The sequence below is a fragment of the Ihubacter massiliensis genome, from assembly GCF_024125305.1.
Classification (GTDB): Bacteria; Bacillota; Clostridia; order Peptostreptococcales; family Anaerovoracaceae; genus Hominibacterium; species Hominibacterium faecale.
Window position 1 is genome coordinate 1,441,006 of the sequence record NZ_JAMXVH010000001.1, and the last position, 230,686, is coordinate 1,671,691.

Here is a 230,686-nt window from a genome sequence, read left to right on the forward strand (position 1 = left end):
TATCTACATTGATAATGTGGTCAGCCCCCAGACGTATTGCCATCTTAAAGCGCTCCTGGTCGCGGTCTTTACCGGTGACGATGACCTTCTTGGCACCGCCTTCTCTGGCGACGACAATTCCGCCAAGTCCCTGCTGCCCCGGCCCCATAATTACGACTGTATCATCCAGAGTAAGACCACCGATCATCTGCAGCCAGTTGACGGAATCTCCCAGAACTGCACAGGTCAGTACTGCAGCCTCCGCCGGAACATCTTCATTGATTTTATGTAAAATCGCCCGTTCCGGAAGATATAAATATTCGCTGTAAGCGCCCCATAAATACGGCGGCTCTGTGCATGGTATCCTGAATCCATAGCCAAGTCCATCCACACAGCGGTTATACTTGCCCTGTATGCAGGGTTCACAGACACCGCATCCAAAACGAGTCTCAACGACCACTCGGTCGCCTTTCTTGCATCCGCTGATCTTTGCTTTGTACTCGCCGATCTCTTCGATGGTTCCCACCATCTCGTGTCCCATAATCAGCGGAAAAGCGTTGGTGTTGGTCCCCTCATACATATGGGGATCTGATCCGCATACGCCTACCATCTCCACTTTTAATAGTGCATCGTTATCTTTAATTTCAGGAATTGGAAATTCTTGAATCTCCATTTCTCCCACTGCTTTTAATACTGCTGCTCTGCAAGTTTTACTCATAATATACATCCTCCTCGTGATTCATCCATCGAAACTTTAAATTAAAATCCATTGTTTTGATAGATTTACCTTACCATAGAACATCCGCGCAAAGAAGTCTGAAAACATGATACCAGCTATCAAAACATCCTATATTGAGACCATTACTGTGCTTCCTTCAAGTATGGCAGGAAAGCTTTGATCAGGGGTGAATTCATCTTTTCATGCTTTGCCAGGACGCCCAGTTCTTTTGTCAGCGGCGGATCCAGCGGCCGCATGGTAACGGTTTGGGGGCATTCCTTTAAATAGAGACTGGAAAGAAACGCAACTCCCAGCCCTTCACTGACCATATGCAGCAAAGCCGATCCATCGCTGGACTCCACTTTGATTTTATAGGGATTTTCCCGCTCCAACAGCTTTTCGATTTGGTTGCTGACCTGATTGTAAGAAGAAAACAGCAGCGGATAATCTTTGAGGGCCTCAAAGGTAATCGATTCCTCTTCCCCAATATCAAACGCCTGGGGGATCGCTGAATAAATTTCATATTCCATCAGCGGAATCCATGCTGCATCCTTCACTAATCCGGCCTCACCGATCGCCAGATCAATATCATCCTCTGACAAAAGTTTGGGAAGTTCCTGACCTGTGGCCACTCGAATTGTAATATCGTTGTCCGGATGATCATCTAAAAACGTTTTGATCACGCCCGGCAGGCCGTCGCAGGCATAGATGGGATAGGTACCGATTCTTAATTTCCTGGTACCTTCCCTTTGGATTTCATGGATCTTGTCGATAAGCTCGCCTTCACTTTCATAGATTTGTCTGATATACGGCTCCAAAGCGATGCCTTCTTCTGTCAGACATACGCCCTTTGAGGTTCGGTTGAGGAGCTTTAAACCTCCCAGTTCATTTTCAAGGGAATTCATCAAATAGATCAGTCCTGACTGAGTATAGTTCAATTTTTCTGCAGTCTTTTTCAGACTGCCCATTTTAACTGCTTCTAAAAAAACCGCGATCTTTTTCGTATCCATATTATCCACCTCACATATAATCTGTACGAACGATTATTAACCTAGAGGGCCGGGTCGCCCGACATCTTTAACTTGTCTTAATATTACAACAAATTATTTATAATAACAAATACCTATAATATATATTATACTATGTTTAACAGGTATATCTATTGCAACAGCTTTAAACCCGGCCGGTTACGGCTTAATTGCTCAGTGAAAAAGGCCATGAAATTGCGTATGCAGCTCCATGGCCTTTCAAGGGGTGGTATATTATAAGAATGCCGCGTTACAGACCTGCAGTACCTGGCCTTTTACACATCTTCCCATTTCACTGGCCAGATACAGGCATGCCCAAGCCTGATCGATGCATTCACATTCAGGCCCTGGGAAGTACATATACTTGTCGTTGTGGCCTTCCCAGGACTTTCCGCCCTCCTGCTTTCCTTCCAGATTGGCAAGGTGGGCCGGTGTGCGTGTGGCTCCCGGAGCCAGCGCATTGACTCTGATATTGGTATCGTTGAGCAGCATTGCCACATTCTTGGTCAGCGTGTTGAGGCCGCCTTTAGATGAAGTGTAGGCTGCGCCGCACATGGGACGTTCTCCGTTTACTGAGGATACGTTGATAATAACTCCGTCATTTTTGGGGCGGAAAATCTTCAGCGATTCCCGAATCCATTTCATCGGTCCTTCCAGATTCACCTTGAGGATAAACTCCATCCATTCATCTTCTGTTTCTTCGATGGATTTCTGTTCTCCGATCCCGGCATTGTTGAGTACAATATCCAGATCCCCGTAAGCATCAACCGCCGTCTTAATTACTCTCTTTATGTCTTCCGTATACTGGTTGTCAGCAACAACACCGATCACATCCTCATGCCCCATTTTCTTGATTTTTTCCACTTCTGCGTCCAGCTGTTCCTTGCCGCGGGCCGTAATTACCAGCTTGGCGCCTTCTTCCGCAAAGAGTTCTGCCATGGCACAGCCCATGCCGTAGCTTGCTCCTGTGATAATTGCCACTTTTCCGTCTAACATTCTCGCTTTCATAAAAATTCCCTCCACATTCTTATTGAATTATTTTACAGTTATTCTTTCCTCTGCGACTTCTTTATCCGTGTAAACGCTTCTGGTAGCCACGAAGAACAGCAGTGCAGTTACGATACTCAATGCGATAATCAGTATAAAGGCCGGCTTATAACTTCCTGTCACATCGAAGATTCTTGCAACGACTACCGTTGAAACGCCCACGCCGATATAACATCCGCCGCCGACAAGTCCCATCTTTTTTGCAAAGTCTTTCGTACCCAGTGCTTCTCTCGCCGATGCGCCCATTGGCAGCTGTACGGCGCCGTCGGCAAATCCCAGCATCGCTGCCGCCAGAAATACCACTGGAAGCGAAACAAAATCAGCCAGAAATAGCCCTGAAACGATAATCACCATGATGAAACAGACCAACTGAGAATACTTGCTTCCCAATTTGTCACAGACCGTACCCAGCACCAGGAAGGCCGCGATCTGGAATAACCAGCTGAATCCCATAATGAATCCGGCCTGCTCCGCGTAGCCGTGGGAAGCCGCGATCAGTGCGAAGTTTCCTAACAGACCGTAGTCGCATATACCTGCCAGGATATAGCAGATTGGCAGCAGCCAGGACCGGCCCTTTTTAACCGTAGCGCCAAAGGAGAGACCGGTTTCGATGGTTACTTCCTCTTCAGCGCCGGCATTCTCCCTGGCTTCCTCCATCAGTTCAGCCTCGCCTCTTGCCGGACACCCCGCATTCTCTTGATTCACGTAGAGAATATATACCAGGAAGGTAAAAACCAGGGAAATCACAGCGCTGATATAGAACGGAATCCGAAAGCCAATCATGACCATGACAATTCCCCATAGGGAGTTAAAAAATGCCCCTCCCAGAGGCCCAAAGCTCTGGGCGATGCCCGTGTATCTGGCTGTGTTCTTTTTGAACCAGCTGTTGATCATTACATTCAATGTGTTAATATTGATAAATGCCAGCCCGATGGCGAATATTGTCGCCGCAAACCACATGAACTGGATCGATTGTGACAAGCCGAACAAGGCAAATCCTGCCGTGCAAAACAGTCCACCGAATAAAATCATTTTGCGAGCACCAAACTTATCAATGCATAAACCGTAAATGGTCATGCTGATCGCAGCATTGACCCAGCTTAATATCGTAAAGATAATCATGAACTGCGCAGTCGAACAACCAAGATCCTCAACAACAAATACCGAATACGTTCCCAGTGCGTTCCAACCCATGCCCGTCCAGCTGATCATCAGCAGACAGGCGGCGACCATACCCTGCATAGATCGTTTCCTTGTCAGGGCGCTATCACCAACCACAACGTTTCTCTCCATTTTTTTCTCCTTCTATTTCTCCATAGACGGTACCAATGTTTCTTCTTGCTTTGAGCCGCGCAGCTTCTTTAATAATTATTATAATAGTCTGAACATTTTATGGAATCCCTATAAATCCCACACCCTACATCAAAATTTCTGATACCGGATGCTCCCTTTGCTGGCGTATAAAATAAAAAGTTCCTATTTTACATTTTGCACGCTGGCATAGACATCTGAGTTTCCTTCAGCAGTAAAAAATGATTCGTTGACAGGTACTGGTCATACCACGATCCACATTTCTTAAAAAAAGACAATTATGCCCTTTTCTTTCTCTATTTTTCAATGGCTCTCTCAATTTAATTGATTTATCTCTCGTCTCTGATTACAATAAGTTAAACTCTTGGTACATCCAAGTCGCTCAAAAAGGAGGAAATACATTGAAAAACATTCGAGTATTAGAAGTCAAGCAAAATGTGCTTGACGACAATAACAAACAAGCCGATGCGCTGCGCCGGTCTTTGAAATCCCAGCAGACTTTTCTTTTAAATCTGATGAGCAGTCCGGGAAGCGGTAAAACTACCACCCTGCTGCGCACGATTGAGCATTTAAAGAAAACATGGAAAATCGGCATCATGGAGGCGGATATCGATTCCGATGTGGATGCCCGCACCATTGCCCAGACCGGTGTCAGCACTATCCAGCTGCACACCGGAGGCATGTGTCATCTAGACGCAGCCATGACAAGGCAGGGATTAGAAGGTCTGGGAACGCCATCTCCTGACCTTGCTATTTTAGAGAATGTAGGCAATCTGGTTTGTCCCGCAGAGTTCGATACTGGCGCTGTAAAAAATGCCATGATTTTATCGGTTCCCGAGGGAGATGATAAACCTTTAAAGTATCCTTTGATGTTCTCTATCAGCGATGTGGTTCTGATTAATAAGATTGATTCGGCTGCCTGCTTTGATTTTGATCTCGCTGCCTGTCAAAAATATATAAAAGACCGAAATCCAAAAGCGCTCATCTTCCCCATCAGCGCCAAGACTGGTGAAGGAATCAATCAATGGATCAATTGGCTGGATGAGCAAATACGCCTTTGGAAGAAGTCATGATATTGTCACTGAATGAATTGGAGGAACAATTATGGGAAAACAAAAAGTATTGGAATTGGCAAACCACATTGGTTTAAAAAAGCCGGAAAGCAAAGACTCTTATACGTTTCAAGATCCGGAGTATAAAATACTGGAACCGGTCGTCACCGATGAAATGGCACAAGTTGGCATGGGATTGGCCTTTCGCCAAAAAAGAACCGCCGCACAGGTAGCGGAACTCGTCGGAATGCCTCTTGCAGAAACAACAAAACTTCTACTGGAACTGGCAGACGCCGGGGTAGCCTTTGTCAATTCGATCGATGGTGAAGACGTCTTTTGGTTTGATCTTTGGGTACCCGGGGTCATGGAAATGATGGCAAACAACCTGGAAAATGTAAAAAAATATCCTCAAATTGCACAAGCCTTTGAGGAATACAGTCGATTGCGGGGTGAAAGCACTATTGGCAATTTCCCTGTTGGTGTAGGAATGATGCGTGTAATTCCTATAGAAACTGCTATCTCCGGCGAATCCCGCCGCGCATCCTACGAAGAAATCAGCAAGTATCTGAACGAACACACGCTTTTCTCCGTATCAGACTGCGCCTGCAGGACCGTCCGCGAAGCTATGGGCGAAGGATGCGGGCATTTGAAAGAAGATATGTGTATACAGATGGGGCATGCCGCCGAATACTATATTCGCACCGGCAGAGGACGTGAAATTACCAGAGAGGAAGCTTTTGAAATCATAAAGCGCGCTGAAGAAAACGGATTGATGCATTCCATCCCCAACATGGATGGCAGCGGCAAAACCCACGCTATATGCAACTGCTGCGGGTGTTCCTGCCTTTCTCTGCGCCATGCGGAAATGTATCTGAATACGGATATGGTACGCTCCAACTATGTTTCGCAGATCGACAAGGAAAAATGTGTTGCCTGCGGGGAGTGTGTGATCCATTGCCCCGTCAATGCCCTTCAGTTGGGACAAAAACTGTGCAGTTCAATCCCTGTTGTGGAAAGTCTCCAGCGGGAAGAAACGCCGCGCGATAGTCTTTGGGGAAAGGAAAAATGGAATCCGGACTATCGCATTAATCGAAAGAACGTGGTCGATACCGGAACTTCCCCATGCAAAGCAGAGTGCCCCGCCCATATCAGCGTTCAGGGATATATCAAACTTGCAAGCCAGGGCAAGTACACAGAAGCCCTGGAACTGATCAAAAAGAACAATCCGTTCCCTGCTGTCTGCGGGCGAATCTGCCCTCACAACTGTGAAACTGAATGTACCCGTAATCATATCGATGAACCGCTTGCCATCGACGATATTAAAAAATTTATCGCCCAGCAGGATTTGGATAGCGATCGCCGTTACATACCCAGGATTCGCCACAATTATAACAAAAAAATTGCGGTTATCGGTTCCGGTCCCGCAGGTCTTTCATGTGCCTATTATCTGGCCATAGAAGGATACCAGGTGACAGTCTTTGAAAAAGAACAGCAGGTAGGTGGAATGCTGCGCCTTGGTATACCTGCCTTTCGCCTTGAAAAAGACGTGGTAGACGCCGAAATCGAAATTCTACGACGCCTGGGCGTTGTATTTAAAACCGGTATAGAAATTGGTCACGACCGCTCTATAGATGATTTGCGTAAAGATGGTTACTCCGCATTTTATCTGGCTGTTGGTGCTCAAAAAGGCCGTGCGCTGGGATTGGACGGCGAAGATGCATCCGGCATCATTTCCGGTGTAGATTTCCTCAAACAGACAAATTTGAATCGCGCTCCCGCTTTATCTGGAAAAGTAGCAGTCATCGGCGGCGGAAACGTTGCCATAGATGTGGCACGTACCGCAATACGTGCCGGAGCCAGCCAGGTGACCTTATACAGTCTGGAAAGCCGCGAAGAAATGCCTGCTTTAGATGAGGAAATTGAGGAAGCGCTGAAAGAAAATATTATCATCGAAAATGGATGGGGACCGGAATCTCTTACCGTCATGGATGGACAGATTCATGCTATTACTTTCAAAAAATGTCTTCGTGTCTTTGATAAAGAACGCCGCTTTTCTCCTGTCTTCAACCGGGAAAAAACAAGAACGGCTCCAGTTGATTTTGTTTTGCTTTCCATCGGCCAGTCTATCGACTGGGGCAACTTATTAGATGAAAGTGAGCTGCAATTGAGTGAAAAAAATACAGTCATAGCTGATGGATTTACTTATCAAACCGGGCAGCCTGATGTCTTCGCGGGCGGTGATTGTTTCACCGGTCCTCGTTTTGCAATTGATGCCATTGCTGCCGGAAAGGAGGCTGCCATTTCCATACATCGGTATGTTCAGCCCGGACAGAGCTTAGTCTATGGCCGCGACCGCCATGCATACCAGTCTCTGGAAAAAAATCATCTACAGCTTTCTGATTATGACAGTACCCCTCGCCAGCGCCCATACTCGCCAGCCGCCTCTTTGGATTTTTCAGATCCTCGCAGCGGATTGACCGAGGAACAGCTCAAAAAAGAAACAGAACGCTGTCTTAGCTGCGGAGCTACACTGGTAGACGAATTTCTCTGTGTTGGCTGCGGACAATGTACCACTCAATGTAAATTTGATGCCGCGTCTCTTGTGCGCCGTTATGATGGAGCTGGAGTTTCCTATGAAAATGCCGGATCTGTTATTATGAAAACTGCAAAGGAACGCCAAATGCGCATTGCAGAAAGAGAATCGCAGAAAAACGCCAAAGAAATCAGGTGATATTATGCACGAATTAAGTATCGTTATGGAGGTAGCCCGTACAGTATGCGAAACCGCAGAAAAAAACCAGGTGACCAAAGTCCGGAAAGTCATTCTTCAAATCGGAGAATTATCAGGCTGCGTACCACATTTCGTTCACGCTTGCTGGCCGGCAGCTTGTGACAATACTATATTGGAAGGTACTAAATTAGAGATTGAAACACTGCCTGCCAATGGCTGCTGCAGGTGCTGCTCAAAGGTTTTCTCCCTGACTGCTTTCAAGGGACGCTGCCCTGAATGCGGCAGCGCTCAATACGAAATGCTATGCGGGAAAGAATTTATTATTAAAGAAATCCTATGCAGCTAATTGTACTAATCATCAAATGACTGCCAATGCGAAAATCCTCAATCAAGGATTTTCGCATTCTTTTATCAGACCATCCAGATAGTAATCGATCCATTGATGGACTGCCCTCTTATCCCGCATTCTTACATATTCATAGAGACTGGCATAATTGTGGCATAATTCTTCCATACCATGCCTTTTGCAAAACCACTCCCAAAGCGCCATAGCAGGTCCTTTAAAGGAATAGTAGATTAAAAGCAGCATGCTGTTTCCTCCCGCATATGTCAATTCGTGCTGAAATTGAAATGCCAATTCCGCTGCCTGACGAGATGTTCTGGCGCGTTTCATCTCCCCTATAATGGTTCCCAGCTTTCCAAGTTCCTCTTCACTTGCGCAATCAATAGCAAGCTCACAAGCCAGGTGCTCCATTTCTTTGCGTACCTGTAACAGATCTCTGGCCTGTTTCTCAGCTAGTTGTCCACCATTATATTCCATAATCGCAATCAACGTATCCATATTGCCATAACGCCGGAAGTCTGCTACAAAAGTTCCCTGACGGGGACGTACCTCTACAAATCCACACCTTGCCAATTCATTGATTCCACTATTTACAACCGCTCTGCTCACCTGCATCTGCTGTGCCAGCTCCCTTTCCGCAGGCAACTTTTCTCCTACTGTCAGCTCACCTGATAAAATCGCTTCTGTCAGCTGCCGGACAAAGAGTTCTTTCATACTAGGGGCCGAAATCTTTGTAAACTTCATGTTCTACTTCCTTTTCCCGCACAAATACCATCGAAAAAACTGTAATAATCTCACAATCTGCCATGCTTCCATTATAGCTTATTATTACACGGGCGTTCAAGCCGCTTGCTATATAAAATCCTGAACTTGCTATCACATTCTTCGACTTCCCTCTCTTTTGCAAAAGCCGTATACTGTAAGAAATAAAGATTACTGCAAAATCAGTTAGGCAGGTATGAAAATGGAGATATTAAACAACCGTAAACAGGAAAACGAGCATATTACCGAGATATGCAAGGACATTTACCGAATTCAGATTCCACTAAATGGAAGTTCTCTGGGAACCATCAATTCTTACGTGATCAGAGGCGCTGACCGCAGCCTTCTCATCGATACGGGATATCGGGCCGAGCCGTGTATCGAAACGATCCGAAGCAGCCTGTCTCTGCTGGGGGTACGTCCGGAAAAAACGGATATCCTGCTGACCCACTTTCACAACGACCATTCGGGCGCGGCAACCGATTTGATCCATCCATGGAGAAAAATCTATGTTCCGGCGCAGGAATATCAATTTTTCGGTATTGGCGATGATCCGAAAGTTTATACGGAATCCAGGCGGCCTCGTTATCTTAAAGAAGGTCTCTCTGATGAAGAATTTGAAAAAATGATGTACATTACTCTGCCGGGATCCAAGGGACCGGACTTTTTTGCCGGGCAGTTTTCACCTGTCGATGATCGGCAGACTTTTGCCGCCGGGGAGTATACCCTGACTGCGATTCATACCCCCGGACACACTCCCGGGCACATGTGTTATTGGGACGAAGCCCACGGGCTGATGTTTACCGGCGACCATATCCTCTTTGATATTTCGCCCAACATTATTCCTTGGCCAGGGATCCCCAATATTCTGGGACTCTATTTATACAGTCTGCAAAAGCTCCAGAACTACCCGGCAGCCATTGCCCTGCCCGGGCATCGCCAGCCAGGGAGCTTATCCGCACGGATCGATGAGCAAATTAGACATCATAAGCAGCGGCTTAACGAATGTGAATCGCTGGTTAAGCTCTACCCTGACAAAACAGCCCTGGAGATCACCCGGCTTCTTTCCTGGAAGATTCGCAGACCAAGAGGAACCAGGGGTATTCCCCTTCCCCTGCTGCGCTACGCTTTTGGGGAATGTCTGTGCCACTTGGATTATCTGCGGTTTCAAAAAAAGATTGAACAGACATTCAGCGGCGGATTTTACAGGTACCGCTGATCGGACGGGGAAGCCTCGGTACGCACCACGAAAAAACGCCCGGCATATGTTCATACCAAGCGCTTCCCTTTTTTGCTATTTCAGCATCTTATTCAATCCTTCACAATATCGCTGAATCCTTTGCCCGTTCCTCCCCAAACGGTTTCCACCTTGGTCACCGTTACAAAAGCGTTGGCATCGATTTCCGCCAGCTTTTTCTTAATGAGGATACTTTCACGGGGCGAGCAGAGAAGGATCAGCTGACGCATATTTCTGTCGCTGTACTCCCCTCTTACCGCAGCGCTGGTAACACCTCTGTGCAGCTCTTTGATAATATACTCCGTGATTACGTTTCTCTGGGTAGTAAGAATGGTGAGTTCCACAATCTTGCTTTCCATTCCAAACAAAATGATTTCCGATGTCTTGGTGGCGATCACTTGGGTGATCAGCGCATAGAGCGCGATGTTCCGATCGTACACAAAAGCCGAAGCAATGATCACTATCGCATCCATGCAGAGCAGGATTTTGCTGGGACTGACTCCGGGGAACCGTTTCTTCCTGAGAATCTTTGCAATGGCGTCCATCCCCGCGGAAGCGTAACCCCGCCAGAATACAAGCCCGACAAAGGTTCCTACAAACACCCCGCAGAATACCGCTGCCAAAATGGTGTCATTGGACTCCAGCAGCTGGATATCTAAGTGTTCAAAGACCATCAGCACGGCCGGGTACATGACCGATAGCAGCAAAATCTTTCGCAGCTCCTTCCACCCCATAAATATCGCTACTAAAACCAGTACAAGAAATGAGGCTCCATAATATAGTATGGAAAAATCCACATCGACAAAATTTTGAATGATACGGATGATGCCGGTGATTCCGCCCGAGGTAAGTCCATTGGGAATCAGAACGCCCACCGTAGAAAATGCGCTGATGCAGCAGGCCGCCAGCAATATGACAAAATCCTTTAAAAAGGTGTTTATTTTTTTCTTTGTAAAGGTGTTCTCTTTCCAATATTTGATCTTCTCCCGAACCATCTTTCTTCTTCCTTTCATAATCTTGCACCTAACTGCGCTCCGCCTTCATGTGCGCTTCCTCTTGTAAATCCAAATCAATAACAGCCCTGTCAGCGTAAACAATGCGGCAACCAGGAAGGCATTGTTATACACGCCCTGCCTGGCATACATGGTCCGCATAATCATGGGCCCGACAAAACCTGCGATGGAATAGCCGATGCACATAATTCCATAATTGACGCTGTTGTTTTTACTGCCGAACCGGTCCGCAGTAAAAGCGGGAAAAGTTCCCATAATCGAGCCATAGCTGAGGCCGATCAAAGCAATAGCCCCATAAAAGGTAATCGTCATATTGGCATTGGAAACAAACAGCAGCAGCAAGCCCCCAAGGGATAAAATAAAACCAATGGTAAGGGTATGCACTCTCCCGATCCGATCCGAAAGAAAACCAGCGGCCACCCTTCCTCCTGTATTGAACAAGGATAAGAGGGATACACAGAGGGCCGCTGTGGAAACGGACAATCCGATCATCTGCTGCGCAACGCCGGAGGTCTGGGAAATGCACATCATGCCGCTCAGAGTGCCGCACATAAGGATCAGCATCATCACATAGAAAATCGGTGTTCTGATCATTTCCTGCCACGTAAATTCAGACGGGGTTTGGTTGGAGGCTGAGCCGCTTTGCGGACCCTCCCATCCGGCAGGCTCAAACCCTTGCGGACACTGATCAACCAGAAAGGCTCCGGCGCAGATAATCAAAAGAAACGCGATACCCAGTATATGAAAGGCATGCACCACGTCTATGGCGTTGATCAGTCCACTCGCTATGGGCGGAACTAAAATAGAGCTGATCCCATAGCTGGCGGTTGCGATTCCCCCGGCCAGTCCCCGCTTATCAGGAAAAAACTTGATGGAATTGCCGATGGTACAGGAGTAGACCAGCCCCATTCCCGCGCCGCATCCAATTCCGTAGCTTGCGATCAGAAAAGGCGTATCCGCAGCAAAGCCGGAAGCAAATGTCCCGCCGCCGAAGAGCAGGCCGCCAAAGAATATCAGCCATCTGGGCCCGAATTTATCGTTGAGCCTGCCGCCGATAATCATCACCAGGGGCGCCAGCGTGCTGGTCACCATAAAGACAATGGATAAACTGCCGTCGCTCAGATTCCGATGATAAGTCTCGTTGAGAAACTCCTCCATGGGAACCGAAAAAACGCTCCATGCATAGATCGACCCGATACAGAGATTAATCAGGCAATAAATTATTAAAATAAACCATCTTTTTTTCGTCAAATCCATAGCTATCTGTGCTCCATTTCTGATCGACAAATTTTGTTACTTATATGGGTAGCTGGCATGGGCCAGAACCTTCATATCATGACCTGGGAGGATTTCTACGAACTCCGTATTATCCAGTTTAGCGAAAGATGCCTCCACCTCAGCCAAATTCACATGAATGCCTCCCGGAATATGGTCATATAATTCGTTTCCGTACCAGTTTTCATAGAGATTGACCGTATCCCCGGCAATCAGATACTTTCCCTGTGTTGTATTGACACGAACGCACTGCGACCCGGGGCTGTGTCCAGGTGTGAGGATTACCTCAATACCCGGAATAATTTCAACATCCCCATCGACAATCACCAATTTGTTTCCGGCAGTTGCCCATATGGGAACCAGCCCGGCCTCCGGGGCTTCATACGTATAATAATGGACCTGCAGCGGATCGATGGCATAGCGGACTTCTTTTTTCTGCACATATACTTTTTTCCCTGGGAAACAGTCATTGTTCTGACAGTGGTCCCAATGGAGATGGGTGCAAATGATAAAATCGATATCCTCGGCTGTCAGCCCGTGGCGTTCGAGTACCGTCATCAGCTTTTGCTCCGGCGGCAGTTTGACTTTCACGTGGCCGTGATTTTTTTTGACCCGCTCTATATCCTTTGGTCCGGTATCGACAAGGATATTCAGGCCGTCTCCCTGTACGAGAAATGCCAGAAACGGTGAATTGACCTTCACTTCGTAGTCCGCCCGGTAGGTGTGCATGGATTTTTCGTATTCTGTCAGCTCTCCCAAATATAATGGTTTAATGGTATAAGTCGGTTTTTGTGTATTCATATCAGGCTCTCCCTTCACGCCTAAAAACAATTACATTTAAATTAACCGGGCCGCATGGAATCCTTCATGGACGGCCGTATAGATCTTACGGGGTGCCACCGCATCGCCGATCACCAGCAAATGATCCTCCAAAAGCTCTTTCAATTCTTCCTCCAGTTGATGGTTGGTGCGAAAACCAGCAGCGATAATTACGTTATCACAAGGAATCTTCTGTGAAACGCCGTCCGGGCCGCAAACCTCCACATAATCGTCTGTGATGCAGGTGGTCTTGGTCTTAACCAGTACATTGATATTGGAATCTGCAATCATTTTTCTCAGTTCCGCATCATTATTCTGGCAATGCTGGGCTACGGCCAGAATATCATCCAGCATTTCGACAATCGTCACCTGCCCGGCCTCTTCATTCAGATGAAGCGCCACCTCGCAGCCCACAAGGCCGCCGCCGATGACGACCAGTTTTTTGCCCAGATCTTCTCTGCCCAGCAGCACGTTCATGGCTTCCTTGACATGGTCTTTATCCGCGCCCGGTATGGGCGGAATAAACGGCGCAGCGCCGCTGGCCAGGATTACTTTATCGAAGTCACCTTCTTCTACTGTCTTGGCTGTAGCCGGGTAATTCAGCTTCACTTTAATCGGCAGCTTGTTTATCTGTCCGATCAAATAATCTTTATAGCGAATCACATCCTGTTTGAAGGAAGGCGCGCCGGCTGTTCTCAAATTTCCGCCCAGATCGCCGTCTTTTTCCCATAGTTCCACTCTAAAACCTCTGCGCACTGCGGTAATGGCAGCCTCCATGCCGCCGGGACCGCCGCCGATGACCAGCACCGAATCTTTTTCTTCCGCAGGCATGACCGGATAATCGGCTTCCCGCAGCGCCCTCGGATTGACCGCGCAGCTGTGATCTTTTCCCTGATGGCTGCCATACAGACATTCATTGCAGCCGATACATGGAACAATGTCGTCAAGCCGTTCTTCTTTAACTTTCTGCGCCCAATAGGGATCGGAAATCATTTGGTGAGCCTTGGCGACAAAATCCAGCTTTTCTTCCTTTATCACCCGCTCTGCAAGCGCAGCCCGATTAAGTTTTCCGTGGCCGATTACCGGGATATGAACTGCCGCTTTAACTGCTGCCCCATCCTCAAGCTGGAGCGCCTCTTTTCCGTAAACCGTGGGGATCTGCGTATACCAGCACTCATAGCAGCCTTTATCCACATGGAGAGCCTGTACGCCTGCTGCTTCCAGCATTTTGGCGATTTCGATCCCTTCGGGGAGCTGCCGGCCCCCTTCGCAGGCCTGATCTGCCGTAAACTTAACGATCAAGGGGAAATCTTTTCCGCACTGCTCCTGGATCTGCTCAATACATTCCAGAGTAAACCGCATCCGATTTTCCAGGCTGCCGCCGTATTCATCGGTTCTTTTGTTATAAAGGGTGGACATGAACTGATCCAGCAGATAGCCGCCATAAGCGTGGAGTTCCACTGCGTCGGCTCCCGCACGCTTTGCAAGGGATGCGGAAAAACCCGTCGCCCAGGCCAGATAGTTGATGTCCTCTTTTTCATAAGGCTTGCACTTCAAGTCCGGATAGTAATGGGAAGGAACCGCGCTGGCCGAATAAGGCGGTGTAAAAGGATCCTGATGAACCAGCCGCCCCAGCCCCGGTCCGATCTGAACGCAAAGCTTTGTTCCATAGTGGTGCACTTTTTCGCACAGCATCGCCAGCCGATTTACCTGATGATAATTATCCAGCACATGATGAGACCGCATTTCATATTTTGTGGAACAGGCCACTCTGCCGGTGATAATCATGCCGACGCCGCCTTTTGCCCGCTCTACAAAGTAATCGATGTCTCTTGTGCAAAAGCCGCCGTCCGGATCGCTCTTGGTCCCCATGGGCGCCATAATCACCCGGCTGGAAATGGCCAGATTTCCGATTTTACCTTCTTTAAAAAGATTTTTATGCTTCATGTTTTCCTCCAATCAATTTTCTTGAAACGTCTTAAAATTATCCGCGCCTGGCTGTTTTTATCCATCATCTCCCGGATCAACTGCGGCCCTGGGGGTCAAACTGTTTTTCTTTGATGAACAGCACCACGCACCCGCATACAAAATAGAAACCCGCGATGAGCATGAATCCCATGGAATAGGAATGGTTACCTGCTGCAATGGCGCCAATGATCACAGGTGATAGCATAGCGCCGATCCTGCCCAGATTATAGGAAAGAGCCGTTCCCAGCGCTCTGCATTCTGTGGGAAAGGATTCGCTCATAAAGGTGGAGCATAGTGCCATCGGAGCTCCGTAAAACAATCCGAAAGCAAGTAAAATGATACCCACGTTATCCGCTGTCGCCAGGTTAATCACAATGGGCAGTATGACAGCCGTACAAATGCAAGCCGAAAACCATACTTTTTTCCTGCCGATCTTATCCGACAAAACTCCTGCCAGCATTTTGCCAATGAAAACCATGGCGTAGTTTCCGGCGATAAAGTAAGTCATGGATCGGAATTCCAAATCAAACTCCGAGGTCATATAAGTTGGAAGCCAGGTATTGGTTCCATAAAACCCAGCCATGAGAAACATGGAGCAGCACATCCATTTTAACAGATTTATCCTGCATCGCCGGTCTGCAAGAATCAGCTTCAAGCTGCCTGCTTTCGCTCCTGCTTGTTTTTTCTTCGCGGTGAAGGTTGGGGGTTCTGTCAGGGAGCGGGTAAAAATCAGAATGATCACGCCGCAGGCTGCCGCCAGCAGTACGATCGGTCTCCATCCAAAGACCGGGGTGATGACGCCATTGAGCAGAGTGGCTGCAAAGGAACCAACCGCATTGGCTCCCTGGATCAAGCCCAAAACCGTATTTCGTCTCGAGGTTGGTATGTATTCTGAAACCAGGACCGTACCACCGGCCCATGCTCCCGACATCCCCGCGGACGAAAAGAAGCGAATGATACAAAACAGGGTAAAGCTGCTTGTGAGGACCGATAGGCAGATACATACCGTAAAGGTCAGCGTCGCTGCCTGCATGGTCTTAAGCCGTCCGAAACGATCGGCAAACCAGCCGCATGCCACTCCGCCCGCCAGCATTCCGGCCGTACTGATGGAAAAAATCATTCCCGCCTGAATGGATGATAAGCCAAATTCACCGCTGATCACTGTGAGCGCCACCGATAAAGTGCTCAAATCGATCCCTTCTATCGCGATAACCAAAAATACGCATATGAATGTCTTTTTTCCCATTGCCAACACCTTCTGCCTTCAACATGTTCCTTTCTTTTACTCTATGTCCATTATACGTTCCTTTTTTATTAGGCGGGAAGTCTGAAAAAGCGATATCCAGTTAAAGAAATTTGATATCTTTTTTTGTGAGAGGTTGTATCAGTATCATTGTCTTCCCGCTTGCCCGGGGGTATGCTATGCTTGTATGGTAGATATTATTGAATCAGCAGAAGGAGATTATGAAGATGAGCGGTTTGGTTTACAGAGAAGAGGATCGCAGCGTGCCCATTCCTCCCCACGAAAAAAGCCTGCAGACGGTTACGGCCGATTATTGGCTGCAGATCCACAACAAGCAGGCACTCCATGGAGAAGGCACCTGTTTTGATCAGGATGGAAATCTTTATTTTACCATTATATATGAGGGCAAGGTCTGCCGCATTGATGCCGGCACCAGGGAGGTAAAAACCATCTTTGAAGATCCGGAACGCAAATGCGCTTCCGTCAAGATACATAAAGACGGCAGGCTCTTTATCAGCTGCCTCAACCGGGTCAAAGAAGGCCGGGTGTTTGCCATCCGTCCCGACGGCAGCGGCTATGAAGATATCGTTGTCGGATACAGCATTGACGATCTGGTCTTTGATGAAGATGGAGGCTTTTATTTTACTGAACTTACCGGTGATGCCACCAACCCCATCGGAGCGGTACATTATGTGACGCCGGATTTCAAGAAGGTCAAACCCTATATGACAGGTATGGCCGGCCCCAATGGTATTGCCATCTCGCCGGATTACGATGTTTTGTGGATCACTGAGAGCCATACCGGCCGCATCCACAGAGTCATGCTAAAAGGAAAAAATTACACGACAAAAAATGTAGTCTATACTATCACCGGATTTTACGGTCCGGATTCCTGCGAAGTGGACGGTGACGGCAATCTGTACATTGCCGTATACGGGCAGGGCCGGGTGTTGGTCCTAAACAAAAATGGCCTGCCCATTGGCCAGGTTTTGCTTCCCAATCGGGAACACAATTTATGGGTGACCCATACGGATATCAAGCCGGGAACCAGGCAGCTGTATATCATTGCTGCCGACGACACCGGTGACGATGGCTGCTGGCTCTTTAAAACAGAGGCCTTCGCCAAAGCCAACGAAAACAGCTTTCAATTTAAATAAATGCCTTTAACAAAAATACGGCCCGCTTTGTTTTCACTCCTCAAAGCAGGCCGTATTTTTTATCGTATTCTTAGTATTGCTGTTTCTGCAGATATTCAATGAACTTTTTGATCTGTACGGACTTTTTCTTTTCTGGTTTCAGAATAACACCCAGTTCCCTGGTAATATGGGGATCCAGCGGCAGCATCCGCACCGTATCCGGGCATTCTCTCAAATACAGGCTGGATAAAAAGGCGATCCCTAACCCTTCTTCTACCATACTCAGGAGCGCGGATCCGTCTTCGGAGGCTACGTTAATTTTATATGGTTTTTCTTTCCCCTTGCCCAGCATTTCTTCCACATGTTCACTGACTTTATTGTAAGAAGAAAACAGCAGCGGGTAATCCTTTAAAAGATCATAGGTCACAGCCTCCACATCGTCCGCCAGCTTGATGGTTTGCGGCAGCGCCGCATAGATCTCATATTTCATGAGGAAAATCCAATCGGTATTTTTAATCAGTCCTTTTTCTCCGACGGCCAGATCCACTTCATCTTCTTCCAGCATCTTGGATAAATTGTCGGCAGTCGCGACGCGGATGGTAATTTCATTTTCCGGGTTATCGACTAAAAAGGATTTCATGATCGTCGGTAAATAGTGGCACGCATAGATTGGATACGCGCCGATTCGGATCTTTTTCGTACCCTCTTTATGTATATCCGCGATGACCTTTGTCAGTTCCTCCTCACAATCAACGATTTTCTTGATGTACGGTTCAAGCAGAATCCCTTCTTGTGTAAGCTCAATTCCTTTGGTGGTCCGGTTCAGCAGATGAATGCCGAACTCGTCTTCCAAAGAATTCATCATGTAGATCAGCCCTGACTGTGTGTAATTGAGTTTCTCCGCCGTCTTTTTTAAGCTTCCGTTTTTTATGGCTTCCTGGAAAACCGCAAGTTTTTTTGTATCCATTCTTTCCCCTCATTGTTTTGTGCAATAGCAAATATGTGAGTCAAGACCGAGCGGGGATTAAAGAGCCGCCGTCCGTCGCTCATACGGTAACCATCGTACCACTGCTTCAGTTCCTCAAAGCTGACGCTTTTATACTCCCGGAAAAGGTCCCTTACCTCGTCCTCCGTGACCCCAAAATAGGCTTCGTAAATTCGATCATTCATAAAGTTGTGCTCCCCTACGTGGAGCTTGCCTATATGACCGGCTTGCTGCCCATCGCCAAGTATTCCAGCGGATCGGAATTGAATATGTTCCCTGCAGGATCGCCTAAAGATATGTCTAGGAAATCCGGGCATCCATCCGGCATCCTGCTCAAATCCATATAAGCTGCCTCTCTTTCTATATTTTACTTGATTTCCCGTTTTATGTACACCTTTATTTCCAATCCGCCACTGCTCCTGATCATATATGTTCCCGGCGCTACTTGGCCCACTTATTCCAATAACCACAACAAATTCGATCCCGTTGAGGCGGACAAGCTAAGGGGGTTTTCCCTGCCTCTCAGAATCGAATTTGTTCAATTACATGATATATTACTAAACTTTACGGAATATCCTTATCCCAGTCTGATTTCCGCCGCTTTGCGCTCCGGATACTTGACGACAAAGATGATGATACTTGCTACTACTGTGATACATGCGATCACGATGCCAGCAACCAGCTGTGCGCCGATTCCCTGTGCGATGGTAGCGTTTACCAGGGCATATACATAGGTCGCAAAGAAAGGACCGGCATTGGCGATTCCCCAAGCTACCGAGGATGAAATGGAACGGAACGCCTGCGGCACGAAATTCAATGCTTTGGCAAATACCGACGCATGAACAAGACCTGTCGCAATTCCGGCGCAGGCTGCGGCGCAGTAGATTCCAAACATACTGCTGTCAATAAAGTATGCGGCCGCAAGACCAACGGCGACAAAGGCATAACCAATTGGAATCAGCCAATCCTTAAAGAGCTTGATCCAGATGGGGTAAGAAAACTGGACCACAATCAACAGCACTCTGGTCAGAGACGTGCAGTTACCGGCCTGGGCCGATGTCCCCAACTCATGTTCGGTGATAATATAATTGGACAGGTTCAGATAGTACCCATTGATTCCAATGTAGAACACGCAGTGAAGAATCGCGATGGTCATCACAAAGCCAACAACCTTCTTTGGTAAATCTTTAAAACGAACTTTCGTGGTAGCGTTTTCATCTTCCAGGCCCAGCTGCTTTCTTCTTTCAATTCTTGCCGCCCTTGCTTCCTTGCTGTCTGAATAGCCGCCCTTTTTAATCATGATCAGGAAAACCGTAATAGCAATCACACACCACAAGCCCAGGGTATAGGCGAAGGGCCAGTTGTGTCCGTCGTTTCCGGCAGCGATCCTGCCGCTCAGCTGGAGCATGATCACGCCGCCGATGTTAACAAATACATTGTACATGGATATCTTTGAGGCTCGCTGATCCTCATCGAAGATTTCACCGACAATGGAGTTCATCAAAGGACCGAAGCCGCCCAAGCTGATTCCGCATAAAACGGTTCCTACATAATAGACCCAGAACGGCGCGTGAAGAACGCCGCCGATAATCATCAGGATTGAGAATGCCAGCATGCAGGTTCGGATAATGACCAGGAGTGCCACCTTACTGAACTTTAATGCCACAAACCCGATAATCAATGAGGTGAACAATCCGAACAAGGTCGGAAATGAAATTAGCTGCGCCGCTGCCACCGGTGATATATCCGGATACTCCATTTCAATATAAGCGCGCACATTTTGCGTAATCATGTAAACAACATTGGATGTCGCATAAATGTACAGCGCAAAGGAAATCAACTGATATTGTTTTTTCGTGTATAAAGGTTCTATACCTTTGTTTGCTTCCATCTTTCTTCTCTCTTTCTCTTTTACTTATACTTATAGTCCGCTTCCAGTTCGGCCGGTCTTCTCAGGCGGATGATAATCCAAATAACGATAACGATGGCTCCGAATACAACGCTGGCTCCTGCAAAGCTGACCGGATTTTGTTCCCCGATGAAAGCATACCAGCCGGAAATCCAGTATCCGCTGATGGTGGCTCCCAAATTCCAGAAGGCAGCGAAGAGACCGGAGTAGAACATCACGCCGCGCTGATTGGTCATAGCCGCATAATCCCTGAGGCATGCCGGCCATACGAGGAAGGCGCTGAATCCGATGAACAATTCCGCCAGCATCATCATAATGACGCTGTTTCCAATAAAGGCAAAGAGCACGCCGATCAAACCCAAGACAATGGCAAAGGGTACGAGGAACTTTTTGAAAATTGGGAACAGCACCGGATAAAGGAAAGCAGATACCAGTCCCGCAACCGTATAGCAGGAAGCTACCATGCCGGCAGTAGCCGCATCCCCGATATCCCGGTAATCGAGCATCTGGGACATGTTCAGGAGAATCGCGTAGTACGGTATAAACATAATTCCAAAGGCCGCTGTCAGCCAGAAAGCTCTCGGGTGGCGAGATGGTTTTTGACCTTCATCCTTCTCCTGATCCGTATTTGCCGCTTGTATTTCCTCTTCCGTGGCTCCGGCAATCATTGCCTTATCTTCGACACTGACTTTTTCAGGATCCTTTAAGAATAACAGCATCAGTACCAGCGGAATAATCAGGCAGGCATGCAGCAGCCAGATCAGCCCCACATTCTGGATGCACAGATAACCGGATACATTTTGATAGACCACGCCCGATATATTGAGGACAAACATGGAGATGCCCTGAATAATGTTACGGCGCCGGCCTTGAAAGTACTCAATGATCAGAGCCGATCCCAGAGGGAATGCCAGGCCCTCTCCTGCTCCGCAGACAAACCGGCTGGCGTAAATCAGCCAGAAATGATCCTGTACAAAATACGGAAAAAGTCCGCCCACACCAATTAAAATTGCGGACACACAGGCCACGGTCCGGTAGCTGAGTTTGGTACCGGTAACGATCCCTGAAATGATCGAAAAGGGTATAATCATCAGGTATACGGCTGTCTGGAGCATCAAAATATTCGAATATGCGATGTCCGGATAGGTTTCCGACAAGGATTGTACGGCCGGTGTAATGATAAATGAAACCTGCGGCATCATAAACGTGGCCAGGACACCGATGGCTATGAAGATCCATGCTTTTGTGGAAATTTTCTTTTTTTCCATACCTACTTCCTCCTTCTTTTGCCGCTGTCTTTTGCAGCAAACCGTTTTAATCCCAAAAATTGAAAGCCCCAAATGCGAAATCGAATTTACTTGCTCGGGTCAATCGCCACTTTAATTGGAAATTCACCTTCTATTTCATATCCGGCAGCCTGTACGGCAAGCTCTGCCTGGGAAAGGCCGTATACATGGGTTACCAGCTCTTCCAGCGGATATTTCCGGCTGTTGATAATATCGATGGCCGCTTTGACCGATGCCAGGTTATGGGTGTGGGCGCCTCGAATCTGGATTTCATTGAATACTACCGTATCGAAATCAATGGGCGTCTTTTTCCCGCCATACATGCCCGGGGTAACGATCACACCGCCTTTTTTCACCAGTTCCGTCGATTTTGCCATGGCTGCCGTACTGCCGCTGCAATCAAAGGCAATGTCTGCCATCTCTCCGTCGGTTATCCTTTTTACTGCCGCAGCTTCATCTTCTTTCTCAATGTTGATGATGTGATCGGCACCAAGTTTTTCAGCCATTTTAAAACGTTCTTTATCCTTGTTTCTGCCGGTTATGATCACGGTTTTGGCGCCGGCCTCTTTTGCAGCTACGATTCCGCCCAGGCCCTGCTGTCCCGCGCCCAGAATCACAACCGTATCACCCAGAGAAACACCGCCAATATGTCCCAGCCAGCGAACCGAATCACCCAGTACCGCACAGGTCAGTACTGCTGCTTTTAGCGGTACATCCTTGCTGATTTTATGTAAAATTGCTCGTTTGGGCAGATATACATACTCGCTGTAAGCGCCCCATAGGTGGGGCGGCGTGTCGCAGGAAACCATAAATCCGTATCCCAGCTTATGGACACACTGGTTGTACTTACCACGGATGCAAGGCTCACAGACGCCGCAGCCAAATCTGGATTCGACCACCACTCGGTCGCCTTTTTTACAGCCGCTGATCTGCGCTTTCACAGCGCCGATTTCTTCAATGGTACCGACAAATTCATGACCCATGATGAGAGGCCAGACGTTGGAGCCGCTCCCTTGATACATATGAGTATCAGTTCCGCACACACCGACCATTTCTACTTTTAAGAGAGCATCGTCCTCGCTGATCTTAGGTATGGGAAACTCTTGTATTTCCATATCCCGGACGCCTTTGAGCACTGCTGCCCTGCATGTTTTTTTCATGGTATACGGCCTCCCGCTGTTTCCTTATGCCTATTACGGCCTGCTCATTTCTTCAATCAACGCATCTGCGTTTTCAGCAGTTTCAATGGTGTAAACCAAGTCTAATAGCTTCTTGGTCTTGTTGGGATCAAGGCCCACTTCATCGTGTACCTTGATCATCAGCTTGGCATTTTCCTCCCAGGAAAGCTGATAATACTCTTCGGTAATCATCATTTCCTTTTCATAGACCGTGCCATCCTTCATCTTGATCACCACTTTCCCGCATAGAATCGGGTAATGATCGTCGTCGACAACCGTAGTCCGATCGACCAGATTGAGGATTCTCTCATCATCAAAGACCTGCTGTCCTTTTTTCGTACACGTTCGATTGACGATCGCATTGGCGATATTGAAAGCGCAGCTCATGGTTGTCTGGGTATCGGAAACAAAGGGTCCTTTGCCTTTGGTTCCAGGGTAATTGCTGTCGAAGGGGTTCATATGATAGTGGATCGATTCAATCTGCTCGTGATCGATCTTTTTCTCATCCGCAAGCTCACAGCTGACAATAAACGGTGTTTGAGCGATGGCGCAGCAAGGATTGAATTTAAAGGTAACATTGCGAATGCGGTATTCTTTTCCCAGGTTTTCAATTCCTTCTCGTACCAGCTCATAATCGTTTTCGCCAGCGAACACATTCATAAAGCCTTTGTATCCATCAAAGGCGCTTTCGGCACCGGTAACACCGTCTCTTGCCAGCAGAGCGGCGGTAAGGCCATTTCTTGCGGCGCAGCCATTCTGGTAAAACCATTCTGTGGTACCGGCAGCAAAGGATTCCTGAATGCCTCCCACAAGAGATGCCGTAATGCGAATGGCATCAGCGATCTGCTCTTTGCTGAGCTTTAAAAGCTTTGCAGCGGCCGCGGCCACGCCGAAAGTCACGTAAATGGCGCTGGGCCGAAATCCTTTGGGCGTTGACAGCTTTGCCATTTTTCGCTCGAGAACTGCAGTCACTTCATATCCGGCTAACGTGGCAGCCAGAATTTCCTTTCCTGTGCATGGAAAATTCTCTGCAACTGCTAGAACTACCGGCACGATCATCGTTCCATTGTGGGTGCCGCCCAGGGTATCCTCCTGGGCCCGGGAATGGAACAAAACCGTATTGGCTGCTACTGCTCCCGGCATGGATAGCTTGGCTCCATCCATAAACAGGGTCGCCCGTCTGCCGGATTCCTTGCTGTCAAATTCTTTGGCCACATGTTTGGCATGGCCGGCCGGTCCCAGTTCATAACCGGAAATGCCGATACCGATGGAATTCATAAAGCAGGTCTTACTCTTTTCCTTCACATCCTCGGGCAGCTGGTCGAATTCCACCTGGTCCACGAATTCTGCTAAGGCTTTTGCTATATCCATTTTCACCTTCTCCTTTTCTCTTTTAAAATAACCATTTTCTTTTTTCTAAGGCTCTTCCTACTTACATCTTAACGTTCAGAATCAGTGAAAGGAACCAACAAAAAGTGATATCACATATCAGAATATTCACTCAGTAAAAATCGGCGCAAATAACTGCTCCGCCTGCTCCCGCAAAACCGGCTTGGCGATTTTCCCGATATTATTGACCGGCAGTTTCTCCATCAGGGCCAGGTATCTGGGTTTTTTAAAGCTGGGCAGTTTTTTCTTGCAGAATTCAGCCAGCTCCATACCGTTCACAGAAAAACCCGGATTGGTTACAACGGCTGCGGCGATGGCTTCTCCGAATCGGGGATCGGGAATTCCCACCACGGCGCAATCCCGTACCGCGGGATGCTCCTGCAAAGCCCGCTCCACTTCCAGCGCAAACACATTTTCACCGCCGGTTTTGATCACATCTTTTTTCCGGTCCAGAAAATAATAGCAGTCGTTTTTCGGGTCGGCTCTGACAATATCCCCGGTCCGAAACCATTCGTTATCCAGGAAAATATCTTTGTCTTCTTCCTGCTGGCCGATGTAGCCTTTGAACACCATCGGGGACCGCACAACCGCTTCTCCGGACTGGCCTTTTTTCACATCGCGGCCCCGTTCATCGACAATACGGAGTTCATTCAGCGGGATCACCCTCCCTACTGCCTTCAATAATGCGGGATTTTGGCGGTACGCTTCTCTGCTCACCTGCATACAGGTGACGCTGCAGGTTTCAGTAGAACCCCAGGATGGCCTGAGATGACATTGGGGAAATAGTTCAAAGACGTGCTCTATATAGTCACGGGTACATTTTCCGGCGGAAATGCATACTTCCCACACAGAGGATCGATCTTTCTGACTCCACCCATCATAGCGATACAGCCTTTCATAGGTGACAGGCGGGAGCATCTGCAGCTGGGTGACCTGCCAGGTTTCAATCATATGAAAGACTTCCGGCGGATGAATCCTTTCCAGGGTAATATAAGTTCCTCCCAGCACCAGCATCTTTAAAAAGCCCTGCAGCCCGCCGATATGATAGAGGGGCGCTGTGGAAAGCATCACATCTCTTACTCCCGGATGGTTATTCTCCATAGCAAGGGTCATGCCATGGAGCACCACCTGCTCTTGGGTGCGTACAACGCCTTTGGGGGCTCCTGTAGTTCCGCTGGTAAAGAGAACGACTACCGGGCTGTCGTTCTCCAGCTTAATCTGGGCCTCCCGTTCATCCCCTTCCCGCAGCAAATCTTCCCAGGAAAGGGAATATTCCGATGAATAGGGGTATGCAGAATCCGGTGCTCCCACACAGATTTTAATTTGCAGATCTTCGTAGGACTTACAAATCTCCTTAGCTTTTTCATGGAGACTTTCGCCAAAGAACAGAAGCTTGCACTGTACCATTCTCATGCTTTCCACCAGTTCTTCGGCCCTCAGTCTTACATGAAGGGGCACGAACACAACCCCCAGTTTTTGGCACGCAAACCAGGCGATGACCCATTCAGCGCTGTTTTTGAGCACGATTCCGGCCGTATCGCCTTTTTTGATCCCCCGTTTTGTGAGGGCATTGGCAATGCAGTTGCTCTCACGGTTGAGTTCATAATAGGTTAACGTTCGCGTGCAGCTGATAACCGCAGTTCTCAGAGGATCGTTGGTTACATTATTCAGCAATAATTGTCCCAGATACAGCACAACCATCTTCCTTTCTATTTTTCGCATCCGCGGCCGCCGCTGAGTAAAAACGCTGCGGGCGGCCTCCTGGATGCTCATTCCAACTTGTTGTTACTTAAATTGATATCCGTTTTCATTGGCCTTGGCAAAGGCACCGGCTTTGAAAATCCAGGCTCCCTTTACCGGGTCATTGGTACATATGTACAGCTCGTTTGTTCCCGGACGGATCATGGGGTGGGTCGAACCCAGGTGAAAGCCGTCTTCTCTTCCTGCCAGCAGGACCTGCCCGATGGGCCAGCCGGCCGGATTGAACACCATCACCCTACCCTGATCGTACATAGCCACATATAGGTTGTCATCATCATCTACATAGCAAGAATCCGCTACGCCTCCTCCAGTAAAAGTGTAAGGCACGTTCACGCCGAATGGAGCGATATCGGTAGGACCGCCTTCCGGATCCAGCTTTACGCGGGTCAGCCGCATAGAATTGGATTCTGTAATCCATACCACTTTTTCGTACTTTGAAAGGGCGACGCCGTTAGGGCAGCAAAGGCGTTCCAGCAGCGGTGTCACAGTTTTTCTGTCCGGATGGACATAATATACGCCGCCGATGGGATTGGCCACATCGCCCAGCATATGGGTGTAATAAAAGCCGCCCTTGGAATCGAAAACCAGATCATCGTACACGTGTCCTTCCATGAGCACCTCAAAACCAGTCCCGTCGGGGTTTATGGTAAAAATGTAGCCGCTGTTAAAGTCCGGTCCTACGCTGGGGATAAACACCGTGCCGTCCTTATGGATTTTGACAGCCGACATGGCTCGCTTTTTTGGATCTTCATAGATGACAATATCTTCTTTTGTCTTCATGTCGATCTTGTGGAGCCTGCTGGCCGAAGCCTTTGCCTCCACGTACCAGAGATTCCCCTCCCGGTCAAAGCACAGGCCTTCCAGGTCGCTGAAGTCCGGCTGGCGGACCTTGTGCCAGGGCTCGGCGATAATGGTCTGCAGCATCCTTTCAGCGGGCGGGATGGGGGCAAACTTATCTTCAGAATTATACTTCAAGGTGGCGGTGTAATCATTTATCATCATTTCTTTGCGGGATGCCGGACCTGCGGCATCCCGTTCTCCCTTCTACATATAGCTTCTGTATTAAGTTACAAGTGTCTGCTTTGCCATGTTCATGGCGGGCAAAGCCTTCTATTCTTCGTCGTAGATCATTTCGCAGACCTTCACCAGCATCTGCCTGTCTTCCGGTCTGTGGATCGGCGGCATAAAGAGCTGGGATTTGTAATCATCGAGAATGGCGGGGATCAGATTCTCAACGAAGGTCTTCTTATCATCGTCAAAACCGCTGGCCTTGATGGCTTCTTTACAGGTGGTAAAGCCAAAGCTCTTGTAGAAATCAAGTACCGCATCCGCCACATAGCCGGCCACTTCCTCGTTGGTGCCGATTGTAGGTACCGAGAAGATATCGGCCAGCCTGCGGATTCCTTCCGGAGCTGTGTTGGCCTGATGACGGATCAGAGTCGGCATAACCATAATACAGGAATGTCCATGAACCAGATTGTATTTTGAACCGATGGCATGGGCTACCGCATGACCGTTGGCCGCGCCGCCGGTGCTTTCCGCCATGTCAGCGGGATAGGCCATCTGGGCGCGCGCTTCTTTGTTTGCCGGATCTTTATATACGATGGGCAGCCATCTTCTGATGCGATCGATAGCATCCAGAGCAATGGGAGCTGCGAAATCATGCTGCATGGTGCCTACGACCACTTCAATGGCATGGCTCAGGGCATCCAGGCCGACGGTGGCCGTAGCCCTTGGCGGCATTCCGTAGGTCAGTTCAGGATCGATGATAACCACATCAGCAATCTGATTTTCGTTTGCAAAACTGTATTTCAGGTTCCGCTTGGTATCGTGGATAACCGCGCTTCCGGTTACTTCGGCACCGGTACCCGATGTGGTGGGGATACAGATGAATTTTGCAGTGCGGTTGAACTGGGGCTTCATCTTTGTGCCAAGGGCGCTGTAATCATGCAGGTCCTTGATCTCATCTGGGATATTGGCGATCAGGTTAGCCGCCTTGGCTGTGTCGATGCTGCTTCCTCCGCCGATAGCTAATGTGCAATCGCATGTTTCATCCGTTAAAAGTTTTGCCACTTCGATACAGATGTAGTCCGGGGGATTGGGCAGTGTCTTATCATAGATCACATAATCGATGCCCTCTTTTTTCAGGCTTTCCACAATTGGATCCACAAGACCTACTTCCATAACGCCTTTGTCGGTTACAACAAGGCACTTGCTGCATCCCATTGCTTTGAACTTTGCTCCGGCCTGCTTTGCCGTACCCTCACCAAAGACCATGTGGGGAAGTCTGTTCTTTTCAAACGAATTCATAACTACAACTCCTTTCTTTTTATGAGCGGGAAAGGCTTTGTACATCTTTCTGCACAAAGTCTTTCCGCATAATATGGTGGAACTAAAAAATGTTAACTTCCATTCGAAGCAGAGCGCATCCTAATGATTTTCCAGTTGTATCGTAGCGAAGAGTCCTGGTGGCACCGCCGTCAAGTCCGCCTCTGCAAACGATCTGAAAACTTTCGATATTGTCTTCCGGGTATACTTCCACATCGCCTTTTACCATGTCTTTAAAAAACTTTTTAATGGCTACCGGCGTCAGCTCCCGTTTTAACTGCTCGTAGTAATCATGGTTTAAGGCCATAATCCCGATGGTGGCTACGTCGCCTTTGTCGCCGCCGCGGGCAAAGGCCAGATCTTTTAATTGTACTTTTGCCATTTATTTCACCTCCTTAATAGTCAGCTGAGGAACAACAAATTCTCTTGGAACCAGAGTCGGCCACAGTCCGATGACTTTACGCGGTCTGCCGTTTACGCCGCAGGCAGCGCCCATCGGTCCATAAGTCCACAGGTGGGTGGTATTCTGCTTGATCAGCGCGGCTTCCGCAAAGGTATTGGTCTTGCATGAAATTCTAAGTGCAACTTCGTTGATGTTGGGATCCGGCTCTGTGGCTACGCTGCCGTGGAGACAGTTGACGCCAATATAATCAAAGCGCAGTTCCAGCGGTTTTACGCCCAGATAATCAAGACGTTTGCGTACTAATTCTTCAGCCTTCTGAGCCTTTTCGTAAGCGTTGGGCCATGGGTGGATGAGCATGGATTCGCTCATGAAGCCTTCTTCCACGCCAATGCAGACTTTCAGCATATCCGGACGGCCTTTTCCGGTCATATTTGTAATTTTTACTTTATCCTTGCCGATTTCGTCCAGCTTAAGTGAGGTAAAGTCGGCGATTCCGTCGGGCATGATGTAGTTATTGGGGTCAATTACTTCGTATGTCAGATGCTCTTTCATGGTCCACTGGTTGATCATGCCGCCGGTGCCCTCCACCTTGGAGATGACCGCATCGCCGTTTTCATCCATTTCAATGATTGGGAATCCGATATGCCAGTTTTCCGGTGAGCTGGCCCAGAGATTGCTGTTGCCGCCGGTGCACGGGCTGCCGCATTCCACGATATGTCCGGTATTGATGGCCGCGCCGATCTTATTGTTGTATTGCTCGGAAAAGTCCCATCCGAACTCATGCATCATCGGACCAACATACAGGGAAATATCGGAAACACGTCCTGCGATTACATGGTCGCATCCCTGATCTAGCGCTTCGATGATACCTTCCGCACCTGCATAAGCGTAAGCTCCCACGATTTTATCCTTAACCCGGTCAATGTCCTCTTCGCCGGTATCGGTGTTGGTCAGCTTGACGCCTGCCGCACGAATCTCATCCAGTTTATCTGAAAGATCATCTCCCGTAACAAGACCTAATTTCAATCCGTGGATATCCATCTTCTGGCAAAGCTCTTCGATGGCGTTGGCTGCTCCCATAGGGTTGGAGCCGCCTGCGTTACAGATCATTTTGATGCCTTTTTCCTGACAAATTGGCAGGAATTTCTCCCAATGGGGTACAATGTCCGGCACATAGCCTTTTGTTGGGTCTTTTAACATCTGTCTGCGCAGAATGGACATGGTCAATTCCGCCAGATAGTCAAACGCCAGATATTTTACATTTCCTTTTCTTGCGATCTCCAGACCCGGTTCGATATCATCGCCCCAGTAACCGGAACCGCATCCGATTCTAACTGTCTTCATATTTTTCCTCCTGAACTTTTTTATCAGTTTTAACGTTTCTACACAATTAACCTAAGTATTCGAAGATACCCGCAGCCCCCTGGCCGCCTCCGACGCACATGGTCACCAACGCATATTTTCCGCCGTTTATCGCAATATTGTCCAGAGCCTTCATGGTCAGGATGGACCCGGTAGCGCCCATCGGGTGGCCCAGCGCGATTGCTCCGCCCCACGGATTCACCTTTTTCTCATCCAGTTTCAGTTCCCGGATGCAGGGAATCGCCTGAGCGGCAAAGGCTTCATTGAGTTCAATGACATCCATATCATCGACAGTCAGTCCTGCACGCTTCATAACCTTGGGCACTGCGTAAATTGGACCCAATCCCATCGTCTCGGATTTGCATCCCGCAGTGGCGAAATTGATCAGCTTGGCGATGGGCTTTAAGCCAAGGGCTTCTGCCTTTTCTCTGCTCATCAGTACCACGAAGGCCGCCGCATCATCGGTCTGTGAGGAAGTCGCCGCCGTAACAAGGCCATCCTCTTTAAAGCAGGGCTTCAGTTTGGCCAGGCTTTCCATGGAACTTCCCGGGCGGATTCCCTGATCCAGGTCGGCCGTTACCGGATTTCCTTCCTTATCGATACCCGCAACCGGAATGATCGGTTTGTTCAAATAGCCTTTTTCCTGAGCCGCCGCTGCTTTTTTGTGGCTTTCTACCGCAAAGGCATCCATTTCTTCTCTTGTAATGCCCTTTTCCATGCAAACGTTTTCCGCGGTGATTCCCATGCCCATATAGGCTCCGGGAACCATTTCATCTAAAATTGCATCGTCGTCATCGTCCTTATAGGTCTGTTCCATGGACATACATTCAATGCCACCGGCAACGGCCACGTCGATATCCCCCACTGCGATGGCGTTGGTCATGGCCGCGATGGTCTGCAGGCCCGACGAGCAGAATCGGTTAACCGTCTGTGCGCTGACGCTTTCCAGCCCTGCCCGAAGGCAAATGAGTCTCGCTACGTTCTTTCCGCACCGGTTTACCGTTCTGGCGCACCCAATCGCCACGTCGTCAATTTCTTCTGGTTTTAACTGGGGTACTTTTGCCAGGACCCCCTTGAGGATCTCTGCTCCCAGTTCAACCGGATGGGTATTTATAAAATATCCTTTTTTGGATTTTCCTACGGCGCTTCTGCCATAGGCTACAATCACTGCTTCACGCAATTCTTTTCCCATAGTCGATCACCTTCCTTTAAATACTGGTTTTCTTTTCTCGTTTCTGGCCCGCAGCCCCTCCTGATAATCCTCCGATACATCGATGGCCCTTCTGAGCCAGATGGAAATCTTCCGGGAAAGGTCGGGAGTTGTATTCAGGCCGTAAGTAATGGCTTTTTTCAGTTCCCGCAGAGCCAGAGGCGCATGCTGAGCGATTTCTTCGGCCAGCTCCAGCGCTTTGGCAAGAACCTGATCCTGGGGCACCACTTCTTCTACCAGATCATATTTTTCCGCTTCGCGGGCGGAAATTCTTCTGCCGGTAAAGAGCAGCAGCTTGGCCTTTCCCATGGGGATTCTTCTCGGGAGCATGGTTGGTCCGCCCGCCCCCGGATAGCTGCCGTAATCGATCTCCGGGAAACCGAAGATGCTTTGTTCTCCTGCGATGCGCATGTCGCAAGAAATGGCCAGCTCCATGCCGCCGCCCAGGGCAAAGCCGTTAACTGCGGCGATAGTTGGTATTTCGAGAGTTTCGATTTTTTCAAAGAGGGTTGTGACCAGCTCGTTCATCTCCTGAATCTTGCGGCCCCGTTCCTCCGGGGTATAGGTCTGCCTCTCCTTCAAATCGGCGCCGGCGCAGAAGGAACGGCCTTCGCCGGTGATGATCAGGCACCTGGTTTCCATATCAAACTTAATTTCACCCAGCACCTTATGAAAATCCCTGGCAAGCTGGGAGGAAATGGAGTTGAGGGCTTTGGGCCTGTTCAGTGTGACAATTTTGATATTGCCCTTTTGTTCAATCTTGATTAATTCTTCCATGTTTTCCACTTCCATTCTTTATTTTCCCTGCATCTCGAAGAAGGTTTTTCTGGCTTTGAAGGCTCTGCCGATGGAATCATATTCGGTGAAGGCCGGTATCCCCGCTTCGCGGATCATACGGATGGCCTCCATGTTGGTGGATCCAGTATACCAATGCACCACAGCCGGAATCTTGGATGCTTTAATAATATTGATAAAGTCTTTAGCAATAGCAATGGAAGCGCTGCGTTCAATGGTAGTAGGCGCCAGAACCATGGCATCCACTTCCCCGCTCTTTTCTAAAATTTCGCCCACCTCTGCCACTTTTTCGATGGTCCGTAAAATATGGGCGGTAACATCAATCGGGTTCCGCGGTGAAGCAAAGGACGGGATCTTTTCCATAACTGCGTTTCTCGTCTCTTCACTGAGATCGGGAACGGACATTCCCGCCGCTTCCACGCAGTCGGTCAGGCAGACGCCGCTACCGCCGGAAGTGCTGATTACGGCAAATTTTTCGATATCTCCGTAGTCCGCCCACTTGTCCAGCAGATTGGCCGTATCGAAGAACTCGTCAATGCTTTCGACCATGACAGCTCCACACTTTTCAAAGAACTTTTTGTAATCCTCCATATCTCCCGCATCGGACGCCGTATGGGCGCCGCAGGCAAATCCGCCTCGCTCGGTCTTGCCGTTCTTGAATACCAGCACCGGCTTGCCCTTTTCTTTTGCTTTACGGCAGGCTGCTTCAAACTTCAATCTATCCCGGATCCCTTCGCAGTAAACACAGATGACATGAATCCGTTCATCATCGGCCAGATGCCAGATAAAGTCCGCTGTCTGCAAATCGCATTCGTTGCCTGTGGTGATGACCACCGGCACATTGATCGCCGCATCCATCGCCCGTCCGTAGATGGAACTGCACATGGCTCCGCTCTGGGAAACCCAGGCGATGCTGCCTTTTGGCATGGAATCGTAATAAAGCAGGCTGGAGGATGTGCTGGCGCACATGCCGTCGTTCATGTTAAAGGATCCCAGGTTGTTGGGCCCAAGAAGCCTCAGATCGTACTTGTTTGCCGCTTCGACGATGCTCTTTTCCATAGCCGCGCCTTCTTCCGTCATCAGTTCGGCAAAGCCCGAGCTGATGATGATCGCACTGCGCACGCCTGCCTTACCGCAGCTCTCCACGGTAGGAAGCACACTGTCTGCGCCCACTGCGATAATGGCCAGATCGATCTTCTCCGGCACATCTTCCACTGATGGATAGCATTTTTTGCCTGAAATTTCCTCATATTTGGGGTTGATCGGATACACGTTTCCTTTATAGCCAAAACGGACCAGGTTGTTTAAGATGGCCGTTCCGCCGACAACACTTTTCTTTGCCGCATTACCGGAAACACCGATTAACGCTACGGATTTGGCATAGATCAGGGCGTCCGCACCATATCCGATTTCATAATTTTTGATACTCATTTTATCGACCTCTTTCGTTTTTTCTTATCTTCCTTTCCAGACCGGTTCTCTCTTTTCCAGGAAAGCAACGGATCCTTCATGGGCGTCTTCACTGGAATTGAGCAGTACCACCAGATCGGTCAGGTAATCCATGGATTTGTAGAATTCCATGTCCCTGCATTTGTACATGCCTTCTCTTCCCAGTTTTACGGCCAGCGGGCTTCTTTTCGCCAGCTGTTTTGCGAATTTGTCAACTTCTTCGTCCAGCTTATCGTCCGGTACAACCCGGTTGATGAGGCCGATTCGCTCCGCTTCCTTAGCGCTGATCTTGTCTGCTGAATACATCAGCTCCAGGCTCTTTTTGGTCCCGATTAGTCTGGCTACCGGAGCGGTGATCATCATGCCCCAGATGCCTCTGGTGATTTCCGGAATCCAGAAGAAGCTGGATTCCGTGGCAAAGGTAATATCTGCTGTAACCGCAAAGCCCAGGCCGCCTGCGATGGCAAAGCCGTGAACGGCTGCGATGGTCGGCTTTCCCGCATCGGTCAGTTCAACAAGCAGGTCGCCGTAGTGGCTCAGGTGCTCCCGGATCATGATTGCGCTGCTCCGCATTTCGTCCAGGTTCCCCAGGTCTGCTCCCGAGCAGAAGCCTTTGCCGTTTCCTTTGATAACGATTACTCTTACGGCTTTATCATCTCTGGCTTCTCTCAGAGCATCGACGATCTCTGACATTAATTCCAGGTTCAGCGAGTTGCGCTTTTCATCTCGGTTGAGGGTGAGTGTGAGAACACCCTCGGTTAAATCTTTTAACAAAAGTCCCATTTTGTGACCTCCATCTGTCTCTTAGTTTTCTTCGATTACTTTGATTGCGTTTTCCGGGCAGATCGCCGCCGCTTCTTTTACATTGTCCAGTTTGTCAGGCTCCGCCACATAGGCCAGTACGTCGGAACGTACATCCAGCCCTTCACATACGATTGCGCATAATCTGCAGCCCAGGCATTTATCACCGTCTATTTTCACTGTATACATTAATTTTTACCTCCTAAATCTGAATGTGTTTTCTTTGCTTCCCTTACCGGCTTATTCATTTTTCGCCCACCATGCGCTGATCTTGTCTACGCAGTCTGCCATCGGCAGCGCGCCCCGCAGGTACAGATGGAGAGAAGAGTATGCATCGCCGATCGCCGCGATACATTTATTCTGCATTTCCGGCGTTGCGTTCATCAGCTTGAAGTACCACTGTCTGGCCTCATTGATCGCCTTTCTGTCGGCAATCGGATCGTTGTAAGTGGCGTCATATTTTGCCTTCAGATTCTTGTGCAGATATTCTTTGCTCAAGTCGCCGTCTTTCAGCGCCTGTGCGGCAACCTCGCCGGCAAATCTTCCGGAACGTACCGCGGTCGGCATTCCCGGCGTACCCCAGCCACTTCCCATCATCGGTCTCCAGGCCGCATCGCCTACCAGCAGGAAGGCATCGTCGGTGAGATCGTCGGTCGCTTCTTTTACGGAAAGGCTTGTTCCCGACATCATGGATACGACGGCCGCATCAGAGAAATCATATCTTCCCAGTTCTTCCAGATGCTTTACAAATCGGTCGTGAACCGTTCTCAGTGTGTAGCCCTTCTGGATTCTTTTGGGGTTGCACATAACGGCAACGCCGTAGCGGTTGTCTCCCTTTGGGGAGGTCCAGCAGAAATAGCCTGGCAGTTCGGGAATCAGGTACAGTTCGTAAAACTCGCCTTCCATTGGCTTTGTCTTTTTCACATTCACCATATCGTATCCCAGGGATACGGCGATTTCGGATTCAAATACTTCGTGGTTTGTCTGTTTTACGGCTCTTGCGTAAACTCCGTCGCCTGCAATGACGATTTTGCAGTCCACGCTGTATGTAATTCCGCCTTTTTTGAAGATAACGCCGCTGATCTGTCCAGCTTTGTCTCTCTCAATGCTGAGGAATTTGGCATCCATCAGAATGTGAGCGCCGGCATTTCCGGCTGCCACTGCCATGGCCTTTTCGAATTCCGGTCTGCGGATGCCGTAGCCGTCGGACCACTTCTGGTATCCGCCGTAGCTGCCGTCGGGCGAGATAAAGCAGTTGCCGTTGACGTGATATTCGTTCACTTTGTTTCTGTTGAATTTGAATCCGGCGAATTCTTCCAGTTCGTAGAGACCGTAGATAACGGCGGTGGAATCGTAAACCGGCAGTCCGACTTCCCGTTTCTTTTCCAAGATTAAAGTTCTGGCGCCGTTTTCTGCGGCGAACTTGCCTGCTGCCGCGCCTCCGGGGCCGCAGCCAATGACTACTACATCGTAAGATTTCGAATATTTTTCCATACTCATAATAAAAAGTCCTCCCTTTAATTTTTCAGTTCATTCATTTCCATCGTTCCTGTGCAGTGTCTGGTTAATGCTTGGAAAATCCGGCAAGCCATTTGCCGAATTATCGACCAGGCACTGTACTAGCTAGCTTCAGTTTTAACTTAACACACGTTTTACTGCGCAGGGAAGACAGAGGATATGATAGCAGCTATCAGAAAATTTTTAATACAAACGCAAAACTCTCCGCCTTCACTTATTCTCAAAAAAAATAAATGAAGGCGGAGAGTTTGACATTGAACACTTTTTCTCCGTGTTGCGTCCTATGATCGCCGATCAGCTGCGGACACAGATAATTGCGGCCTTGCTCTATACCGCATACGCTCTCCCCGCTTCAGCGAAAGGTCACTTGCACATCACCGACGCCAAGGGCCTTTTCCAATCCCGCGGCGTCTTCCACCCTGCCCAGCTTGGTATAACGGTAGGTCGTCTGGAAATCTTTATAAAAGAGCACCAGGCAGTCAGAGCCGTACAACATCAGGTCGCCGGCGTGAATGCTGTCGATGTCTTTCGTATCTGTAGGCAAGGCATTGGGCAGATCATAGAATTTTTCATTCCCGTTCAGTTCCTGCATATTCACAGTTATCGGCAGCTGCTCTGCAAGTGCCCGCGCCGCAGGGCTGTCAAAGAGAACTGATGCAAAAGTCTGGCCGCCGGCATAAATTTCAATTTCCATGTTCCCATTATCCCCTATTTGTATTTTGCCCTGATTTTTTTCCACTGCGGTTTGAGGATGGCTTTCTTCGGATGTTGACTGGTCAGATGATGCATCCTGCCCGTCGACGCACCCTGCCCAAATAAAAGCACACAAAAGCGCTGTCAGCAGCAGGAAACCTTTTTTTCCAATCTTCATATCTCCTCCATTATCCTTCCGCTGTGTCCAAATAGTTTATGATTTTTGCCGGAACACCGCCGACAACTGCCATCGCAGGTACATCCTTTGTTACGACTGCCCCTGCGGCAACAATCGCGCCGTCTCCGATCGTTACGTTCGAGAGAATCGTCGCCTTGGCGCCGATCCAGGCTTTCTTCCCTACTACGATGTAAAAACTTATTTAGTTCCACTGTCGTTTCCTCCCTTTCAACCTCGTATCTTCCATTGTCACTGCTGCTGTGTTATTCATAATACCGCTTCCTCTTTCAACATCCGGGAAAACTGCTCCAAAATCTCAGGTATATGGATTTTCTGCGGACAGCGGCTCAGACACGCGCCGCAGCTTTTGCAGCTTTCCGGGCCTTTTCCTTTTTGTTCAAGCTCCGCGATCCGCCAAGTTTCGCCGCTGACCCTCATTTCATTGAATCCCTTTATCAACAAGGGAATATCGATCCCTTCCGGACAGGTTGAAAGGCAGTAGCGGCACCCGGAGCAAGGAACCCCCAAATCGTCCATAAAGGCTGCCGCCGCTTTCTGCAGAGCCTCCTCTTCTTCTTTGCTTAAAGGATCGGGGTTCGAAAACAGTGCTATGTTTTCCTCCACCTGCCTTACATCGGACATTCCGCTCAGTACCGTCTGCACGCCTGGAAGTCCCATGAGAAAGCGAAAAGCCCATGAGGATATGGAGCGGTCCTGCGCCGCTTCTTTGAGGATGCTTCCTGCTTTTTCATTGAGAGAATTCAGCCGTCCCCCTTTTAAGGGCTCCATGACCCAAATGGGAATGCCGTAGTCTGCCAGAATCTGATACTGCTGTTTTGCTTCCAAGATGGTCCAATCCAGATAGTTAAGCTGAATCAGCGCCATGTCATAGCCGGAATACCAATCCAGAAAACGCTTCAGTGTTTTGGGCGCAGCGTGTGACGAAAAACCTACATAGCGAATCCGTCCCTCTTCTTTTTGTTTCAGCAGGTAGCCCAGATAATCCTTTTCTTTATCGGTGTAAGCGTTATAATAATTCTCGTCCAGCCCATGGAGCATGTAGAAGTCGAAGTACTCGGTTTGACAGCGTTTCAGCTGCTGTTCAAACATCTCGCTGATATCGACTTGCGCCGCTGCATAAAATTTTGTCGCAAGATAGTAGCTGTCTCTGGGATATTTGCGGAGTGCTTCTCCCAGGAAAACCTCCGAGTCGCCGTCGTGGTAAGTGTAGGCCGTATCGAAGAAATTGATGCCGCCTGCTATCGCCGCATCGATAATCTTCTGACCTTCCGCTCGATCAATGTGGTTAGGCTGATTCTTTTCTTCTGGCAGACGCAGGGAACCAAGTCCCAGCGCTGAAATCTTATCATTTTTAAATTGTTTGTAAATCATTTTTCCGAAACCTTCTTTCGAATATAGTCGATTGCTGCCTCATCCGCCTTCTTGCGGTCCTCGTCATCTCGGAACCCGTGGCCTGCGCCGTCCAGTTCAACAAGCCGGGCCGATTTGTATGCCTCGGCGGTTTTACGCGACAGCTCTACCGGCACCGCTTTGTCCTCGGTCCCCTGAACGATCAAAACGTCCTCCTCATATTCGGCGATCTTGCCGAAAAGGTCAAAATCTCTGCCTCCCATATTGATCATATAGGGATAGAATAAAACCATGCCCCTAATATCCTCCGATTTCCTGGGAGCCAGCAGGGCCGCCGCCTGTCCTCCCAAACTTTTTCCCAGCAAAAAGACATTGTCTTTATCCACAAAATCGTAGGTTCGAATCCCCTTTAAAACTGCTTCCATATCTGCTGATTCTGTAAATACGGTCATATCGTCCATGTCGCCGTCGCTGTTACTGTCTTCCGAACCTCCGCAGAAGTCAAAGGCAAAACTGGCGATCCCGGCCTTGGCAAAGGCTTTGCAATCCGTAGCCGAATTGCGGTAGGTGCTGCCGAACCCGTGGCCGATAATGACCGTGGGATAGGTCTTTTCATCGCCCGCAGGCAGATAAAGCTGTCCATAGATGTTCAGGTTATCCCGCTGGAAAGTCAGTTCGTAAATAGTATAATCGATTCTCGTTTTCACAGCCTTTGCATCCCCAAGACCCATGGTCTGCGCCCGCTGCTGACCGCCGCCACCGCAGCCGGAAAAGCAGGCCGCTATCAGCAGCAGGCACACGGCGATCCGGATTTTTCGCCTCATCTTCCTCACATACTTTCTTTGAGAATTTTCAAAATTTCCTCTTTAGACAGCACTTTATAGCCGCCTTCCATGATGAGGGTGCTCTCCGCTACAGCCTCCAGCATGTCTTCTGTCACTCCCAAGTCTTTGATATTCATAACGACGCCCATTTCCTTCATCCAGGCTTCCATGGCTCTCAAGCCTTCCTTCGCCGTCTCTTCATCGGTTTTGCCGGCCGGGTCCACGTTCCATACGTTTTTCGCAAAGCGTTTGAACTTGGCCAGGCCGTAAGGCATGATGCAGCGGTAGTACGGCAGGGAAACTGCGGAAAGGGTCATACCATGGGTGGCATCAGTGTGAGCGCCCACCGCCTGACCCAGCATGTGCACCATCCAGTCAGTGGATTTTCCCATGGCGACGAAGGTATTAAGCGCCCATGTAGCTGTCCACATAATATTGCTTCTGGCTTCATAGTTCTGCGGGTCCTTGATGGCAATACGTGAGCTGTGGATCAGGGATTTCATCAGTCCTTCCATGACATAATCGGATGTATTATCGTCTTCGCCGGAGAAATACTGTTCGCAGATATGGTTGAGAATGTCATAGAATCCGGCCGCCATCTGGTATTTGGGCAGGGAATAGGTGAAGGTTGGGTCTAAAATCGAGAATTTTGGAAAAACCCGCTCGTCGAAAACGTGGCCGATTTTCAGTTTACTCTCGTGGTTGGTGATCACTGCCCCTCCGTTCATTTCCGAGCCGGTTCCCACCATGGTCAGCACACAGCCCACGGGGATAATCTTGGTATCCGGGTCAACATCCTGGAATTTCAGATAGTATTTTTCCCAGGGTTCCTCTTCGCAGTGAGCGGAAATAGAAACAGCCTTGGCATAATCGCAGCAGGACCCGCCGCCCACAGCCAGAATCAGGTCAGCCTTTCCTTCCCTGGCTAATTTACAGCCTTCGTTTAGTTTTTCTACCGTCGGATTGGGCATGACGCCGCCGTCCTCAATGATTTCTTTTCCGTTTGCTTTTAAAAGTTCCACTACCTGGTCGTAAATCCCGTTTTTCTTGATGGAGCCGCCTCCATAGACAAGCTGTACATGCTCTCCGTACTTGGGCAGCTCTTCATTGAGCTTCTTCAGTGAATCTTTGCCAAAATGCAGTTTTGTCGGGTTTGCGTAAGTAAATGTTCCTAACATAATATAAATCCTCCTCATTATTGGATACCCTGCCACCAGCGCTGCTGATAGCCGGATGCGTTTTTTAGTTTCATGGTTTCACCGATCAAAGGCGTAGCTACAGTCAGACCGCTGGCTTCTCCGGCCTTTGTAAATCGCAGGGCCGGATCATCCCACGGATGGTCGGCCAGCTTGAAGGCGCCCCAGTGAATGGGCATGACTGTCCTCGCTCCCAGTGACGCCGCCGCCTGGACCGCTTCTTCCGGGAACATGTGTACGTCCGGCCATCTGCTATCGTACTGGGCGCAGTCGAGCAGGGCAAAGTCAAAGTCTCCGTATCGCTCATGAATCTGCTGAAAATGGTTTCCATATCCGGTGTCCCCGCTTTCAAAGATTTGAAGGGATCCGCTTTTGAACACCCAGGAAGCCCATAGAGTGGCGTCCTGGTCATTCAGACTTCTCCTGGAATAGTGCCTTGCGGGCGTGCAGCCGATGGTAAGGCCGTCCAGTTCGATTTCTTCCCACCAGGCCATATTGGTGATTTTATCTGCGGCAATGTCCCATCGCTGCAAATGATTCTCAACACCCAGGGGAACAACGTAGTTTTCCACCTTATTGTCGATCTCCTTTAATGTGTGGTAGTCCAAATGATCATAGTGGTCGTGGGACAAAACAACCAGATCCAACTTTGGCAGTTCTTTCGCTGAAAGGGGAAGCTGACTGAACCGTTTGCCTCCTGCAAAGGATACGGGGGAAGCCCGCTGAGCGAATACTGGGTCGATCAGGATATTTTTGCCGCCGATCTGAAGCAGTAAGGAAGAATGTCCAAACCAGGTAACCTGTGCCTCCCCATTTTCCAGTTCCGGCTGCTTTGTGGGAATCGTGTCTTCCGGCTTCACTCCTTTGTGGGAGAGAATTTTGTCGTCTTCTTCCATATGGTCCGTCATCATTTCAAAGGGTTCGCTGTTGCTGAATTTGCCTCCGGAATAATGATCCGCTCGTCTTTCATAATCCTCCATGTCCGCTTTTGACGCTTGGCCGCCGAACGCCGGCCAGGTTTTGAGAAAGATCAGCGCTGCTGCGAGAATGAGCAGGAGGACGCAGACGAGGATCAACATTACCCTCATTACTTTGTGTCTCTTCAAAAAAGTCATTCTTTGTTCTCCGATATAAAATATGCTGCGATTTCCGCCATTCGCTGTTCCTGCTTCACGTGAAAAGGACAACGTATCTGGCAGTGTCCGCACCGGATGCAGGCATCCGCCTTTATGGGCAGTTTTCGGTAATGGCCTGCTGCCATTTTATCTCCGGCCAGCGCCAGGTCGTAATACTTGTTGATGAGCCCCACGTTGAGACCCTCAGGGCACGGCTGGCAGTGATTGCAGTAAACGCAGATTCCGTCCGCGTCCTGCGGTGTAAACCCGCCAATGATGGAATAGTCCTTTTCTTCCGGCGCTGCGGTCACGTAGTGTAAAGCTGTCTGCAGGTCCTGCATATTGCGAACTCCGGGCAACACCGTCAGAACCGCCGGACGGTCGAGAACGTACTGAAAACATTGTTCATGGGTCAGCGCCTTTTGAAAAATGGATGTTTTAGCGTCCAGCAGCTGGCCTCCCGCAAAGGGTTTCATGACGGAAATGCCCACGCCCATGCGCTCACATTGCCGATACAGAGCCGCGCGCTCCGCCGCTTCTCCGATGGCGTACTCGCCCTCTTGGTAGTCATAGGCCGGATTGATGCTGAACATCATCATGTCTATAAGCCCGGTGTCAAGGATTCGGCGGGCGATATCGGGATTGTGCGAGGAAAAGCCCAGATGGCGGATCTTCCCTTCCTCTTTCAATGCTTTCATATATTCCCATAAACCTGCTTTCATCACTTGGTCCAAGTCATCCCGGTCGTCAATGCAATGGATAAATCCCATGTCCGTATAGTCCGTGTGCAGCAGTTTCAGCTGCCATTCAAATTGGCTTTTGATTTCATCGAGGTCTCGCGTCCAGCCATACTCTCCGCTTTTGTAAATGGCGCCAAAGTGCATCTGCGTGATGACCCTTTCTCTGCGTCCTTCGAATGCTTTTGCATAAGCAAAGAAAGGCGCTTTTACCGATGGCGCCATGTCAAAGTAATTGATACCCTGTTCAATGGCCGCTGCAATCACCTCGGTCAGTTCCTCTTCCGTACCCGTAAGAGAGCCGCTGCCAAGGCCGATGACGCTGACCATTTCGCCGCCATGGGGCAATGTGCGATATTTCATAGTCTCACCTTCTTTTTTCTAAGTTTGTTTTTTCTTTTTTAATCATGTATAGCAAATAGTCGAGGCAGTCTATTTTACACTGCGCATCGTGGAGGGAATCCAGCAATGTGCGTCTATGGGCTGTCAATAGCTTTAAGCTGTCTGCAGTTTTGCCGTTTTTCAGCCCGTTTATAAATTGCTTCGCTGTTTGCTGGCTGCATCCTGCATCTATTAAATTGTCATAAATCGCATTTTCTGTAAGTTCCATTTTGGTCATTCCCTTTCGATAATAAGATTGCATTATACAAAATTTGGCCGGCTACGTTTTTTTCGCAGCAATGCGCTGATTTCTCTTTTTGGTTGATTCATAATCCCATTCATTGTTTTTGCGCCGCCATGGCAGGCCCGGCAGAATTTACGCTGTCGTAGCCAAAAGATTACCGGTCAATTCCCTTACCGAACTCATAAACTTGCTGCAGCTTTTCTGCTGATTTGTTCTGGCTGCCGTAAGCTGTAATCACACCCATGTCTTTCAAGCCCATGTAATTGATCAGCGCCTGCCGGTACTGCTGCTTTGCCGGCCCATAAACTCCGTCGGAGCCGGAGCTGAGAAGCATGGCCGCCTTCTTCAGCTTCTTCGGGATCCCCACCGCATAGGTCCTGTGAATGCAGCATTGCAGCTGGCCGGACAGGGTAAAATAATAGATGGGGGAAGCCAGCACCAGCATTTCCGCATCCGCAAGTTCCCGGTACACATCCTGCATCGCATCCTTCTGGATGCAGGTTCCATCTCCTTTTGTGTGGCAGTATTCGCACCCCATGCAGCCGACAATTTTCTGCTGGCCCACCGAAAGCACCTCAACTTGATGTCCCGCCTCTTTTGCTCCTTTGGAAAAGGCCTCCGCTATTGCAGCAGTGTTGCCGTTCGCACGGGGACTTCCATTTAATACAAGGATTTTCATGTTCATTCACCTCTCTATTTATTCAAATCGTTTATCGATCGAAGGGGGGCAGCCCCTTTTGTAGTTTTATTATTGCATAGAAATGTTTTTATAACAAATACTTATGATTTATATATACTTATGCCTTGAAGGCATTCATGGGCTATCACGTATTTGTTTCCAAAGATTCGGCCGCAGCTTTATACGAAAAAATAATTATGTTATACTCATACTGCAGCTAGTCAGCTGATCTGGTTTGTTTGAAAAAGAAATTATCAGTAAACGAGATGTTTTTAAGGAATTAAGACACTCTGACGCCACTTCTATGGTGGTATGCCAACTGGTTGACGTGTACCCATAAAAGTGGCGTAAAACCCGCGTTATCTTGATACTTTTTCGAACCCGGATTGAAAAAAGGCTGATGAAGGTTTACGGGCTCGACTCTAATCGAGATTGTCCGGGGCCGCAAACGATCGGGATAAGAGCCTTTTGGCAGTAATTCTGACACTAAGTGTTTTAAGGGGCTGCTCTCAGACCGTTCTGCTGGCAGCTCACATCTTATGAGGGAGGAAATTTAAATGAAATATGAAGGCGTTTGTATCGCGGTGAAAGATGTGAATCTTTCGAAAAAGTTTTATCAGGAGCTATTTGGACTTGAGGTTTTTCAGGATTATGGCATCAATGTTTCCTTTGGCGCCTTGTCCTTACAGCAGGAATTTGACTGGCTGGTCGATGTCCCAAAGAAAAGCGTAATGGAAAAATCCCATAATATGGAGTTGTATTTTGAGGAAGAGGATTTTGATGGTTTTATAGGGAAATTAGAAAAGCGCAGCGACATTCATTACCTGGGAAATGGTGTGAAAGAGGCCGCATGGGGACAACGTTCTGTGCGTTTTTACGACTTGGACGGCCACATTATCGAGGTCGGCGAAAACATGAAAATGGTTGTGAGGCGGTTCCTCGATTCAGGGATGTCCATGGAGGAAACTTCAAAACGTATGGATGTTTCCATATCGGACCTGGAGACACTTTTACGAAGCTGAAATACTTTTTTTGCTGATTCCTATTCGAAATGCCCTGATTTGGACGCAATGTCCATAGAAAATCAGAGCATTTTGCTGTTTTTGAAGCAAGCGATGCCGAAGCGAATTATTTGTTTGCTGCATATGGGCACATATGCCTAATTTGTATGCGGTTAGTTACACGCAACAACCGAGTTAAACCGGTCTACCGCAACCTGGCGCACCATTTTATATGGACTTTGACTTGCAGAAGGCCGATTTCGAATGGAAATGGCGAAAATTTTGTTTTGGGGAGTTGTAAGGGGCTATCGCAGTTACATATTTGTCCGCATCGATCATCCCGCTGGCGATCGTGCTTTCTTTTTTAACAAAGTTAGCTGAAATAGTTAATATTAAAGAAAACTTATAAATGGAATTTGGACAAATCGCAGAAAAATGTTAAACTGTTTCTATCAAGGAATTACCTAAATAAATGGAGGATTAGACGTGTCAATCATTGAAATACTTAAAGAAATAAATTGTGAGAACAGCCGGAACTTTTATCAGTTGATATTCTATTATTCTTTTTTCAGCAACGTTCGATTAGATGGCCGCGCGGAGGCGGATCAGGTAGTTTCGCTTTTTAAAGAACAAATACAAAGGATTGCCGCATCATGTAAAGACAGGGCTGCGGAATATTTTGATCAAGAGGAAATCGAAATTATTGTAGATGCAGGAAACGTTTACCCTTCCAGGGTTATACGAAATAGCGTGATTTTACAAGAGTCTAGTTTTATAACAGAGATTGAGGATCAATATGTGCTCGATGCAGGTACAGCAAAAGAATTGAGAATAAAAGAGGTTAACGAGACTATCTCCCTCTTGAAAGGAAAAATTGGTACACTGAAAACAAATTCGGATTCAGAAACGGACAATTTTTCAGATGAAGGAGAGAACTACAAGGAACAATCTTCAAGGGAAGAGCAACGTTTAATTGATGATGCATTTGCAGATACTGCCTTCGGATTATTCCGTACATATTGTAAAAATAATGGCTATAAAACATTGGAAGATTTACATGATTTTAATTTTGATCGGTTAATCAATGCCGACGGATTTGGGAAAACACGCATAGAAAAAATAAAGGATAAGTACGAAAATCTACTAATAGAAGGAGGAATGATTGAGGAATCCGATACACTACAGCTGCCGGAAAATTTGTTAGTAACAGACTACTTTGAACAAAACAGTTTTGCAAAATTTCTTGATGTATGTGAAGCGGAAAATCTTAAAAACTTTCGCGACCTTCAGACCTTTGATTTTTTCTCTCTATCGGAAGTCAAGGGCTTTGGCGACAAAAAAATATTTAACGTAATAAATAAATATGAAAACGTTCTCCTGAAATATCATTTGGAGACAGCACAGTCAATGAGCGTCTATAGACCATTTTCAAAGCTGCATGACTCCAATAAGAAACTGCCAATCGACACACTTAAGTATTTGGATGTGCGTCGGTCTGCCATAAACAGCCTGATAGCGGCGGGCTGTGATACGCTGGAGAGTCTGTCCCGACTGTCGGCACGACAATGCGCCGAAATCATAGGAGTCAAAAATTACAGATTGCTTTTGAACAATGTCGAGCCATTGGAAACAGGAATTTCCTCCATTGGAGAAGCGCTGTTGGACCATATAGCGCAAAGCGAAGGATATGGTGCGCTTTTAAAACGAGTGTATGGAGATACTTTTGATATGGTTGCCAAGGAGTATCAGGTGACGAAACAGAGAGTGCAGCAGATAGAGTCGGGATTTTTGTCCAGCCTTTCCGATATTTTATATGCTGTCGCTCTGGAGCAGAAAGAACCGGGGACGGCAAGTTATATTCATTTGGAAAAAATTCTGGATGTTTATGACAATGATGATTATGATATGATTTTTCAGTATACTTTGTGTAAAGATAAACGGATTGCATATATCGAGGAAGCGGAACTTTTTGTGCTGAAAGAACATGAAGAAGACAACATTGAAGAACGTATTATGGAAATACTCAGCGAATTTGTTGGGGAAGGAATTAATATTATCGAAGAATCGGAACGCCTGACAGAGTACCTGGAAGAAAACGGGTTATCCTACCTTTCCGCAGAAGATGCCGTTGCTTTTCTGGCAGCAAGAGGTTTTTATCGCACAGGAGAGCACCTTACTAAGAAAAAATCCTATGGGTATTTATGTGCAAAACTGGTACATAAATATTTCCCAAAAGGGATAGCTGTTTATCAGCCCGAACAACTGGCATTATTGAAAAGTTATGCCAGGAAAGAGTATGACCTGGAAAATGTGCCGGACAGTGATCGGGCGTTTGGGGTACAGGTAATGCGGAACTTGGTCTTATGGGACAGGGGCGTCTATATTTCCATAGAAGATGTAAATTATACCCCTTCTTTAATGGAGGATATTGTACAGTATCTTTATGAGCAGGAACAAAACACGTTTTTGTTTGGTGAAATTTTTGAACAATTTAAAGCAAGGCTTCTGCTTTCAACAAATATTGCAAATCCTTACGCTCTGCATGGGGTGCTGGCCTATTGTTATCCAAATGAATTTGATTATGAGAGAGATCGTCTTTCAAAGGATATCCATAGGAAAGAATCAATTTCAAAAAGGATTGAAAATTTGATTCTTTCCTATGGTGTCCCAGTCAACCGGAATATACTGAAAGGCCAGATTTCAGGGGTGACGGATGCTATGATATTAAATGCGGTGATGACTAATCCTCATTTGACACAATGGGAACATAATGTTTTTTATTGTGTTAAGAATATATATTTTGATGAGTCTGTTAAAAAAGAAATCTTTGAAACGATCCTTTTTTATCATAAGGAATATGGTGGTTACTGTAATGAAAGCCTTTTATATCAGGCTTTGAAAGATAAATATGCAGTACAGTTCAAAGAAAATCATATTAACAACGCACAGAATCTATTTTATGCTGTGAGTTATTTGTTTGCTGATGACTTTCAATTCCGCCGGCCCCATATTGCGAAGAAAAACAAATTCAAAGAACTACATACCTTTACTATTATTCGGGATTTTGTATGTCACCAGGGGATTATTTCTCGAAGTGAGGTTCTGGAACTGTGCAAAAAATTCGATTGGCCGGATCCTACACAGTACATTGTGCTAAAAGAGATGGAAGAAAGCTTTTTACGCATTTCTGAGGATTTGTATTGTGATAAAACGCATTTCCCTCAACATGCAGATGAAAAGCGATATATATTAAATATTCTTGAAAAAAAGTTGACGGATAGTTGGTATTTAATTACGTCAAAATGTTCGCAGGAAATAGCGGCTGAATGTAATGACGAGACGATCAATCCGTTTCTCATTGAAAGCTTAGTTCTGTATTATGGTATGGAATGCAAAATAGTCAAACCGCTGACTAAAGACCGGAGATATATCAAGAGTGTATTAGTTGAAAAGCATAGAAATATTGAAAACTATTCACATTTTGTGAAAACGCTTCTGGAAGAAGCAGGGATAAATGAAATCAGGGAAAGTGAGCTGATTCAGTTCCTCCGCAATCACGGTATGCCTATGAAACTGCTTCCCAAAGAGTTATACAGCAGCAATTATTTTCGTTATGAGGATGGCTGCTTTTGTATATGATGAATAAAAGTGACGTAATCCGCCGCGCATCGTATACAGTTCTGCCCATTAAATCCTGGACTCAATATAGAAGTACGGACATCTAAATTGCCGCATCAACGGTTAAGTTTTCCATTGATGCGGAAACATTTTCCGCCTCTCTATATTTATTGATATCAGAAAATTCTTCCTATGTAACTTATCTAGATTTCTTAACATTTTCAAATTCAGCATCATCATAAATTTGAACATAGTCAAAATGTTTTAATACCGTCTGAATGGAATCCTTGTGATCCACTTCTTGTTTGTCTGTATTTATATGAATATATTGTTTGCTATCTGTTTTTTCTATTTTACATTCTGCAATTATATAGTCATCCTGTGTTTCATATATAATGACTTGTGTCTCTCCGATTAATTTGAATTCTGTTTTACGCTGCGCCTCGCCTCTCCCCAAGTAGAAATACGCTATTGATGTAAAGCTAATTATTATTACAAGGAAGCACGAGCATAGGGCTGCTGCAATCGGTACAAAAGGTTTATCCTCTTCATTATCCTTTTCTTGCCTTTCGCTTGTTTCTTCCCTTTTACTCAAATTATCCCTATTTATTTTTTTACTTGTAATTTTTTTAATAAGCCCGTCGATTGGCAACCAAGGGAAAATACGTACAGGCTGCGAACATTGGCGTTCTTTATATCTGTTCCACTGCACGGACAGTCCTTTGTATAATCCCAAAACTAAAAATGGTGTAGCCGCTAGCATCAATGCTAATAGATAATATCCTTTAGCTCTTAGAGGACTTGATTTAAACTCATTTAAGATTTCTATCGGCTCGAAATTGATTCCACTGCATAGTACAAGGAAGATTACTGCAATAATACCACAATAGAAAACAATTCCTGCTATCAGTTTAACAGGGCGAATAATATCAGAAATAACGATATAATAGATAATGATATTGGTCACTAACGCAAAAGCGATCCACCCTATAGAGGATATTATACTGTAAAAAGAAACATCAAGATCGATATAACTATTATCTATGCCCCAATGTTTCAAATTTCCCAGAGAATAAAAATATGCGCATAAATCCCGTAATACATACAAAAACGCCCCAAACAAACTTATTATGATACCCATTATTCCTGCATATGGATTTATTTTTTTTATCAAATTCTTAATCTCTTCAACCATTTCTTACCTCTTCTCCTTCCGTATCTAAAACTACTCCAGCTGCTGCCGCAGCATATCACTGTATTCTGCTACTGCCCTCTTGGGTTCTATAATTTTAATCTTTCCTTCAAACTGGAAAACCCATCCGTAAAAAGTGGGACTTAATGTCACTGATACTTTTGCGGCAAACGTCGTCTCCGTCCGTTCTTCGGTATCCACCTCCATTCCAAATCGATCTATGATGTATTTCATCAAAGCGTTTTCACATTCCAACGTTACAACAGTTTCTTCTCCATCGTACATTTGGAAAATTTTCTTCGCATAATCAGCGACGTCGAATCCATCCGGCTTTGGTTCTTGCTTTTCATCAAGGACCAAAGTGTTATGCAGACGATCTACACGAAAGGCCGTGATCTTTTCTCTTTTATCTGAATACCCGACGACGTAATAAAAGTCTTCATTCCAGTACAAAGTATAGGGGCTGATCTTGTAAATTTCTCCATCGTTTCTCAGAATTTTTTCTTTTCTGCTATTATACTCAAGATATTGAAACTGTATTTTTGCTCCGCTATTGATGGCATCCGTTATCGTATCCACGATGTAATAGATGCGCTTATTGTCCGTTTTCGCTCGGCCAGTAGCAGCAATATGCCGTTCCAGCTCCTGTCTCTGGTTCTCACTTGCCAGGGAAGTAAGCTTTTTAATCAGTACCCGGCTTCTTTTTTCCGTAATAAACCTGGACGATGCAACTGCGTCGATGAGCAGTTTAAGCTCGGGAATTTCAAACAATCTTTCACCCCAGAAGAATTGGTTGGGCGAGCTTTTAATCGTAACGATGTCGCATCCCATATTGCAGAAAAAATTTATGTCTTCCCGAAACGTTTTTCTATCCATATGAATGCCCTTTTCTTCAAGATATTGCCGTATTTCAACCGAACTGATCGGATGGTTTTCATCCGATTTTTTATACAACAACTCCAGAATTAAAAACAATCACTTTCTTGCATGGTTGTTTGCCATATCAATCCTCCGGCCTGTCATTACAAATTTGTGCCTCTTTCAAAACTTTAGAGTACCTTCGATTTTTCCGGTTTATGGAAATCGCTGTTGCTATTTTTGTTCGCCCTTTATAGGTCCCCAACTCCAGCTTATGCAGATAGTCTTGCGTCAACAAATCCTCGTTTTTCAAACATTCCTCTGCCCACGGCCGCTTCTGCTGGCATTCTTCGATTAAACTGAGGAAATCAGATAGAGTCTCAGATTTTAATGGTCTACTCATACTCTTTCTCCTTTTAAGCAGGTTCCAATTCTCTTTACATATCTTCCAATAACAATTCTAATTCTGCTTCCAGAGACGTTCGTTCTCCTTCACCCTTTTCCTTGCTGTGAGTAATTTCAAGTGCGTCCAGTCTGTCAAGGGCAATCGCTTTTATTCTTAAAAGATGCCTTAAATTCAAATCATCGTAGTAAATGGCCTGATGATAGCCCAGCATACCATGTTTTTTCAGAGCTTCTGTACACCCCTTTGCCACAGCATAGCAAAACTCTTTGTAGGGTTTGGTAAACTCAATTATTTTCCCGTCGTCAGCGCTGCGTTTGATTTTTATATGTACATCAAATGTTTTTTCTAAGGATTGTTCCTTTTCAATTGTCCATTGATCTGTCTCAGGTTCGGAGTACCACTCAAACTGCATGCGATAAGGTTCCTCAATATAATAATATGGAAAACCATGAATTTTTCTGAATTCCTCCAAATCGCTAACCTTCTCCTGCGGCCCGTCCACGCCCTTGCTGGCCAAATAGAATGCATCAGCATTTAGCCCATCGAAGCTTTTCTTGTCAATATTATCCGGATCCAGATAGTATAAGGCTTCCAGCAAAGCGTTAAAGGAATCACCCATCATTGAAGAAATCACAAAATACCAGGTCTCCCCATCGACTGTAAGATACACATCCTCCCATCCACCTCCATAAGGGATCACGGTTAGCTGGGTTTTGATTTGCTCACGTCTTTTTCTCACTGCCTTTTTCTTCTGCTGATTCTCAATTTTCCGTTTTAACAGCAAAATTATAACGATTAGGGATAGCACAATTGCAAGTATGGATAGAACGAAAGAAATGCCGTCTAAAAGTTTCATTTGTTTCTCCTCTGAAAATCATCATGCTCTTGTTACAAAAAAGGGGACTGGCTTAAATATAATTATACGGGATTTGTTTTGAATCACAATACTATTTTTGCCTGCAAAATAAAGCCGGGGAAATAAATCCCCAGCTTATCAAGAAATATAGGTTGTATGACAGTTTTACAGGTCTCAGCCATTCATACCGTCTTTGTAAAAATTGAATTTATTAGATTTGTAGAACGAAGCTTATGCTCAAATTCTTCCCGGGTGCAGGAAATGCTTCCCATCAACTTAATCTCACGAAGAACGATTTTATTCAATGAAATCCGGATCGTATCGTCGATGGAATTCCCATTAAAGCGGCATCTCTCATTTTGCAATTATTTTTCAAAATACGAACAGAAATTTGACTATTATCCAAAATAACGCTATAATATAGTTATTATTTTGCATTTTTTTGCAAAAAGGAGGTTTTCTTATGTTGTTAAAGTTTACTGTTGTAAACTACAAATCTTTTAAAAATACAGTGACATTTTCCCTCACCCCTGCTCCCAAGCAAAAGGGGTTGGACTACAGTGTGTTTCAAACGAAAATTAATAAAAAAATTTATAAAGGCTTGAGCACTGCTATCATTTATGGACCGAATGCTGCCGGAAAAACAAATTTGATTGGAGCCATGGATGCTTTTAAATCCATTGTGCTTCGGGGTAATCTTCGCAACAGCGTCGAGAAAAGCACTCCTAACACCGCTGCAAATTCACTGGAACTGATTCCCAACAATATAGATGTTTCACCTTCGCCTGTATCTTTTTCTATTGAATTTATTGTAGATGCCCTTTTGGTTAAGTATGCATTTTCTGCCGATTTAGGTACGTTTCTTGACGTTGGGTATTCGCGAAAGCTCTTATCCGAATCACTGCACATCAATGAGACGTTAATTTTTGATCGCCGCAAAACCATTGATTTTGGCAATCTCGATGTCATATCTGACTATCTGGTAAATGAATTCTCGCAGAATGCCAGCAGTGCGATTACACTTGCGAAAAACAATTTGAATCCAGAAGAATTGTTTTTAATGAATGGTTTCAAAACTATGTTTAGTTCAAAATTAACTGGCATCATAAGTGATTGGCTGGACAACAAGTTCATGGTTATTTATCGAGCTGATTCCCTGCAGCTCATCCGTAAATTTAGCGACCCGAAAAACACATCAATTTACGTTGAAAAAACCTTAAATGAAGCAGCACAATATTTTGGAATCAATTCCAATGCGCTGGGATATGTTGCCACAGGAGACAACAATGAATCAAAACTCTGTTCTTTATTTAAAGACGCCACCCGTAGTGTCGCCGTTCCTGCTGAATTATTTGAATCTTATGGAACTCTAAGGTTTGTGAATATGTTTCCACTCGTTATAAATGCGTTGCTTAACGGCGGCACACTTATCGTTGACGAATTTGATGCTTCGCTTCATCCTATGGCGCTGATGAATATTATCAACATTTTCCACAATGATGAAATCAACGTCCGCCATGCGCAATTAGTCTTTAACACGCACAATCCGATTTTCCTCAATTCCAACCTTTACCGTCGCGACGAAATAAATTTTGTCGAACGTGATGAGGATACACATTGCAGCAGCCATTACACGCTTGCTGATTTTGGTACATCTGGCACAAACGGGGTTCGAAAAAATGAAGATTATATGAAAAACTATTTTATCAATCGCTATGGAGCAATCAACGATATTGATTTTACTCCAATATTCGAAAAAATCCTGCTTTCCGGAAGCGAGGTATAGATTATGCGTAAAGAAAACCACACTTTCTATTTTTCTGTTGAAGGTGAGACAGAAAAGTGGTATCTGGAGTGGCTCCAAAAAATTATTAACTTAGATCCTGCAACAGCCTTTAAAGTTAAATTTGACAGTAAAATACAAAAAAATCCACTTGCACGCGCAAAACAGATTACCATTATCGAGAAAATAGAAATCACTCACATCTTCGATTATGAAAGTTCAGACCCTGTTCATCAAAAAGCATTTCAAACAACACTAGATCGTATGAAACAGTCTGAGAAGCTTGGAAAAGCGATAAAATACAACTTGGGTTACAGCAATTTCACCTTTGAATTGTGGATGGTTTTACACATGATGGATTGCAATGGCCCATTAACCAATCCTTAGCCGATTGACTCTTGAGCACGTCCGGCAGGCAATTATCCGTTCCAAATCTATCATGCAAAGAAACGAAAATGATCCTGCATATACTCTGCAGCAATATAAGAATTATACATATTTCAAAGAAAATCCCTCCCTTTCTATTTGGGAAACGATTGAAAAAATTTTGAAAGAATGCCATCTTCTATAATATTCGCAGAGAATTTTCTCGCGGGGCAGTCCTATTAGCGCATCTATTTCATTGTTTTCCCGTGATTATTACATTATACTTGTACAATACTGCCGGAGTTATTAAAGTACATTATAAAAACAGTCAAAAAGAAAAGCAATCTTTAAATTTGTACGAAAAAGGAGCGGCCGGTATGATACAGCAGCCGCTCCCCAGGCACTGCAAATTTTGGAAAATCTTCCCCTTTACGGCAACGTCCGCGAGCTTTCCAATATCATTGAGCGGACGGTCATTCTCTGCGAAAAACCAGTCATTGACGAAACGCTCTTACGGGAGACCATCGATTCGTCGCCCTTAACCGTAGCACCTATCTCTGCGGCTTCCAGCGGCAAGCTGAAGGATCTGCAGAAAGAGGTGATTTTATCCACACTGGAGCAATGCAGCGGAAACAAAGCCGCAGATGCAAAAGTCCTTGGCATCGGACCTTCTACCTTGTGGCGGAAGATGAAAAAGTATGAGCTGACGTAATACGGTTTTTGCCTGCAAAACAAAGCTGAGGAAATAAATGCTCTGCTGAAGCAAATCGCTTATCATACAGCAGCCCTGTTTGTGGGAGTGGGCCGTACAGCGCATGCTTTTTTCGGATTTCAGCCGTATAGGGTTTTTGGAAAAAGTCTAAAAAAAATTCAAAATTTTACGCAATTTTCAACGATTGTACCCTCTCGAAATCAGCCCAAGGCAGCAAATCCTACTTTTTCCCACTATCGGGTCCCACAAACCCACAACTTTGCGTAAAAAACCACAATTTAAAATAAAATTTTCCCGATTATAAGTCCACACCAATACATATCTTCCCCTCTATCCAAAAACCAGCACAAAGGCCATCCCGCCCTCCTCTTTTTGCGCAAAGATTTCCCCGCCCATTTTACGCATGATCTCCCGGCAAATGTAAAGCCCCAGCCCGGTTCCCGGAATCCCTTCGCTGTTGCCGGCCCGAAAAAAGCTTTCGAAGATATGGTTAAAGTCATTATCGCTGACAACAGACCCGCTGTTAAAGACGCGGATCAGCTGACAGTAATCCTCTTCAAAAAAGGTAATCTCGATGCGCCTTCCATCGCCATATTTAAAAGCATTTTCAAACAAGTTTTCCAACACTTCCGCCGCCCGCTGCAGATCGCCCTTCAGCAGCCGATCTTCATAAGCCCCTACTTCCAGTTCCACAAGCCGGATGCGGCATTTCTCACCATAGGTAGCCAGCACCTGTTTCATCAGCTGATCTAAATAAAATTCTCCTTCTTCGATCCGGATGTCGAGAATATCCTCCCGGGACGTTTTCATAATCTCTTCCACATAGCGCTCGATCTCCTCCGCCTTAACCCCGATCTGATGAGCGGCGCGGGTCCGTTGAGCTTCGCTGTCATACATCTTGTTTTCCAGCGCATTACCGTACAGCTTGATGGTTCCCAGCGGCGTTTTGATATCGTGGGACAGGGAAAGGAGCAGCTTTTTCTTTTCTTTCTCCAACTCCATCTGCCTCTTTTTGCTGGCATCCAGCGTATCTTTCAACTGACCGATCCCCCACAGAAAGCGGCCGAAAAATTTATTGTTTTCTTCTTTCACAATCCCCTTGAAATGGCCGCAGGCCAGTTCCTGAGGCAGACTGCTCAGCTGCTGAAAAGGCCGGATCAATCGGTATTTCAGGTATAGCAGCACAGCCAGCAGGAACAGCTCCATCAGTGCCAGGCAGATTTGGACCAGCACCAGCAGCATACCGGTATCAAACTCGGGCTCCTGATAATCAAACCGCAGATATCCTTTTAAACGATCGTTTTCAAAGAGCGGTTTGATCTCCGACTCCAGTTGATTGTCCTCTTCATAAAACAGCGCCCCCTGTGCTTCCTCCATTGCATCTTCCACAGAAAGCCAGGTTACCCGTTTCACATGGTCATACCAATGCAAATTAAGCTTATCCAGAGGGGCTCCCCCGGATAAGCTGGTGTAAATGCGATTAATTTCCACTTTCCATGCCTGATCCTTCTCACCTGCCGTATGCTTGACTCCATATCCTGCGGCGGCAGCCAGCAGAATATAGACCAGGACAGAAACGGCGATCAAACCATTATATTTCTTCATAGCGATACCCGACTCCCCAGACCGTGCGGATCCTCTTTGGTTCACGGGGATTATCTTCTATTTTACTGCGAAGCCTTTTCACATGAACGGTCAGGGTTTGGCTTTCGCTGAAACTGTCGCTGCCCCAGATGCGATCAAAGAGGAATTCTTTGCGCAAAGTTTTCCCTGGATTTCGGACAAAGAGGAGCAGCAGCTCATATTCTTTCACGTTCAGCTCTACTGGTTTGCCTTTCAGACTCACACATCTGGATTCCAAGTCAATGGCAAGATCCCCTGATACCAGGGGGCCTTTCTGCTGGCTGCCGTAGGCTCTCTGCATCAGTGCCCTGACTTTCGCTGAAAGGATTTCCCCATCCACTGGCTTTTCCACATAATCATCCGCTCCCAATTCATAGCCGCTGAGCTTATCTTCACGGCCCGAACGGGCGCTCATGATGAGAATGGGCAGATTATGCTGCTTTCGCACTGCCCGGCATACGGCAAAACCATCCATCTCCGGAAGCATGATATCCAGCAGCATCAGCCGGACAGAGTGGTTTTCCATATACGAAACCGCCCCTTTTCCCGTTGTCACCCAGCAGACTGTGTATCCGTCCCTTTGCAGAAACGCCATAATCAGCTCCGCCAGCTCTTCATTATCTTCTACCAGTAAAATATCGTTCATCCATTACCATCCTAATTTTATCAGCCAGTCATTGAGCGCTCTTTCCCGCGCCCGGATATCCTGGGTATTCTTCCATTTTCCCAAGGCGAACTCGTCACGAATATTGCCGTCCTCAATATACAAAACCCGTTCACATTTTGCCGCCACCTTCATATCATGGGTAACCAGCAGGATGCTGGTTCCGCCTTCGTTGATGCGGCACAGCTCATCCATAACCTCAATGGAGTTCTGTTTATTGAGGGCTCCGGTAGGCTCGTCGGCAAAAATGATTTTGGGCTGGTTGATCAGGCTGCGGCAGATACAGGCTCGTTGCAGCTGGCCGCCGGACACTTCGGTGATATCGTTTTCCCCAATGGCGCTGATCCCCAGCTTTTGCATCAGAACCTTTGCCCGCTCATTGGCGGCTTTTCTCCCGGCTTTGCTCTTTCCTTCCCTGGACTGATACGCCGGTAATAATATATTATCATACACGGAAAGATTTTTCAGCATATACATCTGCTGAAAGACAAAGCCCATCTCTTCCAGCCGCAGATCGCTGATCTGTCTTGCATTGAGACTCGTCAGCTCACTTCCGAAAAAATCCACTTTCCCGGCCGTCGCCTCATCCATGCCGCTGACCGTGTAGAGCAGTGTGGTTTTGCCCGATCCGGAAGGTCCCATGATTGCTGCCATTTCTCCCTCTTCAATGGTCAGATTTACGTTGCGCAGAACGTTATTCTGGCGTTTATTCACAATATAAGTTTTACAAAGATTGGTTACGTTTAATACTCCCATTTCATTTCTCTCCTATTCCAGATTATTCAACTCACGGATATTGATTTTCTTTACGTTTATAGATGCCAGCATAGTGGCGATGATAATTCCCAAAAGCAGAACAGCCGGACAAATGCCGTATACCTGGAGGGGTACAACCTGTATTTCAACATTGGCTCCCATAGCGGAAAAGATCGGCTTCAGCACGAACTGATTGCTGAGCAGCGAAAGCGGCACGGCGGCGAGCATGGAAAGCAGCGCAACCAGAACCATCCGCAAAGTCTGCCACATACGAATGTCTTTGTTTTGGAATCCCATGCTTTTCATCATAGCGATTTCCCCTTTTTCCCTCACGACGAACAGACGCTCCATGAGGAAGGTGATGAGCATGATTACCGAAAGAAGCACCGCTGTCATGGGCACAATCATATCTTCCAGAGATTGTTGTATACCTCCTGTGTTTCGGTCTACCACATCCTGCGCGGTTGCCCATTCATAATCGGGCAGCTCTTTTTCCAGTTTCTCTGCCAACTGCTTCTGGGTAAGATTCGTGTCCATCTTAACCATTATATTCCAGTAATCGAATAGACTCGCCTTACTGCAATCTACTTTTGGATTGAGACGGGCGCTCTTTCCTAGCTGCATATAATCAGAATAGGTTCCGGTAATAATCATGCGCTTTTCTTTGCCGCCGATCTGCGTTTCCACCGAATCGCCGATCTTCCAGCCATTCTCTTCTAAAATCTGCTGGGAAAAAGCGATTTCATTTTCAAGTACCGGCGCATCCCCCTCCTGGTAACGAAGAAAGTTTTGGTCAGATCCCAGAATCTGAGTGGTCATAACATTGGTATTATCATCCCTGCGCGGCTCCTTGTATTGGAAGAAATAGATGGCGACTCCGGTAAGCTCTGCTTCATACCCCTTTGCTTTCAGCTCATCCGTAACCCGATCCATATCCTTCTCAAGTTCAACGCTGGTTTTATAGGTTCCCTTGCCGCTTCCTTCTATTTCTCTTGCGCAAACAGCCGTATCCGGGTTTACACAGAACTGCCGGGCCATTTCATCGCTCTGCATCGTATTGATGGTGTTGAGCGGTATGGTGATCAAAATAAAGCTGATGCAAAAGGTAATCATCAAAACCAGATAACGCTTCACATGGCTGAAGATGTCGTTTACGCCCAAAAATGCGGTTACCGGCATTCGTTTCCGGCGGTAGAGTCTGAAGCCGGCTCTTTTCCCGTACCGCTCCCCGGTCTGTCCGCCGTGTATGGCGGTTATGGCCGAAACTTTGTTCAGTTTGTGCATACATCCATAGGAGAATCCCATGACCAGAAGGATAATCAGCAGGGCGCACAGACTATTGACCCAAAATTTGGAATCACTGTTTTCCAGGATCAGGTTTTTGCTGACGCTGGAAAGCATAACCCGGCTCACCGGAATGCTGACAGCCAGACCGCACAATGCTCCCGCTGTTACCAGGATCAGATATTTGGCCAGATAAACCTTTTTAATGGCAAAGCTTTTGATGCCGACAGCTTTCATGATCCCGATTTCCCGATAATCCTCTTCAATGGTAAATACAAGGGTAAACCGAAGGACCAGAAGGGCAATCAGGATCAAGCAGATTCCAATGAGAATCAAAAGGGCAACGGTGAGCATGTCAAAGGAATAAGCCATTTTGTACGTGTTTTTATCGATGGTACTGCTCAGGGTTGTAAAACCATGATTATTCAGTTCCTGATTAAACCGCTCCTCATCATCCGTATCCACATAGTGCATGCCCAGCAAATCAGCCTTATCGTTCGCGGCAAAGCGCGCATATTCGGCAGAGCTTACGACTAATCTGCACATTCCTGCCATATCACTGCCAAAGGCCGCATCTTTGATGGCCAGCTTTATGGTGAAGGTCTTTTCCATATCGCCCACTTTGATGGTAACCTGGTCTCCTGTCTGCAGGTCATTGCGGTCCATAGTGACTTGTGTCAGGGCAATGTCTCCCTCGCCCAGATCAAAGTCTTTGCCGTCTTTATCAAAGACTTTGCAGTACGGCTCCGTTTTGGCGCTGAGATAGATGCTGGCTCCATTGGCATCAAAAGCTTTTTTCTTGTTGTTTTGTGAAAGGTCGACTCCTTTTTCCGGTAAGACCAGAATATGATCATACCCATAAGTTTTCACACCAGGAGCATCCTTCTTCAGCCAACGCTCAATGTCCGCCTTTTCCTCCGTCCCTGAAGTAATGATATTAATCTGGGGGATCTTGGCGTAGTCCAGATAAAAATTCTGCGCAGATGACGCTACCAGAATGTTGCCCACACTGCTGGACAGAAAAATGGTTGCGATGGTTATAAAGAGAAAGAGAATCAGATTGATGCTTTTTCTCCGTTTCATGTCTTTTTTCAGTATTCGCCCTATCATAAGTTTTCGTCCTTTCCTGTTTTGTATGATCAGTATAACGGGGCAATTATGAAAAAATCCTTAAATAAATGAATGATTTAAGGATTTTTCTCGGTATTACTCTGTCTTTGGTTTTACTCTATCCACAGCTGCAATTATAATGACCGCCCCTGCGGCAGTCGCCAGCGTGCTTACCATAGTCAGCATCTTTGCGCCGCTGGCATCGATGATCATGCCGCCGATCAAGCTGGAAAATACAGTGGTAATCGTGATCATGGTTGTAAACAGCGCTTGACCTTTGACCGCTTCCCCCTTGCGCATAACCTCGTCGATAAAATGAACCATAGCCGGCAAAAAGAGAGCAAAAGAAACCAGCTGGAATACCTGGGCGACGAAGATCATAGCCACGGAGCCTGCCAGATAGCAAATCCCGATCTTAGCCGTAAAACCGACAGCCGCTGTTTTGATCAGCAGCTGACAGGAAAACTTTTTTCGCAGAAAATTAAAGCAGATCATGGTGGGAATTTCTAAAAAAGCCATGAGCGACAGGATCCAGCCCATGTCCTGGCTGCTGCCGCCTACAGAGGCGACGATCTGCATCATATAGTTGTTGAGTATAGAGTTGCTGAAATATAAGCCGATCACACCCAGATTGACCAGAAAGAAAGGTTTGTTATTCTTGATAAACTGCCAGAGATTGATCGACTCTTCATCCTTCCCATTGCGCTTCTCTGCTGCTGCCGGCGCTTTTTTCGCATTGATCCTCCTGGCCTGGTCGTAAGACTTTTTTGTGAAAATCAGACTGATGAGCAGCATTGCCAGAATGATTTCGCCCGTGATGGGAAGCACCAGGATCCCCCGCTCTTCCACCAAGGTTCCCAGAACAGCGACCAAAGCGGAATAAGCCAGCGAGCCCATGCTCCTGGCAACGCCGAAATTAATGGCCACCCCGCATTCCTCCAGTTTAAAGGTCAGCGAATTCAAAAGAGGATGCAGCACAGTGTGCCAGGCGATCAGGAGGACAAACGTCGTACAAAGCGCAGCCGTTCGGCCGTCAAAGATAAAAAGACCCACCGTCACAGCCATCATCATAATAGTAAGAATCTCAGTGATTCCAATCAGTGACAGCCGCTTTATCCGGTCAGCCAGGTCCGCGACCATGGGCTGGAGCACGACGGCCAGAATATTGGCGGCGGCCAGCGTGACCCCGATTTGAGAGCTGGAATAGCCCCTTGCCAGTAAAAAGACCGAGGCAAAGCTGCTGGCCACCCCGTAGAACATCCAGTATGTTCCGTGGATGCAGGCATATTCAAAATTCAGCAATCGTTTCATGAAAAAGTTAATCCCTCCGCTTCAATCAGAATGGTTCCATTATACCATTCTGCGGCAGAAATTCCAGCTGTTTTCACTGGGGAAGTTCCGCGGGAATCGGCCTGGGCTGGGGAGAGCGCCAGGCGAAAAGGGGGGGGCGAGAAAAAATGAGATGCCTGGATGCAAAACAAAAAATCCAACTTTTTTTCTTTTTTGTATCTGAAATGCCGATTCTTCAAAAAATCCGAACGCAAGCCCCCTTTTCAAATAGTCTATTCATCAATTGTGGTAAACAGTTTGCTCACAATCTTCCATGTTCCATCTGCCTTCAGCAGCTGAAAGCTATCTTCAAAGCAGAAAGAGCCGAAAAAGTTATCTTCTGCCACAACAGCAGTCGCAGTATCCTTGGTCATGCAAATGGATTTCACTATGCAGCGGCAGTCTATGCCCTCCTCTCTCATCGAGGGCCTTGCCCCAATGTCTTGAATAAAAAGCTCCGGTGATCCAAGAACAAGCTCCCCGGCCAGATATCCGTACATAGATGCCTGCGGATGGAAGATCTCTCTCAAACGTTCCAGATCCTTGCAGTAAGCCGCTTCAAAGTAAGTCTCAAGGACCTGTTTTATCTTTTCCAATTCCTGATAATATGGATTCATGCTATTCCTCCTTGCCGCACCAGAATTTCCATTAACATCTTTTTCGCCTTCGCTTCCGTGACTTTAAAAGGTGCGATCTGTGCAAACGGCTCATTGGCAATCGCATTTGCCATCGTTTCAACATGGTCTGCCTGGAGACTTGGCATCTGCTGCGGCTCCAGGCCCAGAATCTGGTCGCGGAAAACCATGTATGCTTTGGCCGTCCTTTCTCCAATCTGATTTGGCGTCAGATTTTCATCCAATGGCGCACCAAGAATCTGGCCGATCTTGCGGACCTTCTCCGGCAGAACGCAGGCCGCTTCCTTAATCATAGCCGGAAAAGCATATGCGCAGGCTGCTCCGTGAGCGATCTTCAGTTCGGCGCCGATCACGTGAGCGATGGAATGTCCCACATGGGCGCTGGCGTTATAAAGCATCCAGCCTCCAAGAGAAGCACAGATCAGCATCTTTCTTCTGGCCTCTGAATCCTGCCCGTCGCTGGCTGCTGCGGGCAGACACTGGAAAACCGTTTCCATCAGTTTTTCACAGATTAAATCTGAAGCAGGGTTGGACATAAGAGTCGTATAGGCTTCCGCCGCATGGGAAAACACATCCAGCCCAGTGGTAATCGTCAGCTTTCTTGGCATGGTTTGCGTCAGCTCCGGATCCAGGATCGCATATTCGCTCATAGCCTGAAAAGCAAGCAGCGGCACTTTTTCCTTTTTCAAGGGATCCGTAATGATAATCCCCTGAGAAAGCTCGGAGCCGGTTCCTGCGGTCGTGGGGATGGTGATCAGACCGGCGGCAGGCTTAATCTCCTTTTCTCTATAGTCCAAAATTTTTCCATCATTAAAGCGAAGTACAGTGATGCCTTTGGCCGTATCGATCGCGCTTCCGCCGCCTATTGCAACAACACAATCACAATGCTCCTTCCTGCACAGTTCAGCCCCCTCATCAATGATGTTTGCAGGAGGGTCCGGCTCAACTTTATCAAAAGCTGTATAGTAAACCTGTTGGCGGTCTAGATATGTAAAAACCCGTTCAATAATTCCCGCTGCTTTGACCCCACTGTCATAGACAAGAAACGCTCTGCTATATCCGGCCTCCTTCAAAAGAACGCCGATCTGATCCAATTTCCCATCGCCTATGAGCACTTTGACTTTTTGTTCCAGTACAAATTCCATAAGAAGGTCCTCCTGTCTATCATGGTACAAAAATGCCGGTAATTTCCGTATACGGACACTGGTACTTGTCAAACCGCTCTTTCAGAAACGCCTTATCTACGTTCTGCGGATCCTGTTTTTTCGTGAAGACAAGTTCGTCCAACAGCAGCATCAAAGGAAACTGAACATTAAAATCCTGCAAAGTCGTACCGGACTCCAGAGAAGTCAGTTTATGGGCCGTAAAGTTGGGAATGTTGATAATCTGGCCTTTCTTGGCCGTCATAGGATCGCGCCCCTGCACCTCAACTTTGACGCTGCCCTGTGTCACAGCAATGAGCTCATGGCTGACATAATGGGTGAAGCTCACCGCTATCTGTTCATCCAGCTCAAATTCCCAAATCTCCTTTCTTCCGGCCATCTCCCACTTGGGATATCTCAGTCTGCACTGGATCCCGGGAAAACTGTAGGTCTTATAAAATCTGCCCTTTCCGCTGAAGCCCGGCAAGTTTTCCGCCTCCGTCTTTGTCACTGCCTTCATTGGAAACTGGGGATAGGATACCTGACCTTTTCTTCTCTCGAACTGATCTCGAAACGCTTTGTCTTCATATTTCTCCGGACAATTTTCAAAGATTCGATCCAAAGACCAGATTCCATCCCACATGAACATACCATTCATGACTTCCCACCATACGGTCTCTTTGCCATAGGTAAAACCGTGGGGCATGGCGGGCGGAATCAGCAGCATATCCCCTGGCCTTACCTTTGCCTGATATCCGCCCAAAACAGCGGTCATCTCCCCTTCCTGAACATAGAACAGCTCATATCCTTTGTCATGGGTATGGAGCGGTATGCTCGTTCCTTCGTAAGCGATATAATCGTTCATTTCATTATTGCCGCTGATATGCACATTTTGCACAAAGCTGTGGGCGCTGTCTTCTTTTCCGGAAACGGCGCTGATCGCATGCGTTGGATCCTTTGGATCAAGGATGATTCTTTCTGTATTCATGTCAACCTCTTTTCTTTTTCTCTTGCAACAACTTGTTTTCCGCTAGCGGCAGATCAGCCCGCTGGCTTCTGTAACCGGACATTGATAACGATTCAGGCAGTCTAAAACCAAATCATCGTCCAAGCGTCCTTCTCTTCTTGCAATGTCCAGCTCTTCCATCATCAGAAACAAATCGTACTGAACATTGAAGTCCTGCAGCACTGTCCCAGACTCTAAAACAGTAATTCGATGTCTTGCATAATCGGGGATATGGATGATATCCTCAGTCTTTGCGATTTGTGTTTCATATCCTTCGATTTCGACCTTCACACTGCCGCTGCGCACTACCATCAGTTCATGGCTGAAGTAGGGTTCATCCCAGGCGATGGTCTGACCCTGGTCCATGATGAACTCCCATACTTCTTTTCTGTTATCCATTTTCCACCTTGGGTATTTGATGCGGCATTCGATACCCGGCAATTGGTAGCTCTTGTAATACATGTCTTTGCCGCAGAATCCAGGCATCTCTTCCGGAGAAACTGTCTCCGCTTCCAGATAAGGATAGCCTAGATAATCCACTCGGCCTTCTGTTTTCAGATAATCTCGCATGAACAGATCGTCCTCTATTTTTTCCGGGCAGTTTTCATAGATTCGGTCAAGCCCAGTCAAACCTTCCCACAAATCCATTCCTTGAATAATCTCATGCCAGACAGTTCCATTTTCGCGATATTCAAAGCCGTGGGGCATAAAGGGCCGGATCAGAATCATATCACCTGGATTGACAACAATCTGTTTTCCTCCCATCACTGCATCTACACTTCCTCTTGTGACAAAGAAAATCTCACTTCCGTATTCATGATAATGGTAAGGGACTTCATCCCCTTCATTGACGCAGTAATCGCTCATTTCCAAATTTTTTTCGGCTCCTCTGGCTGTGATGAACAAATGACCGACGCCGTTTTCATCTGCTGATTCTTCCAGGGAAAAGGCCGTCGGATCAATGACAACCGCTTCTCTGACCATTTCATAGTTTCCCGTTTCTTGATTAAACTTTAACATTTTTCAACCTATTCCTTTCTTGTTTCAGATCACGCGGATTGGCGGGTTTTCTTTTTCAGATCCATAAAGTTGCTTCGTCCTTTCATACCCAATATAACTGCAATGACGATTGTGACCGCCATAAATATACCGCCTACAAAGAGCGCGCCTCCCGGCGTTACTTCTCCTGAGAAAAATTTTGTGATCGAGTTGACCAAATAGGGCTCGACCATTGTTCCAATGCAGTCGAATCCCCAAAAGACTCCCATGCAGCTGGAAACCCATTCTGGTTTGACAAAGCGCCCTACCATTTCCATGCCTCCTACGATGCCGATGCTGTAGCCGAAGAAGATGAAGGTCTGTGCGACCGCATAGATGAAAACACTGTACGACGCATAGCTGAGGAACAGTCCAATGGTCATGGATACGGCGCTGGTCACCAGGATAAATTCTTTGGAACGCTTGAGGATATAGACATATAAGATTCCGGAGACCATGCTGATTAGATAGGAAAAAGAGCTCATCAGGCCAGCTACCCATGCGGCACCGCCTCCAATATTCCGGTCTTCAATGAGCATAGCCGCATTCACATTGATCGAGGCAAAGCCAATTTCAAAGAAAAAGATAAACGCCAACAGCAGAATGACCGGTACGGATAGAATTCTGTTTGCCTTCGGCCCCGATAAATCCGCATTTTCTGCCAGTTCCTCTTCTGTACTGTGGGGATTTTCTTTCGGCAGCCAGAGGGCAATGAAGATCAGGGTCGGTATGCCCAGAAAGCTGATCAAGTAGATATAGGTCCATTGAATGCTGGCGAGAGCTCCTCCCAGCATGGAGATCAGAATCAGGGTAATCATGGTCACCGTATTCTGCCATCCTAGCAGCTGACTGCGCATCTTCCCCGTGAATAGGGTATTGATTAAGCTCCCCATCAGGGTGAGAGCAATCCCTTGTCCAATGCCCATAAACAGGGAGCCGATATATAGATAAATGATGCTTCCGTGGAGCAGCATGGGCATCGCTCCGCCCGCAATAATGCAGATGACGCCAAAGAGCAGCAGCTTTTTCTGGCTGATCTTAGCCCCGGCAAAGCCGGAAGTTACACTCATCGGAAACTGGCCGATCATGGCAAAGGTCATGATCATTTGGATTGCTGTCGGGCTGGCCTCGGGAAAAGCGTCAGCGATGACCGCCAGCGCGGGGATCATAAAACAGTTCATTGAACCAACCACCGCAATTGATAATACTGCAAGCCGCATCAGATTGGTTTTTGCCGTATTTTTACTCATCAGTCTACCTCCTGTGTATTCTTATTCAAACCCTCGCTCCTGTAAAAACAGGTCCAGGTCTTTTTCATATGCTTCCAAATCATGGTCTATCGCCGTCCGCCTGCCCAAGATATTGGCACCGTAAGGCTGTACGTTTTTATCATAGGACTCGGCATCACGGGCGACGCTAGATATGGTTTCAAACAGCGGCGCGTCTGCCGCGGCCCCTGCAAAGGGCGCTGGAAAATTGAATTCTCCCACATGTTGTAAATAGTGGTCCATAAACTTGGTTCCGCAGTTTCTTGAGCGCTTTACCAAGTCCAAATCCAGCGTAACAACACAGATCGCAGCCACATCTCCGCCTTCCCATACGAGAAATCCTTCCGGACTAATCACTTGTGAATGGCCGTACATGGTCGATGAAGCAAATTGGCCGACACAGTTGGTTGATACCAGGTATGCCTGATTTTCCAAAGCCCTGGCATAATGGATATGCTGGTTCAATTCAAACAGCTCCTGGGGGTCCAGCGTTAATTTGACCAAGACTTCAGCACCCATCAGCGTCTCATTTCGCGAAATCTCCGGAAAGTTGAGATCATAGCAGATCTGCACACCAATCTTGGTATCCTTTTCCGGAATATCAAATACAACGTAGCGATTACCAGGCATTACTTTATCTTCGGCCGGATACCAGGGGGCCATTTTACGATAGACATCGATCAGTTCTCCCTGGGGATTAAAAATCGGCGCCGCATTATAGAATTTGTCATCAGGCAGCTCTTCGTGCTTTTCATAAACAGTTCCGGGAATGAGATAAATTTCATATTTTCTTGCAAGGGATGCGAAATAATCGGTCATTGGTCCGGGAATACTGCATGGGACCAAGCTTTGAAGACATTCCACACCGACTACCAGTTCCGGTTTATGAAATCCCATCATAATGCGCTCCAGTTCTTTTTCAAAATATGCCAGATTTACGGACGGGTCTTCTGTGACAGGCATCTGCAAGATGCCTACGTTTAAAAATCTTCCCATAATGATCCTCCTATAGATTCTAAATTTTCAGACATGTCTGTGTACACTTAGATATTAAGCAAAACCCATGCCACTCTGTTTTTAAGTTGACGCTCCATATAGCCGGTCCTGCATTTTTCAAGGTTTCTAAGCTTGAGTGCGGGGGTGTCCAGACTGACTGTTAAAAAAAACCTTCGTTCTGCTATCTAAAAGTGTAATGTTTTGTTTCCACGATTTCGTTCTCTTCAACCAAATCTGCATCTTTTCGCCTAATTTCAGGCTTCTTTCCCATATGTAAACTTTTCTTTCCTATTTGCTAAACATTCTGCATATCGGAAACATTTGTTTCCACTCCCTTAAGATCATCGCCATGAAACAATCGGTTCGCAGCATACATCATTCATTTTTTTCTATACAGCAAAAAGCCCCGGCTGAAAGGTTCAACCAGGGCTTCGGCTTATTTTTATTTATAGATTATGCTTTTTTACGATCTTACCCAGGGCCTGCCGGCTGATTCCCAGCGACTGGGCCGCTTTTGTCTTATTTCCATGAAAAACGCTAAGCGCTGCACGTACTGCTGCCAGCTCTGCGTTCATCTTTGCTTCTTTGAGCGTAATCAGGCTCATCTGCGGAAACAGTTCTCCCATTCGGTTGACAGTGGCCGCAGGCTGGGATTCGATGACTTTCTGCTGAAAATCTTTTAAATGCTTTAAATCCAAAATCGGCTCATAGCAGAGATTCACCGCTCGCTCCAGAACATTGTGCAGCTCCCTGATATTTCCCGGCCAGTCATATTGCTTCAGCAGCAGCAAAGCGCCTTCCGATATGCCTTTAATCCGGCGTACCTCAGCTCTCCCCAGCAGATTGTTCAGCTGCTGCACGATCGATTCTGTGATGGGCTGGATATCCTCTTTTCGGTCCCGCAGAGGCGGTACTTGTATTTCAAGGATATTGAGCCGGTAGTACAGATCTTCCCGAAACAGTTTTTGTTCCACCAGCTCTTGTAAATTCTCATTGGTAGCAGCAATGATTCTTGTATCCACGGTCATCGTCTTACTGCCGCCCACTCGTATAAACTCCCGCTCCTGCAAAAACCGCAGCAGCTTGGATTGCATGGCGAAGGACAGTTGATGGATTTCGTCTAAGAACAAGGTTCCTCCATCCGCCAGCTCCACCAGCCCCTTTTTTCCGCCCCGTTTAGCTCCGGTAAAACTCCCCTCTTCATAGCCGAAGAGTTCGGATTCAAAGAGCTCGGAAGGGATCGCGGCGCAATTGACTTTGATAAAATTGTGCAGGGACCTGGTACTCAGGTCATGGATGGAATGTGCCACCAATTCTTTTCCTGAACCCGTTTCCCCATAGATGAGGACAGTGGAAACACTGTAAGACACCTGCTTAATCTGTTTTTTCAAGAGTGCAGTAGCCCTGCTGCGGCCGATAATATTATCGATGGAGTATTTAGTGCTCTTCAAAGGCCGGAGATCATTTTTATGATAATTGATCTCATGGTTCATATTGATCACTTTATCAAGGAATTTATGGATTTCTGCTGCATCGCCAAAAGCATCGTATTCCAAAACGCCCTCAAGCTTTCCATCCATATAGATGGGGAACGCATTGGAAACGATCGTGTGTCCTTCAGAAATATACACTTCGCCGATCTGTTTTTGACCGGTGGACAATACTTTATAGGCGGTATTATGGGGCAGGAGCTCTTTGATGGATCTTCCTACTGCTTCGTCCCCTTTTGAAAATCCGATACTTCTGGCCAGCTCATCCTCCATAAAAAGGATATCGCTGCTGGGATCGATTATCACCAGCCCTTCGATAATATTTAAAAGCTGTTTTGTCTCACTTGTTAAATGGATCATTTCACACTTGTTCCTTTCAGCTATGCAGGAGCCCCTGAATCAAAGTCCCTTTTCTGGGTTTTGTTCACTTCTCCAGACATTATATAAAAAATTCGAACAATTGTAAATTCAAACCCTGTGTATGATCATTTCCATCATGGTCATGAGGCGTCTCAGACAGAAGTGGTGTGGCAGATACAAAACCTCGAGTCTTTGCATTTTTTGTATCTGAAATGTCCATCTCCCCAATTTTTTAAATTTTAACTAGAAGCCTGTGCATCATCCAACTTCTTTTCCGGACCTGCATCCTGCTTTCCCAGCACTTTCCAGATCACAGCGCCGACGATGAAACCTATGACCGCAGGTATCAGCCAGTCAAACCCGTACTGAGCCAGCGGAATGGCTCCGATCAGCCGATCCAGTCCATCGGTTGCTATTGAAATCAGTCCGTTGGCCCTCGCCAGAGCAAAGGCGTCGTAAAAACTGAATAAGGTTGCCGCATAAACCGCGCCCTTCCAGGCCCCATCGTTGGGAACGAACTTCTTGCCAACACCAAGGATAGTCATCACTATGGACATGGGATAAATAAACGTAAAAATCGGGCCGGAAACCTTAACCACAAAGTTGACCCCTGTAGATGCCATCAATAAAATAATCAGTGTAACCACCAGGCTCACGATCCGAAACGACAGCTTGGGGAAAGCGATGCAAATCCAATCTGACCCGGTAGCGATCATTCCGGCCGCAGTTGTCAGACAAGCAAAGATAATCGCAATGGAAAGGACAACAATTCCGCCGTAGCCGGCTAGTTTTCGAATCAATCCTACCAGTAGAACGGTCTGGTCCGTGTCAGAGGCAAATAGCTGGGTTCCGGTGGAGCCTAAATAGCATAGGCCGCCATAGACGATGAATAGGATGATAAAAGAGACCAGAATCGTCTTAAAAAGGACCCCTTTAAAATCCCTATCAGCCGTATAACCTTTTCCTTTAATGGTCGCGATAAAAATCCCGGCGCAGACCAAGCCGGTGCCCACATCTCCCGTGTTATATGCGGTCAGCAGCGCATTTGAAAATGGATTGGCCACAGCTTCCCCTGAAGGATGACCCAGGGGATTTACAAAAGTCATAACCACAATCGCCACAAGGGCGATGAGCAAAATCGGTGTTATGTATTTGCCGATCTTATCAATTACACTGGATCTGCTGCTTGCAAAATAGTAGGAAATCCCAAAAAACAAAATCAGAAAAATCCATTTGCTAAATGGCGGAAGGTCGGGAAAAATCCCCATCAGCCCGGTTTCATAGGCGACGCCGCCGCACCTGGGGATCGTGCCGAATAAAATAATGAACAGGCTGAGTACCATATAGAGCACGTGCCACCAGGAATTGACATGCCTGGTGACCGATTTCAGACTGTCGCCCATATTTCCCACTGCTGCTACCGCCAGCATGGGCAGCAGAATGCCGGTCAGAGTCATACCGATAATTCCCGCGGCAACGTGTGCGCCAGATACCAGCCCGATCTGAGGCGGAAAGATCAGATTGCCCGCGCCGAAAAATACGGCAAACATGGCAAACCCGATCACCAGACTGTCTTTTGTCGATCGTTTCATTTTCGATTCCTCTTTTCTTAAATCTACTTCTGATATATTTTTTCACCCGCGATATAAGTCTGTTCAACAGTGATTTTATCAATATCCTCAGGAGGAATGCTGAAAATATCTTGATCGAGGACAATAAAATCCGCATAGTATCCGGGTTTCAGCTGTCCGATCCTTTCGAACCCGGCAGCCTGGGCGCTTTCTCTTGTATAGAGCTTAATTGCAGTCTCTACATCCACCTTTTGCTGCTGCCCGCAGTCCGTACCATCATAAGCAATTCTGGTCACAGCCCCTTTGATGCAGGGAAACGGATCCGAAGGAACTGCCCACGATGTGGCGGGAGCATCGGTAGAAAAACATAATTTAACGCCCTTATCCAGCATATGCTTGATCGGGTAAGTTTGTTTCATCCAATCTTCTCCAAGATTGGTCAGATAGCTCTCAATCTCCGCATAGAGGAAAATCGGCTGAGTAACAAAAGCAATCCCCTTTTCAATAGCTTGGTCCATCGCCTCTTCCGTCGGGTCGGTGACGTGTTCCACCCGAAGATGAGGCTCATTTCCATCTGTCCACTTCGGTTCCCCATATACCCGACCTACAATCCGCTCGATCGCCTTTGCCCCCATAGCATGCATGGAAAGCTGGCAGCGCTTCTTTTTACAGAAAGCTATGGCGCTCTCCATGAGTTCATCGGAACAGACCGGCATTCCGTATTCATCGCCTGTTCCCAAGTAGGGCTTGTTCATCCAGGCCGTCCTGCCGGAAACACTGCCGTCTCCGATCAATTTCAGACCTGCCGCCCGTATCTGCCGATTCTTTGCGAAATGGGATGCAGGAATGTCAAACTCCTTGTTATCCGCAAAATGATCCCACATATAATAGATCGCCGCTCTTTGTCTAAACCCTTTTTCTGCGGCCTCCAGATATTTGTCAAAATGATCTCCAGGCTCCAGGTTTCCCATATCGCCGATTGCCGTTATTCCCTGGGAAGCCAGCAGCTGCCCCAGCTCCACCAACTCTTCTACAATCTGTTGCCGGGTCAATTCCGGCATTACTCCCATCACTAAATCTCTGGCATTTTCTCTCAGAATTCCGGTGGGTTCTCCATTCTCATCCCGGTCGATTTGACCTCCCTGGGGATCGGGGGTGTTTTTATCGATTCCGGCCAGCTCCAGCGCTTTACTGTTGACACAGCGGATATGGGCGCAGGTTCTGAGGATGCACACCGGAGCATCCGCGCATCCCCGATCCAGGTCATAGCGATTGGGGGAACGCTTTTCCGCCAGCTTTCCCTCATCGTAGCCCCACCCTTGAATCCACTGATCCGGGCCTTGCTTGCGGCGCGCTCGGCTAATCTCGCTTACCATCTCTTCAATAGAATGCACCTTTGGCGGCAGACAAGAGATTTGCCTGCTGAAATCGGCCAGGATCACCGAATGCATATGGGCATCAACAAAGCCCGGAAGCACCCGCTTTCCTGCCAGATCAATGCTTGGACAATCTTTAACCGGCAGCTCCGCCTCAGCACCAATCCAAGTGATCACACCGTCTTCGACAATCATGGAATCCACATACAAGCCTTCCTCATCAGAAGTAAAGATTTTACCGCCTGTTATGATAAACGTTTGTTTCAATTCTCTTCTCCTTTCACTCTGCTTTTTCAGCAGTAAAAGCACCAGGTGACTGCCGCAGTAATAGTAATCGACGTGATCCCTGAATCCTTAAGTGTTACGTTCCCGGAGGGCTGAGGCCGGGAGTCGGGGCCGGGAGCAAATCATCGTGATTCCTTGGGTTATTTTCGCAGCATCATAGGCCATCGCCAGCTGGCCCGCGTTTGGACTCTCCTTTCAGCGCTTCTTTGAAAAGATATGCCGTGCATCGATTGATTATGTCTTGCAGATCAAGTCTGCCCCGTCCAGGACTTTCGAAAGCCGCCTCCTAGACAACCCTTTTATAAAAATCTTTTAAGAACGATTATCATCGCAGATTTTTTCAGCTTAGTCTCAACGTAGTATTATGTGAGTTAAAATCGTGAAAGGCACCTTTTCATCTCTGCGATCACTTGCACCATATCAAGGGGTTTGGATATATGTCCATTCATACCCGCATCCTTTGCCGCTTGAATATCCTCAGAAAAGGCGTCGGCCGTCACTGCTAGAATGGGAATCGCTTCTGCATCAGCACGGGCACTGGATCGGATTTGCCTTGCGGCCTCATAGCCGTTCATTACCGGCATCCTGATGTCCATCAAAATCATCTGGTAATAGCCGGCCTCAGATGCCAAAAAGCGTTCTAAGCATTGGTATCCGTCTTCTGCAGTATCCACCAGAGCTCCGCTTGAGGACAGGAGCTCCACTGCGATTTCCCGATTCAGTTCATTATCCTCCGCCATAAGAACATGGCAGGCTTCCAAAGGTTTATCCGTTGGAAGCGGCGTGGGTTCATCTGCTCTGTGAAGCAAGACTCGTGTGATCTCTCTGGATAAGGTTGATTTAAAAAACAAAGGACTGATCACAGCATCTGCCCCTTCTTCCTCCACCTGCTTTCCGATCTCAGAATCGTTTCCCCCAGCCACGATTATAATCGAGCGGCGAGCCGCTTCATGTATCCTGGCGATGGAAGCAAAGAGGTCTTCCTTAGAAAAATGATGATTCAGCAAAATAACATCGTATTCACACCCCGCTTCATGCTTGTGCGAAATAAATTCCAGCGCTTTTTTTGTATCGCAGGCCGTATCCACCAGAAATCGGAGGGTTTCAAGAGTAGAGGCGGCACTCTGACTCGATTGCTCATCCCTATCGATCAGCAGCAGTGAAAGGCCTTGTTCTAGACCGCATACCTCTATCGGTTGGCCGGATACCGGGAAATCTAACGTTACCAGGAACTCGCTTCCTCGTCCCAATTGACTGGATACTTGGATCGTACCGCCCATCTGATCGACGATCCATTTGCTGATGGACATCCCCAGGCCGCTGCCTTCGATTTTCTCGATGCGGCTGCTCTTTTCCCTTGTAAAGGCATCAAAGATGGTCTCCTGGAGTTCTTTGCTCATTCCGATACCGTTGTCCTTGACCGTAAACAAATATCGACCGTATTCCGCACCACGCGGGGAAAAAGTTTCTTCCACAGTACACCGGATTGACCCTTTATTTGGAGTAAATTTCACAGCATTTGCAAGGATATTCATAAGAACCTGATTCAAACGGACAGCATCGCACAAAACAGTTTCGTGTTCCACATGCTGAATCACCACCAGCAGCTGCTGCTCTTTCTCATCCGCCTGGAACTGAATAATATTTACCAGTCCTTCCATCACTTCGGGAAGCGATGTGATACCTGCATTTAAGGTCAGCTTTCCGCTTTCGATTTTGGACATATCCAAAATATCATTGATTAAGCCTTTGAGGTGGTTGCTGGACAAGGTAATCTTATTCAGACAGTCCAGTACTCGCTCCCGGTCTTCGATACTGCGGATTGCGATATCGGTCATTCCTGTAATCGCGTTCATCGGCGTACGAATATCATGCGACATATTTGCCAAAAAGCTGCTTTTGGCCTCATTGGAGCTTTGGGCTTCCAGCATACTTGCATGCAGCTGTTCCATCAGGTTTTTATTCTCCGTAATATCGGTAAAGGCCACCATATATTCTTTCCGGCCCTTAAGGTTCAAAGGCGAAACGCTGACGCTCAGCCAGACTTCTTTTCCCAGATGGGGGTTATTATATTTCAATTCCGCCGTAACCGGTTGTGAAGATAATTCTACCTCCTCCACCATAGCGATCACCTCGGCGGGCAGACCGATATGTGTCAGCCACTGCGAATCACATATATTCCCTTGCACCTTCTCTGCCGGAATGCCGAGAATACTGCGCATGTTTTCGAACACATGGCGGATACGGTGTGTATGCTGATCCATAATGAAGATAGCCGTATCAATATTCTCAGAAATAGCTTTATAGACCCGCCCTTCGTTTGTCTCCTGCTTCCATTTGTCTCGCAGCAGAACAAATAAGATGACCCCTAGAAAAACAAAAAAAGCGAGAACGAATCCAAGAAACAGCGCAATCATCCGAGAAGACAGCCGAATCACGGTCTGACCGTTGTTTTCCACCAGGGCCAAAGGAAGTACGGAAACGTAATACCACCCTTCTTTTACTGCGGAAGGCTCAAAACAAAGGATTTGCATCTCCCCCGAAAACTCTAACACCGCATTTCCCCGCTCTCCTTTTTTCAGTGCATTCATAAGCGCCTCCACGGTCTTCTGATTGCTTTTAGAAGCGGCAAACACGTCTCGTACATTGTGATAAATTTGAGCATAGCTATAAAAACTGGGCGCCAGGAGAATGGTGCCGTCCTGTTTCAAAAGATAACTATATCCGGCCGAGTCATAAAGAGAGCTCTCACCAGCGCTGCGTAGTATCTCCGCGTCAAGATCAATATATACGCCCCCAGTGATAACACCGCTTTGATAAATCGGCGCGTAAACCCGTACTTCCTCATAACCCATCTCACCTAAAAAAGTATCGGTGACACCGGACTTCCCGGCAAACACCTGACGATAGACTTCATCGTTGGAAGAGATTTTGGCTGATGTTCCCCCCGAGCTGACAACAGCTCCATCCGAGTTGAACACCCCAATGAAAAGATATTCTTTACGCATTTTTGCAAAAGTTTTTAACATATCGGGAGTAACGGTAAGTTTCGGCTCTGATAGATGTATCGCCAGTGCCTGGGCCTGGGTTTCGAGCAGGTTGAGCGTTTTATCCAACATCTTTACTCGGTCGGAGGTTAATGCCTCCACGCTTTCCGTTGTGGATTCCCGGATATTTTGGTAAATTCCGTCGGAATATTTTTTCACGGTATATCCAAGAAACAAAATCAATGCCAAAAACAATAAGAAACAAGCGGTTATGTACCATGCAGGATTTCTTTTTCGGTTGACTTTATTCACCACCAGCCCCTCCTTCTAATGCTTGCTTCTCTTCATATGCCTGAATTTCTTCCATCTGAATGCGATTGAATTCTTTCGCGGCATCTTCCGCCGACATGCCGCCTATCATTTTCAAGCAAAGTTGACGGGTATTGTCCCAACAGCCAAAACGGAGGTTCATATCTTCCAAAGGTATCTGCCCGCCCCCATCCAGCAATTCCAATACAGCCTGCTTCCAGGGGACCTCTGCCTTCGTCTCAGCCGGTCGTTTAAAAGGAGAAAGGCTGCCCGACGTATCCGATGACAGCAGCTCCTCACGCTGTGAAGTCAGATAATCTACAAATTTGATCGAATCTTCAAGGTGGCTGCTGCCCCCATTCACACAAAGACGAACGGAGATTGACGGCAGGGTGATCACTCCGTCGGGCAGCATGGGAATTCCCGTACAGATGGCCTTATCTTCATTCTCCATTTCAGTAGCCTTCAGTTCTTCAATCGGAAAGAAACGAAAGGCTGTCTTGCTGCTGAGAAAATCCGCACGGTCCTGAGTATTAGCCTTGATCGCATCCACCTTTTCCATCGTCAGACCTTCACCGTAATACCCATTCTTTAGAAATTCCTCAAACATTCGAAATCCATTGATCATATAGTCGCCGATTTTCAAGTCTCCCTTATTCAGACCATCGATCAGCTGCCGTTGATTTTCCGCCTGGTAAATTGGATAGAGACTGCGTGCCATGACCGGAACAGCCATAGCCCACCAGCGATTGAGTGAAATTGGCGTAATGTTTTGTTTCTTCAGGACTTGACAGCAGTGCAGAAAATCCTCATAATTTTCCGGCACTTCCAAATCATACTGTTTTAGAAGGGATACATTGACATCCATTACATAGACCGCCATTTTCAACGGAATTGAATAAGCAATATCACCAACCATCGCCTGCTCCTTGGCGCTTTTGGTGAGTTCATGGAAACTCTTAAGGCCGGACAGATCATAGAATTGCCCTTTTTGTGCGATGTCCTTAACATTTTCTGCATTAACAACAAAGATATCCACCGCATCTTTTGTATCAAGACGTTTTTCTAAAAAATCGTCAAACCCATCTGCGGTAGAAACGCTGTCTACAGTAATTCGAATTTTGCTGTCTTGTTTATTATACGCCAGCGTCAAGTCCCGAAAGCTATCAGTGCCACCTAGGTCCACACCTACCGGAACAAACATGGAAAGAGCGACCGATTCGTCAACTTTTTCATCAATCGTAATGGTGGAACTGGTTTCCTGGGAGCCGCAAGCTGGTAAAGATGCGGTTAGAACACAAATCAGTGCAAGTATTACCAATCTTTTTCGCATAGCCGTGTCTCCCTCTATTTTTCATCTAAGCACGCAAAGCCGGCCTTGCAACCATACTTTACACATATATAGCTATAGTATAGCAAATAGGTTAAACAAGAGCAACCTTGGAGGCGTCCTCATACATATAAACCGAAAAAGAAAAACTGCGGCAGGAGCCGGCAGCATCCTAGTCCGCAGTTTCTTTTCAGCTTTATCAGGCAGAAGCCTTATACTGCCACATAATAGGTCCTGCCGTCGTGGGTTTTCAGGTACCCCGGCAAAACTTTCAGTTCAGCCACATTCAGAGGTCCTCTTAAAGTACCGCTGCTGTCATACAGTCTGTCTTCTTTGATATATCCCCCATGCAGCAAAATACGTTCTGTTTTGTTCATAATCATTAACCCCCTTTTTTCGTATTTTTACCAATGAAAAAGAAACACTCAGTGCGAATCCAGCCACCTCATCATGGCGTTCTTTTGCCTTCGCATTCTCTGATGATGTTTCCTATTAACTATATATTATATTCCATTATAGCATTTTATACAACTACTTTATTAAAATTCAACAAAAAAAATGGCAGAACCCGCAAAACTTTCGCTTCGGGGTTCTGTCATTTTTTATCTTTTTAGCCGCATTTGCTGTATCCGCACTGCCTGCAAATGACGCAGCCGCTCTCGTGTTCCAGCCGGCTGCCGCATTCCGGGCAGCGGCTTTCTTCATCCGGCTGAATTTCCGGCGTCGGTTTTATGGCGTCCGGCAGGGGCAGCCAGTTGCCAAGTGCAACCTGTTTTTCATATTCCTGCTCGATCACCCTTGCGATGGCATCTGGACAGGACGTGCATTTCAATCCGTGTTGACGAATGGTCGAAGGGCAGCGAATTCCCCTCAGCTGATCAATGATGGTATTGACATCGATGCCGCTTCGCAGCGCTACCGAAGCTAATCTGGCCGTAGCCTCGCTCTGGCTTGGACACCCGCCTGCTTTTCCAGTATTGGTGAAGATTTCGCAGATGCCCTGCTCATCGTAGTTAACCGTTATATATAAGTTGCCGCAGCCGATCTTCACCCGTTCGGTCACTCCGGTGACAACGTCAGGACGGGGACGGGGCGTAATATGCCGGGCTTCCTCCGCCTGGTCGGCACGTTTTACTTTTCCGATGTTGAGCACCTGTTCATCCCGGCTGCCGTCGCGATAAATGGTAACGCCCTTGCAGCCCAGCGTGAAGGCCAGCGAATAAACTTTTGCCACATCCTCCCTGGTCGCCTCGTTGCTGAAATTAACCGTCTTGGAAACCGCGTTGTCCGTATGTCTTTGGAAAGCGGCCTGCATGCGCACATGATATTCGGGGCTGATATCGTGGGTGGAAACGAAGACTCTGCGGATATCTTCCGGCAGCTCTTTGATATGGCTGACCGCGCCTTCCTGAGCAATACGCCGCATCAGCCCTTCCGAATATAAGCCTCGTTTCTCCAGTTCCTCTTTGAGAATGGGGTTGACTTCCAGCATTTCCGTACCATCCATGATGTTGCGGATAAAAACATACGCAAAGACCGGTTCCACGCCGGAAGAACAGCCTCCGATAATGGAAAGGGTTCCTGTCGGCGCAATGGTGGTAATGGTTCCATTCCTCTGGGGTCTGTCCTGAGGAAGGATGCTCTGCTCGAAGAGGGGGAAGGTTCCGCGGACCTCCGCCAGCTGCTGGCTGGCCTGACGGCCCTTTTCCGTTATAAAGGACATGACCTCCTCGGCCAGCTGTACGGCTTCCTCTGTGTTGTAGGGAATTCCCATCATCAGCAGACTGTCAGCCCATCCCATAACGCCCAGTCCGATCTTCCTTGTCTGCTTTGTAGTATGTTCGATCTGATCCAGAGGATATTTATTGACTTCAATAACATTATCCAGAAAGTGGACGGCCTGTTTCACGGTCCTCTCCAGCTTTTCCCAATCAAAAGTTTTTCTTCCCTTCTCTGCCTTTACCATCTGCGTCAAATTGATCGAACCCAGATTGCAGCTTTCATGGGGCAGCAGCGGCTGTTCACCGCATGGATTGGTGGCTTCGATCTTTCCCTGTTCCGGTACGATATTATCCCGGTTGAGGCGATCCAGGAAAATAATCCCGGGTTCACCGTTTCTCCATGCCGCATCGACGATTTTATTAAAAACAGTTCTCGCATTGAGCTGCTTTACCGTTTCACCTGTATGGGGGTCAACCAGATCGTAATCCTTTCCAGCTTCCGCAGCTTTCATAAATTCTTCTGTAAGGCCGACGGAAAGATTGAAATTGGTAATCTCCGTGTTATCTGCTTTGCAGTCGATGAATTTCAAGATATCCGGGTGGTCGATGCGCAGGATGCCCATATTGGCTCCGCGCCTGGAGCCGCCCTGCTTAATCGCTTCTGTTGCCATATTGAATACCTTCATAAAGCTGATGGGGCCGCTGGCTACGCCTCCAGTGGAATTAACCGTGCTTCCTTCCTGGCGAAGTCTGGAAAAGGAAAAACCTGTGCCGCCGCCGCTCTTATGGATAAGCGCCGCCTGTTTGATGGCTTCAAAAATTGATTCCATACTGTCCTCTACCGGCAGCACAAAGCATGCGGAGAGCTGTCCCAGATCCCGGCCTGCATTCATCAGCGTGGGAGAATTGGGCAAGAATTCCAGATTGGTCATCATATCATAAAAAATGCTCTCCGTCTTATCCGTGTCAGCATGTTCGTCATGGAGCGCATCGGCAGAAGCGATGGCTTTTGCCACCCGGTGAAACATACCATCTACCGTTTCCACCGGATTTCCATTCTCGTCTTTGATCAAGTACCTTTGCTTCAGTACCGTTTCTGCATTTGCATTTAATTTCATTATTTTCTCCTTAAATCACCACAAGATACTACATATTGTATCACCATGATTTTTATTGTCAATACTTTGTGTTTTTATTCGGTCAAAAAAGAAGGTTAAAGGCCAAAGACTTCTTTCGCCGCTTCCACCGACTTCATCGCATCCTTACAATAATAATCTGCTCCGATCTTTTCTGCGTATTCAGGAGTCAATACCGCTCCGCCAACGATAAACCTGCAGTCCGGCGCCTCAGCCCTGACAGCTGCAATGGTCTCTTCCATGCTCTTTAAGGTCGTGGTCATCAATGCGCTGAGGCCCACCAGCTTAATCCGGTTATCGACTACCGTTTGAACCACCTTCTCAATGGGAACATCCCTTCCCAGATCGATGATCTCAAATCCGTAATTTTCCATAATAACTTTGACGATGTTTTTGCCGATATCATGGATATCGCCCTTTACGGTGGCGACGACCACCCGGCCTTTGGACACGCTGCTGCGGCCGGAAGCGGCCAGGCGGTCTTTGATCAGCTCAAAGCCTCCCTGGGCGGCTGTTGCGGCCTGCATCATCTGGGGGAGAAAGATCGTCCCCTTCTCAAAACCCTGGCCCACCTGGTCCAGCGCCGGGATCAAATAATCGTTGACCACGGTCATTTCATCGTTTTTGTCAAGGAGCGCATCAACCGCATGAATGGTTTCTGTTTTCATGCCCTTTTCCAATGCGTAGAAAAGGTCCGGCTCTTTGCCCGATTGGGTATTGGGCTGACTGGCTCCGCTGCTTCTTTCCATGGTTCCCATGGCCGCATCGCCGTATCGTTTGATGAACGCTTCCGCGTTTTTATCTCTGTTATGAAGCATTTCAAAGGCATAGATGGTCCCCATCATATCCTCATCGTTGGGATTGATGATGGGCAGATCCAATCCGTTTTCCATTGCCAGAGCCAGGAAAGTCCGATTGATTAGCGGTCTTAACGGAAGGCCGAAGCTGATGTTGGATACCCCCAGGACCGTATGTAGGCCCAGCTGTTCTTTGACCATGCGCACCGCTCTCAGCGTCTCTGCGACTTCTGCCTGCTGGGCTGACGCAGTGAGTGTCAGGCAGTCGATGAACACGTCTTTCTTAGGAATGCCCATGCTCACCGCCTTGTCGAGAATTCTTCGGGCAATGGCAAAACGTTCTTCTGCTTTGGCGGGGATGCCGTTTTCGTCCAGGGTCAGGCCCACCACCGCAGCGCCATATTTTTTCACGATGGGAAGAATCGTATCCAATACCTTTGCTTCTCCATTGACTGAATTTACAATGGCTTTTCCGTTATAAACCCGAAGTGCCGCCTCTATGGCCGCCGGATTGGAAGAATCGATCTGCAGGGGCAGGTCGGTAATGGCCTGGATCTGTTTGACCACCATCGGCAGCACTTTAGTATCATCAATATCAGGAACGCCCACGTTGACATCCAGCACCTGGGCGCCGGCATCCACTTGTTCCACGGCCTGTGATAAAACGTAATCGTAATCCTCATCGATGAGCGCCTGCTTCAGCCGTTTCTTTCCCGTGGGGTTGATCCGTTCGCCGATCACCGTAACATGATCGACGGTCACGGCATTGGAAGCGCTGCATATTACGCTGTGTTCCGCCGGTTTTCGCACCTTCTTATGTACGTCCGCGGCGGAAAAAACATCCTTCATTTTTGCGATGTATTCGGGTGTCGTTCCGCAGCATCCGCCTGCCATGGAAATTCCCAGTTTCAGATATTCTTTCATTGCCTGCGCAAATTGGTCGGGCCCGATATCATAAGCACCTGTCCGCGGATCAGGCAGCCCTGCGTTGGGCTTAATAAAAATCGGCAGGTCGGTAAGGGCGCACATTCTTTCCGCCAGGGGCAGAATTTCCACCGGACCCAGCGAGCAGTTGATACCAATAGCATCAACGCCGAGACCTTCCAGCACAGCTGTCATGCACTCGATGCTCGTTCCGGTAAAGGTCCTGCCGCTTTCTTCAAAGGTCATGGAAACAAGCACCGCAAGATCGGTCGTTTCCTTGGCGGCCAGTACGGCTGCTTTCACTTCATACAGGTCAGTCATGGTTTCAATGACAATCAAATCGGCCCCAGAGGCCGCCCCCTGTTTCATAACCTGGGCGAAAGCATCGTAAGCGGCTTCAAAGGACAAGGTGCCCATAGGCTCCAGCAGCTCTCCCAGCGGCCCCACATCCAGAGCCACCAAGCTTTCCTCGCCGCAGGCGGCTTTGGCTGCCTTCACCGCGCTGTCGATCACCTCTTCCATGTGGTAACCGCAGCCTTCCAGCTTAAAGCGATTGGCTCCGAAAGTATTGGCATAGATCACATCCGATCCGGCCTCAATATAACTTCTATGAATGGAGGTGATCAACTCCGGATTGGTCAGGCTCAGAAGATCGGGAGATGCTCCCGGCTCAAGGCCGCTTTGCTGCAGCATGGTGCCCATCCCTCCGTCTAACAGATATCTTTTTTTGCTAAAGTCCAGCACAGTTTTTTCCTTCCTTTCTCAGCTCACAAGTATCCCTCAGCTTACATTCTTCACAGGTGGCCAGATAACCGCTCACCGGATGGTCCGCGATCCCCAGGATAGCGGTCACAGATTTTCTGGGGATCATGATATGGCTCTGATTCACCGTCAATCCGATCTTTCTAGGTCCGTCCAGGATCCGCACCAGCGCGTCCTGTGTCTCTATGGGAAGATCGCCGTATCCCGGGCTGTACCTTCCGGTCAGATAACCTTCCGTTTCTTCCCGGATCTGTGCCTCAAAAGCATCGCAGATCTGTTCTACCAATACGGATGCTCCGCAATCGAGGAGAACCGCCTCGGCCATGTCCCGAATCTGGCTTTGACGGATCAAATGATCGACGGCCGCGCCGATGGTCACGCCCATCACTGCCAGCTCCCGGCATCCCGCCAGATGTTTTTTTATGGCGCTGCCGCTCAGCTTTATGTCTCCCAGCTCCAAAACCCGATAAATTCCCTGGGGAGCCGCACATCCGAGCAGCCTTTCTTCCGCCCTCTTCAGAGATTGCTCCAGCATTTCATCCGCCTGGCCAAAAACGCCCAGCCTTATGAGCCATTGTCTCCGGTCTACCCGTTCTGGTGTCGCCAGCTTCATCTTACAGTAAGTCCTTGATCTTCTCATAGATAGCAAGGGAGACGTCCGGGTTATTCATGGTATACAGATGGATCCCATCCACGCCATGTTCCAGCAGATCGCGGATCTGATCCACTGCGTATTGAATTCCGTGGTTATAAAGCTCCTCCGGATCGTTTTCATAGAGGCCGATCATCTTGGTAAATTCGTGGGGCAGGCTTGCTCCGCTCAGGGCTACGGTCTTTTCAATCTGTTTTTTATTTACGATGGGCATGATTCCGGCGGAAACGGGCACGTGGATCCCCGCGTTTCTCACTTGAACAAGAAATTCGTAAAACAGCTGATTATCAAAGAACAGCTGGGTGATCAGTACTTTTACCCCTGCGCCGATCTTGTATTTCAGGTTTTGGATGTCCTCCCGCAGATTTTTGCTTTCATAGTGGCCCTCCGGATAGCAGGCGCCTAAAATTTGCAGGCCGCTGTTTCTCTGCACCTCGATTGCCAGCTCGTTGGCGTGGGAAAAATCTTTTTTGATCGCTTCGCCGGGAACAATATCTCCCCGCAGAGCCAGAACATTTTCAATGTCCGCCTTGGCAAAGCGTCCGATCATTTCCGTCACGTCCTCCATGCTGGAATTGACACAGGTCAGATGGGCCAGGGGTTCTATTCCGAACCGTTTTTTAATGTTGGAAGCGATTTCGCAGGTGGAATTGTCTGCCATATTGCCGCCTGCGCCGTAGGTCACGCTGATAAAATCCGGCTGGCAAACGGACAGCTTCTCGATGGTATCATAGATTTTATCCAGCCCCGACTGTCTTTTGGGCGGGAAAATTTCAAAGGAAAAAACGGGCTTTTTGTGTTCAAATAATTCTGGTATCTTCATATCGTCCTCCTAAAGGTTATTGTTAAAACCCCAGCAAACGCCAGGGCTTTGATTGTTTCTGTCATATGCGTTTATTACGGTTGTGCGCCTCCACCATATCCCGGTACTCTTCCTTGGTAAGAAGTCCCGAGTCCATCAGCGTGCGGAGACTTTCCAGGTAGCTTTCGTCAGGCGTCTTTGCTTTCACTTCCTGACTGTCCCTGACCTGCATGGACTTTCCGTCCGCTGTCACTGATTTCGTTTTGGGAAGCTTAATTCTCACCTTTCTCTTATCCGAAGCAGGAGGATAACCCGTCGTTTCTCCGGCTGTCATTTGCACTTGTTCCTGTTTACGGTCCGCAGGGCGTCTTCCATATCCTGCGGCGGCAGAATTGGTCCTTTTGCCAGCCGCTACGTATATCACCGCGCAAACCACTATAATGATGAGAAACGCATACACCATCCAGCCATCATCGCTGTCGCTGTACTCATCATCGTAACTATCCGTATCAGCGGCCATCATATAGTCGTCATACCAACCGTCGTCGGAATAGCTTGAGACAACCTCTTCTATATCTCCTACGGATTGTTTTGAAGGCGGGCCGCTGGTGGTCAGGCTGAGGGTGATAACCGCGCTGCCCTTCTTGGTAAAGTACATTTGATGATAAAGCTTGCTGCCGTCCTGCATGGTTTCTGTCATCTGCGCATGGATAAATTTCCCCCAGCTGTTTGAAAGAATCTCCATCTCATCTGAGGTCTCCGTGACCCCAAAGGTCAGAAAAAGCACCGCGTTTTCAAGGACGCTTTTGCCCTCCTGTTCTTGATAGAAAGCCTCCAGCTCTTCATCCGTGCAGTCACTGAAATCCATTTCAGCGGCATCGGAATAGTCTGTGGTGTAAAGAATCTGCATCATGGCCTTTGGATCCGCGGACGGGTCTTCTGCCATCATCAGGCTGTGATAATAGTCCATATATTGAGAAACTTCTTTTTCCTCAGCGCTGCAGACAACCCGCAGTACATCTTCCCGATCCGCCTCATCCACCACCTGCCAATTTTCCGGCAGATCAATCTTCACCTGGCCATCGCCAAAGGTCTGTTCCGACCCGTAGCTGAGCGGCGCGGCTAGAAGCACAATCAGCATCAGCAGCATCAGCATGCGAAACTTTCTCATAGGCCCCTCCTTCGATAACAACACGCAATTACAATTCGTTTTATTATACGACAAAATCCGTCCTCCCGCAATGCTCCCTGTGATTTTTCATTTGAGATTCTTGGCTGCTTTGGGCAGCAAAAACAATATCTGGTTTTTATATATTTCAAATTTATGCTATAATGAAAAAAAATCGTTAAGTGAGGAGATTGATAGATGAAACCATTGAACAAATACTTTGATCATACCAATCTGAAAGCGGATGCCACCACAGCGGATATCATCAAGCTGTGCGACGAAGCGAAAAAGTATGATTTTTATGCCGTCTGTGTTCACGGCTGTTACGTCCCTCTGGCAGCCCGGGAGCTGGCCGGTACGGAAATAAAAATCGCCAGCGTCGTCGGCTTCCCTCTGGGCATGGATTCGACGGAAGTGAAAGTTCGCCAAACTGTCTGGGCCTGTGAAAACGGCGCTCATGAGATCGACATGGTCATCAATATCGGCGCTTTAAAAGAGGGCCGATATGATTACGTAAAACATGAAATTGAAGAAGTAGCAGCTGCTGCCGGTCAGCGGCGCTCCATTGTCAAAGTCATTTTAGAGGTCTGCCTTCTGACCGACGAGGAGATCGTGAAAGCCTGTCGCCTTGCCGTAGAAGCAGGCGCTTCTTTTGTCAAAACTTCTACTGGTTTTGGCAAGTCCGGCGCCACGCCTCATACGGTCGCCCTGATCAAAGAAACGGTGGGCGATCAAGTTATGATCAAAGCCTCCGGCGGCATTCGGGATGTTCTGGCAACCAAAGAGATGCTGCGCCTGGGCGCGGACCGGATCGGAGCCAGCGCGTCAGTGGTTATTATGGAAGCGGTGAAATAGTGATTTCTTCCGGTACCGGAAACACCTTCCTTTTCCAACAGGTTACTTGCTCTTCCATTTCATTATATTTTCTTCGAAATAGCATTCCAACTGCCCCTGATCCTGCAGATAAGACAAGTAACACCGCAGCGTAGAACCGGCCAGCGCGTTCTGCACCACATTGGGCTTTACTCCATAGCGGTCGTACACGCCTTTCAAAATGCAGTCAAAACTTTTGCCGCCTGCACAGTCCCTTAGCAACGCGGCAATATTTTTTTCAATGTTTTTCCGATTGCCCTGAGCCAGCGGCCGGATATCCGCTGCCACATCGCCGTGGGAAGGAATGAAAAGGTTTCCCTCCAGCGTCTCCAAAAGATCCAGGGTATTCAAATATCCTTCCACATCCACCAGATAGCCGAACTGATATTTTTCCAGGGATTTGCGGTTGAGAACGCTGTCGCCCAGGAACCACACGCCGTCATCCGTCTTGATGCCGATCATGCCGAAGCTGTGGCCCGGCAGCCTGATGGACGCAAGGCCTTTCGGCAGTTCAAAGTCCTCCAAATCCAAAAAACCGATGGGTCCCGGATGGCGAAATACCTTGCGCAGTTCCCTGCATGGATAGCCGCCGTACATATAGGCTGCTTCCAGATGCTCATAGTTGGCAAAGGCATTGTCCAGATTGGTCGCGTAAGCCGGGCATCCCCATTTTTTCATCAGATAGCGGTTGCCGCCCAGATGATCGATGTGGGTATGGGTGTTAAGGATAAACTTCAATTTCCACCCCTGTTTCTCCAGAATTTCATCGATGGCCTCTGCCGCCTTGTCTCCATTTCCCGTATCAATCAGACAAACGTCCTCTTCATTTAATTGGTAAACCCCCATGATGTTGGGGTTGTCGATATAGTAAGTATGCTTTCCTGCCTGTATTAGTTCAAACACGTATACGGTTCTCCTTTCTGTCAAAAAATTTCCGGCATTCATTAGTATAATACAAACCTAAAGATTGTACAACGTTTTGGCAGCGGCTTCCCGTTTAGTGTAAGCCTAAGGTGAGCAAAGAAGTATCAAAGTCTTGCTTAACAAATAATGTATCTGAATGCAGCCTGCGTCCTTCTTATTTTACTTTAATTCGTTTTGTCTTACTATAGGCTCCGTAAATTTTAGTTTTGCCAACCTGTTTATAAGCTCTCACTTTATAGTAATAAGTCTTATCTCGCCTTAATTTTTTGAACGTCTTAGATGTTGTTTTGTTTTTTGTGATCAAAGCAGATTTCTTTCCCTTATGGAATTTTCTATTTTGAGCAATAACAACCTGATAGCCCGTTACTTTTTTGTCCCGCACCCAACCCACTTTCAACGTGCGTTTCTTAGTGGATTTAGCTTTTTTTAGTACTGCTTTCTTTGGTTTTACCGTAATGTTAATCTGTTTTGTTGCGGCATTATAATTATCAGTAGCAGCAGCATTAATAGTGATGCTAGCTTTGCCAGGACCTTTCAAGGTTATTTTTCCAGTATTATTTATGGTAGCTACGTTTGTGTTGCTGGAATTGTATGTAAGTTTACCTCCTCCACTGGTTTTGGCGTTTAGATTGAATGGTTTGTTGCCATAAGTTTTGGTAACAGAACTTGCATAAATGACCTGGGAATTTTTATTAACCGGACGATTATCTACCACTGTAACCTGACACACATTTTTAAAATTACCTTCTAGGCTCTCTACTACGATTTCTGCAGTTCCCTTCGATATTCCTTTTACAACGCCATCCTGATTAACCGTAGCAACTTCTTGATTTGAAGATATCCATATTACTTCTTGATTTGATGCGTTGGACGGTAAAAAGATTGCATTTAATTTTACTCGTTTACCCGGCTCTAATTCTAGAGTTTTTTTATCGATCTGCATAGATTCAACAGGTATATATTTGTCTTTCAATTCTGCTGGATATTCTCTTATTACTTGATTGCCTTCAAGCAGCTTACAAGTTGGATTATCACCAGACAGATCAGAAATGCTAATCTCGTCCCCTTGTTTAATTGGAATACCTTGAGCTTCTTTTCGTATATTAATTCCCTGTTCAGATATTGTCGATATGGAATAATCTACCTGGCCTAAATCGTTTGCTAAACATCTCAATGAATAGTTTTTATCGATAGGAGTTCTTATTATCTTAACAAAATCATTCTCTAATGGATTATACAAAACAGCATAATAAATATCATCCAAATAGCCTTCGCTTGAAGATCCATCGTGCACTGTGCAAACCAATCTTCCTGATGCATCATATATTTGAACATCTACCGGGCAAGCAATCACAGATGTCGACATAATATTAAAAAAGTCCTGCATAGATTTTAAAGTTGAAGATACCTCCAGAGAATAATTATATGCCTTTTTCCAAGTTGTTTTTGACACTTCCATCATTTTCTGTAAGCTTCTTTCTCCCTGTATCCTACTTTTCAATAGCATTTTATAAGCATATACCGTTTTCTTCGCATACCACGCTTTTCTAGTGCCAGTTTCAGCTTCCCATTGCTGCCGACTATCTAAAAGCCAACTGCTCAAACAGTTACCAATGTAGGCTACACAGCGCATATTATCTTTTTGTTTTTGCATATCCGCGATCCCAAAAACAGTATTAGATATACCTACTGCAAACTCATAGTTCTTCTTAATAATTTTGCCATATGGAAGCTTTTCCGCTGCAGCTTCTAATATGAGGTCAACTGATTTCACTTCCGCCGCATCCTTTAGTGACGTCGTCGCATACTTCAATTGGTCTGAATAACTACCATGTATTACGGTATATAGTTCGTCAGCAGCTTCACGTACAGGAATAAAAATGCAGTTCTTATTCAGATATATCAACATTTCTGAAAACATTTCGTCAGCTGTTGCAAGGCGTTCAACCTCATATAAACGATTAATCGTTCCATTTGTCATAGAAAGAATTTGTAGTCCATCCCCAAGCAATCCAATGCTATCAGAAAGTTCATTTGTCAACTTTTTTGATTTTGTAAATTGCTCAATACATTTCACAGCTTTTGAATCAGCCGAATATCCCCCTTTTATTTGCAGATATGCCGATATTGTTTCATATTTACCGTCTATAAAAAATTGTGCCAAAACGTCTTCAGTGCAAACTTCCTTTAGTTGATCAATTTCATTATCCTTTAACCCAAAGTCAATTGCATATGCCCAGTCAGATTCTTGTAATGTTTTTACATATAAATTTGCATATTTATATGCTGTTTCAGCATCTGCCAACTCCTCTACTTCTGAGCCATAAGTATCCAGCAACGCTATCAGAACTTCCCTTGCCTGCTCTTTGGTAGTTGCCAATGAAAAAATATCTTTCCATCCATCTAAACCACAGTACAACATATTTGTTATTGTTTGTACAAAATGGTCAGCAAAGCTTGAATCACTTTCCGCAACTGCCCTGGAACACATAAAATTTTCATCTTTCGTAAGATACATAATACTATTTAGAGATCCCTGATTTAACAACCATTCTTCCAACTCTGTTGAATGATCATAAGAGTAATCACTACCAATTATTCGGAAAGTTCTCCCGTATTTAGCTGCGTATTCCTCGGCTGTAGAATCTAAGTATCCATAAATAATTGCATCTTCTTCAAAGGTTCTTCCACCATTTTCTCCGCTATAAATATCACAAGCTTTATTATAAATTTTGATCGATTCTAAGTTAGGACAGCCGCCAAATGCATATTGCGGTATTCTTTGAACCTTTTCTCCAATGATAAGTTTTTTAACACCTGACATATTTTCACTTATGCCACTTACTCCACCAAACGTATATAAATATCCTGCCCATCCACTTTCTCCCATGGATGTACAATTTATTGCATTAAAATTAATTGTTTCTATGTTATTACAACTCCCAAAAATTCCATATCCTAACTTTTTAATGTTTTCAGGGATTGTAACCTCCTTTAATGATGTGCAGAACATGAAAGCCTTCGGATTAATTTCTGTTAGCGAATCAGGAAGTTCAAGCGTCTCTAAGCTTTTACAACCTGCAAAAGCAGCCCCACCTATTTTCCTGACATTGTCACCCTCGTAAATTATCTTTTTTAATCCTGTACAACCACTAAATATTCCAGTTGGAACCACGGTTACTTTTTCGCCGATATATACCTTCTCTAACTTCATACATCCTTTAAATATGGTTTCATCTGAACCTCTACGCTCTGTAATAGCTTCACAATTAATCGTATTGAGCCGAACCGTGGTTAGGCTTGTACAATTTTGAAAAGCATGGTGCTGCACATTCTTTAACTGTTCCGGCAATGTAATTTCAGGCAAAGCGATACATCCTGAAAACGCTTCATATTCCACTATTAAATTTTTGTTATTCGGTAACCTTAAAGCACTAAGATTGGTACAGTTTCGAAATGCTCCCTCTCCAATATACTCAATTGTGTCCGGGAGATTAATTTGCTTTAAACGTGTGCAGTTTGAAAATCCAACGTTGCCAATCTGGGTTACTCCAATAAAACAACCCGCCGTTAATAATTCCTTCCCCTCAGGACAGCGAATTATCATTTTATTATCTTTTGTATACAAAATTCCATCATGGTCTGTATAGATAGAATTATTCCCACTTACTACTATAGACAATAATTTCGGTAAATTTTCAAAAGCATTCGCTTGAATTGATGATACGGATGCGGGTATGTTAATTGATTCCAAGTTGGGGCAGCCGCCAAATGCATATTGTGGTATTCTTTGAACCTTTTCTCCAATGATAAGTTTTTTAACACCTGACATATTTTCACTTATGCCACTTACTCCACCAAACGTATATAAATATCCTGCCCATCCACTTTCTCCCATGGATGTACAATTTATTGCATTAAAATTAATTGTTTCTATGTTATTACAACTCCCAAAAACTCCATATCCTAACTTTTTAATGTTTTCAGGGATTGTAACCTCCTTTAATGATGTGCAGAACATGAAAGCCTTCGGATTAATTTCTGTTAGCGAATCAGGAAGTTCAAGCGTCTCTAAGCTTTTGCAACCTGCAAAAGCAGCCCCACCTATTTTCCTGACATTGTCACCCTCGTAAACTATCTTTTTTAATCCTGTACAACCGCTAAATATTCCAGTTGGAACCACGGTTACTTTTTCGCCGATATATACCTTCTCTAACTTCATACATCCTTTAAATATGGTTTCATCTGAACCTCTACGCTCTGTAATAGCTTCACAATTAATCGTATTGAGCCGAACCGTGGTTAGGCTTGTACAATTTTGAAAAGCATGGTGCTGCACATTCTTTAACTGTTCCGGCAATGTAATTTCAAGCAAATCAATACATCCAGAAAACGCTTCATATTCCACTATTAAATTCTTGTTATTTGGTAACCTTAAAGCACTAAGATTGGTACAGTTTCGAAATGCTCCCTCTCCAATATACTCAATTGTGTCCGGAAGATTAACTGAAGTAATTTCTCGGCAGCCTTCTAGTAGACAATTTTTTATATGAACGATTGTATATGTATGTCCATCATAGGTTACATACGCTCCAAAATTAATTTCTCCTTTTTTCTCCCGATTATAGTTGATAATCTCTACTTTATCAGTGGAAACAATTTTGTATTCAATATTGTCAACCGTAAAAGTTTGATTGTCTAAAGTTTCTGCTGCAAACACATCACTTTTACCAATCGATAATACTATTACAACAAAAATAACTATTATAACTAAAACATCTACACTATGCACCGTGTATCGCTTAAGCTTATACATAACAGCACGTCTCCTTTACTAGTTTTCACCTAGTCCTGATAAAACTTCACGTACTTTATATGAAAATACCCTGTTCAAAAAGAAAATTAACCTCCAAGGGCAATCATATCCATACATCCAATTCTAGAATAGACGATCAATTTTAAATTGTCAAGTTTTTCCTTTTATATATATTACTGAATCATACAAGTTCAATCCTTCTAGTTTCTTTCATAAACATATAGATCAGCCGTTATTATCTTACTGCTTATGAGCCCTCCTCATTTGAATCAAAGGGACTTATTTTACAGCTCCTTTACCATACTTCTTCGGCGACCAAAAACAGGACCGGGCGCAAATACAATCATCGCGCCCGGCCCGGATCCCCGTTAAAAACTATTTATATTCCTTATGCTCCACATCGCAGTAGGCACAGCGGTAAATTTTCTTTTCCTTATCCGCCAGCTTGAACATATGGATGATTTCCTGCTCCACAGAAGTGATGCATCTGGGGTTCTTGCATTTGATCACATTGGTCAGCGTTTCCGGCAGTTCCAGGTGTTCTTTCTTGGTTAGAACGCCGTCTTTCACCCGATTGATGGTGATATTGCTGTCGATATATCCCAGCATTTCAAAATCCAGTTCGATTTCATCGTCGATCTTAATGATATCCTTTTTGCCGTATTTGCTGCTGCGGACATTCTGCACCACCGCCACGCTGCAATCCAGCTTATCCAGTCCCAGATAGTTATAAATCTGCATGCTTTTTCCCGCTTTAATATGGTCCAATACGATTCCAGTCGTTACGCCGTCGATATTCATCTTCCATCCCTCCTATTTTATACCTAACAGATTCAAAATCAGCGCCATTCTGATGTGTTTTCCGCACAGCGCCTGTTCAAAATAGCAAGCCCTCGGGTCATCGTCCACTTTTACGGAAATCTCATTTACCCTGGGCAGCGGATGCATGATCGTCAAATCCTTCTTAGCGCTTTCCAGCTTGTCCATATCCAGAATATAAGTATCTTTCAGTCTGATATAGTCCTCTTCATTGAAGAAACGTTCTCTCTGCACGCGAGTCATATACAGCACATCCAACTGAGGCATGACTTCCTCCATGCTTTCCACTTCGCACCATTCAACGCCCGCACTGCGCAGTTTTTCACGGATGTACTCCGGCACCCTCAGTTCTTCCGGTGAAATGAGCACAAACTTGACATTTGGATAACGAAGCATGGCTTCGATGAGAGAATGAACCGTTCTGCCAAACTGCAGGTCCCCGCACAGCCCCAGGGTAATGTTGCCCAGTTCTCCCTTTTTTCTTTTAATGGTCAAAAGGTCGGTCAGCGTCTGGGTCGGATGGAAATGTCCGCCGTCGCCGGCATTGATAATGGGCACAGTCGTTCTTCGGGAAGCCACTAAAGGCGCTCCTTCTTTCGGATGGCGCATGGCGATAATATCCGCATAACAGCCGACTGTCCTCACAGTATCGCTGACGCTCTCTCCTTTTGCCGCTGAGCTGGAAGACGCTTCGGAAAAGCCCAGAACTGATCCACCCAGTTCCAGCATGGCCGCTTCAAAGCTGAGTCTGGTTCTGGTACTCGGTTCGAAAAACAGCGTGGCAAGCTTTTTCCCTCTGCAGATCTCTTCATACTGGTCGTGGTTTGCAACGATGTCGTCGGCCACATCAATCAAGTGATCGATCTCTTCCACGGACATATCTAAAATACTGATCAAATTACGAATTGTTTCACTCATTTATTTATCTCCTTTCATCCATCCTTCGTCAGAAGGGTTGTTTCTAAACGCGATCAACCGCTCCACGTCGCTGTCTTTGATGTAACCTTCTTCTGCAGCAACCTCAACCAAAGTATCCAAGTCACAAAGGCTTACGTTTTTAATGCCGGCTGCATCCATTCTCTCGATGCCTTTGGCCATGCCGTATGTAAAGATGCTGGCGATTCCCAGAACTTCAGCTCCGGCGTTTCTCAGCGCTTCCACTGTTTCCAGGACCGACCCGCCCGTGGAAATCAAGTCTTCAATGACGACCACCTTCTGGCCCTTTTCCAGCTTTCCTTCGATCTGGTTGGTTCTTCCGTGGTCCTTTGCCGAACCTCTCACGTATCCCATGGGAAGGTCCATGATGTGTCCCGTAATGGCCGCATGGGCAATTCCGGCCGTGCTGGTTCCCATCAGCACTTCACACTGGGGGTAATGCTCCCAGATCACCGCCGCCAGTCCCTGCTCCACTTTGATACGAACCTGGGGCGCTGTCAGCGTCAGTCGGTTGTCGCAATAGATGGGGCTTTTGATACCGCTGGCCCAGGTAAAAGGCTCATCCGGTCTTAAAAATACAGCTCCAATGGACAACAGTCCTTTTGCAATTTCTTTTTTCATAATCTATACCTCCACAAAATCTTCTACACAACAGTTATATGCGGCTACCGGATCGTCGGCCTGGGTGATCGGTCTGCCCACGACAATGTAATCGGAACCCAGTTCCTTGGCTTTCGCCGGGGTGGTCACCCGCACTTGGTCGCCTTTTGATGCGTTGTCAAAGCGCACGCCCGGCGTTATGGTTAGAAAATCCCTTCCGCATGTGTCGTGAATTTTCCCTGCTTCCAGCGGAGAGCAAACGACTCCGTCCAATCCGGCCATATCGGCGTTTTCCGCATAACGGATAACCACTTTATCCAGGTCTTCCTCAATGAGCAGTTCCTCGGTCATCCGCTCCTGGCTGGTGGATGTCAGCTGGGTCACTGCGATGAGAAGCGGTCTGGTGCCGTCCTCCCTGGTCAGGCCCCGCAAAGCTGCTTTCATCATTTCGATGGTTCCCGCAGCGTGGAGGTTGACCATATCCACATCCAGCCTTGACAGGACTGCCATGGCCTTCTCCACCGTATTGGGGATATCGTGGAGCTTCAGATCTAAGAACATCTGGTGTCCACGCTTTTTAATTTCCCTGACAATGGCCGGCCCCTCTGCATAGTAGAGCTCCATGCCCACCTTGACATAGGGCTTCTTGTCCGTAAACCTGTCTAAAAACTCTAACGCCTCTTTTCCATTCTTAAAATCCAATGCGATAATTACATCTTTTCCCATCACGTACCTCCTTTATTCTACGATTCCGATAATATCCTCAAGCCTTTGGATCCCCAGCTTCTCCATAAGATGGGGGAGTTCCTCGATGATTTCTTTGCATACATAGGGGTTAACCAGATTGGCTGCTCCGATTTGAACCGCGGATGCGCCTGCCATCATCATTTCGATCACATCCTGGGCAGTGGAAATACCGCCCATGCCGATGACCGGGATGTTCACTGCTTTTGCCGCCTGGTAAACCATTCTCACTGCCACCGGAAAAATGGCTGGTCCGGAAAATCCGCCCATTTTGTTGGCAATTACCGGCTGGCGCTTTTTGATATCAATGCGCATTCCCAGCAGCGTATTGATCAGGCTCAGCCCGTCGGCTCCCGCGCTTTCACAAGCCTTGGCTATGGAAACGATATCCGTTACATTGGGGCTCAGTTTGATGTAGACGGGTTTGGTCGTCACTTTTTTGACTGCCTCTGTCACCGCAGCCGCGCTTTCAGGAAGCACGCCGAAAGCCATGCCGCCGTCATGAACATTGGGACAGCTAACGTTTACTTCAATGATTCCCACCTGCTCCTGCTGATCCATGGCCTTTGCGCAGGCTGCGTATTCATCGATGGAAAACCCGCTCACATTAGCAATCACTGGCTTTTGGTAAATCTGTGCAAGCTCTGGCAGTTCCTTTGCGATCACCGCTTCCAGTCCCGGGTTCTGCAGTCCCACGGAATTGATCATTCCCTGGCTGCACTCGGCGATCCTGGGCTGGGGGTTGCCGAATCTGGCTTCCACAGTAGTTCCTTTAAAAGAAATGGAGCCCAATATATTCAAATCGTAAAACTCGGTATATTCTTTGCCATAGCCGAAGGTCCCGCTTGCAGGAATAATGGGATTGTCCAGGACAAGACCGCTGAGGGTCACCTTTGTATCTACCATAGGATTTCCTCCTTTTCTAACACCGGGCCCTCTTTGCAGATTCGCTTTGACCCATATTTTGTCTGACAGCTGCATCCCATGCATCCGCCGAATCCGCAGGCCATTCTGGCTTCAAAGCTGAATTGTCCGTCCTTTGTCCGGTCATAGACAGCCTTTAACATGGGTTCGGGTCCGCAGGCGCAAACATATTCCGGATTCTTCATGGCGTCGGTTACAAAGCCCTTAATTCCATAGCTTCCGTCGGCTGTTGTTACCTTCACGTCCGCTCCCAGAGCGCGAAAAGCTTGTTCGTAAAACAGCTCTTCTTTTGTGTTGAATCCCAGTATGACCTGAGGTTTTATGCCCCGTTTCAGCAAAGCTTTGGCAAGCCCGTACATGGGCGGGATTCCAACACCTCCGCCGGCAAGGACCGGGCTCGTTTTTTCAATTTTGTCCAGATCATAGCCATTTCCCAGAGGTCCAAGTATGTCCAGCTCCTCGCCCGGTTTCATTTCAGCCATTTTCTCCGTCCCCATTCCAACGACTTTGTAAATGATCGTCAGCAAATCCGGCTCCCAGTCGCAAATCGAAATGGGGCGTCTCAGATAAAGCCCTTCCAGTTTTATGTTGACAAACTGTCCCGGCGCTGTAATTTGAGAGGTGTCTCCCTGCAGCTTCATCTCATAGATATCCCTGGCCAGTTTTCGATTGGATTGAATTTGATATTTACTTGTTTTCATAAACGTTCACTCCATTCACAAAGGTTGCAACGGTTTTTCCGGTCACTTCCATGCCCGCAAAGGGTGTGCTCCGTCCTTTTGACAGAAAGCTGTTTGGGTCGATCCGGTAGGTGCTCTCCAAATCCAGAATTGCCAGGTCCGCGATCTGCCCTTCCTGCAAAGCACCGCCTTCTATGCCGAAGAGCCGACGCGGGGCGATGGCCATTCGGTAAACCAGCTGCTCCAGAGAAAGCTTCCCGGTCTTAACCAGCGCTGTATACAATACCGGAAATGCGGTTTCCAGCCCTACGATTCCAAATGCGCTGCCCTCAAGTCCCTTGCTTTTTTCTTCCTGGCTATGGGGCGCATGGTCGGTCGCAATCACATCGATGGTTCCGTCTAAAAGGCCTTCGATCAAGGCTTCCCGATCTTCTTTTGTACGAATGGGCGGATTCATTTTGAATCGGCCGTCTTCCTGCAAGTCCTCGTCGCAGAATACCAGATAATGAGGCGCTGTTTCGCAGGATATCTTTACGCCCTCAGCCTTTGCCTGGCGGATCAGCGCAACTGTTTCCTTTGTGGAGATGTGGCACACATGATATCTTGCCCCCGTTTTTTTGCATAGTTCAATGTCCCGCTTAACCTGTCCCCATTCGCTTTCTGAACAAATCCCCTTATGTCCATGGGCTTTTGCATAGGCTCCGTCATGAATGTATCCGCCGTTAAGCAGCGTTTCATCTTCGCAGTGGGCTACAATCATTTTGTTTAAAGCATTTGCTTTCTTCATCGCCTCTTCCATCAGATCAGCGGTCTGAACGCCTTTTCCATCATCGGAAAAAGCGATCACTTGATCCTTCAAGGCGTCCATATCGGAAAGCATGCCTCTGCCGTTCTGTTCTTTTGTAATGGTTCCATAAGGATAAACTTTAATGACAGCATCCCTTTCAATGAGCTCCAGCTGCTGCCTGAGCCCGTCTGCTGTCGATGGCACCGGGCTTAAATTGGGCATGGCGCAAACAGCTGTATATCCGCCTCTGGCCGCTGCCATGGTCCCGGTTTTCATGGACTCTTTATAAAAAAAACCAGGTTCCCGAAGATGTACGTGCACATCGACTAAACCTGGAATTATAAAGAAAGAATCGCAGTCAATTCTTTCATCGTATTTATCAAAATGGGAAAGAGACAAACGATCGTCAATGACAAAAACGTCTCTTTTCTCGAATCCATTGCCTGTGAAAATATATCCGTTTTTCAGTAATGTTTTCATACCTTTTCCCTTTCATTCGTGTTTTGGCCTAAATCTTCGATAGTATACCACAGGGTCCTTCCGGCCGTCAATAGGAAATGAAAATATTTTTTGTTTTGTGAGGCCTGGATGAGTTGCAGGCAGCACTCCTCCGCTCACTGTGTTCCTTTCGCTGTCCAATTTTACATAAAAATAGAGACTGTTTAAACAGTCTCTATTTTTGTAAAATTGGCAACGTCCTACTTTCCCAGGCAGTCGCCCGCCAAGTATCATCAGCGCTAAGGAGCTTAACTTCTGTGTTCGAGATGGGAACAGGTGTGACCTCCTTGCTATCGTCACCAAATCAGATCCCCTACCCAAGCGTCTTACTTGTTAAGTAGGTATCCGTTCTTTCTTGCGAAGGCTTCTTTTGTACCTTCAAAACTGAATAATGTCAAGTGTCTTTCTTCCTTTACACGCTTCTTCCTTGAAACCATTGGTCAAGCGTTCGACCGATTAGTACCTCTCAGCTTCATACATTGCTGCACTTTCACCTGAGGCCTATCTACGTGGTAGTCTTCCACGGGTCTTATCATTTCCATGAAGGAGATCTTTTCTTGTGGGGGGCTTCGCACTTAGATGCTTTCAGCGCTTATCCCGTCCATACTTAGCTACCCAGCTATGCTCTTGGCAGAACAACTGGTGCACCAGAGGTATGTCCATCCCGGTCCTCTCGTACTAAGGACAGCTCCACTCAAATCTCCAACGCCCACAGCGGATAGGGACCGAACTGTCTCACGACGTTCTGAACCCAGCTCGCGTACCTCTTTAATGGGCGAACAGCCCAACCCTTGGGACCTACTTCAGCCCCAGGATGAGACGAGCCGACATCGAGGTGCCAAACACCCCCGTCGATGTGGACTCTTGGGGGGTATCAGCCTGTTATCCCCGGGGTAGCTTTTATCCGTTGAGCGATGGCCCTTCCACTCGGTACCACCGGATCACTAAGCCCGACTTTCGTCCCTGCTCGACCTGTTTGTCTCGCAGTCAAGCTCCCTTCTGCCTTTACACTCTTCGTGCGATTTCCGTCCGCACTGAGGGAACCTTTGGGCGCCTCCGTTACTCTTTAGGAGGCGACCGCCCCAGTCAAACTGCCCGCCAGACACTGTCCCAACGCCGGTTCACGGCGCATGGTTAGAATTCCAACATTACAAGGGTGGTATCCCAACGGTGACTCCACTAAAGCTGGCGCCCTAGCTTCGCAGTCTCCCACCTATCCTGTACGTGCAATGCCGAAACTCAATATCAAGCTGCAGTAAAGCTCCACGGGGTCTTTCCGTCCTGCTGCGGGTAACCGGCATCTTTACCGGTACTACAATTTCACCGAGTCTATTGTTGAGACAGTGCCCAGATCGTTACGCCTTTCGTGCGGGTCAGAACTTACCTGACAAGGAATTTCGCTACCTTAGGACCGTTATAGTTACGGCCGCCGTTTACTGGGGCTTAAGTTCATGCCTTCGCCTAAGCTAAGCAGTCCCCTTAACCTTCCAGCACCGGGCAGGCGTCAGCCCCTATACTTCAGCTTTCGCTTTCGCAGAGACCTGTGTTTTTGGTAAACAGTCGCCTGGGCCTTTTCACTGCGGCCTGCTTGCGCAGGCACCCCTTCTCCCGAAGTTACGGGGTCATTTTGCCGAGTTCCTTAACAATAGTTCTCTCGCTCGCCTTAGGATTCTCTCCTCATCTACCTGTGTCGGTTTGCGGTACGGGCACCTACGGTCTCGCTAGCGGCTTTTCTTGACAGCTTGAAATCAGCAGCTTCCGGTACTAATCTTCCCTCCGCGTAACGCCTCAGAATTATCACAGGGGATTTGCCTCCCGTGACTCCCTTGACGCTTGCACACGCTCTACCAACGGCGCGCTCTGCTTATCCTTCTGTGTCCCCACTTCGCTCAAATGACTTTCGGTGGTACTGGAATCTCTACCAGTTGTCCATCGCCTACGTCTTTCGACCTCGGCTTAGGTCCCGACTTACCCTGAGTGGACGAACCTTCCTCAGGAAACCTTAGATTTTCGGCGGGCAGGATTCTCACCTGCCTCTCGCTACTCATGCCAACATTCTCTCTCGTATACCGTCCAGCAATCCTTCCAGATCACCTTCTGCCTGTATACGATGCTCCTCTACCATACCTTGCGGTATCCTAAGCTTCGGTAGTAAGTTTTAGCCCCGTTTATCTTCGGCGCAGAGCCACTCGACTAGTGAGCTGTTACGCACTCTTTAAATGAGTGGCTGCTTCTAAGCCAACATCCTAGCTGTTTATGCAGCTCCACATCCTTTTCCACTTAACTTACATTTTGGGACCTTAGCTGTAGGTCTGGGCTGTTTCCCTTTCGACCACGAAACTTATCTCACGTAGTCTGACTCCGGGGTATGATCGCACGGCATTCGGAGTTTGATAGTTTTCGGTAACCGGTGAAGGCCCCTAGAACATTCAGTGCTCTACCTCCGTGTATCTTTCCCCCAGGCTAGCCCTAAAGCTATTTCGAGGAGAACCAGCTATCTCCGAGTTCGATTGGAATTTCACCGCTATCCACACGTCATCCCAACACTTTTCAACGTATATGGGTTCGGTCCTCCACGAGATTTTACTCTCGCTTCAACCTGCACATGGATAGGTCACCCGGTTTCGGGTCTACAGCATGTAACTTTCGCCCTCTTAAGACTCGCTTTCGCTTCGGCTCCAATGCTCCAGCATCTTAACCTCGCTACATACCATAACTCGTTGGCCCGTTCTACAAAAAGTACAAGGTCACTTGCGCTCCCTTTGCTTGTAAGCATAAGGTTTCAGGTTCTCTTTCACTCCCCTCCCGGGGTTCTTTTCACCTTTCCCTCACGGTACTGTTCGCTATCGGTCACTGGGTAGTATTTAGCCTTGGGGGGTGGGCCCCCCTGCTTCAAACCGGGTTTCACGTGTCCGGTCCTACTCTGGTGCCACTCCTGCATAAACTCCATTTCGCCTACGGGGATTTCACCCTCTTCGTCCCTGCTTTCCAGCAGCTTCGGCTATGAATTTCATGTCCTTTGAGTGGTCCGCAACCCCGAAAACTAAAGTTCTCGGTTTGGGCTCTTTCCCGTTCGCTCGCCGCTACTAGGAAAATCGATGTTTCTTTCTCTTCCTAAGGGTACTTAGATGTTTCAGTTCCCCTCGTTGCCTTCTCCGCACCTATGTATTCAGTACGGGATACCGCCCCATTACGAGCGGTGGGTTCCCCCATTCGGATATCTACGGATTGTCGGATATTTGCTCCTGCCCGTAGCTTTTCGCAGCTTGTCACGTCCTTCTTCGGCTCCCAGTGCCAAGGCATCCGCCTTATGCTCTTATTCGCTTGACCTATTGGTCTGCCTGATCTAGCGTGATCAGGTCTTTTACTGTTAATTCACTCTGTGAATCAGCTTTTTTCTGGTTTCTCGGTTGAAATCGCAGTATTACCCTAATCGCAGTCTTTTCAAAAAGACTTTGTCTTAGTTGCATACTTTTTTCTATTTACCGTTTGGTAAATAGCTCGATTTCGTTTTCGTTGTAAATTTGTTTTTACACTTCTTTACATTATTCAGTTTTCAAGGTACATCCTTCTCCCAATCGCCACAACTTCTTGCCCGTTCCGACAATTGGTCTTGGTGGGCTTGGGAGGACTCGAACCTCCGACCTCACGCTTATCAGGCGTGCGCTCTAACCACCTGAGCTACAAGCCCATGTAAACTCATAGTGCAGAAACGTTCGTCTCCTTAGAAAGGAGGTGATCCAGCCGCACCTTCCGATACGGCTACCTTGTTACGACTTCACCCCAGTCATTGATTTCGCCTTAGGCAGCCTATTTACTAGCCGACTTCGGGCGCCCCCAACTTCCATGGTGTGACGGGCGGTGTGTACAAGACCCGGGAACGCATTCACCGCAGCATTCTGATCTGCGATTACTAGCAACTCCGACTTCATGCAGGCGAGTTGCAGCCTGCAATCCGAACTGGGATCGGTTTTTGAGATTTGCTCCACCTCGCGGTCTTGCTTCTCTTTGTACCGACCATTGTAGCACGTGTGTAGCCCAGGACATAAGGGGCATGATGATTTGACGTCATCCCCACCTTCCTCCGTGTTATCCACGGCAGTCTCATTAGAGTTCTCATCTTACTGTTAGCAACTAATGACAAGGGTTGCGCTCGTTGCGGGACTTAACCCAACATCTCACGACACGAGCTGACGACAACCATGCACCACCTGTCTCCCCCGTCCGTAGAAAGGTCCGATTAAGGACCGGTCGGAGGGATGTCAAGCCCTGGTAAGGTTCTTCGCGTTGCTTCGAATTAAACCACATGCTCCGCTGCTTGTGCGGGTCCCCGTCAATTCCTTTGAGTTTTACACTTGCGTGCGTACTCCCCAGGCGGAGCACTTAATGCGTTAACTCCGGCACCGAACTCTTGCGAGCCCGACACCTAGTGCTCATCGTTTACGGCGTGGACTACCAGGGTATCTAATCCTGTTTGCTCCCCACGCTTTCGTATCTCAGTGTCAGTTACTGTCCAGAAAGCCGCCTTCGCCACTGGTGTTCCTCCTAATATCTACGCATTTCACCGCTACACTAGGAATTCCGCTTTCCTCTCCAGCACTCAAGTCTCTCAGTTCACGGGGCGAACAATGGTTAAGCCATTGCCTTATACCCTGCGCTTAAGAAACCACCTACATACTCTTTACGCCCAATAATTCCGGATAACGCTTGCCCCCTACGTATTACCGCGGCTGCTGGCACGTAGTTAGCCGGGGCTTCCTCCTTGGGTACCGTCATTTTTTCTTCCCCAAGGACAGAGCTTTACGACCCAAAGGCCTTCTTCGCTCACGCGGCGTTGCTGCATCAGGGTTTCCCCCATTGTGCAATATTCCCCACTGCTGCCTCCCGTAGGAGTTTGGACCGTGTCTCAGTTCCAATGTGGCCGATCACCCTCTCAGGTCGGCTACTGATCGTTGCCTTGGTAGGCCGTTACCCCACCAACTAACTAATCAGACGCAGGCCCATCCTCTGCCGATAAATCTTTGACCGTCTGCCCATGCGGACATACAGCATCATGAGGTTTTAATCCCGGTTTCCCGAGGCTATCCCTCTGCAAAGGGCAGGTTGCCTACGCGTTACTCACCCGTCCGCCGCTTTCCACTGATTCTCTCAACCGAAGTGTCAATCATCAGCTTCTCGCTCGACTTGCATGTGTTAGGCACGCCGCCAGCGTTCATCCTGAGCCAGGATCAAACTCTCATATAAATGGTATTTAAATCTCTTTCGAGACATAAATCTAGTTTGTTCTTACTCTTCCGAACGCATCGCGTTTCGCGATTTCTTTCGAAATTATTGTTGTTTCTTTTTTAGAAATTGTCGGAAACTCTCACGCAATTGTCTTACCAATTTTATGATTGTTTCTTTCTTTAATCTCCTTGAGAATCTCTCGATTCCCGTTTTGACTAAATTTCTACACTATGAAGTTTTCAAGGTTCTGTCGCCCTTCATTTCAGGCGGCCGCTCCATTTTGCGGAGCTTTTCTAGTTTATCTCATTTTTTCCAATTTGTCAAGGGCTTTTTTTAGCTTTTTCTCGACGTCCTCGGCTTTGCTTCGGCCCTTCGGCCTCGCTGAGACAACTTTTATATACTACCATGTGCGCTTTGCTTTGTCAACCTCTTTTTTTCGGTCCGTTTCTTCTCTCCCTCGTTGACTCCGCCGCCTCACCTGACAGCTTGTCTATATTACCAAACTTCTTCCCCTCTGTCAACCGCTTTTCTCTTTCTTTTTTACTCTTTTTTTGCAGACCGAAAATCAGGTACAGAATCAGTCCGATCAAATTGAATGCGGCAAAGAAGAAATAGACGCCGCCGGGGCCGAAACGATCCAGCGCCGCCCCGCCGATGAGCTGGCAGACGATCGCGCTGCCGTTGCTGCCCAGAGCATAGTACATAGCCACCGCCATTCCCTCATGGCCGGAGGGGGCCAGCAGATTGACATACCGGACAAATTCCACAAGAATGATCCCATTGACCGCTCCCTGCATAAAAAACAGAAGCGCAAGGATAATATAAGAAGGCTCCAAGCTATAGATGAAAAACCGAATTACCGAAACGCCAATTGCGCCAAGAATGGTTTTCTCCAGGGAAAAGCGCCCGGCCAGCCTGGCGGACCATTGCATGAAGGGCGCCTCGCTGCCCACCATGAGAAGCATGACAATTCCCACCCCGGCGATAGTCCCTCCTCCTTCTATATATAGAAAGCTAAAGTATGTATTATTGGCCACATTGGTGCCGCCCACAAAAAAAGTACAAAGAATCAGCTGCATCAATCGCTTATCCCGCAGCAGCATGCGGTAGCTGCCCGTCTTTTTCTGCCGGACACTCTGCCTGACCGATCCGCGGCTTCCTGTCATGAGCATAAGCAGCAAAGCGGATAGAAAAAAACAAATGCTGTAAAACCAAAAAATAGTCTCTAGACCGATCATGGCCGCCAATCTGCCGGAACCGAACACGCCCAGCGCAAAACCAACCGCGCCCCATTTTCGAATACGGCTGAAAGGCAGTGATTCTTCCAAAGTCAGCGAATCGGAAAGAGGCATCACCGGCGCCTGAAAAAAATACATACATCCATATAAAAGCAAAAACAGTGGATACCATCTTATCGCAAGCAAAGAAACCGCGATCAGGGAAGCAGCCAAACACAGCAGCATAATCAACAAATATTTGTTTTTGCTGCCGTCATAAACTTTTCCCCAGAATGCTCCGGCAAAAATAGCCACGCAAGTACCAGCAGCCGTTATAGTTCCGATCTGCGTGCCGGAAAATCCGATGAAGGCCAGATATTGGCCGATCAGCGGCATGAAGGATCCCAAAGCCATAAAGGAAAACGTATACAGCAGGGAAAAACCGACATAACTTCTTTTCATATTTATCATCTCCACTTACTGGGAGTATATCAAAGACTTGTTCGGTACACAATATCATTATATATGTTATACGGAGGTGAATTATTTTGGTAATTATATTAATTCGTACGGTTGTACTGTATCTGATCGTACTGTTTACCATAAGAGTCATGGGCAAATCAGAACTGTCCAAAATGTCCCCGTTTCAATTGGTCGTTATCTTTATGATCGCCGAGCTTGCGGCAATTCCCATCGAATCTTCCACTGCTTCACTCATCAATGGCGTCATTGCGATTTTTACACTGCTCTTCCTGCAGGTATTAATCTCGCTGATTTCGATTAAAAGTGAAACTGTGAAAAATTTTCTCAACGGAAAACCCAGTATTTTAATTGAAAAGGGCGAAATCAATGAACAAGAGCTGAAAAACCTGCGCATATCCATCAACGATTTGATGGAGCAGCTGCGAATCGGCAACGCACCCTCTCTTTCCGATGTGGAGTATGCGGTCATGGAATCAAACGGCGAACTTTCGATTATCCCCAAGGCGGACAAAAAGCCTCTGACTCCCAGCGATATGGACATATCCAAGCAGCAGGAGACCATGCCTTTGATTCTCATAGCTGACGGAACCCTGTACAGAAGCAACCTGCTCGCATTGGGCTGGAACGAAGATGCGTTAAAGAAACATCTGAAGGAGCTTGACTTGAACGGATACGAAGAGGTGTTCTTTGCTTTTTGTGATGAGGCGAAAAAACTTCATGTGTATGTATCCAGCCCGGATAAAAAGAAAGCCACGGAGGTGACATCATGCGCAACTTCATAGTCTCATTGATCTGTCTGGGAGTGCTGGTGGGAGCTTGGTGCGTGTTTGACAATTATTCAGACACCAGACTGCAGGGCTACATTGATCAGATTGAAACTACGATCATTCCTGAGATCGAAGCAAAAAACTGGGATGATGCATACGCTCATTTTGAGGAAGTTTCCGACAGCTGGCACAAATATAAAAAGACAGCTGCCTTCTTCCTTGATACCGACGCCATCAACGAAGCCGATTACTCCATCGCCAAGTCTAAATATTATATTAAGGCTAAGGATGATTCCAATTCAACCGGAGAGCTGGCATGTCTGCAGGAGCAGATGACCTTCCTCCATTACAATGAGTCCTTATCCGCCGGAAACATTTTTTAACTGCAAAAAAATTGGGCATCCGCATTACGCGGCCTGCCCAATTTTATTACATATTTTTACTAGACCCTTTGATACTTACCGCACCGATCCTGAAATGCTCCGATGGACCTGCCCTCATGAAAGAGCCTGATTACATTACACTGATTCGGGCAGTCGCAGCAGGATGTTTCTTTGATTTCCACATCCAGATTTCCCTGGTCAAAGCCTTTGAAGGAGGTCCCTGGCCGGGCCTTTTGTTCCCAGGCCAGCAGCGCGGCCCCATATGCTCCCATGATTCTGTGCTCCTTTGGCACGAAGATTTCCATATCCAGCGCTTCTTCAAATGCGGCTTTCAAACCCTTGTTAGCGGCCACTCCACCCTGAAAGCAGACCTTTGGGAGCAGCTTCTTTCCCTGGGCCACATTGGATAAATAACTGGCCGCCAAAGCCCGGCAGACGCCGGCCAGGAGATTTTCTTCGGAAACGCCCATCTGCTGCTGATGAATAATATCTGACTCTGCAAAGACCGCGCAGCGGCCGGCTATGGGCGCCGGATTCCTGCCCTGAAGCGCAACCTCCCCGAATTTTTCGATGGGGATTCCCATCCTTTCCGCCTGCCGGTCCAAGAATGAACCTGTCCCGGCAGCGCAGACCGTATTCATGGCAAAATCAGATACCAGCCCGTCTTCCAGCAAAATCAGCTTTGAATCCTGTCCGCCGATTTCAATGATAGTACGGATATCCGGGTCGATCTTTGCCGCAGCAACGGCGTGAGTCGTAATTTCATTCTTGATCACATCAGCGCCGGCAAAGGCTCCGGCAAGCCCTCGGCCGCTGCCGGTGGTTCCCGCTTTTCCAATATCCGTCGAATCAAACTGCCGCCCCAGTTCCCTCAGACCCTCGGCGATCGCATTTAACGGTCTGCCCTTTGTCTTTAGATATAATTGTTCTTTTATGCTGCAAGCTTCATCGATCACCACCAAATCCGTACTGATTGATCCCACATCAATTCCCAAGAAATACACGTTTTCTCCTTTCCAGCATATCCACGAACGCTTCTACTCTAGTTTCATATCCTGCATTTGCCTGCATCTCATCGAATACCAGGTGAAGGATTTTCACCCCCTGTTTTTCCTGGACTAAATTGCTGGCAGCCTTTGCAACGATTTCCGGCATACACCCGGCCGGCATAATCTGTATAATTCCGTCCTCTTTAGAGCCCCATATTTCCTCAACCGTTTCCTTAGCATATCCGCCGATACTATAAGGAAGATATGGACTTTTCTTTCCCTTTGAACGTATTGGGAACGCTGAACGGATTGTATGCCCCATCCACCAGCTGATGTTAACTGGTCTTCTCACCGAGCATCCCATCTGCATCAAGTGTTCTTCCAGGTTTTGATTGGCAGCCGATTCAATAGAAGTATAAATTTCTCCTGTAATTAGGACCCTGATCGGCTCACATTCAGGGTTGTGGGAAAGGGCTTTGGCCGCTCTCTCATACGTTTCAATCACGCGGCGGGCACCGGACAGCGTTTCGCTAACCTCCAGTTCTCTTCGAAGCGATCGGAGAAGTCGTACACACTCGCCAGGATGACTGGTATAACCCGCCCTAGCCTTAATCTTTGTTTCCAGGCGGTCAAGTGAGGTCATTAATCGGATACTGCCGCCCAGTACGCGTATTGCCTGGAGAACTGACGCATCGCTTTCGCTTCCCGCTAGGGCCAGACGCTGCAGCCACTCCTTATATCCAATCGATTTGGGCGTATCCATGAGGATCCACTCCATCTTATAACCAGCACGGCCTAGGACTTGTTTCAGCAGTTCGCCATATTCCCCTAATCTGCACGGCCCCATGGTTGCCGGCATAATTACACGCCGTGCTCCCAGCTCATAAGCTTCGATCAAATTTCCCGCCATAAATTTAAAAGGCAGGCACATTTCTTCTGGTGAAACGGACTTGCCCTTTTCCAACGTTTTTCCCGAATTGGCCGGCGGTACGACGGCCGGTATCCCCAGTTCCTTGAAAGCCAGCGCCGCTGCCAGATATGCGGGACCCAAATGGGGAAACGTCACCTTCATGCCTGCCGCCTCCCCTTCAGAACTTCGGCAAAAGCCTCCAGCCTGGTATCAAACCCAGCCTCGCCCCGCTGTTCGTCCAGTTTTAACACCAGCAAAGGGAGTCCCTTAAGGTTGTTCTTCAGCATTTCCACGGTAAAGGAATCCGTTCCGCATGAAAAGGAAGAAAGATAAACGATGCCGTCGATTCCTTTTTTCCGCAGTGCCTCCATGCTCCCAAAATTGTTCACAAAAAAAGACCAATATGGTTTTTTCATCAGATCGGTATAGGCAAGGCCGTTGTCTTTTTCTTCCCGTGGCACCCGCTCCTCGGTTACCACGCCAATCTTCATCCCATGCAGCTTATTGATCAAATCCATATTAATAAAAGAATCATAAATATTGTAGCAGTGACCTGCTAGAAAAACCTTATAATCATAGCCTTCCTCATCCAGCCCCTTTAGGGCCATCTCTTGCGTCAATAGAGCGTTGAGAAAATTTACCTTAAAATCCATTCTGCGCACGCCTAATTTTTTACACGCTTTCCAAAGGGCTTTTTCTAATTTTTTACGGTCGTGCAAATAAAGGGGGTCGGTAAAAATCAGCTTGTCTTCCACGCCTGCTGCCGCAGCCAGATCTGCTGCTCCTGCAACCTTGGGACATATTGATTCTCCGTATTCCGTATTCATGATCCGGGGCAGAACAATCGCGTCACAGCAATCAGCCAGTTTTTTTACATGGCCGCACATCACTTTGACCGGCAGGCATGCCTCGTCAACGCAGGCCAGGTTCCCTTGTTTTAGAGTCTCCTGATCGGTATCCCCGCTTATTTCCACCTGGATTCCCAGGCCCTGGCAGAATGCCTCTACAAAGGGTTTATAGGCATAATAAAAATATGCTTTTGGTATTCCGACACGCATAAAAAAACCTCCCGTCAAACCGTCTCAAGGTTATTGTTGACAGAAGGTTTCCATTTTATTCTATGATCTCGTACATGTCAGCAGCATCTTCTTTCCGGCTGGAGTCCAAGAGCTTAATTACCCGCGCCGTTACACTGCTGCTCCCGAACCGGATGTGTATCACATCTCCCTCTTTTACTTCCGTTCCCGGCTTTGCGACTTTATCGTTTACCAAGATCCGTTCCTGTTCACATGCTTCTTTTGCCACAGTCCGACGTTTGATTAATCTTGAGTTTTTAAGAAATTTATCGATTCTCATTTTCACCTCTTAAAAAAAACAGGGCAACTGGCGTTGCCCTTTATTTCTATCGCTTATTTGTTTACTGCATCCTTAAGCGCTTTGCCTGCCTTGAAAACAGGAGCCTTTGATGCGGCAATTTTAATGACTTCGCCTGGTTTTCTCGGGTTTCTGCCCTGTCTGGCTTTTCTCTGACGAGTTTCAAAAGTACCGAATCCGATCAACTGTACCTTTTCCCCTTTTACCAGAGCTTCCTCAACGCTGGAAACAAATGCATTCACTGCAACTTCCGCGTCTTTCTTTGTAAACCCTGTCTTTTCTGCTACTGCAGCTACCAATTCAGCCTTATTCATCAATAATTCCTCCTTAAAAAATAAATTAGTATTGATCAAGCGGTTTGTCCCACTCTGCTTGCTAAAAGCTTTTTTTAATAATCTCTAGTAAGTTCCTCCACTCTCTCTGATGCTTATTGTCCCATTTTTCAATGGTTTTGTCAACAGTTTTGCATCAGTTTGACTAAAAAAAGGGCATTCCTACGGGATTGCTTCATTACTTTATGAATTTATCTAAAATGCGGACGATTTTATCCCCCTTCGGCATCTTCGCAACTTCTTCTTTTGTCACTGTTTTCGTTGCAAATACCATAATTCCATATACTACCATTGCCAAAAGAATTGCTGCAACCGTTGCCAGCCTGCTCCCGGATAACACCGTAAACAGAATCTTGTAGCTGCCCCACGCGCAGATCGCCATTACCACGGATGAGATAAGCGGTTTTACTGCCGTAGACATCAGATCGAACTTGGTACCCGTATGTTTGCGCACAGCAATGATGTTCAGTACGGAGGCGATCAAATAGGCAGTCACCGTTCCCGCGGCGGCTCCCAATATATTGATAGACTTAATTCCTGTTAAAGTCCATGTTATGATAATTTTAACTACAACTCCGATGGCCAGGTTGCGGACCGGAATCATCTGCTTGCCCACACCTTGAAGTACGCCGGTGAGTGTCTGTACCGTAGAAAGAAAGACAACCCCTACTGACATTACCATCAGACAGGGAGCAGCGCTGATCGCACTGGCCTCCCGGGCCGGGTACAGGAGAACCAGAATCGGCTCAGCCAGGGCAAAGAGACCTAATGCACAGGGAAGCCCCAGGATAACCGCCATTCTCAGTCCAGTGGACACATTTTCCTGTAAGTAACGAATATCTTTTTGTTTATACGCCGCTGCCACAAGGGGCACCAGGCTCATGGCCACCGCCTGGGTCAGCACCTGAGGGAAGTTAATCAGCGATCCTGCAAAAGCGCTCAGCTGGCCGTACATCGCCCTTGCTTGGGTCGGATCCCAGCCCGCGTCCTGGAGCCGTTTAACCACAATTGTTACATCCACCAGGTTTACAATGGGCATGATCGCCGCGCCAATGGTGATGGGAACGGCAATAATCGCAATTTTTTTTAAAATCGAAGAGCTCGGTTCCACTCTACGCATTTTTCGCTGAGTTTTGATTCTTCTCTTTAATTTGCCCTTACTCATGGAATAGACGATCAGCATGACCAGAAGGCCTCCTACTGCTCCCGCGGCTGCCCCCAAAGTCGCACCCGCGGCTCCGGTCTCTTCCGGCTGGAACTTGCTTGCAGAACCCAGTGCTGCCGCACTGTGGAAAAAGAAGTAAGCCAAACTGAGACCTACCGCTACACGGAACACTTGCTCGATTACCTGGGAAATCGCAGTCGGTTTCATATCCTGCATGCCCTGAAAATAACCTCTGTAGGAAGCCATTACCGGTACAAAGAGCAGTGCCGGAGAAATGGCCCGCATAGCCAGTGCCGCACCAGGCACATTGACTTTTTCCGCAAAGAATTCAGCGCCGAAGAAAACGACCACAAAGGATACCGCACCAATGGCAAGCATTAGTATCCTGGAGATTTTAAAGACTCGGTGAGCCTCTCCGAACTGTCCGAAGCTGACCCGCTCAGAAACCATTCTCGAAATCGCCACCGGTATACCCGCTGTCGCCAGAATCAGAAAAAAATTGTATACATAATAGGCCGGGTTGTAGTTAGCCATGCCAACATCGCCGATCCAATTTCCCAGGGGGATCCTGAAAATTGCCCCCAATACTTTTACCATCAGCCCGGCTACCGCCAGGACTGCTGCTCCCTGTACAAAGGATTTCTTAGCCATAATTCCTCCTATACCCCTACAGAGCCTTCAAGATTTGTTTTGTAGCTCTGGTTGCTTCATAGATCGTTTTTTCCACATCAATTGTGAAATGTCTTCCATTTTCATAAAGGATTTTGCCGTCCGCCATCGTCATAAGCACATCACTTCCGGATGCGGAATAAACCACATTGTTGCATAGATCATGAACCGGATGCATATGGGGTCCGCTGATATCCAAAACGATTAGATCCGCCTTATACCCTTCCTTGAGCAGACCGCTGTCCGTTCTCCCCTGGGACAGTGCGCCCGCCCTGGTGGCAGCGTATAAGGCCTGCTTCGGCGTAACAGCCGTTGGATCGCCCAGCTTTTCTTTGGCCGCCGTAGCCAAGTATTTCATTTCTTCAATGAAGTTAAGGCTGTTATTGCTGGCAACGCTGTCCGTACCCAAAGAAACATTGATCCCCATATCCAAGAGCTTCGGCACATTACATACACCGCTGGCCAGTTTCATATTGCTCACCGGATTGGACGCTACCGTCACCGCCTTTTCTTTGAGAATATGGAAGTCGTCGCCTTCGACCCAAACGCAATGGGCTGCCGTTGTCGGCGTATCAAAGAGGCCCAGCTTATAAAAATAAGCTGCAGGTGTCATCTGGTGTCTCTGTTTACATTCCTCATGTTCGGACTTTGTTTCAGAAAGGTGTACATGCATGCCAGCGCCGATGGATTTGGCATAGTCCGCCATTTGCCGGACAATCTTCGGCGTCGAAGTGTATTCTGCGTGAATGCTCATATCCACTTTGACCCTGCCGTCGGCATCGTTATGATGGTTCTCATACAGCGCTTTCATTTCCTTCGCGCCAACAAGGTCAAAGAGATTGGAATCGTCAAAACAGGTGATCGACCTGGAAATATTGTTTTTTGCTCCACTTTCTATGACAGCCCTCACCATGTCTTCCGAAAAATAATACATATCCGTAGTGGATACGATTCCAAAGCGGATCGACTCTGCCATAGCGAGCAGCGTGGCCCAATAGACTGCATTTCCGTCCAGCTGGGCTTCGAAAGGAAAGATTTTTTTGTTGAGCCAATCTTGCAGCACCAGATTTTCTCCGTAACCGCGCATCAGCGTCATCGGCGAGTGGGCATGCGTATTGTAAAACCCGCTCATCAAAAGTTTTCCTTTTCCGTCGTAGACCCGGCCAAAAGCCTTTTGGGGAGCCTCCTTACTAATATAAGTAATCGTCTGTCCATCTATTCCAACATACATATTTTCAACAGCATGAAAATGTTCATCAATTATGGTTATGTTGCTAAACAGCATTTTTATCCTCTCCCTTGCCAATTTTTCAATAGCGGGAACTATTATATCACAAATGGGCATGAATACCAACCCTGCAATTCCTACATCAATGGCGCTACCAAGCGCAAAACCCGGCCTAAAAGCTTTTTAAATACATTGTACTGACGGCAGTCCTCCTTGGTAATCTTCTGGCACTTTTCCAAAGTCCTTTGAAAATCTTCTTCCGCCGAGGCCACGGCTGGATTTTTATAGATAAAAACCGCATCCTCAAAATGCAGGTAAAGGCTTCGGAAATCCAGGTTAATCGTCCCGACAACTGCCTTTTCATCATCACTTGTGAATACCTTTGCATGCACAAAACCTGGCGTATATTCATAGATTTCCACACCGGCATCGATCAGTTCACCATAATAAGTGCGTGCCAAAAGATAGGCATAGATTTTATCCGGCACATGGGGCATCATAATAATGACCTCCACGCCCCGCTTGACTGCATAGGTCAAAGCCGTAATCATTTCTTCATCCAGAATCAGATAGGGCGTCATAATATGAACATAGCGCTTGGCATTATAGAGAATATCCATGTAGACCCGTTCTCCTACATATTCGGTATCATACGGGCTGTCGCCATAGGGAATCACATAGCCTTCGGCCGGCAGATCCATTGCTGGTTCAAAGCCGCTGCGAATATATTTGGCAGTTGGCGTCGGTGTATTGATTTCAGCAATATCCCACATCTGAAGAAACATGAGGGTAAAGCTTTTCACTGCATCGCCTTTGACCATGACCGCCGTGTCTTTCCAGTGTCCAAATCGTTCAATTTCGTTGATGTATTCGTCGGCCAGATTGATCCCTCCGGTAAATGCAGTGTGCCCGTCGATAACGAGAACTTTTCGGTGATCCCGGTTGTTCTGATGGGTCGATAAAAACGGCATGATGGGAGCAAAAACCTTACATTTGATGCCCATCTTCCGCAGTTTGTCCGGGTATTTGGGCGGCAGCAGGGAGAGGGAACAGGTGCCGTCATACATGAAGCGGACTTCAACTCCTTCCTTTACCTTTTGCGCCAAAATCGCCAAAACCGTGTCCCACATGAAACCTTTATCTACGATAAAATACTCCATGAAGATAAATTCTTTTGCTTCTTTGAGCGCTTTGACCATTTCCCGGAATTTATCTTCACCTGAAGGGAAGTATTTTACCTGGGTATTTTCATAAGTCGGATAGTTACCGCTGTCATGGATGTATTTGGCCAGCCCCGCCGTTTCCGGGGATTCAGCCTGCAGGCGCTTCAGCAGCTGGGGGTCCTGCGCTAAATAGGGCCGCTGATGTTCAATCGTGCTCTCAATTCGGCGTGCAATAAATCTAGTTCCTGGCTGTACCCTGGTAAAAAGATAAAAAACCACGCCAAAAAATGGAGTAAACATAATTAGCATGATCCAGGTCAGCTTAAAGCTGGCATTTTGTCTGGCATTGAGTATATAGAGCAGAATAATCAAGGAAATAAAGCCTATTATATAGTTGAAAAGAAATACATATTTATCTAAAAGGGCAAATCCGCCTATGAGTACCGCTACCTGAAAGAGCAGCAACAACACCAGTAAAGTGGTTCTTCCAAACAGTAACTTCCATAAACCTTTAATTTTTCGCATATTCATCTCCAAGCTTTCGTTACGGCATCGGCCGTTTGAATCAGCCGGCGCAGTATCAAAATGGCCCTTTCTGCGACGATACTGCGCACATCCTATTAAGAATGTTACTATCTCCGTTAATAAATGTCAAAGATTTTAGGCTTATTTTTCTTTTGCAGGCAGTATATTTCATTTATTTTAGCAAAGACTATCTTTGAACACAAAAGATCAACAACGAAGAAAGGATTATAAGCTATGAAAGCAACAGGAATTGTAAGAAGAATCGACGACCTGGGAAGGGTGGTGATTCCCAAAGAAATAAGAAGGATCCTGCGCATACGCGAAGGTGATCCGCTGGAGATTTATACCAGCAGCAATGGGGAGGTGATCCTGAAAAAATACTCTCCCATCAACGAGCTTGGTCAGTTTGCCGGCGAATATGCCGAAACAGCGGCATCGATTCTGGACAGCACTGTCATTGTTTCCGATACGGATCAAATTGTTGCGGTATCCGGCGGAAGCAAAGCTGAATATATGGATAAGAAAGTGGACTATGAGCTCGACAAAATCATTCAAAGCAAGACCAGCTTCCATAATGAGGCCAAGATCGTGGTTCCAATTTTGGCCCACGGAGATGCCATCGGATCAATTACCATTCTGCCCAAGCAGAACCGCACCCTTACTGATGTGGAACTTAAGGCGGCTGAAATTGGAGCTTCTTTCCTCGCCAAGCAGATGGAACACTAAGGCGCCGCAGCCCATATAAAAACACCACCTCCGAAAGCAGACGGAAGCTGCTTGGGAATGTGGTGTTTTTTTACGGTTCTTTTATTTGTTAACCCTTGGTCCTGCGTATTGATGTTTTGGATTGTTCTCCCAAAGTTCGTCCGCGATCGGCTCCCATTTATCAGCAGCAGCAAAGCACTTGGCGCAGAGGTTATCAACATCCTCCGGGCTCTGCATATCCGTCGAATGAGCGCCGCTGGCTTTGACCATTTCCGCCAATTTTCCTTTGTTATCCAACAGCGGGCACGGCCTCAGCATATTATCATTGAAGGGCTGATTATCGTGATACTGCATGAAGAGCGGCTTCTGGTAAGCTTCCAGCAAGGTTGTATCTTTAATATTGCAGTCCGAGTAATGGATGAACGCACACGGTTCAATGTCGCCGTTGGCGTTGATATGCAGATAAGAACGCCCTCCTGCAATGCAGCCGCCGACGAATTCTCCGTCGTTCCAAAAGTCCATGGTAAAGATCGGCTTTGTGGTTCGGAACTTTCGGATCTGACGATACATGAACGCTCTCTGTTCCGGCTTTGCAAGAAGCGACGGTTCGGCATCCGTTCCAACCGGCATATATGTAAAGTACCAGGCAAATTTGACGCCTTTTTCAATCATCGCGTCGAAAAATTCCTCACTGCCAAGGACTTCCGCATTGGTGCTGGTGTAGCAGGTGGAAATTCCAAAGGGCAGCTTTCTTTCACGCAGGATATCCATCGCCTTCATAATGGCCTGATAAGTACCTTTTCCTCTTCTTTCGTCGGTCTCCTTTTCAAAGCCTTCAATGCTCATGGCCGGTATGAAATTCTTTACCCGCAGCATTTCATCGGCAAAGGCTTCATCGATCAGCGTTGCGTTGGTGAAGGATAAAAATGCGCAGTCATCGTGGGTTTCGCAGAGGCGCATGACGTCGTCTTTTCTCACCAGCGGCTCACCGCCTGTGAAGATATACATATAGGTACCCATTTCTTTGCCCTGGGTTACAATGCTGTCCAGCTCTTCAAAGGTGAGGCTCATCTGATGGCCGTAATCCGCCGCCCAGCAGCCTATGCAGTGCAGGTTGCAGGCAGAGGTGGGATCCAGCAGGATCGCCCACGGTACGTTGCAGTTGTACTTTTCTTTTACTTTCAGTTGTTTTTTCGGCCCCAGCATACCGGCATTAATGATAAAATTTTCGAAGAGTTTTCTTCGAATTCCGTCATCGCAGTCTGTCCAGAGACTCTTGATCAATTTATACCAGTTATTGTCCTTGTCATTGATGTACTTTTTGATGACTCTTACTTGAGGTGTCAGGCTGTCGCCGCCGATATCGTGTTTCAGCAGCCAGTCAACAATCTTTGGTATGTTTTGATCCGGATCCTTATCCACATAGGATATGACCGTTTTCAGGCCCGCAGCCTGAAGTTTTTCCTTCAGTGTTAAGTCAGCCATTGTTACACATCCCCCCAACATTTGTATGATTAGTATAATTATAGCACCCTATTAAGGTGAAATGCAAGGGGGGCGGGCTGAGAGGGCGGGTGGATGCAGAAAAACGAAAATTGTAGGTTTTTGTATTTATTTCATGGGCTCGCAGTACTTATTTGTTTGTAAAACATAAAAAATTTCATTTTTGGGGTTTCAAAATGGGAAAATTGGTAAAGTCAAACCCTGCAGCCTGCATTTTTGATACAAAAAATCAAAAATGCAGTAGATTTGTATTAAAAGCTAATTAAATGTAATTTTGTTTAAAATTATTGCAAAATTTTCCATTAAATGCTATAATGTAAAAAATTTACTTTTCATGTGTTAGGAGGTTTTATGTATAGGCAGCTCAAACTTATGGAGGCATTAAAAAATGAATATCAAAGGCAAAAGGAGCTTGTTGAGAAGCTGGAGCAGCGGCAGCAAGAACTGCCCCATGGCAGCCTGTCTTGTAAAAAGGGATGTTATTATCGCGTGATATCCGAAAAGGGGAGGACTGTTCAGATTCCCATCCCGCCAGCCTGGAAAGGCGCAGACAATTTAAAGCAGGAACTTGCAGAATTTCAATATATAAAGAAAGCGCTGCCATTATTGAAAAACAATGTGTGCTGCTGTGAGAAGCTATTAAAAAAGTTCAAGCCCTATGATTTTTGGGATGTCCGGAAGCGAATGGCGTCCGCCTATGCCGGTTTTAATTCGGATTTCCTTTTGCTTGACGGAGATTTAAACCCTGAAACCTGGAAAGATGCGGATTACCCTTCAAACCCTTTCCATAGGGAGGACATCATCCATGAATCGGAAAACGGCCTGCAGACCCGCTCAAAAGCCGAGGCCATGATCGCAACCAAGCTGGAACAGAACAAGCTCATATTTCGTTATGAGCCGGAGTTGATCTTAGGGAGTCATGTTATCTATCCTGACTTTTGCATTCCACGGTCCCATGACCGCAAGTTGGTCTATTGGGAGCATTTCGGCAAAATGGACGATCCTGCATATGCCGGAAAAGCCCTGAGCAAACTGGACATGTACAGCAAATACGGTTATTTTCTGGGAGACAATCTGATCATGACCTGGGAAACCAAAGCTCAGCCCCTCACCTTCAAGCAAATCAACGACCAAATTTCCATGTTTCTCTCATGACCACAGAGTGTGGCAGCCGCCCTGCTGCAAACAAAAAAACAGACGCACTTTGTAAAAAGCCGCCTGTTTTCATAATCAGAAACTATTTAATGACTTCTGCCATTGTATTTGGTCCGCATCCAGCTGCGTTTCCTTCATCCGTGTCCAAATGAATTTCTTTTTCATGTTTCACACCTGCACGAACCAGCACGTTATTGAAAACCAAACCTCTTTCGCCTTCGATCTTGATGCTGACAACATCTTTGTCCTTCAGACCGGCTTCTTCCGCCTGCTGAGGATTCAGGTGAAGATGGCGCAGGGCGATCATTACGCCGTGATCCAGTTCAACCTCTCCGCAGGGTCCGATCAGCTTGCAGCCCGGCGTGCCTTCCAGCTTGCCTGACTCTCTTACCGGGGCCTTGATCCCAATCGCTCTGGCATCTGTAGCAGCCAGTTCAATCTGTGTTTCCGGTCTGGCCGGTCCCAATACGCGGATGCCTTTCAGCGTAGCTTTCGGTCCTACGATGTCAACCTTTTCCTCGCAAGCAAACTGTCCCGGCTGTACCAAATCTTTCGTCGGAGTGAGCTTGTGGCCCTTGCCGAACAGGATCTCAATATCCTCTTCTTTCAGATGAAGGTGCTTGTTTGATAAACCAATTTGAACTTTGTAACCCATTTTTATGTATCTCCTTTTTCTATTTATTGAAGCTGCCCAAAGTAAAGAATACCCAACGTGCAAAGCCAGCATTCTTACAGAGAGCAGACTCAATCTTCTAAAAAGCTTATATATGGCAGATTGCGGTATCTCTGATCAAAATCCAGACCGTAGCCTACTATGAACCGATCGTCCACCTCAAAACCTATGTAATCCACATCAATTTCCACCCGCCTGCCTGCCGGTTTGTTCAGCAGCGTACAAATGCGGACGCTCTTCGTGTTGCGGTTCTGCAGATAATGCTTCAGATAATTGAGGGTCGTGCCTGAATCCACAATGTCTTCGACGATGATTACGTTCTTGCCTTCGATATCCGAATCCAAATCCTTGATGATCTTAACCACGCCCGATGATTTGGTAGAAGCGCCATAGCTGCTGACTGCCATGAAATCGATGATCATGTCCAGGTCCACATTTTTCATAATATCGCCCATCCAGAGGACTGCCCCTCTCAGAATTCCAACCAGCACCACTTCCTCACCTTTATAATCTTCCGTGATCTGAGCTCCGATCTGGCGCGCTCTTTCATCGATCTGCTCCTGGGTGATCATGATTTCACCAACCACATCTCTTGCCATATTGTTACTCCTTTTTGTCTTTGTCTTTATCTTTGTCCCTAACTTCATATTCTACATCATCTATTACCGTTTTTCCACGATATTTTTTTGAAAGGTCCACTTCCTTACCGCCCATCCAATACTTATCCAGTTCTTCTCTGAGATGCCACAAAATCCATAGCCACAAAATCAGGTCATCGACCCAGGCGATGGGAAACAGAATCGGCGGGATCAGATCAATGGGCAGGAACAAATAGATGATGCCCGCTATGATCAGCGCCTTTTTCCGCTTAGGCACAGACTTATCCTTCATCATAAATCGAATTGCCTTTATTCTTTTGATGATTACTCTAAAACCAAAAAACTGCATTTAATCCTCCAAAAGAATTTCCATTTCAGAAAGCAGCTCCTCATGTCCGGTCTTATTCAGTGAAGAAACAGGGATTACCTTGTCGTCAGCAGACAGCTTCAGCGTCGTACGTATCTGACGGATGCACTTCTGCAGCTCGTTTCTCGAAACCTTATCTGCCTTAGTCGCTGCCACCAGACCGTCGAGACCGTAATGGCGCAAAAAATCATACATCTGCACATCCTGTTTGGACGGCGCATGGCGGATGTCTACCAGCTGCACCACCTTAATCAAGCCCTGACGGTTCTGAAAATAAGTTTCCATCATGCTGCCCCAGCTCTCTGACACGGATTTAGATACTTTTGCGTATCCGTAACCAGGCAAATCAACGATACGAAAAGTATCGTTGATGCGGTAAAAATTGATGGTCCTGGTCTTGCCGGGATTGCCGCTGACCTTAGCCAGCTTTTTGCGGCCAGTCAGCAGATTGAGCAGGGAGGACTTGCCCACGTTGGACCGGCCTGCAAAAGCGATCTCTTTCAGGTTGTCCTCCGGATACTGATCTTTTCTGGCGGTTACTGCTTCTAATTCTGCTTTCTTTATGATCATTTTTCATCCTTTACTAAGGCGTGCTCCAGGGCTTCATCCACAGTATGGATTAGGACGAACTCCAATTGTCTGCGGACGTTCTTTGGAATATCCTCAATATCCCGTTCATTTTCTGCGGGCAGAAGAACTTTTTTAATGCCCGCTCTGTGAGCAGCCAAAACTTTTTCACGGATTCCACCCACTGGCAGAACTTTTCCCCGAAGGGTGATTTCGCCGGTCATGGCCACATCTTTTCTCACCGGCGTGCCGGTCAGCGTGGAGATGATCGCCGTACACATGGTCACACCTGCAGACGGGCCATCCTTTGGAACAGCTCCTTCCGGAATATGAATATGAAGATCCTGTTCCTTATAGAAATCGTGGTTGATCTCCAGCTTGTCAGCGATTGAACGGATATAGCTGATTCCAGCTTTAGCGCTCTCCTGCATCACTTCGCCCAGCTGGCCGGTCAGCACCAGCTTGCCGCTGCCGGGCACTACCGTGGTTTCGATAAAAAGCGTATCTCCTCCAACCACAGTCCAAGCCAGGCCGGTGGTTACCCCCACTTCGGCTTCTCCGGTAATAATATCATAGTGGAAACGCCGCTTGCCCAGGTAGCCTTCCAGATTCTTCTCAGTTATGCGGAAATTTGTCTTCTTTCCGCCAACGATCTTTCTGGCTACTTTCCGGCAAATATTGGCGATCTCCCGTTCCAAATTACGCACACCGGATTCTCTCGTATAATAGTTGATCAGATCTCGCAGAGCCTTTTCTGAGAAATTAATATTCTCTTCCTTTAAGCCGTGTTCCTTGACTTTTTTCGGAATCAGGTAATCCTGCGCGATCTTAACCTTTTCTTCCTCTGTATAGCCGGCCACGTTGATCACTTCCATTCTGTCCAAAAGGGGTCTTGGAATGGTATCGATGGTGTTGGCCGTTGTAATGAACATCACCTTGGAAAGATCAAATGGCACTTCCAGGTAATGGTCCGTAAATTCTTTGTTCTGTTCCGGGTCCAGGACTTCCAGCAGCGCGGAAGCTGGGTCGCCTTTGAAATCAGCGCCGATCTTATCCACTTCGTCGAAAAGGAACACCGGATTCTTGCTGCCGGCTTCCTTGATGGAGGTGATGATGCGGCCTGGAATGGCTCCGATATAGGTTCTTCTGTGTCCGCGAATCTCCGCTTCGTCCCGGACGCCGCCCAGGGACATTCTGACAAAATCCCGGTTGATGGCTCTGGCAACCGACTTGGCAATGGACGTTTTTCCGACTCCCGGAGGTCCTACAAGGCACAGAATCGGCCCCTTCAAGCTCTTAGAGAGCTGAATCACTGCCAGGTATTCCAATACCCGTTCCTTGACCTTTTCCAGTCCATGATGATCCTCATTGAGAATCTTTTCCGCCTTGGAAAGATCGATGTTTCCTTTCTTTTCCTTATGCCACGGAAGGCCTAGGATCGTCTCGATATAGGTTCTGCTTACCGACGCCTCGGCGCTGGCCGGCTGCATCTTGCCGAAACGCTTGATTTCTTTCTCTATTTTTTCGTTTATTTTCTTGTCCAGTTTGAGCTTTTTCAGCTGTTCCAACCAGTCTTCCACTTCGTCTTCCAGATCTTCGCTGATTCCCAGTTCATCCTGAATCGCCCGCATCTGCTCCCGCAGATAGTATTCCCGCTGGTTTTTGTTCATTTGAGATTTTACTTTGGTAGTGATGTCCTGCTCAATATTGAGAATTTCAATTTCTCTGGCCAAAAGTTCGTTGAGCTTTTCCAGCCTTTCATCCACATCGATGGTTTCCAGCAAAATCTGCTTGTCTTCAATCTTGATATCCAGATGGGAGCCGATCATATCCGCGAAGCGGCCCGGCTCTTCAATGCCCGCTACTGTAGGAAAGATTTCCGGAGCCAGCTTCTGGTTTACCGCCAGATATTCGTCAAACCCATTGAGTACGGCGCGCATTAAGGCTTCGGTCTTTGGCGACACTTCCTCCGGTTCCGGATCTTCGATCTTGGTTACCACGCATTGGAAATAGGGTACTTCAAAGATGATTTCATCAATCTGTCCTCTGCAGACTCCTTCCACCAGTACCCGGATAGAATCACCGGGCAGTTTGAGCATCTGCTTGATCTTGCCGATGGTACCCACATGGTAGAAATCTTCCGGTGTGGGCAGGTCGGTATTTTCGTCCTTCTGTGCCGCCAGGAAAATGTACTGGTTCATCACCATGGCTTTTTCCAGTGCGTTGATGGATTTTTCTCTTCCAATATCAAAATGGAGCACCATGTTTGGAAACACAGAAAGGCCCCGCAGAGGGATCATTGGCAGCGTCAGCACATTTTCGTCTTCAAAGTCAAGCGCTTCTTTGCTGACTTCTTCTTTTATATTCATTTCTTCTGTCATAATCTGTCCTCCTGATTGTAATAATATAAAAAAGTTTCCTTACAAAACGTTATCTGCGCTTCGCGCTCACTTTCACAAGGTGAACTTTTTTGAATTATAGGAAATGCCATGCATTGGAGATTTCCTATATGATAAGCAGGGCGACTTATCAGCAAGCCGCCCCTTTTTTTATGCAGTCTCATCGTGCGCTTTTGCTTTGCTCTGATCGATCAAGAGCAGTTTTGGCTCGATTTCTTTGTCTATTGTTTCTTTGGTAATAATGCATTTTTCCACGTCCTTTCTGGAAGGAATTTCATACATAATGTCCGTCATGACATTTTCCAGTATTCCTCTCAGGCCGCGGGCGCCGGTTTTACGCTCAATGGCTTTTTCGGCAATGCGTTCGATGGCTTCGTCTTCGATCTCCAGCTCCACATCGTCCATGGCGAACAGTTTTTTATACTGCTTGAGCAGAGCGTTTTTCGGCTCGGTGATAATCTGTACCAAAGCTTCTTTTGACAGCTCTTCCAGGGTCACAATTACCGGCAGACGGCCGATAAATTCCGGAATCAATCCGTATTTCAACAGGTCCTCCGGCTGGATGTGTCTCAGAATCTCCGACTCTTCGATCAAGCTTTCTTTAATCTTTGAATTGAACCCAATGGTCTTTTCACCCATTCTGCGCTGAATGACTTTATCCAGTCCGTCGAAAGCGCCGCCGCAGATGAACAGCACGTTGGTTGTATCGAACTGAAGGAATTCCTGATGGGGATGTTTCCTCCCGCCCTGGGGAGGCACGCTGGCGATAGTTCCCTCTAAGATCTTCAGGAGCGCCTGCTGCACCCCTTCTCCGCTCACATCTCTGGTGATGGAAGGGTTATCGGATTTTCTGGCAATCTTGTCGATTTCATCCACATAGATGATGCCTTTCTGTGCTTTTTCGATATCATAATCTGCAGCCTGAATCAGTTTCAGCAGAATGTTCTCCACATCTTCCCCTACATAGCCGGCCTCTGTCAACGCTGTGGCATCGGCAATGGCAAAGGGTACATTGAGAATTTTTGCCAGGGTCTGTGCCAGCAGTGTCTTGCCTGAGCCGGTAGGCCCGATCATGACGATATTACTCTTTTGCAGTTCCACATCATCCCCTGAACTTAATACATTGTTGATTCTCTTATAGTGATTGTAGACGGCTACGGCCAAAGCTTTTTTTGCTCCGTCCTGACCGATGACATAATCTCCCAGAATCTGTGAAATTTCCATCGGCTTGGGCAGCCGGTAGCTGTCTCCTGTTACTGCATGCTTTTCGCTTGCACGCTCTTCGTCTGCGATAATGTCCTGGCAAAGGCCCACACATTCATTGCAGATATATACTCCTGAACCGCTGATGAGGCGTTTGACCTGACTCTGCGGTTTTCCGCAGAAGGAGCATTTCAATTCTCTGTTTTCATCATATTTCGTCATGAATCATTTCCCCCTGTTATCTGGACTTGCTTATATGATCGACAAGCCCGTAATTAAGAGCTTCGTCCGCGCTCATAAAGTTATCCCTATCCGTATCTTTCTCAATACGGGAAAGATCCTGCCCCGTATTCTCACTGAGGATCCGATTGAGCTTTTCTCTGGTCTTCAGGATCCATTCAGCGTGTATCTTAATATCCTCCGCCTGGCCTTTAACTCCGCCCAGCGGCTGGTGGATCATTATTTCCGCATTTGGAAGTGCGTATCGTTTTCCTTTCTGGCCCGCTGAAAGCAGGAACGCTCCCATGCTTGCCGCCAGTCCGATACAAATTGTAGAAACATCTGGTTTAATATACTGCATCGTATCGTAGATCGCCATGCCTGCCGTCACAGAACCGCCGGGGCTGTTGATATAGATACAGATGTCTTTATCCGGATCTTCCGCCTCGAGGAATAAAAGCTGCGCCACGACTAAGCTGGCTAAGTGTTCATCAATTTCTTCACCTATGAAAATGATTCTGTCCTTTAACAGTCTGGAATAAATATCATAGGATCTCTCTCCTCTGCTCGTTTGTTCAATTACATAAGGAACTAATGCCATTGCGTAAAATCCTCGCTTTCTTCTTTTCATAATGAGAATGAAAAGTCTGTAATTCAGACTTTCCACTTCCCATTATCATTATTCACTGTTTTTTTATGCTTCAAACATATTTTATTTAATTACAGCCTGTTCGAACATAAAATCTACAGCTTTTCTGATTCGAATATCCTTTTCGATGAATCCCAGGTTCTGCACGCCGAGCATTTCTCTGATCTTATCTGCGTCCAGTTTGTACTGGATTGCCATCAATTCGATCTCTTTATCCAGATCCTCTTCTGATGCCTGAATATCTTCCGCATCCGCAACAGCGCTTACCAGCATTCTGGTCTTAACCTTTTTGTATGCGTCATCCTTAAGCTCGCCTCTGAAATCCTGAGGGTCTTTGCCCAGATATTCGAAATACTGCTCAAGGCCCATTCCCTGTCCGCGCAGCTGCTGGTCGAATTCGTGCATCATGTTGGTGATTTCGTCTTCTACCATTACCTGCGGGATATCGATTTCGTTAGCTTCGTAAACCTTTTCCAGCACCGAGTTCTTCATCTGGCTTTCTGCGCGTGATGCAGCAGCCTTCTTTAAGTTTTCCTCAGTTTCCTGCTTTAATTCATCCAATGTATCGCATTCGCTGACATCTTTCGCAAAATCATCGTTGAGCTCAGGAAGTTCTTCTTCCTTGATTTCATGTACTTTGCACTTGAACACAGCCTCTTTGCCCGCCAGATCCTGAGAATGATATTCTTCCGGAAACGTTACCTGGACATCTTTTTCATCGCCCGGCAAAGCGCCGATCAGCTGCTCTTCAAATCCGGGGATAAAGGTGTTGGAGCCCAGCTTCAGCGGCTGGCGTTCAGCTGTGCCGCCTTCGAACTGAGTATCGCCTACCCATCCTTCGTAATCGATCAGAACCGTGTCTCCCTCTTTGGCCGGCCGTTCCACCAGCACCATGCGGGAGTTTCTCTTCTGCAGGTTTTCCAGCTCTTTTTCCACGTCTTCTGCTGTTACTTCGTCGCTGATTCTTTCGATTTCAACGCCTTTGTAATCCTTCACTTCCACTTCCGGGTATACGGGAACCGTAAGGGTTACGGTAAAGCCTTTGCCTTTTTCCAATCCGCCGAACTCTGCGTTGGGGTGGTCGATGACATCCAGTTCCAGCTCGTCGAGCGCCTTTGGATAGTTTTCCGAGAACAGATCGTTTACCGCATCCTCGAAGAAGATGCCTTCTCCATAATGCATTTCAATGATGCTCCGCGGGGCTTTGCCCTTTCTGAACCCATCGATGGTAAACTTATGCTTGGAAGCCTTGTAAGCTTTGATCTGCGCCTGTTCGAATTCTTCTGGTGTAAATTCTATCGAGAATTTCACATCATTTTTTTCTTTTGAGATAAATGTTGCCTTCATTAATTTATATCCTCCTAAATAATCAACACATAGTGCATATTATTATACCTCTTTTCCCCTGAAAAGTAAAGGAAAATCAAAAAAGGAGCCGCTTATCGGCCAAAAACTAGCCCAAACCGTCCCTTTTTTCGCTCTTTTATCGTAAAAACAGCTTCTTATCGCTGTCCCAGAAGGACTAACCCCCTGTAAAATTTACTTCGTTTTTCTGATACGACGCCATACTTTTCCTTCAACAGTTGTCCGATTTCAAGAAGCGGTTCCTGTTCACCGGAAAACAGTTCCACCTCGACCTCGCATATAGGAGCCGATCCCATTTCAGTAGCGATCTTGCCGCCGTCGATTGAAACCTCCATGATCGTATCTTTTGTATCCAGCCGGAATCTGCGCCGTTCAATCTGCATTTCCATGATCGGACGCAGCGGCTTGCCGCTGATAATCTGAATCAGATCCTTACCAATATCGCTTTCTTCAAACGTAACCGGATTGGGGTGGTTATTGGTCACCGGGATATTGATCTCCTCCCTTGTGTGGAGCGCGCCTTCGTTTTTTCCGCCCCATTTGAGCGAAGCAACCAGCCGGTCTCCGTCACTGCGAACACGATAAGCCATATCGTTTTTGCATAGATCAAAGTCGTCCGTATCAAAATAGGTCGCTTTCATAAACACGGTTTCCCTGGTCTGGGGTTCTTCTATCGCCTTTAATTCTTCGTCATCCCAGATCTGCTGCGCGATCTCTTTGCTGTTGATTGCATACTTTAACTCAATTTCCATAAAGATTCCCTTTTTTTCAACTGTTCAACTATTCTTCTGTGTAACCTAAAAGCAAGTACGGATAGCATGATATCATCTTATGCGTGTAAATTCAAGTGAAATTTATCCACACAAACATATATTTCCATTTTTCTTAATAGTCTAGCGCTGAACAATAAACGCAGCATCGACCTCCCCCTTGTTCTTTTGCCCTATAGAGGGCCATATCGCTCCAACGTAGCACGGTATCGATATCCGCCTGAGGATCGCGGCTCTGTGCGATTCCGATGCTGGCAGACAACTGTTCTAAAGCCCCGCATTCTGAAAACGCCTCCTCCATCTTGTATAGAAGGCCCTGCGCCCGCTCCTGCAAAATGGCTAATTCGCAGCAGCCAAGAATGGTGATCAGGAATTCGTCCCCGCCAAGACGGGTGACAAAAGCGTCAGGAAAACAAGCTTCCATCGTTCGGGCCGCTAGAATGAGCGCTTCGTCTCCAGCCTTATGTCCCCAAGTGTCGTTCACCTGTTTAAAGCCATCCATGTCCATATAGATCATACTGATCTTTCTGTCTTTTCGATTCTCTGCCATATATTCATAGAAATAACGTCTGTTATACAGTCCCGTCAAAAAATCCGTATGGGAGTTGTGAAGAATCTGCTGTTCCAAAGCCCGTTCCACTGTCACTTCTCTGCAGATACAGATTTCACCCACCAGATCAGAAAAGATATCATAAATCGGTTCCTTATGAAATTCCAGTATATGTTCCTGCCCGTCTGTTTGAATTGCAATTTCCATACAGCCGTCCGTTTGCCTGTCTGTGAACTTATAATTAAGCTTTTCCAGCCACGAATCATAGTCCAGGCCTGCCATCTCTTCTGCCGATACGCCAAAATACTCGGAGAACTTACGATTAATATTGAGAATAATACCATCGCTGTTTTTCACAAGAATGGCAAAGGGCATGCTCTGAAGCACGATTTCCAGTTCAGTTCCCATATTTTGCAGATCGGTCACATCATGGGCGATTCCCACGGTCCCCAGCACCTGCCCGTCCTGGCCAAAAATCGGGGACTTATAAGTTTTGAACTGGCGCAGCCCATTCTTGCTTTTTACCCGCTCGTCGAAGAGGCAGGTTTCTTTCCTCCGCAGCACCTCTTCTTCTGTCTCCAGACAAACGTATTCTCCTTTTGCATACTCTTCCGGCTCCAGGTCCCATATGTAGTAGTGGCCCCTGCCCTGTATATCTTCTTTTGTCTTGCCCACTGCTTCACAAAAAGCTTGATTGACTTTCAGATGAGCTCCGCGGATATCCTTGAACCAGATCAGGTCAGGAATACTGTCCATAGCAGTATCTAGGTAATTCTGCGTGATCCACAGGTCCTTTTCCAATTTAATCTTATTCAGCAGATGTTCCAATCGAGCTGTTATGAAATCCCATTGGCAGGGCTTAATCCACAGATCTTCATATTGCTGTCCCAGCTTTTTCTGAAGATTCGCCAGCTCCTCTCCGTTTCCGTACAGGATTACTTTGGCATCTTCTTTGAGACCTTTTTTTATTTCATCCTCTTGAATGCCTGTTATGCCATCCAAAATTAAAAGATCGTATTGCTTTAGACTCTCCGGGGTAAGCTTTGAAAACGTGCGCACGGTAATGGTGAATCGTTGAGGAACTGCGGCCTTTTTTACCGCAGATTCAAGAAAGGATTCTTGGCTTACAATGTGAATATTAAGATTGCTGTAATACATATGATTATCTCCTCTTGCGTCGCTTCCCTTTCGAGCACCCGATACTCCTTAGCAATTATTATAGCACAGCTTTGTCCCTTATTGATAGAGCCAATATTCAAAATGGAAGAAGGGGCATATCCCATTAGAACTTCGCTAATGGGACTGCCCCTCATTTACAAACGATTAAATTTCTAAATCCATCAGTTAAAGGTCAGTACGGTTCCAGTCTTGCCTTCCAGAGCTTCCACCGCTTTATCCAATGAAGTGATGATTGCTTTCTTCTGGGGGAAAGCTCTCACAAACTTCATCGCAGCCTCGACCTTAGGCAGCATACTTCCAGCGGCAAAATGGCCTTCTTCCATATACTGAGCCGCTTCTGCCAGAGAAATGTTCTCTAGATCCTGCTGGTTGGGCTTGTTGAAGTTGATGGCTACCTTCTCCACTTCTGTCAAAATCATCAGCACATCGGCGTTCACTTGTTCTGCCAGAAGTTCTGCAGCAAAGTCTTTGTCGATGACAGCCGCCGTTCCTTCCAGCGTACCGTCCGGCCGTTCAACCACCGGAATACCGCCGCCGCCGCAGGTAATTACGATCGCATGATCCCACAGCTGTTTCACCGCATCAATTTCAACGATCTTTCTCGGCAGCGGAGAAGCCACCACTCTTCTGTAGCCTCTGCCTGCATCCTCTTTCATTGTATAGCCCTTTTCAGCCTCCAGCACCTTGGCTTCTGCCTCTGAGTAGAAAGGGCCGATGGGCTTTGTCGGGTTCTTAAAAGCCGGATCGTTTTCTTCTACGATCATCTGGGTTGCCACTGTTACCACCGGAATGTTGCGGTTGGTTTTATTGAGGGCATATTTCAGGCACTGTTGGATGTGGTAACCGATATATCCCTGGGACATGGCGCCGCAAACGTCGAAAGGCATGGCAGGTGTTACATCTTTTGCCGCTTCTGAGGCCATGACGATTCTTCCCACCTGCGGTCCGTTTCCATGGACAACGGCGATTTCATAACCTTGTTCGCTGATCTGGGCAATGTGTTCACAGGTTCTGCGTACAACTGCCAGCTGCGCCTCAGCGGTCGCTTCTCCCTTTCCCGATTGCAGGGCGTTACCGCCCAGGGCAATTACAAGTTTTTCTTTCATTCTATCTTCTCCCTAAAATCAATTATACACGATATGCTTACAGATCGTCTCTGTTCACCGGGCAGCTCATACATCTCGGGCCGCCTCTGCCTCTTGAAAGCTCGGAGCTGGGCATGGTGATCACGGTAATACCCTTCTTCTCCAGAAGTTCATTGGTGACATAGTTTCTTTCATAAGTGATAACCTTTCCAGGCGCGATGGCCAGCGTGTTGGAACCGTCGTTCCACTGCTCTCTCTGGGCAGCCATCGCATCATCGCCGCCGCAGCGGATCAGTTCCACGGCCGGCAGCTTGAGTTCTGAACTCAAAATCTCTTCCAGCTGTCCCTGGATGCTTTCAAAGTGGGCTTTTCCATCTGCAGTGAGGGTAATCTCATAAATCTGCAGAGGGCCTTCGATTTCCGGATGGATGGTAAATTTGTCGTAATCGACCATCGTAAATACCGTATCCAGGTGCATGAAGGCTCTGCTCTTTGGAATATCAAACACCAGAATCTTTTTAAAGGCAGATTCTTTGAGAATGTTTTCCGCAAACCGTTCAATACCGCCGGCAGTTGTTCTCTGGCTCAGGCCGATGGCACAGATGTCTTTGGACAGAACCAGAACGTCTCCTCCTTCAATGGAGTATTCCTGGTTGTAGTCGTACCATAGATGGGTACCTTCCGGAGCAAATTCTTCATTATAAAGGTACATATAGCGCAGCAGCAGAGCTTCTCTTCTCCTAGCCATAGTGCTCATATGATGCACGTTCAGTCCGTTTCCTACGCAGGCTCCCGGGTCCCTTGTAAAATACAAGTTGGGCATGGGATCGGTGTAGTAAGGGTAGCCGGAAGCAATGTAGCTTGCCAGCGAGCCCTTGTTCTTTACTTCTACTTCGCTCTTTTTAATTCCTGCGATCGCCGTTTCTACCAGCTGCTTGGAAGGCATCCCCAGCAGATATTCTCTTACGGTTTCCTGCGCCTCCTGCGAATAGATGCCGCTGTCGGCAACAAAATCATCAACGAAGTTTTTGCGGATCTCATCCGTCTTGAGCGCTTTTGCCGTCTCATCCACATAGTAGATGACTTCAACGCCGTTTTCGCGAAGGAGTTCGGCAAAGCGGTCGTGTTCCTGCTGAGCGATCTTCAAATAAGGAATATCGTCAAACAGCAGCCGCTCAAAATTGTCGGGTACCAGGCCTTCGATTTCTCCGCCCAGTCTGTGAAGCAATACTTTGTTTAGTTTACCTATTTCAGAGTAATTGTTAATTCCGGGTTTCATAAATACCCTCCTCTCATTTTCCTCTTACTAGTCTAACCAATTGTCGCTACAATAACAGCTTTTATTGTATGCATTCTGTTTTCTGCTTCATCAAATACCTTGGAGTGCTTGCTTCTGAATACTTCATCTGTAACTTCGCGGATATCGTATCCGGCCTCTTTCTGTGTCTTGGCCATTGTGGTTTCAAAATCATGGAAGGACGGCAGGCAGTGGAGGAATACCACATCAGAATTTTCGGTGGCTTTTACCATGTCCATATCGATTCTGTAAGGTGTAAGCAGTTTTACTCGTTCTGGAATCTCTGCCTCTTCACCCATGGAAGCCCATACATCTGCGTAAAGCACATCTGCGCCCTTTAAGCTCGCTGGATCGCTGGAAATTTCGATGGTAGCGCCTGTCTCCTTAGCCACTTCCTGAACCTTAGCGATGATCTGCTGATCCAACTCTGCTTTCAGTTCTTCCGGACCATAGGCCACATAATGCATACCCATCTTGGCACATCCGTACATCCATGCATAGCTCATGTTGTTTCTGATATCGCCGCTGAATACGACTTTTACACGGTTCAACGGTTTTGCAACATGTTCTTCAATGGTCATCATGTCAGCCAGAATTTGAGTTGGATGATCCACGTCGGTCAGACCGTTCCACACCGGTACGCCCGCATGTTTTGCCAGGTTTTCTACTACTTCCTGTTTGTAGCCTCTGTATTCGATTCCATCGTAGAATCTTCCCAAAACTTTTGCCGTATCTTCCAGGGATTCTTTCTTTCCCATCTGGGAGCTTCCGGAATCGAGGAAGGTCACGCCTGCGCCTTCATCCATGCAGGCAACTTCGAATGCGCATCTGGTTCTTGTTGAAGTTTTTTCAAACAGCAGAACAACGTTCTTGCCTTTCAGTACCTCATTGTGGATACCGGCTCTCTTCTTCGCTTTCAGATCGTGAGCCAAATCCAGCATATAACGGATTTCTTCTGGAGTGAAATCCATCAGTGTTAAGAAACTTCTTCCTTTTAAATTTACTGCCATTTGTCTATTCTCCTTTTCATTCATTTAATTATTTGCATTTACGAAATTATTTTGCCTATCTTTAACAAAATAATACTATATTTATCCTCAAACAAAAAGTACCAGCACTTTTGTTTGTGAGTGTGCCAGCACTTTGATTTAGAGCATTGAAGGCTGGGAACCGCTATTTTTCTGAATTTTCTGCATGGACTGTATTAAAAGTTCCATCCCTTTTTTTATCTGCTCTTCCGTGGGATAGGAATAATTGAGCCGTATGTAATTGCCTTCGGGCGCTTTTCCCGGGAAAAAAATTCCGCCCGGTATGAAGGAAACGCCCATCCGCTCCGCCTCTTTTGTCAGCAGGGCCACATCCAGATTGGCCGGAAGCTTTACCCACAGATATACGCCGCCTTTGGGTTTTTCATAGGAGAGACTCACCGTTTTTTTTGCCTGGTCCAGACAAGCGCACATCAGATCCCGCTTGCGCTTATAAATTTGCCGGAAGTCTTCCAGTTTTTCAGCGAAGGTTCCGTCTTTCAGATACTGGCAGGCCAGATGCTGGGGAGTCCAGTCCAAGGTCACCAGCCGGACTGACACCAGGTTGCTCAGGCTTTTGACCACTTCCTTCGGGGCGATCATAAAGGAAACCCCGACGCCCGGAACCAGAGTCAGAGAGAAGGAATACATATAGATGACGTTCTCTCCCGGATCCATGGATTTGAGCGAAGGCATTTTATTGCCTTCAAAGTAAAGCTCCGATGCTTCATCCTCCTCCACGATGGGGATCCGGTATTGATAGGAAAGCTCCAGCAGCTTTTTCCTGCGCTCCATGGAAAGAACAATACCGGTCGGATTATGATAGCTGCAATTAATATAGATGAATCTGGGCCTGTGCAGCTCAATAAGCGGTTCCAGGCAGTCGCAGATCATCCCCTCCTCATCCATGGGTACGGGAACGATTTCTCCCCCCGCCAGTTCAATCGCCCGGTACACATCCGGGGACGTGCTTTCCTCGGTAAAGATTTTATCTCCGGGAAGCAGCAGCAGGGTGACCAGGAAATCCAGCGCTTGATTATTTTCGGAAAAGATTTGAATCTGTCCCGGATTGGTCAGCACCCCTTTGGTCCGCATGAAAGCGGCGATTTCCCTGCGCAGCTCCAGGTCGCCCTGATAGGGCGTGTAAAAATATGACGGGCGGTTTCCAGAAGCCATAATCTTAGCCAGGCAGTCCGCGACCTCGTCCTGGCCGTAAACTTCACCTGCCGCCATCCCCGCGGCAAAGGAGATCTTGCTTTCGGTCTGGGCTTTTATAAACAGATCGTCAAAAGCGCTTTCCAGCTTGAGATACTCTTCCTTAACCTGGCTGGGCCAGTTGACCGACTTTTTCTGTTTTTGGTCTTCTTGTGTGCGATATTGGACCCGGTATCCCACCCCTTGATAGGAGGTGATGAGTCCGTCCGCTTTCAGCTCCGTGTAGGCCCGGACCACCGTATTACGGTGAATCCCCAGATTGTCCGCCAAATTCCGCTCCGATGGAAGGGCGTATCCGGATGCCAGGTCGCCGCTGATGATTTTTCGTTTGATCTGGGAAACAATCTGCAGATAGACCGGGGTCTTGAGTTTCTTATCGACGATCAGATTCATCTTTCTTTTCCCTTTTTCCATGGAACTGATAGTAGCAAACCTCCAGCCTTCCGTTATACAGCTTTCGCCTGCGGTCGGCGGGGCGGCCCATGATCTTTTCTTCCGCCTCTTTATCCGTTGTAATGAAAAACAGCGACCATGCCGGATTTTTCTTCATGTAAAAGCTGAGGCTGCTGTAAATTCGTTCGATGGTCTTTTTGTCCCCGATCCGCTCGCCGTAAGGCGGGTTGGTGATGATGATGCCGTCTTTTACATCTCCGGGACGCAGCTTGGTTATGTCCATAATCTGAAATTCGATACAGTCGTCCACGCCGGCTTCGATGGCGTTTTCCCGCGCCGCTTCTATGGCTCCTTTATCGATGTCCGACCCTTTAATGAGAAGGTCCGCGTCATAGTCAATTTCCTGAAAAGCCGCCTGCCGCTCCTCCTTCCACATTGCCTTGGGAGTCAGCTCCCATTCCTCGCTGGCAAACTCCCGGCTGAGACCTGGAGCGATGTTGCGGCCGATCATGGCGGCTTCGATGGGAATGGTTCCCGAACCGCAGCACGGATCCACCAGCAGTCTTCCCGCTTTCCAAAAAGACAGCTGTACCAGGGCGGCAGCCAGCGTCTCTTTTATGGGTGCCGCTACGTCCGCCGTTCGGTAGCCCCGCTTATGTAGCCCCGCTCCGCTGGTGTCGACTGTCACCGTAACCCGGTCCTTGAGCAGGGTCACCTTAACCGTATATTCGGCGCCGGTCTCTTCAAAGCGGGTAATGCCATAGGCCTCCGCAAGCCTTTCTACAATGGCTTTTTTTGTGATGCTCTGACAGCTTGGAACGCTGTGGAGCTTGGATTTTACCGAACTTCCGGTAACGGTAAATTTCCCGTCCGGCGGGATCAGTTCCTCCCAACTGATCCCTTTTATCTGCTGGAACAGCTCTTCAAAGGTGAGAGCTGTAAATTCACCCAGCTTGAGCAGGACCCGGTCGGCGCTGCGGAGCCAAAGATTGCTCCTCACTACCGCCCGCTCGTCTCCTAGATAGGTTACCTTTCCATCTTCTGTTTTCAAGATTTTGTATCCCAGATCTTGTATTTCTCTTTTTACTACGGCTTCCAGCCCAAACGTGGCTGTCGCGATCAATTCCAGCTTCAAATATAGGTCTCCCTTCTGTTTAATTGGCTTCTTCGAATAACCTCCATATTGTCCAGAGCTTCACCTGTTCCGATGGCAACGCAGGACTTGGCATCTTCTGCGATCCGCACCTGTATGCCGGTGCGCTCCTCGATTCGTTTATCAATTCCCCACAGATAGGCACCGCCACCCGTGAGGACGATCCCGGAGTTGCTAATGTCGGCGGCCAGTTCCGGCGGCGTCTTTTCCAGCACATTGTGAACGGACTCACAAATGATGGAAAGGGGCTCGTCCAGGGCTTCCAGCATTTCCTCCGATGTTACCAGGATGGTCTTGGGCAGTCCGGTAACCAGATCTCTGCCCTTGCATTCGATGGAAACGCTCTCTTCCCGCGGATAGGCGGTTCCGATTTTGATCTTCAGATCTTCGGCTGTCCGCTCTCCTATATAAAGGTTATGATGTTTTCGCAAGTATTTTATGATGGCTTCGTCAAAACGATCTCCGGCCACCTTTTCTGAAATGCTGGTAACAATCCCGCCCATGGAAATCACGGCGATGTCGGTGGTTCCTCCGCCGATGTCAATGATCATGATACCATCGGGTTTTGCAATATCCAGACCGGCTCCGATGGCTGCGGCCACCGGCTCTTCCATGAGGAATACGGATTTTCCGCCTGCCTGGGTGGCCGCCTCGCGGACCGCCCGCTTTTCTACTTCCGTCACGCCGCTGGGTACGCATACCATCAGCTTAGGACGAAAGAATTTGCTGCTTCCGCAGGCTTTGCGGATGAAATATTTGAGCATCCTCTCCGTCACGTCATAATCCGATATGACACCGTCCTTCAGCGGCCTGACCGCTACGATGCTGGCTGGTGTCCTTCCCAGCATCTCTCTGGCCTCTTCACCCACGGCCAATATTTCGTTGGTATCCTTGCTGATGGCGACCACGGACGGTTCATTTAAGACGATCCCCTGGCCCTTGATGTACACTAACACATTGGCCGTGCCCAGGTCAATGCCCACTTCCTCTGAAAATCCCAAAATTTGTTACCTCCTTTATTCTAGCAGTTTGAACTTAGTTTTGCCAGAAAATAAGGAAAATATTGATAAGAATCTCAGAAAAGTCTTAACGCACATCCGAAAAAATTTTCCCTTTGTCCGGCAAAAAATTGCCGACCGGCACTTTTTTACCGAGCAATCCGCGGCCGCCCGAATGCTGCTGCGTCGTTTTTATTTCTGGAAACCCTTTGAAATTCACGCATTTTTTATTTTATTTTTGCCTTTTTTGTCTTATCTTTTGGTTTTGGCACGATTATTGTGTGTTATATAGGCGAATCCAAGAAAACCGGTACTTCGCAAAGCAAAACGTATGAAACAAGGAGGATCTTTTAATGAATTCAGGAAATCAGACTTTAGAAAAGTCTTTTAAATCAAGAGACGTACTTGCCATGGCCTTTGGAACGATGATCGGATGGGGCTGGATCATGCTCTCCGGTCAGTGGGCGGCCTCGGCAGGAATGGCTGGTGCTATCAGCGCATACATCGTAGGGGCTGTGCTCTGCATATTCGTAGGACTCGTCTATGCAGAGCTGACTCCTGCAATCCCTTTTACAGGGGGAAGTGTTGTGTTTTCATATAAAGCAATGGGCTATTGGCCGGCGGTCTTTGCCGGACTTGCGACAGCCTTTGCCTATTTAGGTGTTGCGGCCTGGGAAGGCCCTGCGTTCACGACTGCCTTAAATTACATAGTGCCCATACCAGAATTTGGGCGTTTGTGGACGATTCAGGGTTCGGATGTTTATTTGTCCGTCGCCCTCATATCGGTAATTGCCTCTGTGATCATTACGATCGTCAATTATCGGGGTGCCAAACAGGCCGCCGTATTTCAGACAATTGCCACCGTCGGCCTCGTCGCCGTTGGAATTCTCTTCCTTTCCGGTGGCGTGGCTTTCGGGGACATTGAGTATACAAAACCGCTTTTTACATCTTTTAACGGGTTTACCGTGGTACTGCTCATGGTGCCCGCTATGTTCGTCGGCTTTGATGTCATTCCCCAATCCGCCAGTGAAATGGATGTTCCGCTGAAAAAAATCCCCAGGATTTTGATCATATCCATTTGCATGGCTGCTGCCTGGTATATGCTGATGATTTTTGCGACTTGCATTTCCGCACCAGGCAGCGTGCGCACCGGCGGCGTAATTCCGGTAGCCGATGCCATGGCTTTTGCTTTCGGCAATCCCATTTGGGGGAAAGTCTGTATCATCGGCGCTATGTGCGGTATTCTCACCAGCTGGAATGGCTTTTTATACGGCGGGGCCAGGGTTCTCTTCTCTTTGGCCAACGCCAAAATGCTGCCGGGTTTTCTGGCTAAAGTGCATCCCAAGTATCACACGCCCAGCAATGCCGTTTTATTCTGCGGCGGACTTTCTACCTTTTCTTGTCTGCTGGGCGCGGGGGCGCTGACCTGGTTTGTCAATGCCAGCTCCTTCGGAGTTGTAATCATTTATCTGATGGTTTCGCTGTCCTTTATTGTTCTTCGTGTGAAACAGCCGGAAATGCACCGCCCTTACAAGGTGAAATACGCCAAGTTTGTAGGCGCCATGTCCGTTGGCGTAGCGTTATTTTTCGCTTATCTGTATCTGCCCATGGGTCCCAGCCCTCTGGTTCCCATCGAGTGGGCGCTGGTCTGCGGCTGGTTCGCGCTGGGTCTGATCCTGGCCGTCTATGCCAAAGCAAAAAACAGCCATGTCACGGAACTGGAAAGGCAGAGTCTGTTGTTCCGAACAGAAGACGAAGCCGCTTAGCATTCTCAATCTCCGATTTTATATAATGGTAATTTGTGTGGCAGACACCCTGTATCCTTTCGAATGCAGGGTGTTTTGCTGTTTTACAAAAGAAAGTAAGCATAAGCGTGATCTTTCTCTCATATATTGTGATAACAAAATGGTTATTTTTAGCTGTTTAAATATTACAAGAGGTGGTGAACTGTCTTAACATGAAGGATTACATAGAAGAGAGGGTACTGGAGCTGGCCGATTACATAATTGAAACGGGTGCAACAGTCAGAGCAACTGCAAAAAAATTTCGTGTCTCCAAATCTACAGTACACAAGGACATCACTGAACGGCTCCTTGAGATAAATCCCGGTCTGGCCGCGCAGGTCAAGGCGGTTTTAGATAACAACAAGGCTGAAAGACATATTCGCGGCGGCATGGCAACGAAGGAAAAATACCAGCACCACGAAGATTAGAAAGTTGCAGGGCTAAAAAGCATCGCCGCGAGGTGCGGTGGTGCTTTTTTGCTGCTTTTGAAAGGCTGTGGGGCTGGCTGGGGGCTGCTGCGGATGAGGTTGGTTCTGGAGCCGGGCCGTTTGATGTGGATACGGCTGGGGCCGGCCGGAAAGTCTCCCGGGCAGAAATTTACCGCTATTCCAACTTTTCTGCTTGACCCACGATGATTTTTCATCGCTGTCTATCTGAAAACAGTCTGCAAGCGATAATTCGTTTACATAATACTCTGTTTTTACGGGAAAACACCCCTAAAATCATCGCAAATATCCATTTTGAAGCCGTCCAGCGATGATTTTATTTTTATTGCCACAAAAACCGTAAAAAACAGAAAACTTTTCCTGCCTTGCCTTTACATCCTTTTCTTTTTATGGTAATATTTTACATGTAAAGAAAGGAGCCTCCCATATGCTGGCAGATCTCATCAAAGAAAAGAAAGCGGAATTGAATGCTTTGCCCAAGGGCAGCCTCATTTTAAAAAAGGGCTGCTATTATCACAAATATCGACAGAAAGAAACGGGTATTACAAGAAATCGGGAACTGATTTCAGCCCTGGCAAGAAGGCGTTATCTGCAGAAAGAGATTTCAATCCTGGAGGAAAATCGAGATTTAGCAGATTGGTATGATGCCCATTATATTCCGATCATTCCTTCAGAGCTGATTGCATCTTTTCCATCATCCTACCAGGGCCTCCCAATCTACTCTTTCCTGGGTACCTCGGGAAAGAATACCGCCAGCGCAAACCCTTACAAAAGGGAGCAGCTGAAATACCTGAGCAATGGTGGAATCCTAATGCGCTCCAAATCAGAAGTTCTGATCGCAAACGAGCTGGAAGCCTGCGGCATCAGTTACCAATACGAGCCCCGCCTTGTTATTGGCGGCAAGATCATCTATCCCGATTTTTTGCTGGAGCATCCCTGGGATCAAAGGATGCTCATTTGGGAGCATCTGGGCTTGCTGGACAGGCCCGATTATCAGGAAAGCAATCGGGAAAAGCTGGCCCACTATTGTAAAAATGGCATCTATCCTTTCCAAAGCTTGATTTGCACCTTTGAAGAGGATATTAAAGATCGGGAGCAGATCCGTCAAATCATCCGTCTTTTGCATCTGGCCTGATCTGAATGGGAAGTCAGGTTATTTTCGGTAAATGCTTCCTGGCCCCTCGCTATTTCTTTTTTTTGCTGATTTTCTTATAGCACAGTACAATAACTGCTATGATAATGCTCCCCACAACCGCAAGGGTAATAAGCGGGAAAAATGTTACTAACATATTATTTCCTCCAATCTGTAATCACATGAATCGGTAGATATGCTGCCCGTTATATATAAAAGCTGAACAAATCTGAATTTGTTGTAACGTAATAAATCCGCTCCACTTCATCTTCCCCACTGTTCAGCCGTCCGCACCAGAAATATAGCTCTCCTAATTCATAGTGGCCGTCGCAACAATATCAATAAGCTACTAGGCGAATTGCATTAACACACTTTAGGATGTAATTGTAAACAGGATTTTTTCTTTGATTGCAATCGCATCCTTTTTTAGTCAGATGAAAAATATTCGTGCAGAAAGGCGCATAAAAAGATAGGAGCCGAGGTTGTTTTCCTGGGTACTGACACATTGAAACTCCTTCAAGTCGTTTGCCGAATGATCAGCGTGTCAGTACACCAGCCTCTGCTCGACTATATAACATAAATAATGATACAGATGATGATGATTACCACCGTAACAAACACGCCTTCAACGAGTTGTTTCAGGGGTGCTCCAGAAATCGGATGGGCGCGCTTTTTATTAGCAAAATACTCACATGCGGCAGCCAATGCAAATCCCGCCATTACAATAACGATACAACATGCCATAAAAGGAATAATCTCAAGTTGCGCAGCAGTTATTGCGCATGTATACATACGGTTAATAACATAGACTATCAAAATGATTCCTGTAAGCAATTTTATCCCTATCGTCTTTTTTAATGGTTTATACTTCATAAAATCACCTCTTTGATATCGTCACATGGTTCTTTCTTTTGCAATCCTGTTTTCCTTCTGAATTTTCATTTTTCCTTCTTTTTACACATGCAATTATAACAATTACAATGATCGCCGAAAGAACACTTATGAAAAAACCAATCAGCCTTTCCGTCCATGTACCTTTCCAGCGTTGGACATTTTCAACAGCAAGATCATTTTCTGAAATTCCCAGTATGTAAATATCCCAGCCGTTGGTCAGTACGACAGGATTGTTCCCTTCGTTGATCGCCATCATGGAAACTCTGTTATAAAGTGAGACAAACGGCAGTTTATCATATATTGCACATTGAATCGTATCGCCATCTTTTATCATTGCGACAATTGAATGATTGATTTTATCAAAACGCATGATCTCTGCATTTTTGCCTGCTCCCACTTCTTTGAGGTCTTCTTTTATCTGAACCTTTGGTTTTGCCATTCAAATAAGCCATCGCTGCCAGAACAATTGCTATGAGCAAAATGATACACACAAAAATTATAACTGCACGCCTCAAATAACAGAACAAATCAATAATCCTCCAATATTTTATCCACCTTTTCAATCGTTTCAAAGATTGCAGTCTTCTGCCCTGTCCACGATTCATTAGCCCGTATATCGCCCCACTCTATTAGGTTTAGTTCTTCAGACACATCCTCTATTTTGCTGATTGCAGCCTTTAGTTCCTGATCTGAAAGATCTCCTGCGGCAGAACACGCAAACAAAAAATTGTACAGGTTATCAGAGTACCATTTTGAGCGGATCAGCAATGGTTTGGTTAAATCTCTTGTCTGCCAGATCGGTTGAAAGGTCTCCCCCGCCAACTCCAATGCGATCTGTTCATCCGTCATTTGACCTTCATCCAATCTTTCGCGCGCTGTTGAAAACGCATCACATGCAATTTGATAATCCCATACGATAATTCCTGTGTTTGTTTTAACAAACTTATAAACCTCTATGGATAGCCCTATGATTAAAAGAATTAAAATGCAAATTGCAATACTTTTTTTATTATAAGTTTTTTTCATTTTTCAACTCCATTCCATCGTTCGATTTAGAAGTCGGTACTCGTTCTGGCAAATATCATGTTTCGTTTGATGCAGATACGCCTTTATAAGATGCGTCGCTAAGTATTGAAGCACAGATAAAGAATTTTGCTCCCCTCAGGGTCGATCCGAACCAAATCGCCGTAGCCTGCCTTATCCTCGAAGAAAAACCCGAACAATTTTGCGCGTACTGCATCAGAAGAAACGGTGGTGATCCCTGCCTCAAGCAGAATCGCACATAGGAATATGGCGCAGATTTGGCGCAAATGCCGTTTTCGCTTCTTCCTTTTATCTTCATCTTCCTGTAACAGGTATAGATTCCCGCTCTGGCTGTTCCGCCCGCTCCATTGCCTGTTCTCTGCTCTTTGCCAGCTCCTCTCCCAGAAGCTGTAAAAGTTCTTCTGCCTTTTGCTCATCCTTATTCATAGATACACCCCCTTTCCATAAGCTCCACTAAACGCTTTCTGGCCCGAACAGCCGTTTGCGTACGGCATCGGGTTCAATCCCTAAAAGCCCGCCGATTTCTTCGTCATTAAAATCGTTTCCATATAATATGGATATTTTTTATAATCTTAATCATCGCATCCTGCACTGCATCGTCTGCTTTGTTCGCGTTTTTCAGGATTCCATGGGCGATCCGCTGCATGCTGACTTTATATCTTTCAAACAGTGCTGTTATCAGGCTGCTGGTTGTTTTAAATTCAGATGGAGCCATTGGTTTTCTCCTCAATTGTTCTGCTAACAGATATTACAAAGACTGCTTCTTCAAATTTCTTGTAATTCAAGTAGTCCAGGCTTCATTCGAAACCTTTCCCACATCTTAACATATTGCGGCAGTTTTCTACAAGGAAAATCAATTCTATCGGCGCGGCTGGTTTCAGGCAAAAAAAATAAAAGTCAAAGGATATGACTTATGATCGGCTGCTTTACCGTAACGAAATCAGATGGTTTTCGGTAAAATTATTGGAAAGTTGTGGGTTTTCGAGGCTCTGCCCCCGGGAAGCCTCTGAAAACGTTGAAAAGTTATACTAATTTCTAAAAAGTAAAAATATTATTGTAAAAAAAGCGAAAGGAGCTCAAATTCCAGCCCAGCCAGACGGGCGGCTCCAGCCGCCTGCCAGCCTTCATCCCCCAAGGCCCAACAGCCCCAATCCGGCCAGCCGCCAGGGCTCCGGCCCTTCCCAGCAAACCGGCAGCCCGTTCCCTGAGGGTTGGCGGGGGCGCCTGTAATTTACACACGCCCCCCGCCAAACAGGCCACCGGAGCCCCATTACGGTTCAGACAAGCCGGCCTACGGATCACTGATCGAGAATTTCCATGAACTCCTCCCCTGTGATGGTTTCATGCTCATAGAGATATCCTGCGATTTCGTCCAGCTTGGCCCTGTTTTCCTGCAAAATCGCAAGCGCCTTATCATGCTGTTTTTTCACCAGCTCCATAACCTGCTTGTCAACCCGGGTCTGGGTGTCAGCGGAACAGGCTAACGATGCATCTCCGCCCAGGTACTGATTGTTCATCGTCTGGAGGGCTACCATACCGAAATCATCGCTCATCCCGTATTGGGAGATCATCGCCCGTGCCAGCCTGGTGGCCTGTTCAATGTCGTTGGAGGCGCCTGTGGTTATAGAGCCGAAAATCAGCTCTTCTGCCGCACGGCCGCCTGTAAAGGTAGCAATTTTGTTTTCCAGCTCCTCCTTAGACATGAGAAAATGCTCTTTTTCATCCACCTGCATCGTGTAGCCTAGGGCGCCCGAAGTACGCGGAATTATGGTTATTTTGTGGACCGGCGCCGAATGGTTCTGCATGGCAGCCACCAGCGCATGTCCCACTTCATGGTAAGCGACGATTTGCTTTTCCTGACTGGACAGCACCCGGCTCTTCTTCTGATAACCGGCGATTACTACCTCAATACTTTCCTCCAAATCCGCTTGAGTGGCTGCATCCCGGCCGTTCCGCACAGCCCGCAGAGCCGCTTCATTGACCACATTAGCCAGCTCGGCACCGGAAGCGCCGGCCGCAGCCTTGGCGATTTGAGTAAAGTCTACGCCATCGGCCACCTTGATTTTTTGGGCGTGAACCTTCAGTATATCCTCACGGCCCTGCAGGTCGGGAAGCTCCACTGGAATACGGCGGTCGAATCGTCCTGGTCTGAGCAGAGCCGGGTCTAAAGAATCCGGTCGGTTGGTGGCCGCCAGAATCACCACGCCCTTGGATCCGTCAAACCCGTCCATTTCCGTAAGCAGCTGGTTCAATGTCTGTTCCCGCTCATCGTTGCCTGAGATTTGGCCGTCCCGCTTCTTACCGATGGTATCGATCTCATCGATAAAAACGATACAAGGAGCTTTCTCAGAAGCCTGCTTAAAAAGATCCCGCACCTTGGCCGCTCCCATGCCCACAAACATTTCCACAAACTCCGATCCAGATATGGAGAAGAAGGGCACCTCCGCTTCACCGGCCACTGCTTTTGCCAGCAGCGTTTTGCCAGTTCCCGGCGGCCCTACCAGCAGAGCGCCCTTGGGCATCTGTGCTCCAATCCCCTGGTATTTCTCGGGTTTATGCAGATAATCGACAATTTCGCTGAGCAATTCTTTCGCCTCATCCTCGCCGGCCACATCAGAGAATTTGATGCCGCTGGTGGACTTGACATACACTTTGGCATTGCTTTTGCCAAAGGACATGGCTCCTGGTCCGCCCATCATATTGCCCATCCTCTTGCTGAGAAACCTTCCCATAATGCTGAACAGCAAAATTGGTACAATACACAAAAGCAGAATCTGCATCAAAGGCGATGTCTGCTTGACTACCTTCTGCGAGAATACAGCGCCTGACTGATAAAGCCGGTCCACCAAATTTTCATCCTCTACCCTGCCCGTTTTATAGACAACGTTCTTATCATCTCCTTCATCGCCTGCTTTCAGCGTATAGTAGATGACATCTTGTTCTATGGTAACTTCCTGTACCTGTTTTTTGTTGATACTGGTCATAAAATCGTTGTAGCTGGTACTCTCAATATTACTGCTGCCTAAAAGCGGAGCTAAAAACATATTGAGAAGAACAATGATGATCAATACTCCCAGGTAATAATAAATCATTGGTCTCTTGTTTGGTCTTTCCTGTTTCACGTCAATTCCCCCTTTTTAGTTTATGGTATATCAATTGTTGATTTTTGTCAACCATTGACTTTAATCCAATTAAACCTTATAATGTATCTTGTATAAACGGAGGTATTTCACATGGACCTATTAAAAAAACCGCCATTTTTTATTCTTACTGAAATTTTTTCAGTCTGCCAGAAGATGGTTATGAATGCATCCGATCTAAAAGGACTTGATCTGACGAAAAACCAGATTTCCATCCTTTTAGCATTGATGCACCACCCTTATTTAAGTATGAGCAGGCTCGCCGATTATATTCCCTCTTCCAAAGAACAAGCCACCCGGGCAGTTGCACCGCTAGTTAAAGAGCACTATGTGGAACGTTTTCAGGATGAAAATAACCGCAAGCTGGTTTTGATCCGGCTCACAGAAAAGGGCCGCAGCTTTATTTGTGAAAAAATAAGCTGCGTGGATCATCAATTGTGCGAAAAAGCTGCAGCTCTTTCTGACGAAGATAAAAAAAGATTTCAGGAATCGCTGAACACGACTCTTGAAATCTTAAAGAAATTAGATCAATAGCACAGACCACGCCTTAGATAAAAAGTCTGGCCGCTGATGCGAATAGAAAACAGGCTGCAAGGCCGGAAACGGTGGGTATGGCAAAGGCAAGGGCGGCCCATTTAAAGCTGCCTGTTTCCTTTTTAATGGTAATCAGGGTCGTTGAGCAGGGCCAGTGCATCAGGGAAAAGAGCATGGTACTGATGGCAGTCACCCACGTCCAGCCGTTATCCACAAAAAGCTGTTTCATTGCCGTCAGACTTTCCATCTCCAAAAGGCTGCCCTGGGCCATATAGGTCATAATGATGATGGGCACTACGATCTCATTGGCCGGCAAACCCAGGATGAAAGCGATGAGGATGACTCCGTCCAGTCCCAGAAGCTTGGCAAAAGGATCCAGAAAATCTGCACAATGATTAAGTATGCTGGCCTCGCCGACAGTGATATTCGCCATCAGCCAGATGAGCAGACCGGCCGGCGCCGCTACAACGATTGCCCTCTTCAGCACAAACAGCGTGCGGTCAAAGATGGAGCGCACGATCACGCGTCCGATCTGTGGTCTGCGGTAAGGCGGCAATTCCAGCGTATAAGACGATGGAATCCCTTTGAGCACGGTTTGGGAAAGCAGCTTTGTCACGAGGAAAGTCATGCCGATTCCCAAAACGATGACAACGGTCAGCAAAAGTGCGCAGCGCAGCGATGAGAACACACCTCCCATGGTTCCAATGAAAAACATGGTGAGGATGGCGATTAATGTGGGGAATCTCCCGTTGCAAGGAACAAAATTATTGGTGATAATCGCCAGCAGCCGCTCACGGGGTGAATCGATAATACGGCAGCCGATAACCCCTGCCGCATTGCATCCAAACCCCATGCACATGGTCAGGGCCTGTTTTCCGCAGGCATTGCAGCGCTTGAAAGGTTTATCCAGATTATATGCAATTCTGGGCAGATAACCGGCATCTTCCAGCAAGGTAAACAGGGGAAAGAAAATCGCCATTGGCGGCAGCATAACTGACACGACCCAGGCCAAAACCCGGTATACGCCCAGCACCAGCATGCCGTGCAGCCAGTCCGGAGCGCCGAAAAATTGGAACAGTCTTGTCAGTTGATCCTGGACCCAGAACAGAAAATTGGAAAGCAGCTGGGAAGGATAGTTGGCCCCGGTAATGGTCAGCCAAAATACCACGGCCAGAAGGCAGAGCATAATTGGATATCCGGTCCACTTGCTGGTCAGAATCTGGTCAATTCTCCGATCTCTGTTGTTATAAACTTCTTTTTTATAAGTGACCGTATCTTTGCAAAGGGCTTCTGCTGTAAGCACCAGACTGGAAACCACCATGTCTTTCATCTTATCAGCAGTGATCCCCTGTTCATTCAGCTCCTGCTGGGCCCTGTTCAAGGCATCCGCGAGCCTGGGATCCTCCAGAAAATCTTCGCCTAAAAAACGGCGAATCTCCACCACCAGCGACGGATCCTGATCCAGCAGCTTGAGACTGAGCCACCGGCTGTCGATCTGGCCTCCCGCCTTTTCTCTTACAACCGGTTCCACGATCGCCACAGCATCCTCGATCTCCTGGGGATACGTCACCTTCAGGGGCCGGCGGCTGCTCGATGAATCCAAAACAGCATCCATGGTCCGCGTCAGCTGGGACAGACTGCGTTTTTTTCTGGCTGTCGTTCCCACCACCGGCACGCCCAGTTTTTCCGACAATCCCGCCAGATCGATCTTGATCTGTTTTCGCTTGGCCTCATCCATTAGATTGACGCAAACCACTACTTTCGGGGTAATTTCAAGGATTTGCAGCACCAGATTGAGATTTCGCTCCAGACAGGTAGCATCGCAGACCACCGTTACCGCATCCGGCTCCCCAAAGCAGAGGAAATTCCTTGCCACCTCTTCTTCCGCTGAGTGAGCCATCAGCGAATATGTCCCAGGTATATCCACTAAGATTAATGTATGGGCATCACTCTGACAAACGCCCTGCGCATTGGTAACCGTCTTTCCCGGCCAGTTTCCCGTATGCTGATTCATACCCGTCAAGCTGTTGAACACGGTACTTTTTCCCACATTGGGGTTGCCGGCCAGAGCCACTACTTTATCTTCGGGGGAAGTTCTCCGGATTTCCAGACCTACTCCCCCTTCACAAACTCCCAGTGTTTCCGTCGTTGCTTCCATATTAATCTCCTTTCCTCTAGCAGGTGCTGACCAGAACATCGGCGCAATCTTCCGAACGAATGGCAATCACAGCGCCGCGAATTAGAAAGGCCGACGGGTCGCCGCCGGGGCTTCTGCCCACGCACTCAACCTGCGTATCCTCAATCAAACCAATATCCAGCAGACGCCTGCGCATACTTCCGCTGGTACGCAGTTCTTTTACAGTCGCTTTTTCTCCCGGCTTCAGTCCGGGCAAATAATTTATGTTATTCATATTGATAGCCTCCATGAAATATATTTAGGTTAAGGAAACTTTTTTTCCTAGTGCATACTATTCGCCCTGCGTTAAATTGGTTACATGGGATTGAAAAATACCTGAAAGGTAGATGAAATGGATCAAAAACGACAGTTCTATACGTTAAAAGGTTATCAGCTCAACGAAACCGTTTCGCTGACCCCGGCCATGGAGGATTATCTGGAAATGATTTATCGCATTCTCTGTGAACGGAAAGTGGTGCGAATCGGGGAGCTGGCAAAAATGCTCCATGTGGCATCTTCGTCAGCATCAAAAATGGTGCGCCAGCTGCATGAGCTGGGGCTGGTTGCCTTTGAAAAATACGGATACATCCAGATGACGGAAAAGGGCCTCGCACAAGGCGGCTACCTGCTCTATCGCCATGAAGTACTTCACACCTTCCTCTGCCTGCTCAATGGCTCGCAGGAGGAGCTGGAGCAGGTGGAAAAAATCGAACATTTTCTGAATCGGGAAACCATTCACAATCTGGAACTGCTGACCCAGGAAATGAAAAAGAAAAAGACCATGGCTCCGGAAATAACGGCTCCATGATCTCGCTCCTGCTTTTTTATTCTATTGACGATGCGGCTCCCTTTCCAGCGCCGCCCGGATGAATTCCCGGAACAGGGGATGCGCTTTATTGGGACGGCTTTTGAACTCTGGATGATACTGAACAGCTGTAAAATAGCGATTTGCCGGAATTTCCACTGCTTCCGCCAGCCTGCCGTCCGGCGAAGTGCCTGTGATCACCATGCCCGCTTCTTCAAAACGCTGTCTGTATGTGTTATTGAACTCGTACCGATGTCTGTGACGCTCTGTGATTTCTTCAGTCCCGTAGGCCCGCTTCAAAATCGTATCTTCCTTGATCACGCACGGGTATGCGCCCAGCCGCATGGTCCCGCCCTTGGGGATGTCTCCCGACTGATCGGGCATAAAATCAATCACCTTATTTTCCGATTGTTCGTTAAATTCTCCTGAATCAGCGTCTTTAATTCCCAGCACATTGCGAGCAAACTCAATGACTGCCGTCTGCATACCAAGGCAAATGCCGAAAAAAGGTACATCCCGTTCTCTTGCAAATTGAATGGCAGCAATTTTTCCTTCGATCCCCCGGTCGCCGAAGCCTCCCGGCACCAGAATTCCCTGCACATCTCCTAAAAGGCGTCCTGCCGTTTCCTCGCTGACCTCTTCGGCTTCCACCCATTTGATATCCACACAGCACTGATTTTCATAGCCGCCGTGGCGCAGCGCTTCGGCCACTGACAGATACGCATCGTGCAGCTTGACATACTTGCCGACGATGGCGATGGTCACCTGTTTATCCCGGCTCTTGATCCGATGGACCATTTCTTCCCATTCCCGTATTTCACAAGGACCAGCGTTGATTCCCAGCTCCCTGCACACGATCCAGGAAAAATTTTCTTTCTCCAGCATCAGCGGCGCTTCATACAAAACCGGCAGAGTCACATTCTCAATGACACAGTCCGGCTTGACATTGCAGAACATAGAAATTTTTTGGCGGATGGCCTCGTCGATCGGCTCGTCGGACCGCATGACAATTATATCCGGCGATATGCCCATGCCCTGAAGCTCCTTCACAGAGTGCTGGGTTGGCTTGGATTTGTGCTCCCCGGAGCTTTTCAGGTATGGCACCAAGGTCACGTGAATGAAGAGGCAGTTTTCCGCTCCCTGTTCCAGCGAAACCTGCCGGATGGCTTCCAGAAAAGGCTGGCTTTCAATATCGCCTGCAGTTCCGCCGATTTCGGTTATGATGACTTGGGCATTGCTGGTCTTTCCCACTTGATAGATGAAGTCTTTGATCTCATTGGTGATATGGGGAATCACCTGCACCGTGCTCCCCAGATATTCTCCCTGACGCTCCTTGCTTAAGACATTCCAGTAAACCTTGCCGGTGGTCAGGTTGGAGAATTTGTTGAGATTTTCGTCGATAAAACGTTCATAGTGTCCCAGATCCAGATCCGTTTCCGCCCCGTCCTCGGTCACGTATACCTCCCCGTGCTGATAAGGGCTCATAGTTCCCGGGTCCACGTTGATATATGGATCCAGTTTCTGCGCCGCTACCTTTATTCCCCTGGCTTTCAGCAGCCTTCCCAGAGATGCTGCCGTGATTCCCTTTCCCAGTCCTGACACAACGCCGCCTGTAACAAAAATGTACTTTTTCATGCTGTCACTTCCTTTCATTTCTCTCTTAATCCATCCAGTGTGATCCTCTGCCCCAGTGATGTACCCTTGTCATCCGGCAAAGGCCGCTCATCAAAAAAGTGCCCGCAAAATAAAAAAATAAGGCTTTGCGGCATTTTTGAGTGAGAAGGGTAACCAAGACCCCGTTTCTGCCGTCTTACCTTATGTTTTCCTATTTTCGTGCACTTATTTTAATAATTATTACTGAAAAATTATACTACGAATTTATGAAAAATGCCAGTATTTTTTTTGCTCTGGTTTAAGTCTGGCTGACTCAAATCAGGAAAATTTTATTAAGAGCTTTGATTTTTTACGCAAAGCTGTGGGTTTGCGGGGCTTAAGATGGCAAAAAGGCGCCGCTTGTTTGCTGAAAGCTCATCTCGCAAGACTGCAATCGTTGAAAACTGCGTAAAATCTTGAATTTCATTTAAGTTTTTTCCAAAAATCCTGCCCCGGCGGAGCCGGTTCTACAATGGAGTGATCGACAGCAAGCTGCTTGCTCCCGGCGATATCGACTACAACAAATGAATGATGACTGTAATATGCACCCTTTTTACCCCAAACAGCTTTTGCACAGGCAATAAAAAAATAGTATAATATAAGGAAATTTGGAATGGAAAACACAGCGATAACCGCTTTGAAAACAGCTGACAAACAGAAAGGAAAAACACCATGATTTATCTGATCAACGACTACAGCCTGGGCGCTCACCCGCAGATTATGAAGGCTTTATCCGATACCAACCTGATCCACTCTACCGGCTATGGGAAGGACCCCTACTGCGACGAGGCAAAGGAGCTCATCAAGGCCCGCCTTGGGAGAAGTGATGTTGACATTCACTTTTTGATGGGCGGCACCCAGGTGAATTTAACAGCCATGTCTGCTTTTCTGCGCCCCCACCACGCGATTATCGCCGCTGACAGCGCCCACATCTGCGTCCACGAAACAGGAGCTATCGAAGCTACCGGCCACAAGGTCATCAGCTGTCCTTCCCCGGACGGCAAAATCCAGCCCAGCCAAATTGAGGAAGCCTATCTTCTGCATAAAGACGAACATATGGTAAAGCCCAAGCTGGTCTATATCTCCAATACCACGGAAGTAGGCACCGTTTATAACAAGGACGAACTGCAGGCTCTGCGCAGCATGTGCGACAAATACGGCCTTTATCTGTATGCCGACGGCGCACGTCTGGGATGTGCCCTGACAGCGCCCGGCTGCTCCCTCACCTTGGAGGATATGGCACAGCTGACCGACGCCTTTTACATCGGCGGCACCAAAAACGGCGCTTTGTTCGGAGAAGCTCTGGTCATCACGCGTCCGGAATTAATGGAAGATTTTCGTTACCATATCAAACAGAGGGGCGGAATGATGGCCAAAGGACGGCTGCTGGGCATCCAGTTTGGCGAGTTGTTCCGGGACAATCTCTACTTCGATCTGGCCCGCCACGCCAACGGCACAGCCGTGCTTCTTAAAAACGGCCTGATGGGAGGTGGATACGAATTCCTGGTGGATTCTCCCACCAATCAGCTTTTCCCCATCCTTCCCAACATGGTCGTCGATCACCTGCGCCAGCAAGTCGCTTTCGAGGACTGGCAGGCGGCAGGCGACCGGGCCTCCGTCATACGGCTGGTTACTTCCTGGGGAACGGACGAGGAAGAAGTCATGGAGTTTTTGCGGTATCTGTAAAACTGCAAGCAGCCGCCCGTCACCCATTACATGCCGCTGGCCCCATAGTTTTTCAGCACCCGGGCGCTGGGATCGTCCACATCGCACCCTTTCCATGCTTTGTTGGGCATCCAGAAGCCGGCGACCATCTCCGCCTGCCCCGGATACGCCTTTTCGAAGAGTTCCCTATAGAGGAGGGACTCTTTTGTAAAGGGCTTGCTGTGATAAGCGTATTTTTCGCAGCCAGCGGCAAAAGCTTCATCGGTGTATTTCGTTTCTGCGTATTCTTTCAGATCATCCACCAAGGAATGTCCTACCGCATCGCTGAAAGCGGCTTTTTCCCGGTAAAGGAGTTCCTTAGGCAGATAGCCGCCCTTTTCAAATGCCTTTCTCAGCAGATATTTACCCTTTCCATAGGTGTTCATTTTCATCTTGGGATCAATGGACATCACATATTTTACAAAATCAAGGTCGCCGAAGGGAACTCTGCCTTCCATGGAGTTGGCGCTGATGCACCGGTCCGCTCGCAGCACGTCGTACATATACAGCTCCCGCAGACGTTTTTCCGCTTCCTGCTGAAAAGCCTCCGGACTTGGGGCAAAATCCGTATACTTATACCCGAACAGTTCGTCCGAAATTTCACCGGTCAGCAGGACCCGCACGTCCGTCGTTTCCCGGATCGCCTTACAGATCAGATACATGCCCATGCTGGCGCGGATGGTGGTAATATCGAAAGTCCCCAGGATGCGAATCACCTCTTCCAGGGAAGAGAGAACATCCTCTTTTGTGATGATGATTTCCTGGTGATCGCTGCCGATATAGTCCGCTGCCTCCCGGGCATATTTCAAATCAATGGCATCCTCCTTCATGCCGATGGCAAATGTCCGGATAGGTTTTTCCGGCATCAGCCTCTGGGCGACGGCGCATACCAGCGAACTGTCCAGACCCCCGCTGAGCAGAAAACCAATCGGCGCGTCGGCATCCAATCGTTTTTCGATGCCTTTTACCAGCTTGTCATGAATTTGCTGGCAAAGCGGATCCAGAGAAGCCTGACAAAACTGCGATACCGCCGTCACATCCCGGTAGCAGATAAAACGTCCGTCTTTGTAATAATGTCCCGGCGGGAAGGGCATGATCTTCTCTGTTAACCCGATCAGGTTCTTGGCTTCACTGGCAAAAATAATTTTACCCGACCCGGTAAAGCCATAGAACAGCGGGCGGATGCCGATGGGATCTCTGGCCGCTATGTAAGTATCTTTTTCTCCATCGTAAATGACCATGGCGAATTCGGCGTCCAGCATGGCGAACATCTCGACGCCGTATTCCCGGTAGAGAGGCAGGATGATTTCACAGTCGCTGTCCGAAACAAAGGAATAGCCTTTTGCTTCCAGCTGTCTTTTCAAAGGGCGGAATCCATAAAGCTCGCCGTTGCAGATGGCATAATCCTGCTCCATCTGAAAAGGCTGCATGCCCGCCTCCTCCAAATCCATGATCGCCAGCCTGTGAAAAGCCAGAATGCCCGACTTGGTTTCGATGACCCTGGACATGTCCGGCCCGCGTGAAAGAGTTTGACCAAACCCTTCCATAAAATCTTTCATTTTTATATCTTTTCCTGTATATCCCATAATTGAACACATCGTTTTTCCCTCCTAATCTCCTGCAGGGCGTTGGCTGCACTCTCTTCTGCAAGCCCTTGTCCCCGGTAAGCAGCAATTAAAAAGTGGCCCTTCATCCTATTAGTTATAGGACGAATAAGCCACATATCCGCGGTGCCACCTATGTTGAATCGATCCCGATCCCCCTTTTCCAACCAAACAGTTGTATCAGCTGTAACGGGCTGATCCCGAATCCCCTACTCTTTTATCGACCGGGGGGGCCTCCCCGGCTCTTTCTGCACAGCCCTGTCCGCTCCATAAAATTTCAGTTCACAGCTCCGAAGTGTTATTCACCCAATTCCTATGGCCGGGTTTCCACTGTCTCCGACTCACTATGCACGGTCTATTGGGGTACTTGTCTTCATCAACGCCTTTTACTTTTTTGTTTTTATTAAAATACCATCATTTTTGTTGGTTGTCAATATATTTCTTATATTTTTTTGTTTGCACGAAACAATTTTCTAAAAATTCCTTTCAGCCTAGCACCATATCCTTTTTGGCGGCCGGCAGCAGCTTTTTTCAAATCCGCTTCATCGTAGAAAATTTGCGACCGAATGAGAACGCCCTGTCCCATAACGTCCGCCCGGAACGCTTCTTTTCCATCACAGAAAATTACCAGCTGCTCGCCGGAACGGACTGTTTGACGCTGCCCGCCCCAGTTGACTACTCCATGGCCCTGATGGAAATAAAAGCCATAGCAGGCATAGTCCCGGCCTTCAGAATCTTCCCATTCAAGACTCTGCCCGTCTTCCGCCATCTCCAGCACGTCCAGGTAGCCGGCCGCCCCCTTGCGAACCATCAAGTTATACCCGAGGATCCTGCCAAAGCTCTTGGTTGAAAAACAGCCGTCAAAGCGATCCTGCTCCAGCGCTTTGAGACGGATCACCCGCTGCCCCTGGTGGATCAGCACCGTATCGCCATCCAAAGCCAGCAGCACCCGGTCATATTCTCCCAGCTGATCCAGTGCCGCTCCTTCCTGTTCGAAAACAGAGACACTGAGCCTCCACACAAAATTCCTTTCCTCATAGGCTGCTCCTTGAGGGAAAATCGCCAGTTCCTCCGCTTGTCCATCGGGCCGGCTTATTATATAAAAATCTTCTTCTCTGTAAAAATTATTCATGCCCATATTATATGCGAAATGACGGCGCCAGGCAACAAGTGACTTTCCCCTGCGGCTCGTCAATATTCTGTTTTTCGCCATTCTTTTGTGTTACAATAATTTTATAGTGATTTTCTAATGATATTCTAATTTTTCTTAAATTACAGTCTAAGAAACCTTTTGTATGATAAGGCTGTAAACAAAAATCAACCAGGAAAATCACGGAGGTAAGATCATGGATCATTTAGAAAAAGTGGAAAAATTAAGACAGCGCGCAAACGTCAGCTATGAAGAAGCGAAAAAAGCGCTGGAAGATTGCAATTGGGATATGCTGGACGCAATCGTCATGCTGGAGTCCCAGGGAAAAGTCAAGGAAACAGCAAAACAGACGGGAAGCAGCACAGACGGCGCACAGGCCACAGAACCAGCTCAGGCGCTGACGGTCTGCGGATCCCAGCAGGACGAACATCAGAACGGTTCCGGTAAGCAGGGCGGCGAAAAACAACAAAGCAACTTTTTCACCAAGCTGGGCAGAGCCATTAAATATCTGGTGAAAAAAGGCTGCGAAAACAGTCTGGTTATCAAACAGCACGGCCAGCCTCTGATGGATTTGCCGGTGATCGCATTTATCATTCTGCTGATCCTCTTCTTCTGGGTCGTTGTACCGATTATGGTTATCAGCCTCTTCTTCGACTTCAGCTACAATTTTAAGGGAGCGGATTTGGGAAAAGAACAGGTCAACCGGGCCATGGATTCTGCAACCGAGGCGGTCAATAATTTTAAATCAGAGATCAACAAAGACGATAAATAAGGAGCGAGCAGCATGTCAGTAAAAATTCTTCTCATCGAGGATGAAGAGAAAATCGCCAGATTCACCGAGCTGGAGCTGGTGCATGAGGGTTATGAGGTGGAAAAGGCGGCCGACGGCCGAACGGGTCTTTCGATGGCCGAAAACGGTGCTTACGATTTGATCCTTTTGGATATCATGCTGCCGGAGCTTTCTGGCATGGAGGTTTTGCGCCGACTGAGAAAGACCTCCCAGGTACCGGTAATCATGCTGACGGCCAGGGACGCGGTGATGGATAAAGTATCGGGTCTGGACATGGGCGCCGACGATTATATCACCAAACCTTTTGCCATCGAAGAGCTTTTGGCCCGCATCCGGGTGGCGCTGAAAAAAGCGGTAAAAACCGACGCGCCTGCCCGATCAGATCAGGAAAATCGTTTAGTCTACGGGCAGCTGTCTATGGACACCGCCCGCCACACCGTGACCTATGGGGATACGGCCATTGATTTGACCAAACGGGAATTTTTGCTGCTGCGGACTTTACTGGAAAACAAGTCCATCGTCATGAGCAGAGATACGCTGCTGGAACGAGTATGGGGTTATGACTATATGGGGGAGACGAACGTAGTGGATGTATATGTGTATTATTTAAGAAGTAAAATAGATGACGTGTTCGGCGAAAAAATCATTCACACAGTCAGAGGAATCGGATATGTGATAAAGGATAAATAAACTATGAACGAAACGAAAAAAATGAGATCCATCGCCAGAAACATCAACCGAAGCTGGGTGGCAGGCCTTTTTGCCGCCTTTCTTCTTTTCGACATTCTGGCGGCGGGATTGACCATCGGCGGCTGGTGTTATTTTCAGGAAACGAAAACCGGCGCAGAATTCAGCCTTAAAACGCCCCGGCACTTTGAAACCATCGATGCTGATCAAATACCGGAAGAACACCAGGGCTATGCGCAGAGGAGCAAACGCTGGATTCTGATACCTTTTCAGGATACCATGATCCGCGCCCAATATGTTTATGAGGATTCCAGCGGCAAAAAACAGACCGTCTATGCGGGAAAGTTTCTGATCTTCTCCTGGCGATGCCTGGCATTGATCATCCTCATTCAGCTGCTGAGTCTGCTCTCTGATATGCTGACCGGATCCCGCAAGGCCCGCAGGCAGCTGGCCCCGCTCTATGAAATGACCCAAAAGGCAAAGGAACTGACCGACGCTGCTGCTTTTGATGAAAGCAAATTCCACGATTTGGAGGATGCCATCAGCCAGATCAGCCCCACCGGGCCTGACGCCAGGCTGCAAACCGGAGACACGGAACTGGAGGGGCTGGAACAGGCCGTCAACAGTCTGCTGGACCGTATGCGCCAATCCTACCAGCAGCAAGCCCGTTTTGTGTCCGATGCTTCCCATGAGCTGAGAACGCCCATCGCCGTCATTCAGGGCTACGCCAACATGCTGGATCGATGGGGAAAAGAGGATGAAAAAATTCTTGCCGAATCCATCGATGCCATAAAGAGCGAATCAGATCATATGAAAAAGCTGGTGGAACAACTGCTGTTTTTGGCAAGGGGCGACAGCGGCAGGACCAAACTTACCATGGAAGAATTTTCTTTGAGGGAAACCATCAAAGAGGTCTTCGATGAATCGGTAATGATCGATTCCGACCATCATTACCATTTGAAAGAGTCGGAAGACCTGAAAATTACAGGAGATGCGGCTATGGTAAAGCAGGCCGCCCGTATTCTGGTGGACAACGCGGCAAAATACACGCCCGCCGGCGCCGACATCGTGCTTCAAGTCAAAAAAAACGAAAAAAACCACCCATGCTTTGTGGTTCAGGACGAAGGAATCGGCATTGCGGCCGGCGATGTTTCCCACGTATTTGAGCGGTTTTTCCGCGCCGATCCGGCCCGGGGCAGAGACAGCGGCGGAACCGGACTGGGACTTTCCATCGCCAAATGGATTGTCGACCGCCACGGCGGATATTTCCAAGTCCTCAGCCGTGAAGAAATCGGCACCCGGATCACAGTCTGCTTTCCCCAGAATCCTCACTGATCCTTTTCAAGATCATTAAACCCTTCTCCCGTGCCCCAGACGGTTTCCACAGGAAGAACGGTCACCAGAGCCTTCTTATCCAGCTCTGCGACCTTGCGCTTTACCAGTATGCTTTCTCTCGGCGAACACATGACGCTGAGCTGGGTATACTGGTTTTTTGTGTATTCGCCTGTTATCTTCACACTGGAAACGCCCCTCTGAATATCCTCGATGATATACCGGCTCACCGCCTGATCCTGCGAAGTGATGATCTCCAAGCGAACGATCTTCGTTTCAAAGCCGTACATGACGATATCCACCATTCTGCTGATGATCACCTGGGTTATCAGAGCATAGAGAGCAATATTGCGGCCGAAGATAAAAGCTGATACGACAATAATCACCCCGTCGATGGCCAGCAGAATCTTGCTGAGACTGTAATAAGGAAAGAGCTTCTTTTTCAGGATTTTGGCAATGGCCTCGGTGCCGCTGAAGGAGTATCCCCGCCAAAAGACCAGGCCCACGCAGATGCCAGAAAAAACGCCGCAGAATACCGCCGCCAGCAGCACATCCTTGTCCTCCAGCAGCTGGAGATCCAGTTTTTCAAAGAGAAACATCACCGCCGGATAAACGATGGTCAGCAGCAGGATTTTTCGAAATTCCCTCAGTCCCAGAAAAATCACAGCAATGATCAGGATCAAAATCGAGCCGCCGTAATAAAGCAGCGAAAAATCCAAAGGCACGTAATTTTGAACGATCCGCACAATGCCGGTCAGTCCGCCGCTGGTGAGGCCGTTGGGGATCATCACGCCTACTGTGGAAAAAGCGCCCACACAGCAGGCCGCCAGCATGAAAAAGAGATCGACAGCAGCGGCCTTAACTTGTTCTTTGACCAATTTTGGCTCTTTGATTTTGCTCATCCATTATACTCCCGCTTGTAAAATTGTCAGTGTGCTGTTGCCGAACACATCCACGGCACGAATACTGATCTTATTAATATTGTATCCGATCTGCCGGCAAACTTTCTCAATTCGGTCTTTTTCCTTGGGAAAGGAAAATTGGGGATTATGGATTTTTCCATCGTATTGGAAATCCACACTCCAGTACTCCAGCAGCTGAAGCGGATCTTTTTTACGGAATTTTTTGATCACTTCCCGGTCCTTCCCTTCCAAGGGAATATGCCGCAAGTCCAGATCATAGCCCTTGAGCGTCACGGTCACCAGCTTTTTATCCGTAAATTCGATAGGCTCGGTTTCCAGACTAACCTTCAATTCTTCACTTTGTTCGTCTGCTTCCGTTTCCAGCAATGTAAATGTACTCTTTTTTACGGACATACGTTTCAGACTGCTGGCTGTGGCGATGCCTCCCACATCGCAGGAAATCCACTGTCTGCCCAGTTTTTCCGCGGTCGCCGCCAAGGTTCCCGACCCTCCGAAAAAGTCTGCACATAGATCGCCCGGCCTGCTGCAGCTTTCCACGATCCGGGAAAGGAGCTGTTCCGGTTTTTGGGTAGCGTAACCGGTCCGTTCAGCAGAGGTTCTCCCTACCATATCCACCTGCCACACATCTTTCATATTGACCATCGTATACCAGCCCAGTTCATCCTTATACTCTTTGACGCCCTTAAATCGGTAAGGTTTGTAGCCCCGATTATAGGACTTTTCCTGAAGAGGCTGAAAATAATACTTCTTGCTCTTTCCATAAAACAATAGCGTATCATGTTTTCTGGAAAAGTTTCGTTTGCCCGTTCCGCCGGACTTGTAGTTCCAGATGATTTCATTGACAAAGCGATCTTCGCCGAAGATTTCATCCAATAGAATTTTCACATAATGAACCACGTGCCAGTCCAAGTGTACCCAAAAGCATCCCTCTTCCGCCAGCAGGTCGCGAATGAAAAAAAAGCGGACGCAGAGCATGCGCAAGTATTCTTCCATACCGGTCTTCCACAGATCATCGTAAGCAGTCGGCTTTATAGCCGGCGAATCGTCCACAAGGGGCGACTTTAGTTTGATGACCGCATCGTAGCTGGCCTTGGAATAAAAGGGAGGGTCCATATAAATCAGCTGAATCTTGCCTTCCAGCTCTTTTTCCCGGATCAAGTACTGGATGAATTCCAGGTTATCTCCCCGGGCCAGAAGGCTGGCGCTCTCTTCCTCTGTATGATTGATCCTTTCCACCGGGCAGAAACTCCTGCCTCCTGGTATGGAATTTTTTATCTCCTGGTATTCGCTGCGGCTCTCCTCCAGAATGGAAGGAAGTAAATAGATCAAGCTCATCGTTTTCTGCCTTTCTTGCTTTTATTCTGTTCCAGCAGCACTGGGATCAGATCCTTTCTCTTTGCTTTTTCCAGGGTAAGCTTCACCAGCCGGCGGTTTTCCGGCTTATGAAAATGGATCAGAGCCCGCTGCATTTTTTTGTCTTTCAGATCTTTGGCCACATAAACCGCTTCCCCGGTAAATGGGTCCTGCTCCGTATAGTACATACATGTGGACAAGGTCCCCGGCGTCGGGTAAAAGTCCTGCACCTGGTCGGGAATAAAATGGTTTTCCTTGAGAAAGAGCGCCAGTTCTATGGCATCTTCCAGTCTGCTGCCCGGGTGGGAGGAGATCAAGTAAGGAATCAAATACTGCTTTTTCCCCAACTCTTTGTTGATTGTTTTATAGCGGCTGGTGAAGGCCTGAAAGATTTCTTTACCAGGTTTACGCATGTATTTGAGCACTTGGGGCGATATGTGCTCCGGCGCTACCTTGAGGGTTCCGCTGATATGATGGCGGCACAGTTCCCAAAGGAAGGACTCGTCTTTGTCCGCCATCACATAATCGTAGCGGATTCCTGAACGGATAAACACTTTCTTTACCCCCGGCAGGCTGCGCAGTTCCTTGAGAAGTCTGCGGTATTCGCTGTGGTCGACGTTCATCTGCGGGCACGGTTTGGGATAGAGGCAGTCTTTCTCCTTGCACACACCTGCCTCCAATTGTTTTTTGCACGCCGGATAACGGAAGTTGGCCGTAGGACCACCCACATCGTGGATGTACCCTTTGAAATCCTTGCTGCGGGTCATGGACTCTGCTTCTTTTAACAGGGAATCGATGCTCCGGCTGCGCAGGGCCCTTCCCTGATGATAGGTGAGGGCACAAAAACTGCACCCGCCGAAGCAGCCTCTGCTGCTGGTCAGGCTGAACCGGACTTCTTTCAGGGCGGGAACGCCCCCCTCCTTTTCGTACATGGGGTGGGCTTCTCCTTCATATGGCAGTTCATAAATCTGATCCAGCTCTTCCCGCTCAAGAGGTGGCTGGGGAATGTTCTGAACCACACACAGATCATCGCCGTAAGGTTCCATCATCTGTTTTCCTGCGATCGCATCGTTGTTTCGGTATTGGAGAGCGAAACTGTCGCCGTATCGCCTCTTGCTGCTTTGAATTTCTTCAAAGGATGGGAGCACAATGGTTTGGTCGTCAGCGTCCTTCAGGCTGCCTTTGACGCAGGTTCCCCCGATCCACCCCACATCTTTGGCTTCAAGACCTGAATCAAGGGCTTCGGCGATTTGGATCACCGCCCGTTCCCCCATTCCATATATGAGGATATCGGCTTTTGCATCAAGCAAAATGGAGCGGCGTACCTTGTCGTCCCAGTAATCGTAGTGGCCCAATCTGCGCAGGCTGGCTTCCAGTCCGCCGATGATAATGGGTGTATCTTTGTAAGCTTCCCGCGCTTTGTTGCTGTAGACGATCACGGCCCGGTCGGGGCGCAGGCCGGCTTTGCCGCCGGGGGAATAATGGTCGGTTTTCCGCCTGTGCTTGAACACGGAAAAATGATTGACCATGGAATCCACATTTCCGCTGTTGATTAAAAATCCCAGCCGCGGCTTTCCAAATCGGGTAAAGTCCTTCACCGAACGCCAGTCGGGCTGAGCAAGGACCGCCACTTTATAGCCGAACCGTTCCAGCAATCTACTGATGATCGCTGTGCCAAAGGACGGGTGATCCACATAGGCATCTCCTGTCACCAGGACAAAATCCGCCTGCTGCCATCCCCTCTCTTCCATATCTTTTTTTGAAACCGGTAAAAACACACTGCTCTCCTTTTAAACTGCAAAATTCCCTATTCAGTTTTTCTCCAAATAGGGAATTCTGTTTTACGTTCTTTCCATTTTATCATAGTTTATTCAATATTTAAACCTATTAAACTCCTCATACCTCTTGCTATTTTACTTTGGAGGTATAGGACAGCTTGATCCAATAACCGTTGGTTTTCAGCTTGCCCCATCCGTTTTTCTTCTGTTTGATCACATAGGTTCCCTTCTTGATCCTGCCTTTGCTCTTGTACTTGGTCCCCGGACCGCTTCGCATATTCAGGCTGGAAACCTTCACTTTCACTTTATAGCTTCCCTTTGAAGCTGAGCTGCCGGATGAGGAGCCGGCTTTGGTATATGCCAGACTGATCCAGTAGCCGTTTTTCTTCAGCTTACCCCATCCATTTTTGGTCTGTACAACGACATAGGTTCCTTTTTTGAGCCTGCCTTTGCTCTTATAGTTTGTTCCCGGACCGCTTCGCATGTTCAACTGAGTTACAGCCACTTTTACTTTCGTCTCTTTCGCTCTGTTTATTTTGATTGTGTAGGTCTTTTGGCCTCCGTTCTGCGCGGTTACCTTTATATTCTTGGTGTTGGTGCCTGTTGCAAGGCTAACTTTTCCTGTGCCGGAAATACTGGCTTTGGAGTTTGCCTTGGTGGCTTTGATGGTCACCGAAGATACATTGCTGGGTACACTAAGGGAGTAGGAAGTCGTCCCTGCATGAAAGGCCGGTGATATGGAATGGCCGCTGACACTGAGGGCTTTCAGGTTATTATTGGAATTAGCAGAATCCGTCACTCTTGTGGTGTATTCCAGGCTGATCCAATAGCCGTTGCTTTGCAGCTGTCCCCATTCTCCGTCGGAGCTGACTGCCTTCAGCTGGTAAGTCCCCTTGGCGATTTTACCCATGTTGGAATATCCGGTTCCTGGACCGCTTCGCATACGCAGATCCGATACATCGACTCTCACGCTGTAGCTTGCCGATACCGTTCCTTGATTAGCGGGTTTTTTATCAGTTACATATATGTATCCTTTAGGCGTACCATTGCTGCTCCATGGTTTACCATAATGAAAGAAGAAATCATCGGTGGAACTGGGGCCGTAAGTTTTGGTCTGCCATCCTGATTCTGAAACATAAATCTGACCGTTGACCACTTTCTCCACAAAGGCGACATGCGTTCTGTAAACCACCAGTGCGCCAGCTTTAGGTGTGGAACCGTATGCATAATATTTTCCTTTTTTATTGCAGTCCCACCAGTCTCCCGCATTGCCGCGCAGATTGGGGTTGAGAGGTTCTCCTAAAACTTCGCTGGCTCTGCTGTAAGCCCACCAGGTACAGTTGCCCCAGACATAACCACCTGTTCTTCCATCGTCCATGATACCTTTATAGTATTTGAAGTCCGGAGCCAGCCTCCCCGCCTTCCAAAAGCGGTTTAAATCCGAATAATAAAATCTGGCGTTGGGATCGTTCAGCTTGGGCATGCTTGTCCGAATGGTAAAGCTGGCAGCTGACGCTTCCTCTGGTTTTGCACCCATAGGCGCCAGCAGCGACACTACCAGGAACAGTATGAGCAGCACTGACAGGAATCTTCGCTTCATAATTGCCTCTCCTTTGTTTACATAAAATCTTTGTCTATTGTATCATTTTTTGTTATTTTTTGTCAAACATGTTTATTTAGTAATGATTTCCATGGATTGAATGACCGTTTCCAGCCGGTCCAGCTGAGATTCGTTTCCTCCCTGGAGGCCGATTTTGATCTCGCTCAGTTCCTTTTGCAAAGCCTGGATTGAGCAGGCAGGGCAAACCACCACTGGTACCAGCTTGATGGCGCCGTTTTCTTCCGTCACTTCCAGCTTATCGCCTTCTTTGATCCCCAGCTTTCTTACGATATCGCGGGGTATGGTTATCTGGCCCTTTTGCCTGAATTCAACAATCATACACACTATCCTTCTTATTGTAAGACTTTCCAACTTTCTTACTATTGCAATCCTTCACTTTCCTACGATTATAACTTTTTTCACAAAAAAGGACAACGCTATCGGCCAAAACTTTTCCGTCAGAAGCTTGAAATTTCAATGTTTACCATGTAACCCAGCTGGCTCTGGGCCAATATAACAAGATGTGGTATAGTCTTACAAAAAAGCTACTAGCGGCTGGTTCGTTATCAACAGCGGTGTAAAATTAGTGTAACCGGCTGCATCGACTGTACAGTCAAGCTATGAAAAAAGCACCATTTTCGTAAAATCACAAAAATGGTGCAGGTATAGACGCCGGGCTGGCAAATAAATCAAGATACTCTGTTCATGCGCCGCCCCTCGCGTACTGCATGTACATAGGAGGCTTCGCTCCTGTCATACATACCTTTTATATTTACAGTAATTCTTTTCTGGAAAGATTGATTCTGTTCTGGCTGTCGATTTCCGTAACCTTGACCTTAACCTTATCGCCGACGTTCATCACATCTTCCACTTTTTCTACACGATGTTTGGCCATCTTGGAGATGTGGAGGAGTCCTTCCTTGCCAGGCAGGATTTCAATAAAGGCCCCGAAATTCATCAGTCTGGTTACAGTTCCTTCATAGATTTCACCCACTTCAACGTCCTTGGTCAGCATTTCCACCTCATGGAGGGCTGCATGGGCGCTGTCCATATCAGGCGCAGCGATATAAACAAGTCCGGTATCGTCGATGTCGATCTTGACGCCCGTGTCGCCGATGATCTTGTTGATCGTCTTTCCTCCCGGCCCGATGACGGTTCTGATTTTGTCCGGATCGATCTGCAGCGAAATGATTCTTGGTGCATAAGGAGACAACTCTTTTCTCGGCTCCGGAAGCTCATCCAGCATTTCCTTCATGATATGCATACGGCCTTCGTAAGCCTGAGCCAGCGCATCCTGCAGAACCTGCTTGGAAAGACCGTGGACCTTGATATCCATCTGAATGGCTGTTACACCCTTTTCCGTTCCCGCAACCTTAAAGTCCATGTCGCCCAGGAAGTCTTCCATTCCCTGAATGTCGGACAGAATAGCCATTTTGCTGGTGCCGTCGTCTTCAACCCGTTCAATCAGTCCCATCGCAATACCGGCAACCGGCGCCTTAATGGGAACACCCGCATCCATCAGGGCCAGACAGCTGCCGCACACAGATGCCTGTGAAGTAGAACCGTTTGAAGATAAAATTTCCGATACCACGCGAATGGCATATGGGAAATCTTCCACACTGGGCAGCACAGGAATCAGCGCCCGTTCTGCCAGAGCTCCATGTCCGATCTCTCTTCTTCCCGGACTTCTCATTGGTCTTGCTTCGCCTACGGAATAAGGCGGGAAGTTGTAGTGGTGCATATAGCGTTTTTCCGTCTGCTCCGTAATGCCGTCGATGGTCTGCGCATCGCCCATAGCACCCAGAGTGGCAACAGACAGAGCCTGCGTCTGTCCTCTCTTAAAGAGGCCGGAACCATGGGTTCTCGGGAGAACGCCAGTGTCTACCCAAATTGGACGAATTTCATCCAGCTTGCGGTTATCCGGGCGGATGCCGTCATCCAGGATCAGACTTCTCACCTGCTCTTTGGTGATAGCATAGAGAACATTATCGATATCTTTTGCATTTTCCGGATAGATTTCTTCAAAGTGCTCTTTGGTCTCTGCTTCCACAGCGTCCATGTTGTCCAGTCTTTCCATCTTGTCGTAAGTCTGAATCGCAGCACGCATTTTATCTTCCGCGTAAGCTCTGACAGCCGTATTGATTTCCTCAGGCACCTGATAGAGATCCAGTTCCTTTTTCGGCTTGCCTACTTCAGCTACAATATCTTCAATAAAGGCAACAATCTTTTTGATCTCTTCATGAGCGAACATGATCGCATCCAGAATGTCTTCTTCCGGCACCTCGTCGGCTCCCGCTTCCACCATCATGATGGCTTCTTTTGTTCCGGAAACAACCAGATGCATGTCGCTGTTTTCTCTCTGCTCCAGGCTGGGATTGACGACAAACTGGCCGTCCACTCTGCCGATCAGAACCGATCCTGTAGGGCCGTCCCATGGAATATCAGAAATAGCCAGAGCTACGGAGGATCCGATCATCGCCGCGATTTCAGACGGAGCATCGTTATCCATGCACATAACCGTAGCAACGACCTGTACATCATTGAAAAATCCTTTCGGAAACAGCGGACGAAGCGGCCTGTCCATCAATCTGCAATTCAGGATCGCTTTTTCGCTGGGTCTGCCTTCTCTCTTGATAAATCCCCCTGGAATTTTTCCTGCCGCGTACATCTTTTCTTCATAGTCGCAGCTCAACGGGAAAAAGTCAATGTCCGGTCTGGGCTCTTTGGACATGACAGCTGTAACATTTACAACCGTATCCCCGTATTTTACCATAACCTGACCATTTGCCATCTCGCAGACTTTTCCGATTTCAAGCTCTAAAAGTTTGCCTCCGACAGCAGTTTTAAACGTTCTGTAATCAGTGAATTTCATTAACAACTACCTCCTGTTAATTTCTTCTCCTCAAAAACTAAAAATTCGCGGGTTTTCCGCATAAAAAACGCGTGCATGACGGAATCAAAGCTTCCTATGCACACATGTCGCTGACAAGCAGCGACGCTTCGCAAGGTACGTTCTTTGAAACTCCGTCAATATCGATTGCATCGATATTTCCTGCGTTATAAAAAAGTTTCCTTTGGAAACGTTGTTCGCACTTCGCGCTCACTTTCACAAGGCAAACTTTTTTGAAGCATAGGCAATGCTACGCATTCAATATTTCCTATGCTATAAAAAATCAAGCGGGAGCAGATCTCCCGCTTGCATTCTTTCTCGATTATTTTCTTAACCCCAGACGGGAAATCAGAGTTCTGTAACGTTCCAGATCCTTTTCCTTCAGGTAATTAAGAAGGTTCCTTCTCTGACCGACCATCTTCAGAAGTCCTCTTCTGGAGTGGTGGTCTTTCTTGTGCACCTGCAGGTGCTCGTTGAGGTCGTTAATTCTGTAAGTCAGAATCGCAACCTGTACTTCCGGGGAACCTGTATCCCCTTCTTTTAACTGATACTCTTTGATAATTTCCGCTTTTTTCGCTTGATTAATCATTGTTTTTCTCCTTTTCTGTATCCACCTTCAGCCGGGCCTCCGCCGGAGCGTCGTAAAACTCAGCAAAAGGTAATTTTGCTAACGATTTATAATACCATATTGTGTATGTGTTATGCAAGTTATTTCCGGGTTTTTCATATAAATGATTCTGTCCGCCCAATCGTCATTCTATACATGCGCCGTTACTTTTTTGTTAAAGCGGATTCTTTCATTTTTGCCACCAATGGGATTTCCAAAGCTGTAAGAATCACCACGCCCAGCATCGGAACCGTTACACCGCCGAAGGCTCCTTCTGCTGCTTCAAACAGAAACACAAAGAGGACACCGGAAATTTGTCCCATGAGCAGGATCATGCCCAGCGAAGTTCCCTCCTGCACCGGATAAGCAACCTCCGATCCATGCTGAAAGAGGATCGGCGCCACGCCCATAATGGCAAAGCCCGCCACTGCTGCGGCAAAAACAAGCATACCAAAGCCTTTGAGCATGGTCATCCCCAAATACAGCGGCACCAGCAGAATGATCGCCGTAATCAAAAACGGAATTCGCTTTCCCGCCCGATCTGAGATCATGGGCAGAATAATCGCGCCCAAAACGCCGGCCAGCACAAAAGCAGCGCCGATGATACCCGCCTGAGCGGAAGTAATGCCCCTGGGCATTAGGATGCTTTCGATCAAAGTCAGCAGCGTGTTGAAAATTCCCATTGAAATAAAAGCGATGATCATGGCAAGAAGGTAGGATTTATTGCGGAGAAGCACCTTCAAAGTAGCCAGACTGAAATCCTCTTTTTCCGCCTCAGGTCCCGGCGGCGCCACAGGCGGTTTTTCCCTGGAAAAAACAATCGCCAGCAGGGATGCGGCAACGCCGACCACAGCAAATGTTTTCAGCACGCCCGGAAGTCCATACTGCTCCGAAAGCATTGGCGATAAAACCATGGGCAGCGCAAACCCCAGGTATTGCGCCATGGTCAGAAGTCCGGCGGCAGTCGCCCGCTCATCAAAGGGAAACCAATTGGCGGCGACTTTGGTCGTGATATTGAGCAAAAACGGCTGCCCGGCTGCGATCAGGAATTGAGAAATGATGACCATGGTAAAGCTTTCCGCAAACAATCCTCTGGTCAAGCCGAAGATTCCGGTCAAAAGGGCGCCGATCCAAAGAGACGTCCGAAAGCCAAAGCGGTCGATCACATATGCCGCCGGAATGCAAAATACGATAAACATAATCATATAACTGGTAGCCAGCATAGTAATCGCCATAGAACTGGTGCTGTAAAAGGTTTCGGCAATACTAGAGATGGGCGAAAAAGTGAGCCACATCATTTCTGTAGCTATAATCGCGGGGATCGTTGTAAAGAGAATCACCCACCGATAAGGAGATATATTTTTCGTTTTCATTTTACAAACTCCTCCTATTCAGCATGCCAAAGTTTTTCCGGTTTGTTTTATATAAGCTTCTAAAAATTTGGAATAAGTTCTCGTAAACGGCAGTATTGGCAGGCTGCGGTTCATAAACGTGATCTACGGAAATCAGTGTTTTTATTTCATCGATGGATTCGATGACCTTAAGCCCTAAAGCCATAAGAGCAGCAGATCCTACAGCCCCTGCGTTCTGCGGATTTTTAACCGTTTCTATCCGCCTTCCCAGCACATCGGCCAGGATTTGACACGTCAGCGGCGCCAAGGCCCCTCCCCCGGCAAAGCGAATGGTCTGCGACGTTTTGGTCTGTTTTTCCATCGCCCTCAGCTGCCACTTCAAATGAAGACAAACTCCTTCGATCACGGCATGAATCATATCGGAAGCGGTGGTTTCGATTCCCAGATTGAAAAACAGACCTCTTGCATCTGGATCTTCAAACGGGCATCGATTTCCGTGAAGCCAAGGCGTAAAGAGAACACCGTTGCTTCCGGCGGGTATTTGACTGATCTTATCCATAATATACCCGTAGAGATTTTTGTGCTTGCTTTCCAAATCTTCATAGGCAAACTTTTTTTCCTTAAATAGGCCCAGCTCATCCAAACCGATATGGTCCCTGGCCCATTCCAGACATTTGCCCGCAGTCTCCAGCTCGGCAAAGCAATTGAATCGATTCGGGTCTGCGCCAACGATGGAAGCGATCATCGATCCTATGTCCAGCCTCTGTTTTTCCACCACCGTCGAAACCCATCCAGATGTCCCCATATAGATGTGGGTTGCCCCTGTTTCCACTGCTCCTGCTCCCACGCCTATGAGGGAAGCATCACCGCCTCCGGAAAAAACAGGAGTGCCTTCGGCCAGACCCAATTCTGCTGCCGCCTGCCCGGTAATGGTTCCTACCTGGTCCCGGCATTCGCAGATTTGGGGAAGATGTTCCATGTTCACATCCATCATGGAGCAAAGTTCCCTGCTAAAGCCTTCTTTGCCCTTTCTGGTGTCATAAAGCAATGTGGCAAAAGCACTGTCCCTGGACATGATGAAATTTCCCGTTGCCCGGCAGACCAGATAATCTTTCACATCCAGCCATTTATGTACTTTGGAGAAGATTTCCGGCTCCTCATCTTGCACCCACTTGTATTTCCAAAGAGGGTCCTTGACGCTGGCGGAAACGGCTCCGCTGATCATGATGGATCGCAGCAGCTTGCGGGCGTTCATACCCATGATTTTAAAGCCCCTCTGAAGCCCCTGTTCCATCTGCTTTTTTCCCCGATTATCCATATAGCTCATGGCGTTTCTAACCGGCTGCCCTTCTTGATCAACTAAAACGACGGCCTGCATCTGCGCACAAAAGGAGATCCCTTTGATTGCTTCCTTGGCGACCCCGGCCTTATGCAAAAGCTGGTTTGTGGTATCGCACATTGCCCGCCACCATTGCTGCGGATCTTGCTCTACGCCCCCATTTTCCAGGACATAAAGATCATAATCCACCAACTCGCCGGCGATAAATTCGATGCCTGTTTCCATCGATAATGAAAACAGACAGCATTTTACGCCTGTCGTTCCCACATCGTAAGCAATCACGTACATAGGCTCACTCTCCTAACTTTGAGTACTTCCTCAGATAGATTTGCCTCATCAGAAAACGATCAAAGAATTTGATGGGGGTCCCGCCGCTTTCTTTCGCTGCGAAATAGGCCTTACAATTTTTTTCCACCAGCATAGACAGAGCTTCTGCATCGCTGACGTTTTTGCCTACACAAAGAGCACCGCGCCCCCTGACCAACATAGATTTTCCCGTTCTAACCGCAGATTCAATCGCCTCCGGTCCTGCGAACTTCATACTCATTCCCGCCATCTGCGCAAAATCGTCTAAATAAGGTTTGAGGCGGATCTCTTCCTTCAAAAAGGCTTTTACTACTGGGCTGCAGTTCCAAATGACCGCCTTTTCATGTTGATTTTGAATGAATTCTTTACTCGCCGGATGGCGGGTGATGTCCGGGTGGAGCTGATCCAGATATTGGCCGCATGCCTGCTCCAGGTTATGGGCAGTGCGGAAAGCCTCTTCATAGCTGCTGCCATAGATCACCGCTCCGTGGTGTTTCAAGATGACGGCTTTGCCATCAGAGGCGGAAACGGCTTTGACCGTATTGGCACAGAGGGTTTCCGTTCCCGGCAGGCCGTATTCCGCGCAGATGACCCGTTCTCCGATTCCTTCGCAGGCCTGATTCAGTTCTATTTCCGATACTCCCATCGCCGAGATGGCCGACGCATTTTCCTGATGGGTATGAATGACAAATTGGGCATCGTCTTTCAATTGATAGATAGCCCGATGAATCCGTTTTTCTGAGGAGGGTTTGATGTCGCCTTCGTAACTGAGATCGCTCATTTTGACTTCAACCACTTCCTCTTCGGTCAGCGTAAGGTAATTGCGGCCGCTGGCCGTGATGACAAAGGTTTCATCATCGACCCTGCAGCTGACATTCCCCCAAGTCCTGGCGATCAGCCCCGACTTGGACAGCTCTTTTCCAGCCTGAATCACTTGTTTTTTTGCTTCTCTTTTCTCCATTATCCTAACTCCTCAACATTGGATAGTACTCGATCAAAACGATTTAGAATGTCAGGCAGCATAGATTCCTCGTAAGCGGCACTGGTATAAAGCCTGCTTCCTGCCAGCGTTACGATACCTTCAGCCATATAGGCGGCCCCCATATGTTCCATTTCCTGCTTCCTGGCAGAAGTCGCTTTCAGCACCTCCGGTATCTGCCATGGTTTATGCCAGTTGATGGCATAATGCATGGCTCCTGTTGTATCTAAGTGACAGATGGACCCCTGGTTAAAAGCGACAAAGGGCAGTTTATACTTGTCGATCAGCTGATTCAGTCCGTCTGTCAGCCGGTCGGCGAATTTGCCGGCCCTTGGTATGGCTCCTGATTCTTCAATTTCGCAAAGGGTATAGTAGCCCGCCACACAGCTGATGGGAGCAGCTGCCATGGTTCCGCCCACCAGCGCTTTCGGATGCTTTGCTTCGCCGCCAATGCCGGAAGACAAGTATTTCATATATTCTTTCTTGCCGCCCAGGCCGCCTGCTCCCGGATATCCGCCTGCGATGACTTTGCCGAAGATGGTCAGATCGGGAGAAATTCCAAAATAACCCTGCGCCCCGCTCATGCCGATTCGAAAGCCGCATACCACTTCATCACAGATCAAAAGGGCTCCGTACTGCCTGCACAGTTTTTCAACGCCCCGGCAAAAGTCATAATCCACCGGCCTGGTACCGCTCTCCGGTCCCACCGGCTCCAGCATAACCGCAGCCGTGCCCCCTTTCATCTTATTACGCCGCAGCTTTTTCTCCAGGTCATTCAAATCATTGGGGAAAAACTCGTCGGTGTATTTGAACATTTTTCTCGGCACGCCTTTGGCCTGGGTCCATTTTGAACCCGGAATTCGTATTCCGTAGGCCAGCTGGTCGCTCCATCCGTGATAGGCGCCTCCCATCTTCAAAATCCGTTTGTTTTTCGTGGCCAGTCTGGCGACGCGGATGGCGCCCATGCAAGCCTCTGTTCCCGATCCCATCATACGAAACATTTCTACTGATTCTATGCTGTCACAAATTTTCTTTGCCAATTTGTACTCGTATTCGTGGAACAAACCTGTAGACGGTCCGCAGGTTTCCAGCAGCTGGATCACTTTCTTTCGAACAGATGGCGGATTGCTCCCCAGTACGGTAGGCCCGCCCGCCTGGAGAAAGTCGTAATACTGATTGCCGTCCACATCGTATAAATATGCGCCCTCTGCCTTGTTGAACGCCAGTGGAAAAGGATGGTTAAAAGCCAAGTTGTGCTGAACGCCTCCGGGTATGATATTTATCGCTTCGTCAATCATCGCTTTTGAAGTCCGGCACTTTTTTCCGAAATATTCCTCTTCGTAAGTTTTCAAGACTGAAGGTTTGATGGAGTAGATGGGCTTTTCAATCAGGGCATCCAGTTTTTTTGTAACTTCCTCCGCATCTAAGTAGTTCGTAATTGCATATTGATCTTCCATTTTTCTTTTACCTCTCTATCGATATATCCCTGTTAAAGCCAGGTCTAAAATATGGTTTATTTTTTCTTCGCACCTCTCTTTTGAATAAGATTCCATGCGTTCCCATTGGAATTGGGAATTGAGATAGACACCCATGAAAAGATCAAGAATGTCCTCAGCTTCAACGTCTTGACGAAATATCTCCTCCTGCTGGGCCTGCCGTATCATCTGCAAAAAAAGCTGCCGCACAGGTTCGCCCTTTTTGTAAAGGGGGCTGGTTTTGCAGGAATTAAGATATAGAATCCTTCGGCTCACTCCAATGAAGGGAATGCTGTCGGAAACCAGAAATACCAGCGCTTTTCGGATTTTGCTATCTGCATCTTCATTTGCCAGCTCTTTTTCAACATATGTGAAGAATACTTCCGTTTCGTCCTCCGCCGTTCCAACAAGCAGACTTTCTTTGTTGGGGAAATAATTGTATAAGGTCGCTTTGGAAACCTCTGCTTTTGCTGCCACATCCTCGATCATGGTGTTTTCGAAACCATTGGCCTTGAAAAGACGCCTGGATGCTTTGAGAATCTTTGTGCGGCATTTTATTTTGTTTGCGGCCCGCCGGGACTCTGCCATATACTCACCTCATTTCTCCTGTTATTCATAGCATACTCCAAGTTTTTCAGAATTGCAAGTAAAATTATACTTACGTCTATTTTTAGAGTTAAGTTTAGGGTTTTGGGAGAGGATGCGGGGTGGGTGTTGAAGGGCCAGGAAGGGTGGAGTTGGGCGGGTTGTTGATAGGTGGGGAAGGAAGGGATATGCGGGAAGGTGCGGGAAGAGGTATGTCCGGGAAAAAACTAAAAATTTCTTTCGAAATTTTCGCCGTTTGTAACGGCTGCGGCTGCTTAGATTCAGGTTGGAGCGAGCCCGCGGGCTTTTTCTCAAGATGAAGCCCCGCAAACCCACAGCTTTGCGTAAAAAGTTTAAAATTTTATCAAAATTTTCCGCAATCCTGCCAAAGGCCCACAGGCCCGGCACGCAGACAAAAAAAGACCGCGGTTCCCAAAACTGAGGATTCCGCGGCCTTTCGTCCTTTTAATCATTTATACAAAATGGCCTTCCGTCTTTCTTCGATGATAAGACCTGGCCGTGATGCAGTCGTCCGTAATCTGCTTGGAGAGAGCCTCCACGCTTTCAAACTTTCGTTCGTCCCTGGTCTTTTCCAGGAATTCCACGCGGATGGTTTTGCCGTAAAGCTCTTTGTCAAAATTAAAAATATGGGTTTCCACATTTTTATGGTAAGTTCCGATGGTCGGTTTGACGCCCACGTTGGTCACGCTGGGATAACGAACGCCGTTATACGTGCAGTAAGTTACATATACTCCGTTAGGCGGGGTCACCATAGTTTCGTCGATCATAATGTTGGACGTTGGAAAGCCGATCGTTCTGCCCAGCTTATTTCCCACGACCACCTCGCCGTCGATGGAATAGAGACGGCCCATGTACTTGAGGCACTGGTCCACTTTTCCCTCCTGGATCAGGGCGCGTATAAAGGTGCTGCTCACCAAATTTCCGTCGATGGTAAAGGGCTCCTGAATATGAATGCCAAAGCCCTTTTTCATCCCCTCTTTCATCAAAATCTCCGCATTTCCCGCCGCTTTATAGCCGAATCGGTAATTAAATCCGCAGTAAGCCTGGCGCATATTGAATTTGCCGATCAAAAGATCATCGATAAAATCGATGGGATCCATGGTCAAAATCGTTCTATCAAAGGGAATGTTAAACAAATAGTCTACACCCAGGCTCTCAATAATCGCCGCTTTTTCATCCGCATAGAGAATATTCTTTACCACAATTTCATCGGCCATCAAATTCTTGGGATGGTTGGAAAAGGTAAACACAGCGCTCTTAAATCCTGCGGCTTCCGCGCTCTTGACCGTACGCGAAATAATCTGCTGGTGTCCCTTATGAACGCCGTCGAAGTTCCCCAGAGCTACCACCGTTTCCTCTATATTTTCGATTTCATCCAGCGAATTAAATATTTTCATACGTTAACCTCTAAAAAATACTTTGTCTGCTACTAATTTTTTATATTTGCTGCTATAAAAGGCCACCCCTAAAAACGTCTCCTGCCCGCCTTCCTTTAAATAAAGGTTGTATGCGCAGCGATATTCCGGGCGAAGGGGAATGTGCGGTTCTCTTTCCTTATATGCCGGTTCCCGCTCAATCAGGACATCTTTCAGGGAGACATGCCCCCCATTGCAAAAATATGCAGCCTGCTCCCTGCCCAAAAGCGCTTTGCCGAAATGAATCAGAGGAAAATCCGGCGGCACCAGCAGCGCCCGGGCCTGTTCCTGATCCATATCACGCAGTTTCTCCATATCCACTGCATCTTCCAGCAAAAATGCACCGCTGGCCGTCCGCACCAGCCCTGTCATGACGGCTCCGCATCCCAATGCTTCACCCACATCCCTGCAGATGCTTCTTATGTATGTTCCCTTGGAACAAGTCACCTGCCAAAGGATCTTCTTTTCTTCCAGATCGATCTTTTCCACCAGCAGATCGCGTATATAGACCTGCCTTGGTTTGATCTCAACCTCTTCGCCGGCTCTGGCGTACTGATACAATTTCTTTCCGTCCACTTTGATGGCTGAATACTTGGGCGGGATCTGGGAGATGTTTCCGCGAAAAGGCGTAAATGCTTGGTGAATCTCCTCAGCTGTAACTGAGGATGCATCCGCCTCGCCTGTAATCCGGCCCCAGATATCTAGAGTATCGGAAGTGAGTCCCAACTGCATTTCGCAGCGGTAAGTCTTAAAATCCAAATCCAAGTATTCCATGATCCTGGTAGCGCTTCCTGCACAGATCGGCAGAACGCCGGTAGCCATCGGGTCCAAAGTCCCGGTATGGCCTACTCTCTTTATGCCCAGCACCCTTCTCATCACGGCCACACAATCGTGAGAAGTCCATTCAGCCGGTTTATTCACATTTATGATACCAGTTACATTCATGCTTCTGCTTTCTCCAGACTTTTTTTGATTGCCTCTTTCAATTGTAAGCAGGCATCTTCAAGCTCCTTTCGAAAAGTGCATCCGGCTGCTTTGACATGGCCGCCGCCGCCGAACTGGGCAGCAATTTCCGCCACATTTCCGGAAGTTTTAGCCCGCATGCTGACCTTAATCAACGTTTCCTCTCGTTCCTTGACAAAGGCGGCGATTTCTACGCCCTTAATATTGCGCAGCGTCTCGACAACGCCTTCTGTCTCTTCCAGTTTGGCACCCACCTGCGCGAGCATATCCTGTGTAACATAGGCAATTGCAGCCTTACCATCGGCAAAAACCTCCAGTGTATCGAGAATTTTGGATGTAATGCGAATTTTTTCCAATCTGGTGTTTTGGTATAGCTCCACTGCAATATGAGCATGATCGATGCCTGCATCATAGAGTGAAGCTGTAATCAAGTGGCTCTCCTTTGTGGCGTTGGAATACTGGAAGTTACCAGTATCCGTACTAATCCCAGTAAAGATTGCCTCCCCGATTTCTTTGTCGATAGGAATATCCATGGCTGCCAGGATAGCATAGATTATTTCTGCAGTAGCCGCAATGCCGCCATCAATATAATTGTAATCTGCAAAAGGCTGCGAGGTGGTGTGGTGGTCCACGCAAATCGTCGTTTTTCCACGAAAAAATGTCTGCTGGCGCTCAGGAAAACGAGATACCTCACCGCAGTCTATGCAGATGCAGATATCCGGCTCCCGGATGCAGTCCTGATCCTTCGTACAATATCCATTATCCAAAAAGCTGAGGTATTCAGGCACATCATCTTCGATGAGGATGAAAGCCTCTTTCCCCGCATTGCGCATGGCCCGGCAAAGAGCCGCCGAAGAACCGAGCGCATCACCATCCATCTGTATATGTGGAAAAAGCAGTACGGAGTCCGCTTTTGCAAGTTTTTCTCCGATCTGCTTCAATGTGTTATTTTCTACTTTCATGCTGTTCACGATTTATCCAATCCTTGAATGATTTCTTCAATATGACGCCCATATTCCAGGGAAGTATCCATTTTGAAGATCAAATCCGGAATATGACGCAGTTTGATCTGTCTGCCGATTTCCCGCTTGATCACCCCCTTGGCGCTGCTCAGTGCTGCCAGCGCATCTTCCTGAATTTTTTTGCTGTCCTCGTGCTTTAAATCCAAACCCAAAACCGTGATATATACGGTAGCGTAACTGCCGTCTGAGGTTACCTCTACGGCAGAAACGCTCACCATTCCTGATTTTAGCCTGGGATCCTTCAGCTCTCTTAAGAGCAGGTCGCTGATGATCCTTCGAATTTCCTCACCGAGCCTGCCCTGTCTGTGTCCTTTTCCCATATTTATCTCCTAATCTCGCTTGATCTCTTCCATCTGGAAGCATTCGATAATGTCTCCTTCTTTGATGTCGTTGTAGCTTTCCACGCCAATACCGCATTCGTATCCCTGTGCCACTTCTTTTGCATCGTCTTTGAATCGTTTCAGGGATGCAATCTTTCCTTCGTGAATCACGATACCGTCGCGCACCAGTCTGATCTGCGCATTACGGACTACCTTGCCGTCAGTAACGTAGGCTCCCCCTACAATGCCAACTCCCGGCACCTTGAAGGTGTTTCTTATTTCTACTGTTCCCAGAACCACTTCTTTAAATTCAGGATCCAGCATACCCTTCATGGCATTTTCTACATCATCGATGATATCGTAGATAACCCTGTAGGTCCGAATCTGAATATTATCCCGCTCTGCCATGGCAGAAACCGCTGTACTAGGTCTGACATTAAAGCCGATAATGATCGCATCGGAAGTTCCTGCCAGCATGACATCGGATTCAGTCACAGCGCCGACGCCGGTGTGTACAATCTTGACTCTTACATTTTCTGCAGATAATTTTTCTAAAGACGATACGATCGCGCCCACTGAACCCTGCACATCGCCTTTTACGATCAGGTTTAATTCTTTGATTTCACCTTCTTGTATCTGGGAGAACAATTCTTCCAGCGTAGTACTGGAATTTCTAGCCAGGACTTCTTCTCTCTTCTTTTCTTTTCTGTGTTCGGCAATCTCTCTTGCGATCCGGTCTTCCTTGACGGCATTAAACTCATCACCGGCATGAGGTACTTCCGTCAATCCCAGAATCTCAACCGCTGTAGCTGGTCCTGCCTGGCGGATTTTCTCACCCTTATGGTTTGTCATGAGACGAATCTTCCCGGAACAAGTTCCAGCGACAACGCTCATGCCTGCTTTCAGGGTACCGTTGAGCACTAAGAGGCTTGCTACAGGACCCTTGGCCTTATCCAGCCGTGCTTCCAGTACAGAACCCATGGCAAGACGGTTCGGATTAGCTTTTAATTCAAGAACTTCTGCCTGCAGCAAGATCATTTCCAACAGATTGACAATCCCGTCACCGGACTTTGCGGAAACAGGAACGCTGATCACATCGCCGCCCCAGTCTTCAACCAGAACGCCCTGTTCAGCCAGATCTTTCTTTACAATATCCGGGTTGGCGCCAGGTTTATCCATCTTGTTAATGGCAACAATAATGGGCACGCCGGCAGCCTTGGCATGGCTGATGGATTCAATGGTCTGCGGTTTTACACTATCATCAGCCGCGACCACCAGAACAGCAATATCCGTCGTATGGGCTCCTCTGGCTCTCATCGCAGTAAATGCCTCATGTCCCGGCGTATCCAAAAATACGATCTTCTGGCCGTTGATTTCAACCTCGGACGCACCGATATGCTGGGTAATTCCGCCGGATTCGGAGGCAGTCACATTTGTCTTACGGATCGCATCTAAAAGGGAGGTCTTACCGTGGTCTACATGACCCATTACCGTAATAATCGGAGCTCTCGGGCGCAGATCTTCATCTTTATCTTCAAAGACCTCCAGGCCCTCTTCTTCTTCCTCTTCCTGCACTTTACCAATCACAACACTGGCGCCCAGCTCTTCTGCTAACAGCACGACTGTGTCCTCATCTAAATTCTGATTAACATTCGCCATAATCCCCATTTTCATCAGCGTCATAATGATTTGGGAAACGGATACCTGGATCTGCTCCGCCAGCCCGGCTACGGTAATCGGTACATTGATCACAGTCGTACCTACTGGAATTTCAGCCACCTCAGCTTCGGGTTCAGGAGCAGGTTTTGGTTTGTTCTGCTTTTTGGGACGCACTTTCTTTTCCAGAGAACGGGTTGGCTGCGGCTTTCCGCCTTTCTTTCCGCCTCTTTCCAGCTTGGCGAATTTATCCCGTTCTTTCTCCTTCTTTTCTTTTGTCTTATCGCTTTTCTTATGTGAAGACGGCTTTTCCAGTACCGTGTCAACCTTCTTATCTTTTCTGACAGGCCGGTTTCCTCCCTGGTTTTGGGCGTTATCGCGGTCACGACGGTCACGGCTGTCGCTGCCGTCCCGTTTTGGAGGTCTTGCTCCGTCGCGTCTTTGGCCCTTGTTTCCGTCTCTTTTCTGATTCCGCTCCTTATTACGATCGGATGCGGCTTTTTTTTCTTTTTCAACGGCTTTTCGCTCAGCAGCAGCTTTTTCTTTCTTCTCGCGGGCGATCCGTTCCTCTTCGTGAACTTCAGAAGCTTTTTTAATGATCTTCAGCCTCTCCTGACGAATGACTGGTTTGGGCTCCTTTTTAGCCGCTGCTGCAGGCTGGGCGTCCTTTGTTTTTTCTTTCTTTTCGACTGGTTTTGCTGTTTCCGGCTTTTTCACTTCCGTTGTCTCCGTTTTTTCAGGCTTTGCAGCCGGAGCAGGCGCATTTTTTCCCCGTTCTTCCAGCTCTTTTGGTACAACCGGCTTACCGACAGGAGGTTTCGGCCGCTTTTCCAAATCCTTAGGCACAACCGGTTTTCCTACAGGCGGCTTCTGAGTCACTGTTCGTTCCTGCGTTTTCGCCTGATGATGTTTGGCTGTTTTTGGCTGCACCGGAATAGCGATCTTAGCCGCTTTGACCGTAACCTTGGGCTCATCAATCTCTGCTTTTTTTCCCACAGCTTTTTCTGCTTTCTTGGGCTTTGCCTTGACAATCTTCGTCTCAGCACCGCTCTTACTCCTCTGTATGGTATTTTTCACCGCAGTGGCGTCAATATCCTCCAGGGTGCTGTTTTTATCCTTTACTTCAATTCCCATGGACCTGGCTTTTTCCAGGACCGCCTTTGTATCCATATCAAGTTCTTTGGCTAGTTCATGTATTTTCATATTTGAACTCCTCCTTTTCTGTTCATCCATCCTTGTCGATTTCCTTTGATATAACTTCCGCAAAGTTTTGATCCGTGATCCCAAAGATGGATCTTCCTTCGGTCCCTGCCATCTGCGACAGCTCATCGCTTTTCCCGTACACTCTGCAGGCGACCTGATATTTCTTTGCTTCCTTCTCTATCTTTTTCCCAGTGTTTTCCGAAATGTCCTCCGCAATGATCAGCAGCTTGATCTTGCCCTTTTTCATGGCGAAAACGCAGGTATTGTATCCTGTCTGCAAATTCCCCGATTTTTTCGCGAAGCCTATATAGCTTTGAAGTTTACTTCTCATAAGCTTCCAAATCTCTGAAAAGCTGTGACAGCTGTTCCTGGGATAGCTCAATTCCCAGGCTCCTGGCCAGGGCTTTTTTCTTCTTGGCCTTTTCAAGACATTCGCTGCTGGGACACAAGTATACGCCCCTGCCTTTGGCTTTTCCCGTCGGATCCAGGGTCACGGCCCCCTCATATCCGGCGATCCGAATCAGCTCCTTTTTGGGTTTCGATTCCATGCAGCCCACGCATCTTCTCATCGGCACCCTTTTAGCAGGTTTTGGTGCATTATTCTTCAAATTCCACGATCTCCTCTTCCTCATCGACTGGATATTCGGCCGGCTCTTCAATTTCGTTTCCGAAATACTGGGTATGGCTCTTAATATCGATCTTCCATCCGCAAAGTTTGGCGGCCAGCCTTACATTCTGACCTTCCTTGCCGATGGCCAGCGACAACTGATAATCGGGCACAATTACTGTTGCTGCTTTTTCGTCCTCGTCGATGATAACTTTTTCCACCTTGGCCGGGCTCAGTACATTGCTGATAAGAATCTCCGGATCATCGCTCCATGTGATGATATCAATCTTTTCTCCGAACAATTCATCTACAATGCTCTGTACTCTGCTGCCCCTGGTGCCGACGCATGCTCCTACCGGATCCACGTTATCTTCCTCTGTATAAACAGCGATCTTTGTTCGTGATCCCGCTTCTCTGGCAATACTTTTGATCTCTACGATGCCGTCCTCAATCTCCGGCACTTCCAGCTCAAACAGCCTTTTCACCAGACCAGGATGGGATCTGGACAGGAATACCTGCGGTCCTTTGGTGGTTTTTTTTACATCCATGATATAGACCTTGATTCGGTCATTGATGTCATATTTCTCTCCGGGAACCCGTTCAGTAGCAGCTAGGATTCCTTCAGCCTTGCCCATATTGACAAAGATGGTTTCGTTACTGATTCTTTGCACGGTTCCGGTGATGATCTCTCCCTGTCTTGTGATATAATCATCAAAAATCATACCTCTTTCCGCTTCGCGGATCCTCTGCACCACAACCTGCTTGGCTGTTTGTGCTGCAATTCTTCCAAAATCTCTTGGCGTGACCTGATATTCCACCACATCACCGACTTCATATCTGGGATCGATCTCCAGGGCTTCCTCAAGGGATATTTCGACCATATCGTCTTCCACTTCCTCGACTACGTCTTTTCTCATGAAAACATCGATATCCCCTTCGTCTCGGTCAATATTAACTCGAACGTTCTGGGATGTTCCATAATTCTTTTTATATGCTGATACCAGCGCTGATTCGATAGCCTCGATTAAAATGTCTTTGGAAATATCCTTTTCCTTCTCCAGCGCATCGATGGCTTCGATAAATTCTCTGTTCATTTTTCTATAATCCTCCTACTTATTCTAGAAAACCACTGCCAGTTTTGTCTTTGCAATCTGATCAAGCGGCAGCTCCCACCTTTGGTTGTTTTCATCGGTTATGATCACCGTCCCATCTGTTAACCCTTCCAAGACGCCGTCGATTTGTTTCCGTCCGCAGACAGGTTGATAAAGTTTTACTTCTACCGTTCTTCCGGTGAACCTCAGATAGTGTGCTTCTGTCAGAAGCTCCCGGTCCATGCCCGGAGAGGAAACCTCCAAATAGTAGTTCTGCTGGATCGGATCCATCGCATCCAGCCTTTCACTAAGGAAGCGGCTGATCTTCTCACAATCATCGGTACTGATGAATTCCTCCTGCCTGTCCTGGGCCATGTCGGCGTATACCCGCAGGAACCAGTCCTTTCCCTCTTTTACGAACTCTACATTATATAGTTCATAGCCGTTTTCGGCTAAAAAAGATTCTAATTCTTGTGCTACGATATCTTTAATTTTTTGTTTTGCCATTTACTCTCCCCTAACACAAAACGAAAGAGTGGGTTTTGCCCACTCTTACTACTTACCGTCTAGTTTTATAACATGTTATTATATTACCACAGTTCTTCCTTTACTTCAAGGGGAAATGTGGATGTTTCTTCTCTTTCTTCCAGTTCTTTATCTTTTTCACGCATTTCAGTGAGAATTTCCCGCAATCGTATCAACCCTCGTTTGTGCCGACTTTTGATGGTGCTTTCCGAATCGCCTGTGATCTGTGCGATTTCTTTCAGCTTGTATCCGCCAAAATAATGAAGCCGGAAAAGAATTAAGGTTTTTTCGTTCAGTTTATGCAGAGCCGCTGCCAGTTCGTCATGTTCGCAAAAGCGCTCCAGCTCCTCCGCAAGACCACGGTAATACGCATCGCTGACTTCAGCCGATAGCACCGGAGTTGTCTCTGCGTCCAGGGACTTTTCCATTTCGCGGCCGTTCATAATACGGCGCCAGTACCGATTCACTTCATTTCTCGTAATCGTCCACAGCCAAGCATCCATCTTTTCCGGATCTCGGAGCTGGCCCAACTTACGGAAGGCTTTCATAAAAATTTCATGAAGAAGGTCTTCTCGATCTTGACGTTCAACATTCTGCATTGCAAGCAGTCTGTTTATACTATTATATTTGCCGCACAGCAGTGCTTCTTTTTCTTTGGTATCCAACGCTTGTTTCCTTTCTACACAACCGTTTTTTTGTTCAATGATGATTTCTTCATTTCGTTTTCGATAGCAGCGGATAAACCCTAAAAGACGTCGCCTCTATATCTTTAAGGGGGTTTTAAGCAAAAACTGATAATTTTCGTGAATTTTTGCGTCTTTTCTGGTCAAAAAAGCCTCTATAAAATCAGAAGTTGTTTTTGCCTGGAATCAAGGAGACATGTTATTATGAAAATGGAACTTCAACAGCGAGTCGCACATAACCTGGCCATCCTGCGTCAAAACACAAAGCTGAGTCAAAGTGCTCTATCCGCAAAAATTTCAATTTGCAGATCCACCTATTGTCAATATGAACAGGGAGAGCGGCTTCCTGACGTAAACACATTATACACGCTCTGTAAATTCTACCATGTCAACATGGATACCATTCTGAACTGCGATGTTCAGACCGTGCTGCAGGAGTATTTTCTCTATCAGGAATATACCCGAGAGGAAACGAAGCTGCTTGCGCTTTATAACTCATTATCTGATTTCTCAAAGGGAAGACTGGTAGAACGAGCCGAAGAACTGGCTCGGCTTGATCAGCTGAAAAGACAGGATGCTTTGCGTATGAACGGTTAACAGCCGTTCATTTGTTATTTTCTTTTAATCCTTCTAAATATCCGATTACGCGCGCCTGCATATTTAAAGGAAGCGAATCCCACAAAGATAACAGTTCTTTCTGCTGATCAGTCAAATCAATCCTTGTGCCCTCCTCCACAAAAAACTGTGCCATTGTGATACCCAGGCCCTCGCAAATTTTCTGCAGTGTGCTCAAAGTAGGCATTGTATTGTTTTTGAGCATATTCGATAACGTCGTCTGAGGGATTTTGGCATCACTGGCCAGCCGATATCTAGAGATCCCCTTTTTCTTACGAATCGTTTCGATTTTTTCAAGTGTGTAATTCACGTTCTGCTAACCTCATTTCTATACCCATATTTTAGCCTAATTTGACAATCTTTTTCAGTCTATAATATACGTATGTCCATGAACCTATTTTTGCAGTTCTTTTATCACACTCTTGGTTTCCGCCTCCTGGTTTCAAATAATCCCAGAGCTACAAATCCGATCCTCCATCATCTCTTAAAAGACCTTTCATAAAATGAACTGATTTCACAATCATCCTCAATTCCCGTAGATCACAGTCGCCGGTAGCTTGGGCCAGCTCTTCTTTGAGCACCGGCCCGGCTGACTCCACGTAATCGCAGAACAGTTCGTTGGGGGACAAGTCCAATTCATTCATGATATCGATGATCACTTTTAAGCTTGGGATGGTAGCATTTGTCTCAATATGGCTTATATGTGTATTTCCAACGCCAATTCTTTCTGCCAGCTGCGCCTGAGTCAGATTTGCCTTTTTACGTGCGTTCTTGATCCTCTGTCCTAAATCTTTATAGTTAATATGCATACACAATCTCCGTCATTATGATAAAGATATTATATGTTCATTTAGATGAGATTATAATGATCCAAATGTGCAATGTAGATTTAAGAGCCATATTTTCAGTTTTTTCTTAAAAAAATTGTCTCTTTTTGTCACTATTACTGTAAAAATGTCGTAATTCGCAACTATAAAAATTCTTGTTTGCGATTCTCTAATAGGTATGTTACCTTATAATTATCTTTCTATAATATGAGGTAACAGGAAACATGCACAAGCAAGCAATTATTCTTCTTCATGAGATCTATGGTGTAAACGAGTTCATGCAGTATCAGCGCCGAAAGTTCACGGCTGCCGGATTCGATGTTTTTTGCCCCAATCTGATCCGCCGCCCATCCTTCTCCTATGAAGAATCACAACAAGCATACAACTATTTTATGGAACACATAGGATTTGATGTATATAAACAGGTTGACGCATCGATCAAACAGCTAAAAGAGCGTTACCGAAAGGTGTTTCTTGTCGGTTTTAGCATAGGTGCGACGGTGGCCTTTAGATGCTGCGAAAACACAGCCTGTGATGGAATTGCCGCCTGCTATGGTTCTCGAATTCGGGATTATCTTAGCCTGAACCCGGTCTGTCCCACCTTGTTACTGTTTTCACAGGAAGCCTCTTTTGATGTGGGCCAGGTAAGCGCCCTTCTCAAAAAGAAGCCTTGTACAAATGTGCTCAAATTTTCCGCTGGGCATGGCTTTATGGATAAGGGCTCAAAGAATTATGACAAGACTGCGGCCAAATCTGCAGAGGACGCAATTTGCGGCTTTTTTCAAAACTCGTAATCCTTTTCTGCTTGCAGCCGTTTACACATCTTCTTTAATCTGGGCAATCTTCAGCGCTTCTTTCAAAAGAATGATAATCACTTGGTTCCGGGAAAGTTCCGTTTTTTTTGTAAAACATTCCAGTTCAAGATACAAATCATCCGGCACTCGAATTGAAAAAGTGTGATATCCGTCTTCGCCCTTAAGTTTACGCTTTGGGACTTCAATCATTTTGCTCATATTTATTCATCACCTTCCTGTTATTTGATTATAATTTACGCAAAAACAAATAAATATGATAAGAATTACAAATATATAATATTGTTATATATTTGTAACATACATAAAACGGCACCGCAGCTGGAATGTGGCAGATGGTGAAATTCGTGTAAATTTTGTAGGTTTGCGGGCGCAAAATTTTAGAGATTTAACCTTTTAAGTGATTTAGCAAAATTCAACCTCTACAAGCTTAAAAAACTGCACTAATTTTGATCGAAGCTTCAAAATTAGTGCAGTTCTAAACGCCTGGCGGCTGTATAAAGCTGGGCTTGATTGAATTAAAACAAGCTGAGCTGGTCTGTTTCCGGCAGTCCTTCCAGAACGCCGTGTTCACGCAACTCTTCAATGGCCGTTTTGTTGATCTTGGCCCGGTCGCGAATCTCATCCACCGTTTCGTAGGGACGGTTTTTGTATTCTTCCGCCAAAGATTTGGCAGCGTTTTCACCTACACCGGTGACTGCTACAAAGGGCAGCGTCACTTTGCCGTCCTCTGTTCCGAACTTAGTTCCGTCCGAACGGCCCAGCCGCGCCGGAAGAAATTCGTATCCTCTGGCATACATTTCATAGGCAACCTCATAGACGGTCATTTCCGCTTCTTCCTTTTTGGAAGCATTGTTGCCCTTATTGATGATTTCCTCCATTTTTTCCTGGATGGAAACAGCGCCCTTTAAGATGACTTTTTCGTTAAAGTCAGCGGCTTTGGTGGTAAAGTAGACCGCATAAAACTGCGGCGGATAATAAACCTTGTAATATGCGATCCGGTAGGACATCATTACATAGGCGACCGCATGGGCTCTGGGGAACATGTATTTGATTTTTTTACATGAGTCAATATACCACTCTGGTACCTGATGCTCCCGCATGAGTTTTTCCTGCTCCGGAGTCAGCCCTTTCCCCTTCCTCACCTTTTCCATGATGGTAAAAGCATCTTTGTTGGGCAGGCCTTTCAGCCGCAGATAGTTCATAATATCGTCTCGAGTAGAGATGGCATCCTTCATGGTGGCAATCCCTTTGACAATCAGATCCTGAGCATTATTGAGCCACACGTCGGTCCCGTGGGAAAACCCTGAAATGCGCACCAGATCGGCAAATCTGGTGGGCTGAGTATCGTCCAGCATTTTACGGGTAAACGACGTGCCGAATTCGGGAATTCCGTAGCTGCCGTGGGTAAATTTGTAGTCCGGGTCTTTGATGTCCAGTCCGTCGGTCCCGATAAAGATACTGTTTACTTTTTCATCTTTCAGGGGTACCTTCAAAGGGTCGACTCCAGTCATATCCTGGAGCTGACGGATCATGGACGGCACGTCGTGTCCCAGGATATCCAGCTTCAGCAGGTTCTGGTCAATGGAGTGATAGTCAAAATGGGTGGTGACAATATCCGAATTCACGTCATTGGCCGGATGCTGAACCGGGCAGAACTCAAAAATCTCATGGCCGCGGGGCACGATGATGATACCGCCCGGATGCTGTCCAGACGTTCTTCTGACACCTTCACAGCAGCTGGTGAGGCGGTCAGCCTCGAATTTGTTGATGGGCTGCTGCCGCTCTTCAAAATATTTCATCACGTATCCATAGGCGGTCTTTCCCTGGATCGTACCGATGGTACCGGCTTTATATACATTTTCAGCGCCGAAGATTTCATCGACGTATTTGTGGGCGGTTCCCTGATATTCACCAGCAAAGTTCAGATCGATATCCGGTTCTTTATCTGCTTCAAAACCGAGGAAGGTTTCAAATGGAATGGAAAAGCCCTCCTGATCGTATTTGGTACCGCAGACCGGACAGTTTTTCTCCGGCATATCCACGCCGCAGTCATACTTTTCTTTATCGCCCCATTCCAAGTGCTTGCAGTTGGGGCACAGATAATGGGGTTCCAGCGGATTTACCTCGGTGATCCCAGACATGGTAGCAACAAAAGAAGACCCAACAGAGCCTCGGGATCCGACCAGGTAGCCGTCGCTCATGGATTTGTTCACCAGCATTTCAGCCGCCATATACATAACCGAATAACCATTATTAATGATGGAATTCAACTCTTTGTCCAATCGTGCCCGAATCTCGGCAGGCACAGGATCGCCGTACATGGCGACAACTCGCTCTTCGCATTTTTCCCGCAGAATCTCATCCGAGCGATCGATCTTGGGGGGGAATTTCCCCTCCGGCACTGGCATCATACGCTCAATCTGATCCGCAATGGCGTTGGGCGCTTCGATGACAACTCTGCGAGCCGTCTCTGCCCCCAAATAGGAGAACTCTTCCAGCATTTCCTCAGTAGTCCGAAAATATAGACCTTTGTCTCCCTCCACATCTTTGAATCCCTGACCAGCCATCAAAATCCGACGGTACAGCGCTTCTTCTTCATCAAAATAGTGGGAATCACAGGTGGCAACTACTGGTTTGCCATATTTTTCTCCCAGGGCGATGATCTCTCGGTTGATGTCCATCAGCTGCTTCTTATCCCTCACTGTGCCGTTGTTGATGAGGAACTGATTGTTGATCAGAGGCTGAATCTCCAGATAATCGTAAAAATTCACCAGCCGCTCGATCTCTTCCGGGCTCTCTTTTTGAAGAACAGCTCGGTAAATCTCTCCAGCCTCACAAGCCGAACCGATAATCAAGCCTTCCCTGTGGGCAGTCACTACGGATTTGGGCATTCTCGGCCTTTTATAAAAATAGTTTAAATGGGAATAAGAAACCAGCTTGTATAAGTTCTTCAGCCCCACCCTGTTCTTCGCCAAGATGATTACATGGTTGGTACCCTTTTTCTTGTATTCGATGGTTCCGTCTTCCCGGATGCAATCCCGATCTTCCAGCAAATAGCCTTCCACTCCGTAAAGAATCTTGATATCCTTCCCTGCGTGGGAAGCATCAGGAAATGCCTGAACAACCCCATGGTCCGTGATGGCGATCGCTTTATGGCCCCAGCTTTCAGCTGTTTTGACCAAATGCTTGACATCATTGAGTCCATCCATGGCACTCATTTTCGTATGTACATGCAGCTCCACTCTTTTCTCTTCGCTGTTGTCCTGCCGGAACTGTTTTTCGCCCTTTTCAATGCTCCTAGCCTTTACGGTGAGAACATTATCAAACATATCCCATTCCGCATCACCGGCAATTTTTACTACGTCGCCGCTTTTCAGATGCTCGTCCACATCCTGCCACTTTTGTTCAGGTGCGAAAAACTTGACACAGAGGGAAGTCTTTTTATCTGTAATCAGCAGTGTGATCAACTTGGAACCGCTCTTGATCGTCCTCTCTGCCTTTTTGAAAAGGATTCCTTCGATCACCACTTTTCCGCTTTCTACGGTAACTTGTCCCAACGGCGTAGGGTCGCCGAAAATCGGCTTTCCCATGATCCGGTTTCCCGAAACAGGCTCGTACTGGTCTTTTTTCTTTCCCCAGGATTTTTTCTCGCCCCATGGTGCCCCGCCGTTTCCGCCGCTTTCTGCCTGTTCCCGCTTTGGACGGCTCTGGGCCTGCATCTGCCGCTTTTTGTTTTCCTCTGCGTCCTTCTTCTCCCGTTCCTTAATCTCTTGGTGGGCTTTTTCGTAGATTTCTTGATGATTTTCAAATTCAACGACCGCCTCAATTCCAAAATTTTGATGAAGAAGCCGTTCAAATTTACTGGCAACCTGCTCATTGAGCAGAGAAACGGAGGTTTCTCCCAATGCAAAAATGGTCAGCCTGCCATCTTTAAATTGAAATTTTTCAGGGAAGATGGTCTTAGTAATGGGGGCGTAGCTGCCGTTGACAATATGAATCATATGCTCGATGAAGAGGGCGATGATCTCCTCCGGTGTCTGAATCATATCCTCATAAGCAAAGGTCAGTTCTACACCGGAAAGGCCTTCCACTTCACTCTTGGCAATGGCCTGTATCTTTTCCACGTCGGGAAAGGGCATCACAAAATTGAGCCGAATCTGTATGGTCAAAATCTGGTTGTATTTGCCCAATACGGCCCGCTCAATGGTGTAGTTGTATTCGGTTTTGGGATGTTTTCCCAGCTTGGTCCATGTAATGCTGTTTTCGATTAATTCTTTCATATTCTACCTAAAAAATCCTGGTGGTGATTCAAGTCTTTCATTCTTACTATATGTATGGCGTTTCATAGAGTTTGCACCAGCCTTATCAATTCGGCGGCGATTTCTTCCTCCGGCACTGTTTTAATAATCGCGCCTTTGGCAAAGATCACGCCTTTTCCGTCGCCGCAGGCCACGCCCAGATCAGCGTCTTTGGCCTCTCCAGGGCCGTTGACCGCACAGCCCATGACGGCAACCTTTATGTTCTTTTGTTTTATGTTTTCTTCGATGGGCGCAAGACCCCGTTCCACCTGAAGGGCGATGGATTCCAGATCCACCTTGGTTCTGCCGCAGGTCGGGCAGGAAACCAGATCAATGCCGCTCTCCCTCATGCCCAGGGCGGAAAGCAGTTCTTTGGCAAAGAGCACCTCCTGGACCGGATCCGCGGTGAGCGAAACCCGCATCGTATCTCCGATGCCCTCCAAAAGCAACGCCCCGATTCCAGCCGCTGATTTGATTTTTCCCCGTGAAACGGTTCCAGCTTCCGTGACTCCGATGTGCAGTGGATAGTCGGACTGGGAAGCCACGATCTTGTAAGCCTGGTAATTCATCTTCACATTGGAGGATTTGAGGGAAATGACGATATCGTGAAAGTTCATGTCCTCCAAAATCTCCACATTGCGCAGCGCGCTTTCAGCCAGTCCCTCAGCCGTGGGTCCGCCGTTTTTTTCCAGAATATCCGCTTCCAGAGATCCCGAGTTGACGCCTACTCGGATGGGTATGCCGGCCGCTTTGGCCGCGTCAGCCACCTGACGAATCTTATCCTTTTCTCCAATGTTGCCGGGATTGATGCGGATTTTGTCGACTCCCGATTCAATGGCGGCAAGAGCCAGCCGATAATCAAAATGAATATCGGCTACTAGTGGGACATCAGCTTGTTTTTTCAGTTCTTTCAAAGCCCGGGCAGCGTCCATGTCCGGTACCGCCAGACGGACGATCTGACAACCTGCGTCGGAAAGCTTCCGGATCTGTCTTGCTGCTGCAGGAATATCTGCTGTATTGACATTGGTCATGGATTGGATGGAAAGGGGCGCGCCCCTGCCTATCTTCACACCGCCGCAGTTTACTTGTTTTGTCATAACTGGCCTCCTAGTTGAAAATCGGCACAATGAACCGGACAATATCGTTCCAGGTCACATAGATCATCAAAGCAAAGAGCAGCATAATACCCACGAAATGAATCTTTCCCTCCATTTCATCGGTTATGGCCCTGCCGGTAATTTTACGGACAATGATGAAAATCAGTCTGCCTCCGTCCAAAGCCGGGAGCGGCAGCATATTGACGATAGCCAGGTTGAGACTGATCAGCGCCGTCAGATAAAGCAGGTAGACGAATCCGTATTTAGCCGTGTCATTGACCGCATAGACAATGCCCACCGGACCGGTCAGTTCCTTTGTTGAAACCTCTCCTGTAAAGAGCTGTTTGATGGTTTTTCCCATCATCTTGGTCATATTCCATGTGTTGGCGGTACCGCTTACCACTGCGGTTATGACGTTATGCTCCCGCATTGGCACAATACCGATCACCTGGCGGCCGGTTCCGTCGTCGGATTTGCTCAATTCCGAAGTCAGAGACAGTTCCTCGCCCTGACGGTTGACTTGAATGATTACCTGGCCCTTGGCTCCGCCGATTCCCTCAATAATGTCGGTCCACTCTTTCACCGGTTTATCATCGATTGCCACGATCTCATCCCCTGACTTTATGCCGGCTTTTGCTGCAGGCCCGCCGTCTGTTACCTGATCGATGGTGGTGGTCACTGTCCCGGTGTAAAGGGCGATGATGATAAGAACGATGATGCACAAAAGCAGGTTCATCGCCGCCCCCGCAACGACGATAATGGCTTTTTGCCAGGCCGGTTTGTTATTGAAAGCCCGTGCGTCGTCCGATTCCTCGTCTTCCCCCTCCATGGCGCAGTATCCTCCGATTGGAATGGCCCTGAGCGCATAAAGAGTCTCTCCCTTTTGTTTCTTGAAAAGCGCCGGGCCCATGCCCAGAGCAAATTCATTTACTTTTACGCCGCATGCTTTTGCTGCCATAAAATGTCCAAGTTCATGGATAAAGATGAGCAGACAAAACATGATGATGGCATATACAATCGTCATAATGGTCTCTTCCTCCCTTTACAGAAACGTCAGCGCAGACTCCCGCGCCTGTCTGTCCGCTTCTAATATTCCCTCTAAATCTAAATTATATTGCGGTTTATGGTCATTTAATACCCGCTCAATGGTATTCTGAATATCAATAAACCGAATTTTCCCTTCTAAAAACAATTGGACCAGTATTTCGTTGGCCCCGTTGAGCGCGGCAGGATAGCTGCCGCCCATGCGTGAAGCTTCAAAGGCCAGCTTGATGTTTTTGAACACTTCCATATCCGGCTTTTCAAAGGTCAGCGCGGCACCTTCCGTAAACAGATCCAAAGGCTCGTAATCATTGGCAAGCCGTTTGGGATAACTGAAGGCGTAGCTGATGGGAATGCGCATATCCGGCTTTCCCATCTGGGCGATGACTGATCCGTCCCAATATTCCACGGCTGAGTGGACGATGCTCTGGGGATGGACTACCACCTGGATTTGATCCAGGCTGACATCGAACAGCCACTTGGCCTCAATGACTTCCAGCCCCTTATTCATCATGGTTGCAGAATCGATGGTGATCTTGCTTCCCATGTTCCATTTGGGATGTTTCAGCGCCTGTGCAAGCGTTACCTGGGCAAGCTGTTTCAAGGTAAATCCGCGAAAGGGTCCGCCGGATGCGGTCAGCAAAATTCTTCGCAGCGCTTTTTGCGGATTTCCCTGAAGGCACTGAAAAATAGCGCTGTGTTCGCTGTCCACCGGCAGCAGCTTTTGGCCGGTTTCTGCTGCGGTATTCATAATCAGCTCACCGCCTGCCACCAAAGTTTCTTTATTGGCAAAGGCAATATCGTTTCCGGCCTTTAGTCCGTAGTAAGTGGGGATCATTCCCCGAATTCCCATCAAGGAATTGAGCACCATATCCCAGTCGCCGCAGGCGGCCCCGATCAGTCCCTTCTCTCCGAATTCCACCTGGATATCCGGATATTTTTTCGCCAAATCGAGCGCATCTTTTTCCTGCTCAACAACCACCATCTGGGGATGGAACTCCTCGATCTGCTGGCAGAGACGATCGATTTTTCTGCTGCAGGAAAGGACGGTCACACAAAACCGGTCGGGATGATGAGCAATGACATCCAGCGCCTGAGTACCGATGGAGCCGGTGCTTCCTAATATTGCGATCTTTTTCATTTAACCTAAACCTCTCGATACGATTTTCCATTGGGAATCTTCTGTTTCTTTGACCAGGTAAAAACGCTCCTGATAGTTTCCATCCGCGTACCCGGGGCTTTCTCCGCCTTCAAAGGCAATGTCAAAATCCGTATCCACATATGCAAAAGCATATGGGTCGGCGAACAGCTCCGGATCCCATTCTTCTTTCAGCTCATCGGCCACTTCCATACAGCTGTTCAGCGTCAGAGAGGTGACCAATGTGATATCCGGATCATCCCCTTCCGTTTTCTGGTCATCGATGACCAGCCTGTCCATGGAAGTCTGATCCTTATTGGCCCAATACGCAAAATATTGTTTCACCACCTGGACAGGTGTGTTTTCTTCTTCCGCTTCTTTGTCTGCGCTTTTATCGCCGCAGGCTGAAAGAACCAGCGCCGCGCAGATGAGCAGGCCAGCCGCGATTGCAATTTTTTTCATCTCTTACCCCAATATCAATATAATGTAATAATATACCATTGGCGCTGTAAACAGCACGCTGTCGAACCGATCCAAAATACCGCCGTGGCCGGGGATCAGATTGCCGTAATCTTTGATTCCCATCTTTCTCTTGAAAATGGAAGCTGTCAAATCTCCGAACTGAGATATGATTCCTCCCAAAAGCCCGATCATCAGGCAGTGAATCAGCAGCCTCGGTATAAAGAACCAGCTGAACAGTCCGCACAGAATCACGCTTCCTAAAATTCCGCCGATGGACCCTTCGATGGTCTTCTTTGGGCTGATCTTTGGGCAAAGCTTATGTTTACCTAACAATACGCCGGTGAAGTAGGCCATGACGTCGGTACCGAAAGCGGTGAGCACGATGAGCCATACCAGGATGGAATATTCTCCCGTCTGATCCACCAAAAGCACGTGATAGGAGAAAAAGACGATATAGAAGATTCCGGTTACCGTCGCCAGGCCGTCCTCCAGCTTTCTCTCCTCGATTTTGAAAAGGTACAGCAGGCTGATCAGCACGCAGCCGAAAAACCATACCATGTACCAGTGGTAGTCCTTTGTGAACATATTGATGGCATAAAGCCCCAGAATCGCCGCATAGGCAGCATTGTAGCACGGTTTGACGCCCATGGCCTCAAATCCGTGATAGAATTCCCGTACAGCCATGACTCCAATGAGGAAACAGGCCAGCATCAGAACATATCCGCCAAAATACAGCACCGCTAAAAGCGGCACCATGATCAGCCCGGATAAAATTCTTGTTTTCATAACTTACCTCCCGCCGAACCGCCTGTGGCGGCTCTGATATTCTTCGATTGCCTTTTCGTACTCCTCCGGGGTGAATTCCGGCCACAATACGTCGGTAAACACCAGCTCGCTGTAAGCCGTCTGCCACAGCAGATAATTGGATAGGCGCAGTTCGCCGCTGGTGCGGATCACCAGTTCCGGATCCGGCGCATCGGCGCCGCCGCTTCCTGTGAACAGATGGTCGGCGATGATTTCTTCCGTAATGTCTTGCGGCTCTAAGCGGCCCTCTTTAATCTCTTCTCCGATGGCGCAGACAGCGCGCCTGATCTCATCTCTTCCCCCATAATTCAAGGCTATGTTGAACTGGAGTCCCGTGTTGTCTTTGGTCGCCTCCAGTGTTTTTTCCAAACTCTTTTTTGCATCTTCGGGTATTTGGGAATAATCGCCCAGCACCTTTACTCTTACGTTGTTGTCGATCAGTCCTTTCAAATCACTGTTCACATAAGCGACCAGCAGTTTGAAGATTCCTGTTACTTCGGCCAGAGACCGTTTCCAGTTTTCCGTGGAAAAAGCGTAAACAGTCAGATACTTGATCCCCAGCTTGTCAGAGTGGTCCACGATCTTTTTCATGGCCTTCATTCCGGCATTATGACCCATTACCCGGGGCAGGTTTTTTTGTTTTGCCCATCTTCCGTTTCCATCCATGATGATGGCCACATGAACCGGCATACGCTCTTTATTTAACATAAATATCCTCTATTTTTTCTATATGGTAGTTCTGCTTTCAGCTGCGGCGCTTCTGCACTTTCATCCAATGCAAATATAGCCGCCTGGCTTTTTTACTCTAAGAAACAGATGTGGTTACAATGAACCACATCTGATGATTTTTCATGTAAGAATCACAGGGTTTTACGATTAAACTTCCATGATTTCTTTTTCTTTATCCGCTACCAATCCGTCAATGTCTTTGATCGCCTTGTCTACGGCTTTCTGAACGTCGTCCATTTCATTCTTCAGGTCGTCTTCAGTCAGTTCTCCGTTCTTCTGCTCTTTTTTCAGTTCGTCGTTGGCTTCTCTTCTCAGATTTCTGACCGCGACTTTTGTTTCTTCGCCAATTTTCTTAACGGTTTTGGTCAGCTCTTTTCTTCTTTCTTCGGTTACCTGCGGAATGGTCAGGCGGATCACTTTTCCGTCATTGGCGGGCGTGATGCCGATATCGGCAATATTGATCCCCTTTTCGATCTCCGGGATGGACTTGGGATCGAAGGGGGCGATCAGCAGTGTTCTCGGATCTGGCACCGAGATGTTTGCCAGGCTTTTCAGCGGCGTTGCGGTCCCATAATAATCCACCATTACCCGGTCTACCAGGGCTGCGTTGGCCTTTCCTGCTCGAACTGTAGCTAATTCTTCTTTTAAAAGGGATAGACTTTTTGCGATTTTCGTTCCCAGATTTTCCTGTACATTAATCATGTTCTCTCCTCCTGTTTCTTATTTGATTATCGTTCCTATTTTTTCACCGCATACGGCTCGCATTACATTACCTTCCTGCGCAATTCCGAATACGTGGATGTCAATATGGTTATCTCTGCACAGCGACGCGGCTGTGGAATCCATAACGCCCAAGCCTTTTTCCAGGACTTCCTGATGGGTCAGCTGATCGTATTTGACAGCGCCGGGATCGATTTCCGGATCCGCTGAATATACGGCATCGACCTTCTTTGCCAGCAGAATGACTTCGGCGTCAATCTCGGCCGCCCGCAGAGCTGCTGTGGTATCCGTGGAGAAGAACGGGTTTCCCGTACCTGCTCCGAAAATGACCACTCTGCCTTTTTCCAGGTGGCTCATGGCTTTCCGCCTTACATAGGGCTCTGCCACTTCCCGCATCTCGATGGCTGTCTGGACTCTGGTGGGCAGTCCTTCCGCTTCACAGGCGTCCTGCAGGGCCATGGCGTTCATGACGGTTGCCAGCATTCCGATATAGTCGGCTGTAGCCCGGTCCATATTTTTGCTGGTCCTTCCTCTCCAGAAGTTGCCGCCGCCTACTACAACGGCCACTTGCACGCCCATGTCGTGGACTTCTTTAACCTGAAGAGCTACTTTTTTCAGCATTTCTTCGTTCAGTCCAAATTTATCTTCTCCTGCCAGGGCCTCTCCGCTGATCTTCAAAAGGACTCTCTTGTATTTTGATTCCATACGTGTCTCCTCTATGTTCTTCTTAAGTAATCCGCCGCTATCTGGGCGATGCGGCCATTGTACCGCGCAAGCCGCGTCGCAGCGTGATTCAATGGTTCCTACCTTTCGGCAACGCCGCATATAAACGGTGGAACCATTATACCACAACTACTGCGCGCCGGGCAACTGTCTGCTTTGGTTTTCACACGGTATACACATGGAAATATCCCCGCCTTAGTTGAGGGGCCGATTGAAAGCCCGGACTATCAAAAGCTCTTCAAAACCGACTGGGTTCTGACACTTTTTTGGTGGCCGGCTTTCAAAAATATCAAAATTAGCTGTGAACGTTTTATTTTCCGATATTCTTGGGCGGGATTTCCCGCTCTCGGGCTGAAATTTGCCTAAAAAGTATCAGAATCCGGTGCGAGAAATTAATTATACGACAGTTTGCAAAAACGCGCCGGTGATCGGTTCCTCTCATCTTTTATGACCCTGCCAAACCCGCTGCTGCAACCAACCTGGCTTTATCCATGATGCCTGCACGGAAGCAAGAACCGGCATCCACTAAGGCCAGGATCGGCCCGGCCAAAAAACAAAAAACGGACCGGCGGAGCCGGAGCAATGCAGCCGCACTGCCCCGCGATTCCGCACTGGTCCCCTTGACGATCCTTTAAAAATCCACATCCTGTCCATAGTACACACACGTCAAAAGCTTTTCCATGGACGGCGCGTCAATGGCCCTCGGATTGGAGCCGGTGCAGGCATCCTCCACCGCGTTTTTAGCCACTTCAGGCAGTTTTTCCTTAAACTCCTTCTCATCAATTCCCAGATCTTTCAGAGCAGCCGGTATCCCCATATACCGATTCATCTCGGCAATACGGCCGCACAGCTTTTCAATGCTGTCTTTTCTCGTGCCCTCAATGCCCATGATTCTGGCAATGTCCACATAGCGCTCAAAAGCTTCTTCCACTCTGGCGTTGTAGCGGATCACATAGGGCAGGTACATCGCATTGGCCATACCGTGGGTAATGTGCCCTTGAGAAAAGGCCGCCCCCGTTTTGTGGGCCATGGAATGGACAATTCCCAGCAGCGCGTTGGAAAAAGCCATCCCTGCCAGGCACTGAGCATAGTGAATTTCTTCCCGCTCTTTCATATCTCCGTCATAGGACTTGATCAAGCTGGTGTTGATCACATCGATCGCCTTCAGCGCCAGCGGATCGGTAAAGAGGGAATGGGCAGTAGAAACATAGGCTTCCACAGCGTGAGTAAGAGCATCCATACCCGTGTAAGCCGTCAGATCCTTGGGCATGGTTTCGGCCAGGGACGGATCTACGATTGCCAGATCAGGCGTAATATTAAAATCCGCCAGAGGATATTTGATTCCCTTCTCATAATCTGTAATCACTGAAAAAGCCGTCACCTCTGTGGCGGTTCCCGAAGTGGAGGCAATGGCTGCGAACCTGGCCTTTTTTCTCAGCTGGGGAAAGCTGAAAGGAACCAGCAAATCCTCAAATGACATTTGGGGATACTCATAGAATACCCACATGGCTTTGGCGGCGTCGATGGGCGAGCCGCCTCCCATGGAAATGATCCAATCGGGCTTGAATTCCTCCATGGCCTTGGCCCCCTTCATCACCGTCTCCACCGATGGATCCGGTTCCACCCCTTCAAATATGCTCGTTTCCAGACCGGCTTCCTTTAAATAGCCGAGGGCTTTATCGACAAATCCCAGGCGCTTCATCGTACCGCCGCCCAGCACCAGCATGGCTTTCTTGCCGCTGATGGTTTTTAATGCTTCCAGAGAATTTTCTCCGTAATAAATATCTCTTGGTAAAGTAAATCTTTTCATAACACCCTTCTCCTTTTGTATAATAACCTTCTTGTTATTAGTATAAAAGGATCGGGCTGAACTATTCGTTTTCCTGCAGCGTACTCATAAAGGCCGGAATCAATTGTTTTTTTCGGGAAACGACGCCTTGCAGCATATAGCTGTCCTGGTCGCCGGTGATGCCAAAGGATTCTTCCACCAGCCTGCGGCTGCCCTCCCCGAAGCAAAGGAGCCGGGTGCTTTCTTTGAGAATGTCGGTCAGCATGTAAAAGACCATGGTCATGCCATTTTTTCCGCACTGGGTTTTCATAAAAGGCGCAAGCCGCTCCCTCAAAAGCTCCAGTTCCTCTTCGTCAAAGGAACTGATCTGCCCCACGCCAAAGCTTTCGTCACCAGCGATGAACTTTTTAAAATCCTGGAAAAAGACTTCTTCCGGCGATTTATCCAAGAGATTGCTTCCCGCATGGAACATTTCCCTGGCAAATGCTTCGATGTGGATATTAGCAATCCTGGCAAGCGATTCCGCAGCCGCCTGATCTGCAGGCGTACAAGTGGGCGAACGGAACATCAGCGTATCAGACAGGATGGAGGCGCACAAAAGACCTGCGATCTGCGGCTGAATATCCAGTCCCTTTTCGCCGTAAATTTGATAAAGAATCGTCGCCGTACACCCTACCGGCTGATTTCTGAAATAAATCGGTTCAATGGTTTCCAGCGATCCCAGCCGGTGATGGTCGATGATTTCCAGAACATGAGCTGCTTCCACATTATCCACGGTCTGGCTCTTTTCATTATGATCCACTAGAATCAGTTGTTTTTTCTGCATGCCCAGAAAATTACGTCTGGAAATGGTCCCCACGTAGGCGCCGTTTTTGTCCAGCACGGGAAACGCTCTGTGTCTGGTATTGGCCATAATTTCCTTAATATCGTCCGTATAGTCCTCCGTATGGAACGTTATAAGCTGCCCTTTGTTCATGATGTAGCTGACCGGGATGCTTTGGTCGATCAGTCTGGCTACCGTAAAGGTATCCAGCGGAGTACTGATTATGATGCATCCTGTCTTTTGGGCGATTTTGCGGATGCTGTAACCCACCTTTGCATTGACGCAGACGATCATACAACCAGCGCCCTGCTCTGCTGCCCGCAGATGGTCTTCATAACGATTGCCCAGCAGGATCAGATCGCCCGGCTCCAAGTACGTTTCCATGGTGTCCGGATGGGCGGCGCCGATGATTACCTTGCCTTTTGAGAAAACTCGGTTTTCATCTCCCACAAGCACAGTACCTTCCACGGTCTGGGCGATGCTGGAAAAGCGGGTCCGGGCTTTGGACAGAAAGCGGCTGTCTCTTCCGTCAATATAGGATTTGGCGATATCGCCCTTTGTGACCAGACCTTCCAGATGTCCGTCATCTCCGGTGACCGGCAGGGTAACAGCTTCCGATTCAGTCATAATGCGCCAGGCATCACGGATGGACGTTTCCCGATCAACCCCCGGCGTTCTGCGAATCTCCATATCTTTTACCTGGGTACCCACATCCGACAGATAGATCGGCGCTTCCATGCCAAACCGCTTCAGCACATACTCGGTTTCTTCATTGATCTGTCCGGCCCGCGCCGCCACATAGGTTTGTTCCTCTGTCCGGTTCTTAATGTCCGCATAGGCAATTGCCGATGAAATGGAATCCGTATCGGGATTTTTATGTCCGACTATATAAATTGGCTGCTTTTTCACGATTTCCCCCTCTTTGTTCCTAGTCCCCTATTCTTGATCTGCAGTGAATCTGCTACCGAGGGTGCTTTCTCTCTTTTGCGATCCCCCGGCGTTCTGCACGAATTTTCTCTTGTCTAGTTTAAATTCCAAAACATACAACCGAACAGCATCGCCTTAGAAATTTGGGTTCGATCATATGCATTTGCCGCTTTTCCATCTTTTAAAAGAATAAAGTCTTGATTTCTTAATTCCGGGCTTATTTCAAGAACATGTTTCACATTGTCTTTCAATTCTTCCAGGCTTTCTGCAAAAATCTGTTTCTTGTCTAGTTTAAATTCTAAAATGTACATCATCATTCTCCTTTCATAAAGAGCCGGCTAAGGCTGCCGCATTCTCGCGAGGCATATATATGGGTATTATACTCTAATTGATTTTAAAAGTATACGATATTCTCCACTGAGTGCGGCGTTGCCGTAAGGCGAAAATTAAGAGTTTGACAGTTTGACTCAACAATTGAGGAAAACAACTCAATTGTTGATCCAAAACACAGGCTTGTGGAAATTACCTTCTATACCAATGCCTTTGTCAGGAATTGCAGTCTGCAGACGCTGGTAAAATCTCAGCAATGAGCTAAAATGAATACATTTTTAAACCAATTATCTTATTCGACAATTTTCGATATCACTCTCGGCAGCGCCGTACCAATCTGGTCAGATGAGCTGGTGATGGAAATGCGGCACGTTTTTGGGGGGGGACAGACCAGACCCCCGAATGCCAGGCATCGGGCCGCTGTTTACTTTGAGTTTTTCCGAAAAAAGGTGTATAATTGCAATGTTTCCTGCGGCCCATTTTTTAAAAGAATACCCCCAGGGAGCAGCATATCAAATCAAGGAGACGTTTCAATGAAATATCTGGCTCAATTTGGAATCATTCTGGCGGTCACGTTCGCAGGGGAACTTTTGAACCGCTTCATCCCAGCACCTATACCCGCCAGCATCTACGGACTGGTCATTCTACTGGTTCTGCTGCTGACCGGCATCGTGAAGGTCGGTCACATCAAGGAAACCAGCGACTTTCTCATTGCGGTCATGCCCCTCATGTTCGTTCCGCCCGCTGTAGGACTGATGGAAAGCTGGGGCGTTCTATCGGGAAAACTGCTTCCCATCCTGGCGGTTCTAGTAATCTCTACCATTTTCGTGATGGCCGTTACCGGTCTGGTCATTCAGGCCCTGGCGGGGAAAACAGGAAGGAGCAAAGGATGAACCAATTGTTTCTCAATTCCGCGGTCGCAGGGGTTTTGATTACTATCGCCGCCTACCAACTGGGTGTTTTTTTGAAGAGGAAGCTGAAATGGTCCCTTTTCAATCCGGTGCTGATCGCGGCGGCTGTCATTATACCCTCTTTATTGCTTTTGGATATCGACTATGGCGTTTATGAAGAAGGGGCGAAATATATTTCCTATCTTTTGACGCCGGCGACTATATGTCTGGCAGTGCCGCTTTATGAGCAGATCGAGGCGCTGAAAAAAAACGCGCTGGCCATCCTCGCCGGCATCTTTTCCGGGGTTTTGACCAGCTTGCTCTGCATTTTGGGATTCGCTCTGCTTTTCAAATTCGATCACCAGCTCTATGTTACGCTGCTGCCAAAGTCCATTACCACCGCCATGGGGATCGGCGTTTCCCAGGAGCTGGGCGGTATTGTTACCATTACCGTCATGACCATTATTGTTACCGGGATTATCGGCAATATCCTGGCAGATGCCATTTTTAAAGTATTCCGGATCACCCATCCAGTGGCAAAAGGCGCAGCTATCGGAACCGCGGCCCATGTGATCGGCACTTCGCGGGCTGTGGAATTGGGCCAGGTGGAAGGCGCCATGAGCGGACTGGCTATCGCTGTGGCCGGACTGATGACCGTGGGCGCGGCTGCTGTTTTTTCACTCTTTATCTGAATTTAACGGGGCGGGGAAAGTAATTGCTGCCCCTAATTGCCGTTTTATGCTGGCAGTTTATGCGGTCTCATCCTCCGGCATGTCAGCAGTGCAGTGGGCGCACTTCGTTGCGTCGACGGGAATTTCGCTCTTGCAGAACGGGCAAGTCTTGGTCTTAGGAGCAGATTCTTCCTCACCGCCCTTTTTAGCCAGCGGATTGGCCTCCGACAGTTTGTTCATACCTTTAACAAGCAAGAAAATGACAAAGGCCATAATCAGAAAATTGATGACAGCGGTGAGAAAGGTGCCATATCCGATCACCGCAGCGCCCGCTGCCTTTGCCTCCTCGTATGTGGCATAATGGTTTCCATCCATCGCCAAAAACCAATTTTCAAAATGGATGCCGCCTGTAACCAGGGTGACCACCGGCATAATCACATCGCTAACCAGCGAACTGACAATGGACTGGAACGCGCCGCCGATAATGACGCCGACCGCCAAATCCATCACATTTCCACGCATTACAAATTCTTTAAATTCACCGATAAAGCCTTTTCCTTTTCTCTTCATTTGTATGTCCTCCTTGTACGATCAACCAATTATTTAAATCCTATTCTACCACAATTTACAGGATTCTTATGCAGCTAAAACAGTAAAAATCGCCGCCTCTAGTATCTCTAAAGAAAACTTAAAATTTCTGTTTGCAGTAGTTTCTTTGAAAAAGCTAGTATATAATAAGCGTCGAGGTGAAGCATATGGATTTTGATAAGAAAAAAATTTTATTTGCAGATGATGACCCGGAAATCCGTGAAGTTGTCCGCATTCTGTTGGAAAGCGAAGGCTATGCGGTAGCGGAGGCGACCAATGGCAGCCAAGCAATATCAATGATTGATGACAGCATCGATTTGGTCATCCTCGACGTAATGATGCCCGGATGCTCTGGGGTATCAGCTTGCTCGCAAATCCGTAAAAAATCCACAGTACCGATCCTGTTTCTGACAGCAAAAACTCAAGATTCGGATAAGACAGCGGGCTTTTCTGCCGGCGGAGACGATTATCTCGCAAAGCCTTTTTCCTATTCGGAATTGATCGCACGCGTAAAGGCCCTGCTCCGAAGATATTATATCTATTGCGGAAAAAAAGCTTCTGATGAAGAGGATTATCTGATCGTCAAGGATCTGCGTATCAATACGAAAACCAACGAAGTCCGCAAGAATGGAGAAAAGATTTCCCTGACCGATCTGGAGTATCGCATACTTTATTTACTGGCCAGCAACCGAAAGCGGATTTTTACTATACAAAATATTTATGAACGTGTCTGGCAGGAGCCCTATTTTTATAACTCCAATAATACGGTCATGGTTCATATACGAAATCTTCGAAAAAAGCTGGAAGACGATCCGCAAAATCCAAAGTACATTACTAATGTGTGGGGAAAGGGGTATCGCATTGAGTAAAAAACCATATCGGCGGCGCCTGAGCATTGAGCTGACCATACTGACAGCTGCCAGCGCTGTATTAGCGCTCCTCCTGCTCTTTCTTCTGCATACAGCTGCATGGAAGGTTCTGGATTATGTTCTCGTCAATCCGCAGATGGTTGCCAAACAGGAAAAAAAGTGTGTTTCCAGACTGCAATCCTATATCGATAGCAATGGCCTTACCTTAGAAGACACCGACAAATTGAAAGAATGGGTATCCAGTCAGCGCAGTTTGATTTTGACCATATACCGGGATAACAAGGCTGTCTTCAGCAGCGACGAAAATATCGTCGTTTCACCGTCCGATTTTGATGACTATGCGATGGAAGGCGATATCATCAGCGGGTCCAGAGAATACATGCTGCAATTTAAAGACGGCAAAGCAGAAGCTACTATGACTTATATGTTTGAGAATCGTTATTATATCATTGCCGATGTATGCGCCGGCCTGATTTCCTTTGGAGTGTTCATGGCGATCCTATTTCTCTTTATCCGCCATAAAATGAAATATATTGCTCTGCTGGAAAGCGAATTGAAAATTCTCAAGGGCGGAGATCTGGATTATTTCGTTACCGAACAGGGAACCGATGAACTGGCTTCCTTGGCCCATGAAATTAATGCTATGCGCTGTGCTATTAAGGAACGGCAGGAAGCAGAAGAAACATATCAGCAGTCGAGCCGAGAACTGGTCACTGCCATGTCCCACGACCTGAGAACACCCTTGACAGCACTGATCGGCTATATTGACATTCTTTACATGGGGAAGTACCAAGATCCGAAAAAACAACAGCAATATTTTGAAGCTCTTAGAAAAAAAGCTTATCAGATCAAAGATATGTCCGACAAGCTCTTTGAATACTTCATTGTGTTCGGAAAAGATTCCAATGATTTGGAGATGCAGACAGCCGGAGCTGCGGAGTTCATCGGACAGGTTGTGGAAGAAAGCCTCTTTGATCTTGAAAGCAAGGGCTTTACCATTATCCGCAGCTCCAATGAAATCAACTGCAGTCTTTCCATCGATGTGGATTCCATCCGCAGGGTATTCGGCAACATCTTCTCCAACCTGCTTAAATATGCCGATCCATCCATGCCCATCCGGGTGGAGTACCAACAGCAGTCAGACCGACTGCTGATCCGTTTTGAGAATCGAATCAGCCGTAACCACTCCGATAAGAAAAGCAGCAACATTGGCCTTAAGACCTGTGAAAAAATTATGGACGAACATAAGGGAACCTTTGAGTATGGCCAGCAGGGTGAAACATTCCGCATAGAACTTTCTTTGCCTATCTGGTAAGGAGGGACAGCAGTTCCCGCAAACCCACTGCTTTGTGTAAAAAATGACAAATTTTCATGAAAATTTGCCAGAGTCCAGCTGCTGCTGAAGTTCTTATGCTACAATGGAGCATGTACGGACATTTCATAGACTCGAAACAAAGTAATAAAAGGGTAAGGATACGTATATGGAAATTCCATCAAAGTCAACAAGGACTACTTCTATAGAATTCATTCGGTTTATTGCCGCTGTATCTATTATGCTGTATCATTTCAGTTCCATGTATCTGGAGCTGGACAAACATAATTATATACCGCTGGCTTTTGTTTTCGTGGATTTCTTCTTTTTGCTATCCGGTTTTTTCATGATGAAATACCTTATGACAAAAGATGAACCGATGAATTCTTTTGCTTATACCTTGCATAAAGCAAAGTCCTTTTATGGAACTTATACCATTGTATTCAGCTTTCAATTTATTTTTTTCGTGCTTTCAAACCATTTGTCAACCATCACCAAGGTGCTGGAAAGCCTCTTTCATTTTAAGTGGGAATTTTTGCTGCTGCAGGGCGCCGGATTTATCCAGGACCCTCAGTTTGGTGCGGACTACCTGCTGGGACAGGCATGGTATCTGTCGGCAATGCTGTTATCTTTGATTATCGCTTATCCACTGGCACGTTATTTTAAAAAGGCTTTTATATGGGTCATCTGCCCGGTTTCAATTATCGTCATTTATAGCTATATCATCCAGACTCTGGGGACGCTGAATATTGGAAATGAATACTTTGGCTTCATTCTGTCGGCTATTCCCCGGGGATTCGCCGGTACGTGCGCAGGCGCGCTGAGTTATGCGGCCTTTGACAAGCTGAAGGATTCAGGGCTGGCGGAAATCCACAGGGGTTTTGCCCTGACGGCAGAGATCACCTGTTATATCTCCCTGGCAGGATTCTTCGTTTTGCGGGATCATCTTAATAAGCAGGACAGCTTGTTTTTTATCCTTGTTTTTGCGGGAATTATTCTTTTGGCTTTCCTCAATCGGACGCCGGTATCCAGGTTTTTCAATTCTCACGGCACGGGCGCTTTCATCTATCTTGGCAAACTTAGCCTTTACTTGTATCTGACACACTGGACGGTCATCAGCGCGATGAAGCAGTTTCTGCCTGAACTGCCTCTGGCAGCGTCGATCACGATTTTCCTCGGAGGGTCGCTAATTGTCTCTGTCCTTTTAAAGCTGTTGGAAGAAAAAAGAAGGGGTCCCCTTCCGGTGATCATTCTGTGCCTGGCTGCCATTGGAATTGCTATTGCTGTTGCCTGACCGGGGCATATTGCGAGTCGGCAGAAGCATTTGGAAAAAAAAGGGGGGGCTGATGCCAAGATCATCCGGCTTCAGACCACATAATTCCAAGAGAGCTTCAAGCTTCTCATATGTTACAAGATAAGATTCAAAAGCATTGACCGCTACAAACGGCTTTTCCACGTTAGAATCATTCTGAGAACCGCTTATCCTGGTAAATCCCCACGGCGCATCCTTCCCTAAAGGATAGAAGATCACTCTCGCATAGAGCCCGAGGATGTTTAATGCCCTATACATAAAGCAGTTCCTCCAACATATGAATCTCATCAATGGCTGTGCGGATCAGATCAATCTTTTCAAGCGTTTTCTCATCAAAGATGCTGCCCATAAAGCTCAGATTGTCCGCTGACACGGGCTCCTTATCAGCCGTTAGCAGTTCGTCCGTAGGCAAATATTTTTTTAAGTGTTGAAGCGAGCCGGCACCTCGGCTCTTTACTGATTGATCTCCATCAGCTTCTGCTTGAGCTCATTTTCCATTCTCATCAGTGCGGCTTCAGCTGTTTCTCGTTTTTGTCTGCCCTCTTCTTGAATCTGTACCACTTCGTCAATGGTGGAAATCAGCAGCTCATTGGTGTGCTCCAGAGTTTCCACGTCCACAACGCCCCGTTCCATCTGCCTTGCGGTTTCTACGGTGGCGGTTTTCAGGTTTTCTGCGTTCTTGGTTAATAGTTCGTTGGTCATGTCCGTGACTGCCTTTTGGGCCTGGGCCGCTTTATTGGAATGTTCGATGCCCAGGGCGATGACCATCTGGCTCTTCCACAGCGGAACTGTGTTCACCAGCATGGACTGAATCTTTTCCGACATGAGCACATCGTTGTTTTGAATGAGCCGAATCTGCGGTCCAGTCTGCAGGGAGATGGTTCTGGTCAGCTCCAGGTCGTAAATTTTCTTTTCAAAGCGGGCGATCAGCGACGCATAATCATTGGCTGCATTGAGATCTTCGCTGCGTTCCGATGCCCGGGCCTTTTCCATCATCTGGGGCAACTCCACATTTTTCGCGTGTTCCAGCTTCTTTTTCCCGGCAATGATGTACATGGTCAGCTGCTTGAAATAATCCTGGTTCATGTCATACATCTGATCCAGCATGGCTGAATCCTTCATCAACTGAATCTGATGACCCTCCAGCACCTTGCAGATATTTTCGATATTGGTCTCTGCCTTCTCATATTTGGTTTTCATCGCAGCCAATTTATTCGCATTCTTTTTGAAGAACCCGAAGATCCCTTTCTGTTCTTCCTGGGCGTCAAAGTTCCTCAGCTCCCCGATGACTCGGGTCAGGGTTTCGCCCACTTCGCCAAAATCCTTGGTCTTTACATTATCCAGCGCCTGTTCGGAAAAATCGGCAATCTGCTTTTGTGTGCCGGATGCGTATTGCAGCACCGTCTGGCTGTCGTAGAGATCGATCTTATCAGCAAAGGCTTCGATCTGCTGTTTTTCCGTATCATTCAGAGGATACTGCTGGTATTCCTCCTGCACGGTAAGGGTCTTTTGCATCTCACTCGCTTTCGCCTGCTCCATCTGCGGCGCTTCCCCCAAATTAAAATCCGAATTAAAATCACTCATCACTTCTTACCTCCGTTAATTTCATCTCCTGCCAATCCCTCTTGCGCAAAGAGCGTCTTGAGCACAGCAATGTCGCTGGAAACATCCATGGCCACATCCACATACATACTATCGTAAAGCTTTTCATAAGCTTCATTGATCGTATCAAGCGTTCTTGCGATCTCGCCTTTTGCTTTGGTTATATTTTCGCCTTGTATCGTCTGCTCGTCCAGCTCCCGATAAGCGTTTACCAGCTTTTCTGTCGTCGGCATGTAGTAGCTCATGAACCTTCGCAGCTGCCCCACCTGCTCGGGATTCTCACGGACATAGTCGAAAATCTTTTTGACAATGCTCTCCATCCGATACAGCTTTTGCGAAATATCCGGGTTATAAATGGCGTCATTGGCCTCGCGGATCGTTTTAAGATAGGCTTTTCCCTCAGCAATGACCTGCTCCATCTGGGCATCTCCAGCCTCCGCTGGCCGGGCGTGCTCCTTCTCCGCCTCTTCTGCGCTGGCCGCCGCGCTGTCCCTTGCCTGCACATATTGGTTGTAAAGCTCATCGGTTCCAATAAAACAAGTTTTCTGATCATCGATATGTCCTTCCAAAAAGAAGTTCTTATCGATCATCTTCTGCAAGTCTTTGCAGACAAACTTGGCGCTCTTGCCTGATCTTTGAGCCAGTTCCTTAATGGCACAGAACGTCTGTCCTCCCATGGAGGATAGATATTTTCTGAAGCGGCTGGCAAGACCATAGCGCTTTGTCCCCAGGGCAGCCGTGATCAATCCGGCCAGAAAAAGAGGCACAAAGCCTCCCGCCACTGCACCCAAAATACCTGCGGGAACGCTGCCCACCGAGCTCATGGTAGCACTGAGAATTCCCAGTACAATCATGGCAATCCCAAATCCGCCGGCCAGGCCGTAGCCGATCACCATCATCAGCACGCCTGAAATGCGCCCCGGAACCTTCCGCAGAACCGGTACTCCCCCGGCAGTTTTCACTGACGGCACACTCGTATTCTGCCTGTACGGCTGAAAACCGGCCGGACGGCTGGCTGAGGCCTGTCCGGTATCTGTAACGGGTTCATCGTCTTCGGGTCCATGATACAGCTTTCCATTAATACCGCCGAATCCGCCTATGCTTCCTGACCCCGCTGCCGATCCTCCGTAAAAAGCCTGATCCACCTTGTCTCGGATATCCCGATTCAGCTGATCGAAGTTCCTATTATTAATGGCATCGTTTACCCGTCTGCCAATATCGTTTCCCAAATCTGTAAAATCCTTTAAATCCATATACCCTCCCTCCCATGCATACACATAGGTATCTAAATAGCGCCCATACCCGATGGTGAAACAAAAGTTCGCGCTAACCTCCGCGCCCTTCCGCCGCTTCGCTGGCATTTTTCCATACCAATGCCTGGTCAGATGTTATTTTCCGGAAAAAACCGAAAATATTTTTCAAAATTTACCCTTATTTCAACGATTACGCACTCTTAAATAAGCTTTAATAGACTTTACGGAAGCCAGCCATTCATTTTCCCCGTTGAAGACCCCGCAAACCCGCAACTTTGCGTAAAAATCACGGATTATTATAAAAATTTACCTGAGCCTGGCGATTTCCGCTATTCTTGTATCGCGCAGAGCACATCTGCCCATCAAAAAAACTCGTACCAATCTGCCAGAATCGTATAAGATGCGAGCCATGTCGAGCATCTTTCACTTATTCTGTACCTTGCGGCAACGCCGTATCAATCTGCCAGAATAGTATATCATTTTTTATTTGTTTGGACAACAAAGAAAGCCCGCCTTTTACAGAATCAGCTTCTGAAAAGGGCAGGCTCCCATCTATTTTGTTCTATCTCAGTTCCAGCAGTTTTGGGTTGGGGTATTTTGTGCCGTCTTCATTATAGACATAGAATCCCACATTGGTTTTTCTCCCAAGAAAGCCCGAGTCTACCATTCTCCTCAGAGAAACGGCCGGTCTGTATTTTGGGTCTCCAATCTCTTCATGGAGCACTTCCATTACGGCAAGCTCCACATCGATCCCGATCATATCCATCAGCTCCAGAGGGCCCATGGGATGGTTCAGCCCTTTTTTCATGCCCATATCGATCTCTTCAATCGTTCCGATTTTGCGCTCTACCAAAATACAGGCTTCATTGAGCATGGGAATAAGCATGCGGTTGACGATAAATCCGGCTTCGTCCTGCGCCAGGATGCAGGTCTTGCCCAAATATTCGCCCAGTTCGCTGGCAATGTCGATGGCCCTCTGACCGGTCTGATAGCCTCTGACGATCTCCATAAGAGGAATTCTCGGCACAGGGCTGAAAAAGTGCATGCCCACGAACCGTTCCGGGTCTTTAAACACGCTCCCCAGGGAAGTGATGGAAATGGACGACGTATTGCTGGCAATGATCGCTTCTTCTTTGGCATGTTTTTCGATTTCTTTCATGATGCTGACTTTGATGTCTTTATTTTCCGCAACCGCCTCGATCACCACGTCCGCCTTGCTGCATTCCGTGATGTCAGTGACATAACGAATCCTGGAAAGGATTTCCGTTTTATCGCCTTCCGAAATCTTTCCCTTTTTAACCTGTTTTTCCAGGCTCCTTACAATGCCCTTGCGGCTTCTTTCAAGCTGCTGCTGGGAAATATCATAAGCAACCGCCTCCAATCCCTTTGCGGCTACGTTTTCCACGATACCTGAACCCATAAACCCGGCACCAACTACAAATACTTTTTTTACATTCATGTGCTTATTTCCTTTCTGCTTGTTATGATCGCTATCAGACGCATGAATCATATTTTACTCGATTGGCAAGGTTTTTGCAAGAGGGCAGAAAATATACGGAAAATTCTTGTTTTCTTGGCCGGCTTTCCTCTGGCCTTTCGCTACCGCTGGGGCATTTGAAAATTCTCCAACGCCTGGTTTAGAAAGTCGTTGAAAGGCTTCATTGCCCGGAAAATTTCAATGGCTGAGGATAGAAACGCATCCTGAGTAAGCTTGGAATCCTCCAGGGTATATTCCAAATACCAGCTTTTGTATTTCAGATATTCCGCCTGGGGATGATCGGCATCGTACCCGCGGGGTACATTCTTCAGTTTGCTTCCATCAACTGTAAAATGTCTGGTAAATTCCGGAGCGCCGATGATTTCTTCCCATTCCTGTCCGTGGCTCAGCAAATAATCCCGAATCATGTTCGTCGCATCCTTGAACATGTCTGCGAAAAGGCCGCCGCCTAAAAAGGATTTTCCGCCGGGTCGAATCATCAAATAATAGCCCACCGGAATGGGCAGCTTGCCTTTGGGACCGATGTGGGCGCGGAAGGACGGATTGTAGGGCGACTTGTCCTTGCTGAATCTGGTGTCCCGCATCAGCTTGAAGGTCAGCTGTTTTGGTTCATATAAGGACACGCTGCTGTCAAATTTGCTGATTTCCAGGTTGAGATGCTCTACCAGTTCCAAGAACTGGGCGTTGGCTTTGGTATACTCCTCCTTATGGGCATGATACCAGTCCTTCTCGTTGTTTTCTTCCAGTTCTGCCAGATAATCCAGCATCAGCTGCATATTCATTGCTGCGCCTCCTTTACAATTCGATATTCTTCCGATTTTAAAAACTGCTCCAAAAATTGCATTACTTTGGGGCTGACTTTATAAGACGGCATTTGGGCGAAAAGCGCCGACAAGTCGTCGATCTTTTCCATGGCGCTTTTGCACCGCTCCAGCATTCCTCCTGAGGAAGTCTCCTTTCCCTGATACTCCAGGTGTTCAGGGTTGATCCGATGGGAAGCGATGGCGTAGTTGACCCGATTGGCACAATTGCAGGGCCCCGTACCTGATAGCCCGCAGTAGGCGCCCAGAAACTCAGCCATTTTCTGTCTAATGCGGGACAGCCGTTTGCGATAGGTCTCCGGCGTTATGTCTAAAATTTCTCCGGCCACCTTGCTGTCCACCTTGAACATAGTTCCCAGAATGAAAATACACCTGCTTTCCGCATCCAGACACTGGAGCATCACGTTGGTACAGGAAAATTTCAGTTCCTCCGCCAGCAGGGAAGCATCGACTCCCTGAGTCAGGTCCGGAACATCCTGCTCTTTGCCGCTCATAATATCGGCTCCGTAAAATTCAAAGCTGAGGGGATGTTTTGCAAACATGCTTTTTTTGTAATCCCGCAGGTGATTGACCGCGATGCGGAATACCCATGTGGTGAAGCTGCTTTCTTTTCTGAAGGAAGAAAGGTGGGTCATAACTTTAATCAATATCTCCTGCGAAGCATCTTCCGCGTCAGCAGGCATGCCCAGCATCCGCAGCGACAGGTTGTACACCAAATCCTGTATATCGGCAAGAACCGCTTCCAAAGCGTTCTTATCACCTTCCATTGCCTGCTGCACCAATTCCATTATCTCTTGTTTTTCCATAAATGTTTACCTCCTATGTAATTAGACGCTATTTTTCTGTTTGTGTGACAGAAAAATGCAAACTTTTATTCTTTCTTATCCGACAGGCCGTAGAGAAACAGCCCGCCGACAGCAAGCATTCCGCCAAAGATCTGGTTCATGGACAGCGTATCGCCCCAGATCAGGCAGCCGTAAACAATGCCGATGATAGGTTCCAGCAGCGCCACATTCCCGGCAAAGGTGGCTTTCACATACCGCAGCGCCCAGTTGATCACAGACTGGGGTATGCAGACGGCAAGGATGGCTGCACCCAGCATCCAGGCGTATTCATAAATGGCAAAGGGCTGCCCGTCAGCATAGGCGGTAAATGAATGCCCTTGGATCATTGCCGCCGTCAAAGCGAAAAAGAAGCTTCCGCTATAAACAATGCACAGTTTTATCGGAACCTCCACATGGGCAAAGTGTTTCATGGATGTCATATAGATTGCCGCGCAGACTGCACATAGAAGAGCGAACAGATTTCCTTTCAGAGAATTGGCGCCGCCGGCCTTATCCAGAAATACGATGGTACATCCGACCAAGGTCACCCCAATTGAAAGTACAACCCAGGGATTGAGCCGTTCCCGTAAAAAAACAGCAGAAAAGCAGACTACAAAAATGGCATTGCTGCTATTGAGGATCAACACACTGGAAAGAGCCGTTTCCTTGAGGGCAACAAAATAGGCAAAGGCTCCCAGGGAAAAAACAAAGCCGGTCGCAAACAGACAAATGGCAGTTTTGGGAGATAAGGGGGCTGCCTGTTCTTTTCTCTGACACCTGCTCAGCATTGCAGCCGCAAGAAAGACCAGAGCGCAAACAAGAAACCGGCAGCTGACAAAAACCATCGCCGGAACCGTGGACAGCTTAAAAAATATAGAATTGGAAGCAGTCAAAAAAACGACTGCGATAATTCCCGCTTTTGAACGGAACTGATTTTCATCCTTCTTTTTCAATAATGATCCGCCTTACATTTTTTCTTATTTCAGTGACTTCCATCTTGCATTTGAGGTAGTGGACATAATCTCTGACCTGATCCAAATAAAGATACCATTCTGATTCCAGGATGGCCAGTTCTTCATCGCATCCCTGTTCTTTGAGCCGTTCTTCTGCTTCCAGCCGCTGCTGGTGATTTTGGAAGCACCGCTCAACAATCACCACTTTTCCGGACGGCCTGCATAGCTGCACCATGTTTCTTAACGCTGCTTCCTGCCCGTTCTTATCGATGTGGTGGAGGGTGAAGGTTGAAATCACAAGATCAAACTGGCCCAAAGCTTCCTGATTGAGCCTGGTTATATCCGACAGGCAAAAGACAGCCCATGGAACTTTTTCCCGTGCTGCCATGAGCATGTTCAGGCTGCTGTCCAGCGCCGTCACCTGATACCGGGTTCCCATGGTCTCCCACAAATTGCAGGTGCCGCAGCCCACATCCAAAATCCGCTTTGCCCCGCCTTCCTGCTTGATCAACGTTCTGGCGTTCTGGATGCCCGCCAGATATTGATCATCTTCTTTTAAGAAGCGTTCCACATAATTGATGGCCATCTGGTCAAAATCCCATTGCCTGACCATTTCTTCATAAGCGTTCTCCTTTTTTTCCGGGGCTGCCGCCTGGTAGATGATTTTTGTAATATCCTCCAGGTCCTCGCGGTTGATAACTTCGTTTACCGTGTTCGCAAGCCTGTTCTTCGCTTCCTCCAGCTCCTTGATTTTGTTTTCAATGGCCTTGATCTGGATGTAAAACGTATTTATGTAGTCTTCTTCCGTCTTATTATGCTGGAAAATGCGCTTGATATCTTTGATGGAAAACCCCAGCTTGCGCAGCCGAACGATCAGTTCGATCTGAAACAGGTCTTCGATGGAATAGTCCCGATATGCGTTTTCCTTTCGCTTAGGCGCAATCAGCCCCTGGTCCTCATACACACGCAGCATCTTTTGCGTCACATGCAGCTGGTCGCACACTTTCCTGGTATTCATAGCGTTTTCCTTTCAATTCTTAATCATACCTGCTGATTTGTGATCTGCCTCAGGTCCTCATAATATATCTAACATTAAACTCTGCCTTTAGGGCATTGTCAATGGTTTTGCAGAAGATGTGTTTTTTTATTGGCGTGACGATGGGGCTGGAGCCGCTCACGAATCTGAACGTCCAGGGATTGCACTAATTTTAATTTCGGTCAAAACACTCCGTTTTCACTACAGTAAACCAAAAAGCACAGGCTATTGGGTTGACCCTGCCCAAAGGGCCAAGTTTATGATAATTATAACCTATATAATTGAGGAGGGATAAAATGACCACCATTAAAAACAGTCCAAAAAAATACCACGATTCCACAACGTCCGCTTTGAGAAGCGCCATCGAGCATCGGGCCGCCTGGATGTATCTTTTACTTAATGAAGCAAGGAAAAACGGCCTCTCCTGGGATGATTTCGCACGCAAAGGAATTTTCCAATGCGGGCATTATCATGGAACGTCCAAGATCAAAGAGAATTGTCCGGATTACGAAGATCTGCGGGAATTCTTCAAGCCTTTTCTTCCTGAAGAAACGCAGAAAGTCCTTGAGGCTGAAGTGCTGAAAATGGAAAAAGATGAAATTTCCATGGATTTTCACTATTGTCCGCTGGTAGCCGCATGGCAAAAGCTGGGCTGCAGCCAGGAGGATATCGAACATCTTTGCGATATTGCCATGGACGGAGATCGGGGGATCGCAGAGGAATGCGGCTTTGATTTTACCATTCACAGCAAAATCGCAGAGGGCGCCGACACATGCCGAATTACCTTCCGTGCCAAACGGTAGTTCAGAGGACAAGAGAAGGGCGGCCAGGCGGACCTGGCCGCCTGCCTATAGAGATCGATACGCGAGGCAATAAAGCATTGATTTTAACCCTGGTATCACTCGCTATCATAGGTGTCATTTGCTTGCGGATGGCAGGCCTTTCTCCCTTTGGCCGCAATACTCACATCCTCTATGGTTTCCTTTGCATGTTTTGCACGGCTGCCCCAAAGGCTCATACTCATCTGTCACTGAAAAATAAAGTCCGGCGCTGGATTTGGGCGGAAGGATGGCGCCGCTGCTTTCAATCCTGGCGTCGATACAATCAAAGCGGACGATTTCGTCAATCGCCCTCATCTCCCCCATCTCCATGCCAAAAAATCCCGGCCCGAAACATTCGCTGAGCAAGGAATGCTGCTCCAGCTCTTTCTGCAGCAGGATTCTGGCCGCATCTACATAGGCTGACCCCCATAGGTCCGCATAGACTCTTTGCGTCATCGTTTCACCGGACAGATCGATGTTTGCAATGGAAAGGACAAAGACGTATGCCCCCTTGATTGTCTGCGGATCAATCTGGGAAAAGGCATTGCAGCTGATCCCCGTTCCGCCCAGCCTGGCGCAGCATCTGTCCAGCGTCACTTGACTTTGGTCAAAAAACACATAGGCAGCCTTGGGGCTCACCTGCTCATCCAAAAAAGCCGCCGCCTGCAGGGCGCGCTGCCGCTTTCTTTTCACACAAGAGCCTTTTCCGGCAGGGCCCATCCGCTGTTCAAAGATCTGCCTAGCCAGCAGGCAGCAGTCGCCTTTATCCATATGAAGAATTTTTCTAATCATGCCAGCCCTCCTGCTCTTGCTTTGGATGAGAAATTCATTGAAGCCAGATAGAGCTTCTGAAACGCTTTTTTCCCTGCCAGGTCGATTTGCCGGATGCGGGAAGGCATGCGTTCTGCTTTTTCCATTTCTTCCGCCGACAGCAGCGCCATGGCAGTTCCTGCCCCCGCAGCATTGCCCATGAAAACAATTTTATCTTCCGCTGCCTCAGGCAAAATACCGGTAATGAGGGCATTCTTCATATCAATATGGCTGCCAAAAGCACCGGCAACCAAAATTTTATGAATATCCTGGCAGCCTTTCCCCATTTGTGAAAGAAGCATGCGGCTTCCGGCCTGGATCGCCGCCTTTGCCAGCTGAAACTGCCGGATATCTTCCTGGGTAATGGTAATGGGCGCTCCTTGTTCTCTGAAACAAAGAACAAAGCTACGGCTTTTCCCCTGCTCTTCTATTCTGCTTCGAAAATCCGGGAGCGCATCCTCCTTGGAAACAATTCTTCCCCTTGCAGTGAGCAGGCCGTTGCTGAGCATTTGCGCCACCGCATCGATGACGCCTGAACCGCAGATACCCGTCGGCTGCCCGCCGCCAATGGTTTGCACCTTCACCGTTCCGCTCTCTATTCTCACCCGCTCAATGGCTCCTGGTCCCGCCTTCATTCCCCATTTTATGCCGGCTCCTTCAAGAGCCGGCCCAGCCGAAGTGGAACAAACGCAGACCGTGCTGCCGTCGGTCAGCGCCAGCTCACCGTTGGTTCCAATGTCGATATACAAGGTGAGCTGCTTCTGCTCCATAAAACGGACAGCCAGAAGGCCGGCGGTAATATCGCCGCCCACGTGACCTCCAAGGTTGGGCAAAATGTTCACCATCGCATTTTCATGGATCGCCAGCCCCGACTCCCGGCCGTGCATGGTGAGCGTACCGTCATATTGGGGCGTAAAAGGCGCTTTAGCCAGCGGCACCGGCGAAAACCCGGCAAAGATATGAGACATGGTCGTGTTGCCGCATACAGCAGCGCTGATGATTTCTTCGCTGCCGCGTCCGGCCTTGGCGCACAGCTCCCGGAGTTTGTCGTTGATCCCTTCCAATGTCCGCTTGCGCAGCAGCCGGGCGCCGCCATCCTGCTCGCTGCAAAAGGTAATTCTGGAAATCACATCAGCCCCATATTCAATCTGCGGATTTGCGCAGGATCCGCCGGCCAGCAGCGAGGCCCCGCCCAGATCCCACAAAGTCACCGCAATGGTCGTGGTCCCCATATCAATCGCCGCGCCCAGGCCCCTTTGCCTCAAATCCGGCGCCAGATCAGGAGGGAAAATCATCATCGCCGCCTTGCGATCGTCATTCCCCCGCCCGAGACATTTGCCGCAGGTCCGGCACATTCCAGTACACCCATTCATCTCCTTAGTTCCCTTCATAATAATCTTTTACCGTCTGGAAAAAGGCATCGATATTTTCCCATTTGGCCGCCGGCGGTATATCGCAGCCCGATGAGGGAATGAAATTGGGATACTTTGAGCAGCCTTCCATCAGCGCGAGAACGGCCGCTTTCATCGATTCCGGCGTTCCATTGGTAAACTGGCCGGCCGGATCGATATTGCCCATGACGAGGGTATCCTCAGGAAACAATTCCAGCATGGACGCCATATCGATGGCATTGCCAAAATGATAAGCATCGCAGCCAGTACGCATAATGGAGCTGGCCATTTTCAAAGCAGCGTTTCCACAGTTATGATAGATCACTAGGAAATCATCGTCCTTCACCGCCCCTGCGATCTCCTTCACATAGGGCTCGGAAAAACCCTGGGCCAGTTTGGGAGAAAGCATTCCGGCCAGCGGTTCCGCCATTACGATGCCGTCGGCGCCCGCAGCCTTGTAGGCATTGGCATAGTCAATGAGAAAATCCGCTGCTTTCCTGAGCACCGTATGGAGCAGCTGTGGCTGTTTTTTGCAATAGAGAAACGCTCGGTTGACATCCAGCAGGCGGCCGGTCAGGGAGAAGGGCCCGATGATGCCCGCAAAAACAGGCCGGTCTTGGATCAGAGCCTTGGCCCTGCTCACCCCTTCCAGGCAAAGGCCGATCCTGCCGGCTTCCAGAGATGGGACTTCCAGTTTTTCTGCCGCCTCCATATCTTTGATCAGCGTTCCAATGACAGTCGGCACCTCCATGTCCGAAGTCTTTATATCTGCTCCAAAGGCCTCCGCTTCCAGAGAAAGATCCATAAAACTGACCGCCGCCAGGGAATCGGTCCGCTGGGCCACCTCTTTCATTCCCTGGGCCTGTAACTTTCCGTCCGCGATGAGTTGCTTTACTGTGATGCCCATGAGCTGCACACATGGAAAGGCGAGAATCGGCAATGGTTTCTTTACTTTTTCAGCCTGGATCTGTTCCATCCATTTCTTCATATTCATAAATTTTTCCTCTCCTTCCAATCTATCACAGCTTTGCCCCGGCTTCTTCCATGATTTCCCGCACAACGTTTTCCGTATTTTTATCCACCGGCGAGATGGGATCCGCATCTAAAATCTGACGGACCTGTTGATGTGCCTTGTCAAAGATGGATTTACTGCCGCCGCTCAGCCAAGTATCGTATGTATCGCTGATGATCAGCCTGGAGTTATAAAACTCATCGGACCGAAACGCTCTGCGAGTGGTTTTCTGCTTCAAATAGTGGCCGCCCTGAGCCACGGCCGCGATATCCTCAAAGTAATTTTTTTCATCGCAAACCTGGATGCCCGCCCCCATACGCCTGCACTGATTGAAGATTTCTTCATCAATCAGCATTTGTTCCAGGGAAAGGGTCATGCTGCTCTCCAAAAGGCCGATCCCCTGGATCACGTCGGCCTGAGCAAGGATCAGCGGCAGGGTGGTCAGCGTTTTTTCCATAGCCGATTGTATGCCCGGCTCATTGGCATCCGAAAGACAGCCGGCTGCGATTGTCGGAAGCCTATAATGTTTCCCCATCTGCACCATGGCCGCCATCATCAGCTCCGTTTCCGCCGCCCCTTCCAAAAAGGTTCCGGTCCTGATATTGATCCTTCCCAGGGCTGATCCATAAATCAGCGGCGTGCCCGGCGCGGCGAGCTGGAAAATAACCAGGGAACTCAGACTCTCCGCATTAGCTAAAGCCACATTGGAATAAAGGCTGGCAGGTCCCGTACTGCCGCAGGCCGGCATCGGATACAAGAGCACCGGCGCTTTGTATTTGGTCAGAGCTGCAGTTCCTTCCAGCATCTCGCCGTCATGGCAGAGGGGCGCCACCGTACAATAGGTAGCGGAATAAATTTTTCTGCGGATGACTTCTTCTTCGCTCCCCAGAAAAGCCTTACATAATTGGATGATATAAGGAAGTTCCCGAATACTTTGAATTTCATCCTGTAAATGCTTGCCGCTATTCAGCATGGATAAGGCGCTGCTGATAACGCCGGCTCCTCCTGACGGCGCATCGGACGGCATGACGCAGGACCAGAGCACCGACGCCGATGGAATCGCGTCAAAAACTTTTGCCGCATCCTCCAAATCACTCAGCAGGGCAAGCCGCCGCTTTCCAGTTTGAAAATCAATGGTGTTTGATCCGCAGCCATCCATATTCAGCGTGGTATCCGCAGAAGGCAGCTCCAGATCAAACTTAGGGTTCCGCGCCCCCAAAGTAAATTGGGCAGGCGCTGACTTGAGCGCCTCTTCGACCATTTGACCGCTGATCCGGGCAATCTGCCCATCCCAGTCCACCTGGGCGCCGCCCGCCTCCAGCAGGGTCAGAATCTGCTCGCTGGGCACCTTGACGCCCACTTCTTCTAAAATACGAATACTGTCATCGTGAATCCGTTCTATTTCTCTCCCGTTCAATACGGAGCCTCGCATTTCCATGACTATCCCCTTTCATTCAATAATCGTTCCGCCAATTTCACTGCGGCCACGGCATTATCCGAATAGCCGTCGGCACCAATCTGATCCGCCCAATCCTGGCTTACAGGGGCGCCGCCGATAATGACTTTCACGTCCCCGCGCAGTCCCCTTTCTTCCAGCAGGCGAATAATCGCGCCCTGTTCCTCCATGGTGGATGTCAGCAGCGCCGACAGCCCTAAAATATCAGGCTTGATTTCCTCTACCTGTTCAATGACCTTTTGGTTTTCAATGTCCGTACCCAGATCATATACCTCAAAGCCCGATGCGGTCATCATCGCTCCCACGATCGTCTTTCCAATATCATGGACATCTCCCTGTACCGTTGCCAGCGCCACCTTGGCCGGTTTGACAGCCATATGCCCAGTGCCGCTTTTAAGCGCTTCATCCAAAAGGTCCAGCGCCGTTTTCATGGCATCTGCAGAGCAGACCAGATCGGGCAAAAAATATTCTTCGTCTTCATAGAGCTGGCCGGCTTCCTGGATACCTGCCAAAAATCCCAGATCCATCACCTTTTGCAGATCCAGCCCTTCTGCCAAAGCCTGCCGGGCCAGCCTTGCCGCTTCCTCCTCGTCTCCGTCCAAAACAGCTTCTTTCATTTGTTCATAAACATCCATCTTTGCCACCCTCTCTTATCCTTCCTTCATTCTTCAGTGCCTTTATTATAGCGGGCCCTTACTGCTGATTGGGGTCATATTTTATTGACATAAGGGTATGATTATGATATTTTGTGGGTAAGAAATTGATTTGGCAAGAATGGTCAGGTAAAGATATGGAATATATAGAAAAAATCGGCTATCGGACGCCGGCCCGCATAAAAGCAAAGCTGGAGAGCATCGCCTACTATCCGTTCCACATTCATAACGACGATGTGGAAATCATCTGCGTTTTAAACGGTACGGTCAAAATCTGCGACTCAGCGGCAACCTATGCGCTTTCCTACGGGGACGTCCATATTTTTAATAAAAAAGATCCCCATAAGATTACTTCTGATGATCCCAGCAGTATGATCCTCACGGTCCAAATGGACTGCAGCCATTACAAACACTTTTTCGATCATCTAAATGAAGCCTATTTTATATGTGATACTTCCTCGGCCGGCGATCCATATCCCCTGGACATCAAGTACCTGCGCTTTCAGCTGGCCCGCCTTTATCGTCTCTATGCGTCTAAAAAGACCCGGGATCTTGCGCTGGAAGCCTGTGGAAAGGAACTTCTGGAGCTCCTTTTGTCCCACTTCCAGCAGTACGTCTATCAGGAGGCCAAAGGAAAAACCGCCAATATCGTCCGCCTGCAAAACGTGAATCACCTTTATAAAAACTACGCCCGCATGTACCGGGTCGTAGACTATGTGTATGATCATTTCCATGAAAAGCTTTCACTGAGGCAAGTGGCTCAGCGGGAATATCTGAGCCCCGCCCATCTGTCCCGGTATATGAAGGAAACGCTGGGGCTGACCTTCTCCCAGCTGGTTTCCCTGGCCCGCTGTGAAGAGGCATCCCTCCTTTTGTCAGCAACCCGCAAAACAGTCGATCAAATCGCAGAAGAAGTCGGTTTTGCGAACCGCAAACATTTAGCCGTTCAGTTTAAAAAATGGTATGAAAAGACCTCCTCCCAATACCGGAACGCCATTTTAAAAGACCTGAATTCAACCGCCCAGGTCAAACTCAGGTCTTTCGATTATGCCTTCTCTCAGATCATCCTCGATATGTATCTGGATGAATATTAAAGGGATTCAAAGTGAAACGCGTCCGATGATTCTCAGGAAGCCTAATCATTCATCGGGTCCACCTTCTTGCCGATGAACACCAGAATAATACCGATCACCAGCATGATGACGCCGGACCAGCGTGCGATACTAATCATCCCCCAGAAATTGCTCATAATACCCGAACCGTATGTGGCCAGATAATATTCCGGTCCCCAGGAGCCTTCATACCAGACCAGGAAGAAGGAACCCAGGAAGGCCACTACTCCGAAGAGCAGCAGGAAATATCCGAATCTCCCCAAATCACCCTTTGCCAGTTTGGTCTTCGGGTTGAGGGGATAGGCCTGTGCATCTCTTTTATAAAATCCTCCATAGATCCATTTGAAGATGATATAGAAGATAATGGCCGATACAATGGCGATGAAGCCCAACAGGAAATATTCGGTTCCGTTTACCAAAAACCCGATGATTCCCAAGATCAACGGTCCGCCACAAATATAGATTTCCGCCAGCTTGCCGCCTTTTACATAGTACAGATCGCCTCTCTTTTCCACCGGATATTTTCTTCTCAGCTTGACGAACGCAAACCCCAGTCCTACATAGAGGACAAAGAGCAGGGGCGACAAAATGGTAACCAGAATTTCAAAATTCAGGTTAACAAGGATCAAGTTGAGGCACCCCAGGATCACGATCGGCCACAGAGGCACTTTGCTGTTCTTGGTCAATTTGGACAAGAACTTGGGACAAAGATTATCCTCTGCCAGCACCATAAAGGATCTGGACGCCGCAGCGATAGCAGCATTGAAGATGGCGCACTGAGCAATAATGGCAATCGCCATGAACGCCAGGCCCGCCGCTTTACCAATGTTGAGCGTCAGCACCGACGCATAATCGATGGTCTGCCCGCTGATATCCGAACCCCAGGACTCCCACTGTCCGACCGAGGCCACGCCTGCCATGGTCGGCAGCACATAGCTCAAGGTAATGATGACGATGGCCAGTTTCATGCCTTTGGGCAGAATCTGCGGATTTTCAATTTCACCGCCTAAGAACGAAATGGCGATGTACCCGCAGTACATCCAGATGCCGATGGCGATTCCGGTACCCCAGCTGGATGCCACGCCTTCACCCGGCGGCATGAACGGGTCTACCGGACTATAATTCCAATTAGCAAAGCCAACAAAGGTGACGGCCGCAAACGCAAGCAGGATCAGGATACAGAAAATATTGCTGACCACGCTTACCTCTCTCAGCCCTTTCAGGTTGATCGCCGTAAAAATAATAATAATAGCTGCTTTCAGGATAAAGGCAACCGTTGGCGTCAGGGCAAAAAACTTGCCGAAATAGCCCACTGCCAATACAACATAGGATGCTCCCGTCAAATAATTGGCCAGAATCAACCACCAGCCCATGGAAAAACCCCAGAACTCGCCGAAAGCCATTTTCATCCAAACGTAGGGACCAGATTCCACCGGCGCCAGGTTGGATAGTTCGGATGAATAAAGGCCAATGGGCATGCCCCACAGAATTGGAATCAGGATCAGCAGCAGCAGAGTCAGTCCGGGACCTGCGGCAGGAATCATCGATTCAATGCCGAAAGCACCGCCCGCGCAGGCGCAGTAGATAAAGAAGGTCATTCCGATGAGCGTGAATTTTCTCTTTTTCAGCCCTTCAATACCATCGGTCAGGACCTGTCCTCCCGTATACGTTGGTTGTGACATGATTCATCTCCTCCTTTCTAAAAATAATTTATCAGGCAAAAAATGCCTTATTTGTTTTAGTATAAAGGATTTTCTCAGGTCGAGTCAATAAAAAATATTTAACTAATCAAAATTAATTGAATTTTCTAACTTGTTTTCATCCTACAAACCGCTTGTATAAAGACTGGTTTACCTCCAGCTCTTTTTCATCGTCCAAAGGCTGCAGCCGTCCCTGGCCGTATTTACGCTCCAAAGCATTGGAAATCAGATAATCGCAGATATGGGGATTGTTGGGCAGCAGCGGCCCGTGAAGGTGGGTTCCGACCACGTTTTTATAAATCACCCCCTCCGTCTTATCCTCCCCATTATTTCCCTTTCCATAGAGCACCTTTCCCAAAGGCCGGTTATCTCCGATATAGGTCCGTCCTCTATGATTTTCAAACCCCACGATTGGCAGCTGAAATCTGGAATTTTCAAGAACAATATTACCGATAGCCCTCTGCTTATTTTCTTTTGTATATAAATCGAGTAAAGAAAGGCCTGCAGTTCTGCCTCCCTCCGTATCATAGTAGTGTCCCAGCATTTGATATCCTCCGCAAAGTGCAATTACGACTCCATAATCTTCAATATACGCTTGAAATTCATTACGGAAGTCGCGCAGGCGGCTGCATGCCTGGTACTGCTGCTGATCGGGACCTCCTCCTAAAAGCACCAAATCCAGGTCTGCAAAATCCAGTTTATCCATTAAAGAGCATTCCTTTATTTCTGCCTTGACACCTCTCCACAAGCAGCGTTTCATAAGGCACTGAATGTTGCCCCTGCCGCCGCAGAGATTCAAAAGATCAGGATACAGATGTCCGATTGTAAGATTCATCGCTCTTTCCCTCCATTCTCCGCAAAATTTTATGGGCTGCATATAGCCCCGTATAATTGACAAGTAGATATAGATTCCCAGCCCCGTCTTTCAGTTTTGAGCGGATGGCCGTTTCCAGGTCTGGTTCGATTTCGGAAGCCATTTCCGCATATTTCAGCCGCAGGCACATGTCCAGACAGCGGATGCCGCTGACTGTAACTGAAGCTGGGTTGGCTGCGCCCAATCTGCCGAAATCAACGTCCCAAATCCAGGAAACATCCGTCCCGTCCTGGCTATTATCATTGATCACAATGATCAAATCCTTGGGCAGAGGGTCGGTTAGCAGCGCGCGGATATTCTGGTCAAATCCCACCTGGTTTTTGGCCAGTTTGAGCATGACATTCGTACCTCCAATCTCAAACCGCTCATTACGGCCCAAGGGCGGCTTGTAGTGTTCCAGTACCTGATTGAAATTTTTCAGAGGCGCGCCGGCAAGATAGGCTGCGCTGTAGACCGCCAGCAGATTATAGACGCTGTAGAAATCTTCCCAGTCAGTCTCTACCCGATAATCGCGGATGGAAAAGGACATGCCCTCGGAAAAGCGGACTTGCGCTGCGTCGAAATCGAGAGCCGGCCTCCGAAAGTCGCATTTTGGACAATAATAATCGCCCAACTGACTGTAGTGGTAAAAACGATATTGCAGTTTTTCTCCGCAGCACTTGCAGAACTGGCCGGCGCGGATCTCCTTTGTGTCCTGGCATTCCCATACCTTTGCTCCAATCCCATAGGTAAACACCGGATTTTGGTTTTTACGGGCCAGGTAAGCGGACACAGGTTCGTCGCCATTGATTAAAAGCTTCATCTTTGGAGCCAGCTCAATTGCCCGGGAGAGCAGTTCCATAGCAGCGTCCATATCTCCGTAACGGTCCAGCTGATCTGGAAAAAGATTGGTCAGGATCATGCAGTCTGGTTTGAAATGGGGAATTACCTTGACGGCAGACGCTTCGTCAATTTCAATGCAGGCATAATCCGCGTCCAAATGGCCGCCGGCTCCAGCTCCCAGGACAAAGGCAGATGCCACCCCACTGAGCATATTGGAACCAGTCCGGTTGCAGATGACCTTACCCCCTTCTGCTTCCAGCACCGAAGCCAGCAGGGTATTGGTCGTTGATTTTCCGTTGGTGCCGCAGACCACGATGATACTATTTCGAACCTCTTTTGCCAATGCGGTTAAAATGCCCGGATCGATGAACAGGGCCGCTTTGCCTGCGAGGGTTTCTCCTTGTTTTCCGATTATGCGGCACGCCCATTTAATCAAGTGCGCGCTCCATACGGCGATCAATCTTCTTATGTGCATGATCAAATCTCCTTTTCTGGTGGGTTCTTTGCTATAGTGTTAATACACTTGTATTCATTTTATTGTCCTATTTCTGCAAATATTCTTCTAAACATACGCCTTGTTCATAAATTGCTTTGGCGGCCTTCTTTCCCACATAGCGATAATGCCAGGGTTCATAGCCGATGCCGGTAATGCTGCTTTTGTCCGACGGATAGCGGAGGATAAAACCGTATTTCCAGGAGTTTTTCATCAACCATTTCTGCAGGGCCGTATTTTCCTGGCTGTGATTCAAATTCTGATTGCTCAAGGAAACCAGGTCCACCGCAAGACCCAGCTGATGTTCACTGGTCCCGGGCACCGCAACCCACACTGCAGCTTCTTTTTCAGCTTCTTTTTTCGAAAGTCCCCGATTTTGGTATGCGGTTACCTGTTCATGAAACAATTGTTTTTGGAAGGCATTGGTTCGATAAGAGGAACAGATTAGAGGGTCCAGTCCTTGGTCTCTGGCATCATTGATCATTTTTTGCAAATTAGGATATGCCCGTCGGTCGATGGATTGTCCATGATCAAGCTGCACCAAATCCACCTTCCAGTCCTCAGGAATCGGTCTCTCAAAATTGACCAATGTGAGCAGCGGATCGCTCTTATCAGGCCCTTCTTGCTGCGCCTGCCTTTCAATCGTTTCTCCCTTGACGACTGATATGGAATCGGCCGCCTTCTCCTGCTGCTGGGCCTGAAGGAACAGGATGGCCATCATCAGCAGCGCGGCAGCGCCGATCAAAATTACTGCTTGTATTTGTTTTCCCATGTTTTGCTCTCCTCAATCTTTCTTCGTGGAAATACCGCCCCTGTCGAAAGGCGATATTTCCGCAGCAATTAAAAATCCCCTTTGCAACAGCTTACAAAGGGGATGCGTAAAAATCCGAGCAGACTTGTATCATACATGCATCATTTTATGAAGATTATCTTAATGCCAGCGTAATTCGATCATCTGTGGAAAAGGAATACAGGGTTTTAAACTGCTCCCTGCTGATGGACAGGTAATCAGAAAAAACTGCAGAAACGGTTTTTTTATCCATGGGCATCTGCGCAGCCTTCTCCAGCCCAACCTCATACTGATATATGGTGTAGGTGTCTGCGTCCGCCAGGATATCATAAACAGCATCCGAAACAAAAACGGTCAATATAAAGATGGACACCTCCCAGCCTTCATATGAGATAAAGGTAACCTTACTCATATTGCTGTTCTTTTGAAAGCCTTTGCGCAGATCGAAAACCGGAAATCCTCCCCGTTCCTGCAGCTTTTCCGCCTCCTGTAAAATCTGGTTTACAGGCTCATCTTTTAAAGACAAATTATTGGGATCTTTGTCAGTGCGATAGGTGCTGACTCTGGAGACATTGCCGCCCCGCACCAGATCAAGCCGCTCTGAAATGGAGATACCGGTTTTCTTGCGGTTATTTTGCGTATCCTGGGAGATGGCTTCTGTCTTTACCCCGCTGAGCAGGGCCTCATCCTGCACATTGGAAAGAACAATGGGAATGGCGATGGACATGGACAGCAGCAATCCGGCAATGAGACACGGCAAAACAGTTCTAAACCGATTCATCATCATCACCACCTTTCAGACGAATGGTCACCTTTGTTCCATGGTTCTGGCTGCTGGACAGCTCCAGCTCGCCCTGGTGGGCCTGGACAATCTGACGGCAGATCGCCAGCCCCAGGCCGGCTCCCCCGCCTGCTCTGGATCTGGCTTTGTCCACCATGTAAAAGGCTTCCGTAACCTTTGCCAGCTCATCCGGAGGGATGCCGCACCCATTGTCGGAGACAATGATTTCGTAGGAGTCTTCCCTGCCCATACCCGCAAGCCGGATCTTTCCGCCATGTTCCACGGCCTTATAGGCATTGTCCAACAAATTGATGCAGACCGTTTTCATCAGATCGGGAGCCAGAAAGAGAGTCGCCTCCTGGACAGAGAGCTGAAAATCGATCGCTTTCTTTTCCATAATGGGAATGACTGTATTGCGCACAGAATTGAAAAAGAGCCGGGCGGACACCGGCCCGCGCTGGATCTGCTGCTTTTTTAAAACCATCAGATCCATCAGCATGGTGGATAGCTTCTCCAGCCGCCTTCCCTCCTGAACGATCTGATTGGCACAGAGAATGGCCTGTTCTTCGGACAGCTTTCTCGATCGCAGCAAATCCCCATAGCCGATCATGGAGGTCAATGGGGTCTTTAGTTCGTGGTTAAAGCTGCTGATAAACAGCTCCTGCCTCTGAGCCGCATCCTTTAATTCCTCCACGTTTTCCGCCAGCTTGCCGGCCATACGGTTAAACTCCTGGGTCAGCCGGCCGATTTCGTCTTTGCTGTACACCGGCACCGGCGGTATGGGCCGGCCGCCGGACAGCTGCATGGCCGCTTTTGACAGTTTTTTTATGGGCCGCATCAGCCACGCGCTGACAGCCAGGGTGATGACGGCGCTGATGACAAACAGCAGCAGCAGCAGGGAAATATAGCTCCGATACTGGGCCTGCCGGTTGCTGAACAAAGGGGTAATCTCCCGATAGCTTTCAATATAAAAAGGCAGGTCCAGCATTTCCAGCGGACTTGCGCACAAAATATAGTAAACGCCATCATTTTCCGTAATTTTATAGCCTCTTTTTGTCCGGTCCAGGCTCTGTACCAGTGTATTGGAAGAATCCAGCAAGTCCCGGCCGGCATAGACGCTGCCTTTTGCATCTTTGATGGAATAGGGAATTACTTTCCCCGAACTCTCCACAATCGTAGCATCGGTGATCCGTTCGATCAGCTTGTAACTTTCGTCCTTGGTCTGCTCTCTTCGATAGATGGAATTAGGCTTTCCATCCAGACTCTGCTGCAGCGCATCGGAGAGGATTCCGTTTTCATGGTAAGCCATGGAAACCTCCCGATCCAGTGATGCGCGGAAACTCGATTGAATCATCCAATAGCCGCCGATACTAAAAAAGGTCATGGAAACGATCATCAAACTGAAAAACAATTTCCAAAAGAACTTCACTCATCCACCTCCAGCCGGTAACCGACTTTGTAAACAGGTACCAATTTATCTTCCAGCCCCAGCTTCTTGCGCATTCGCTGAATATGAAGGTCCACTGTGCGGCTGTCGCCAATGAGGGTATCGCCCCAGACCGCCTCATAAATGCGGTCCCGAAACAGGGCAATGTTTTTATTCTGCAGAAACAGCAGCAGCAAATCATACTCCTTTACTGTAAGCTTTACCGCCGCGCCGTCTTTTTTCACAATGCGCGAGCGGGTATCAACCGTAATATCATATATGGACAGCGTCTGCTGGGCTTTGTTGTAACGGCGGAGTACGGTTTCCACTCTCGCCAGAAGCTCCATGATCTCAAAGGGTTTGGTAATGTAGTCTTCCGCGCCCATTCGCAATCCCCTGACCTTATCGTCCACCGCACCTTTGGCCGTGAGAAAAATCACTGGCATTTCCAGCGGTTTGATATAGGCGAGTAATTCGTATCCATCGACCTTCGGCAGCATGATATCCAGGAGGACCAGGTCAAAAGCCCCTTTTTCCAAAAGATCTGCGGCAGCCTCCCCATCACCGGCGCAGGCGCAGTGGTACCCGGCGTTGGTCAGGCTCATGCGGATCAAATCGGAGATCGGTTTTTCATCTTCTACAATCAGTATTCGGTTCAAATCGTCCGCCTCCTTTCAACTATCAGATTACATCAATCTTGCATCATAGTTGTATCATCCTTCAAGATTGAAAGCTTTGTTTTAAAGGTGATGGCTCTTGTGGTGTCCATCTCGTCAAACTGGATCATGTATGCTTTTTTATCCAGGTCCGTTTCGACGATCGTCCCCTTGCCAAAGAAGCGGTGCTGTACCCGCTGGCCTGCCGAAAAGGCCGCGCATGTTTCTGCCTCATCCAGCTGCTGGTCAGACGACTGAATATAATCCCGGGCCGCTTTTATCAGTTCTTCTTTCCTGGGCGCGGTGTATTCCAGCAAATCCTGATCAATATTAAAAACAAATCTGGATGGGTAGCGGGGCGAACCGTCCAGGTTGCGGCCGTCTGCTCCTGTGAGATATAGCTTTTTTTCAGCCCGGGTCATGGCAACAAAGGCGAGACGGCGCTCCTCTTCCATGGCCGGCTGGGTTCTCACTCTGCGGGAAGGGAAAATCCCTTCGTTCATGCCGCATAAAAAAACGTAAGGAAACTCCAGGCCTTTGGCTGCATGGACGGTCATCAGTTTGACCTTATCCTGCTGCCGGTCCGCCGTATCGCTGTTGGAAAACAAGGCTGCATGGGCCAGATAATGCTCCAGCATGCTTTCTTCGCCGCAGTTGATTTCATACTCATGAAGGGACTGCTTGAGCTCTGCCAGGTTATCCAGCCGCTCCTGACTGCCCTCTGTGCGCAGCATTTTTTCATACCCGCTGTCATTGAGCAGAGATGATAACAGCTCGGAAATCCGCATCCGGCTGTAATCGGCCGAATACTTCTCCACAAGGGTGATGAATTGCTTCGCTTCCGTCCCTTTATAAATGGGATCGTCGATGGTGTCTTTCAATGCCTGATAGAGCGACCGCCCTGTGTTCTTTGCATGGTCTTTGATGAATTTCATGCGCCGCTCTCCCAGCTGTCTTTTGGGTACATTGGCAATCCGCAGGAATGACAGGTCATCCTGGTAAGCAATCATCCGCAGATAGGACAAGGCGTCTTTGATCTCTGCCCGGCCGAAGAAGGGAACGCCGCTGTATATGGTATAAGGGATCTCCGCCTTGAGCATGGCCTCTTCAATGGCCCTGGTAACATAGTGGGCCCGGTACAAAACCGTGATTTCCCTGTAGGCAGCGCCCCTATTCTTCAGGGCTTCAATCTGTCCGGCGATCCAGCCGGCCTCTTCATCCCCATCCGCTCCATAATGGCAGCAGACTTTTTCGCCTCCGCCAAGGGTTGGTATCAAATCTTTTTTAATACGGTTTTTATTTTTATCGATCAGCGAATTAGCCGCCGACAGAATCTGCGGCGTGGAGCGATAGTTTTCCATCATCATGATCGTCTTCACATTGGAAAACTTTTTGTCAAAGTCCAGCAGGTATCTCACATCGGCACCCCGCCAGGTGTAGATGGTCTGATCGGGATCACCGACAATGAACAAGTTTTTGTGATGGCCGCACAGAACTTCCATCAGCTGATACTGGGGCGGATCAATATCCTGAAACTCATCGATCATGATGTATTCCAGGCGTTTTTGCCATTTCAGCCGGATCGCTTCATGCTGCTCAAAGATATAGAGGCAGAATTTGATCAGATCGTTGTAATCCAGCCCAAAGCACTTCTTTTCCTGATAAAGATAGCCATAAAAGATCATGTCCTTGGGCGAAAGGGCCTCCTCGTACTTTTGACGCAAAACGTCCAGGGACATGGTGATCATATCCAGGTAATAGTCCGGGCGCTCCTTCAGCTTTATGATCTCGATCAGATCGCGGGCCTTGGAAAAGGTCATGTCCCGCAAGGTGAGCCCTTTTTCTTCATAGATGATTTTGAGCATGGCGTCAATATCGGAATTATCCAGTACCAGAAAGCTCTTGGGATACTGGACCGCGTGGCTGTCCTCCTGGAGGATGGAAACGCAGAACCCGTGAAAGGTATTGATATAGCCGGTGTCCTTATCTCCCGTCAGATTATGTATCCGCTGCCGCATTTCGTTGGCCGATTTATTGGTAAAGGTAACGCATAAAATATTCCCCGGCAGAATGCCGATCTCGTTAACCAGGAACGCAAAGCGTCTGGATAAGGCCCTCGTTTTTCCCGAACCCGCGCCGGCAACGACGCGGATCATGCCTTCGGTACTTGTAACCGCCTCATATTGGGCATTATTTAATCCTTCCAACAGGTCTTCCACTCATAACTCCTTTCCACTCTCCGCACAAACATATGTACTTTATTATAGCACATACGTTTGCTTTATTCCCCCTCTTCCCGCAATCTTTCCAAAATACTCTCTTTTTCCGACACTCGGTAGATCCATGGAGGAACGATCATGCAGATCAACAGGATCACAAGGAACAACCCGGCATTTGCCAGTATGGGCATGGAAAAGCTCATGTTGTAAAGGTTCATGCTTTGGAATACCATGTAGCTGACAGGAACGCCCAGAATCAATGCCCCGATGATGGAAATCACCCCATACCCCAATCCCTCCGCCGACAGGGTCTTTTTAATTTGTTTTGAAGTCATTCCGATGCTTTCCAAAGCAGCCAGCTCTTGTCTGCGGTTTTGTACGCCGGCCGCCATCATGTTCACAAAGTTCAAAACCGCAAGCAGGGCTAAAATCAAGCCGATGCCTGTTCCAAGGACCTTGATCTGCTTTTCCGTATCCAGCATTTGGTCATATCGATCCAATTTTGATTCATAGGAAAGGGAGTCGCTGTTTTGAAAAATTTCTTTAATGCTCCGCTCCGTGGTTTTGTCATAGGACTGGCTGTAATCCACATCGATCAGCTCCACAATGGGTTTTTTAGAAATGGTTTTCAGGAACTTCTCGCTGACGATCAGTTCTGGTGTGTAGCCGCCTGCAAAATAGGCCGGGTTCTCGCCGACCCCTGCGATCTGAATGGTATGCGCCTCTTTTCCATTTTCCAAGGAAAAGGTCATCTTCTTTCCCACGGCGTCCTTTGGATTTATGCCGATAAACGGACACAGCACCCCAATCTTTCCTGCTTCAAACTGTTCACGATCCAATGTGTTTTTGGTACTTTTATTTAATGCATCAAAACCAGCTTCATCTATGGCGACAATGCGGGTTTTGAACAAGTTCATCTGCAAGGCTTGGCCCTGCTTATACCCAGAGATATCCTCCTTATAATTGCCCGGGGAATATCTGGACTGATACAAGTCCTTATAAAACTCACCCAACACCTCTTCTTGATATGGGATCGATATCGTATCCGAATAGACCTTGCGAACCTGGCTGACCCCCTCTACCCCGCTTACTTCATCGATCTTATCCTGGGTCAGAATGGGCTGCCGTTCTTCCAGGGCGGCTTCATTTAAAATCTTCAGATCATAGGACATAATCTCGTCTAAGATTCTTTTTGCGTTATTTTCCTGTATGACCACAAGAATGGTCAGGAAGATCACCAAAGAAATCACAAAGGAAGCGAGAATAATCACGGCCTGCTTTTTATCCCGGAACATATTTCTCCATGCCATCACCCGTAATCCATTGACGCTTTTGCGAGCCTTTCCCTTTGCAGGCATGCCTACATAACGGGTTGCCTCGATGGGCGAACAATCTCCTGCGATCAAAGCCGGTTTTCTGCATCCGGCAAAAACGGTAAGCAGAGAGAACAGAGCCGCGATGACAAAGAGCAGAGGCTGCACTTCAAATTCCGCGATGGAGGACAGTTCGGGGCTTACCATGGCAAGCACGGCGGGAATGACTTTTACCGATGTGAGCAGTCCGGCCAGCAAGCCGATGGGGATTCCAAAGCCGGAATTCCAGACGGCCTGCAGATAAATGATTTTTTTCAGCTGAACCGACGTCATGCCCACGGTTTTCAGCTGGCCGTAATAGCGGATGTCTTTGGCTACACAGATATACAACGTATTATAAATAAACAGATAACCGCTTGCAAAGATCATCAGCAGAAGCAGCAGAAGAACTGCCATTGTCTTGATAAAGTCAGTCAGCATCCGATCATCGGCGATCAGCATCTGTTTGTTTTCCAGCTCCAGCGCTTCCTGCATGTTTAGAATTGTCTTTTGGCTGTACAGAGAGTTGTTCAAGGTGATTTTCAACGATCCTTGTGTGAAATCCGTCTGTTTGGCGCCGGTATCTTGATAAAACTCCTGAGAAACGAATCCTCTGGCCCGTCCTGTGTAATCTTTAAAAAATCCGCACAGCCGGAATTCATAGGAAAGGGGATCAATCAAATTTTTTCTTTCATTTAATGGATAGTAAGTGACCGGAATTTTCATCCCCGGCTGGGGATCGGTTATGCCCATATCCTTCAGGGCTGACTCAGAAAGAAGGAGGTCCCGTTTCTTTTGGGGATAGGCCCCTTCAATCGATGCGAAGGCCGGCAGGCATTGGTCCCTCCAGCAGGTTTGGTCTGCCCAGAACAGTTGTGTTTTCGCCACCTTTTTTTCATAAGCGCTTTCAATAATCGCGCATTTCACATTGACTCCCGCATATTTGACCTGTTCCATATTGCCAGCGGCCTCCACCTGTTTTTCTGTGGGCTCTGTCAATTCAATGTCATAATCCATCCCTTCCATTTTCACAGAACGGTCTGACAGCATATTCCAGTATCCGATGCCGATGCCCAATATGGATATAATCAGGAATGTGGTCAAGACAATGGCGA

The 230,686-nt window shown here is 47.7% G+C and carries 199 protein-coding genes, 1 tRNA gene, 3 rRNA genes and 2 pseudogenes (2 of these 205 running past the window's edge); 33 read left to right on the plus strand and 172 right to left on the minus strand.

The features are described from left to right. From NIA71_RS06630 to NIA71_RS06645, 4 genes are all read right to left on the minus strand, one after another. Nucleotides 1-697, minus strand: partial view of a zinc-dependent alcohol dehydrogenase gene (locus NIA71_RS06630; RefSeq protein ID WP_253019983.1) — the 5' portion only. Its footprint begins 395 nt before the window's first position; the window shows 697 of its 1,092 coding nt (coding positions 1-697); its start codon is at nucleotides 695-697; the stop codon falls past the left edge of the window. A gap of 143 nt (nucleotides 698-840) precedes the next feature. Then, nucleotides 841-1,707 (minus strand): LysR family transcriptional regulator, encoded by an 867-nt coding sequence (locus tag NIA71_RS06635; protein WP_148396274.1) that lies wholly within the window; start codon nucleotides 1,705-1,707, stop codon nucleotides 841-843. Between the two features lie 252 nt (nucleotides 1,708-1,959). Then, a complete protein-coding gene (locus tag NIA71_RS06640; RefSeq protein WP_148396273.1) occupies nucleotides 1,960-2,733 on the minus strand; it encodes an SDR family NAD(P)-dependent oxidoreductase in 774 nt (257 codons plus the stop codon). 27 nt (nucleotides 2,734-2,760) lie between these two features. Continuing rightward, a complete protein-coding gene (locus tag NIA71_RS06645) occupies nucleotides 2,761-4,065 on the minus strand; it encodes an MFS transporter (protein ID WP_148396272.1) in 1,305 nt (434 codons plus the stop codon). A gap of 419 nt (nucleotides 4,066-4,484) precedes the next feature. On the opposite strand from NIA71_RS06645, the gene hypB reads away from it, so the two are divergent. The 3 genes from hypB to NIA71_RS06660 are packed head-to-tail and all read left to right on the plus strand — an operon-like array spanning nucleotide 4,485 to nucleotide 8,212. Then, a complete protein-coding gene (gene hypB / locus NIA71_RS06650; RefSeq protein WP_253019984.1) occupies nucleotides 4,485-5,156 on the plus strand; it encodes a hydrogenase nickel incorporation protein HypB in 672 nt (223 codons plus the stop codon). Between the two features lie 31 nt (nucleotides 5,157-5,187). Next, entirely contained in the window at nucleotides 5,188-7,866 is a 2,679-nt protein-coding gene (locus NIA71_RS06655; protein ID WP_253019985.1) for an FAD-dependent oxidoreductase, read from the plus strand. Between the two features lie 4 nt (nucleotides 7,867-7,870). Further along, nucleotides 7,871-8,212, plus strand: coding sequence for a hydrogenase maturation nickel metallochaperone HypA (locus NIA71_RS06660; RefSeq protein ID WP_253019986.1), 342 nt, complete (start codon nucleotides 7,871-7,873; stop codon nucleotides 8,210-8,212). A 42-nt stretch (nucleotides 8,213-8,254) separates the two neighbouring features. Here the strand turns inward: NIA71_RS06660 and NIA71_RS06665 are convergent, their stop codons facing one another. Further along, complete coding sequence (locus NIA71_RS06665) at nucleotides 8,255-8,953, minus strand: FadR/GntR family transcriptional regulator (protein ID WP_253019987.1); 699 nt, start codon at nucleotides 8,951-8,953, stop codon at nucleotides 8,255-8,257. 220 nt (nucleotides 8,954-9,173) lie between these two features. Between NIA71_RS06665 and NIA71_RS06670 the strand changes: the two genes are divergently transcribed. Next, nucleotides 9,174-10,190, plus strand: a complete 1,017-nt coding sequence (locus tag NIA71_RS06670; RefSeq protein WP_253019988.1) for an MBL fold metallo-hydrolase — start codon at nucleotides 9,174-9,176, stop codon at nucleotides 10,188-10,190. A gap of 92 nt (nucleotides 10,191-10,282) precedes the next feature. Here the strand turns inward: NIA71_RS06670 and NIA71_RS06675 are convergent, their stop codons facing one another. The 5 genes from NIA71_RS06675 to NIA71_RS06695 form a co-directional block, all read right to left on the minus strand. Next, nucleotides 10,283-11,221, minus strand: a complete 939-nt coding sequence (locus NIA71_RS06675) for a YitT family protein (protein WP_148396262.1) — start codon at nucleotides 11,219-11,221, stop codon at nucleotides 10,283-10,285. Nucleotides 11,222-11,248: 27 nt separating this feature from the next. Continuing rightward, complete coding sequence (locus tag NIA71_RS06680; protein WP_148396261.1) at nucleotides 11,249-12,478, minus strand: OFA family MFS transporter; 1,230 nt, start codon at nucleotides 12,476-12,478, stop codon at nucleotides 11,249-11,251. Between the two features lie 36 nt (nucleotides 12,479-12,514). Continuing rightward, the gene (locus tag NIA71_RS06685; RefSeq protein ID WP_253019989.1) at nucleotides 12,515-13,297 is read right to left on the minus strand and encodes an N-acyl homoserine lactonase family protein; all 783 of its coding nucleotides are present in this window, start codon (nucleotides 13,295-13,297) and stop codon (nucleotides 12,515-12,517) included. A 36-nt stretch (nucleotides 13,298-13,333) separates the two neighbouring features. After that, complete coding sequence (locus NIA71_RS06690) at nucleotides 13,334-15,262, minus strand: NAD(P)/FAD-dependent oxidoreductase (RefSeq protein ID WP_253019990.1); 1,929 nt, start codon at nucleotides 15,260-15,262, stop codon at nucleotides 13,334-13,336. Between the two features lie 76 nt (nucleotides 15,263-15,338). After that, nucleotides 15,339-16,529, minus strand: a complete 1,191-nt coding sequence (locus NIA71_RS06695; protein ID WP_253019991.1) for an MFS transporter — start codon at nucleotides 16,527-16,529, stop codon at nucleotides 15,339-15,341. Between the two features lie 224 nt (nucleotides 16,530-16,753). Between NIA71_RS06695 and NIA71_RS06700 the strand changes: the two genes are divergently transcribed. Then, complete coding sequence (locus NIA71_RS06700) at nucleotides 16,754-17,683, plus strand: SMP-30/gluconolactonase/LRE family protein (RefSeq protein WP_253019992.1); 930 nt, start codon at nucleotides 16,754-16,756, stop codon at nucleotides 17,681-17,683. A gap of 70 nt (nucleotides 17,684-17,753) precedes the next feature. On the opposite strand, the gene NIA71_RS06705 is transcribed toward NIA71_RS06700, so the two are convergent. From NIA71_RS06705 to NIA71_RS06830, 26 genes and pseudogenes are all read right to left on the minus strand, one after another. Further along, complete coding sequence (locus NIA71_RS06705) at nucleotides 17,754-18,629, minus strand: LysR family transcriptional regulator (protein WP_148396256.1); 876 nt, start codon at nucleotides 18,627-18,629, stop codon at nucleotides 17,754-17,756. Then, nucleotides 18,590-18,832, minus strand: coding sequence for an AAA family ATPase (locus NIA71_RS20155; RefSeq protein ID WP_417448602.1), 243 nt, complete (start codon nucleotides 18,830-18,832; stop codon nucleotides 18,590-18,592). The genes NIA71_RS06705 and NIA71_RS20155 overlap by 40 nt, the downstream gene beginning before the upstream one ends. Nucleotides 18,833-19,224: 392 nt before the next feature. Continuing rightward, entirely contained in the window at nucleotides 19,225-20,538 is a 1,314-nt protein-coding gene (locus NIA71_RS06715; RefSeq protein ID WP_148396254.1) for an MFS transporter, read from the minus strand. Nucleotides 20,539-20,558: 20 nt separating this feature from the next. Beyond that, complete coding sequence (locus tag NIA71_RS06720; RefSeq protein WP_253019994.1) at nucleotides 20,559-21,824, minus strand: MFS transporter; 1,266 nt, start codon at nucleotides 21,822-21,824, stop codon at nucleotides 20,559-20,561. An 86-nt stretch (nucleotides 21,825-21,910) separates the two neighbouring features. Beyond that, nucleotides 21,911-23,002: a zinc-dependent alcohol dehydrogenase gene (locus NIA71_RS06725; protein WP_148396252.1), complete on the minus strand. Its 1,092-nt coding sequence runs from the start codon at nucleotides 23,000-23,002 to the stop codon at nucleotides 21,911-21,913. A gap of 33 nt (nucleotides 23,003-23,035) precedes the next feature. Then, on the minus strand, nucleotides 23,036-24,391 hold the full coding sequence (locus NIA71_RS06730) for an MmgE/PrpD family protein (RefSeq protein WP_253019995.1): 1,356 nt from the start codon (nucleotides 24,389-24,391) through the stop codon (nucleotides 23,036-23,038). Nucleotides 24,392-24,517: 126 nt separating this feature from the next. Beyond that, nucleotides 24,518-26,131: a class I adenylate-forming enzyme family protein gene (locus NIA71_RS06735; protein WP_253019996.1), complete on the minus strand. Its 1,614-nt coding sequence runs from the start codon at nucleotides 26,129-26,131 to the stop codon at nucleotides 24,518-24,520. 63 nt (nucleotides 26,132-26,194) lie between these two features. Continuing rightward, on the minus strand, nucleotides 26,195-27,172 hold the full coding sequence (locus tag NIA71_RS06740; RefSeq protein WP_253019997.1) for an SMP-30/gluconolactonase/LRE family protein: 978 nt from the start codon (nucleotides 27,170-27,172) through the stop codon (nucleotides 26,195-26,197). Nucleotides 27,173-27,280: 108 nt separating this feature from the next. Next, nucleotides 27,281-28,480: an iron-containing alcohol dehydrogenase gene (locus tag NIA71_RS06745; protein WP_253019998.1), complete on the minus strand. Its 1,200-nt coding sequence runs from the start codon at nucleotides 28,478-28,480 to the stop codon at nucleotides 27,281-27,283. An 82-nt stretch (nucleotides 28,481-28,562) separates the two neighbouring features. After that, on the minus strand, nucleotides 28,563-28,880 hold the full coding sequence (locus NIA71_RS06750; RefSeq protein WP_148398073.1) for a hypothetical protein: 318 nt from the start codon (nucleotides 28,878-28,880) through the stop codon (nucleotides 28,563-28,565). After that, complete coding sequence (locus tag NIA71_RS06755) at nucleotides 28,881-30,245, minus strand: acyclic terpene utilization AtuA family protein (protein ID WP_253019999.1); 1,365 nt, start codon at nucleotides 30,243-30,245, stop codon at nucleotides 28,881-28,883. It abuts the gene before it with no gap. 46 nt (nucleotides 30,246-30,291) lie between these two features. Next, complete coding sequence (locus tag NIA71_RS06760; RefSeq protein ID WP_253020000.1) at nucleotides 30,292-31,455, minus strand: thiolase family protein; 1,164 nt, start codon at nucleotides 31,453-31,455, stop codon at nucleotides 30,292-30,294. Nucleotides 31,456-31,461: 6 nt separating this feature from the next. Next, nucleotides 31,462-32,250: an enoyl-CoA hydratase/isomerase family protein gene (locus tag NIA71_RS06765; RefSeq protein ID WP_253020001.1), complete on the minus strand. Its 789-nt coding sequence runs from the start codon at nucleotides 32,248-32,250 to the stop codon at nucleotides 31,462-31,464. An 18-nt stretch (nucleotides 32,251-32,268) separates the two neighbouring features. Continuing rightward, entirely contained in the window at nucleotides 32,269-33,699 is a 1,431-nt protein-coding gene (locus tag NIA71_RS06770) for an acetate--CoA ligase family protein (protein ID WP_148398069.1), read from the minus strand. 24 nt (nucleotides 33,700-33,723) lie between these two features. After that, nucleotides 33,724-34,500 (minus strand): enoyl-CoA hydratase/isomerase family protein, encoded by a 777-nt coding sequence (locus tag NIA71_RS06775; RefSeq protein WP_253020002.1) that lies wholly within the window; start codon nucleotides 34,498-34,500, stop codon nucleotides 33,724-33,726. 21 nt (nucleotides 34,501-34,521) lie between these two features. Next, nucleotides 34,522-34,707 carry a ferredoxin gene (locus NIA71_RS06780; protein WP_148398067.1) on the minus strand — a complete coding sequence of 62 codons (186 nt, stop codon included), beginning with the start codon at nucleotides 34,705-34,707 and terminating at the stop codon, nucleotides 34,522-34,524. A gap of 51 nt (nucleotides 34,708-34,758) precedes the next feature. Next, entirely contained in the window at nucleotides 34,759-36,018 is a 1,260-nt protein-coding gene (locus NIA71_RS06785; protein WP_253020003.1) for an NAD(P)/FAD-dependent oxidoreductase, read from the minus strand. Between the two features lie 370 nt (nucleotides 36,019-36,388). Then, on the minus strand, nucleotides 36,389-36,907 hold the full coding sequence (locus NIA71_RS06790; protein WP_253020004.1) for a cyclophilin-like fold protein: 519 nt from the start codon (nucleotides 36,905-36,907) through the stop codon (nucleotides 36,389-36,391). 10 nt (nucleotides 36,908-36,917) lie between these two features. After that, nucleotides 36,918-37,097, minus strand: a pseudogene (locus NIA71_RS06795) (DapH/DapD/GlmU-related protein); the annotation flags it as partial. A gap of 77 nt (nucleotides 37,098-37,174) precedes the next feature. Then, nucleotides 37,175-38,299 carry an aldo/keto reductase gene (locus NIA71_RS06800; protein WP_253020005.1) on the minus strand — a complete coding sequence of 375 codons (1,125 nt, stop codon included), beginning with the start codon at nucleotides 38,297-38,299 and terminating at the stop codon, nucleotides 37,175-37,177. Further along, nucleotides 38,296-39,102: an alpha/beta hydrolase family protein gene (locus NIA71_RS06805; RefSeq protein ID WP_253020006.1), complete on the minus strand. Its 807-nt coding sequence runs from the start codon at nucleotides 39,100-39,102 to the stop codon at nucleotides 38,296-38,298. The genes NIA71_RS06800 and NIA71_RS06805 overlap by 4 nt, the downstream gene beginning before the upstream one ends. Nucleotides 39,103-39,107: 5 nt before the next feature. Next, nucleotides 39,108-40,280, minus strand: coding sequence for an iron-containing alcohol dehydrogenase (locus NIA71_RS06810; protein WP_253020007.1), 1,173 nt, complete (start codon nucleotides 40,278-40,280; stop codon nucleotides 39,108-39,110). Nucleotides 40,281-40,297: 17 nt separating this feature from the next. Beyond that, a complete protein-coding gene (locus NIA71_RS06815; protein WP_253020008.1) occupies nucleotides 40,298-41,386 on the minus strand; it encodes an MBL fold metallo-hydrolase in 1,089 nt (362 codons plus the stop codon). A gap of 23 nt (nucleotides 41,387-41,409) precedes the next feature. Further along, nucleotides 41,410-42,513: an aldo/keto reductase gene (locus NIA71_RS06820; RefSeq protein WP_148398061.1), complete on the minus strand. Its 1,104-nt coding sequence runs from the start codon at nucleotides 42,511-42,513 to the stop codon at nucleotides 41,410-41,412. Nucleotides 42,514-42,517: 4 nt separating this feature from the next. Next, the gene (locus NIA71_RS06825; protein ID WP_148398060.1) at nucleotides 42,518-42,760 is read right to left on the minus strand and encodes a hypothetical protein; all 243 of its coding nucleotides are present in this window, start codon (nucleotides 42,758-42,760) and stop codon (nucleotides 42,518-42,520) included. A gap of 169 nt (nucleotides 42,761-42,929) precedes the next feature. Beyond that, nucleotides 42,930-43,460, minus strand: a complete 531-nt coding sequence (locus NIA71_RS06830; protein ID WP_332108579.1) for a flavodoxin family protein — start codon at nucleotides 43,458-43,460, stop codon at nucleotides 42,930-42,932. A 551-nt stretch (nucleotides 43,461-44,011) separates the two neighbouring features. Here NIA71_RS06830 and NIA71_RS06835 point away from each other — a divergent pair. Continuing rightward, complete coding sequence (locus NIA71_RS06835; protein ID WP_148398059.1) at nucleotides 44,012-44,476, plus strand: VOC family protein; 465 nt, start codon at nucleotides 44,012-44,014, stop codon at nucleotides 44,474-44,476. Between the two features lie 465 nt (nucleotides 44,477-44,941). Then, nucleotides 44,942-48,094, plus strand: a complete 3,153-nt coding sequence (locus NIA71_RS06840) for a hypothetical protein (protein ID WP_253020009.1) — start codon at nucleotides 44,942-44,944, stop codon at nucleotides 48,092-48,094. Nucleotides 48,095-48,272: 178 nt separating this feature from the next. Here the strand turns inward: NIA71_RS06840 and NIA71_RS06845 are convergent, their stop codons facing one another. From NIA71_RS06845 to NIA71_RS06860, 4 genes are all read right to left on the minus strand, one after another. Beyond that, entirely contained in the window at nucleotides 48,273-49,268 is a 996-nt protein-coding gene (locus NIA71_RS06845) for a hypothetical protein (RefSeq protein ID WP_253020010.1), read from the minus strand. Nucleotides 49,269-49,298: 30 nt separating this feature from the next. Next, nucleotides 49,299-50,141 (minus strand): helix-turn-helix transcriptional regulator, encoded by an 843-nt coding sequence (locus NIA71_RS06850; RefSeq protein WP_253020011.1) that lies wholly within the window; start codon nucleotides 50,139-50,141, stop codon nucleotides 49,299-49,301. A 127-nt stretch (nucleotides 50,142-50,268) separates the two neighbouring features. Beyond that, the gene (locus NIA71_RS06855; protein ID WP_253020012.1) at nucleotides 50,269-50,526 is read right to left on the minus strand and encodes a hypothetical protein; all 258 of its coding nucleotides are present in this window, start codon (nucleotides 50,524-50,526) and stop codon (nucleotides 50,269-50,271) included. Nucleotides 50,527-50,560: 34 nt separating this feature from the next. Next, nucleotides 50,561-51,385: a hypothetical protein gene (locus NIA71_RS06860; protein WP_253020013.1), complete on the minus strand. Its 825-nt coding sequence runs from the start codon at nucleotides 51,383-51,385 to the stop codon at nucleotides 50,561-50,563. Nucleotides 51,386-51,848: 463 nt separating this feature from the next. Here NIA71_RS06860 and NIA71_RS06865 point away from each other — a divergent pair, with 463 nt between their 5' ends. The 3 genes from NIA71_RS06865 to NIA71_RS06875 all read left to right on the plus strand — a co-directional run bounded on the left by NIA71_RS06865 (nucleotide 51,849) and on the right by NIA71_RS06875 (nucleotide 54,246). Next, entirely contained in the window at nucleotides 51,849-53,171 is a 1,323-nt protein-coding gene (locus NIA71_RS06865) for an AAA family ATPase (protein WP_253020014.1), read from the plus strand. Between the two features lie 3 nt (nucleotides 53,172-53,174). Further along, nucleotides 53,175-53,555, plus strand: a complete 381-nt coding sequence (locus NIA71_RS06870) for an RloB family protein (RefSeq protein ID WP_253020015.1) — start codon at nucleotides 53,175-53,177, stop codon at nucleotides 53,553-53,555. 391 nt (nucleotides 53,556-53,946) lie between these two features. Continuing rightward, on the plus strand, nucleotides 53,947-54,246 hold the full coding sequence (locus NIA71_RS06875) for a helix-turn-helix domain-containing protein (RefSeq protein WP_253020016.1): 300 nt from the start codon (nucleotides 53,947-53,949) through the stop codon (nucleotides 54,244-54,246). Nucleotides 54,247-54,576: 330 nt separating this feature from the next. Here NIA71_RS06875 and NIA71_RS06880 read toward each other — a convergent pair whose 3' ends face one another. The 22 genes from NIA71_RS06880 to NIA71_RS06985 all read right to left on the minus strand — a co-directional run bounded on the left by NIA71_RS06880 (nucleotide 54,577) and on the right by NIA71_RS06985 (nucleotide 84,770). Beyond that, nucleotides 54,577-55,851, minus strand: coding sequence for a sensor histidine kinase (locus tag NIA71_RS06880; protein WP_253020017.1), 1,275 nt, complete (start codon nucleotides 55,849-55,851; stop codon nucleotides 54,577-54,579). Further along, complete coding sequence (locus NIA71_RS06885; RefSeq protein ID WP_253020018.1) at nucleotides 55,838-56,515, minus strand: response regulator transcription factor; 678 nt, start codon at nucleotides 56,513-56,515, stop codon at nucleotides 55,838-55,840. Before NIA71_RS06885 ends, NIA71_RS06880 begins: the two co-directional genes overlap by 14 nt. A 3-nt stretch (nucleotides 56,516-56,518) precedes the next feature. Then, the gene (locus NIA71_RS06890; protein WP_253020019.1) at nucleotides 56,519-57,289 is read right to left on the minus strand and encodes an ABC transporter ATP-binding protein; all 771 of its coding nucleotides are present in this window, start codon (nucleotides 57,287-57,289) and stop codon (nucleotides 56,519-56,521) included. A 12-nt stretch (nucleotides 57,290-57,301) separates the two neighbouring features. Beyond that, nucleotides 57,302-59,683 carry an ABC transporter permease gene (locus NIA71_RS06895; protein ID WP_148398031.1) on the minus strand — a complete coding sequence of 794 codons (2,382 nt, stop codon included), beginning with the start codon at nucleotides 59,681-59,683 and terminating at the stop codon, nucleotides 57,302-57,304. Nucleotides 59,684-59,779: 96 nt separating this feature from the next. Beyond that, the gene (locus NIA71_RS06900) at nucleotides 59,780-60,994 is read right to left on the minus strand and encodes an MFS transporter (protein WP_253020020.1); all 1,215 of its coding nucleotides are present in this window, start codon (nucleotides 60,992-60,994) and stop codon (nucleotides 59,780-59,782) included. Between the two features lie 251 nt (nucleotides 60,995-61,245). Continuing rightward, nucleotides 61,246-61,629 (minus strand): nuclear transport factor 2 family protein, encoded by a 384-nt coding sequence (locus NIA71_RS06905; RefSeq protein WP_253020021.1) that lies wholly within the window; start codon nucleotides 61,627-61,629, stop codon nucleotides 61,246-61,248. Beyond that, the gene (locus NIA71_RS06910) at nucleotides 61,626-62,792 is read right to left on the minus strand and encodes an iron-containing alcohol dehydrogenase (RefSeq protein ID WP_253020022.1); all 1,167 of its coding nucleotides are present in this window, start codon (nucleotides 62,790-62,792) and stop codon (nucleotides 61,626-61,628) included. The genes NIA71_RS06905 and NIA71_RS06910 overlap by 4 nt, the downstream gene beginning before the upstream one ends. A gap of 19 nt (nucleotides 62,793-62,811) precedes the next feature. Further along, nucleotides 62,812-63,777 (minus strand): cupin domain-containing protein, encoded by a 966-nt coding sequence (locus NIA71_RS06915; protein WP_253020023.1) that lies wholly within the window; start codon nucleotides 63,775-63,777, stop codon nucleotides 62,812-62,814. A 42-nt stretch (nucleotides 63,778-63,819) separates the two neighbouring features. After that, entirely contained in the window at nucleotides 63,820-64,815 is a 996-nt protein-coding gene (locus NIA71_RS06920; RefSeq protein ID WP_148398026.1) for a cupin domain-containing protein, read from the minus strand. A 29-nt stretch (nucleotides 64,816-64,844) separates the two neighbouring features. Further along, a complete protein-coding gene (locus NIA71_RS06925) occupies nucleotides 64,845-66,083 on the minus strand; it encodes an MFS transporter (protein WP_253020024.1) in 1,239 nt (412 codons plus the stop codon). 21 nt (nucleotides 66,084-66,104) lie between these two features. Continuing rightward, entirely contained in the window at nucleotides 66,105-67,097 is a 993-nt protein-coding gene (locus tag NIA71_RS06930) for a carbon-nitrogen hydrolase family protein (protein WP_253020025.1), read from the minus strand. Between the two features lie 446 nt (nucleotides 67,098-67,543). Continuing rightward, a complete protein-coding gene (locus NIA71_RS06935; RefSeq protein ID WP_148398023.1) occupies nucleotides 67,544-68,947 on the minus strand; it encodes a sigma-54 interaction domain-containing protein in 1,404 nt (467 codons plus the stop codon). A gap of 239 nt (nucleotides 68,948-69,186) precedes the next feature. Beyond that, nucleotides 69,187-70,539 carry a branched-chain amino acid transport system II carrier protein gene (gene brnQ / locus NIA71_RS06940; protein ID WP_148398022.1) on the minus strand — a complete coding sequence of 451 codons (1,353 nt, stop codon included), beginning with the start codon at nucleotides 70,537-70,539 and terminating at the stop codon, nucleotides 69,187-69,189. A 23-nt stretch (nucleotides 70,540-70,562) separates the two neighbouring features. Further along, nucleotides 70,563-72,161: an amidohydrolase gene (locus NIA71_RS06945; RefSeq protein WP_253020026.1), complete on the minus strand. Its 1,599-nt coding sequence runs from the start codon at nucleotides 72,159-72,161 to the stop codon at nucleotides 70,563-70,565. Between the two features lie 389 nt (nucleotides 72,162-72,550). Further along, nucleotides 72,551-75,478, minus strand: coding sequence for a response regulator (locus NIA71_RS06950; RefSeq protein WP_253020027.1), 2,928 nt, complete (start codon nucleotides 75,476-75,478; stop codon nucleotides 72,551-72,553). Next, nucleotides 75,471-76,808 carry an ABC transporter substrate-binding protein gene (locus NIA71_RS06955; protein ID WP_253020028.1) on the minus strand — a complete coding sequence of 446 codons (1,338 nt, stop codon included), beginning with the start codon at nucleotides 76,806-76,808 and terminating at the stop codon, nucleotides 75,471-75,473. The genes NIA71_RS06950 and NIA71_RS06955 overlap by 8 nt, the downstream gene beginning before the upstream one ends. Nucleotides 76,809-77,017: 209 nt before the next feature. Further along, nucleotides 77,018-77,182: a hypothetical protein gene (locus tag NIA71_RS06960; protein ID WP_253020029.1), complete on the minus strand. Its 165-nt coding sequence runs from the start codon at nucleotides 77,180-77,182 to the stop codon at nucleotides 77,018-77,020. A gap of 233 nt (nucleotides 77,183-77,415) precedes the next feature. Then, entirely contained in the window at nucleotides 77,416-79,644 is a 2,229-nt protein-coding gene (locus NIA71_RS06965; protein ID WP_253020030.1) for a vitamin B12-dependent ribonucleotide reductase, read from the minus strand. Between the two features lie 95 nt (nucleotides 79,645-79,739). After that, the gene (locus NIA71_RS06970; RefSeq protein ID WP_269478493.1) at nucleotides 79,740-82,127 is read right to left on the minus strand and encodes a homocysteine S-methyltransferase family protein; all 2,388 of its coding nucleotides are present in this window, start codon (nucleotides 82,125-82,127) and stop codon (nucleotides 79,740-79,742) included. Next, the gene (locus NIA71_RS06975; RefSeq protein WP_253020031.1) at nucleotides 82,114-82,758 is read right to left on the minus strand and encodes a vitamin B12 dependent-methionine synthase activation domain-containing protein; all 645 of its coding nucleotides are present in this window, start codon (nucleotides 82,756-82,758) and stop codon (nucleotides 82,114-82,116) included. The genes NIA71_RS06970 and NIA71_RS06975 overlap by 14 nt, the downstream gene beginning before the upstream one ends. A gap of 1 nt (nucleotide 82,759) precedes the next feature. Continuing rightward, on the minus strand, nucleotides 82,760-83,620 hold the full coding sequence (gene metF, locus NIA71_RS06980) for a methylenetetrahydrofolate reductase [NAD(P)H] (RefSeq protein ID WP_253020032.1): 861 nt from the start codon (nucleotides 83,618-83,620) through the stop codon (nucleotides 82,760-82,762). 61 nt (nucleotides 83,621-83,681) lie between these two features. After that, nucleotides 83,682-84,770, minus strand: coding sequence for a hypothetical protein (locus NIA71_RS06985; protein WP_148398016.1), 1,089 nt, complete (start codon nucleotides 84,768-84,770; stop codon nucleotides 83,682-83,684). 195 nt (nucleotides 84,771-84,965) lie between these two features. Here NIA71_RS06985 and deoC point away from each other — a divergent pair, with 195 nt between their 5' ends. Then, nucleotides 84,966-85,622, plus strand: a complete 657-nt coding sequence (deoC, locus tag NIA71_RS06990; protein ID WP_148398015.1) for a deoxyribose-phosphate aldolase — start codon at nucleotides 84,966-84,968, stop codon at nucleotides 85,620-85,622. Nucleotides 85,623-85,664: 42 nt separating this feature from the next. On the opposite strand, the gene NIA71_RS06995 is transcribed toward deoC, so the two are convergent. The 14 genes from NIA71_RS06995 to NIA71_RS07060 all read right to left on the minus strand — a co-directional run bounded on the left by NIA71_RS06995 (nucleotide 85,665) and on the right by NIA71_RS07060 (nucleotide 104,273). Then, entirely contained in the window at nucleotides 85,665-86,543 is an 879-nt protein-coding gene (locus NIA71_RS06995; protein WP_253020033.1) for an MBL fold metallo-hydrolase, read from the minus strand. Nucleotides 86,544-86,718: 175 nt separating this feature from the next. After that, nucleotides 86,719-91,380, minus strand: a complete 4,662-nt coding sequence (locus NIA71_RS07000; RefSeq protein WP_253020034.1) for a leucine-rich repeat protein — start codon at nucleotides 91,378-91,380, stop codon at nucleotides 86,719-86,721. A gap of 375 nt (nucleotides 91,381-91,755) precedes the next feature. After that, nucleotides 91,756-92,181 (minus strand): aspartate carbamoyltransferase regulatory subunit, encoded by a 426-nt coding sequence (locus tag NIA71_RS07005; protein ID WP_148398012.1) that lies wholly within the window; start codon nucleotides 92,179-92,181, stop codon nucleotides 91,756-91,758. Between the two features lie 12 nt (nucleotides 92,182-92,193). Beyond that, nucleotides 92,194-93,117, minus strand: a complete 924-nt coding sequence (gene pyrB / locus NIA71_RS07010; protein ID WP_253020035.1) for an aspartate carbamoyltransferase — start codon at nucleotides 93,115-93,117, stop codon at nucleotides 92,194-92,196. Next, on the minus strand, nucleotides 93,118-93,756 hold the full coding sequence (gene pyrE, locus NIA71_RS07015; protein ID WP_253020036.1) for an orotate phosphoribosyltransferase: 639 nt from the start codon (nucleotides 93,754-93,756) through the stop codon (nucleotides 93,118-93,120). It abuts the gene before it with no gap. Nucleotides 93,757-93,759: 3 nt separating this feature from the next. Further along, complete coding sequence (gene pyrF, locus NIA71_RS07020; protein WP_148398009.1) at nucleotides 93,760-94,461, minus strand: orotidine-5'-phosphate decarboxylase; 702 nt, start codon at nucleotides 94,459-94,461, stop codon at nucleotides 93,760-93,762. Nucleotides 94,462-94,473: 12 nt separating this feature from the next. Continuing rightward, nucleotides 94,474-95,385, minus strand: coding sequence for a dihydroorotate dehydrogenase (locus tag NIA71_RS07025; protein ID WP_148398008.1), 912 nt, complete (start codon nucleotides 95,383-95,385; stop codon nucleotides 94,474-94,476). Continuing rightward, on the minus strand, nucleotides 95,379-96,104 hold the full coding sequence (locus NIA71_RS07030) for a dihydroorotate dehydrogenase electron transfer subunit (RefSeq protein ID WP_253020037.1): 726 nt from the start codon (nucleotides 96,102-96,104) through the stop codon (nucleotides 95,379-95,381). Before NIA71_RS07030 ends, NIA71_RS07025 begins: the two co-directional genes overlap by 7 nt. Next, nucleotides 96,091-97,350, minus strand: coding sequence for a dihydroorotase (locus tag NIA71_RS07035; RefSeq protein WP_253020038.1), 1,260 nt, complete (start codon nucleotides 97,348-97,350; stop codon nucleotides 96,091-96,093). Before NIA71_RS07035 ends, NIA71_RS07030 begins: the two co-directional genes overlap by 14 nt. 205 nt (nucleotides 97,351-97,555) lie before the next feature. Continuing rightward, nucleotides 97,556-97,672 (minus strand): 5S ribosomal RNA (rrf, locus tag NIA71_RS07040). A 132-nt stretch (nucleotides 97,673-97,804) separates the two neighbouring features. After that, nucleotides 97,805-100,698: ribosomal RNA gene (locus NIA71_RS07045) — 23S ribosomal RNA — on the minus strand. Nucleotides 100,699-100,982: 284 nt separating this feature from the next. After that, nucleotides 100,983-101,059 (minus strand) — tRNA-Ile (locus NIA71_RS07050). 37 nt (nucleotides 101,060-101,096) lie between these two features. Then, nucleotides 101,097-102,612: ribosomal RNA gene (locus tag NIA71_RS07055) — 16S ribosomal RNA — on the minus strand. Together the 16S, 23S and 5S rRNA genes with 1 tRNA gene alongside form the textbook arrangement of a ribosomal RNA operon. Nucleotides 102,613-103,016: 404 nt before the next feature. After that, nucleotides 103,017-104,273, minus strand: a complete 1,257-nt coding sequence (locus NIA71_RS07060) for an MFS transporter (protein WP_253020039.1) — start codon at nucleotides 104,271-104,273, stop codon at nucleotides 103,017-103,019. Between the two features lie 86 nt (nucleotides 104,274-104,359). Here NIA71_RS07060 and NIA71_RS07065 point away from each other — a divergent pair, with 86 nt between their 5' ends. After that, entirely contained in the window at nucleotides 104,360-105,076 is a 717-nt protein-coding gene (locus NIA71_RS07065; RefSeq protein ID WP_148399184.1) for a DUF421 domain-containing protein, read from the plus strand. After that, complete coding sequence (locus tag NIA71_RS07070) at nucleotides 105,061-105,444, plus strand: DUF4363 family protein (RefSeq protein WP_148399183.1); 384 nt, start codon at nucleotides 105,061-105,063, stop codon at nucleotides 105,442-105,444. Before NIA71_RS07065 ends, NIA71_RS07070 begins: the two co-directional genes overlap by 16 nt. 59 nt (nucleotides 105,445-105,503) lie before the next feature. Here NIA71_RS07070 and NIA71_RS07075 read toward each other — a convergent pair whose 3' ends face one another. The 8 genes from NIA71_RS07075 to cls all read right to left on the minus strand — a co-directional run bounded on the left by NIA71_RS07075 (nucleotide 105,504) and on the right by cls (nucleotide 113,799). Continuing rightward, the gene (locus NIA71_RS07075; RefSeq protein WP_148399182.1) at nucleotides 105,504-106,448 is read right to left on the minus strand and encodes an acyl-CoA dehydratase activase; all 945 of its coding nucleotides are present in this window, start codon (nucleotides 106,446-106,448) and stop codon (nucleotides 105,504-105,506) included. Then, on the minus strand, nucleotides 106,429-107,505 hold the full coding sequence (locus NIA71_RS07080; protein ID WP_148399181.1) for a 2-hydroxyglutaryl-CoA dehydratase: 1,077 nt from the start codon (nucleotides 107,503-107,505) through the stop codon (nucleotides 106,429-106,431). Before NIA71_RS07080 ends, NIA71_RS07075 begins: the two co-directional genes overlap by 20 nt. Then, nucleotides 107,502-108,401, minus strand: coding sequence for an acyl-CoA dehydratase activase-related protein (locus NIA71_RS07085; protein ID WP_148399180.1), 900 nt, complete (start codon nucleotides 108,399-108,401; stop codon nucleotides 107,502-107,504). The genes NIA71_RS07080 and NIA71_RS07085 overlap by 4 nt, the downstream gene beginning before the upstream one ends. 55 nt (nucleotides 108,402-108,456) lie before the next feature. Next, the gene (locus NIA71_RS07090; RefSeq protein WP_148399179.1) at nucleotides 108,457-108,699 is read right to left on the minus strand and encodes an RNA-binding S4 domain-containing protein; all 243 of its coding nucleotides are present in this window, start codon (nucleotides 108,697-108,699) and stop codon (nucleotides 108,457-108,459) included. Nucleotides 108,700-108,752: 53 nt separating this feature from the next. Continuing rightward, a complete protein-coding gene (locus tag NIA71_RS07095; RefSeq protein ID WP_148399178.1) occupies nucleotides 108,753-109,031 on the minus strand; it encodes an HU family DNA-binding protein in 279 nt (92 codons plus the stop codon). Between the two features lie 196 nt (nucleotides 109,032-109,227). After that, a complete protein-coding gene (locus NIA71_RS07100) occupies nucleotides 109,228-110,865 on the minus strand; it encodes a putative polysaccharide biosynthesis protein (RefSeq protein ID WP_253020040.1) in 1,638 nt (545 codons plus the stop codon). 16 nt (nucleotides 110,866-110,881) lie between these two features. Beyond that, nucleotides 110,882-112,168 (minus strand): amidohydrolase, encoded by a 1,287-nt coding sequence (locus NIA71_RS07105; protein WP_253020041.1) that lies wholly within the window; start codon nucleotides 112,166-112,168, stop codon nucleotides 110,882-110,884. 80 nt (nucleotides 112,169-112,248) lie between these two features. After that, nucleotides 112,249-113,799: a cardiolipin synthase gene (gene cls, locus NIA71_RS07110; protein ID WP_253020042.1), complete on the minus strand. Its 1,551-nt coding sequence runs from the start codon at nucleotides 113,797-113,799 to the stop codon at nucleotides 112,249-112,251. Between the two features lie 234 nt (nucleotides 113,800-114,033). Here cls and NIA71_RS07115 point away from each other — a divergent pair, with 234 nt between their 5' ends. Further along, nucleotides 114,034-114,525 (plus strand): stage V sporulation T C-terminal domain-containing protein, encoded by a 492-nt coding sequence (locus NIA71_RS07115; protein ID WP_148399174.1) that lies wholly within the window; start codon nucleotides 114,034-114,036, stop codon nucleotides 114,523-114,525. An 81-nt stretch (nucleotides 114,526-114,606) separates the two neighbouring features. Here the strand turns inward: NIA71_RS07115 and NIA71_RS07120 are convergent, their stop codons facing one another. Continuing rightward, entirely contained in the window at nucleotides 114,607-115,989 is a 1,383-nt protein-coding gene (locus NIA71_RS07120) for a radical SAM protein (RefSeq protein WP_253020043.1), read from the minus strand. Between the two features lie 369 nt (nucleotides 115,990-116,358). On the opposite strand from NIA71_RS07120, the gene NIA71_RS07125 reads away from it, so the two are divergent. Continuing rightward, nucleotides 116,359-117,162 carry a hypothetical protein gene (locus NIA71_RS07125; protein WP_253020044.1) on the plus strand — a complete coding sequence of 268 codons (804 nt, stop codon included), beginning with the start codon at nucleotides 116,359-116,361 and terminating at the stop codon, nucleotides 117,160-117,162. 82 nt (nucleotides 117,163-117,244) lie between these two features. Here NIA71_RS07125 and pduL read toward each other — a convergent pair whose 3' ends face one another. The 16 genes from pduL to mreB form a co-directional block, all read right to left on the minus strand. Continuing rightward, complete coding sequence (gene pduL, locus NIA71_RS07130; RefSeq protein ID WP_148399123.1) at nucleotides 117,245-117,817, minus strand: PduL/EutD family phosphate acyltransferase; 573 nt, start codon at nucleotides 117,815-117,817, stop codon at nucleotides 117,245-117,247. Nucleotides 117,818-117,906: 89 nt separating this feature from the next. Then, nucleotides 117,907-118,434, minus strand: coding sequence for a hypoxanthine phosphoribosyltransferase (hpt, locus tag NIA71_RS07135; protein WP_148399124.1), 528 nt, complete (start codon nucleotides 118,432-118,434; stop codon nucleotides 117,907-117,909). Between the two features lie 4 nt (nucleotides 118,435-118,438). Beyond that, complete coding sequence (locus NIA71_RS07140; protein WP_148399125.1) at nucleotides 118,439-118,783, minus strand: YkvA family protein; 345 nt, start codon at nucleotides 118,781-118,783, stop codon at nucleotides 118,439-118,441. Continuing rightward, a complete protein-coding gene (gene yihA, locus NIA71_RS07145; protein ID WP_148399126.1) occupies nucleotides 118,784-119,371 on the minus strand; it encodes a ribosome biogenesis GTP-binding protein YihA/YsxC in 588 nt (195 codons plus the stop codon). It abuts the gene before it with no gap. Next, entirely contained in the window at nucleotides 119,368-121,749 is a 2,382-nt protein-coding gene (gene lon, locus NIA71_RS07150; protein ID WP_148399127.1) for an endopeptidase La, read from the minus strand. The genes yihA and lon overlap by 4 nt, the downstream gene beginning before the upstream one ends. Before the next feature lie 168 nt (nucleotides 121,750-121,917). Beyond that, on the minus strand, nucleotides 121,918-123,192 hold the full coding sequence (clpX, locus tag NIA71_RS07155; RefSeq protein WP_148399128.1) for an ATP-dependent Clp protease ATP-binding subunit ClpX: 1,275 nt from the start codon (nucleotides 123,190-123,192) through the stop codon (nucleotides 121,918-121,920). A 16-nt stretch (nucleotides 123,193-123,208) separates the two neighbouring features. Continuing rightward, nucleotides 123,209-123,790: an ATP-dependent Clp endopeptidase proteolytic subunit ClpP gene (gene clpP, locus NIA71_RS07160; protein WP_148399129.1), complete on the minus strand. Its 582-nt coding sequence runs from the start codon at nucleotides 123,788-123,790 to the stop codon at nucleotides 123,209-123,211. A gap of 111 nt (nucleotides 123,791-123,901) precedes the next feature. After that, nucleotides 123,902-125,185 carry a trigger factor gene (gene tig, locus NIA71_RS07165; RefSeq protein WP_253020045.1) on the minus strand — a complete coding sequence of 428 codons (1,284 nt, stop codon included), beginning with the start codon at nucleotides 125,183-125,185 and terminating at the stop codon, nucleotides 123,902-123,904. A 155-nt stretch (nucleotides 125,186-125,340) separates the two neighbouring features. After that, nucleotides 125,341-125,955, minus strand: coding sequence for a CYTH domain-containing protein (locus NIA71_RS07170; protein WP_148399131.1), 615 nt, complete (start codon nucleotides 125,953-125,955; stop codon nucleotides 125,341-125,343). Nucleotides 125,956-126,088: 133 nt separating this feature from the next. Next, nucleotides 126,089-127,681, minus strand: coding sequence for a sensor domain-containing diguanylate cyclase (locus NIA71_RS07175; protein WP_148399132.1), 1,593 nt, complete (start codon nucleotides 127,679-127,681; stop codon nucleotides 126,089-126,091). Nucleotides 127,682-127,863: 182 nt separating this feature from the next. Continuing rightward, entirely contained in the window at nucleotides 127,864-128,808 is a 945-nt protein-coding gene (gene arcC / locus NIA71_RS07180) for a carbamate kinase (protein WP_148399133.1), read from the minus strand. Between the two features lie 37 nt (nucleotides 128,809-128,845). Then, complete coding sequence (gene arcA, locus NIA71_RS07185) at nucleotides 128,846-130,066, minus strand: arginine deiminase (protein ID WP_148399134.1); 1,221 nt, start codon at nucleotides 130,064-130,066, stop codon at nucleotides 128,846-128,848. Between the two features lie 32 nt (nucleotides 130,067-130,098). Then, on the minus strand, nucleotides 130,099-131,094 hold the full coding sequence (gene argF / locus NIA71_RS07190; protein WP_148399135.1) for an ornithine carbamoyltransferase: 996 nt from the start codon (nucleotides 131,092-131,094) through the stop codon (nucleotides 130,099-130,101). Between the two features lie 138 nt (nucleotides 131,095-131,232). Continuing rightward, the gene (locus NIA71_RS07195) at nucleotides 131,233-132,717 is read right to left on the minus strand and encodes a PLP-dependent aminotransferase family protein (protein ID WP_253020046.1); all 1,485 of its coding nucleotides are present in this window, start codon (nucleotides 132,715-132,717) and stop codon (nucleotides 131,233-131,235) included. Further along, nucleotides 132,698-133,852 carry a THUMP domain-containing class I SAM-dependent RNA methyltransferase gene (locus NIA71_RS07200; protein ID WP_253020047.1) on the minus strand — a complete coding sequence of 385 codons (1,155 nt, stop codon included), beginning with the start codon at nucleotides 133,850-133,852 and terminating at the stop codon, nucleotides 132,698-132,700. Before NIA71_RS07200 ends, NIA71_RS07195 begins: the two co-directional genes overlap by 20 nt. Further along, complete coding sequence (gene mreB / locus NIA71_RS07205) at nucleotides 133,849-134,874, minus strand: rod shape-determining protein MreB (RefSeq protein ID WP_253021284.1); 1,026 nt, start codon at nucleotides 134,872-134,874, stop codon at nucleotides 133,849-133,851. The genes NIA71_RS07200 and mreB overlap by 4 nt, the downstream gene beginning before the upstream one ends. Before the next feature lie 347 nt (nucleotides 134,875-135,221). Here mreB and NIA71_RS07210 point away from each other — a divergent pair, with 347 nt between their 5' ends. The 3 genes from NIA71_RS07210 (at nucleotide 135,222) to NIA71_RS07220 (ending at nucleotide 138,233) form a co-directional block, all read left to right on the plus strand. Beyond that, entirely contained in the window at nucleotides 135,222-136,634 is a 1,413-nt protein-coding gene (locus tag NIA71_RS07210; RefSeq protein WP_148399139.1) for an APC family permease, read from the plus strand. A 191-nt stretch (nucleotides 136,635-136,825) separates the two neighbouring features. After that, complete coding sequence (gene spoIIID / locus NIA71_RS07215) at nucleotides 136,826-137,080, plus strand: sporulation transcriptional regulator SpoIIID (RefSeq protein ID WP_148399140.1); 255 nt, start codon at nucleotides 136,826-136,828, stop codon at nucleotides 137,078-137,080. 445 nt (nucleotides 137,081-137,525) lie between these two features. After that, on the plus strand, nucleotides 137,526-138,233 hold the full coding sequence (locus tag NIA71_RS07220; RefSeq protein WP_253020048.1) for a hypothetical protein: 708 nt from the start codon (nucleotides 137,526-137,528) through the stop codon (nucleotides 138,231-138,233). Between the two features lie 564 nt (nucleotides 138,234-138,797). On the opposite strand, the gene NIA71_RS07225 is transcribed toward NIA71_RS07220, so the two are convergent. The 6 genes from NIA71_RS07225 to ftsH form a co-directional block, all read right to left on the minus strand. Further along, on the minus strand, nucleotides 138,798-139,103 hold the full coding sequence (locus NIA71_RS07225; RefSeq protein ID WP_253020049.1) for a hypothetical protein: 306 nt from the start codon (nucleotides 139,101-139,103) through the stop codon (nucleotides 138,798-138,800). 4 nt (nucleotides 139,104-139,107) lie between these two features. Beyond that, the gene (locus NIA71_RS07230; RefSeq protein ID WP_253020050.1) at nucleotides 139,108-139,563 is read right to left on the minus strand and encodes a hypothetical protein; all 456 of its coding nucleotides are present in this window, start codon (nucleotides 139,561-139,563) and stop codon (nucleotides 139,108-139,110) included. A gap of 89 nt (nucleotides 139,564-139,652) precedes the next feature. Continuing rightward, the gene (locus NIA71_RS07235) at nucleotides 139,653-140,150 is read right to left on the minus strand and encodes a hypothetical protein (RefSeq protein WP_148397335.1); all 498 of its coding nucleotides are present in this window, start codon (nucleotides 140,148-140,150) and stop codon (nucleotides 139,653-139,655) included. A gap of 312 nt (nucleotides 140,151-140,462) precedes the next feature. Beyond that, a complete protein-coding gene (locus tag NIA71_RS19900) occupies nucleotides 140,463-140,594 on the minus strand; it encodes a hypothetical protein (RefSeq protein ID WP_269478124.1) in 132 nt (43 codons plus the stop codon). A gap of 106 nt (nucleotides 140,595-140,700) precedes the next feature. After that, nucleotides 140,701-140,883: a sigma factor gene (locus tag NIA71_RS07240; protein ID WP_253020051.1), complete on the minus strand. Its 183-nt coding sequence runs from the start codon at nucleotides 140,881-140,883 to the stop codon at nucleotides 140,701-140,703. A gap of 583 nt (nucleotides 140,884-141,466) precedes the next feature. Next, on the minus strand, nucleotides 141,467-143,290 hold the full coding sequence (ftsH, locus tag NIA71_RS07245) for an ATP-dependent zinc metalloprotease FtsH (RefSeq protein ID WP_367177878.1): 1,824 nt from the start codon (nucleotides 143,288-143,290) through the stop codon (nucleotides 141,467-141,469). 111 nt (nucleotides 143,291-143,401) lie between these two features. Here ftsH and NIA71_RS07250 point away from each other — a divergent pair, with 111 nt between their 5' ends. Next, nucleotides 143,402-143,842, plus strand: coding sequence for a MarR family winged helix-turn-helix transcriptional regulator (locus NIA71_RS07250; RefSeq protein ID WP_148397332.1), 441 nt, complete (start codon nucleotides 143,402-143,404; stop codon nucleotides 143,840-143,842). 13 nt (nucleotides 143,843-143,855) lie between these two features. Here NIA71_RS07250 and feoB read toward each other — a convergent pair whose 3' ends face one another. Both feoB and NIA71_RS07260 read right to left on the minus strand, forming a co-directional pair. Next, on the minus strand, nucleotides 143,856-146,000 hold the full coding sequence (feoB, locus tag NIA71_RS07255; RefSeq protein WP_253020052.1) for a ferrous iron transport protein B: 2,145 nt from the start codon (nucleotides 145,998-146,000) through the stop codon (nucleotides 143,856-143,858). Between the two features lie 16 nt (nucleotides 146,001-146,016). Further along, on the minus strand, nucleotides 146,017-146,253 hold the full coding sequence (locus NIA71_RS07260; RefSeq protein WP_148397330.1) for a FeoA family protein: 237 nt from the start codon (nucleotides 146,251-146,253) through the stop codon (nucleotides 146,017-146,019). Nucleotides 146,254-146,370: 117 nt separating this feature from the next. Between NIA71_RS07260 and NIA71_RS07265 the strand changes: the two genes are divergently transcribed. Continuing rightward, entirely contained in the window at nucleotides 146,371-146,826 is a 456-nt protein-coding gene (locus NIA71_RS07265; RefSeq protein ID WP_253020053.1) for a metal-dependent transcriptional regulator, read from the plus strand. 21 nt (nucleotides 146,827-146,847) lie between these two features. Here NIA71_RS07265 and NIA71_RS07270 read toward each other — a convergent pair whose 3' ends face one another. Next, nucleotides 146,848-148,458, minus strand: coding sequence for a CTP synthase (locus NIA71_RS07270; protein WP_253020054.1), 1,611 nt, complete (start codon nucleotides 148,456-148,458; stop codon nucleotides 146,848-146,850). A 690-nt stretch (nucleotides 148,459-149,148) separates the two neighbouring features. On the opposite strand from NIA71_RS07270, the gene NIA71_RS07275 reads away from it, so the two are divergent. Beyond that, entirely contained in the window at nucleotides 149,149-150,162 is a 1,014-nt protein-coding gene (locus tag NIA71_RS07275; protein ID WP_253020055.1) for a threonine aldolase family protein, read from the plus strand. Between the two features lie 26 nt (nucleotides 150,163-150,188). On the opposite strand, the gene asnB is transcribed toward NIA71_RS07275, so the two are convergent. After that, nucleotides 150,189-151,778 (minus strand): asparagine synthase B, encoded by a 1,590-nt coding sequence (gene asnB, locus NIA71_RS07280; RefSeq protein WP_253020056.1) that lies wholly within the window; start codon nucleotides 151,776-151,778, stop codon nucleotides 150,189-150,191. Nucleotides 151,779-152,226: 448 nt separating this feature from the next. Further along, nucleotides 152,227-152,916, minus strand: coding sequence for a HutD family protein (locus tag NIA71_RS07285; protein ID WP_253020057.1), 690 nt, complete (start codon nucleotides 152,914-152,916; stop codon nucleotides 152,227-152,229). Between the two features lie 214 nt (nucleotides 152,917-153,130). On the opposite strand from NIA71_RS07285, the gene NIA71_RS07290 reads away from it, so the two are divergent. The 3 genes from NIA71_RS07290 to NIA71_RS07300 are packed head-to-tail and all read left to right on the plus strand — an operon-like array spanning nucleotide 153,131 to nucleotide 155,746. Then, nucleotides 153,131-153,706: a DUF4342 domain-containing protein gene (locus NIA71_RS07290; RefSeq protein ID WP_253020058.1), complete on the plus strand. Its 576-nt coding sequence runs from the start codon at nucleotides 153,131-153,133 to the stop codon at nucleotides 153,704-153,706. A gap of 12 nt (nucleotides 153,707-153,718) precedes the next feature. After that, on the plus strand, nucleotides 153,719-154,414 hold the full coding sequence (locus tag NIA71_RS07295; RefSeq protein ID WP_253020059.1) for a response regulator transcription factor: 696 nt from the start codon (nucleotides 153,719-153,721) through the stop codon (nucleotides 154,412-154,414). A 3-nt stretch (nucleotides 154,415-154,417) separates the two neighbouring features. Continuing rightward, complete coding sequence (locus NIA71_RS07300; RefSeq protein ID WP_253020060.1) at nucleotides 154,418-155,746, plus strand: sensor histidine kinase; 1,329 nt, start codon at nucleotides 154,418-154,420, stop codon at nucleotides 155,744-155,746. Here the strand turns inward: NIA71_RS07300 and NIA71_RS07305 are convergent. From NIA71_RS07305 to NIA71_RS07410, 22 genes and pseudogenes are all read right to left on the minus strand, one after another. After that, nucleotides 155,740-156,645, minus strand: a complete 906-nt coding sequence (locus tag NIA71_RS07305; protein WP_253020061.1) for a YitT family protein — start codon at nucleotides 156,643-156,645, stop codon at nucleotides 155,740-155,742. The two genes, NIA71_RS07300 and NIA71_RS07305, sit on opposite strands and share 7 nt — an antisense overlap. Nucleotides 156,646-156,648: 3 nt before the next feature. Next, nucleotides 156,649-158,001: a DNA-methyltransferase gene (locus NIA71_RS07310; protein WP_148397320.1), complete on the minus strand. Its 1,353-nt coding sequence runs from the start codon at nucleotides 157,999-158,001 to the stop codon at nucleotides 156,649-156,651. Further along, complete coding sequence (locus NIA71_RS07315; RefSeq protein WP_253020062.1) at nucleotides 157,998-159,797, minus strand: YgiQ family radical SAM protein; 1,800 nt, start codon at nucleotides 159,795-159,797, stop codon at nucleotides 157,998-158,000. The genes NIA71_RS07310 and NIA71_RS07315 overlap by 4 nt, the downstream gene beginning before the upstream one ends. Nucleotides 159,798-159,927: 130 nt before the next feature. Continuing rightward, nucleotides 159,928-161,397, minus strand: coding sequence for a CHAP domain-containing protein (locus NIA71_RS07320; protein ID WP_148397319.1), 1,470 nt, complete (start codon nucleotides 161,395-161,397; stop codon nucleotides 159,928-159,930). 72 nt (nucleotides 161,398-161,469) lie between these two features. Continuing rightward, entirely contained in the window at nucleotides 161,470-161,736 is a 267-nt protein-coding gene (locus tag NIA71_RS07325) for an AbrB/MazE/SpoVT family DNA-binding domain-containing protein (protein ID WP_148397318.1), read from the minus strand. A gap of 433 nt (nucleotides 161,737-162,169) precedes the next feature. After that, a complete protein-coding gene (locus NIA71_RS07330; RefSeq protein ID WP_148397317.1) occupies nucleotides 162,170-164,269 on the minus strand; it encodes a polyribonucleotide nucleotidyltransferase in 2,100 nt (699 codons plus the stop codon). Between the two features lie 340 nt (nucleotides 164,270-164,609). Continuing rightward, nucleotides 164,610-164,876 (minus strand): 30S ribosomal protein S15, encoded by a 267-nt coding sequence (gene rpsO / locus NIA71_RS07335; protein ID WP_148397316.1) that lies wholly within the window; start codon nucleotides 164,874-164,876, stop codon nucleotides 164,610-164,612. 182 nt (nucleotides 164,877-165,058) lie between these two features. After that, entirely contained in the window at nucleotides 165,059-166,267 is a 1,209-nt protein-coding gene (locus tag NIA71_RS07340) for an MFS transporter (protein WP_253020063.1), read from the minus strand. A 1-nt stretch (nucleotide 166,268) separates the two neighbouring features. Continuing rightward, nucleotides 166,269-167,873 (minus strand): xylulokinase, encoded by a 1,605-nt coding sequence (locus NIA71_RS07345; RefSeq protein ID WP_253020064.1) that lies wholly within the window; start codon nucleotides 167,871-167,873, stop codon nucleotides 166,269-166,271. A 4-nt stretch (nucleotides 167,874-167,877) separates the two neighbouring features. Beyond that, nucleotides 167,878-168,852: a class II aldolase/adducin family protein gene (locus tag NIA71_RS07350; RefSeq protein WP_253020065.1), complete on the minus strand. Its 975-nt coding sequence runs from the start codon at nucleotides 168,850-168,852 to the stop codon at nucleotides 167,878-167,880. Next, nucleotides 168,852-170,327 carry an aspartate aminotransferase family protein gene (locus NIA71_RS07355; RefSeq protein ID WP_148397312.1) on the minus strand — a complete coding sequence of 492 codons (1,476 nt, stop codon included), beginning with the start codon at nucleotides 170,325-170,327 and terminating at the stop codon, nucleotides 168,852-168,854. The genes NIA71_RS07350 and NIA71_RS07355 overlap by 1 nt, the downstream gene beginning before the upstream one ends. A 15-nt stretch (nucleotides 170,328-170,342) precedes the next feature. Then, nucleotides 170,343-170,933: a TetR/AcrR family transcriptional regulator gene (locus NIA71_RS07360; protein WP_253020066.1), complete on the minus strand. Its 591-nt coding sequence runs from the start codon at nucleotides 170,931-170,933 to the stop codon at nucleotides 170,343-170,345. 470 nt (nucleotides 170,934-171,403) lie between these two features. Continuing rightward, complete coding sequence (locus NIA71_RS07365; protein WP_148397310.1) at nucleotides 171,404-172,348, minus strand: bifunctional riboflavin kinase/FAD synthetase; 945 nt, start codon at nucleotides 172,346-172,348, stop codon at nucleotides 171,404-171,406. 3 nt (nucleotides 172,349-172,351) lie between these two features. Next, the gene (gene truB, locus NIA71_RS07370; protein ID WP_253020067.1) at nucleotides 172,352-173,311 is read right to left on the minus strand and encodes a tRNA pseudouridine(55) synthase TruB; all 960 of its coding nucleotides are present in this window, start codon (nucleotides 173,309-173,311) and stop codon (nucleotides 172,352-172,354) included. Next, nucleotides 173,308-174,291, minus strand: a complete 984-nt coding sequence (locus tag NIA71_RS07375; RefSeq protein ID WP_253021286.1) for a DHH family phosphoesterase — start codon at nucleotides 174,289-174,291, stop codon at nucleotides 173,308-173,310. The genes truB and NIA71_RS07375 overlap by 4 nt, the downstream gene beginning before the upstream one ends. Before the next feature lie 5 nt (nucleotides 174,292-174,296). Then, nucleotides 174,297-174,671: a 30S ribosome-binding factor RbfA gene (gene rbfA, locus NIA71_RS07380; RefSeq protein ID WP_148397307.1), complete on the minus strand. Its 375-nt coding sequence runs from the start codon at nucleotides 174,669-174,671 to the stop codon at nucleotides 174,297-174,299. A 9-nt stretch (nucleotides 174,672-174,680) separates the two neighbouring features. Continuing rightward, nucleotides 174,681-177,530, minus strand: coding sequence for a translation initiation factor IF-2 (gene infB / locus NIA71_RS07385; protein ID WP_253020068.1), 2,850 nt, complete (start codon nucleotides 177,528-177,530; stop codon nucleotides 174,681-174,683). Between the two features lie 22 nt (nucleotides 177,531-177,552). Further along, entirely contained in the window at nucleotides 177,553-177,861 is a 309-nt protein-coding gene (locus tag NIA71_RS07390) for a L7Ae/L30e/S12e/Gadd45 family ribosomal protein (RefSeq protein ID WP_148397305.1), read from the minus strand. Then, entirely contained in the window at nucleotides 177,851-178,138 is a 288-nt protein-coding gene (gene rnpM, locus NIA71_RS07395) for an RNase P modulator RnpM (protein WP_367177880.1), read from the minus strand. The genes NIA71_RS07390 and rnpM overlap by 11 nt, the downstream gene beginning before the upstream one ends. Then, nucleotides 178,131-179,231, minus strand: a pseudogene (gene nusA, locus NIA71_RS07400) (transcription termination factor NusA); the annotation flags it as partial. The pseudogene nusA and the gene rnpM, both read right to left, overlap by 8 nt. A 24-nt stretch (nucleotides 179,232-179,255) precedes the next feature. Next, a complete protein-coding gene (gene rimP / locus NIA71_RS07405) occupies nucleotides 179,256-179,735 on the minus strand; it encodes a ribosome maturation factor RimP (RefSeq protein ID WP_148397302.1) in 480 nt (159 codons plus the stop codon). 83 nt (nucleotides 179,736-179,818) lie between these two features. Continuing rightward, nucleotides 179,819-180,418, minus strand: coding sequence for an RNA polymerase sigma factor (locus NIA71_RS07410; RefSeq protein WP_148397301.1), 600 nt, complete (start codon nucleotides 180,416-180,418; stop codon nucleotides 179,819-179,821). A gap of 222 nt (nucleotides 180,419-180,640) precedes the next feature. Here NIA71_RS07410 and NIA71_RS07415 point away from each other — a divergent pair, with 222 nt between their 5' ends. Continuing rightward, nucleotides 180,641-181,033 carry a helix-turn-helix domain-containing protein gene (locus NIA71_RS07415; protein ID WP_253020069.1) on the plus strand — a complete coding sequence of 131 codons (393 nt, stop codon included), beginning with the start codon at nucleotides 180,641-180,643 and terminating at the stop codon, nucleotides 181,031-181,033. Nucleotides 181,034-181,040: 7 nt separating this feature from the next. On the opposite strand, the gene NIA71_RS07420 is transcribed toward NIA71_RS07415, so the two are convergent. Both NIA71_RS07420 and NIA71_RS07425 read right to left on the minus strand, forming a co-directional pair. After that, nucleotides 181,041-181,361: a helix-turn-helix domain-containing protein gene (locus tag NIA71_RS07420; RefSeq protein WP_148397299.1), complete on the minus strand. Its 321-nt coding sequence runs from the start codon at nucleotides 181,359-181,361 to the stop codon at nucleotides 181,041-181,043. Between the two features lie 148 nt (nucleotides 181,362-181,509). Further along, complete coding sequence (locus NIA71_RS07425; RefSeq protein WP_148397298.1) at nucleotides 181,510-181,860, minus strand: helix-turn-helix domain-containing protein; 351 nt, start codon at nucleotides 181,858-181,860, stop codon at nucleotides 181,510-181,512. A 242-nt stretch (nucleotides 181,861-182,102) separates the two neighbouring features. Here NIA71_RS07425 and NIA71_RS07430 point away from each other — a divergent pair, with 242 nt between their 5' ends. Then, nucleotides 182,103-182,672, plus strand: coding sequence for a dienelactone hydrolase family protein (locus tag NIA71_RS07430; RefSeq protein ID WP_148397297.1), 570 nt, complete (start codon nucleotides 182,103-182,105; stop codon nucleotides 182,670-182,672). Between the two features lie 21 nt (nucleotides 182,673-182,693). On the opposite strand, the gene NIA71_RS07435 is transcribed toward NIA71_RS07430, so the two are convergent. From NIA71_RS07435 to NIA71_RS07495, 13 genes are all read right to left on the minus strand, one after another. Further along, nucleotides 182,694-182,891, minus strand: a complete 198-nt coding sequence (locus tag NIA71_RS07435; protein ID WP_148397296.1) for a CopG family transcriptional regulator — start codon at nucleotides 182,889-182,891, stop codon at nucleotides 182,694-182,696. A gap of 317 nt (nucleotides 182,892-183,208) precedes the next feature. Next, entirely contained in the window at nucleotides 183,209-186,973 is a 3,765-nt protein-coding gene (locus NIA71_RS07440; RefSeq protein ID WP_148397295.1) for a PolC-type DNA polymerase III, read from the minus strand. 62 nt (nucleotides 186,974-187,035) lie between these two features. Continuing rightward, the gene (ispG, locus tag NIA71_RS07445; RefSeq protein WP_253020070.1) at nucleotides 187,036-188,088 is read right to left on the minus strand and encodes a flavodoxin-dependent (E)-4-hydroxy-3-methylbut-2-enyl-diphosphate synthase; all 1,053 of its coding nucleotides are present in this window, start codon (nucleotides 188,086-188,088) and stop codon (nucleotides 187,036-187,038) included. A gap of 10 nt (nucleotides 188,089-188,098) precedes the next feature. Further along, nucleotides 188,099-189,112, minus strand: a complete 1,014-nt coding sequence (gene rseP / locus NIA71_RS07450) for an RIP metalloprotease RseP (protein ID WP_148397293.1) — start codon at nucleotides 189,110-189,112, stop codon at nucleotides 188,099-188,101. Between the two features lie 18 nt (nucleotides 189,113-189,130). Further along, nucleotides 189,131-190,270, minus strand: a complete 1,140-nt coding sequence (locus NIA71_RS07455; RefSeq protein ID WP_148397292.1) for a 1-deoxy-D-xylulose-5-phosphate reductoisomerase — start codon at nucleotides 190,268-190,270, stop codon at nucleotides 189,131-189,133. Continuing rightward, the gene (locus NIA71_RS07460) at nucleotides 190,271-190,729 is read right to left on the minus strand and encodes a DUF4829 domain-containing protein (protein ID WP_253020071.1); all 459 of its coding nucleotides are present in this window, start codon (nucleotides 190,727-190,729) and stop codon (nucleotides 190,271-190,273) included. A gap of 3 nt (nucleotides 190,730-190,732) precedes the next feature. After that, nucleotides 190,733-191,515: a phosphatidate cytidylyltransferase gene (locus NIA71_RS07465; RefSeq protein ID WP_253020072.1), complete on the minus strand. Its 783-nt coding sequence runs from the start codon at nucleotides 191,513-191,515 to the stop codon at nucleotides 190,733-190,735. Between the two features lie 3 nt (nucleotides 191,516-191,518). After that, complete coding sequence (locus NIA71_RS07470) at nucleotides 191,519-192,241, minus strand: isoprenyl transferase (RefSeq protein WP_253020073.1); 723 nt, start codon at nucleotides 192,239-192,241, stop codon at nucleotides 191,519-191,521. Nucleotides 192,242-192,409: 168 nt separating this feature from the next. Beyond that, nucleotides 192,410-192,964, minus strand: coding sequence for a ribosome recycling factor (gene frr, locus NIA71_RS07475; RefSeq protein ID WP_253020074.1), 555 nt, complete (start codon nucleotides 192,962-192,964; stop codon nucleotides 192,410-192,412). Between the two features lie 18 nt (nucleotides 192,965-192,982). After that, entirely contained in the window at nucleotides 192,983-193,687 is a 705-nt protein-coding gene (pyrH, locus tag NIA71_RS07480; protein ID WP_148397287.1) for a UMP kinase, read from the minus strand. 649 nt (nucleotides 193,688-194,336) lie between these two features. Then, nucleotides 194,337-195,515 carry an iron-containing alcohol dehydrogenase gene (locus NIA71_RS07485; protein ID WP_253020075.1) on the minus strand — a complete coding sequence of 393 codons (1,179 nt, stop codon included), beginning with the start codon at nucleotides 195,513-195,515 and terminating at the stop codon, nucleotides 194,337-194,339. 61 nt (nucleotides 195,516-195,576) lie between these two features. After that, complete coding sequence (locus NIA71_RS07490) at nucleotides 195,577-197,226, minus strand: putative manganese-dependent inorganic diphosphatase (protein WP_336246090.1); 1,650 nt, start codon at nucleotides 197,224-197,226, stop codon at nucleotides 195,577-195,579. 113 nt (nucleotides 197,227-197,339) lie between these two features. After that, nucleotides 197,340-197,555, minus strand: a complete 216-nt coding sequence (locus NIA71_RS07495) for a hypothetical protein (protein ID WP_148397284.1) — start codon at nucleotides 197,553-197,555, stop codon at nucleotides 197,340-197,342. Between the two features lie 552 nt (nucleotides 197,556-198,107). Between NIA71_RS07495 and NIA71_RS07500 the strand changes: the two genes are divergently transcribed. Both NIA71_RS07500 and NIA71_RS07505 read left to right on the plus strand, forming a co-directional pair. Beyond that, nucleotides 198,108-198,467 (plus strand): CidA/LrgA family protein, encoded by a 360-nt coding sequence (locus NIA71_RS07500; protein ID WP_253020076.1) that lies wholly within the window; start codon nucleotides 198,108-198,110, stop codon nucleotides 198,465-198,467. Beyond that, a complete protein-coding gene (locus tag NIA71_RS07505) occupies nucleotides 198,464-199,156 on the plus strand; it encodes an LrgB family protein (protein WP_253020077.1) in 693 nt (230 codons plus the stop codon). Before NIA71_RS07500 ends, NIA71_RS07505 begins: the two co-directional genes overlap by 4 nt. A 57-nt stretch (nucleotides 199,157-199,213) precedes the next feature. Here the strand turns inward: NIA71_RS07505 and mscL are convergent, their stop codons facing one another. After that, nucleotides 199,214-199,705 (minus strand): large conductance mechanosensitive channel protein MscL, encoded by a 492-nt coding sequence (gene mscL, locus NIA71_RS07510; protein WP_148397281.1) that lies wholly within the window; start codon nucleotides 199,703-199,705, stop codon nucleotides 199,214-199,216. A gap of 185 nt (nucleotides 199,706-199,890) precedes the next feature. On the opposite strand from mscL, the gene NIA71_RS07515 reads away from it, so the two are divergent. The 3 genes from NIA71_RS07515 to NIA71_RS07525 all read left to right on the plus strand — a co-directional run bounded on the left by NIA71_RS07515 (nucleotide 199,891) and on the right by NIA71_RS07525 (nucleotide 203,198). Then, nucleotides 199,891-200,592: a response regulator transcription factor gene (locus NIA71_RS07515; RefSeq protein ID WP_148397280.1), complete on the plus strand. Its 702-nt coding sequence runs from the start codon at nucleotides 199,891-199,893 to the stop codon at nucleotides 200,590-200,592. After that, complete coding sequence (locus NIA71_RS07520; RefSeq protein WP_253020078.1) at nucleotides 200,585-201,907, plus strand: sensor histidine kinase; 1,323 nt, start codon at nucleotides 200,585-200,587, stop codon at nucleotides 201,905-201,907. The genes NIA71_RS07515 and NIA71_RS07520 overlap by 8 nt, the downstream gene beginning before the upstream one ends. A 166-nt stretch (nucleotides 201,908-202,073) precedes the next feature. Next, on the plus strand, nucleotides 202,074-203,198 hold the full coding sequence (locus NIA71_RS07525; RefSeq protein ID WP_253020079.1) for an acyltransferase family protein: 1,125 nt from the start codon (nucleotides 202,074-202,076) through the stop codon (nucleotides 203,196-203,198). A 268-nt stretch (nucleotides 203,199-203,466) separates the two neighbouring features. Here NIA71_RS07525 and NIA71_RS19905 read toward each other — a convergent pair whose 3' ends face one another. The 8 genes from NIA71_RS19905 to NIA71_RS07560 form a co-directional block, all read right to left on the minus strand. Continuing rightward, nucleotides 203,467-203,589 carry a hypothetical protein gene (locus NIA71_RS19905; RefSeq protein WP_269478108.1) on the minus strand — a complete coding sequence of 41 codons (123 nt, stop codon included), beginning with the start codon at nucleotides 203,587-203,589 and terminating at the stop codon, nucleotides 203,467-203,469. Nucleotides 203,590-203,669: 80 nt separating this feature from the next. Beyond that, the gene (locus NIA71_RS07530) at nucleotides 203,670-204,800 is read right to left on the minus strand and encodes a toxic anion resistance protein (protein ID WP_253020080.1); all 1,131 of its coding nucleotides are present in this window, start codon (nucleotides 204,798-204,800) and stop codon (nucleotides 203,670-203,672) included. Next, nucleotides 204,800-206,071, minus strand: a complete 1,272-nt coding sequence (locus NIA71_RS07535) for a 5-bromo-4-chloroindolyl phosphate hydrolysis family protein (RefSeq protein WP_253020081.1) — start codon at nucleotides 206,069-206,071, stop codon at nucleotides 204,800-204,802. The genes NIA71_RS07530 and NIA71_RS07535 overlap by 1 nt, the downstream gene beginning before the upstream one ends. A gap of 562 nt (nucleotides 206,072-206,633) precedes the next feature. Next, nucleotides 206,634-207,530 carry a 3-hydroxyacyl-CoA dehydrogenase family protein gene (locus NIA71_RS07540; protein ID WP_253020082.1) on the minus strand — a complete coding sequence of 299 codons (897 nt, stop codon included), beginning with the start codon at nucleotides 207,528-207,530 and terminating at the stop codon, nucleotides 206,634-206,636. Nucleotides 207,531-207,670: 140 nt separating this feature from the next. Then, entirely contained in the window at nucleotides 207,671-208,351 is a 681-nt protein-coding gene (locus NIA71_RS07545; RefSeq protein ID WP_148397273.1) for a DUF2461 domain-containing protein, read from the minus strand. Beyond that, nucleotides 208,348-209,196, minus strand: a complete 849-nt coding sequence (locus NIA71_RS07550; RefSeq protein ID WP_148397272.1) for an RNA polymerase sigma factor — start codon at nucleotides 209,194-209,196, stop codon at nucleotides 208,348-208,350. Before NIA71_RS07550 ends, NIA71_RS07545 begins: the two co-directional genes overlap by 4 nt. A 65-nt stretch (nucleotides 209,197-209,261) precedes the next feature. Beyond that, nucleotides 209,262-210,167 (minus strand): DMT family transporter, encoded by a 906-nt coding sequence (locus tag NIA71_RS07555; RefSeq protein ID WP_148397271.1) that lies wholly within the window; start codon nucleotides 210,165-210,167, stop codon nucleotides 209,262-209,264. Then, entirely contained in the window at nucleotides 210,151-211,185 is a 1,035-nt protein-coding gene (locus NIA71_RS07560) for a methyltransferase domain-containing protein (protein WP_253020083.1), read from the minus strand. The genes NIA71_RS07555 and NIA71_RS07560 overlap by 17 nt, the downstream gene beginning before the upstream one ends. A 314-nt stretch (nucleotides 211,186-211,499) precedes the next feature. Here NIA71_RS07560 and NIA71_RS07565 point away from each other — a divergent pair, with 314 nt between their 5' ends. Further along, nucleotides 211,500-212,006, plus strand: a complete 507-nt coding sequence (locus NIA71_RS07565; protein WP_148397269.1) for an L-2-amino-thiazoline-4-carboxylic acid hydrolase — start codon at nucleotides 211,500-211,502, stop codon at nucleotides 212,004-212,006. A 114-nt stretch (nucleotides 212,007-212,120) separates the two neighbouring features. On the opposite strand, the gene NIA71_RS07570 is transcribed toward NIA71_RS07565, so the two are convergent. From NIA71_RS07570 to NIA71_RS07590, 5 genes are read right to left on the minus strand one after another with little or no spacing between them, the layout of a single operon-like run. Next, nucleotides 212,121-212,816, minus strand: a complete 696-nt coding sequence (locus tag NIA71_RS07570) for a hypothetical protein (RefSeq protein WP_253020084.1) — start codon at nucleotides 212,814-212,816, stop codon at nucleotides 212,121-212,123. After that, nucleotides 212,813-214,225: an ASKHA domain-containing protein gene (locus tag NIA71_RS07575; protein ID WP_253020085.1), complete on the minus strand. Its 1,413-nt coding sequence runs from the start codon at nucleotides 214,223-214,225 to the stop codon at nucleotides 212,813-212,815. The genes NIA71_RS07570 and NIA71_RS07575 overlap by 4 nt, the downstream gene beginning before the upstream one ends. Then, the gene (locus NIA71_RS07580) at nucleotides 214,212-215,219 is read right to left on the minus strand and encodes a uroporphyrinogen decarboxylase family protein (protein WP_253020086.1); all 1,008 of its coding nucleotides are present in this window, start codon (nucleotides 215,217-215,219) and stop codon (nucleotides 214,212-214,214) included. The genes NIA71_RS07575 and NIA71_RS07580 overlap by 14 nt, the downstream gene beginning before the upstream one ends. Before the next feature lie 25 nt (nucleotides 215,220-215,244). Beyond that, nucleotides 215,245-216,675, minus strand: a complete 1,431-nt coding sequence (locus NIA71_RS07585) for a trimethylamine methyltransferase family protein (protein ID WP_253020087.1) — start codon at nucleotides 216,673-216,675, stop codon at nucleotides 215,245-215,247. A 2-nt stretch (nucleotides 216,676-216,677) separates the two neighbouring features. Further along, nucleotides 216,678-217,328, minus strand: a complete 651-nt coding sequence (locus tag NIA71_RS07590) for a corrinoid protein (RefSeq protein WP_253020088.1) — start codon at nucleotides 217,326-217,328, stop codon at nucleotides 216,678-216,680. A 155-nt stretch (nucleotides 217,329-217,483) separates the two neighbouring features. Here NIA71_RS07590 and NIA71_RS07595 point away from each other — a divergent pair, with 155 nt between their 5' ends. Further along, nucleotides 217,484-218,440 carry a helix-turn-helix domain-containing protein gene (locus NIA71_RS07595; RefSeq protein ID WP_253020089.1) on the plus strand — a complete coding sequence of 319 codons (957 nt, stop codon included), beginning with the start codon at nucleotides 217,484-217,486 and terminating at the stop codon, nucleotides 218,438-218,440. Between the two features lie 41 nt (nucleotides 218,441-218,481). On the opposite strand, the gene NIA71_RS07600 is transcribed toward NIA71_RS07595, so the two are convergent. The 9 genes from NIA71_RS07600 to NIA71_RS07640 all read right to left on the minus strand — a co-directional run. Continuing rightward, nucleotides 218,482-220,140: an APC family permease gene (locus NIA71_RS07600; RefSeq protein WP_148397262.1), complete on the minus strand. Its 1,659-nt coding sequence runs from the start codon at nucleotides 220,138-220,140 to the stop codon at nucleotides 218,482-218,484. 136 nt (nucleotides 220,141-220,276) lie between these two features. Further along, the gene (locus NIA71_RS07605) at nucleotides 220,277-220,993 is read right to left on the minus strand and encodes a type 1 glutamine amidotransferase (protein WP_253020090.1); all 717 of its coding nucleotides are present in this window, start codon (nucleotides 220,991-220,993) and stop codon (nucleotides 220,277-220,279) included. Then, complete coding sequence (locus tag NIA71_RS07610; RefSeq protein WP_253020091.1) at nucleotides 220,962-222,329, minus strand: MurT ligase domain-containing protein; 1,368 nt, start codon at nucleotides 222,327-222,329, stop codon at nucleotides 220,962-220,964. Before NIA71_RS07610 ends, NIA71_RS07605 begins: the two co-directional genes overlap by 32 nt. 67 nt (nucleotides 222,330-222,396) lie before the next feature. Further along, entirely contained in the window at nucleotides 222,397-223,119 is a 723-nt protein-coding gene (locus tag NIA71_RS07615; protein ID WP_253020092.1) for a M15 family metallopeptidase, read from the minus strand. Nucleotides 223,120-223,273: 154 nt separating this feature from the next. Then, the gene (locus NIA71_RS07620) at nucleotides 223,274-223,918 is read right to left on the minus strand and encodes a hypothetical protein (RefSeq protein ID WP_148397259.1); all 645 of its coding nucleotides are present in this window, start codon (nucleotides 223,916-223,918) and stop codon (nucleotides 223,274-223,276) included. Next, complete coding sequence (locus NIA71_RS07625) at nucleotides 223,905-225,347, minus strand: sensor histidine kinase (RefSeq protein ID WP_148397258.1); 1,443 nt, start codon at nucleotides 225,345-225,347, stop codon at nucleotides 223,905-223,907. Before NIA71_RS07625 ends, NIA71_RS07620 begins: the two co-directional genes overlap by 14 nt. Continuing rightward, nucleotides 225,344-226,003 (minus strand): response regulator transcription factor, encoded by a 660-nt coding sequence (locus NIA71_RS07630; protein WP_148397257.1) that lies wholly within the window; start codon nucleotides 226,001-226,003, stop codon nucleotides 225,344-225,346. The genes NIA71_RS07625 and NIA71_RS07630 overlap by 4 nt, the downstream gene beginning before the upstream one ends. A gap of 32 nt (nucleotides 226,004-226,035) precedes the next feature. Then, entirely contained in the window at nucleotides 226,036-228,219 is a 2,184-nt protein-coding gene (locus tag NIA71_RS07635; RefSeq protein WP_148397256.1) for an ATP-dependent helicase, read from the minus strand. Between the two features lie 62 nt (nucleotides 228,220-228,281). Continuing rightward, nucleotides 228,282-230,686: the 3' portion of an ABC transporter permease gene (locus NIA71_RS07640; RefSeq protein ID WP_253020093.1), read on the minus strand. 88 nt of this gene lie beyond the right edge of the window; only the last 2,405 of its 2,493 coding nucleotides appear in the window; the start codon falls outside the window, past its right edge; the stop codon is at nucleotides 228,282-228,284.

Bases quoted from the DNA above. Each gene is read 5' to 3' on its own strand.
- NIA71_RS06635 (WP_148396274.1), bottom strand. From the start codon at position 1,707: ATGGATACGAAAAAGATCGCGGTTTTTTTAGAAGCAGTTAAAATGGGC.
- NIA71_RS06640 (WP_148396273.1), bottom strand. From the start codon at position 2,733: ATGAAAGCGAGAATGTTAGACGGAAAAGTGGCAATTATCACAGGAGCA.
- NIA71_RS06645 (WP_148396272.1), bottom strand. From the start codon at position 4,065: ATGGAGAGAAACGTTGTGGTTGGTGATAGCGCCCTGACAAGGAAACGA.
- NIA71_RS06655 (WP_253019985.1), top strand. From the start codon at position 5,188: ATGGGAAAACAAAAAGTATTGGAATTGGCAAACCACATTGGTTTAAAA.
- NIA71_RS06660 (WP_253019986.1), top strand. From the start codon at position 7,871: ATGCACGAATTAAGTATCGTTATGGAGGTAGCCCGTACAGTATGCGAA.
- NIA71_RS06665 (WP_253019987.1), bottom strand. From the start codon at position 8,953: ATGAAGTTTACAAAGATTTCGGCCCCTAGTATGAAAGAACTCTTTGTC.
- NIA71_RS06670 (WP_253019988.1), top strand. From the start codon at position 9,174: ATGGAGATATTAAACAACCGTAAACAGGAAAACGAGCATATTACCGAG.
- NIA71_RS06675 (WP_148396262.1), bottom strand. From the start codon at position 11,221: ATGAAAGGAAGAAGAAAGATGGTTCGGGAGAAGATCAAATATTGGAAA.
- NIA71_RS06680 (WP_148396261.1), bottom strand. From the start codon at position 12,478: ATGGATTTGACGAAAAAAAGATGGTTTATTTTAATAATTTATTGCCTG.
- NIA71_RS06685 (WP_253019989.1), bottom strand. From the start codon at position 13,297: ATGAATACACAAAAACCGACTTATACCATTAAACCATTATATTTGGGA.
- NIA71_RS06690 (WP_253019990.1), bottom strand. From the start codon at position 15,262: ATGAAGCATAAAAATCTTTTTAAAGAAGGTAAAATCGGAAATCTGGCC.
- NIA71_RS06695 (WP_253019991.1), bottom strand. From the start codon at position 16,529: ATGGGAAAAAAGACATTCATATGCGTATTTTTGGTTATCGCGATAGAA.
- NIA71_RS06700 (WP_253019992.1), top strand. From the start codon at position 16,754: ATGAGCGGTTTGGTTTACAGAGAAGAGGATCGCAGCGTGCCCATTCCT.
- NIA71_RS06705 (WP_148396256.1), bottom strand. From the start codon at position 18,629: ATGGATACAAAAAAACTTGCGGTTTTCCAGGAAGCCATAAAAAACGGA.
- NIA71_RS20155 (WP_417448602.1), bottom strand. From the start codon at position 18,832: ATGAATGATCGAATTTACGAAGCCTATTTTGGGGTCACGGAGGACGAG.
- NIA71_RS06715 (WP_148396254.1), bottom strand. From the start codon at position 20,538: ATGGAAGCAAACAAAGGTATAGAACCTTTATACACGAAAAAACAATAT.
- NIA71_RS06720 (WP_253019994.1), bottom strand. From the start codon at position 21,824: ATGGAAAAAAAGAAAATTTCCACAAAAGCATGGATCTTCATAGCCATC.
- NIA71_RS06725 (WP_148396252.1), bottom strand. From the start codon at position 23,002: ATGAAAAAAACATGCAGGGCAGCAGTGCTCAAAGGCGTCCGGGATATG.
- NIA71_RS06730 (WP_253019995.1), bottom strand. From the start codon at position 24,391: ATGGATATAGCAAAAGCCTTAGCAGAATTCGTGGACCAGGTGGAATTC.
- NIA71_RS06735 (WP_253019996.1), bottom strand. From the start codon at position 26,131: ATGCGAAAAATAGAAAGGAAGATGGTTGTGCTGTATCTGGGACAATTA.
- NIA71_RS06740 (WP_253019997.1), bottom strand. From the start codon at position 27,172: ATGATGATAAATGATTACACCGCCACCTTGAAGTATAATTCTGAAGAT.
- NIA71_RS06745 (WP_253019998.1), bottom strand. From the start codon at position 28,480: ATGAATTCGTTTGAAAAGAACAGACTTCCCCACATGGTCTTTGGTGAG.
- NIA71_RS06750 (WP_148398073.1), bottom strand. From the start codon at position 28,880: ATGGCAAAAGTACAATTAAAAGATCTGGCCTTTGCCCGCGGCGGCGAC.
- NIA71_RS06755 (WP_253019999.1), bottom strand. From the start codon at position 30,245: ATGAAGACAGTTAGAATCGGATGCGGTTCCGGTTACTGGGGCGATGAT.
- NIA71_RS06760 (WP_253020000.1), bottom strand. From the start codon at position 31,455: ATGGGAAAAGAATTGCGTGAAGCAGTGATTGTAGCCTATGGCAGAAGC.
- NIA71_RS06765 (WP_253020001.1), bottom strand. From the start codon at position 32,250: ATGGAAGAATTAATCAAGATTGAACAAAAGGGCAATATCAAAATTGTC.
- NIA71_RS06770 (WP_148398069.1), bottom strand. From the start codon at position 33,699: ATGAGTATCAAAAATTATGAAATCGGATATGGTGCGGACGCCCTGATC.
- NIA71_RS06775 (WP_253020002.1), bottom strand. From the start codon at position 34,500: ATGGGACTTTTGTTAAAAGATTTAACCGAGGGTGTTCTCACACTCACC.
- NIA71_RS06780 (WP_148398067.1), bottom strand. From the start codon at position 34,707: ATGTATACAGTGAAAATAGACGGTGATAAATGCCTGGGCTGCAGATTA.
- NIA71_RS06785 (WP_253020003.1), bottom strand. From the start codon at position 36,018: ATGAGTATGGAAAAATATTCGAAATCTTACGATGTAGTAGTCATTGGC.
- NIA71_RS06790 (WP_253020004.1), bottom strand. From the start codon at position 36,907: ATGAAGATTGGAAAAAAAGGTTTCCTGCTGCTGACAGCGCTTTTGTGT.
- NIA71_RS06800 (WP_253020005.1), bottom strand. From the start codon at position 38,299: ATGATTTACAAACAATTTAAAAATGATAAGATTTCAGCGCTGGGACTT.
- NIA71_RS06805 (WP_253020006.1), bottom strand. From the start codon at position 39,102: ATGAGGCGAAAAATCCGGATCGCCGTGTGCCTGCTGCTGATAGCGGCC.
- NIA71_RS06810 (WP_253020007.1), bottom strand. From the start codon at position 40,280: ATGTTAGGAACATTTACTTACGCAAACCCGACAAAACTGCATTTTGGC.
- NIA71_RS06815 (WP_253020008.1), bottom strand. From the start codon at position 41,386: ATGAGGGTAATGTTGATCCTCGTCTGCGTCCTCCTGCTCATTCTCGCA.
- NIA71_RS06820 (WP_148398061.1), bottom strand. From the start codon at position 42,513: ATGAAATATCGCACATTGCCCCATGGCGGCGAAATGGTCAGCGTCATC.
- NIA71_RS06825 (WP_148398060.1), bottom strand. From the start codon at position 42,760: ATGGAACTTACAGAAAATGCGATTTATGACAATTTAATAGATGCAGGA.
- NIA71_RS06830 (WP_332108579.1), bottom strand. From the start codon at position 43,460: ATGAACATGAAAATCCTTGTATTAAATGGAAGTCCCCGTGCGAACGGC.
- NIA71_RS06835 (WP_148398059.1), top strand. From the start codon at position 44,012: ATGAAATATGAAGGCGTTTGTATCGCGGTGAAAGATGTGAATCTTTCG.
- NIA71_RS06845 (WP_253020010.1), bottom strand. From the start codon at position 49,268: ATGGTTGAAGAGATTAAGAATTTGATAAAAAAAATAAATCCATATGCA.
- NIA71_RS06850 (WP_253020011.1), bottom strand. From the start codon at position 50,141: ATGGATAGAAAAACGTTTCGGGAAGACATAAATTTTTTCTGCAATATG.
- NIA71_RS06855 (WP_253020012.1), bottom strand. From the start codon at position 50,526: ATGAGTAGACCATTAAAATCTGAGACTCTATCTGATTTCCTCAGTTTA.
- NIA71_RS06860 (WP_253020013.1), bottom strand. From the start codon at position 51,385: ATGAAACTTTTAGACGGCATTTCTTTCGTTCTATCCATACTTGCAATT.
- NIA71_RS06865 (WP_253020014.1), top strand. From the start codon at position 51,849: ATGTTGTTAAAGTTTACTGTTGTAAACTACAAATCTTTTAAAAATACA.
- NIA71_RS06870 (WP_253020015.1), top strand. From the start codon at position 53,175: ATGCGTAAAGAAAACCACACTTTCTATTTTTCTGTTGAAGGTGAGACA.
- NIA71_RS06880 (WP_253020017.1), bottom strand. From the start codon at position 55,851: ATGAAGAAATATAATGGTTTGATCGCCGTTTCTGTCCTGGTCTATATT.
- NIA71_RS06885 (WP_253020018.1), bottom strand. From the start codon at position 56,515: ATGAACGATATTTTACTGGTAGAAGATAATGAAGAGCTGGCGGAGCTG.
- NIA71_RS06890 (WP_253020019.1), bottom strand. From the start codon at position 57,289: ATGGGAGTATTAAACGTAACCAATCTTTGTAAAACTTATATTGTGAAT.
- NIA71_RS06895 (WP_148398031.1), bottom strand. From the start codon at position 59,683: ATGATAGGGCGAATACTGAAAAAAGACATGAAACGGAGAAAAAGCATC.
- NIA71_RS06900 (WP_253020020.1), bottom strand. From the start codon at position 60,994: ATGAAACGATTGCTGAATTTTGAATATGCCTGCATCCACGGAACATAC.
- NIA71_RS06905 (WP_253020021.1), bottom strand. From the start codon at position 61,629: ATGAATCCATATTATCAGGAATTGGAAAAGATAAAACAGGTCCTTGAG.
- NIA71_RS06910 (WP_253020022.1), bottom strand. From the start codon at position 62,792: ATGGAATTTGTACTGGAACAAAAAGTCAAAGTGCTCATAGGCGATGGG.
- NIA71_RS06915 (WP_253020023.1), bottom strand. From the start codon at position 63,777: ATGAATACAGAAAGAATCATCCTTGATCCAAAGGATCCAACGCATGCG.
- NIA71_RS06920 (WP_148398026.1), bottom strand. From the start codon at position 64,815: ATGTTAAAGTTTAATCAAGAAACGGGAAACTATGAAATGGTCAGAGAA.
- NIA71_RS06925 (WP_253020024.1), bottom strand. From the start codon at position 66,083: ATGAGTAAAAATACGGCAAAAACCAATCTGATGCGGCTTGCAGTATTA.
- NIA71_RS06930 (WP_253020025.1), bottom strand. From the start codon at position 67,097: ATGGGAAGATTTTTAAACGTAGGCATCTTGCAGATGCCTGTCACAGAA.
- NIA71_RS06935 (WP_148398023.1), bottom strand. From the start codon at position 68,947: ATGATCCATTTAACAAGTGAGACAAAACAGCTTTTAAATATTATCGAA.
- brnQ (WP_148398022.1), bottom strand. From the start codon at position 70,539: ATGAAACGATCGACAAAAGACAGTCTGGTGATCGGGTTTGCCATGTTT.
- NIA71_RS06955 (WP_253020028.1), bottom strand. From the start codon at position 76,808: ATGCGAAAAAGATTGGTAATACTTGCACTGATTTGTGTTCTAACCGCA.
- NIA71_RS06960 (WP_253020029.1), bottom strand. From the start codon at position 77,182: ATGAACAAAACAGAACGTATTTTGCTGCATGGGGGATATATCAAAGAA.
- NIA71_RS06965 (WP_253020030.1), bottom strand. From the start codon at position 79,644: ATGAAATTAAATGCAAATGCAGAAACGGTACTGAAGCAAAGGTACTTG.
- NIA71_RS06975 (WP_253020031.1), bottom strand. From the start codon at position 82,758: ATGAAGCTGGCGACACCAGAACGGGTAGACCGGAGACAATGGCTCATA.
- metF (WP_253020032.1), bottom strand. From the start codon at position 83,620: ATGAAGATACCAGAATTATTTGAACACAAAAAGCCCGTTTTTTCCTTT.
- NIA71_RS06985 (WP_148398016.1), bottom strand. From the start codon at position 84,770: ATGAGAAAGTTTCGCATGCTGATGCTGCTGATGCTGATTGTGCTTCTA.
- deoC (WP_148398015.1), top strand. From the start codon at position 84,966: ATGAAACCATTGAACAAATACTTTGATCATACCAATCTGAAAGCGGAT.
- NIA71_RS07000 (WP_253020034.1), bottom strand. From the start codon at position 91,380: ATGTATAAGCTTAAGCGATACACGGTGCATAGTGTAGATGTTTTAGTT.
- NIA71_RS07005 (WP_148398012.1), bottom strand. From the start codon at position 92,181: ATGAATATCGACGGCGTAACGACTGGAATCGTATTGGACCATATTAAA.
- pyrB (WP_253020035.1), bottom strand. From the start codon at position 93,117: ATGAGTGAAACAATTCGTAATTTGATCAGTATTTTAGATATGTCCGTG.
- pyrE (WP_253020036.1), bottom strand. From the start codon at position 93,756: ATGAAAAAAGAAATTGCAAAAGGACTGTTGTCCATTGGAGCTGTATTT.
- pyrF (WP_148398009.1), bottom strand. From the start codon at position 94,461: ATGGGAAAAGATGTAATTATCGCATTGGATTTTAAGAATGGAAAAGAG.
- NIA71_RS07025 (WP_148398008.1), bottom strand. From the start codon at position 95,385: ATGGTAGATACAAAGGTGACCCTCAGCGGTCTTGTCCTGGACAATCCC.
- NIA71_RS07030 (WP_253020037.1), bottom strand. From the start codon at position 96,104: ATGAAAACAAGTAAATATCAAATTCAATCCAATCGAAAACTGGCCAGG.
- NIA71_RS07035 (WP_253020038.1), bottom strand. From the start codon at position 97,350: ATGAAAACATTACTGAAAAACGGATATATTTTCACAGGCAATGGATTC.
- NIA71_RS07060 (WP_253020039.1), bottom strand. From the start codon at position 104,273: ATGAAAAGAAGTTATGTCGGTTTTTCCCTGCTGTATACGTTTTCCTTT.
- NIA71_RS07070 (WP_148399183.1), top strand. From the start codon at position 105,061: ATGCGCAACTTCATAGTCTCATTGATCTGTCTGGGAGTGCTGGTGGGA.
- NIA71_RS07080 (WP_148399181.1), bottom strand. From the start codon at position 107,505: ATGAAGGTGACGTTTCCCCATTTGGGTCCCGCATATCTGGCAGCGGCG.
- NIA71_RS07085 (WP_148399180.1), bottom strand. From the start codon at position 108,401: ATGCGTGTCGGAATACCAAAAGCATATTTTTATTATGCCTATAAACCC.
- NIA71_RS07090 (WP_148399179.1), bottom strand. From the start codon at position 108,699: ATGAGAATCGATAAATTTCTTAAAAACTCAAGATTAATCAAACGTCGG.
- NIA71_RS07095 (WP_148399178.1), bottom strand. From the start codon at position 109,031: ATGAATAAGGCTGAATTGGTAGCTGCAGTAGCAGAAAAGACAGGGTTT.
- NIA71_RS07100 (WP_253020040.1), bottom strand. From the start codon at position 110,865: ATGGCTAAGAAATCCTTTGTACAGGGAGCAGCAGTCCTGGCGGTAGCC.
- NIA71_RS07105 (WP_253020041.1), bottom strand. From the start codon at position 112,168: ATGCTGTTTAGCAACATAACCATAATTGATGAACATTTTCATGCTGTT.
- cls (WP_253020042.1), bottom strand. From the start codon at position 113,799: ATGCGAAAAATTAAAGGTTTATGGAAGTTACTGTTTGGAAGAACCACT.
- NIA71_RS07115 (WP_148399174.1), top strand. From the start codon at position 114,034: ATGAAAGCAACAGGAATTGTAAGAAGAATCGACGACCTGGGAAGGGTG.
- NIA71_RS07120 (WP_253020043.1), bottom strand. From the start codon at position 115,989: ATGGCTGACTTAACACTGAAGGAAAAACTTCAGGCTGCGGGCCTGAAA.
- NIA71_RS07125 (WP_253020044.1), top strand. From the start codon at position 116,359: ATGTATAGGCAGCTCAAACTTATGGAGGCATTAAAAAATGAATATCAA.
- pduL (WP_148399123.1), bottom strand. From the start codon at position 117,817: ATGGGTTACAAAGTTCAAATTGGTTTATCAAACAAGCACCTTCATCTG.
- hpt (WP_148399124.1), bottom strand. From the start codon at position 118,434: ATGGCAAGAGATGTGGTTGGTGAAATCATGATCACCCAGGAGCAGATC.
- NIA71_RS07140 (WP_148399125.1), bottom strand. From the start codon at position 118,783: ATGCAGTTTTTTGGTTTTAGAGTAATCATCAAAAGAATAAAGGCAATT.
- yihA (WP_148399126.1), bottom strand. From the start codon at position 119,371: ATGATCATAAAGAAAGCAGAATTAGAAGCAGTAACCGCCAGAAAAGAT.
- lon (WP_148399127.1), bottom strand. From the start codon at position 121,749: ATGACAGAAGAAATGAATATAAAAGAAGAAGTCAGCAAAGAAGCGCTT.
- clpX (WP_148399128.1), bottom strand. From the start codon at position 123,192: ATGACGAAATATGATGAAAACAGAGAATTGAAATGCTCCTTCTGCGGA.
- clpP (WP_148399129.1), bottom strand. From the start codon at position 123,790: ATGGCATTAGTTCCTTATGTAATTGAACAAACGAGCAGAGGAGAGAGA.
- tig (WP_253020045.1), bottom strand. From the start codon at position 125,185: ATGAAGGCAACATTTATCTCAAAAGAAAAAAATGATGTGAAATTCTCG.
- NIA71_RS07170 (WP_148399131.1), bottom strand. From the start codon at position 125,955: ATGGAAATTGAGTTAAAGTATGCAATCAACAGCAAAGAGATCGCGCAG.
- NIA71_RS07175 (WP_148399132.1), bottom strand. From the start codon at position 127,681: ATGTATTACAGCAATCTTAATATTCACATTGTAAGCCAAGAATCCTTT.
- arcC (WP_148399133.1), bottom strand. From the start codon at position 128,808: ATGAAAGAAAAACTTGTAATTGCCCTGGGCGGTAACGCCCTGCAATCG.
- arcA (WP_148399134.1), bottom strand. From the start codon at position 130,066: ATGAAACCCGGAATTAACAATTACTCTGAAATAGGTAAACTAAACAAA.
- argF (WP_148399135.1), bottom strand. From the start codon at position 131,094: ATGGCAGTAAATTTAAAAGGAAGAAGTTTCTTAACACTGATGGATTTC.
- NIA71_RS07195 (WP_253020046.1), bottom strand. From the start codon at position 132,717: ATGAATCTGATCGTCGATAAGAAACTCAAGACCCCGGTCTATCTGCAG.
- NIA71_RS07210 (WP_148399139.1), top strand. From the start codon at position 135,222: ATGAATTCAGGAAATCAGACTTTAGAAAAGTCTTTTAAATCAAGAGAC.
- spoIIID (WP_148399140.1), top strand. From the start codon at position 136,826: ATGAAGGATTACATAGAAGAGAGGGTACTGGAGCTGGCCGATTACATA.
- NIA71_RS07220 (WP_253020048.1), top strand. From the start codon at position 137,526: ATGCTGGCAGATCTCATCAAAGAAAAGAAAGCGGAATTGAATGCTTTG.
- NIA71_RS07225 (WP_253020049.1), bottom strand. From the start codon at position 139,103: ATGAAGTATAAACCATTAAAAAAGACGATAGGGATAAAATTGCTTACA.
- NIA71_RS07230 (WP_253020050.1), bottom strand. From the start codon at position 139,563: ATGGCAAAACCAAAGGTTCAGATAAAAGAAGACCTCAAAGAAGTGGGA.
- NIA71_RS07235 (WP_148397335.1), bottom strand. From the start codon at position 140,150: ATGAAAAAAACTTATAATAAAAAAAGTATTGCAATTTGCATTTTAATT.
- NIA71_RS19900 (WP_269478124.1), bottom strand. From the start codon at position 140,594: ATGAATAAGGATGAGCAAAAGGCAGAAGAACTTTTACAGCTTCTGGGA.
- NIA71_RS07240 (WP_253020051.1), bottom strand. From the start codon at position 140,883: ATGGCTCCATCTGAATTTAAAACAACCAGCAGCCTGATAACAGCACTG.
- NIA71_RS07250 (WP_148397332.1), top strand. From the start codon at position 143,402: ATGGACCTATTAAAAAAACCGCCATTTTTTATTCTTACTGAAATTTTT.
- feoB (WP_253020052.1), bottom strand. From the start codon at position 146,000: ATGGAAGCAACGACGGAAACACTGGGAGTTTGTGAAGGGGGAGTAGGT.
- NIA71_RS07260 (WP_148397330.1), bottom strand. From the start codon at position 146,253: ATGAATAACATAAATTATTTGCCCGGACTGAAGCCGGGAGAAAAAGCG.
- NIA71_RS07265 (WP_253020053.1), top strand. From the start codon at position 146,371: ATGGATCAAAAACGACAGTTCTATACGTTAAAAGGTTATCAGCTCAAC.
- NIA71_RS07270 (WP_253020054.1), bottom strand. From the start codon at position 148,458: ATGAAAAAGTACATTTTTGTTACAGGCGGCGTTGTGTCAGGACTGGGA.
- NIA71_RS07275 (WP_253020055.1), top strand. From the start codon at position 149,149: ATGATTTATCTGATCAACGACTACAGCCTGGGCGCTCACCCGCAGATT.
- asnB (WP_253020056.1), bottom strand. From the start codon at position 151,778: ATGTGTTCAATTATGGGATATACAGGAAAAGATATAAAAATGAAAGAT.
- NIA71_RS07285 (WP_253020057.1), bottom strand. From the start codon at position 152,916: ATGAATAATTTTTACAGAGAAGAAGATTTTTATATAATAAGCCGGCCC.
- NIA71_RS07290 (WP_253020058.1), top strand. From the start codon at position 153,131: ATGGATCATTTAGAAAAAGTGGAAAAATTAAGACAGCGCGCAAACGTC.
- NIA71_RS07295 (WP_253020059.1), top strand. From the start codon at position 153,719: ATGTCAGTAAAAATTCTTCTCATCGAGGATGAAGAGAAAATCGCCAGA.
- NIA71_RS07300 (WP_253020060.1), top strand. From the start codon at position 154,418: ATGAACGAAACGAAAAAAATGAGATCCATCGCCAGAAACATCAACCGA.
- NIA71_RS07305 (WP_253020061.1), bottom strand. From the start codon at position 156,645: ATGAGCAAAATCAAAGAGCCAAAATTGGTCAAAGAACAAGTTAAGGCC.
- NIA71_RS07310 (WP_148397320.1), bottom strand. From the start codon at position 158,001: ATGAGCTTGATCTATTTACTTCCTTCCATTCTGGAGGAGAGCCGCAGC.
- NIA71_RS07320 (WP_148397319.1), bottom strand. From the start codon at position 161,397: ATGAAGCGAAGATTCCTGTCAGTGCTGCTCATACTGTTCCTGGTAGTG.
- NIA71_RS07325 (WP_148397318.1), bottom strand. From the start codon at position 161,736: ATGATTGTTGAATTCAGGCAAAAGGGCCAGATAACCATACCCCGCGAT.
- NIA71_RS07330 (WP_148397317.1), bottom strand. From the start codon at position 164,269: ATGAAATTCACTGATTACAGAACGTTTAAAACTGCTGTCGGAGGCAAA.
- rpsO (WP_148397316.1), bottom strand. From the start codon at position 164,876: ATGATTAATCAAGCGAAAAAAGCGGAAATTATCAAAGAGTATCAGTTA.
- NIA71_RS07340 (WP_253020063.1), bottom strand. From the start codon at position 166,267: ATGAAAACGAAAAATATATCTCCTTATCGGTGGGTGATTCTCTTTACA.
- NIA71_RS07345 (WP_253020064.1), bottom strand. From the start codon at position 167,873: ATGTACGTGATTGCTTACGATGTGGGAACGACAGGCGTAAAATGCTGT.
- NIA71_RS07350 (WP_253020065.1), bottom strand. From the start codon at position 168,852: ATGGAGAAAAGAGAAGCAAAAAAACAAGTGATTCAGGCTGGAAAAGAG.
- NIA71_RS07355 (WP_148397312.1), bottom strand. From the start codon at position 170,327: ATGGAAGATCAATATGCAATTACGAACTACTTAGATGCGGAGGAAGTT.
- NIA71_RS07360 (WP_253020066.1), bottom strand. From the start codon at position 170,933: ATGGCAGAGTCCCGGCGGGCCGCAAACAAAATAAAATGCCGCACAAAG.
- NIA71_RS07365 (WP_148397310.1), bottom strand. From the start codon at position 172,348: ATGAAAATATTTAATTCGCTGGATGAAATCGAAAATATAGAGGAAACG.
- truB (WP_253020067.1), bottom strand. From the start codon at position 173,311: ATGAATGTAACTGGTATCATAAATGTGAATAAACCGGCTGAATGGACT.
- NIA71_RS07375 (WP_253021286.1), bottom strand. From the start codon at position 174,291: ATGAAAGTAGAAAATAACACATTGAAGCAGATCGGAGAAAAACTTGCA.
- rbfA (WP_148397307.1), bottom strand. From the start codon at position 174,671: ATGGGAAAAGGACACAGACAGGGCAGGCTCGGTGAGGAAATTCGAAGG.
- infB (WP_253020068.1), bottom strand. From the start codon at position 177,530: ATGAAAATACATGAACTAGCCAAAGAACTTGATATGGATACAAAGGCG.
- NIA71_RS07390 (WP_148397305.1), bottom strand. From the start codon at position 177,861: ATGAGAAGTAAACTTCAAAGCTATATAGGCTTCGCGAAAAAATCGGGG.
- rimP (WP_148397302.1), bottom strand. From the start codon at position 179,735: ATGGCAAAACAAAAAATTAAAGATATCGTAGCACAAGAATTAGAATCT.
- NIA71_RS07415 (WP_253020069.1), top strand. From the start codon at position 180,641: ATGAAAATGGAACTTCAACAGCGAGTCGCACATAACCTGGCCATCCTG.
- NIA71_RS07425 (WP_148397298.1), bottom strand. From the start codon at position 181,860: ATGCATATTAACTATAAAGATTTAGGACAGAGGATCAAGAACGCACGT.
- NIA71_RS07430 (WP_148397297.1), top strand. From the start codon at position 182,103: ATGCACAAGCAAGCAATTATTCTTCTTCATGAGATCTATGGTGTAAAC.
- NIA71_RS07435 (WP_148397296.1), bottom strand. From the start codon at position 182,891: ATGAGCAAAATGATTGAAGTCCCAAAGCGTAAACTTAAGGGCGAAGAC.
- NIA71_RS07440 (WP_148397295.1), bottom strand. From the start codon at position 186,973: ATGAAAGAATTAATCGAAAACAGCATTACATGGACCAAGCTGGGAAAA.
- ispG (WP_253020070.1), bottom strand. From the start codon at position 188,088: ATGACAAAACAAGTAAACTGCGGCGGTGTGAAGATAGGCAGGGGCGCG.
- rseP (WP_148397293.1), bottom strand. From the start codon at position 189,112: ATGACGATTGTATATGCCATCATCATGTTTTGTCTGCTCATCTTTATC.
- NIA71_RS07455 (WP_148397292.1), bottom strand. From the start codon at position 190,270: ATGAAAAAGATCGCAATATTAGGAAGCACCGGCTCCATCGGTACTCAG.
- NIA71_RS07460 (WP_253020071.1), bottom strand. From the start codon at position 190,729: ATGAAAAAAATTGCAATCGCGGCTGGCCTGCTCATCTGCGCGGCGCTG.
- NIA71_RS07465 (WP_253020072.1), bottom strand. From the start codon at position 191,515: ATGAAAACAAGAATTTTATCCGGGCTGATCATGGTGCCGCTTTTAGCG.
- NIA71_RS07470 (WP_253020073.1), bottom strand. From the start codon at position 192,241: ATGTTAAATAAAGAGCGTATGCCGGTTCATGTGGCCATCATCATGGAT.
- frr (WP_253020074.1), bottom strand. From the start codon at position 192,964: ATGATTAATGTACAGGAAAATCTGGGAACGAAAATCGCAAAAAGTCTA.
- pyrH (WP_148397287.1), bottom strand. From the start codon at position 193,687: ATGGAATCAAAATACAAGAGAGTCCTTTTGAAGATCAGCGGAGAGGCC.
- NIA71_RS07485 (WP_253020075.1), bottom strand. From the start codon at position 195,515: ATGAAAAGATTTACTTTACCAAGAGATATTTATTACGGAGAAAATTCT.
- NIA71_RS07495 (WP_148397284.1), bottom strand. From the start codon at position 197,555: ATGTACATTTTAGAATTTAAACTAGACAAGAAACAGATTTTTGCAGAA.
- NIA71_RS07500 (WP_253020076.1), top strand. From the start codon at position 198,108: ATGAAATATCTGGCTCAATTTGGAATCATTCTGGCGGTCACGTTCGCA.
- NIA71_RS07505 (WP_253020077.1), top strand. From the start codon at position 198,464: ATGAACCAATTGTTTCTCAATTCCGCGGTCGCAGGGGTTTTGATTACT.
- mscL (WP_148397281.1), bottom strand. From the start codon at position 199,705: ATGAAGAGAAAAGGAAAAGGCTTTATCGGTGAATTTAAAGAATTTGTA.
- NIA71_RS07515 (WP_148397280.1), top strand. From the start codon at position 199,891: ATGGATTTTGATAAGAAAAAAATTTTATTTGCAGATGATGACCCGGAA.
- NIA71_RS07525 (WP_253020079.1), top strand. From the start codon at position 202,074: ATGGAAATTCCATCAAAGTCAACAAGGACTACTTCTATAGAATTCATT.
- NIA71_RS07530 (WP_253020080.1), bottom strand. From the start codon at position 204,800: ATGAGTGATTTTAATTCGGATTTTAATTTGGGGGAAGCGCCGCAGATG.
- NIA71_RS07535 (WP_253020081.1), bottom strand. From the start codon at position 206,071: ATGGATTTAAAGGATTTTACAGATTTGGGAAACGATATTGGCAGACGG.
- NIA71_RS07540 (WP_253020082.1), bottom strand. From the start codon at position 207,530: ATGAATGTAAAAAAAGTATTTGTAGTTGGTGCCGGGTTTATGGGTTCA.
- NIA71_RS07545 (WP_148397273.1), bottom strand. From the start codon at position 208,351: ATGAATATGCAGCTGATGCTGGATTATCTGGCAGAACTGGAAGAAAAC.
- NIA71_RS07550 (WP_148397272.1), bottom strand. From the start codon at position 209,196: ATGGAAAAACAAGAGATAATGGAATTGGTGCAGCAGGCAATGGAAGGT.
- NIA71_RS07560 (WP_253020083.1), bottom strand. From the start codon at position 211,185: ATGAATACCAGGAAAGTGTGCGACCAGCTGCATGTGACGCAAAAGATG.
- NIA71_RS07565 (WP_148397269.1), top strand. From the start codon at position 211,500: ATGACCACCATTAAAAACAGTCCAAAAAAATACCACGATTCCACAACG.
- NIA71_RS07570 (WP_253020084.1), bottom strand. From the start codon at position 212,816: ATGATTAGAAAAATTCTTCATATGGATAAAGGCGACTGCTGCCTGCTG.
- NIA71_RS07575 (WP_253020085.1), bottom strand. From the start codon at position 214,225: ATGAAGGGAACTAAGGAGATGAATGGGTGTACTGGAATGTGCCGGACC.
- NIA71_RS07580 (WP_253020086.1), bottom strand. From the start codon at position 215,219: ATGAATATGAAGAAATGGATGGAACAGATCCAGGCTGAAAAAGTAAAG.
- NIA71_RS07585 (WP_253020087.1), bottom strand. From the start codon at position 216,675: ATGGAAATGCGAGGCTCCGTATTGAACGGGAGAGAAATAGAACGGATT.
- NIA71_RS07590 (WP_253020088.1), bottom strand. From the start codon at position 217,328: ATGGATGTTTATGAACAAATGAAAGAAGCTGTTTTGGACGGAGACGAG.
- NIA71_RS07595 (WP_253020089.1), top strand. From the start codon at position 217,484: ATGGAATATATAGAAAAAATCGGCTATCGGACGCCGGCCCGCATAAAA.
- NIA71_RS07600 (WP_148397262.1), bottom strand. From the start codon at position 220,140: ATGTCACAACCAACGTATACGGGAGGACAGGTCCTGACCGATGGTATT.
- NIA71_RS07605 (WP_253020090.1), bottom strand. From the start codon at position 220,993: ATGAATCTTACAATCGGACATCTGTATCCTGATCTTTTGAATCTCTGC.
- NIA71_RS07610 (WP_253020091.1), bottom strand. From the start codon at position 222,329: ATGCACATAAGAAGATTGATCGCCGTATGGAGCGCGCACTTGATTAAA.
- NIA71_RS07615 (WP_253020092.1), bottom strand. From the start codon at position 223,119: ATGGGAAAACAAATACAAGCAGTAATTTTGATCGGCGCTGCCGCGCTG.
- NIA71_RS07620 (WP_148397259.1), bottom strand. From the start codon at position 223,918: ATGAATCGGTTTAGAACTGTTTTGCCGTGTCTCATTGCCGGATTGCTG.